Origin of the sequence: Thalassobacillus devorans (assembly GCF_011761345.1) — a bacterium.
In the GTDB taxonomy this organism is placed as follows: Bacteria; Bacillota; Bacilli; order Bacillales; family Halobacillaceae; genus Thalassobacillus; species Thalassobacillus devorans.
On the sequence record NZ_JAASRY010000002.1, the window covers coordinates 346,030 to 576,715 of the forward strand.

At 42.4% G+C, this 230,686-nt stretch carries 207 protein-coding genes, 1 pseudogene and 1 riboswitch (1 of these 209 cut by a window edge); of the genes and pseudogenes, 177 read left to right on the plus strand and 31 right to left on the minus strand.

Features of this window, described 5'->3' with window-relative positions; translation table 11 throughout:
- From FHS45_RS08905 to FHS45_RS09030, 26 genes are all read left to right on the plus strand, one after another.
- Positions 1 to 204 carry the end of an ROK family transcriptional regulator gene (locus tag FHS45_RS08905; protein ID WP_062441851.1) on the plus strand. It extends 996 nt beyond the left edge of the window, so the window shows 204 of its 1,200 coding nt (coding positions 997-1,200); the start codon falls outside the window, past its left edge; the stop codon is at positions 202 to 204.
- A gap of 52 nt (positions 205 to 256) precedes the next feature.
- Positions 257 to 1,504, plus strand: coding sequence for an ABC transporter substrate-binding protein (locus FHS45_RS08910; RefSeq protein WP_062441848.1), 1,248 nt, complete (start codon positions 257 to 259; stop codon positions 1,502 to 1,504).
- Between the two features lie 53 nt (positions 1,505 to 1,557).
- Positions 1,558 to 2,508, plus strand: coding sequence for a carbohydrate ABC transporter permease (locus tag FHS45_RS08915; RefSeq protein WP_166761394.1), 951 nt, complete (start codon positions 1,558 to 1,560; stop codon positions 2,506 to 2,508).
- A 23-nt stretch (positions 2,509 to 2,531) separates the two neighbouring features.
- Positions 2,532 to 3,362 carry a carbohydrate ABC transporter permease gene (locus FHS45_RS08920; RefSeq protein ID WP_062441841.1) on the plus strand — a complete coding sequence of 277 codons (831 nt, stop codon included), beginning with the start codon at positions 2,532 to 2,534 and terminating at the stop codon, positions 3,360 to 3,362.
- 16 nt (positions 3,363 to 3,378) lie between these two features.
- Positions 3,379 to 4,398 carry a Gfo/Idh/MocA family protein gene (locus FHS45_RS08925; protein WP_062441837.1) on the plus strand — a complete coding sequence of 340 codons (1,020 nt, stop codon included), beginning with the start codon at positions 3,379 to 3,381 and terminating at the stop codon, positions 4,396 to 4,398.
- The gene (locus tag FHS45_RS08930) at positions 4,395 to 5,369 is read left to right on the plus strand and encodes a Gfo/Idh/MocA family protein (protein ID WP_062441834.1); all 975 of its coding nucleotides are present in this window, start codon (positions 4,395 to 4,397) and stop codon (positions 5,367 to 5,369) included. The genes FHS45_RS08925 and FHS45_RS08930 overlap by 4 nt, the downstream gene beginning before the upstream one ends.
- 12 nt (positions 5,370 to 5,381) lie before the next feature.
- Entirely contained in the window at positions 5,382 to 6,353 is a 972-nt protein-coding gene (locus FHS45_RS08935; RefSeq protein ID WP_062441832.1) for a Gfo/Idh/MocA family protein, read from the plus strand.
- Positions 6,350 to 7,177, plus strand: a complete 828-nt coding sequence (locus FHS45_RS08940) for a sugar phosphate isomerase/epimerase family protein (protein WP_062441827.1) — start codon at positions 6,350 to 6,352, stop codon at positions 7,175 to 7,177. The genes FHS45_RS08935 and FHS45_RS08940 overlap by 4 nt, the downstream gene beginning before the upstream one ends.
- A 16-nt stretch (positions 7,178 to 7,193) precedes the next feature.
- On the plus strand, positions 7,194 to 8,177 hold the full coding sequence (locus FHS45_RS08945) for an ROK family protein (protein WP_062441826.1): 984 nt from the start codon (positions 7,194 to 7,196) through the stop codon (positions 8,175 to 8,177).
- A 494-nt stretch (positions 8,178 to 8,671) separates the two neighbouring features.
- A complete protein-coding gene (locus FHS45_RS08950; protein ID WP_062441824.1) occupies positions 8,672 to 10,207 on the plus strand; it encodes a tagaturonate reductase in 1,536 nt (511 codons plus the stop codon).
- Between the two features lie 31 nt (positions 10,208 to 10,238).
- Positions 10,239 to 11,651, plus strand: a complete 1,413-nt coding sequence (gene uxaC / locus FHS45_RS08955; RefSeq protein ID WP_062447521.1) for a glucuronate isomerase — start codon at positions 10,239 to 10,241, stop codon at positions 11,649 to 11,651.
- Between the two features lie 21 nt (positions 11,652 to 11,672).
- Entirely contained in the window at positions 11,673 to 13,163 is a 1,491-nt protein-coding gene (locus tag FHS45_RS08960; RefSeq protein ID WP_062441821.1) for a UxaA family hydrolase, read from the plus strand.
- Between the two features lie 19 nt (positions 13,164 to 13,182).
- Complete coding sequence (locus FHS45_RS08965; RefSeq protein ID WP_062441817.1) at positions 13,183 to 13,827, plus strand: bifunctional 4-hydroxy-2-oxoglutarate aldolase/2-dehydro-3-deoxy-phosphogluconate aldolase; 645 nt, start codon at positions 13,183 to 13,185, stop codon at positions 13,825 to 13,827.
- Positions 13,824 to 14,807, plus strand: a complete 984-nt coding sequence (locus tag FHS45_RS08970) for a sugar kinase (RefSeq protein WP_062441814.1) — start codon at positions 13,824 to 13,826, stop codon at positions 14,805 to 14,807. Before FHS45_RS08965 ends, FHS45_RS08970 begins: the two co-directional genes overlap by 4 nt.
- 71 nt (positions 14,808 to 14,878) lie before the next feature.
- Positions 14,879 to 15,715, plus strand: a complete 837-nt coding sequence (locus FHS45_RS08975; RefSeq protein WP_062441810.1) for a sugar phosphate isomerase/epimerase family protein — start codon at positions 14,879 to 14,881, stop codon at positions 15,713 to 15,715.
- Positions 15,716 to 15,862: 147 nt separating this feature from the next.
- Complete coding sequence (locus FHS45_RS08980; RefSeq protein ID WP_062441807.1) at positions 15,863 to 19,987, plus strand: bacterial Ig-like domain-containing protein; 4,125 nt, start codon at positions 15,863 to 15,865, stop codon at positions 19,985 to 19,987.
- A 797-nt stretch (positions 19,988 to 20,784) separates the two neighbouring features.
- Positions 20,785 to 22,134 carry a hypothetical protein gene (locus FHS45_RS08985; protein ID WP_062441803.1) on the plus strand — a complete coding sequence of 450 codons (1,350 nt, stop codon included), beginning with the start codon at positions 20,785 to 20,787 and terminating at the stop codon, positions 22,132 to 22,134.
- Positions 22,135 to 22,289: 155 nt separating this feature from the next.
- Entirely contained in the window at positions 22,290 to 23,915 is a 1,626-nt protein-coding gene (locus FHS45_RS08990; RefSeq protein ID WP_166761395.1) for a cache domain-containing sensor histidine kinase, read from the plus strand.
- Between the two features lie 7 nt (positions 23,916 to 23,922).
- Positions 23,923 to 25,485 carry a response regulator gene (locus tag FHS45_RS08995; RefSeq protein ID WP_062441797.1) on the plus strand — a complete coding sequence of 521 codons (1,563 nt, stop codon included), beginning with the start codon at positions 23,923 to 23,925 and terminating at the stop codon, positions 25,483 to 25,485.
- A gap of 204 nt (positions 25,486 to 25,689) precedes the next feature.
- A complete protein-coding gene (locus FHS45_RS09000) occupies positions 25,690 to 27,003 on the plus strand; it encodes an ABC transporter substrate-binding protein (protein ID WP_062441794.1) in 1,314 nt (437 codons plus the stop codon).
- A gap of 200 nt (positions 27,004 to 27,203) precedes the next feature.
- The gene (locus FHS45_RS09005; RefSeq protein WP_062447519.1) at positions 27,204 to 28,118 is read left to right on the plus strand and encodes a carbohydrate ABC transporter permease; all 915 of its coding nucleotides are present in this window, start codon (positions 27,204 to 27,206) and stop codon (positions 28,116 to 28,118) included.
- Between the two features lie 15 nt (positions 28,119 to 28,133).
- The gene (locus tag FHS45_RS09010; RefSeq protein ID WP_062441791.1) at positions 28,134 to 28,973 is read left to right on the plus strand and encodes a carbohydrate ABC transporter permease; all 840 of its coding nucleotides are present in this window, start codon (positions 28,134 to 28,136) and stop codon (positions 28,971 to 28,973) included.
- A gap of 26 nt (positions 28,974 to 28,999) precedes the next feature.
- Positions 29,000 to 30,121, plus strand: a complete 1,122-nt coding sequence (locus FHS45_RS09015; protein ID WP_062441789.1) for a glycoside hydrolase family 88/105 protein — start codon at positions 29,000 to 29,002, stop codon at positions 30,119 to 30,121.
- A gap of 56 nt (positions 30,122 to 30,177) precedes the next feature.
- Positions 30,178 to 31,470: a Gfo/Idh/MocA family protein gene (locus FHS45_RS09020; protein ID WP_062441786.1), complete on the plus strand. Its 1,293-nt coding sequence runs from the start codon at positions 30,178 to 30,180 to the stop codon at positions 31,468 to 31,470.
- Positions 31,471 to 31,549: 79 nt separating this feature from the next.
- Positions 31,550 to 32,185 (plus strand): YesL family protein, encoded by a 636-nt coding sequence (locus FHS45_RS09025; protein WP_062441783.1) that lies wholly within the window; start codon positions 31,550 to 31,552, stop codon positions 32,183 to 32,185.
- Between the two features lie 115 nt (positions 32,186 to 32,300).
- Positions 32,301 to 33,221, plus strand: coding sequence for an AEC family transporter (locus FHS45_RS09030; RefSeq protein WP_062441779.1), 921 nt, complete (start codon positions 32,301 to 32,303; stop codon positions 33,219 to 33,221).
- A 63-nt stretch (positions 33,222 to 33,284) separates the two neighbouring features.
- Here FHS45_RS09030 and FHS45_RS09035 read toward each other — a convergent pair whose 3' ends face one another.
- Entirely contained in the window at positions 33,285 to 33,965 is a 681-nt protein-coding gene (locus tag FHS45_RS09035) for a rhamnogalacturonan acetylesterase (protein ID WP_062441776.1), read from the minus strand.
- A 19-nt stretch (positions 33,966 to 33,984) separates the two neighbouring features.
- Positions 33,985 to 34,962, minus strand: coding sequence for a LacI family DNA-binding transcriptional regulator (locus tag FHS45_RS09040; RefSeq protein ID WP_062441772.1), 978 nt, complete (start codon positions 34,960 to 34,962; stop codon positions 33,985 to 33,987).
- Positions 34,963 to 35,191: 229 nt separating this feature from the next.
- Between FHS45_RS09040 and kduD the strand changes: the two genes are divergently transcribed.
- The 5 genes from kduD to cuyB all read left to right on the plus strand — a co-directional run bounded on the left by kduD (position 35,192) and on the right by cuyB (position 40,283).
- On the plus strand, positions 35,192 to 35,947 hold the full coding sequence (gene kduD, locus FHS45_RS09045; protein WP_062441769.1) for a 2-dehydro-3-deoxy-D-gluconate 5-dehydrogenase KduD: 756 nt from the start codon (positions 35,192 to 35,194) through the stop codon (positions 35,945 to 35,947).
- Positions 35,948 to 35,960: 13 nt separating this feature from the next.
- Positions 35,961 to 36,794: a 5-dehydro-4-deoxy-D-glucuronate isomerase gene (kduI, locus tag FHS45_RS09050; protein WP_181949520.1), complete on the plus strand. Its 834-nt coding sequence runs from the start codon at positions 35,961 to 35,963 to the stop codon at positions 36,792 to 36,794.
- Positions 36,795 to 36,903: 109 nt separating this feature from the next.
- The gene (locus tag FHS45_RS09055) at positions 36,904 to 37,929 is read left to right on the plus strand and encodes an alpha/beta hydrolase family protein (RefSeq protein WP_062447516.1); all 1,026 of its coding nucleotides are present in this window, start codon (positions 36,904 to 36,906) and stop codon (positions 37,927 to 37,929) included.
- 353 nt (positions 37,930 to 38,282) lie between these two features.
- The gene (locus FHS45_RS09060; RefSeq protein WP_062441763.1) at positions 38,283 to 39,494 is read left to right on the plus strand and encodes a threonine synthase; all 1,212 of its coding nucleotides are present in this window, start codon (positions 38,283 to 38,285) and stop codon (positions 39,492 to 39,494) included.
- A gap of 78 nt (positions 39,495 to 39,572) precedes the next feature.
- Positions 39,573 to 40,283, plus strand: a complete 711-nt coding sequence (cuyB, locus tag FHS45_RS09065; RefSeq protein WP_062441760.1) for a cysteate racemase — start codon at positions 39,573 to 39,575, stop codon at positions 40,281 to 40,283.
- A gap of 201 nt (positions 40,284 to 40,484) precedes the next feature.
- On the opposite strand, the gene FHS45_RS20550 is transcribed toward cuyB, so the two are convergent.
- A complete protein-coding gene (locus FHS45_RS20550) occupies positions 40,485 to 40,841 on the minus strand; it encodes a type 1 periplasmic-binding domain-containing protein (RefSeq protein ID WP_148350020.1) in 357 nt (118 codons plus the stop codon).
- Between the two features lie 481 nt (positions 40,842 to 41,322).
- Between FHS45_RS20550 and FHS45_RS09075 the strand changes: the two genes are divergently transcribed.
- The 18 genes from FHS45_RS09075 (at position 41,323) to FHS45_RS09160 (ending at position 61,227) form a co-directional block, all read left to right on the plus strand.
- A complete protein-coding gene (locus FHS45_RS09075) occupies positions 41,323 to 42,366 on the plus strand; it encodes a TRAP transporter substrate-binding protein (protein WP_062441753.1) in 1,044 nt (347 codons plus the stop codon).
- Between the two features lie 92 nt (positions 42,367 to 42,458).
- Positions 42,459 to 42,956 (plus strand): TRAP transporter small permease, encoded by a 498-nt coding sequence (locus FHS45_RS09080; RefSeq protein WP_208416382.1) that lies wholly within the window; start codon positions 42,459 to 42,461, stop codon positions 42,954 to 42,956.
- 38 nt (positions 42,957 to 42,994) lie between these two features.
- Entirely contained in the window at positions 42,995 to 44,260 is a 1,266-nt protein-coding gene (locus tag FHS45_RS09085; RefSeq protein WP_062441747.1) for a TRAP transporter large permease, read from the plus strand.
- 258 nt (positions 44,261 to 44,518) lie between these two features.
- Positions 44,519 to 45,544 (plus strand): TRAP transporter substrate-binding protein, encoded by a 1,026-nt coding sequence (locus tag FHS45_RS09090; RefSeq protein WP_062441744.1) that lies wholly within the window; start codon positions 44,519 to 44,521, stop codon positions 45,542 to 45,544.
- Between the two features lie 114 nt (positions 45,545 to 45,658).
- Complete coding sequence (locus FHS45_RS09095; RefSeq protein ID WP_062441740.1) at positions 45,659 to 46,240, plus strand: TRAP transporter small permease; 582 nt, start codon at positions 45,659 to 45,661, stop codon at positions 46,238 to 46,240.
- A gap of 7 nt (positions 46,241 to 46,247) precedes the next feature.
- Positions 46,248 to 47,522 carry a TRAP transporter large permease gene (locus FHS45_RS09100; RefSeq protein WP_062441737.1) on the plus strand — a complete coding sequence of 425 codons (1,275 nt, stop codon included), beginning with the start codon at positions 46,248 to 46,250 and terminating at the stop codon, positions 47,520 to 47,522.
- A gap of 51 nt (positions 47,523 to 47,573) precedes the next feature.
- Positions 47,574 to 48,830, plus strand: a complete 1,257-nt coding sequence (locus FHS45_RS09105) for a nickel pincer cofactor-dependent isomerase, group 22 (protein WP_062441734.1) — start codon at positions 47,574 to 47,576, stop codon at positions 48,828 to 48,830.
- Positions 48,831 to 48,867: 37 nt separating this feature from the next.
- On the plus strand, positions 48,868 to 50,211 hold the full coding sequence (locus FHS45_RS09110) for a hypothetical protein (protein WP_062441730.1): 1,344 nt from the start codon (positions 48,868 to 48,870) through the stop codon (positions 50,209 to 50,211).
- A 15-nt stretch (positions 50,212 to 50,226) separates the two neighbouring features.
- Positions 50,227 to 52,431 (plus strand): dihydroxy-acid dehydratase domain-containing protein, encoded by a 2,205-nt coding sequence (locus FHS45_RS09115; protein ID WP_062441727.1) that lies wholly within the window; start codon positions 50,227 to 50,229, stop codon positions 52,429 to 52,431.
- Between the two features lie 71 nt (positions 52,432 to 52,502).
- Positions 52,503 to 53,270 (plus strand): IclR family transcriptional regulator, encoded by a 768-nt coding sequence (locus FHS45_RS09120; RefSeq protein ID WP_062441724.1) that lies wholly within the window; start codon positions 52,503 to 52,505, stop codon positions 53,268 to 53,270.
- Between the two features lie 26 nt (positions 53,271 to 53,296).
- On the plus strand, positions 53,297 to 54,196 hold the full coding sequence (locus tag FHS45_RS09125) for a fumarylacetoacetate hydrolase family protein (protein WP_062441722.1): 900 nt from the start codon (positions 53,297 to 53,299) through the stop codon (positions 54,194 to 54,196).
- A 12-nt stretch (positions 54,197 to 54,208) separates the two neighbouring features.
- The gene (locus FHS45_RS09130; protein ID WP_062441718.1) at positions 54,209 to 54,508 is read left to right on the plus strand and encodes a UxaA family hydrolase; all 300 of its coding nucleotides are present in this window, start codon (positions 54,209 to 54,211) and stop codon (positions 54,506 to 54,508) included.
- Between the two features lie 4 nt (positions 54,509 to 54,512).
- Positions 54,513 to 55,670: a UxaA family hydrolase gene (locus FHS45_RS09135; protein ID WP_062447513.1), complete on the plus strand. Its 1,158-nt coding sequence runs from the start codon at positions 54,513 to 54,515 to the stop codon at positions 55,668 to 55,670.
- A gap of 21 nt (positions 55,671 to 55,691) precedes the next feature.
- Entirely contained in the window at positions 55,692 to 57,161 is a 1,470-nt protein-coding gene (gene gucD, locus FHS45_RS09140; RefSeq protein ID WP_062441715.1) for an alpha-ketoglutaric semialdehyde dehydrogenase GucD, read from the plus strand.
- Between the two features lie 199 nt (positions 57,162 to 57,360).
- Positions 57,361 to 58,275 (plus strand): dihydrodipicolinate synthase family protein, encoded by a 915-nt coding sequence (locus tag FHS45_RS09145; protein WP_062441712.1) that lies wholly within the window; start codon positions 57,361 to 57,363, stop codon positions 58,273 to 58,275.
- Positions 58,272 to 59,222, plus strand: a complete 951-nt coding sequence (locus FHS45_RS09150; RefSeq protein WP_062441708.1) for a U32 family peptidase — start codon at positions 58,272 to 58,274, stop codon at positions 59,220 to 59,222. The genes FHS45_RS09145 and FHS45_RS09150 overlap by 4 nt, the downstream gene beginning before the upstream one ends.
- Before the next feature lie 86 nt (positions 59,223 to 59,308).
- Complete coding sequence (locus FHS45_RS09155) at positions 59,309 to 60,268, plus strand: C-terminal binding protein (protein WP_062441705.1); 960 nt, start codon at positions 59,309 to 59,311, stop codon at positions 60,266 to 60,268.
- Positions 60,269 to 60,435: 167 nt separating this feature from the next.
- Positions 60,436 to 61,227 carry a fumarylacetoacetate hydrolase family protein gene (locus tag FHS45_RS09160; RefSeq protein ID WP_243847123.1) on the plus strand — a complete coding sequence of 264 codons (792 nt, stop codon included), beginning with the start codon at positions 60,436 to 60,438 and terminating at the stop codon, positions 61,225 to 61,227.
- Positions 61,228 to 61,444: 217 nt separating this feature from the next.
- Here the strand turns inward: FHS45_RS09160 and larC2 are convergent, their stop codons facing one another.
- The gene (larC2, locus tag FHS45_RS09165) at positions 61,445 to 61,903 is read right to left on the minus strand and encodes a nickel pincer cofactor biosynthesis protein LarC2 (RefSeq protein WP_062441699.1); all 459 of its coding nucleotides are present in this window, start codon (positions 61,901 to 61,903) and stop codon (positions 61,445 to 61,447) included.
- Positions 61,904 to 61,971: 68 nt separating this feature from the next.
- Here larC2 and larB point away from each other — a divergent pair, with 68 nt between their 5' ends.
- The 5 genes from larB (at position 61,972) to FHS45_RS09190 (ending at position 66,614) form a co-directional block, all read left to right on the plus strand.
- On the plus strand, positions 61,972 to 62,715 hold the full coding sequence (gene larB, locus FHS45_RS09170; protein WP_062441695.1) for a nickel pincer cofactor biosynthesis protein LarB: 744 nt from the start codon (positions 61,972 to 61,974) through the stop codon (positions 62,713 to 62,715).
- A 32-nt stretch (positions 62,716 to 62,747) separates the two neighbouring features.
- A complete protein-coding gene (gene larC / locus FHS45_RS09175) occupies positions 62,748 to 63,470 on the plus strand; it encodes a nickel pincer cofactor biosynthesis protein LarC (protein ID WP_062441691.1) in 723 nt (240 codons plus the stop codon).
- Positions 63,471 to 63,490: 20 nt separating this feature from the next.
- The gene (gene larE, locus FHS45_RS09180; RefSeq protein ID WP_062441688.1) at positions 63,491 to 64,324 is read left to right on the plus strand and encodes an ATP-dependent sacrificial sulfur transferase LarE; all 834 of its coding nucleotides are present in this window, start codon (positions 63,491 to 63,493) and stop codon (positions 64,322 to 64,324) included.
- A 506-nt stretch (positions 64,325 to 64,830) separates the two neighbouring features.
- Complete coding sequence (locus FHS45_RS09185) at positions 64,831 to 65,550, plus strand: FadR/GntR family transcriptional regulator (protein ID WP_062441685.1); 720 nt, start codon at positions 64,831 to 64,833, stop codon at positions 65,548 to 65,550.
- Positions 65,547 to 66,614, plus strand: a complete 1,068-nt coding sequence (locus FHS45_RS09190; protein ID WP_062441681.1) for an Ldh family oxidoreductase — start codon at positions 65,547 to 65,549, stop codon at positions 66,612 to 66,614. The genes FHS45_RS09185 and FHS45_RS09190 overlap by 4 nt, the downstream gene beginning before the upstream one ends.
- Positions 66,615 to 66,817: 203 nt before the next feature.
- On the opposite strand, the gene FHS45_RS09195 is transcribed toward FHS45_RS09190, so the two are convergent.
- Positions 66,818 to 67,975: a UxaA family hydrolase gene (locus FHS45_RS09195; RefSeq protein WP_062441679.1), complete on the minus strand. Its 1,158-nt coding sequence runs from the start codon at positions 67,973 to 67,975 to the stop codon at positions 66,818 to 66,820.
- A 2-nt stretch (positions 67,976 to 67,977) separates the two neighbouring features.
- Positions 67,978 to 68,319, minus strand: a complete 342-nt coding sequence (locus tag FHS45_RS09200; protein ID WP_062441676.1) for a UxaA family hydrolase — start codon at positions 68,317 to 68,319, stop codon at positions 67,978 to 67,980.
- A gap of 360 nt (positions 68,320 to 68,679) precedes the next feature.
- On the opposite strand from FHS45_RS09200, the gene FHS45_RS09205 reads away from it, so the two are divergent.
- Genes FHS45_RS09205 through FHS45_RS09225 form a run of 5 tightly spaced genes read left to right on the plus strand, consistent with a single transcriptional unit; the run spans position 68,680 to position 73,158 of the window.
- Positions 68,680 to 69,402: a succinate dehydrogenase/fumarate reductase iron-sulfur subunit gene (locus tag FHS45_RS09205; RefSeq protein WP_062441673.1), complete on the plus strand. Its 723-nt coding sequence runs from the start codon at positions 68,680 to 68,682 to the stop codon at positions 69,400 to 69,402.
- A 26-nt stretch (positions 69,403 to 69,428) separates the two neighbouring features.
- Positions 69,429 to 69,803, plus strand: coding sequence for a succinate dehydrogenase/fumarate reductase transmembrane subunit (locus FHS45_RS09210; protein ID WP_062441670.1), 375 nt, complete (start codon positions 69,429 to 69,431; stop codon positions 69,801 to 69,803).
- 46 nt (positions 69,804 to 69,849) lie between these two features.
- Positions 69,850 to 71,595 (plus strand): FAD-binding protein, encoded by a 1,746-nt coding sequence (locus tag FHS45_RS09215; RefSeq protein WP_341829890.1) that lies wholly within the window; start codon positions 69,850 to 69,852, stop codon positions 71,593 to 71,595.
- Between the two features lie 20 nt (positions 71,596 to 71,615).
- Positions 71,616 to 72,539 (plus strand): fumarate hydratase, encoded by a 924-nt coding sequence (locus FHS45_RS09220; RefSeq protein WP_062441664.1) that lies wholly within the window; start codon positions 71,616 to 71,618, stop codon positions 72,537 to 72,539.
- Positions 72,540 to 72,561: 22 nt separating this feature from the next.
- Entirely contained in the window at positions 72,562 to 73,158 is a 597-nt protein-coding gene (locus tag FHS45_RS09225; RefSeq protein ID WP_062441659.1) for a fumarate hydratase C-terminal domain-containing protein, read from the plus strand.
- A 399-nt stretch (positions 73,159 to 73,557) separates the two neighbouring features.
- Here FHS45_RS09225 and FHS45_RS09230 read toward each other — a convergent pair whose 3' ends face one another.
- From FHS45_RS09230 to FHS45_RS09245, 4 genes are all read right to left on the minus strand, one after another.
- Positions 73,558 to 74,325, minus strand: a complete 768-nt coding sequence (locus FHS45_RS09230) for a sulfite exporter TauE/SafE family protein (RefSeq protein WP_062441655.1) — start codon at positions 74,323 to 74,325, stop codon at positions 73,558 to 73,560.
- A gap of 36 nt (positions 74,326 to 74,361) precedes the next feature.
- On the minus strand, positions 74,362 to 74,832 hold the full coding sequence (locus tag FHS45_RS09235) for a tripartite tricarboxylate transporter TctB family protein (RefSeq protein ID WP_062441652.1): 471 nt from the start codon (positions 74,830 to 74,832) through the stop codon (positions 74,362 to 74,364).
- 2 nt (positions 74,833 to 74,834) lie between these two features.
- Positions 74,835 to 76,361 (minus strand): tripartite tricarboxylate transporter permease, encoded by a 1,527-nt coding sequence (locus tag FHS45_RS09240; protein ID WP_243847124.1) that lies wholly within the window; start codon positions 76,359 to 76,361, stop codon positions 74,835 to 74,837.
- A 65-nt stretch (positions 76,362 to 76,426) separates the two neighbouring features.
- On the minus strand, positions 76,427 to 77,407 hold the full coding sequence (locus FHS45_RS09245; RefSeq protein WP_062441648.1) for a tripartite tricarboxylate transporter substrate binding protein: 981 nt from the start codon (positions 77,405 to 77,407) through the stop codon (positions 76,427 to 76,429).
- 528 nt (positions 77,408 to 77,935) lie between these two features.
- Here FHS45_RS09245 and FHS45_RS09250 point away from each other — a divergent pair.
- The 4 genes from FHS45_RS09250 (at position 77,936) to FHS45_RS09265 (ending at position 81,848) form a co-directional block, all read left to right on the plus strand.
- On the plus strand, positions 77,936 to 78,832 hold the full coding sequence (locus FHS45_RS09250; protein ID WP_229717838.1) for an endonuclease/exonuclease/phosphatase family protein: 897 nt from the start codon (positions 77,936 to 77,938) through the stop codon (positions 78,830 to 78,832).
- 2 nt (positions 78,833 to 78,834) lie between these two features.
- Complete coding sequence (locus tag FHS45_RS09255; RefSeq protein WP_308789079.1) at positions 78,835 to 80,604, plus strand: glycoside hydrolase family 3 protein; 1,770 nt, start codon at positions 78,835 to 78,837, stop codon at positions 80,602 to 80,604.
- A 158-nt stretch (positions 80,605 to 80,762) separates the two neighbouring features.
- The gene (locus FHS45_RS09260) at positions 80,763 to 80,933 is read left to right on the plus strand and encodes a carbon storage regulator (RefSeq protein ID WP_082411934.1); all 171 of its coding nucleotides are present in this window, start codon (positions 80,763 to 80,765) and stop codon (positions 80,931 to 80,933) included.
- 78 nt (positions 80,934 to 81,011) lie between these two features.
- Positions 81,012 to 81,848 carry a flagellin N-terminal helical domain-containing protein gene (locus tag FHS45_RS09265; protein WP_062441645.1) on the plus strand — a complete coding sequence of 279 codons (837 nt, stop codon included), beginning with the start codon at positions 81,012 to 81,014 and terminating at the stop codon, positions 81,846 to 81,848.
- Between the two features lie 76 nt (positions 81,849 to 81,924).
- On the opposite strand, the gene madM is transcribed toward FHS45_RS09265, so the two are convergent.
- Positions 81,925 to 82,689: a malonate transporter subunit MadM gene (gene madM, locus FHS45_RS09270; protein WP_062441643.1), complete on the minus strand. Its 765-nt coding sequence runs from the start codon at positions 82,687 to 82,689 to the stop codon at positions 81,925 to 81,927.
- A complete protein-coding gene (gene madL / locus FHS45_RS09275) occupies positions 82,670 to 83,086 on the minus strand; it encodes a malonate transporter subunit MadL (protein WP_062441639.1) in 417 nt (138 codons plus the stop codon). Before madL ends, madM begins: the two co-directional genes overlap by 20 nt.
- 339 nt (positions 83,087 to 83,425) lie before the next feature.
- Between madL and FHS45_RS09280 the strand changes: the two genes are divergently transcribed.
- From FHS45_RS09280 to FHS45_RS09330, 11 genes are all read left to right on the plus strand, one after another.
- Positions 83,426 to 84,094 (plus strand): GntR family transcriptional regulator, encoded by a 669-nt coding sequence (locus tag FHS45_RS09280; RefSeq protein ID WP_062441636.1) that lies wholly within the window; start codon positions 83,426 to 83,428, stop codon positions 84,092 to 84,094.
- A 107-nt stretch (positions 84,095 to 84,201) separates the two neighbouring features.
- The gene (gene mdcH, locus FHS45_RS09285; protein ID WP_062441630.1) at positions 84,202 to 85,134 is read left to right on the plus strand and encodes a malonate decarboxylase subunit epsilon; all 933 of its coding nucleotides are present in this window, start codon (positions 84,202 to 84,204) and stop codon (positions 85,132 to 85,134) included.
- Positions 85,135 to 85,171: 37 nt separating this feature from the next.
- Complete coding sequence (mdcA, locus tag FHS45_RS09290) at positions 85,172 to 86,833, plus strand: malonate decarboxylase subunit alpha (RefSeq protein WP_062441627.1); 1,662 nt, start codon at positions 85,172 to 85,174, stop codon at positions 86,831 to 86,833.
- Positions 86,834 to 86,845: 12 nt separating this feature from the next.
- Positions 86,846 to 87,721, plus strand: a complete 876-nt coding sequence (locus tag FHS45_RS09295) for a triphosphoribosyl-dephospho-CoA synthase (RefSeq protein ID WP_062441623.1) — start codon at positions 86,846 to 86,848, stop codon at positions 87,719 to 87,721.
- Positions 87,722 to 87,750: 29 nt separating this feature from the next.
- Positions 87,751 to 88,065 (plus strand): malonate decarboxylase subunit delta, encoded by a 315-nt coding sequence (locus tag FHS45_RS09300; RefSeq protein ID WP_062441620.1) that lies wholly within the window; start codon positions 87,751 to 87,753, stop codon positions 88,063 to 88,065.
- Positions 88,040 to 89,734, plus strand: coding sequence for a biotin-independent malonate decarboxylase subunit beta (gene mdcD, locus FHS45_RS09305; RefSeq protein ID WP_062441617.1), 1,695 nt, complete (start codon positions 88,040 to 88,042; stop codon positions 89,732 to 89,734). Before FHS45_RS09300 ends, mdcD begins: the two co-directional genes overlap by 26 nt.
- Positions 89,728 to 90,351: a malonate decarboxylase holo-ACP synthase gene (locus FHS45_RS09310; RefSeq protein ID WP_062441614.1), complete on the plus strand. Its 624-nt coding sequence runs from the start codon at positions 89,728 to 89,730 to the stop codon at positions 90,349 to 90,351. The genes mdcD and FHS45_RS09310 overlap by 7 nt, the downstream gene beginning before the upstream one ends.
- Positions 90,352 to 90,528: 177 nt before the next feature.
- Positions 90,529 to 91,188, plus strand: a complete 660-nt coding sequence (locus tag FHS45_RS09315; protein ID WP_062441611.1) for a hypothetical protein — start codon at positions 90,529 to 90,531, stop codon at positions 91,186 to 91,188.
- The gene (locus tag FHS45_RS09320) at positions 91,188 to 92,087 is read left to right on the plus strand and encodes an ATP-grasp domain-containing protein (RefSeq protein WP_062441606.1); all 900 of its coding nucleotides are present in this window, start codon (positions 91,188 to 91,190) and stop codon (positions 92,085 to 92,087) included. Before FHS45_RS09315 ends, FHS45_RS09320 begins: the two co-directional genes overlap by 1 nt.
- Positions 92,088 to 92,091: 4 nt before the next feature.
- Entirely contained in the window at positions 92,092 to 92,955 is an 864-nt protein-coding gene (locus tag FHS45_RS09325) for an ATP-grasp domain-containing protein (RefSeq protein WP_062441603.1), read from the plus strand.
- Between the two features lie 129 nt (positions 92,956 to 93,084).
- Positions 93,085 to 93,882: a carbon-nitrogen family hydrolase gene (locus tag FHS45_RS09330; RefSeq protein WP_062441598.1), complete on the plus strand. Its 798-nt coding sequence runs from the start codon at positions 93,085 to 93,087 to the stop codon at positions 93,880 to 93,882.
- Between the two features lie 54 nt (positions 93,883 to 93,936).
- On the opposite strand, the gene FHS45_RS09335 is transcribed toward FHS45_RS09330, so the two are convergent.
- From FHS45_RS09335 to FHS45_RS09345, 3 genes are read right to left on the minus strand one after another with little or no spacing between them, the layout of a single operon-like run.
- Positions 93,937 to 95,301 carry a PTS ascorbate transporter subunit IIC gene (locus FHS45_RS09335; RefSeq protein WP_062441593.1) on the minus strand — a complete coding sequence of 455 codons (1,365 nt, stop codon included), beginning with the start codon at positions 95,299 to 95,301 and terminating at the stop codon, positions 93,937 to 93,939.
- A gap of 38 nt (positions 95,302 to 95,339) precedes the next feature.
- Positions 95,340 to 95,606 (minus strand): PTS sugar transporter subunit IIB, encoded by a 267-nt coding sequence (locus tag FHS45_RS09340; protein ID WP_062441590.1) that lies wholly within the window; start codon positions 95,604 to 95,606, stop codon positions 95,340 to 95,342.
- Between the two features lie 13 nt (positions 95,607 to 95,619).
- The gene (locus FHS45_RS09345; protein WP_062441586.1) at positions 95,620 to 97,731 is read right to left on the minus strand and encodes a BglG family transcription antiterminator; all 2,112 of its coding nucleotides are present in this window, start codon (positions 97,729 to 97,731) and stop codon (positions 95,620 to 95,622) included.
- Between the two features lie 564 nt (positions 97,732 to 98,295).
- Between FHS45_RS09345 and FHS45_RS09350 the strand changes: the two genes are divergently transcribed.
- Entirely contained in the window at positions 98,296 to 102,981 is a 4,686-nt protein-coding gene (locus FHS45_RS09350) for a 5'-nucleotidase C-terminal domain-containing protein (RefSeq protein ID WP_062441583.1), read from the plus strand.
- Positions 102,982 to 103,081: 100 nt separating this feature from the next.
- Here FHS45_RS09350 and FHS45_RS09360 read toward each other — a convergent pair whose 3' ends face one another.
- Complete coding sequence (locus FHS45_RS09360; protein ID WP_062441580.1) at positions 103,082 to 104,017, minus strand: nucleoside hydrolase; 936 nt, start codon at positions 104,015 to 104,017, stop codon at positions 103,082 to 103,084.
- A 209-nt stretch (positions 104,018 to 104,226) separates the two neighbouring features.
- Between FHS45_RS09360 and FHS45_RS09365 the strand changes: the two genes are divergently transcribed.
- Positions 104,227 to 104,418: a hypothetical protein gene (locus tag FHS45_RS09365; protein WP_062441577.1), complete on the plus strand. Its 192-nt coding sequence runs from the start codon at positions 104,227 to 104,229 to the stop codon at positions 104,416 to 104,418.
- A 151-nt stretch (positions 104,419 to 104,569) separates the two neighbouring features.
- On the plus strand, positions 104,570 to 104,704 hold the full coding sequence (locus FHS45_RS20340) for a hypothetical protein (protein WP_258953961.1): 135 nt from the start codon (positions 104,570 to 104,572) through the stop codon (positions 104,702 to 104,704).
- Positions 104,705 to 104,790: 86 nt separating this feature from the next.
- Here the strand turns inward: FHS45_RS20340 and FHS45_RS09370 are convergent, their stop codons facing one another.
- Together FHS45_RS09370 and FHS45_RS09375 are read right to left on the minus strand one after the other, a co-directional pair.
- Positions 104,791 to 106,122: a short-chain fatty acid transporter gene (locus FHS45_RS09370; protein ID WP_062441574.1), complete on the minus strand. Its 1,332-nt coding sequence runs from the start codon at positions 106,120 to 106,122 to the stop codon at positions 104,791 to 104,793.
- Between the two features lie 343 nt (positions 106,123 to 106,465).
- On the minus strand, positions 106,466 to 107,707 hold the full coding sequence (locus FHS45_RS09375) for a dicarboxylate/amino acid:cation symporter (protein ID WP_062441572.1): 1,242 nt from the start codon (positions 107,705 to 107,707) through the stop codon (positions 106,466 to 106,468).
- 509 nt (positions 107,708 to 108,216) lie between these two features.
- Between FHS45_RS09375 and FHS45_RS09380 the strand changes: the two genes are divergently transcribed.
- The 27 genes and pseudogenes from FHS45_RS09380 to cobA all read left to right on the plus strand — a co-directional run bounded on the left by FHS45_RS09380 (position 108,217) and on the right by cobA (position 142,390).
- Entirely contained in the window at positions 108,217 to 108,651 is a 435-nt protein-coding gene (locus FHS45_RS09380; RefSeq protein WP_062441570.1) for a ferritin-like domain-containing protein, read from the plus strand.
- Positions 108,652 to 109,143: 492 nt separating this feature from the next.
- Positions 109,144 to 110,451 carry an ABC transporter substrate-binding protein gene (locus tag FHS45_RS09385; RefSeq protein WP_062441568.1) on the plus strand — a complete coding sequence of 436 codons (1,308 nt, stop codon included), beginning with the start codon at positions 109,144 to 109,146 and terminating at the stop codon, positions 110,449 to 110,451.
- A gap of 198 nt (positions 110,452 to 110,649) precedes the next feature.
- On the plus strand, positions 110,650 to 111,510 hold the full coding sequence (locus tag FHS45_RS09390) for a carbohydrate ABC transporter permease (protein WP_062441566.1): 861 nt from the start codon (positions 110,650 to 110,652) through the stop codon (positions 111,508 to 111,510).
- A complete protein-coding gene (locus tag FHS45_RS09395) occupies positions 111,510 to 112,331 on the plus strand; it encodes a carbohydrate ABC transporter permease (protein ID WP_062441563.1) in 822 nt (273 codons plus the stop codon). The genes FHS45_RS09390 and FHS45_RS09395 overlap by 1 nt, the downstream gene beginning before the upstream one ends.
- 20 nt (positions 112,332 to 112,351) lie before the next feature.
- Complete coding sequence (locus FHS45_RS09400; RefSeq protein WP_062441559.1) at positions 112,352 to 113,374, plus strand: LacI family DNA-binding transcriptional regulator; 1,023 nt, start codon at positions 112,352 to 112,354, stop codon at positions 113,372 to 113,374.
- A 40-nt stretch (positions 113,375 to 113,414) separates the two neighbouring features.
- Complete coding sequence (locus FHS45_RS09405; RefSeq protein ID WP_062441556.1) at positions 113,415 to 114,134, plus strand: ThuA domain-containing protein; 720 nt, start codon at positions 113,415 to 113,417, stop codon at positions 114,132 to 114,134.
- Positions 114,135 to 114,155: 21 nt separating this feature from the next.
- Positions 114,156 to 115,187, plus strand: coding sequence for a Gfo/Idh/MocA family protein (locus tag FHS45_RS09410; RefSeq protein ID WP_062441552.1), 1,032 nt, complete (start codon positions 114,156 to 114,158; stop codon positions 115,185 to 115,187).
- Between the two features lie 6 nt (positions 115,188 to 115,193).
- Positions 115,194 to 116,234: a Gfo/Idh/MocA family protein gene (locus tag FHS45_RS09415; RefSeq protein WP_062441548.1), complete on the plus strand. Its 1,041-nt coding sequence runs from the start codon at positions 115,194 to 115,196 to the stop codon at positions 116,232 to 116,234.
- A 19-nt stretch (positions 116,235 to 116,253) separates the two neighbouring features.
- Positions 116,254 to 117,222 carry a sugar phosphate isomerase/epimerase family protein gene (locus FHS45_RS09420; protein ID WP_062441544.1) on the plus strand — a complete coding sequence of 323 codons (969 nt, stop codon included), beginning with the start codon at positions 116,254 to 116,256 and terminating at the stop codon, positions 117,220 to 117,222.
- A gap of 26 nt (positions 117,223 to 117,248) precedes the next feature.
- Positions 117,249 to 117,941 (plus strand): YesL family protein, encoded by a 693-nt coding sequence (locus FHS45_RS09425; protein ID WP_229717836.1) that lies wholly within the window; start codon positions 117,249 to 117,251, stop codon positions 117,939 to 117,941.
- Between the two features lie 278 nt (positions 117,942 to 118,219).
- A pseudogene (locus FHS45_RS09430) lies at positions 118,220 to 119,832 on the plus strand (long-chain-fatty-acid--CoA ligase).
- A gap of 450 nt (positions 119,833 to 120,282) precedes the next feature.
- Positions 120,283 to 121,266 (plus strand): quinone oxidoreductase family protein, encoded by a 984-nt coding sequence (locus FHS45_RS09435; RefSeq protein ID WP_062441542.1) that lies wholly within the window; start codon positions 120,283 to 120,285, stop codon positions 121,264 to 121,266.
- A 318-nt stretch (positions 121,267 to 121,584) separates the two neighbouring features.
- Positions 121,585 to 122,292 (plus strand): FadR/GntR family transcriptional regulator, encoded by a 708-nt coding sequence (locus tag FHS45_RS09440; RefSeq protein WP_062441539.1) that lies wholly within the window; start codon positions 121,585 to 121,587, stop codon positions 122,290 to 122,292.
- A gap of 112 nt (positions 122,293 to 122,404) precedes the next feature.
- Positions 122,405 to 123,118, plus strand: a complete 714-nt coding sequence (locus FHS45_RS09445; RefSeq protein ID WP_062441535.1) for a (Fe-S)-binding protein — start codon at positions 122,405 to 122,407, stop codon at positions 123,116 to 123,118.
- A gap of 21 nt (positions 123,119 to 123,139) precedes the next feature.
- Positions 123,140 to 124,564: a LutB/LldF family L-lactate oxidation iron-sulfur protein gene (locus FHS45_RS09450; RefSeq protein ID WP_062441533.1), complete on the plus strand. Its 1,425-nt coding sequence runs from the start codon at positions 123,140 to 123,142 to the stop codon at positions 124,562 to 124,564.
- Positions 124,564 to 125,274 carry a LutC/YkgG family protein gene (locus FHS45_RS09455; protein WP_062441531.1) on the plus strand — a complete coding sequence of 237 codons (711 nt, stop codon included), beginning with the start codon at positions 124,564 to 124,566 and terminating at the stop codon, positions 125,272 to 125,274. The genes FHS45_RS09450 and FHS45_RS09455 overlap by 1 nt, the downstream gene beginning before the upstream one ends.
- 132 nt (positions 125,275 to 125,406) lie before the next feature.
- Positions 125,407 to 126,870 (plus strand): helix-turn-helix domain-containing protein, encoded by a 1,464-nt coding sequence (locus tag FHS45_RS09460; RefSeq protein WP_062441528.1) that lies wholly within the window; start codon positions 125,407 to 125,409, stop codon positions 126,868 to 126,870.
- 208 nt (positions 126,871 to 127,078) lie between these two features.
- Positions 127,079 to 128,743 (plus strand): urocanate hydratase, encoded by a 1,665-nt coding sequence (gene hutU / locus FHS45_RS09465; RefSeq protein WP_062441524.1) that lies wholly within the window; start codon positions 127,079 to 127,081, stop codon positions 128,741 to 128,743.
- A gap of 16 nt (positions 128,744 to 128,759) precedes the next feature.
- Positions 128,760 to 130,034 carry an imidazolonepropionase gene (gene hutI / locus FHS45_RS09470; protein ID WP_062441521.1) on the plus strand — a complete coding sequence of 425 codons (1,275 nt, stop codon included), beginning with the start codon at positions 128,760 to 128,762 and terminating at the stop codon, positions 130,032 to 130,034.
- Positions 130,031 to 131,017: an agmatinase family protein gene (locus FHS45_RS09475; protein WP_062441518.1), complete on the plus strand. Its 987-nt coding sequence runs from the start codon at positions 130,031 to 130,033 to the stop codon at positions 131,015 to 131,017. Before hutI ends, FHS45_RS09475 begins: the two co-directional genes overlap by 4 nt.
- A gap of 99 nt (positions 131,018 to 131,116) precedes the next feature.
- The gene (locus tag FHS45_RS09480) at positions 131,117 to 132,430 is read left to right on the plus strand and encodes a YjiH family protein (protein WP_062447500.1); all 1,314 of its coding nucleotides are present in this window, start codon (positions 131,117 to 131,119) and stop codon (positions 132,428 to 132,430) included.
- A 226-nt stretch (positions 132,431 to 132,656) separates the two neighbouring features.
- Entirely contained in the window at positions 132,657 to 135,008 is a 2,352-nt protein-coding gene (nirB, locus tag FHS45_RS09485) for a nitrite reductase large subunit NirB (RefSeq protein WP_062441516.1), read from the plus strand.
- A 27-nt stretch (positions 135,009 to 135,035) separates the two neighbouring features.
- Entirely contained in the window at positions 135,036 to 137,171 is a 2,136-nt protein-coding gene (gene nasC, locus FHS45_RS09490; RefSeq protein WP_062441512.1) for an assimilatory nitrate reductase catalytic subunit NasC, read from the plus strand.
- Between the two features lie 54 nt (positions 137,172 to 137,225).
- Positions 137,226 to 138,683, plus strand: a complete 1,458-nt coding sequence (locus FHS45_RS09495; protein ID WP_062441509.1) for a NarK family nitrate/nitrite MFS transporter — start codon at positions 137,226 to 137,228, stop codon at positions 138,681 to 138,683.
- Positions 138,684 to 138,795: 112 nt separating this feature from the next.
- Complete coding sequence (nirB, locus tag FHS45_RS09500; RefSeq protein ID WP_062441506.1) at positions 138,796 to 141,207, plus strand: nitrite reductase large subunit NirB; 2,412 nt, start codon at positions 138,796 to 138,798, stop codon at positions 141,205 to 141,207.
- A 16-nt stretch (positions 141,208 to 141,223) separates the two neighbouring features.
- Positions 141,224 to 141,553: a nitrite reductase small subunit NirD gene (gene nirD, locus FHS45_RS09505; protein ID WP_062441503.1), complete on the plus strand. Its 330-nt coding sequence runs from the start codon at positions 141,224 to 141,226 to the stop codon at positions 141,551 to 141,553.
- Positions 141,554 to 141,610: 57 nt separating this feature from the next.
- Entirely contained in the window at positions 141,611 to 142,390 is a 780-nt protein-coding gene (gene cobA, locus FHS45_RS09510) for a uroporphyrinogen-III C-methyltransferase (RefSeq protein WP_062441499.1), read from the plus strand.
- A gap of 305 nt (positions 142,391 to 142,695) precedes the next feature.
- Here the strand turns inward: cobA and FHS45_RS09515 are convergent, their stop codons facing one another.
- On the minus strand, positions 142,696 to 143,274 hold the full coding sequence (locus tag FHS45_RS09515) for a hypothetical protein (RefSeq protein ID WP_062441496.1): 579 nt from the start codon (positions 143,272 to 143,274) through the stop codon (positions 142,696 to 142,698).
- A gap of 168 nt (positions 143,275 to 143,442) precedes the next feature.
- Between FHS45_RS09515 and FHS45_RS09520 the strand changes: the two genes are divergently transcribed.
- The 5 genes from FHS45_RS09520 to FHS45_RS09540 all read left to right on the plus strand — a co-directional run bounded on the left by FHS45_RS09520 (position 143,443) and on the right by FHS45_RS09540 (position 148,315).
- Positions 143,443 to 144,378: an LCP family glycopolymer transferase gene (locus FHS45_RS09520; RefSeq protein ID WP_062441493.1), complete on the plus strand. Its 936-nt coding sequence runs from the start codon at positions 143,443 to 143,445 to the stop codon at positions 144,376 to 144,378.
- Positions 144,379 to 144,801: 423 nt separating this feature from the next.
- A complete protein-coding gene (locus FHS45_RS09525; protein ID WP_062441489.1) occupies positions 144,802 to 145,164 on the plus strand; it encodes a hypothetical protein in 363 nt (120 codons plus the stop codon).
- Positions 145,165 to 145,441: 277 nt separating this feature from the next.
- Positions 145,442 to 147,283: a M6 family metalloprotease domain-containing protein gene (locus tag FHS45_RS09530; RefSeq protein WP_062441486.1), complete on the plus strand. Its 1,842-nt coding sequence runs from the start codon at positions 145,442 to 145,444 to the stop codon at positions 147,281 to 147,283.
- A 151-nt stretch (positions 147,284 to 147,434) separates the two neighbouring features.
- Positions 147,435 to 148,139, plus strand: a complete 705-nt coding sequence (locus FHS45_RS09535; RefSeq protein ID WP_062441482.1) for a hypothetical protein — start codon at positions 147,435 to 147,437, stop codon at positions 148,137 to 148,139.
- 17 nt (positions 148,140 to 148,156) lie between these two features.
- Positions 148,157 to 148,315: an aspartyl-phosphate phosphatase Spo0E family protein gene (locus FHS45_RS09540; RefSeq protein WP_148350018.1), complete on the plus strand. Its 159-nt coding sequence runs from the start codon at positions 148,157 to 148,159 to the stop codon at positions 148,313 to 148,315.
- A 42-nt stretch (positions 148,316 to 148,357) separates the two neighbouring features.
- Here the strand turns inward: FHS45_RS09540 and FHS45_RS09545 are convergent, their stop codons facing one another.
- Positions 148,358 to 148,768, minus strand: coding sequence for a hypothetical protein (locus tag FHS45_RS09545; RefSeq protein ID WP_062441480.1), 411 nt, complete (start codon positions 148,766 to 148,768; stop codon positions 148,358 to 148,360).
- 286 nt (positions 148,769 to 149,054) lie between these two features.
- On the opposite strand from FHS45_RS09545, the gene FHS45_RS09550 reads away from it, so the two are divergent.
- From FHS45_RS09550 to FHS45_RS09605, 12 genes are all read left to right on the plus strand, one after another.
- Positions 149,055 to 149,393 (plus strand): hypothetical protein, encoded by a 339-nt coding sequence (locus tag FHS45_RS09550; protein ID WP_148350016.1) that lies wholly within the window; start codon positions 149,055 to 149,057, stop codon positions 149,391 to 149,393.
- A gap of 119 nt (positions 149,394 to 149,512) precedes the next feature.
- Entirely contained in the window at positions 149,513 to 150,502 is a 990-nt protein-coding gene (locus tag FHS45_RS09555; protein ID WP_062441474.1) for a LacI family DNA-binding transcriptional regulator, read from the plus strand.
- Positions 150,503 to 150,687: 185 nt separating this feature from the next.
- Positions 150,688 to 152,085, plus strand: coding sequence for a sucrose-specific PTS transporter subunit IIBC (locus FHS45_RS09560; RefSeq protein WP_062441471.1), 1,398 nt, complete (start codon positions 150,688 to 150,690; stop codon positions 152,083 to 152,085).
- Between the two features lie 75 nt (positions 152,086 to 152,160).
- Positions 152,161 to 153,618 (plus strand): sucrose-6-phosphate hydrolase, encoded by a 1,458-nt coding sequence (locus FHS45_RS09565; RefSeq protein WP_062441467.1) that lies wholly within the window; start codon positions 152,161 to 152,163, stop codon positions 153,616 to 153,618.
- A gap of 29 nt (positions 153,619 to 153,647) precedes the next feature.
- On the plus strand, positions 153,648 to 154,514 hold the full coding sequence (locus tag FHS45_RS09570; RefSeq protein WP_062441463.1) for an ROK family protein: 867 nt from the start codon (positions 153,648 to 153,650) through the stop codon (positions 154,512 to 154,514).
- Between the two features lie 131 nt (positions 154,515 to 154,645).
- Positions 154,646 to 155,575: a manganese-dependent inorganic pyrophosphatase gene (locus FHS45_RS09575; RefSeq protein WP_062441460.1), complete on the plus strand. Its 930-nt coding sequence runs from the start codon at positions 154,646 to 154,648 to the stop codon at positions 155,573 to 155,575.
- Between the two features lie 175 nt (positions 155,576 to 155,750).
- Entirely contained in the window at positions 155,751 to 156,707 is a 957-nt protein-coding gene (manA, locus tag FHS45_RS09580; protein ID WP_062441458.1) for a mannose-6-phosphate isomerase, class I, read from the plus strand.
- Positions 156,708 to 156,868: 161 nt separating this feature from the next.
- On the plus strand, positions 156,869 to 158,593 hold the full coding sequence (locus FHS45_RS09585; protein WP_062441455.1) for a phospho-sugar mutase: 1,725 nt from the start codon (positions 156,869 to 156,871) through the stop codon (positions 158,591 to 158,593).
- A gap of 113 nt (positions 158,594 to 158,706) precedes the next feature.
- Positions 158,707 to 159,000, plus strand: a complete 294-nt coding sequence (locus FHS45_RS09590) for a hypothetical protein (protein WP_062441452.1) — start codon at positions 158,707 to 158,709, stop codon at positions 158,998 to 159,000.
- 85 nt (positions 159,001 to 159,085) lie between these two features.
- A riboswitch (cyclic di-GMP riboswitch) is annotated at positions 159,086 to 159,194 on the plus strand.
- 26 nt (positions 159,195 to 159,220) lie between these two features.
- Positions 159,221 to 159,382, plus strand: a complete 162-nt coding sequence (gene sinI / locus FHS45_RS09595) for a DNA-binding anti-repressor SinI (RefSeq protein WP_166761397.1) — start codon at positions 159,221 to 159,223, stop codon at positions 159,380 to 159,382.
- Between the two features lie 259 nt (positions 159,383 to 159,641).
- Entirely contained in the window at positions 159,642 to 160,133 is a 492-nt protein-coding gene (locus FHS45_RS09600) for a hypothetical protein (RefSeq protein ID WP_062441448.1), read from the plus strand.
- A gap of 226 nt (positions 160,134 to 160,359) precedes the next feature.
- Entirely contained in the window at positions 160,360 to 160,572 is a 213-nt protein-coding gene (locus tag FHS45_RS09605) for a helix-turn-helix domain-containing protein (protein ID WP_062441445.1), read from the plus strand.
- Between the two features lie 207 nt (positions 160,573 to 160,779).
- Here the strand turns inward: FHS45_RS09605 and FHS45_RS09610 are convergent, their stop codons facing one another.
- On the minus strand, positions 160,780 to 161,421 hold the full coding sequence (locus FHS45_RS09610; RefSeq protein WP_062441442.1) for a YigZ family protein: 642 nt from the start codon (positions 161,419 to 161,421) through the stop codon (positions 160,780 to 160,782).
- Positions 161,422 to 161,582: 161 nt separating this feature from the next.
- On the opposite strand from FHS45_RS09610, the gene FHS45_RS09615 reads away from it, so the two are divergent.
- The 30 genes from FHS45_RS09615 to FHS45_RS20470 all read left to right on the plus strand — a co-directional run bounded on the left by FHS45_RS09615 (position 161,583) and on the right by FHS45_RS20470 (position 191,292).
- Complete coding sequence (locus tag FHS45_RS09615; RefSeq protein WP_062441438.1) at positions 161,583 to 162,725, plus strand: sensor histidine kinase; 1,143 nt, start codon at positions 161,583 to 161,585, stop codon at positions 162,723 to 162,725.
- Positions 162,726 to 162,896: 171 nt separating this feature from the next.
- Positions 162,897 to 163,577, plus strand: coding sequence for a response regulator (locus FHS45_RS09620; RefSeq protein WP_062441436.1), 681 nt, complete (start codon positions 162,897 to 162,899; stop codon positions 163,575 to 163,577).
- A 207-nt stretch (positions 163,578 to 163,784) separates the two neighbouring features.
- Positions 163,785 to 164,627 carry a DegV family protein gene (locus FHS45_RS09625; protein ID WP_062441432.1) on the plus strand — a complete coding sequence of 281 codons (843 nt, stop codon included), beginning with the start codon at positions 163,785 to 163,787 and terminating at the stop codon, positions 164,625 to 164,627.
- A 40-nt stretch (positions 164,628 to 164,667) separates the two neighbouring features.
- Positions 164,668 to 166,107 (plus strand): ATP-dependent helicase ComFA, encoded by a 1,440-nt coding sequence (locus FHS45_RS09630; RefSeq protein ID WP_229717834.1) that lies wholly within the window; start codon positions 164,668 to 164,670, stop codon positions 166,105 to 166,107.
- 1 nt (position 166,108) lies between these two features.
- On the plus strand, positions 166,109 to 166,792 hold the full coding sequence (locus FHS45_RS09635; protein ID WP_062441430.1) for a ComF family protein: 684 nt from the start codon (positions 166,109 to 166,111) through the stop codon (positions 166,790 to 166,792).
- A gap of 64 nt (positions 166,793 to 166,856) precedes the next feature.
- Complete coding sequence (locus FHS45_RS09640; RefSeq protein ID WP_062441427.1) at positions 166,857 to 167,150, plus strand: hypothetical protein; 294 nt, start codon at positions 166,857 to 166,859, stop codon at positions 167,148 to 167,150.
- A gap of 71 nt (positions 167,151 to 167,221) precedes the next feature.
- The gene (gene flgM, locus FHS45_RS09645; RefSeq protein ID WP_062441425.1) at positions 167,222 to 167,488 is read left to right on the plus strand and encodes a flagellar biosynthesis anti-sigma factor FlgM; all 267 of its coding nucleotides are present in this window, start codon (positions 167,222 to 167,224) and stop codon (positions 167,486 to 167,488) included.
- 13 nt (positions 167,489 to 167,501) lie between these two features.
- Positions 167,502 to 167,993, plus strand: coding sequence for a flagellar protein FlgN (locus FHS45_RS09650; protein WP_062441421.1), 492 nt, complete (start codon positions 167,502 to 167,504; stop codon positions 167,991 to 167,993).
- 18 nt (positions 167,994 to 168,011) lie between these two features.
- Positions 168,012 to 169,598, plus strand: a complete 1,587-nt coding sequence (gene flgK, locus FHS45_RS09655; RefSeq protein WP_062441418.1) for a flagellar hook-associated protein FlgK — start codon at positions 168,012 to 168,014, stop codon at positions 169,596 to 169,598.
- A 9-nt stretch (positions 169,599 to 169,607) separates the two neighbouring features.
- On the plus strand, positions 169,608 to 170,489 hold the full coding sequence (gene flgL, locus FHS45_RS09660; RefSeq protein WP_062441415.1) for a flagellar hook-associated protein FlgL: 882 nt from the start codon (positions 169,608 to 169,610) through the stop codon (positions 170,487 to 170,489).
- Positions 170,490 to 171,165: 676 nt separating this feature from the next.
- Positions 171,166 to 171,753, plus strand: a complete 588-nt coding sequence (locus FHS45_RS09665; protein ID WP_062441412.1) for a DUF6470 family protein — start codon at positions 171,166 to 171,168, stop codon at positions 171,751 to 171,753.
- Positions 171,754 to 171,764: 11 nt separating this feature from the next.
- Positions 171,765 to 172,235 (plus strand): flagellar assembly protein FliW, encoded by a 471-nt coding sequence (fliW, locus tag FHS45_RS09670; protein WP_062441409.1) that lies wholly within the window; start codon positions 171,765 to 171,767, stop codon positions 172,233 to 172,235.
- The gene (csrA, locus tag FHS45_RS09675; RefSeq protein ID WP_062441405.1) at positions 172,207 to 172,437 is read left to right on the plus strand and encodes a carbon storage regulator CsrA; all 231 of its coding nucleotides are present in this window, start codon (positions 172,207 to 172,209) and stop codon (positions 172,435 to 172,437) included. Before fliW ends, csrA begins: the two co-directional genes overlap by 29 nt.
- A 20-nt stretch (positions 172,438 to 172,457) precedes the next feature.
- Positions 172,458 to 173,384, plus strand: a complete 927-nt coding sequence (locus tag FHS45_RS09680; protein ID WP_229717832.1) for a DMT family transporter — start codon at positions 172,458 to 172,460, stop codon at positions 173,382 to 173,384.
- Between the two features lie 125 nt (positions 173,385 to 173,509).
- Positions 173,510 to 175,072 carry a flagellar hook-associated protein 2 gene (locus FHS45_RS09685; protein ID WP_062441401.1) on the plus strand — a complete coding sequence of 521 codons (1,563 nt, stop codon included), beginning with the start codon at positions 173,510 to 173,512 and terminating at the stop codon, positions 175,070 to 175,072.
- A 15-nt stretch (positions 175,073 to 175,087) separates the two neighbouring features.
- Positions 175,088 to 175,477 (plus strand): flagellar export chaperone FliS, encoded by a 390-nt coding sequence (gene fliS, locus FHS45_RS09690; RefSeq protein ID WP_062441398.1) that lies wholly within the window; start codon positions 175,088 to 175,090, stop codon positions 175,475 to 175,477.
- Positions 175,477 to 175,830 carry a flagellar protein FliT gene (gene fliT, locus FHS45_RS09695; RefSeq protein WP_062441394.1) on the plus strand — a complete coding sequence of 118 codons (354 nt, stop codon included), beginning with the start codon at positions 175,477 to 175,479 and terminating at the stop codon, positions 175,828 to 175,830. The genes fliS and fliT overlap by 1 nt, the downstream gene beginning before the upstream one ends.
- 296 nt (positions 175,831 to 176,126) lie before the next feature.
- Entirely contained in the window at positions 176,127 to 176,681 is a 555-nt protein-coding gene (gene hpf / locus FHS45_RS09700; protein ID WP_062441391.1) for a ribosome hibernation-promoting factor, HPF/YfiA family, read from the plus strand.
- 269 nt (positions 176,682 to 176,950) lie between these two features.
- Complete coding sequence (locus FHS45_RS09705; protein WP_062441389.1) at positions 176,951 to 177,169, plus strand: hypothetical protein; 219 nt, start codon at positions 176,951 to 176,953, stop codon at positions 177,167 to 177,169.
- Positions 177,170 to 177,349: 180 nt separating this feature from the next.
- Entirely contained in the window at positions 177,350 to 179,863 is a 2,514-nt protein-coding gene (gene secA / locus FHS45_RS09710) for a preprotein translocase subunit SecA (protein ID WP_062441386.1), read from the plus strand.
- A gap of 77 nt (positions 179,864 to 179,940) precedes the next feature.
- Positions 179,941 to 181,042 (plus strand): peptide chain release factor 2 gene (gene prfB, locus FHS45_RS09715; RefSeq protein ID WP_148350011.1). Its coding sequence is split into 2 segments (ribosomal slippage): positions 179,941 to 180,012 and positions 180,014 to 181,042, totalling 1,101 coding nucleotides; the frame shifts between segments, so codons are not numbered across the junction.
- 146 nt (positions 181,043 to 181,188) lie between these two features.
- A complete protein-coding gene (locus FHS45_RS09720; RefSeq protein WP_062441380.1) occupies positions 181,189 to 181,461 on the plus strand; it encodes a YhdT family protein in 273 nt (90 codons plus the stop codon).
- Positions 181,458 to 182,897, plus strand: a complete 1,440-nt coding sequence (gene panF, locus FHS45_RS09725) for a sodium/pantothenate symporter (RefSeq protein ID WP_062441377.1) — start codon at positions 181,458 to 181,460, stop codon at positions 182,895 to 182,897. Before FHS45_RS09720 ends, panF begins: the two co-directional genes overlap by 4 nt.
- A 760-nt stretch (positions 182,898 to 183,657) precedes the next feature.
- Positions 183,658 to 184,533 (plus strand): YitT family protein, encoded by an 876-nt coding sequence (locus tag FHS45_RS09730; RefSeq protein WP_371872034.1) that lies wholly within the window; start codon positions 183,658 to 183,660, stop codon positions 184,531 to 184,533.
- A gap of 66 nt (positions 184,534 to 184,599) precedes the next feature.
- Positions 184,600 to 184,956, plus strand: coding sequence for a cytochrome c551 (gene cccB, locus FHS45_RS09735; RefSeq protein ID WP_062441373.1), 357 nt, complete (start codon positions 184,600 to 184,602; stop codon positions 184,954 to 184,956).
- A 352-nt stretch (positions 184,957 to 185,308) separates the two neighbouring features.
- Positions 185,309 to 185,995, plus strand: coding sequence for a cell division ATP-binding protein FtsE (gene ftsE, locus FHS45_RS09740; RefSeq protein WP_062441370.1), 687 nt, complete (start codon positions 185,309 to 185,311; stop codon positions 185,993 to 185,995).
- Positions 185,985 to 186,881: a permease-like cell division protein FtsX gene (gene ftsX, locus FHS45_RS09745; RefSeq protein ID WP_062441367.1), complete on the plus strand. Its 897-nt coding sequence runs from the start codon at positions 185,985 to 185,987 to the stop codon at positions 186,879 to 186,881. The genes ftsE and ftsX overlap by 11 nt, the downstream gene beginning before the upstream one ends.
- A gap of 64 nt (positions 186,882 to 186,945) precedes the next feature.
- Positions 186,946 to 188,322: a murein hydrolase activator EnvC family protein gene (locus FHS45_RS09750; protein ID WP_062441362.1), complete on the plus strand. Its 1,377-nt coding sequence runs from the start codon at positions 186,946 to 186,948 to the stop codon at positions 188,320 to 188,322.
- Positions 188,323 to 188,453: 131 nt separating this feature from the next.
- Positions 188,454 to 189,965 (plus strand): S41 family peptidase, encoded by a 1,512-nt coding sequence (locus tag FHS45_RS09755; RefSeq protein ID WP_062441359.1) that lies wholly within the window; start codon positions 188,454 to 188,456, stop codon positions 189,963 to 189,965.
- Between the two features lie 142 nt (positions 189,966 to 190,107).
- Entirely contained in the window at positions 190,108 to 191,292 is a 1,185-nt protein-coding gene (locus FHS45_RS20470) for a PDZ domain-containing protein (protein WP_062441355.1), read from the plus strand.
- Positions 191,293 to 191,500: 208 nt separating this feature from the next.
- Here FHS45_RS20470 and FHS45_RS09765 read toward each other — a convergent pair whose 3' ends face one another.
- Entirely contained in the window at positions 191,501 to 192,712 is a 1,212-nt protein-coding gene (locus FHS45_RS09765; RefSeq protein ID WP_062441352.1) for a cell wall-binding repeat-containing protein, read from the minus strand.
- Positions 192,713 to 192,851: 139 nt separating this feature from the next.
- Between FHS45_RS09765 and FHS45_RS09770 the strand changes: the two genes are divergently transcribed.
- From FHS45_RS09770 to FHS45_RS09795, 6 genes are all read left to right on the plus strand, one after another.
- A complete protein-coding gene (locus FHS45_RS09770; protein ID WP_062441350.1) occupies positions 192,852 to 193,583 on the plus strand; it encodes an urease accessory protein UreH domain-containing protein in 732 nt (243 codons plus the stop codon).
- Between the two features lie 19 nt (positions 193,584 to 193,602).
- Positions 193,603 to 194,994 carry a sensor histidine kinase gene (locus tag FHS45_RS09775; protein WP_062441347.1) on the plus strand — a complete coding sequence of 464 codons (1,392 nt, stop codon included), beginning with the start codon at positions 193,603 to 193,605 and terminating at the stop codon, positions 194,992 to 194,994.
- Positions 194,987 to 195,667: a response regulator transcription factor gene (locus FHS45_RS09780; protein WP_062441344.1), complete on the plus strand. Its 681-nt coding sequence runs from the start codon at positions 194,987 to 194,989 to the stop codon at positions 195,665 to 195,667. Before FHS45_RS09775 ends, FHS45_RS09780 begins: the two co-directional genes overlap by 8 nt.
- A 75-nt stretch (positions 195,668 to 195,742) precedes the next feature.
- Positions 195,743 to 195,994: a hypothetical protein gene (locus tag FHS45_RS09785; protein ID WP_062441342.1), complete on the plus strand. Its 252-nt coding sequence runs from the start codon at positions 195,743 to 195,745 to the stop codon at positions 195,992 to 195,994.
- A 151-nt stretch (positions 195,995 to 196,145) separates the two neighbouring features.
- Positions 196,146 to 196,388 (plus strand): SHOCT domain-containing protein, encoded by a 243-nt coding sequence (locus FHS45_RS09790; RefSeq protein ID WP_062441338.1) that lies wholly within the window; start codon positions 196,146 to 196,148, stop codon positions 196,386 to 196,388.
- Between the two features lie 16 nt (positions 196,389 to 196,404).
- Positions 196,405 to 198,507 carry a heavy metal translocating P-type ATPase gene (locus tag FHS45_RS09795; protein WP_062441333.1) on the plus strand — a complete coding sequence of 701 codons (2,103 nt, stop codon included), beginning with the start codon at positions 196,405 to 196,407 and terminating at the stop codon, positions 198,505 to 198,507.
- A gap of 45 nt (positions 198,508 to 198,552) precedes the next feature.
- On the opposite strand, the gene FHS45_RS09800 is transcribed toward FHS45_RS09795, so the two are convergent.
- The 3 genes from FHS45_RS09800 to FHS45_RS09810 form a co-directional block, all read right to left on the minus strand.
- Entirely contained in the window at positions 198,553 to 199,176 is a 624-nt protein-coding gene (locus FHS45_RS09800) for a class I SAM-dependent methyltransferase (protein WP_062441330.1), read from the minus strand.
- A 99-nt stretch (positions 199,177 to 199,275) separates the two neighbouring features.
- Positions 199,276 to 199,575, minus strand: coding sequence for a rhodanese-like domain-containing protein (locus tag FHS45_RS09805; RefSeq protein WP_062441327.1), 300 nt, complete (start codon positions 199,573 to 199,575; stop codon positions 199,276 to 199,278).
- A gap of 96 nt (positions 199,576 to 199,671) precedes the next feature.
- A complete protein-coding gene (locus tag FHS45_RS09810; RefSeq protein WP_062441323.1) occupies positions 199,672 to 200,673 on the minus strand; it encodes a F510_1955 family glycosylhydrolase in 1,002 nt (333 codons plus the stop codon).
- A 461-nt stretch (positions 200,674 to 201,134) separates the two neighbouring features.
- Between FHS45_RS09810 and FHS45_RS09815 the strand changes: the two genes are divergently transcribed.
- Positions 201,135 to 202,247 carry a D-alanyl-D-alanine carboxypeptidase family protein gene (locus tag FHS45_RS09815; protein WP_062441320.1) on the plus strand — a complete coding sequence of 371 codons (1,113 nt, stop codon included), beginning with the start codon at positions 201,135 to 201,137 and terminating at the stop codon, positions 202,245 to 202,247.
- 160 nt (positions 202,248 to 202,407) lie between these two features.
- Here FHS45_RS09815 and FHS45_RS09820 read toward each other — a convergent pair whose 3' ends face one another.
- Positions 202,408 to 202,737, minus strand: coding sequence for a four-helix bundle copper-binding protein (locus tag FHS45_RS09820; protein WP_062441317.1), 330 nt, complete (start codon positions 202,735 to 202,737; stop codon positions 202,408 to 202,410).
- A 120-nt stretch (positions 202,738 to 202,857) separates the two neighbouring features.
- On the opposite strand from FHS45_RS09820, the gene FHS45_RS09825 reads away from it, so the two are divergent.
- On the plus strand, positions 202,858 to 203,799 hold the full coding sequence (locus FHS45_RS09825; RefSeq protein ID WP_062441314.1) for an RluA family pseudouridine synthase: 942 nt from the start codon (positions 202,858 to 202,860) through the stop codon (positions 203,797 to 203,799).
- Positions 203,800 to 205,131 carry a CoA-disulfide reductase gene (locus FHS45_RS09830; RefSeq protein ID WP_062441310.1) on the plus strand — a complete coding sequence of 444 codons (1,332 nt, stop codon included), beginning with the start codon at positions 203,800 to 203,802 and terminating at the stop codon, positions 205,129 to 205,131.
- Between the two features lie 36 nt (positions 205,132 to 205,167).
- Here FHS45_RS09830 and FHS45_RS09835 read toward each other — a convergent pair whose 3' ends face one another.
- Positions 205,168 to 205,815, minus strand: a complete 648-nt coding sequence (locus tag FHS45_RS09835) for a haloacid dehalogenase type II (RefSeq protein WP_062441306.1) — start codon at positions 205,813 to 205,815, stop codon at positions 205,168 to 205,170.
- Positions 205,816 to 205,996: 181 nt separating this feature from the next.
- Between FHS45_RS09835 and FHS45_RS09840 the strand changes: the two genes are divergently transcribed.
- Complete coding sequence (locus tag FHS45_RS09840) at positions 205,997 to 206,887, plus strand: COX15/CtaA family protein (protein ID WP_062441303.1); 891 nt, start codon at positions 205,997 to 205,999, stop codon at positions 206,885 to 206,887.
- A 110-nt stretch (positions 206,888 to 206,997) separates the two neighbouring features.
- On the opposite strand, the gene FHS45_RS09845 is transcribed toward FHS45_RS09840, so the two are convergent.
- Positions 206,998 to 210,210 (minus strand): DEAD/DEAH box helicase, encoded by a 3,213-nt coding sequence (locus FHS45_RS09845; protein WP_062441300.1) that lies wholly within the window; start codon positions 210,208 to 210,210, stop codon positions 206,998 to 207,000.
- A gap of 375 nt (positions 210,211 to 210,585) precedes the next feature.
- Between FHS45_RS09845 and FHS45_RS09850 the strand changes: the two genes are divergently transcribed.
- The 9 genes from FHS45_RS09850 (at position 210,586) to FHS45_RS09890 (ending at position 222,057) form a co-directional block, all read left to right on the plus strand.
- Positions 210,586 to 211,653 carry a multicopper oxidase domain-containing protein gene (locus FHS45_RS09850; RefSeq protein WP_062441297.1) on the plus strand — a complete coding sequence of 356 codons (1,068 nt, stop codon included), beginning with the start codon at positions 210,586 to 210,588 and terminating at the stop codon, positions 211,651 to 211,653.
- A gap of 418 nt (positions 211,654 to 212,071) precedes the next feature.
- Complete coding sequence (locus FHS45_RS09855; protein ID WP_062441294.1) at positions 212,072 to 213,658, plus strand: peptide chain release factor 3; 1,587 nt, start codon at positions 212,072 to 212,074, stop codon at positions 213,656 to 213,658.
- 198 nt (positions 213,659 to 213,856) lie between these two features.
- Positions 213,857 to 215,842 (plus strand): excinuclease ABC subunit UvrB, encoded by a 1,986-nt coding sequence (gene uvrB / locus FHS45_RS09860; RefSeq protein WP_062441291.1) that lies wholly within the window; start codon positions 213,857 to 213,859, stop codon positions 215,840 to 215,842.
- Between the two features lie 6 nt (positions 215,843 to 215,848).
- Positions 215,849 to 218,722 (plus strand): excinuclease ABC subunit UvrA, encoded by a 2,874-nt coding sequence (uvrA, locus tag FHS45_RS09865; protein WP_062441287.1) that lies wholly within the window; start codon positions 215,849 to 215,851, stop codon positions 218,720 to 218,722.
- Between the two features lie 75 nt (positions 218,723 to 218,797).
- Complete coding sequence (locus tag FHS45_RS09870) at positions 218,798 to 219,169, plus strand: YojF family protein (RefSeq protein WP_062441284.1); 372 nt, start codon at positions 218,798 to 218,800, stop codon at positions 219,167 to 219,169.
- Positions 219,166 to 219,834, plus strand: a complete 669-nt coding sequence (bshB2, locus tag FHS45_RS09875; RefSeq protein WP_062441281.1) for a bacillithiol biosynthesis deacetylase BshB2 — start codon at positions 219,166 to 219,168, stop codon at positions 219,832 to 219,834. The genes FHS45_RS09870 and bshB2 overlap by 4 nt, the downstream gene beginning before the upstream one ends.
- A gap of 602 nt (positions 219,835 to 220,436) precedes the next feature.
- Positions 220,437 to 221,498, plus strand: coding sequence for a DUF4097 family beta strand repeat-containing protein (locus tag FHS45_RS09880; RefSeq protein WP_062441277.1), 1,062 nt, complete (start codon positions 220,437 to 220,439; stop codon positions 221,496 to 221,498).
- A gap of 35 nt (positions 221,499 to 221,533) precedes the next feature.
- Positions 221,534 to 221,716: a PspC domain-containing protein gene (locus tag FHS45_RS09885; RefSeq protein WP_371872028.1), complete on the plus strand. Its 183-nt coding sequence runs from the start codon at positions 221,534 to 221,536 to the stop codon at positions 221,714 to 221,716.
- Positions 221,713 to 222,057: a phage holin family protein gene (locus FHS45_RS09890; protein ID WP_062441272.1), complete on the plus strand. Its 345-nt coding sequence runs from the start codon at positions 221,713 to 221,715 to the stop codon at positions 222,055 to 222,057. The genes FHS45_RS09885 and FHS45_RS09890 overlap by 4 nt, the downstream gene beginning before the upstream one ends.
- A gap of 55 nt (positions 222,058 to 222,112) precedes the next feature.
- Here the strand turns inward: FHS45_RS09890 and splB are convergent, their stop codons facing one another.
- Both splB and FHS45_RS09900 read right to left on the minus strand, forming a co-directional pair.
- Positions 222,113 to 223,141, minus strand: a complete 1,029-nt coding sequence (gene splB / locus FHS45_RS09895; RefSeq protein ID WP_062441269.1) for a spore photoproduct lyase — start codon at positions 223,139 to 223,141, stop codon at positions 222,113 to 222,115.
- The gene (locus FHS45_RS09900) at positions 223,135 to 223,392 is read right to left on the minus strand and encodes a transcriptional regulator SplA domain-containing protein (protein WP_062441266.1); all 258 of its coding nucleotides are present in this window, start codon (positions 223,390 to 223,392) and stop codon (positions 223,135 to 223,137) included. The genes splB and FHS45_RS09900 overlap by 7 nt, the downstream gene beginning before the upstream one ends.
- A 179-nt stretch (positions 223,393 to 223,571) precedes the next feature.
- On the opposite strand from FHS45_RS09900, the gene hprK reads away from it, so the two are divergent.
- The 6 genes from hprK to FHS45_RS09930 are packed head-to-tail and all read left to right on the plus strand — an operon-like array spanning position 223,572 to position 228,025.
- Complete coding sequence (gene hprK / locus FHS45_RS09905) at positions 223,572 to 224,507, plus strand: HPr(Ser) kinase/phosphatase (RefSeq protein ID WP_062441263.1); 936 nt, start codon at positions 223,572 to 223,574, stop codon at positions 224,505 to 224,507.
- Positions 224,508 to 224,519: 12 nt separating this feature from the next.
- Complete coding sequence (gene lgt / locus FHS45_RS09910; RefSeq protein WP_062441260.1) at positions 224,520 to 225,347, plus strand: prolipoprotein diacylglyceryl transferase; 828 nt, start codon at positions 224,520 to 224,522, stop codon at positions 225,345 to 225,347.
- Between the two features lie 17 nt (positions 225,348 to 225,364).
- On the plus strand, positions 225,365 to 226,321 hold the full coding sequence (locus tag FHS45_RS09915; protein ID WP_062441256.1) for a nucleoside recognition domain-containing protein: 957 nt from the start codon (positions 225,365 to 225,367) through the stop codon (positions 226,319 to 226,321).
- Positions 226,296 to 226,934 carry a pyrophosphatase PpaX gene (ppaX, locus tag FHS45_RS09920; RefSeq protein ID WP_062441253.1) on the plus strand — a complete coding sequence of 213 codons (639 nt, stop codon included), beginning with the start codon at positions 226,296 to 226,298 and terminating at the stop codon, positions 226,932 to 226,934. Before FHS45_RS09915 ends, ppaX begins: the two co-directional genes overlap by 26 nt.
- A gap of 6 nt (positions 226,935 to 226,940) precedes the next feature.
- Complete coding sequence (locus tag FHS45_RS09925) at positions 226,941 to 227,486, plus strand: acyltransferase (protein WP_062441250.1); 546 nt, start codon at positions 226,941 to 226,943, stop codon at positions 227,484 to 227,486.
- On the plus strand, positions 227,483 to 228,025 hold the full coding sequence (locus FHS45_RS09930; protein ID WP_062441248.1) for a glycerol-3-phosphate responsive antiterminator: 543 nt from the start codon (positions 227,483 to 227,485) through the stop codon (positions 228,023 to 228,025). The genes FHS45_RS09925 and FHS45_RS09930 overlap by 4 nt, the downstream gene beginning before the upstream one ends.
- Here the strand turns inward: FHS45_RS09930 and FHS45_RS09935 are convergent.
- Positions 228,011 to 228,190, minus strand: a complete 180-nt coding sequence (locus FHS45_RS09935) for a hypothetical protein (protein WP_062441245.1) — start codon at positions 228,188 to 228,190, stop codon at positions 228,011 to 228,013. The genes FHS45_RS09930 and FHS45_RS09935 overlap by 15 nt on opposite strands.
- A gap of 590 nt (positions 228,191 to 228,780) precedes the next feature.
- Here FHS45_RS09935 and FHS45_RS09940 point away from each other — a divergent pair.
- On the plus strand, positions 228,781 to 230,454 hold the full coding sequence (locus tag FHS45_RS09940; RefSeq protein ID WP_062441241.1) for a glycerol-3-phosphate dehydrogenase/oxidase: 1,674 nt from the start codon (positions 228,781 to 228,783) through the stop codon (positions 230,452 to 230,454).
- Positions 230,455 to 230,686 lie beyond the last annotated feature (232 nt).

Below are 230,686 nucleotides of genomic sequence, written 5' to 3' on the forward strand. Positions count from 1 at the left end.
AACCCAGAAGTAATTTTAATCGGCTGGGGTCCAATCACTAGTGATTCTTATTTTATCAATAGACTTCGTGAAAAAGTGAAGGAGCTTGCATTTGATATCTTCATCGATGGTCTGGAAATACAAGCGACCACTCTGGGAGGTGATTTCCAATTAAAAGGTGCAGCATCTGTAGCTTTGGAGGAGATTTTTGAAGTTCCGTTGTAAGCGCATACATTTCAAGGGGTTAATGATTAAATTATAAAGGAGATGGCAAAAGGTGAAAAAATTACTGACGATGTTATTGCTTAGTATCGCGCTGATATTGGCAGCATGTTCCGGTCAAACAGGAGGGGAGTCTGGGGGAGATGGTCCTGTTGAAATCACCTATTTAAAGCCAGGTGCCGATGATCCTGACACTAGGGAAAGAGTGCAAGATATCATTGACAGGTTCGAAGAAGAGAACCCGGATATCAAAGTGAAACTCGAAGCTGTAGGCTGGGATAATGCCTACCAGAAACTTGTTACAGGATTTAATGGTGGATCTTCACCAGATGTTTTTGCTGGGGGAAGCCGTTGGATGACTGCATTTGCAGATATGGGAGCCTTACTGCCTCTCACAGATATGGCCTCTGAAAAAATTAAAGAATATCCGGAAGCACTGCAACAATCTTCTCAGTATAAAGATGAAATTTATGCTATCCCTCGTGCCTTTTCTGCACGTTCCTTGATTTATCGTACCGATTTAATTGAAGAGCCGCCGACTACATGGGAGGAGCTCGTTGAGACTGCAAAAACGGTGCAGGAAGAAAATGAAGGCATGTATGGTTTTGCAATTTCAGGAGCAGCCCATGTGTCCACGACTACTCAATATTTCAATTATCTCTTACAAAATGGGGGAGAAGTCTTCGATGAAGAAGGAAATGTAACGATTAATTCACCGGAAGCCGTAGAAGCTTTGAAATACTATACTGATTTTTATACAGAACATAAAGTAGTTCCTAATCCGGTGGAGTATAACCGTGAACTTTTACCTGTGCTTTTCAAAGAAGGAAAGATTGCTATGTATGTAATTGGACCATGGGGAAAATCGTTAATGGGTGTTGATCCTGACAATGAAGATACCCCTTATGCATCAGCTCCATTACCAAAAGGCAAAAAGATGGCCAATATCCTGGTGTCCGATTCCATTTATGTATCGGCTAAGACGGAACATCCGGAAGAATCATGGAAATTTATTGAGTTTCTTACTTCTCTTGAAGAACAGAAAGAGTTTGATAAAAGTAATGGTTCCCTACCGCTGTTAACAGAGGAAGCGAAAGATCCCTTCTTTAAAGAAGATCCTTACTTCTCGACTTTTGTTGACATGATTGAACATGGAGAGCCTCAGCCGATGCCTGCCGTGTGGGAGCCGTTCCAGGATGTAATTACCACTGCTGTCCAACGGGCATTAGATGGGGAAGACCCTCAAACCGTACTGGATGATGCAGCAAAAGAAATCAAAGAACAAGAGCTTGAACCCAAATAATAGGTGAATGAGGAGGTGGAGAACCTGCCTCCTCGATTTACGCCAGGAAAGGAGTGTTCAAGATTACTTCTTACACCAAGGCAAGTGATACCAATATGGGTGTAAAGAAAAGAAGCATGCGATTCAATATATCGCCGGAAAAATCACCTTTCTTCTATTTACTTCCATTAATCTTATTCATGCTAATCATGGTTGCTTATCCAATCGGAAGAATATTGTATATTTCATTGACCAGCAATATAATGACCCGACCTGATCTGGGTGTTCAATTTATTGGGTTAGAGAATTACGCCAACTTGTTCACTTCCATGGCATTTTGGGAAACCGTGGGCAGGACGGGGGCGTGGACTGCTTTATCAGTCGGAGGTAAGACAGCTATCGCTTTAGGAATAGCGTTATTGCTTGCCAGAGATATTGCTTTTAAACGCTTTTATTTGATTCTGCTGATGATCCCCTGGGTTACGCCAATGGTAGTAGCTGCTGTAACCTGGCGCTGGATATTCGACGGCCAGTTCGGGATGCTGAACTATATTCTGATGCAGGTTAACATCCTTCAGGAGCCTTATGTTTTCCTAGGTCATAAAATGTCCGCGTTTATCGCTACGGCCATTACGGATATGTGGCTGGGTATCCCGTTTTTAGCGATGATGTTCCTTGCTGGACTCCAATCGATTCCAGTGGAACTTCATGAATCGGCCAGTATGGATGGTGCCAGTAAACTGCAAAAGTTCATACACGTAACGCTGCCAATGATGAAGCCGATTATTCTGGTCGCTACTACGATGTCAGGGATTTGGACATTCAACTCATTCGGTGTCATCTGGCCAATGACCCATGGGGGTCCTGTTGATGCAACCCAGACACTAATCGTACAGGCTTATAAATTATCATTCGGTTCTTTTGATTTAGGAATGGGTGCTGCAATTGCTGTAGTCATCTTCATTATTCTGACTATCTGTACAGTTTTATACAAGCGACTATTAATGAGACAGGAAGAACTTTAAATAGAAAGGAGAGGTGAAGCCAATTGAGTAAAAAATGGAGAAACCTCCCTACCCACATCGGGTTATGGGGGATATTCATTATCATGTTATTTCCGATTTGGATCATGTTGACCACCTCTTTACAGACTTATGAGGGTATTTTTAACTGGCCGCCGGAATGGTTTCCGGAAATCCCTCAGTGGAGCAACTACGTTAATGTGTGGGGCGGGGACTATCAGTTCAGTGCTCCCTTTTTCAATAGTTTAATCATTGCTTCTTCCACTGCCATCATCACAATTTTGCTGGCTTTTCCAGCTGCATATGGCATTTCCCGTTTTTCCTTTTTCGGCAGGAACAGCATGCTTTTCATTGTGCTCGTTACACAAATGTTTTCCCCGATTGTTTTAATCGTTGGATTGTATCAATTAGCACAGAATTATAACTTATTAAACTCCTTATTTGGGGTAATTATCACGAACTGTGCTTTAACGCTGCCAATGGCAGTTTGGCTGCTTCATGGGTACTTGAAAAGTGTTCCAGAAACATTGGAGCAGGCAGCAGCAATGGATGGCTGTTCGCGAATGAAAGGGATCATCAAAATCGTCATGCCCCTGTCCGCCTCAGGAATTGCAATGGCTGGAATTTACGCCTTCATTATGGCCTGGAATGACTTGTTGATTCCGTTGATTTTCATATCTGATTCCCACTTAAGACCGATCAGCCTGGCATTGACTGATTTTGCGGGACAAAACATTGTCTACTGGCATCAGATGATGGCTGCCAGTGTTATCTCGACATTTCCGATTGCTGTAATGTTCAGTTTTGTCCAGAAGTATTTCATTAAAGGCTTCATGTCGGGAGCCATTAAAGAATAGAAAGGAGAGGTAAAGTATGATAAGGGTATTATTACTTGGTGCAGGAACGATGGGAACTGTACATGCTGAGGCATACAGCAGCCTGGATAACGTTGAAATCGCAGGGATTGTGGATATCAGGAAGGAACATGCTGATCAACTGGCTGCTAAAGTAGGTACAAGCCCATTCTATTCCTACGAGGAGGCGCTGGCACAGCTTGAAGATGTTGATGTTATTGATATTTGTCTGCCAACCTATTTGCATAAAGAGTATGCCATGAAAGCTGCTGACCAAGTGAAGAATGTCATCTGCGAAAAGCCGCTGGCCAGAAGTTCCGAGGAAGCTCGTGAAATGATCGATTACTGTCACAAACAAGAAGTAAGGTTGTTTGTCGGTCATGTTGTCCGTTTTTTCCAGGAGTACAACCGAATTAAGGATACTATAGAAGCAGGAAAGATAGGAAAACCTGCAGTAGTGCGGACAACCAGAGGCGGCACTTTTCCAAAAGCTTGGAAAAACTGGTATGGAGATTTTGCAAAAAGCGGCGGTCTGATTTTGGACTTGCTCTTGCACGACTTTGACTATCTGCGTTCTTGTTTTGGAGAAGTAGAGCGGGTGTTTGCTAAAAAAATTGCAAGAAAAGATGCTGATGAGCTGAGCATCGACTATGCACTTGTCACGTTACGTTTTAAAAGCGGGGTTCTGGCACACCTGGAAGGAACTTGGGCACATCAAGGCTTTTCTTCCGGAATTGAAGTGGCCGGAACAGAAGGCATTATCGATTATAACAGTGCCAAAAACAGCCCTTTGAAGCATGTTTCCAGAGAAAAAGAAGCAGGAAGTGCAGGTGTGGAAGTCCCTGAAAGCCCTCTCGCTTCGAACCCTTATCGTGAAGAATTGAAGCATTTCATCGCTTGTATCAGTAATGGGAACGAACCGCTTGTCACTGCAGACGATGGATATCAGGCGATCAAAATTGCAAAAGCCGCCCAGCAGTCCTGTGATACAGGAAAGCCTGTCGCTATAAATGAACTGATGGAGGTGGATGTACGATGAAAATAGGAATCATAAGCTTTGCCCATGGGCATGCCTACAGCTACGCTGATGCAATAAAGAAACATAGTGATTTAGAACTTGCTGGTGTCTTTGATGAAGATGCGGTCCGCGGAAGGAAGGCAGCAGAGGCCTATCAAACTACTTTTTATGAAAGTTATGACGATCTTCTGGCAACGGATATCAGTTCAGTCATCGTGACATCTGAGAATGTAAAGCATAAGGAGCATGTCGTTGCAGCAGCAGATGCCAAAAAGAATATACTATGCGAAAAGCCGATTGCCACTACGGTAGAGGATGCTAAGGTGATGATCGAAAGCTGCCGGAAGAACGATGTTTTCTTCCAAATCGCTTTTCCTGTTCGGTACAATACGCCTGTCAAACGAGCGAAAGAGCTGATTGAAACTGGTAAACTAGGCAGGGTATTGGCTGTGAAAGGAACGAATCGTGGGACGAACCCCGGTGGATGGTTTATCGATAAGGAATTGTCTGGCGGGGGAGCGGTCATGGATCATACCGTCCATGTTGTCGACTTGCTTCGCTGGTTCATGGACACGGAAGTGACAGATGTGTACGCCGAATATGACAATCTCGTTTCAGGTGGCAAGATTGACGATAGCGGCATCCTGACGATGACGTTGGAAAACGGGGTGTTTGCAACGCTTGATTGCAGCTGGTCCAGAAACGATGCTTACCCCACATGGGGCGATGTGACGCTTGAAGTCATTGGTACAGAAGGTACGTTGACCGTCGATGCCTTCGATCAAAAAGTCAATGTCTATAGTGATAAGGAAGGCGTCAATTGGGATTTTTGGGGCGATGATATGGACGAAAGCTTGATTCGCGATTTTAAAGAATCCATTAAAGAAGGCAGGAAACCCTCAATCACTGGAACAGATGGCCTGAAAGCATTAGAAGTGGCACTCTCTGCCTATCAATCCGGAGAGCAAAAGCAGACGGTAACTAATGGGTAAGGTTGTGTTGATATGTTTAACATAGCAATCATTGGAGCTGGCAATATAGCGACGATGCACACAACAGCTTATCAAAAGATGAAAGACGTCAGGATTAAGACCATAGTGGATGTCGATGTGGAGCGAGCAAAAATAATGGCGGAAAATGTTGATTGTAAAGCAACGGCTAATATCGACGAAGTTTTACATGATCCGGAAATTGAAGCGGTTGATATCTGTCTTCCCAACTTTCTACATTTAGAAACGGTTATGAAAGCAGCGGAAGCAGGGAAGCACATCATTTGCGAAAAACCGGCTGCTTTAACTGTGGAAGATGCTGAGAAAATGTTTGATATTTGCCGAAAAAATAATGTCGTACTTTATATCGCACAGGTTTGCCGTTTCATGACTGCTTACCAGGAAATTCATCATGTCCTGGAGGAAAAAGACGTGGGTGACCCTAAGTTAGTGCGACTATCCAGGTCGGTTCACTATCCGATGCTAGTCGGCCAGGAATGGTATAAGGATGAAAGCAAAAGCGGGGGACTGTTTCTCGATTTTGTGATTCATGATTTAGATTTTATTGTCTGGAATTTCGGAAAGCCTGAAATCATTTCCAGTCAGCTTATTTCTGAAGAGAAGTTAAAAGGCATCATAATTAATCTAAAAGTGGACGGTGGTCCAATGATAACCGTGAATGGGGTCTGGACAAGTATCGATCAAGGCGGGTTGCATCAGCGGGTGGAAATAGACGGAACTAATGGCTTTGTACATTATGATAATAGAAATGAACTTCCTTTTGTCTTTAAGAATACTTCAGGGAAATCAAGAATGCTGTCCAAAGAAACTTTGTGTAATGATCCTTTCTATCGTGAGCTCAGGCATTTCATTAATTGTTTTCGTGGAACAGAGCAGCCACTCATCACTGATAAGGAAGTGATCCAAACACTGGAGACAGCTATCGAAGCAAGGGAGATTGCACGGGAAAAGGGGCTGAATGAATGAAAAAAGGAATAAATGCCTGGTGTTTTCCAGAAGATTGGGACGCTGAAAAGCTATTCAGAACCGCAAAAGAACTGGGTTTTCGTGGCATGGAGTTGAATGTCGAAGAAAAAGAAGGCTCCATATTTACGCTTGATACCACTGAAGAAGAAATAAGGCGTGTAACAGAAACAGCAAGCAAATACGGGATTGAAATATTTAGTATCTCTACAGCAATGCTCTGGAAATGCCCGTTGACATCTGAAAACAGAGACACGAGGCAAAAAGGGATAGATATCGTTGAAAAGATGGTGGAGATTGCCAGTCAGTGTCGAGCAGAAACAGTCCTTGTGGTACCGGGGTTAGTGACAGAAGATGTATCTTATGACGCAGCCTATAAGCGGGCAATAGAAGCGATAAAGAGATTATCTGAATCAGCAGAGGAAAAGAAGGTTACCATTGGTATAGAAAATGTATGGAATAAGTTTTTGTTAAGTCCAATGGAAATGAGGGGATTTATAGAAGCTATCGACTCACCTTTGGTCGGAGTTTATCTCGATATCGGGAACCTGGTTCATTCCGGGTATCCAGAACAGTGGATTCACCTGCTTTCTGATCAATTAGCGAGTGTTCATATTAAGGATTTTAAAGGAACCGTCGGAAATATCGATGGTTTTGTTCCATTATTAGCTGGGGATATTGATTGGATGAACGTGGCTGAGGCCCTTAAGACAAATGGTTATAGCGGATATATTGCTCCGGAAATACCACCTCATCCCCATCATCCCGAAGTACTATTGAAAGCAACTTCAGAGATTATGGATCATTTTTTCCATTCTATTAGTTAAATAAGGAGAGAAAATGATGGCAGTTAGCAGAGATGTAGCAATTGGAATCGATTTAGGCGGCACGAAAATCCTTACAGCTCTTATTGATGAAAAAGGAAGTATTTTAACTGAGGTTGAACTGGAAACATTAGCACCTGAGGGGCCAGAGGCAATTTATGACCAAGTGGTGTCCTCTATCTATCGTCTTATAGATGAAAGAAACTTGGATGAAAGCAGAATCCTGGGAATCGGCATCGCGACCGCCGGGGTAATAGATACGCTTAACAAAGAAGTGATCTTTGCCAACAATCTAGGGTGGGAAAACATTCCGGTAGGAAGCCTGCTGGAAAAGGAATTCTCCCTGCCTGTCCATATTGTCAATGATGCTAATGCAGCTGCTATCGCCGAGAGTATATGGGGAGCCGGAAAAGGTTCAGAGAATCTCGTTTATATCACAGTAAGTACAGGGATAGGAGCGGGCATTATAAGTGACGGGCGCCTGATTACCGGTGAAGGAGGAAGTGCAGGGGAGTTTGGGCACATTTCGATCGATGCAAATGGGGAAGCGTGCGGGTGCGGCAATATCGGATGTCTGGAAAATCTGGCATCAGGAAGTGCTATAGCGAAAACCGCTCAACATAGACTTAAAATGGGGGCAAAAAGTGATTTTTTTACTTCACCGGCTAAAGTTTCTGCTGAAAAGTTGGGAAAAGCTGCTCAGGGAGGGGACTCATTTTCCCTTGATATATTAAAAGAAGCGGCCGTGTCCATCGGTGTCGGTGTAACCAGCCTGGTCCATCTGCTAAATACGGAAGTCATCGTATTTGGAGGTGGGGTCATGAATCTATCAGAAATTTTGCTGCCAGAAATCAAAAAGACAGTGGCCCAGCGGGGACTACCGAGCATGACTAAAAATATAAACATAGTAAAATCGACACTTGGAGTCAATGCCGGGGTGTTAGGAGCAGTTGGATACTACTTTGAACCAAGTGGCAAGGCGTTAGCTGCTTTTGAAAAGTAAAGAGAAGATAGAATAATAGATGTAGCACCTAAAGCAGCCCTCCCATTTGGGAAGGTTGCTTTACGTATGATTAGCTTTTATCCATAAAAATAAAAACTTTCTTTTCTCTATCCAGCTTCTCGTTCTTTTCCAGCATTAAAAAGTGATCGCTGTTAAGGAAGAGGAAAACAAAAAAATCCGGCCTATCGGAACTTTTGTTTAAGCGGCTGGATATCATAGTCGTTATAGAGTTCTGCCTTATTGCGATACTTCATTAGGATAGCCTTTTTATTTTTCCAAGTAACCTGAGAAACTACAATTAAAACCCTCCTTTTTTATAACGACCACTACGCTAACCTATCTATTATATTTAATTTTCTGAAAAAATCAGTTGAAACCATTGACAAACACAAACAGTATACATACAATTATAATAACAACGTTGTTATTACGAGGTTTTATTTTTACTTTTAAATAACAACGTTGTTATATTGCTCGTCTAAGGAGTGGAATTAATGCAAGGATTAAATAAGTCTACTATACAAGATATTGAGCAAATTGAGGATGTGCAAAGAGACTTGATTAAAAAAGAACTCCCGGAGCGCATCGTGCAATTTGGTGAAGGAAATTTCCTTCGGCTTTTTATAGATTGGATGATCCAGCAGTTAAATAAACAAGGGTTGTTCAATGGAAGAGTAGTTGCTATCCAGCCGACTCCTCATGGAAAAGTTGTCCCTAAACTCGATGTTCAGGACGGGCTGTACACAACAATCTTACAAGGTATCCAGGATGGCGAGGAAAAACAGGAGATCGAAATCAATTCAGCGATTTCCAGGGGGTTGAATCCATATGAGGATTGGAAGGGTTTTCTCGACCTGGCAGAGTCCGATGATATCGAATTCGTTTTTTCTAATACAACAGAAGCCGGGCTTACCTATAGAGAAGAAGAATTTCCTGATCATACCTCTCCGTTATCTTTCCCCGCTAAATTGACTGCTTTATTGTATCGCCGTTTTACGAGTAAATCAGGAAATCCGAATGCAGGACTGGTAATTATCCCATGTGAGCTGGTAGAGGAAAATGGAAAGCTTTTGAGGTCATTGGTGCTGAGGGCTGCTGAAGATTGGGAGCTTCCCGAAGCTTTCGTATCATGGGTAAATGACCATAATAACTTTTGCGATACACTAGTCGACCGAATTGTTCCAGGTTATCCCAGGGATACGGCCGCTGAGTGGGAGCAGCAACTTGGCTACCAGGATATGTTGATGTCGGTGGGCGAACCGTTCCATCTATTTGTTATCGAAACAGAAGAAGAATTAGAGGATAGGCTCCCTTTTCAAAAAGGAGGTCTTCATGTCAAGTGGTCAGATGTGAAGCCTTACCGTGATTTGAAAGTCAGTGTGCTGAATGCACCGCATACGATGATCTTTTCTGTAGGTTACTTAAGCGGACTTTCCACTGTTTATGAAGTGATGGAGGATTCTGTAGCGGCAGAGTTTGTAGACCGTGCAATCTATCAGGAGATTTTACCCAACCTGTCTGCTGACAAAAAGGAAAAAGAATCGTTTGCTGTATCTGTCATAGAAAGATTCCAGAATCCATTCGTTAAACATCAATTGACTGATTTGGGATTGAACGCTGTTTATAAGTACAGAACAAGAGTCTTACCATTATTGAACAGCTATACAGTTTCAAACGGTGAAGTGCCACCGGCCATGTGCTTCTCTCTTGCCGCTTTATTCCATTATTATAAACCTGATTCTGTCCATGAAGGTCATTTCTTAGGAAAAATTGATGGGAAGGAATATAAAGTGAGAGACGATCAGGAAGCTATGGATGTATTCATTGATTTTTGGAATAAAGATGATCAAATAACTTTAAAAGAAAGAGTCAATCGAGTATTAGAAAATGAAAAATTATGGGGGCAGGACCTGACGCGACTCCCGGATATGACTGCAACTATTGTCAAGTTCTTTGAAGAGATTAGGGAAAAAGGTGCGAAAAAGGCTGTAGAAACTATATTGAACCTGCAAGTCGAAAACCAAAAATAAAAGGACGGAGGAATTTTCTTTGAAAAATTTTATGGATGACACATTTTTATTAAACAGTGAAACAGCTGAGCGCTTGTATCATAATTATGCGAAAGATATGCCGATCATTGATTATCACTGCCATTTGAGTCCGAAAGAAATCTATGAAAATAAAACCTATGAAAATATTACAGAGGTCTGGTTGTATGGAGACCATTATAAGTGGAGGCTGATGCGTGCAAATGGAGTCGAAGAGGCATATATCACCGGGGATGCGAGTGATTATGAGAAATTCCTGGCATGGGCGAAAACCGTACCGATGACGATAGGCAACCCAGTATACAACTGGACTCATTTAGAACTGCAGCGATACTTCGGGGTATATGAAGCATTGAACGAGGACAGCGCACCAGCAATCTGGGAAAAAGTGAATGAGCAGTTGAACGGTCCAGGCTTTGGAGTAAGAGATTTCATTACTAAATCCAACGTAAAGCTGGTATGTACGACCGATGATCCTATTGATAGTTTGGAGTACCATCAAAAATTAAAAGAAAGTGATTTTGAGACTGCCGTTCTTCCGAGCTTCCGTCCTGATAAAGGGCTGGAACTGAACCGCGCAGGTTTTCGTGACTGGGTAGGTCAGCTGGAGGAAGCAGCAGGGATTTCTATTAAGAATTTTGAAGATTTTCTGGCAGCACTTGATGCAAGAGTACGCTTCTTCCATTCAATCGGAGGAAGAGTCTCTGACCACGCATTGGATCAAATCGTCTATGAAGAAGCAACTATGGAAGAGGCATCAAAGATATTCGCAAAAGCGAAAGCTGGACAGAAGGTGGACGAATTAGAGGAAGCAAAGTATAAGTCGTTTACATTAAAATTCCTTGGACAGTTATATGGCGAATTGGACTGGGTGATGCAATTCCATATCAGTGCCTTAAGAAACAACAATTCGAGAATGTTTGAGCGACTTGGCCCTGACACAGGATATGACAGTATCAATGACGGGCAAATCTCTGAATCCCTCGTTCATTTACTGGATTCTTTAGAAAAAGAAGATGCCTTACCTAAAACAGTTTTATACTCATTAAATCCAAAAGACAATCCTACCCTTGCAGCAATTGCCGGCAGCTTTCAGGGAGGCGGGACTCCAGGGAAAATCCAGTTAGGTACTGCCTGGTGGTTCAACGACTCGAAAGAAGGCATGCTCAATCAAATGAAAACGCTTGCTACTTTTGGGGTGTTCAGTCAATTCATCGGAATGCTTACCGATTCGAGAAGCTTTTTATCCTATATAAGGCATGAATATTTCAGGCGCTTGATGTGTGATTTGATCGCCGAGTGGATCGAGAGCGGAGAAGTACCAAATGATGATGAGCTGCTGGCACCGATTGTCAAAGGTATTTCTTATAATAATGCAAAGCGCTATCTGGGGTTTCAGGAACAAACCGAAAGCCTCACAATATAAGGCTTACTAGGAGGAACCAACTTGGAAGACTTTTTTAAGATAAACGAAAAGGACAACGTAGTGGTAGCCTTGCATGATTTAAAAAAAGGCACCAGGCTGGTGATGGATCAAGTCGAGCTGGAATTACTGAGTGATGTTCCGAAAGGTCATAAAGTTGCTCTCTCACGTTTAGATAAAGGTGACCATGTCATCAAATACGGCTTCCCGATCGGTCATGTGACAGCACCTATCCAGCAAGGGGAATGGGTGCATACGGAAAACACAAAGACGAATCTGGAAGGTGTCCAGGAATACCAATATCAACCGAAGTTTGAAGATAACCCTTACCCATTCGAAGGACGTACATTCCAGGGTTTCAAAAGGAAAAATGGCGAGGTGGGGGTAAGAAACGAGCTTTGGATTGTTCCTACCGTCGGTTGTGTAAACGGCATTGCCGAACGGATTATAAAGATATTCCAATCCGAGGTGGGAGATATTGCTCCCTTTGATAATATCCAGGTTTTGAAACATAATTACGGCTGTTCACAGCTTGGAGACGATCATGTCAATACAAGAACAATACTCACAAATGCAGTAAAGCACCCTAATGCTGGTGGAATACTGGTCATGGGTCTTGGATGTGAGAATAATAATATCAAAGAATTCGAAGCTTCCCTAGGAGACTATGACGAAGAACGCGTGAAGTTTCTGCTCTCTCAGGAGGTTTCCAATGAAATAGAAGAAGGCGTCAAACTTTTGCATCAGATCTATGAAGCTGCCAGGGAAGACAAACGGGAAGAAGTACCGCTGGCGGAACTGAAGGTCGGCTTAAAGTGTGGAGGGTCCGACGGATTTTCCGGTATTACAGCTAACCCCTTGCTAGGCAGGTTTTCCGACTATCTCGTCGCTCAAAAAGGCACGACTGTCTTAACCGAAGTTCCGGAGATGTTCGGTGCTGAAACGATATTGATGGAAAGGGCGAGAGATGAAGAAGTTTTTGAAAAAACGGTCTCTTTGATCAACGACTTTAAGCAATATTTCATCCAGCATGATCAGCCTATCTATGAAAATCCTTCACCAGGCAATAAAGACGGAGGCATCACAACGCTGGAGGATAAATCACTCGGCTGCACACAAAAGGCAGGTACATCAGTCGTTACTGATGTTCTGAAATATGGGGAAACATTATCGACCAAAGGATTGAACTTGTTAAGTTCTCCCGGGAATGATCTGGTCGCTTCAACGGCACTCGGTGCAGCCGGCTGCCAAATCGTTCTATTCACTACCGGACGGGGGACACCTTTCGGATCTTTTGTTCCGACCATGAAGATCTCTACAAATTCCGAGCTGTATCAGAATAAGCCGCACTGGATTGATTTCAATGCGGGAAGTCTGATTGAAGGGGAGTCACCTGACAAGGTATTGAGAGATTTCATTAATTATATTATCGCTGTAGCAAGTGGTGAACCGGTTAATAATGAGAAGAATGACTTCAGGGAAATTGCTATTTTTAAATCTGGTGTAACACTTTAATAGAAAGAGTGGGTTCCTAATGGACAATGAACTAATGCAGCAATTAGAAGAGAAAAAACTTATCGCCATCATCAGAGGAATTCCTAGTGGTACAGGAGAACGGACAGCTGAAGCACTGGTAGAAGGTGGGATTCAGTTCTTAGAAATCACCTTGAATACAGAAGGCGCGCTTGAAATGATTACCGAACTGAGACAAAAGTTTGAAGGGAAACTTCGGATTGGTGCAGGGACGGTATTGGATGTTGACATGGCAAAACAAGCTGGCGATGCTGGGGCAGAATATATCATTTCTCCGAACCTTGATGAGGAAGTAATTGAGTATTGCAGGGAGCAGGAAGTGACTGTCTGGCCTGGTACCATGACACCGTCAGAAATGGTCCGGGCCAACAAGCTTGGTGCGTCTGCCGTAAAGGTGTTTCCTGTCGGCTCATTAGGGGTTCGTTATATCAAAGACGTGCGTGGTCCTCTTGGCCATATCAACATGATTGCGACTGGCGGAGTTAATCTGGATAACATTCAGGAAGTCCTCAAATATGGAGCGTCTGCCGTTGGGTTAGGAGGGAATTTAGTCAATAATGACTGGATCGCCCAAGGCCAATATCATAAGTTGACTGATACTGCAAGACAGTATGTCGAAAAGGTGGAAGGGGTGACTGTACAATGAAAGCTGATGTCGTGACCATCGGAGAGAGTATGGTGTTATTCCAGCCTTATACGGAAGGAACCATTAATTATACTCCGCTTTTGTCTAAATCCGTTGGTGGAGCTGAATCCAATCTGGCTTTCGGGCTGTCACGGTTAGGGAAAAAGGTTAGGTGGATCAGCCGCTTGGGTTCCGATCCATTTGGTGATCTGATCCTCGCTACTTTATCAGGGGAAGGCGTGGATATTTCTTATGCCAAACGTGACGACAATGCGCCTACTGCCCTATATTTCAAAGAGTCAAAAGGATATGGGGACCCGAATGTCTTTTATTATCGTAAACATTCAGCAGCAAGCAAACTTTCGAGTGAGGACATTGAAGCAAGCTGGCTGGATGACGCACGACATCTTCATATGACGGGAATTACCCCGGCTCTCGGAGAGAATACTGCTGATTTCACCAGGGAAGTGATGAAACGGGCGAGGGAAAAGGGAATGACCATCTCATTTGATCCTAATTTACGCCGTAAGCTTTGGAGCGATGAACAAGCGAGAGAGGTTCTGCTCTCCCTGATTCCACTGTGTGATATCTTCCTGCCTGGCATCGAAGAGGCGGAATTCCTGTTAGGTGAAAAAACGAAGGAACAATACGGAAAGTCATTTTTGGATATGGGGGCTTCTGTGGTTGCGATGAAGCTGGGTGCAGAAGGTTCATTGGGTTTCTTCCAGGATGAGGTGGTGAACGTAGCACCGTATAAAGTCGATAAGGTAATTGATACTGTCGGTGCGGGCGATGCTTTTGCTGCTGGTTTCTTATCAAGGGTACTGGATGAAGAAAACCCACTTGCCTTTTATGAGATGAAACACTTTCTTCCAGAAGCGTTAAAACGAGCGAACGTTATGGGGGCTCTGGCCACTCAGTTCAAAGGAGATTGGGAGGGGGCACCGACTCTTGAGGAAGTCAGCGGTTTAATGGGAGGTAAACAGATGGTAACCAGATAGTGTACAAAGGCCTTATGACAGCAATGCCAAATAAGGCCTTTTACATATGGAAATAAAAAGGAGGGAGATCGATGAGTGTAGGTGTACTTGCTCATTTATTCGGAAAGATGCCATATAAACAATTAGCCAGTAAGGTCGGGGCTAAAGGGTTTACACATGTTCAACTTGCTTTATGGAAGGCTTTTGACGACTACGATTTTACGAAGCCAGGAAAATTGAGTCCCGGCCTCGCCCTTGATATAGCTTCGGAATTTCGGAAACAGGGAGTTTCCATTTCGGTTTTAGCTTGTTATTTGCATTTCTATCATCGTGACGAGGACATTCGTAGGGAGAACATCGAACGTTTTAAGGAACTCATCCGTCATGCGAGGTTTTTCAGAGCGCCGATCGTAGCTGCCGAGGTAGGAAAAGTGACAGGAGATGAAACGGAAGAGGATTGGAAGATCTTGAAGGAATCACTGGAAGAACTTGTAGAGGAAGCGGAAAAGTGGGGGGTAATCCTCGGAATTGAGCCTGCTAATGAACACTTGATAGGAACAGCGGAATCCTTGCAGCGAATGATGGAGGAAATTCCTTCGTCTAACATTGGTGTGGTTTTGGACCCAGGGAACTTGATGACAGCGAGTAATTTTTCCGACCAGGATGAAGTGATCAAGGAGGCTTTTAATCTTTTAGGAAATCGGATTGTCGCCTGCCATGCAAAAGACAGGATGATAGATTCAGAGGGAAATATCCAGACTGTAGTTCCAGGACAGGGTGATTTAAACTATTCATTGTATATGGAGCTGCTGGAGCAATATAAGCCCCAAGTACAAATTGTCATGGAGGCGGCTGAGGAACATCAGATGCTTGAAGCAAAGGACTATATTGAGAGTAACCGGCGAGAGATTTTTTCTGCATATAAATAACAACGTTGGCATTTTTGCAACCGTTTTCTAATCCTGACTTAGGTCTTAACACGGCAGTCGCCGTGAGACAATATATTTTTGTGAAGGGAGGGCTAAACGACACTTGTTCATTTTGATACTTAAAAAAGAAAATAAGGAGTTGAATCGATGAAAAACCGCTTCAAGAAAATACTTACAGTCATGTCCGTTTTTCTAATGGTATTTACCAGTATGAATTTGGCGGTATTTGCAGAAACAGGCGACACGGATTTATCCGGATGGGAGTTCGCTGCCTTTGGATCTAATACAGGCTCGGATAAGAACCCTCCTCCGACTATCCATGACGATGGATCTGTAACAATAGATGCTGCAGGAGGGAAGATAGCCAGCAGTGAAGAAGGACTATCCTATTACTTTACAAAGCTTCCAGCTGATGCGAATTTTGAAATTCATACCACAGCAAGCGCAGATGCCTACAGTCCGGACGGCCAGCGTTCATTTGGACTGATGCTGAAAGATGCCGTAGGGGAAGATGGAGACAGTGGCAAACATGCTGCCAATTACGTGGCGGTAGGCGCTTTGGATGATGCCATGAGAGGGTTTTACAGCCAGGGAGGGATTGAAAAGCTTGATGCTTTTTCTGAAAATGTCCCTCCGGCGACAGGGGAGACCTATGAGCTATCCATCAGGAAGTCCGGCGATACTTTTGTCGTGACGTCCAATGGAGAAAGCGAGGTATTTTCATTGGATGGGGCGTTTAGTGAAGATATTTATGTCGGCTTCTATGTAGCGCGTAACGGTACGGTTACTTTCAGTGATACGTCCCTTGATGTCGCTAATAAAGTCGTAAAGGAATTAAACGTGAATGCTCAGGACATGAAGACAGAATACCTTGTCGATGAGTCGCTTGACTTGTCCGGTTTGGAAGTTACTGCAATTTATGGGGATGGCAGTGAAGAAGTATTGGCAGAAGATGATTATATTGTCAACGGGTTCGATAGCAGTCAGGCCGGAACCAATACTGTTATGGTCAGTTATAACGGGGCGGAAACTCCTCTGGATCTTACTATCCGTGAACTGCAGCTGACAGGCATGGAGATTAAATACTACCCCGCTAAAACTGCTTATTACCCTAAAGACGAATTTGATCCGGAAGGCCTTGTGGTATTGGGTGACTATGATAACGGCTACCAGGTGATAGAACTGGATGAAGAGCAGTATTCGTTTGTAATTGATGGTGAAGAAGTGGAAGAGGATGGCTACCAATTTGATAATGCCGGGACATTTGAAGTCACTATTCAATCGATTGCCAACCCTGATATATCCACGTCCTTCGAGGTAAAAGTGGAAAATGCAGCGATGGAGAAGCTGGAAATTACTCAGCTACCAGCTAAGACCCAGTACTTCCTCGGGGATGAGCTGGACTTGGACGGCATCGTGGTGCAAGCTGAATACAGCGACGGATATTCCGAGCGATTGATGAAAGACCAATTCGAAGTAAGTGAACTGGATACCAATACTACTGGTGATAAAGAAGTGGCCGTATCGTATAAAGGCCAGGAAGCTACTTTTACGGTAAATGTCAAAGAAAAAGAGCTGCAAGGCATTCAGCTTGCTGAATATCCGAAAACTACCTATCAGGTAGGAGAAGACTTTGATTCCGCTGGAGTCGCCATTGCAAAAGTATATGATAATGGCGAGGAAGAATTATTGGATGAATCAGCATATGAACTAGATACCTCCAGTTTTGATGGTTCACAGGCGGGTGTCTATCCGGTCGAAGTCAACCCTAATGACGACTCGATTTCATCGATTACTTTTGATGTGACTGTACGAGAACATAGCGAGCCGGAATGGAAAACGATCCAATTCGGACAATCCTCTGGCAGTGATACGAACTACGTAGATTTTCTGGGTGACGGCAGCATCAACATTGTAGCTAAGCCAGCAGGAGCAGGAAAAATAACCGGTGACCATGATGGCATCACTTTCTATTACACCGAAATAGATGCAGAGCAAGATAACTTTGAATTGACTGCAGATATCAAAGTTAATGAATATGCCAAAACCCCGAATCATGATGGTCAGGAATCGTTTGGCATTATGGCGCGTGACGCTATCGGTACGAATGACGATGACAGTGTATTCGCTTCTAACATCGCTGCTGTCGGTGGTTTCAGCGGTGGCACACAAGAAAAGAACGGTACACAGCTATTTGTTCGTACAGGGGTGGAATCCTCTGATGGAGCGGGAAGTGAAGGCATACAAAAACAAATGCTGAAAGATGAAAAGCCTGAGACATCGAACACATACCCTGTCCAGGACTACCGACTTACGCTGTCAAAAACGAACAGCGGTTTTACTGCTCAATTGAATGATGGCCAAGAAGCGATTTTCTTCGAACCGGAAATTTTGAATGTCCAGGATTCAAAGATTTATGTCGGCTTCTATACGGCGCGTTTAGCTGATATTGAAGTAAGCAACATTGATTTCAATGTCTCTGCCCAAGCGACAGACGCACCAAGGGTGGAGCCCCCTGAAGAGCCTGTTGAACCTGGATTTGAAATTGTTTCCCGTGATAAATCGTCCGAAACTGATTATGAATTGCTATTGAAGTCGAATGTAGATGGTGTAGCAACGATCAAGCAGGGACAGGAAGTAATTGCCCAGGACCAACAAGTTTCAAAGGGAGAATTATCTGCTATAGCTGCTGATCTTCCGAAAAACGAAGATACGAACTTCAGCATCACTTTCTTACCGGATGATACTCAGTTTTTGACTTCCTACGACAAACAAGTCAAGAACTTCACAGTTTCCATGAAGACATTCAACGAAACAGGCGACATTCATGTAACGCCTGAAGGGACAAGTGGCGGGGATGGGTCAACTGAAAATCCGCTTGACCTTGATACCGCTGTAGAATATGTCTTACCTGGTCAAAAAATCATTCTTGCAGATGGCGATTATGTTCGTCATTCCAAATTGGAAATCGCCAAATACAATGATGGTACCGCAGATGCGATGAAGTACCTGGTTGCAGAAGAAGGAGCGACACCTGTCGTTGATTTCGATAAGCGATCGGAAGGGGTCGTCCTAAGTGGTGACTACTGGCATGTGAAGGGTATCGACTTTGCCCGCTCGGCAGGGAATACGAAAGGTTTCACTATCGGTGGCAGTCATAACATTGTAGAAGCAAGCAGGTTCTATGAAAATGGTGACACCGGGCTGCAGATCAGCCGGACGGATGGGGAAGCACCGAGGGAAGAATGGCCTTCCGATAACTTGATTTTGAATAGTGAATCGTTCGACAACCGTGACCCATCTGACAACAACGCGGATGGTTTTGCCGCCAAACTGACCTCAGGCGATAACAATGTCTTCCGCGGCTGTATCGCCCACCATAACATTGATGATGGCTGGGATTTGTATACGAAAGTCGGTACCGGTGCAATTGGCCCCGTTTTAATAGAAGACAGTATCGCCTATTCCAATGGTTACTTGACTGATGGCACAGAAGGTGATGGTGATAAGAACGGCTTTAAGCTTGGCGGGGAAGGCGTCCATGTCCCTCATACCATCAAGGACAGTCTAGCATTTGAAAATGGTGCAGTAGGCTTCAGCAGTAACAGTAACCCAGGTGTTATTGCTGAAAATAATACTTCCTTCAACAATGCAGGAGGTAACATCGATTTTTCCACTTACGCCAATATTGAAGAAGACTTCACCATCGACGGTTTCATCTCTTACCAAAAGGATTATGATGTCACAGACAGCTATCCAGAGGATGCTGTTTCAGCCGATAATTTCTTTTTTGATGGCACAGTAAGTAAGAATTCATCCGGAGTTGTTTTGACAGATGAAAACTTTGCCAGTCTGCAGCCGGAGCTGCCTTTTGATAGAGATGAAGAAGGCAATATCATTTTAGGTGATTTCCTGCAATTTCAGGTGAATGCGCAAGCTGACATTACTCCGCCAGTCATTAACAAGCATAAAGGACAGAACGAAACAGGAGGACCGAAAGCTGCCGTTTATATTAAATTGCAAGAAGGCTTTAACTTAAGAGATATCAAAATAGACTCTGTTCGTCTTAATGGCGAATTGGAACCACTTAAGAACCAGAAAAAGAATCCTGTTGTGGATTACGATGAAGATGGAGAATTGGAATTAAAAGTTCAATTCTCAAGAAATAAGCTCGCTTCCACATTAGAAACAGGCGAACAGGAAGTGTCAGTTACAGGTCAGTTGAATTCCGGACTGCCTTTTGAAACAACTGTAACAGTGACGGTGAAATAAATGAAAAAAGGAGAGGATCCCCCTCTCCTTCTTTTTAAATTAAGGCTCAGTTTAAAGTAGCTGTTGATTTTTCATAAACTTATTCAATTATATGGCCGAAAAGTCGAAGACTTGATATCGAGATATCTATGGTTCTTTACCATAAAAGTGTCAGGGGCGGCTGGGAAACTACTCGCTTTCCAGCTTCATCGCCTAGACACTCGCGCCATAAGCAGTCCATCAACGGGAAGAAAAATCACTTCCCTTTAGATGTTCTGCTTATGCGTGTCGTGTCTCCCAAGGCGATTACGCATTCATTTCTTTCCGCGGGGAAGACGGCAAGCTTCCTCGAGCTAAAAGCTCTGCGGGTTCTTGCCAGTCTATCCTTTCCCGCAGGAGTCTCAACCTTCCCCATCGCCCGTTACCATAAAAGTTCTCGAAATCACCTTTTGGGACAGGTCCATCATTAATGAAAAAAGACGATTTGCCCTTTATAGTTGCCCTAAGATAAAGGTTTTAGTTATACACCTTTTGAAGGGTACGTTTATTACAATTTTGGCTGGATGGGCAGGGAAACGGGGAGACTCCCGCGGGAGAAGGGGCTAGGCAAGATCCCGCAAGGCTTTAGCCCGAGGAAGCTTGCCAGGTCCCCCGCAGGAAAGCGAGTCGTTTCCCAGACCATCCCATTACTATTATGGTAACGGGCCCTACTATCTTGAAACTGAGTCTTCTAGTAAAGGGAGCGTATCTTTAAATTCGATATTAAGATTGAACCTAAGTAATAAACATAAAAAAGTTAAGGGAAAGAAGTGGTCTTTTTGAATAATCGCGATGGAGAATTGAAATATCGTCAGCTGATAGGATTTTTTATTCCTTTAGGTTTTTCTGCCAGCCTGACGGCTATTACCCATGTCATTATTAATGGCACGCTGAGCAGAGGAGAGAATGCGGCTTTCATCATTGCAAGCTATGCGGTGGCATTCGCTCTGTTCGGGATTATCGAAAGGCCGATTATAGTGTTCAGACAGACAAGTTCTGCCCTTGTTAAAGATAAGCAATCATTTAGGAAACTGAGTATCTTCATGTTTTTCGTTATAGGTATTATTTTTGTTTTCAGTATGCTGATGGTATTCAGCCCGATTGGAAGCTGGGTTTATGTGAATTTATTCAATGCTGATGAAAATATGGTAAACACGATATCAAGCACTTTCTTCGTCATTGCTTTCGTCATTATTTTTTCTGGTATTCGCGGTATTTATCAGGGTGTCATCATTAATCAGTTAGAAACAAAGTGGCTTACCATCATGGTGATTATTCGTTTGCTTGTCATGTTCCTTGTGGCTTTTTTGTTTGTTGCCTTTGATTATGTGACAGCTATTACGGGTTCCGTTTTATTTTTGACCGGAATGCTGATTGAATGCCTGATCAGTGTCTGGAAAGGTCAACGTATCATCAACCATACATTTGTTAATCAGGTTTCTATATTGAGAAAGAAAGAGATTATCAACTTTTATTTCCCCCTGGTCTTTTATTTTGTGCTTCAAACGATTCTTGTTCCGATCATTTATGTGTTTCTATCCAAAACAAATAATATTGAAATAGGAATCGCTTCCTTCGCTCTCGCATTTAGTATTACCCAAATGTTACTGAGTTTCTTTATGTATACTCATCAATTAGTCTTGCAGCTTTATAACAAGGACAAACAGAAAGTAATTAATTTCATCGTCATTGTAAGTATCATTCCTACTTTATTGCTTGTATTGCTAAGTTTCACACCGGCAGGTATATGGTTTATGACTGTAGTAATGGGGGCTGAGGAAGAATTGGCAGTACCGACACTTAGTGTCTTGAAATTTTTTATCATCAAGACACTTGTTTTTCCGTGGGTAGACTTCTTAAATGGGTTTCTAATGCTTAACCGTAAAACAAAAAAGATGCTGGTGGCACAAATGGTAAATCTGATAACAGCTATTGGTGGTGTCTTTCTGCTTGTAAAGTACTTCCCTGGCTGGAATGGTATCAACGGTTCGATCGCTGTTTCACTTGGGGAACTGGCTGGATTGGTTTTAATAGTTACTCTCATTATCAATATGAATAAAAAACAGCAGTCTGCACAAACGGAAGTCTATCATACTAAAAAGAAGGAGGCAGGTGGAGCTTCCCAATAACAGGAATTCTAGCTTCACCTGTCATGTGTTATAATACAAAACAAAAAAGTAGTTGATATTTCATGAATATAAAGCCTTTTTATAGCAATTTTAAAATAAAAGATAAAATATTTTCCATTTCTTTGTTAATTTTGTTTATTTTTGGGTTGGTGGGTATGATTACCTATCATTTTTTCACGTCTCTTTATGAAGACAGAATATATGAAGAATCAGCAGAAATGCTTCAATTGTCATCATCTGTACTGGATCAGGAAATGAATAAAATAGAAAATATGTCGTTCCAGATTGCCACAGACTCTATCATCCAGAATTATTTATATACGATCAATCGCAATGAATCCAGTTTTGAAGTCTATCAGGCAAAAACAAAGCTGCTTCAGCGATTGCTTGGTTATGTTTCTTCTTACAGGTATATCGCTTCCATGCAAGTGATTGATCGGTATGGGGGGAAATATACGACAGGTTATAACACAGAAATTGAGAATGATACCGAAAAGATAAAAAAATTACTGGCGGATACGAAAGGAACCAATATTTGGACAAGTTTAGAGGGGGAGAATGTAATATCCGCTGCGAGGTTGATTCGAAGAAAAGCAAATCTGGATTTAGGTGAATTAGGAACCCTTGTCATAACGATTGATATGGAAGAATTCATCAATCGGACGTTGAACTTTTCTTCTAATAAAAATTTTATTATTACCAGTGAAGATGAAATCTATTATCAGACCAACGAAGGGGAAGTAGATTTGCCAGATCTTTCAGAAGGCGTAAATGAAAACGGTTACATGAACTTTTCATTGAATGGAGAAGATTACCTTCTGACTTTCAACCATTCGAATTTTTCGCAGCTGACCTACTATCATTTGCTGCCATTCACAGATATCACCAAACAGTCGCAGGCAATCAAATTATTTATGATCCTGGCATTTCTTTTCTTGATTATTTTGACGGTGCTTCTAAGCCGAAGGGCTTCCAATAATATTTCTAAGCCGTTGGAACAGCTTTCCAAACGGATGAAAAGTGTAGAACAGGGAAACTTTGAAGATTCTGTTCCTACCGTTTATTACAATGACGAAATCGGGCAGCTTCATGAGAATTTCCGTTTGATGCTCAACAAAATTAATGAGTTGATCAAGGAAAATTATACGAAGCAGCTGGTCATCAAGGAAACAGAATATAAAGCACTGCAAGCACAGATCAACCCCCATTTCCTATATAACACGCTGGAGTCAGTCAACTGGTTAGCCAAAATAAATAAGCAGGAAAAAATATCAGTGATGGTGGAAGCACTAGGAAGTATGATGCGTAACATACTCAGTAAAAAAGCACCGATGATCACGATTGAGGAAGAACTTGAGATTGTGAACAGTTATATCACGATTCAACAGTATCGTTATGATAAGCGGCTGAAGTTCTCCCTGACTGTTGAAGACGATTTAAAGAAGAGTAAAATTCCGAAGCTATCCATCCAGCCAATAGTAGAAAATGCGATCCAGCATGGACTGGAAGAAATGGTAGGCGAATGCAGCATACATGTATCGATAATGGCACATGAAGACGATATTCAGATAACGGTCCAGGATAACGGCCCAGGGATTGAAGAAAGTAAACTGGAAGGAATTTACAAAGGACAGATAAGATCCAAAAGCTCGGGAATCGGGTTGAGCAACATCAATGAGAGAATTAAACTGATGTTTGGCCAGCAATATGGGTTAACGATTAAGAGTCGCGTAGGTGAAGGGACGACAATTTACATTCTATTACCAATAATGACGGAGTGAGAGAAGTATGTATAAAGTTTTGCTGGTAGATGATGAGATAAATATATTAGAAGGTATTGCATCGATAGTAGATTGGAGTGGGTGTGGGACACAATTGGTTCATAAGGCCTCCAATGGGCAGATGGCATTCGAAATGATAGAGGCAGATCCGCCTGATATTGTCGTGACTGATATAAAAATGCCAGGCTTGAACGGTGTCCAGCTGATTCAAAAAGTTCATCAGCTTTATCCTGACATCAAGTTCATTGTACTGTCAGGATATGATGAATTCGAGTTTGCCAAAACAGTCATGGTATGCAATGTCAGGCATTATCTTTTAAAGCCCAGTAATGAGAAGAAAATTGAAAGCGCATTAAAGGATGTGGTCTTTGACCTGGATGATAAGAAAGATAAAGAGACCTTCCTGGAAAATATGCGCAGCCACCTGCAATCCATCATGCCAAAGGCTAAAGAGCAATTCCTGAAAGATTATATAACTAATAAAAAATACGATGTTCAAGATTGGGAATATTATAGCCGCCTGTTCGAAATTGATACGACTTGTCAGGAATTTCGTTTGCTTGTACTCGCTATTGATGAACGAAGTGATTATGAGCATCAGCTGACATTAAAAGAAATGGTTACAGAAAAACTGGCGGAAAACCACTTTATACCTTTAGAAACTACAATCGGTGATAAAATTATTATTTTAGCTGAGGTCAGTTCTTTTGCTGACTTAAATGCTGAGTTGAAAGAAGTACAGCAAACATTTGAGGATTTCTTTAAAATTACATTCACCGCTGCCATCAGCAATCCTGGAAGCATTAGTAAACTGCGTGAATTGTATAATGAGACGCTCAACTGTCTTACACAGCGGTTTTATATTTCCGGAGGGAGCATTATAACAGTCCAGGATTTCATCCAAAATAAAAGCAATTTTGAGGAAATGCAATATGACCACGAGAATCTTATTTTTGCAATCCGAAGTGGAAATGACGATGAGGTCCAGCAATATCTTGACGATTTTTTTCGTGAAGTCAGAGAAAAGAAATATGACGCCAATCTCGTGAAATCCCATTGTCTGGAATTATTTCTGGCGATCATCCGGCAGGCGAAAGATGAAGAAATGGATGATTATTTTCAGGAAATCATCTTCTTCCAGCAGCAGGAATCATTAAGGGAATTAAGAAAGTTCATTGAAAGGGCAGCCAAAGAGATTGCCTCTCAGTACTTTGAACGAACGAAGCAGACACACCATAATATCGTGGAGCGTGTCATCGAATATGTGGAACAAAACCTTGAAGATGAGGAATTATCCCTTTCCAGTATCGCTGCTGATATTTTATATATGAATCCTGATTACCTCGGGAAGTTGTTCAAAAAACAGAAAGGCGAGCGTTTCTCTAATTTTTTGACAAGCTTAAGAATCAAAAAAGCGATCCAGTTAATCGAAGAATCTGACCATGTTAAGGTCTTTGAAGTGGCAGAAAAAGTTGGTTTTGGGAATAACCCCCGCTATTTTGGTCAGGTTTTCAAAAAACAAACAGGTATGACACCGTCAGACTATAAGGACAAGCAAACTGACAAATAGCTTGTAGAAATTATTTCTGCAGGCTATTTATTTTGTATCTATATGAGAGCTTTCCTATAGATGCTTTGTCGAATTTCTGAGGTATGTCTGTTTTTTATACATTAATGTCTGAAAATTTTATTTATTAAAAAATTTCAAAGGTTTATGCTTATAACAAGAAATCGAAAGCGCTTTCAAATTTCAAGGGGAGGGAGATTAAAACAAATGAAAAAGAAGAGTTTATGGTTAGCATTTTTACTGTCTATCGGTTTGATACTTATTCTGGGAGCATGCTCCGGAGATAGCGAAGAAGCATCCGGGGAAAGTGACAACAAGAAAGAAGAAGATGGGGTGACCACGCTCCGTATGACATGGTGGGGGTCACAAAGCCGACACGATCAGACGCAGGAAATTATCAAGAAATTCGAAGAGGAAAATCCTGATATCAAAATCGAACCGGAATTCACAGGTTTCGATGGTTATTTTGAAAAGATGGCAGCATCTGCAGCAGGGAATAACCTGCCGGATATCATGCAGCAGAACTTCGGTGAATATCTGAACCAATATGCTGACAAAGAATTGCTTGCTGATCTTACACCGTTTGTGGAAGATGGAACGATTGATGTTGAAGGCGTAAGCGACACGGTAATGGAATCGGGTGTCAAAGATGGTAAGATCCTTGGTATTCCGACTGGAACCAATGCACTAACTGCTTTCTATAACAAGGACATGCTTAGTGAAGCAGGGATTGAAGACCTTGACGGAGAGTGGACATGGGAAGATTATGAAGAAATTTCTACAAAGATTCACGAAGCGACAGGTACTTTCGGTGCCCGCCTGATGGAGCCGAAGAACTTGTTTGAGTACTATTTAAGAGAGCAAGGCTACAAATTGTTCAACGAAGATGGTACAGATTTAGGTTATGAAGATGATCAATTGCTAGTAGATTATTTTACCCGAAATAAAGAGCTGGTTGAAGCCGAGGTTGCTCCTGGATACGACACCATTCAAACAATCAAAGGTGTAGAAGATGAGCTAATCGTCCGAGGAGAAGCGGCTTTCGACTTCAGATGGTCCAACCAGGCTACAGCGCTTGACAGTGCTGCTGGTGATAAGCAAATTGAAATGACTCTTCTGCCGGGTGAGAATAACGACACTGGCATGTACCTGAAACCTGCAATGCTATGGTCTGTCAGTGAAAATTCCGAACATAAAGAAGAAGCAGCTCGATTCATCGATTTCTTTACAAACAACATTGAAGTGTACAAGATTGCCGGGTCTGACCGTGGTGTACCAATCAAAGAGGAAATCCGGAATGAACTATCATCCGAGTTGAATGATACCGACAAAAAAGTCTATGAATATATCGAATTGGTGACAGAAAATAGCTCCCCAATCGATTCCAACTTCCCTCCTCAAGCAACAGAAGTACTTGCTGCGCTTGAAGAAGTAGACGAAATGGTCATTTACGGACAACTCACTCCTGAAGAAGGAGCAGAAATGTTCAGGGAAAAAGCCACCAGCATCCTAGGTCGATAAAACAAAACTCCATCGAAAATGGTTCTGAACCTAGTTGCTCAGAACCATTTTCTTTTAAAAAGTGAGTTGGACTTCCAAAGACTTAAGGCAAAATAATTTTACAGAAAGAGATGAGAGCTATGCTACCTGAAAAAGAAGTGAAACAAACTGTCCCACTGGAATCCTCACAATCAAAGGATAAAGGTAAAAAGCCGGTCAGGATGTTTCAGCCTCAGAAAAAAAAGCCGAAAGTGAAGTCAGATAACCAGAATTTCACTGGCTACATGTTCATTTCTCCTTTTTTGATCGGCCTTTTCGCATTGACGTTATTCCCGATTTTGTATTCTCTCTATTTATCCTTCACCGATTATGATTTGATGGGAACTCCAAACTGGATAGGGATGGACAACTATGTACGAATGTTTACGAATGATCCTACTTTCTGGACCTCCATGAAAGTCACCTTTTTCTATGCAGGTGTCGCAGTGCCGTTCCGCTTAGTCTTTGCATTGCTGGTAGCCCTGGCACTGAATAAAATTGTGGAAATGGCTGGGTTGTACAGGACATTATTATACCTGCCGTCTGTAGTAGGCGGAAGTATTGCAATCGCCATCATGTGGAGACAGTTATTCGGTAACGAAGGTGCAATCAACTCAATTCTTGCTGGGTTAGGACTGCCCACACATCCATGGCTTGGGGACCCGGATACAGCAATATGGACATTGATCATTCTTTACGGCTGGCAGTTCGGTTCGTCGATGCTGATTTTCCTGGCAGGATTGCGTAATATTCCTAAAACGTATTACGAAGCATCAAGTGTGGATGGGGCAAGCCCTCTACGCCAGTTTTTCATTATCACTCTTCCACTGCTGACTCCTGTCATTTTGTTCAATACCATCATGCAGGTCATTCAAGGTTTTATGGCGTTCACACCAAGTTTCGTCGTAACGAATGGCGGACCAGTCAACAGCACTTTGTTGTACGTTCTATATATGTACGAGCGTGCATTTGAATACTTTGATATGGGTTATGCTTCTGCGATGGCCTGGGTAATGCTGATCATTATCGCTATTTTCACCGCGCTCATATTTAAAAGTTCAGAACACTGGGTCCACTACGAGGGAGACAGCAAATAGAAAGGAGAGTTTCTCATGAAGAACAAAGCACTGAAAAAAACGATCCAGCATGTTTTGATGATTACATTTGCCCTTATTATGATCTATCCACTCGTATGGATGGTCAGCAGTTCACTGAAGGAAAGTTCAAGTGTCTTCGTTGATGCTCACTCACTTATCCCGAAAGAGTTCCATTTTGATAACTATGTGGCCGGATGGAAAGGATTCGGTGGCATTACGTTTGGTACGTTTTTCTGGAATTCAACCATCATCTCGGTACTGGCTACTGTCGGCAGTATTATTTCTTCCACGGTTATCGCCTACGGGTTCGCCAGAATTAAGTTTGCTGGTAAAAAAATCTGGTTCGTCAGCATGATGCTGACAATGATGCTACCATTCGAAATGGTCATGATTCCGCAATATATTATGTTCAACACCTTTGGCTGGCTTGATACGTATCTACCGTTGATATTGCCGACATTTTTCGGGATTCCATTCTTCATATTCCTAATCATGCAGTTCATTAAAACCATCCCGAAGGAACTGGATGAAGCGGCCAAAATTGATGGATGTAATAACTTCCAAATTTTTTACCGAATCATTGTACCGTTAGTAGTACCGGCTATGATGACTTCCGCGATCTTTTCGTTCTATTGGAGATGGGATGATTTTATGGGACCGCTCATTTATCTATCGACCCCGGAAAAGTATCCTGTTTCGCTTGCACTAAAATTATTCTCTGATCCTAACTCTGTAACGAACTGGGGAGCGATGTTTGCGATGTCGACACTCAGTATTCTGCCGATATTCATCATCTTCTTCTTTTTCCAGCGTTACATTGTAGACGGGATCAGCTCGAGTGGTTTGAAAGGCTAAATTTTTTATAGAGAAGGGGAATTGGTATGGTTTCTACTAATAAAGAATTAACAGAACAATTGACTACTCCTTTGGAATGGGGAAAAGCTGCCTGTGATTCGCTGATGGCTGCTTATGATGCTTCGGAGCTTCCACCGGATGGCAGATGGCATTATCACCAGGGGGTATTCCTCGAAAGTATGCGCCAGCTGAAAGAGGTGATCGGCGGCAATGAAGAGTACGAGCAGTATATCAAAGCTTATGTAGATCATAACATCGATGAAAATGGCAATTTCTTATGGAACCGAAAGGAACTGGATGCTATCCAGGCAGGCCTCCTATTATTCGAGCTTGATCGTACAACGGATGACAAACGTTATAAAATTGCTGCCACGAAACTGAAGAACATGTTTCCTACCTTGAACAGAACTTCTGATGGAGGGTTCTGGCATAAGGATCGCTATCCCTATCAAATGTGGCTTGACGGCTTATACATGGGTGGAGTATTCGCCATGAATTATGCGAAAGCCTACGATGAAAGTGAATTGCTAGATATGGTTCTGGAGCAGGAACGTCTAATGAGGAAACATACACTTGATAAAAATACCGGCCTATATCACCATGCCTGGGATGAGAGTAAAAAGCAGCCATGGGCAGATCCGGAAACAGGCAAGTCTCCAGAATTCTGGGGTAGAGCGATCGGCTGGTATGGCATTACTTATAATGAAATTCTGGATTTCCTTCCTGACGGTCATAGTTTGGAAGAAGAACTTGCAGGAGCACTCCGTGACCTGGCTGCCAGCCTTGTGAAGTACCAGGATTCTGAAACAGGTTTATGGTATCAGGTTGTTGACCGACTCGATGAAAAGGATAACTGGATTGAAACTTCCTGTTCCGCTTTGTTCATTTACACGATCGCCCGGGGAATTCGCGGTGGATATGTAGATGAAAGCTATAAGGAACATGCCATTAAAGGGTACCGCGGATTGCTTGAGCGGATGGAATTTGATGAAAATGGCTTGTTCACCATGCCGGAAATATGTATTGGGACAGGTGTAGGCGATTATGAACACTATATTAATCGTCCGAAAACTGCAAACGACCTTCATGGTGTCGGGTCTTTTGTATTGGCAAGCATCGAAATGCAGCATTTATTACCTGAGCTTTAAGAGGAAGGCGAGTCGACTGGTTGACTTAGATAAAAAAATATATTGGAGATGTCATGATGAGAAAATTTGCGGTATGTGGTGTCAGTAAGCGTGCGATTGATATGTTTATTCAGCCGATGATAACGACTTTCTCATCGACGAGCAAACTCGTCGGCTTATTAGACACAGACCCTAAACGATTCGTTGTATGCAAATCAAAGTTTCCCGAAACGGAAAACGTTCCTGAGTATGGGGAACGGGATTTTGAAAAAATGATTGTGGAAAACAAACCGGATGTCATCATTGTTGCCAGCCGGGATGATACTCATATCGAATATATATTGAAAGCATTGGAATACGATTTAGATGTCATTTCAGAAAAACCAATGACTACAACTGCTGCAGACAGCAGGCGGGTAATGGAAGCGGAAGTCAAAAGCAAGGGTAAGGTCACTGTTACTTTCAACTATCGATACAGTCCGCATCATATGCGTATTAAAGAGCTGATCAACGAAGGGAAAGTAGGAAGAGTTACTTCTGTAGACCTGAATTGGTATATCGATACGTACCATGGTTCGAGTTATTTTCAGCGATGGAATCGAAAAAGGGAATTTTCCGGAGGACTTTCCATTCATAAAAGCTCCCACCATTTTGATCTGGTTAATTGGTGGCTGGATCAAAAACCAGAGGAAGTATTTGCTTTTGGAGCACTAAATTATTATGGTCCGGAGAGTGAGCACAACCCTTTACGTGAGGATGGACGACATTGCAAGACATGCGATGTCAAACATGACTGTTCCTACTATACACGCTGGAATTCCCGGAGCAATAGTGCCATTGTCAGAGATGACCATATTGATTCCGATGAAGCCAGAAAAGATGGATACACCAACTATCGTCCAGACCAATGTGTCTTTGATTCCGACATTGAAATCGAAGATACCTATACGGCGACCGTGAAATATGATAAAGGGGCATTGCTCAGCTATTCCATTAATTTTTCCTTACCGTATGAAGGATATCGTCTGGCGATCAATGGCACGAAAGGACGAATTGAAACAACGGAATTTCATGCACCATCCCGGGTTCCTTTCACTGTTCCTGAACAAACGATTGAATATTTTCCGCTGTTCGGATCCAAAGAAACGATTCATGTAGTTCAGCAGGAAGGTGGACACGGTGGTGGTGATCCTGTCATCCAGGAGGATCTGTTCATGGGGGAAGACCCACGGCGGAAATATAAGGTGCTGTCTGGAAGTGAGGATGGGGCTTATGCTGTCACAACTGGTGAAGCGGTTTGGAAATCAGCCAAAGAAAATCGTTCCGTAAGAATCGAAGATTTAATTAACCAGCACACGGCCAGCAACTGAACAAGCAGGTAAAGAACATGAGGAAACGGGCCGTTTTCGAAAACAGATGGAATGGGGCCTGGCATAGGAGGTTTTCAACATGGATATGGGACGTTTATTGAATGGTGTATTGGTATTCTGCAAATGGATCACACATTTCGCCGTCCTTAATTTATTATGGATCGGGTGTACGTTTCTTGGAGGTATCATCTTCGGTATAGCACCAAGCACAGCAGCGATGTATGCCGTCAGCAGAAAAGCTTCACTGAGAGGAGAAGACATACCAGTCGTAAAAACTTTTTGGAGAACCTATCGCAAAGAGTTCCTTCGCTCAAACGCTCTGGCATTCACTTTGATTGTCATCGGCTTGGTATGGTACTTTGACTTACATTTTTTCCGGCAGTTCGAAGGCGGTATATATACGGTGCTGACCTATCTGATGATGCTGTTCGGCCTGACATACATCATCCTGTTGATGTATATCCTCCCTGTGTTCGTTCATTATGATTTGAAGCTGTTCCAATATATCAAGCAGGCATTATTGATTGCATTCTTACATCCTGCTAATCTTATAGTAATGCTGATCGGGAGTCTATCAACCTATTATTTCTTCATTTCGTTTCCTGGTTTTATTCCCATTTTCGGCTTTACAATTTTTGCACACTTGAATATGTGGCTGGCATTCAAATGCTTTGAAAATGTTGAAAATGTAAAACTCGAAACCAGTACGGCTTAAAAAATTCAGGAACGATATGGTCCGTGGGAGGGAAACTTCTTCATGGACCATAATTTGTTTAGATAAAACATGAAGAACCAGTTTTACGGGGCGCTGCTACGAGGTGGTTATTAATATGGAAATTCTATTTATTTTTGTGAATATAATCATTCCAGTTTTCATTTTAATAGGGATCGGGGCGTGGATGCATAAAGCCTTTTCTCTGGATTTATACACGCTTGCTAAGCTTAATATTTATTTTCTGAGTCCTGGGTTCGTACTGGTTAATTTATATGAATCTGCGTTTTCATTTGATGTACTCTGGAATGTCTTTTTATTCTTCATTCTTTTTATCAGTGTCTTATATGCAGTAGTTCAGTTAGTAGCCAAAGTAGGGAGATACAGTAAAAGTGTCAGAGGGGTATTTACCAATAGTGTTTTATTATACAACTCTGGAAATTATGGCATCCCGGTAAATGATCTGGCCTTCAAACAGGATTCGTTCGCAGCTACCGTCCAGGTAATTGTCATGACATTTCAGAATGTGCTTTCCTATACATTCGGAATTTTTTCATTACGGGCAGTTGACGAAGGGAAGTTGCGAGCCTTGGTCGGGCTGCTGCGGATGCCCGCCATTTATGCGATGGCGATAGGAATCACCCTTAATGTCTTCCAAATAACTTTGCCTGATTTCTTATTGAAACCCGGGGAGTACATAGCCAATGCGATGGTAGGGGTCGCTTTGCTCACCCTCGGTGCCCAGGTGGCCCAGTTGACCTTTAATGCAAAACTGTTCATTGTTTACCTCAGCTTATTCATCCGACTTGCCCTGGGACCGGTGATTGCCTATTTCCTTATCGTTATGCTTCAGTATGACGGGATTCTGGCCCAAGCATTGCTGATCTCTTCTGCGATGCCAAGCTCGGTCAGCAGTGCCATCATCTCGCAGGAATATAATAATGAGCCGGAACTGGCGGCACAAATTGTACTGACTTCCACTATTTTCAGTATGGCTACCGTCACCTTGACCATCTATTTTTCACAATTACTATTTTAATAAAAAAACAGCCTGACGGAGAGCGTTTACGTCCGGCTGGCTGTTATGGATAAATGGTAAACGTTACTTTTTTAAGTAGGCAGCTAGAGGAAGGTGGCTATTTCTAATAGAATAAGCTATCAATTCAGCTACTAATTGTGCACCTTGTCCATTAAAGTGAGTATCGTCCTGTACACCGTCAGGAAAATTAGTTGTTACTCCAGGTGCAAGCCACATGAATAGTTTTTTAGAGTCTTCCTGGCCAAGCCTCTCCATCATCTTGCTGCTTAGTAGTGTCAAATCTATCAATGGGACGTTCTGACTATTGGCAAGTTGCTTCATTGCCAAAGGAAAATCTCCATGAGTTTCGCAGAGTGTGCCATCATCGTTGAACTTCCTACGCTGAACAGGAGTGATCAGCACAGGAGTTCCGCGACTGTTTCTTGCCACTTCTATATACTTGAGTAAATACTCCTGATAGCTGGTAAAAGGGCAGGTTCGTCTTGCTTCATCAGGTTTCTGGTCGTTATGACCGAACTGGATGAACAAGTAATCCCCTGCTCCCATCCTATCCTGGATGATAGCAAGCCTTCCTTCATCGAGGAAACTTTTCGAGCTCCTCCCATTCACAGCATGGTTTTCTATGACAACAGTGTCATTAAAGAAATGAGACAGCATCTGCCCCCATCCGGCTTGTGGGGCGCGCGACGCTTCATAGTCAGCCATCGTGGAGTCGCCGGCTAAAAATACATTTATTTTTTTCATAACCAAACCCCTTTTCCAATTATAACGGTCTGCTTGATTCCGATATGCGCAGCTCTGGTTCTAAGAAAATCGCATGTTCAACTTCTTTCTCATCAATGACGTCCATCAATATTTCGCTCAGTTTTTCCGTGATTTTTTCCAGTGGCACACCGACGGTAGTAAGCGCTACTTCGAAATTTTCTGATTGAGGTATGTTGTCATAGCTGATGACTGAGAAATCATCTGGAACGGACAAGCCTGCTTCATGGATAGACCGGATGATACCTCTGGTGAGGTCATGGGTACCGCTGATGATTGCTGTCGGCCTTGTTTCTTGAGCTAACAGTTTCTTAGCTGCTTCGAAACCATCATATTGTTCTAAATCTGAAACTTCGATGACTTGCATGGGGATATTCTCTAACCCAAGTTCTTCAATCGCCTGTTTAAATCCGGCCACCTTTTCTTCCTGGAGCCGATCTTTTTGAGTCAAATCGCCAATGTAGCATATTTTCTGGTGACCGATGGATGCCAAATATTCCACGGCAGACTTGATCGCCTGTCTTCTATTCGCGTCCACCGTGGGGGTGGTGATTGCACCATTTGCGAGCCCGTAGGTGACAACCGGTACCGATGACTGCACTGTATTCTGGTCATGGCCATCATCAAAAGCAAGAATGGCATCGACCTGATAGCGGTTGAATATGTTAATAGCAAATTCCATCTCGTTGATGGATATCAACGTAGTATAAGATAATTTTTCCAGTTGTTTGTTCAGGCTGGTGATCATTGCCGAATGAGCCGCCCGTTCGATGGTCGGCCACACAACCCCAATGGTATAAGATCTCTTTGAAACGAGACTACGTGCTGCTGCGTTTGGCTGATATCCCAATTGATGAGCAATAGCAAGAATCCGCTCCTTGGTCGGTTGTTTGACAAGCGGGCTGTCACGCAGGGCCTTGGAAACGGTGGAGTAGCTAACGCCAGCGGCTTTAGCGACATCTTTTATAGTAACTCCCATAATTTTACCTCCAAATCATGAAGTATCGTAGGTGAAGTCTATAATAAATCGTTAAAAATAACAACGTTTTCATTATTTCATTGACAAGCTATACCCTACACTTTATAATAATAACAACGTTGTTATTAACAAGCAATTACTTTTTTGAAAAACCAATCACAGCCGGGAAAAGTCTTGATGAAATCTATTAATCTTGAAAACTTTTGAATATTAAAGGAGGTTTTAACATATGGATTCCTTATTTTCTTTAACAGGGAAGACAGCACTGGTGACAGGCGCAAGCCGGGGACTAGGACAGGGAATGGCAGTAGGACTTGCCAAAGCCGGAGCAGAAGTGATCGGGGTTGGAACGAGAAGCCTTGATGATACAAAAAGTAAAGTGGAAGCTGCAGATGGAACCTTCCATGAAATCATTTCTGACCTTTCGCAAAGTGATGCAGCCGTAAAGCTTGCCAAGGATGCTATTAACATTAATGGAAAAGTGGATATCCTGGTCAATAATGCGGGAATTATCCGTCGTGCTGAAGCAGAACAGTTCTCTGATCAGGACTGGTTTGATGTTATTAATGTCAATCAGCATGCTGTGTTCCAATTAAGCAGAGAAATCGGCAAGCATATGCTTGAAAATGAAAGCGGTAAAATAATCAATATCGCGTCTATGCTTTCTTATCAGGGTGGATTAAAAGTGCCTGCCTATACAGCGAGCAAACATGCGGTAGCAGGGTTGACTAAATCTTTCGCAAATGAATGGTCAGGCAGGGGCGTAAATGTAAACGCTATCGCACCTGGCTATATGGCGACAGACAACACTGCGCCGATCCGGGAAGATGCTGCCCGCAATGAATATATCACCTCAAGAATCCCGCAAGGAAGGTGGGGGACCCCGGAGGACCTTCAGGGAGCTGTCGTATTTCTTGCTTCTGATGCTTCAAATTATGTCAATGGCCATGTATTGAATGTAGATGGCGGATGGATGAGTTCTTAAAGGAGGAATTGATATGGAAATCAGGTATGCAACAAACCCAACGGATGTAAAGCAGTATGACACCGAAAGGTTAAGAAGTGAATTTTTAGTCGAGTCCCTGTTTGTTGAAGGGGAAATCAATATGGTTTATTCCCATTACGATCGCTTAATCACCGGTGGCGCTGTTCCGACTGGACAGGCACTGAAATTAGAAGATAAGGAAACGCTGAAGACGGAGTACTTTTTGGAAAGAAGAGAAATTGGTATTATCAATATTTCTGAAGGAACAGGGAAAGTGACCGTTGATGGCGAAAGCTACCAATTGAATAAACGCGATTGCCTGTATGTCGGCTTAGGCAATAAGGAAGTTACATTTGAAAGTGAAGATAATGCGAACCCGGCGAAGTTCTACCTGGCTTCTGCTACAGCACATAAGAGCTACCCGACGAAAAAGCTTCCGATCGACGACGCAACACCGACTAATCTTGGCTCTGATGCGGAATCAAACAATCGTACCATCTACAAGTACATCCATGCAGATGGTCTGCAAAGCTGCCAGTTGATGATGGGAATGACGTTATTGGCACCGAACAACATGTGGAACACGATGCCGCCTCACGTACACGACCGCAGGATGGAAGCTTACTTATACTTTGATATGGATGAAGATTCACGGGTGTTCCATTTCATGGGACAGCCGAATGAAACCCGTCACATGCTGGTCAAAAATGAACAAGTTGTCCTTTCCCCACCATGGTCCATTCATTCAGGAGTAGGGACAAACAATTATACTTTCATTTGGGCTATGGCAGGCGAAAATTATACGTTCACTGACATGGATCATGTAAAAATGGAAGAAATAAAATAATCCGATGAGAAGCCGGTTCAGCATGAAACAATGTGCTGAACCGGCTTTTTTAAAAATTTTTCTGGAGATAATTTCAAACGTTCATAGTTTTAAGAAAGAAGGTCTGGTTATGTGGGAACCTGATGACTATTTAGATGCTTTATATAAAAAGACGATGGAAAGTCATGCTTATGATTTTGGGAAAGAGAAAGACAGGATTCGGTTGAAAGAAAAATTGGCTTACTCTTTAGGGAGATTCCCCGTCAACAACAAAGAATTTAATGAAGAAACTATCAGTGAATCTGAAACAGCCGAATATTACAGAGAGCAAATCGTAATTAAATCGGTTGATGGGTTGGTAATGCCAATGTATATACTGACGCCAAAGCAGAAAAAGAAGGAATATCCAGCCGTGCTCGCTTTGCATGGACATGGTTATGGCAGCGGAGAGGTTGTTGGTCTTAGTCTGGACGGTTCAGAAGCTGAAGGCTCTGTTGGCATTCATCATCATTTTGGGATAGAGCTTGTACGAAGGGGAATGAAAGTAATCGCTCCTGAGCTGGTGGGGTTTGGCGACAGAAGGTTGATAGAGGATAAGAAGAAAGAAAAAGCGAATTCCTGTTACAGGCTTGCTGTCAACTTATTGATGCATGGAAAAACATTGGCTGGGTTAAGAGTGCATGAAGCTATAAGAGCTCTGGATTATATAGGGGAATTGAAGGACGTCGAGCAGGACAGGTTAGGAATCATGGGTTTTTCCGGTGGAGGGCTTATAGCAGCACTTACTGCCATTTTAGATAATCGCATTCATGCAACTGTGTTAAGCGGGTTTACCAATACATTTAGAGAGAGCATACTTGCCAGTGACCATTGTCTTGACAATTATATACCCGGGCTGCTCACTATAGCTGAACTTCCGGAGTTAATTGGGCTTATTCATCCAAGGGCTTTGTTTATTGAGACTGGGACGAACGATGGCTGTTTTCCAATTACAGGCGCGAGGTCTGCTATTGACAGGATCAGCCATATATATAATTCAACAAGCACGGGAGGTTCATTTGGATATGATATATTTGAAGGAGGCCATGAAGTTAATGGCAGGATGGCCTTGGACTGGTTAAAAAACCAGCTAATAATAGGTGGAGAAAAATCGTGAAAAGCAGCACCGGAATATAAATAGGAAGAGATAGAATATTAATAATGTTTATTCCACACTTGATTAAGGAATTTATTTAAAAGTAATTATTTAGCAGTTTGTGTATAGAGCTTTATGTTATTGATATATTTTTGCTTCTTTATAGAACTTAATGTAATATTACAATAGCAAAACAAGGAATCTTTAACCGGCATAAAAATCCCTCGCTATCATTAAATATTTAATGTATGTATTTTTAAAAAAAGTATGTTCTAGGACTGTAAGGTTTGGTTAACTAAACCTTTTCGTCTAGCTGCCAAACAGCTGGATTTTTTTATTCAAAACCTACATACCGTACCCGGAGGAGGATTTTGATGGATTTTTGGTTCGTTTGTAATAGCTGTGGCAAAAAGACTGAATTTCATATAAAAGGAAATAAATGTACATGCGGTGGCACTTTGATGGTAGAGTATGACCTGGAAAGAGCAAGTCGCACTTTTACAAAGGAAAATTTGAAAAATCGCGACACTACGATGTGGCGCTATAAAGAACTTCTTCCGATTGAAAAAATGGAAAATGTCGTTTCATTGGGAGAAGGATGGACGCCGCTTGTTCGGTTAAAGCAGGCAGAGGAGAAATATCCAGTGAAAAAGCTTTGGGTGAAAAGAGAAGAACAAAACCCGACGGGAAGCTTCAAGTCACGTGGATTTTCTGCTGCTGTATCGATTGCAAACGAATATGGTATCAATAAAGTGGCTGTCAACTCCAATGGTAATGCTGCATCTGCTCTCGCTGCTTATGCCAGCTATGCCGGCATGGACTCCCACGTTTTTGTACCGAAAGACTGCCCCGGGTTGATTGTAGAAGAGTGCATCCAATACGGTGCGGAAACATATTTAGTGGATGGATTGATCCATAATGCCGGAAAAATAATAGAAGACGGAAAAGAAGACCAGGGCTGGTACAATGTTGGTACATTAAAGGAACCTGGACGAGCGGAAGGCAAAAAGACAATGGGGCTGGAGTTAGCGGAACAATTCAACTGGAAACTTCCGGATGTAATTGTCTATCCCACAGGCGGAGGATCAGGGGTCATTGGAATATGGAATGCATTGAACCAGTTGAAGGAACTTGGATTCCTTGAAAGTGAGTTGCCACGAATTGTAAGCGTACAGGAAGCTGGCTGCACACCGGTTGTTGATGCAATAGAAAGTGAAAGTGATTTCCGTTCCCAGCTTGATAATGTAATCTCTAAACCAACCGGCATGCGCGTTCCTAATCCTCCTGATGGTGAACTGATTGTATCCATTCTTCGCGCATCTAATGGTACGGCTGTTTCAGTCTCCAAAGATGAAATTGCTGAAGCGCAGGCTGCAATGGGCAAACAAGGAATTTCTTCATCTCCAGAAGGTGCGGCAACCTGGGCTGGCTTCGTCCGTTTGATTGATAAAGGCTGGATTGGTGAGAAGGATGAAGTCGTTTTATTCAATACTTCTCATGCAATGAAATATCTCCCGTTTAATGAAACGAACGCTCCGGTAATTAAGACATATGAGGATTATGTGAACCACAAAGTGAACGTGTAAAGTTGGGATTATTGCCGCTGAGCTTAAATAGGCTTGGCGGTTTTTGCTTTGATCATCGTGTAAGAGAGGGAAATGAATATGGAAAAAACAGTTGGCATCATCGGTGGAATGGGACCATTAGCAACAGTAGATATCTTCAATAAGATTGTCAGGATGACGGATGCTAAAATCGATCAGGATCACCCAAGAGTGGTCATTGATAATAATCCAGGCATCCCGAGCAGGCAAGACTTCTTCAACGGGATAGGTTATAGCCCGCTTCCTGATTTAATTAAAACTGCGAAAAACTTAGAAAATATTGGGGCAGAGCTACTAATCATGCCTTGTAACACGGCCCATTATTTTCATCGTGATATAGCTAAAAATGTTAAAGTGCCATTTATCAATATGCTCGAGGAAACAGCTGGTTATTTCAGCGAGAACCATACGGATGAAAAGAAAGTGGGACTGCTGGCCACAACGCAAACCTGTGAGCTGGGAATCTATGAGCACTTTTTAAGTGAAAATGGTGTAGAAATAGTAAAACCTTCGGCAGAAAATCAGGCTTATTTAATGGAAATTATTAATGTGTATATCAAACAAAGTAATATGAACTTTAACCTTGATAAATGGAAAGAAATCATTGATGAGCTGCAAGAACAAGAAGTGAAAACTGTAATTTTGGGTTGTACAGAGCTATCGATAGCTTTTGACGTACATCCTTTGGAAATCAATACGATTGATCCAACAGTAGTACTTGCGGAAGCGGCTATTAAGGCTTCAGGGAAGAAAGTACTGGCGAGGAGATAGTAAGCTAAATCGACATTAAAGAGCGAGCAGATAGGATGTCTGGCTCGCTTTTTATTTTTAAAAAATTACTTTTGATTGACCTTTTGTAAGCGTTTAATACCATGAATGAAAAGAAAGGGGAGAAGATATGGACAAAGGTTACTTGTATGTCTTTATGTTGTTCTTTGCTGTCTTGATATCCTTGCCAAATCTAGTAAATGCTCATAGTGACGCAGATTTTTTACTAGAACAGGGCACGGCTCCACTCGGAGCGAATGATCCCACATGCGAGCCTTCAGAAGACAAAACGAAACCGATTATCCTTGTGCCAGGTACTTTCGAACGGAGTGCACAGAATTGGGCGGAGCTGTCTCCCGTGCTTGCAAGCAAAGGCGGTCTGCTTGATTCCGATATGCGCAGCTCTGGTTCTAAGAAAATAGCATGTTCTACTTCTTTCTCATCAATGACGTCCATTAATATTTCGCTTAGTTTTTCCCTGATTTTCTCCAACGGTACGCCGACAGTAGTAAGCGCCACTTCAAAGTTTTCTGATTGAGGAATGTTATCATAGCTGACCACTGAGAAGTCTTCCGTTTGTTTGGGCTAGAAATATTGCGAAGATTTATTACATGTGAAGACAAGAGAAGAAGCGTATCAGTTGCTGGAGACAATAAGGTAAATGAGGAAAAGCGAGCAGACATAAAACTGCTCGCTTTTCCTATAACTAGATTAAAAGTAACCTTACGGGAAATCGTTTGTATAGTAAAAATGTAATATCTTATCTTTTTTTGCAAAAGTTTATTGACAATTCTAAAAAATTAAATCTATAATACAGTATAATCTTACCAAACAGAATAGAGTTTTATATTATAAAACAAACACTCGTTTTCGTTGTATTGAAAGCGCTTTATTAATTTTGTTCATTAAGAACTTAGTTTTATAATATAAAACTACTAATGGAGGGTGGTGAAATTCAGAGCTTATAAGGGGATTTTATGTAAGCGTTGTCATGGTTGATTGGTAGTTATTATCTTAATTACATAAAATTGGAGGGGTCTAAATGAGAAAAGGTTTTTTATTGTTACTTAGTCTGGCTTTGATTAGTGTGTTACTTTTGGCAGGTTGTGGTTCCGACACAGAAAAAGAGGCTGAAGGAGCAACAGATGGTGGAGATGGAGAGGCTAGAACACTACGTGTAAGTATTGGGGTTAATGATAAACACCCTGAATATGAAGCTTCTTTGAAGTTTAAAGAGCTGGTTGAAAGTAAAACAGACGATTTGAAAGTAGAAGTTTATCACTCTGGCCAAATAGCTGATGACCGTTCCGCTATTGAAATGCTTCAGTTTGGAACATTAGATATAACCATTCCCTCCACCTCACCGCTAGTAAACTTTGTGCCAGAGTTCGGTATTTTCGATCTCCCTTTTACAATTCCTAACGGAGAAGTAGCAGATCAAGTGCTGGATGGCGAGTTTGGCGATAAGATGCTGCAAATGGTAGAAGATCAAGGAATGGTAGGATTAGCCTGGTGGGAGAATGGCTTCCGTAATCTTACAAATGATGTTCGTCCTGTTGCTAGCTTAGAAGATGTAAAATCACTAAAAATTCGTACCATGGAAAACGACATTCATTTAGATGCATGGAAAGCTCTAGGAGCAAATCCAACTCCAATGGCTTTCACAGAATTATTCACGGCACTTCAGCAGGGGACAATAGATGGACAGGAAAATCCATATCCGACGATCTTGCTGAGCAATTATCCTGAAGTTCAAGAGCATGTATCTAATACCAACCATGTTTACACACCGTTTATCTTCTTGTTTAGTCAACAAATCTGGGAGCAGCTTTCTACTGAACAGCAAGAGATTGTACAAAGTGCAGCAGTTGAAGCAGGGAAGTTCAACCGGGAGCGAAACCGTGAAGTTGCGGAAGAATCTTTGGATAAGCTCAAAGAAGAAATGACATATACAGAAGTCTCAGAGGAAGAATATAAAAAATTCCAAGAAGCAGTTCAGCCGGTTATAGAAAAATATAAAGATGAAATCGGTGCAGAAATAGTAGATCAATTCTTTAGTGAAATAGAAAACGCTCAATCTAATTAAAATTAACAATTACGGGCTGGAAGACCAAACTGCTTCCAGCCCCCTTTACCCAGGCTGGAAAGGAGGGCACTATCATTAAGGCACTTAAATGGATGGATGACAACTTTGAAAAATATATTATGTTCGCCCTGTTAATGGTTATGGTAGTTGTCGTATTCTTGCAAGTATTTATGAGGTATGTAATGGACAACTCATTATCATGGTCTGAGGAATTAGCTCGTTATTGCTTCATCTGGTTAATATATGTAGGGATCAGCTATGGAGTGAAGAGGCGGAGACACATCAGTGTAGATGCTATGATGCTGTTATTTAAGGGGAAGACAAAGATATACTTCTCCATACTAGCTAATGTTTTGTTTTTAGTATTTTGCGGTTATGTAGTTTTCTATGCCTCAGGTATTGCATCTCAGTTGCTTGCTTACGGCCAAACGACCCCAGCTCTTAAAATTCCCACTGGGATTGTCTATGCAGCTCCTCCGGTAGGGATGGGCTTAGCAGGGATAAGGCTGATTCAAAATATCTTTATTGATATAAAAAGGATCCGAGACTTCAAAAGTAATAAAGAGTCCTCTATAAATACAGTTGCATAGGTAAGCAGTTTAGAAAAAAATATGAGGGATGGTTTTCTATGAGTGCTGTTTTATTTGGTTCGTTTGCAATATTTCTTCTGCTCAGTGTCCCGATCGGTATAGCTATTGGTTTGGCCACGCTATTTGCCATTATGACCACTGGGGCGTTACCAATTGAATTCTTAATGAAGGAATTGACAACTTCGGTAGACTCTTTTCCTTTACTGGCGGTACCTTATTTTATTTTAGCTGGTGAAATAATGGGGAAGGGTGGTATTTCAAAGCGTTTATTCAACGTCGCTGACTCAATGGTAGGTAATAGAACTGGCGGAATTGCTATTGCCACTATTATTACTTGTATGTTTTTTGCAGCTATATCAGGATCCGGTCCAGCAACTGTTGCTGCTATTGGTGGGATTATGATTCCAGCGATGGTAGAAAAAGGTTATGATAAACGATTTGCTACAGCAGTTGTGGCAGCGGCTGGTTCAATTGGGGTTATTATACCGCCAAGTATACCTATGGTCATTTATGGCGTTTCTGGAAGCGTTTCTATAGGTGATATGTTTATCGGCGGTATTCTGCCAGGAATTTTAGTGGGGCTTGCACTAATGGCGTATGCTTATATTCATTCTAAAAAGAAAGGTTACGCAGGGACAGGGGGAAATACAAGCCTGAAAGGGACTGCATTAGCAGCCTGGGATGCTAAATGGGCACTTCTCATTCCTGTCATTATTTTAGGTGGAATCTACGGAGGGATTTTCACTCCAACTGAAGCCGCTGTTGTAGCAGTAGTTTTTGGGTTGTTTACAGGCCTCGTAGTGTATAAAGAGTTGAAGATAAAAGATTTACAAAAGGTTTTTGTGGATGCAGCACTCACCACGGCTACTGTTTTAATTATTGTTGGAGCTGCTACAGCTTTTGGACGTTTACTTACTATAGAGCAAATCCCTAATCAAATTGCTTCATTCATGATGTCAATCTCGAGTGAACCGATTGTAATCATGATGCTTATTACTATCTTATTGTTGATTGTTGGCTGTTTTATGGATACTGTTGCGGCAATAATTATTCTTACACCCATCCTATTGCCGGTTGCGCTCCAAATAGGTTATGATCCTATTCACTTTGGCATTGTGATGGTCGCCAATTTAGCCATTGGATTTATAACTCCTCCATTAGGAGTTAATCTATTTGTTGGGTCTGGCATATCTGGTGTATCTATAGAGGCATTATCAAAGGCTGTTCTACCATTTTTCTTCGCTATGATTTTTTCATTGCTTTTGATAATTTTGCTTCCGCAGCTTTCACTTCTATTCTTGTAAAGTTATAAAATAGGAAGTAAGAAAGAATTTTTCTAAATTTCTCTTAAAATTTATTGACAATTCACAAAATTAAGGGATATACTCAATTCGAATTATTTATTATAGAACATAGTTTTATAATATAAAACCCCCTCAAAAAGGGGGCTCTCTTTTAACGATATATAAAAACTCTATTTTATAATATAAAACAAAAGTGCGATTTCTAGATAAGAATGTTAAAGGCAGCGGTCGTTACATTAATAGAAAGGGGTTAATAAAATGAAAAAGAGCATTATTAGTTTAGCTTCATTCTTGATGTTAGCTAGTATTCTTCTTCTAGCAGCATGTGGAGGCAATAGTTCTGCAAGTGGCGATGGAGGTAAGGCTAAAAAAATTAAGGTAGCTAACTATTTTGCGGAAGATCATCCACAAAACGTAGCATTGAAGGAAAAGTTTAAAACGATGGTAGAAGAAGAAAGTAATGGTGAATTGGAAGTTCAAATATACGCTAATAGCACACTAGGAGCTGAAAAAGAATTTTATGATGGTGTTCGAAACGGTACGATTGAAATGGGAATTCCAGGGTTGATCATGCAGGCTGATATACCAAAAATGGCAGTACCAGAATGGCCGTTCCTATTTGAGGATTATGAACACGTCGAAACTGTACTAAATGGCCCGATTGGACAAGAGATTACAGAAGATTTAGAGTCCCAACATGGTGTGAAACCTTTAGCTTGGAGCGCAAACGGGTTCCGGATGTTTTCTTCCAACCAAACAATCGAGCAGTTAGAAGATTTTGACGGTCTGCGGCTGAGAATGCCGAATATTCCTAATTACATTCAATTGGGTGAACTACTTGGAGCTAATATAACTCCTATGCCGATTTCTGAGGTATTTACCGCCCTAGAGCAAAAGGTTGTAGATGGTCAAGATAACCCTATTGCAACATTAAAAGCTTCTGGCTGGCACGAAGTCCAAAGTGATGTACTAGAATCAAAGCACATGTTCAGCCCTAACTTATACATCATTAACAGTGACTTTTATAACGGATTAACAAAAGAACAACAGGAACTTATTGAAAAAGCCTCACAGGAAGCAGCTGCTTATGAATTTGAGCTAATGAAAAAGAGTTACGAAGAAGATAAAAAATTCTTAGAAGATGAAGGATTAAAATTTACTAATCCGAGTGACGAGTTCAAGGAAAACATGGAAAAAGCATCAGATCCATTATATGAGGACATCTTTAAAGAGTATGATTGGGCGGAAGATCTAGTAAACCGTATTAAAGAAGAAGCAAAATAAGAATCAAGGCTTGAATGGAGGGAGACCTCCTGTCTCCCTCCATTCTGTACATAGTCTATTAGACTAAGTTTCGGAAAACTAATCTTTGGTCATTAAGGGCGGAGGAGGTAAAACATGCTTAAAAAATTAGTAAGCGCTGTCAATAACCTTCTGAATATAGCGATTGCTTTTTCCTTAGCAGCCATGTCCTTGCTTGTCTTTGGCAACGTTGTTCTACGGTACTTATTCAATTCGGGTATCACTTGGTCGGAAGAAATGTCCAGATACTTTTTTGTCTGGCTTGTATTTCTGGGTGCAATAGCGGCTTTGAAGGACAGAATGCACCTAGGCGTGGATATCGTAGTAAATCTATTACCAGAAAAAGTGAAAAAAGTAGTTTTTGTATTAAGTAATGGACTCGTTTTGTATTTATTATGGCTATTACTTGAAGGAAGCTGGAGAATGACAATTTTAAATGCGAATAGTACGGGGCCAGCAACTGGGATGCCATTATCCTATTTATACGGCATCGGTGTTGTGACAAGTATCGCCATGATGATTTTAATTTTAATTAATATTATCAAGGCATTCTCAGGGGCGAAAGATTCTTATAAGATTGTGCAAACAACAGAAGAAGCTGTGGAAACAGAGGAAGAAACATTAGTTGCCAATGCTGGGATTAATGAACAGACAAAAGTTCCTGTGAGGGGAGGGTGACGGAAGAATGATAGGGGTTTTCTTAGGTTCTTTATTCGGATCTTTAGCTATAGGAGTTCCTATTGCTTTCGCCCTCATATTGAGTGGTGTTGTTCTAATGATAGTTATGGGTACATTCGATAGCCAAATTGTTGCACAAAATCTTATTAGTGGGGCAAATAATTTCTCCTTAATGGCTATTCCCTTCTTTATATTGGCTGGTGAGTTGATGAATGCGGGGGGGATTTCTAAGAGGATTGTTGAGTTTGCTATGTCAATGGTAGGGCATATAAGAGGTGGACTTGGGTTTGTTGCAATTATAGCGAGTGTTTTGTTTGCGGGACTGTCTGGATCAGCAGTTGCAGACACAGCAGCTCTTGGGGCGATTTTAATACCGATGATGGTTGCTAAAGGATATAACATCAATCGTTCAACTGGAATCATTTGCTCTGCAGGTATTATTGCTCCAGTAATCCCGCCAAGTATACCTATGATTCTGTACGGAGTAACAGCGGGTGTTTCAATTACAGATTTATTTATGGGCGGGATTATCCCGGGAATCATTATGGCAACGGGACTAATCATTGTATGGGCATTTTTGTCTCGGAAAGATACAAGCGAACTACCGCCTAGGCAATCAAGCACGGAAATATTAAAAGCTGCGAGGCACGCAGGGTTTGCATTAATGTTGCCGGTAATTATAATCGGTGGGCTTCGTGGAGGGATATTTACTCCAACAGAAGCGGCAGTGGTGGCTGCCTTCTACGCCTTCTTTGTCGGATTTATCATCTACCGCGAATTAAAAATTGCAGATCTGTATGAAGTGTTAATTTCTTCTGCAAAAACGACAAGTGTAGTTATGTTCGTTGCAGCTGCTGCAATGGTATCTGCCTGGCTGATCACAGTAGCTAATGTCCCAGGCGAAATTGCTGGCATGCTTGGTGGGTTAATAGAAAAGCCAATCTTTTTATTACTACTGATTAATGTCTTACTTTTGTTCGTGGGATTAGTGATGGATTTAACCCCCGCTATCCTTATTTTCACACCAGTTTTATTGCCGTTAGTAGAGTTAGCGGGCATTGACCCGGTATATTTCGGGATTTTAATGGTTATCAACCTTTGTATCGGTTTAATTACCCCGCCTGTTGGAACTGTACTCTATGTCGGCTGTGGAGTCAGTAAGATCAGTCTTGGCCAGTTGACTAAAGGGATATGGCCGTTTTTAGTGGTCCACGCTATTGTGTTGTTCTCGTTAGTATTTTTCCCTGAGATTATTACTGTGCCACTCAGCTGGTTAGAATAAAACTTTCCATTGTTTCAGGAATGATTTACTTAGTGAGGAGGTTTGTGGCTTATGGATATTATTAAAGAAATTTTACATGACATCCCAGTGCCCAAAATGGTAAAAGTCAAACAACATTTCCAAACTTCCGAATTGGTGGATGTAGCAGGTGAGGTGCGTAAAACCATTAAGGAAAGTTATGTAATGGAAAGGGTCTCAGAAGGGGACAGTGTTGCAATTGCTGTCGGAAGTCGTGGAGTAGCGGACATTCCTACTCTAACAAGAGAAACTGTAAAAGCCATCAAGGAAGTTGGGGGAAATCCTTTTATTGTCCCCGCCATGGGAAGCCATGGCGGCGCAACAGATGAAGGGCAAGTTGATGTTTTATCTCAGCTTGGCGTAACAGAGGAATCTGTAGGCGCCCCCATTCAGTCTACCATGGAAGTTGTCAAACTAGGAGAACTTCCTAACGGGCTTCCTGTATACATCGATAAATTTGCTTATGAAGCGGATAAAATTGTTGTGATCAACAGGGTTAAGCCACACACCGCTTTTAGGGGTCCGGTGGAAAGCGGGTTAATGAAAATGATTACTATCGGTTTAGGGAAACAAAAAGGGGCAGAGGCTGCTCATTCCTTTAGTTTTAAGTTCATGGCAGAGCATGTATTGGAAATGGCAAAAATAACTTTAAACAAAGCCCCGGTTATTTTTGGGCTTGCAACACTGGAGAATGCATATGATCGTCCAGCCAAGGTTATTGCTATTCCAGCAGAGGAAATTGAAAGAAGAGAGCCGCTCCTGTTGAAGGAAGCAAAATATTTAATGCCAAAAATCTATTTCAATTCTATTGATGTACTTATTGTAGACGAGCTGGGAAAGGATATATCTGGTGATGGCATGGATCCTAATATCACCGGAAGATATGCCACGCCATATGCCAGTGGAGGACCGGAAATTAAAAGAATAGCTGTACTAGGGTTGACAGATAAAACCCATGGAAATGCCAATGGCATCGGTATGGCTGATATGACTACGAAAGATGTCATGGATGAAATAGCTTGGGAGAAAGGATATGCCAATGCACTTACCAGTACGGTGACAGATACCGTAAAGCTTCCTATGGTGTTGGATACTAAAGAATTAGCTGTAAAAGCGGCAATCAAAACATGTAATGCCTTTCAATTAGACAAGGCAAAAGTAGTTAGAATCCATAATACGCTTGAAGTTGGTGAAATATGGATCTCTGAAAGTCTTTTAGATGAAGCAAAGCGAATGGGGGAAGATGTTGAAATATTATCAGAGCCTGAAGAATTACTTCTAGGTGGATAAAGGTAAAATAAGTGAACTTAATGAAGGCTGCTAATTAATGCACTTCTTATTCACTTCCTTTGTAGTCATCTATTTAATTTCAATCTTCTTTCCATACGATTGGATCATCTACCTTTCAGGGCTGCTGGGTATGGTTTCCGTTGTCCTTTCATTTTCTAAAGCTACTAAGTTATTTAAAAGAACAAGTGCAGTCTTTATGGCTGTCGGCTTAGGATTAATGCTTTCGTATGATTTGTCCCTTGTTCAAATTCCAGTTTATTTTAATCGAATGGCGATTTTGATTTCATTGTTTGTCATGCTGCCTTTTATGAACAGTATCATTACAGTCGGCAGATATGACAAAAATGTAAATAAACTGATGAAGTTAAACACCAAACATCTGGGTCAACTATATTATAGGGGTTCCTTAGCAAGTTACACTGTTGGGATGTTTCTCAATGTGGGAGTAATTCCTTTTGTATACCAAGTGATTGAAAGAAATCTGAAAGGATATACTGCCAACTTTAAAAAGAAGTATATATCCAGTTTGATATTAAGGGGCTATGCACTGTGTCTGGTATGGAGCCCTATGGAGATTCTCGTCGGATTGACCATCGATATTACCGGAGCGTCTTATTTACATCTTCTCCCATATTTGCTGGTCTTCTCGGTACTTCTACTTTTAGTTGATTGGACACTGGGCAGGAAGTATAAAGCACAATCGGTGGACAGGTTCAGTCCAGGGATTGATTATAACGCCAGCATTATGAAAAATATCTTTTATTTATTCATCTATCTAATCTTTTTTATCGTTGTAGTGTCCCTATTCAGGTTTTATTTCCAGTTAAATTTCCTGACCACGGTAACACTCATGATTCTGCCATATGCTCTGATTTGGGCAATAACAATTAAGAAGCTTAAATTTTACTTAAAGTATAGTTTTATGGTTTGGAAGAATAAAACGTCTTCTTTGCAAAATTACGTTGTTCTTTTTCTAGGAGTTGGATTCTTTATAAGTATTTTAGAAGAAACACAATTGATCAAATATCTTCAAGCCCCAGTCATGGAAATGGGAGCGCTTCCGCCATTGCTTTTTGTTTTTATTCAGGTATTGTTTTTACTTTTGGCTATGATTGGATTCCATCCATTGGTCACAATGAGCATTATTGGAGAGGCAATTCAGCCAACCATAGGTATTATTAACCCAGCTGCAGTTGGGATTGTATTGATAACATCTGGTTTGTCTACAGTAATGGCAGGTCCATACAATATAACTGTTTCTTTGACCAGTATGTTATTAAATGAGAACCCATATAAGATTTCCCTTTACAATATAAGATTTGCACTACTATTCAGCAGCACAGGTACTATTATTGCTCTTGGAATCTTATGGATATTTTAAAAAAGGAGTGAAGGTATGAGTAAGTTATATCCTCTAATAGAAAACAGTGTCAATCCTTATAGGGATAATGTACAAGGAAAGGCCAATGAACCAATTACGGTAGCAGGCCTGCTTGATAGATCTAAACAAATATTAGGTCCAACTTATGAAGGCGGGAAGCCTGACTGGACGCTGGAAGAGATCTATATGCGTCTGGAAAATAATGCTCCACGTATTGCAATCATAGGCGGTTCATCTGATCATCCTGCCCATATTATGGATTTCCAAACATCCGCCCGTGCTGCTATTCGCATCTGGCAAAACGGTGGAGTCCCTTTTTACTTTTCTACACCGGTAATGTGTGATGGAACAGCCCAAAGTAATCAGGGAATGAGTTATTCCCTTCAGAGTAGAAATGCAGTCGCTCAAATGATTGTCAACCAGCTTGAGGCTCATAGCTATCATGGAGCATTTGTTATACAAGGTTGTGATAAGCAGCCCCTTGGGGTAGTGAGCGCACTTGGACATCTTGATCGTTTGCGACGTAGTCGTGGTGAAGCACCGTTTTTTGCCACATTTGCTCCGGCTCATGTACTGGAAGGTGGATCTATACCAGATGATGTAGCTGACGAACTGGAGTCCTTAGCTAAAAAAGCTGAAGAACAGGGGGCAGAGGATATTGCAGTCGATCTTCGTGATACTATGGCCTATATCCTCCAGTGTTCATCGAATACTGCATTCCAGGGAGTTCTTGAGAGAGCTTATGAGAGAGAGTTAATAACTAAAGGGGAACACAAATATTATGAAATGCGTCTGGCTGTGGCAACATGTGATGGACAAGGTGGTGTGTGTGCCTTCAATGGTACAGGAAATAGCTCAAGGCATTTAGTGGCAGGAATGGGGCTGGTACATCCGGCTTTGGAACTGTTAACGGATCCTCCGACACAGCGTCAGGTGAATGCGGCACTTGATAGTTTCGCTACTATGATTAATGAAGAGAAATATGGAGTATCCAATATCATTGCTACAAATATACGCAATGCTATCCGTATACATAGCGCTTCCGGAGGATCAACCAACTTGATGATGCATATTGTTGCAGGTATGTTGTATGCCGGTTATAAGTTCAGTTTATGGGATCTGGATGAAATCCATCACTCCTACCCGATTCCTGATCTATTTGACTACAGCTTAACGGAAGGAAGAGATATCTATTCGCTGGCGATGCAATGCTGCAGTGGTACAAGCCGCGGGATGGAAAGCCTTACCCACGAACTTCTAGAAAATGGAGTCCCGATGGATATTGATGCTCCCACTGTTGCAGCAGCAACATGGAGAGAGAGGCTGGAAGTGAAGAAAAGCCTGAAGGCGACAAATGTAAAAGAAAACCCTGTGATTCTATCTGAACCCAGACGTTCTTTTAGCGGTGTAGATGTATTGCAAGGAAACTTTTTTGAAAGTGCTGTAGTAAAAATTAGCGGAATGCCGACACCTCAGGTTGATCAATTTGACAAAAAGCTTGCACTAGTCCTTTATTTTGAAAATGAAGTGGACGCTAACCGTAGTTTGCTTGATTCTAGTCTGCTTATCAGGCTGAGGGAGGAAAAAGTTTTCGCCCATGACCGTCTGCTCGAAACGTTGAAATACAATGACAAATCAGCATGGGAGCGTTTAAAAGATGAAGGTTATGACACGCTTTTTGATGCGATGGCTGAGGAAGGGATCATGAAGATTGCGGTAATAATCGCCGGACAAGGACCAGTTGCTTTCGGTATGCCAGAGATGTTTACGCCGATGCAACATATCAATGCAAACCGAACCATGAAAAAGTTAGCTACAATTATCAGCGATGGAAGATATTCTGGCGTTACCTATGGAGCGGCGATAGGCCATATGACACCTGAAGCGTTCCATGGTGGAGGGATTGGCTACTTGCAAACAGGCGACGTATTATATATTGGTCTTCGTGAACGGCGAATCGAGTTCGTGGATGCTAATAAGCTTGTATCTGGTGAGGTGGTTTATGATTTCTCAGACGAATTACTGCAAGAAAGAAATGGACTTGCAGAAGAACGGAAGAGAAGAATGAAAGATCGTCAGAAATTAGTGGCTGCAAGCAATCGGATGTATGGTCACACGGATGCAGCAAACGGCGTGGTGCCTCTGGCCGTTTCTGATGATGCACAACTAGATTATAAATCAGATATTTTGTTAGATGAAAAAAATCCAGCGGCCAGATAATAATCGTCAAAGAAACGAAATGGGTGAAAAACATTTATAATAGAAGAAAACGAACAAGGGAGACATAAAATATGCCCATTATTCAATCACTCGATCGTGCATTAAAGATTTTGGACCTATTTGATGAACGAACAAGAGAGTTATCAATCACTGAGATCAGTAAAAAAATGAACTTGCATAAAAGTACGGTTCATTCCTTATTAAAAACTCTTCAAGCCCATAGGTATATAAGTCAAAACGAAGAAACCGGGAAGTATATGCTGGGGTTAAAACTTTTTGAAAGAGGAAATTTGGTTGTAAGTAACCTTGATCTCCGTTCAGTAGCCAGAAAGCACTTAGAATGGTTATCTGAAACCACAAGCCTTACTACTCATCTCGTTATTCTTGATGGACAGGAAGGTGTGTACATCGACAAGGTGGAAGGGAGTGGAGTTACGGTCTTTTACTCCAGAATAGGCCGACGTGTCCCTATCCACACCAGTGCTGTCGGAAAGGCGCTTGTTTCTAGTAAAGACAATCAAGAACTTAAGAAGCTTCTTAAAGGATATCATTTTACAAAGCGGACAGAGAATTCCATCGGTTCAGAGGGAGACTTTATTAAAGAAATAAATCAGGTACGCGCCAGCGGTTTTGCGGTTGATAACGAGGAGAATGAGGTTGGAATTGTTTGTGTATCCGTACCAATCAAGGATTACTCCGGTAAAACAATCGCAGCCGTAAGTATGTCCACACCAGCTGCATCTGCAACAGATGAAACATTGGCCTATTTTGTAAAATTACTAAAAGAATGCACAAATCGGATATCGCGAGAACTTGGATTCGAGTATGAAAAAATATGATTCTATTACCCAAGGGGGCCTATTAAATGAGGATTATTAGATATGTCAATCACAAAAATGAAAAGCAATTAGCTGCTGTTACACCTAGCAATGAAGTGTATGATTTACCTTTTGCAGACTTTGTCCCATTCATCGATTATACAGAGGAGCAAAGTCAATCACCAGTTGACTATATAAATGAAATAATTAAACAAAGCAAAGAAAAGAGACAGCTGGAAGACGTTCAATTAACCACACCGTTGGATGCTCCGGAAGTATGGGCCTCAGGTGTAACCTATGAAAAGAGTAAGGAAGCCCGAAATTATGAAGCAACACACGGTAAACTGGACAGTCAGACTTTCTATGACAAAGTTTATGATGCTAAACGTCCTGAAATCTTCTTTAAATCAACTGCTGCAAGGACTGTGGGACCTAATGAGACAGTTTATCTACGTTCTGATTCAAATTGGCAAATCCCTGAGCCTGAGTTAGGGCTTGTAATAAATAAAAAAGGTGAAATCATTGGTTACACTGTTGGCAATGACATGAGTTGTCGTGATATTGAAGGAGAGAATCCTTTATACTTGCCACAGGCAAAAGTATGGAAGAATTCTTGCTCTATAGGTCCTGCCATTTTGTTGGAAGAAGTAGTAGCTGATCCGTATGATTTTCAAATCATCTGCCGTATCTATCGTAATGAGGAAAGGGTTTTTGAGGGAGATGCAAAGGTAGGGCAGTTAAAGCGCACATTAACGGAATTAGTAGATTATCTCGTACTGGACAATGACATTTTCGATGGCACCGTTCTATTGACAGGTACTTGTATCGTCCCTCCTAACGAATTTACTTTAAATGACGGTGATAGGATTGAAATTGAAATTCCAGGAATCGGTGTATTAAACAATTCGGTGAAGCAATCAAGCCCATTATTAACCAATGTCAACTAAGGGGTGGAAAAGTTGGGAGATTATAAGACTCTTTATTTAAATGAGAAAGATAATGTGGCTGTTGCGTTGTCAGAGATACCCGCTAAAACATCTGTCACAGTCAGAATCAAGGATAAAGAAATTTTTGTTCAAATTCTGGATACTATCCATTTCGGCCATAAATTTGCGGTTCGTCCTATTCCAAAAAATGACGACATCGTCAAATATGGTGAAGTGATTGGAGCCGCAGTGAAAGATATCGAAGCCGGAGCACATGTTCATGTGCATAACTTAGAAGGAAAAAGAGGAAGGGGTGACAAGATTGTTCAATGATAACATGCAATTTTACGGCTATCGTCGTCCAGATGGCCGAGTGGGCGTCCGGAATCATGTGTTGATATTACCGACTATTACTTGTGCTACACAAACTGCCCAGCGAGTCACGGAGTTAGTTAGCGGCACAGTTACATTTATTCATCAGCACGGATGCGCACAAGTAGGTGATGACTACGATCAAACTTTTAGAACTTATGCTGGAATGGGAAAAAACCCTAATGTATATGGTGTGATCGTTTTAGGACTTGGCTGTGAAACTCACCAGGCTAATAGTGTAGCTGCAGACATTGCGATGACTAATAAGCCTGTTGAGGTTGTGTCTATTCAAGAGAACGGAGGTACCTTGCAGACAATCGCGGAAGTCGCCAAAATCGCTACAAAGATGGTCCAGGATGCATCGATGGTACCAAAAGAATTATGTGATTTTAATGAGTTAATTGTAGGAACAGAGTGTGGTGGTTCAGATGCCTGCTCAGGATTGTCCGCTAATCCTGCAGTAGGGAAAACAAGCGACTTGCTTGTCGAACAGGGCGGGACTGCTATATTAGCTGAAACAACAGAACTGATCGGCGCAGAACATTTGCTTGCCCAACGAGCAGCTGATGATAAGGTGGCTAAAAAAGCTTATGAGATTATAGATGCTATGGAAAATCGTTCGATCCAGATGGGTGTAGATATTCGTACGGGAAATCCTAGTCCTGGTAATATTGAAGGCGGCCTCAGCTCTTTGGAGGAAAAATCACTTGGCGCTTCTACAAAATCCGGCACAAGTCGTTTGGAAGAGATAGTTGATTATGCCAAGATTCCAAAGAAGAAGGGACTTGTGTGGATGGATACTCCCGGCCACGACATCGAGCAGTTGACCGGGATGGTAGCAGGGGGCGCGCAAATTGTCCTTTTTACAAGTGGCAGAGGGACACCGACAGGTTCCCCAATTGCACCGGTTATAAAAATTTCTACGAATACACCGATGTTTGAGCGTATGAGCGAGAACATGGATCTTGATGCTGGACAAATTGTTACTGGTGAAGAAACAGTTGACGAGGTGGGAGAGAGAATTATCAAAGAAATCCAGCATGTAGCTAATGGTAAACTTACAAAATCAGAAATTTTAAAGCAGCATGACTTTGGTATATGGAGAATTGGCCCAACATTCTAACTATTCAAAAGGAGAGGTAATATGGAAACGACACTTACAGGAAACACGTTTAAAAACTTTATCAACAATGAATGGGTAGAGTCTCATTCACAAAAAACAATTAAGAGTATCAATCCTGCGAACAAAGAAGAAGTAGTTGGATATGTTCAAAGTTCAACGGAAGAAGACTTAAACCATGCAGTAGAAGCTGCTCACCATGCAAAAAAAGCATGGAGAAAAGCAGGACAAGTAGCAAGAGGGCAATATCTGTATAAAGTGGCTGACATCCTTGAAGAGAACCTGGATGATATTGCTGAAACCATGACAAGAGAAATGGGAAAAACCTTGCCTGAAGCAAAGGGTGAAACAGCTCGTGGTGTTGCTATCCTCCGCTACTATGCTGGGGAGGGCATGAGAAAAGATGGGGATGTCATTCCATCATCTGATAAAGATGCGTTAATGTTTACAAAAAGAACACCTCTTGGAGTAGTAGGCGTCATTACTCCTTGGAATTTCCCGGTAGCGATTCCTATATGGAAAATCGCTCCTGCCCTTGTTTACGGGAATACAATTGTTTTCAAGCCGGCTACGGAGGGAGCTGTAACAGCTGCTAAAGTAATAGAGTGCTTTACAAAAGCCGGGCTTCCGGAAGGTGTACTAAATTTTGTCACAGGGTCTGGCTCTGTTATCGGTCAATCATTGATCGATCATGAAAAGTTGGATGCCATTACGTTTACTGGTTCGGAAACTGTAGGTAAGAATGTGGCTAAATCAGCGGCTGCACGTGGGATTAAGTTCCAACTCGAAATGGGTGGTAAAAACCCTGTTATCGTAGCAGATGATGCTGATATTGATTCAGCTGTAGCAGCTGTCATTAGTGGGGGACTGCGATCAACCGGACAAAAATGTACAGCATCAAGCAGAGTCATTGTGCAAGATGGAGTCTATGATTATTTTAAGGCTAAACTAGTTGATGCCGTACAAAATATCACAGTTGGTGACGGACTTCAGGAAGGAATCTGGATGGGGCCTTGCGCCAGTGAAAGTCAGTTTAATACAGTAAAGGGATATATAGAAAAAGGTAAAGCAGAAGGAGCTTCCTTGTTATATGGCGGTGAGCAGTTGACTGATGAGGAACATGCGAATGGTTTCTACATGACACCAGCTGTTTTTGAAGAGGTGACAAGCGACATGGCTATAGCCCGTGAAGAAATTTTCGGGCCAGTTATTGCCCTGATCAAAGCATCTTCACTAGAAGAGGCAATTGAAGTGGCCAATGATACTAAATATGGCTTAAGCGCTTCTATTTTCACCACTAATATCAATGCCTTGTTGGAATTTGTTGATGATATAGAAGCAGGTCTTGTCAGAGTGAATGCGGAGAGTGCTGGTGTTGAATTGCATGCTCCCTTCGGAGGAATGAAAGCCTCCAGCTCTGGTTCTCGAGAACAAGGGGAAGCAGCAAAAGAATTTTTCACAGAAATTAAAACAGTATTTATTAAAGGCTCATAAGGTTAGTGCAATGCAGGAGATTCCATAGTCAATGGGATCTCCTGTATCAATAACATTGGATAAACCAATACATGATAGCGGGTGAAAGCAAGCAGCAGAGGTCGGACATAATTGGCGTAATCCTATCTGGAGGCATGAGGATGGCAGCATTGCTGAATGGTAGACAGTTTTATAGATAATGCATAAAGGGGAGAAAAACATGAAGTTCAAAGGTATCATTCCGCCAGTTGTCACTTTGTTCGATGAAACTGGAAATCTGGACTTAGAGTTGAATCGAAAATATATGGATGTGCTAATTGAGCAGAATGTGCACGGTATTTTGTTGATGGGCAGTTCGGGGGAATTTTCTTCCCTTACGCTTGAGGAGCGAAAATTATATATGAGAGAAATGATCAAGCATATTGACAACCGTGTCCCTGTGCTTGTAGGTGTGGGCCACACCGTTCTTAAAGAAGTACTGGACTTGTGTAATTATGCTGAGCTTCAGGGAGCAGATGGATTACTGGTAGTTAACCCTTATTACTGGAATTTGTCAGAGGATCAGTTGTATCGTTTTTACTCTATTATTGCCGAAAACTCTAAGCTTCCTATTCTATTATATAATATCCCGTCTTTCACTGGACAACCTCTTACAGTTGAGCTGATAAAAAAGCTTGCAGGAAATTATCCGAATATTTGTGGTATTAAGGAAACTGTAAGCGAATTCAGTCATATAAACGAAATGATTACTGAACTGAAAAAAGTAAGGCAGGGGTTTATGGTATTCTCTGCCTTTGATGAACATGCATTGCCAGCGCTAGTAAATGGTTCGGCGGGCAGTATCAATGGCAGTTCCGTTTTTGCTCCCGAAATTTCCGTGAGCTTATATGAAGCGTTCAAAGAGAATCAGATGGAAAAAGCGGAAGCTAACCACCAGCAGCTTGTTAAGCTTATGGATTTGTACACCTATTGTCCCTCCTTTTTCACTACAATGAAAGAAGCTGTGCACCAAAGATGGTTCCCGGGGTATCAAGCAGGACATAGAGCGCCATTTGATGTATACCCGAACGACTTATCAGAAAAGGTGTCGATCCTTTTGAAAACTATCAAATTGAAAGAAGGAATGAAATCATGAAAGAATCTCGTGAACTATTACAAAAACTTGGCTACCCTTCAACCGATTTACAAGAACTTCCTACTTCGACTAAAACTTTCCCGGACGGTGCTCAGTATCGTATTGAACTTCCAAGTGTCGAAGGTCCGATTGCTTTAAAAGAAACATTAAGAGAAATAGACCGATACGGATTGACTGTTCACCGAGTATCACAGGGAAGCGGCATCATGCTTCAAACTGATGAAGAGATTATAGAGATGTGCGAACTTACTGCAGAACGAGGGATGGAACTGAGTCTATTTGCCGGTCCCCGAGGAACTTGGGATCTTAGTGCCGGGCCGCTGACAGATGCAGGAAAGGCCCAAGCTTTACGTCATGAAGGTGCTGATCAGCTTGCTTATGCAATGGAGGATTTGAAAAGAGGTGCAGCACTTGGACTACGTGGGGCATTGGTAGCTGATGAAGGGCTATTGTTAATGACAAGTGAAATGAAGAAAAATGGTCAGCTGCCAGAGGATTTTGTTGTGAAGGTATCTGTTCAAATGGGGGCTGCTAACCCGGTTTCCGTTAAAATCATGGAAGATTTAGGCGCCGACACCTATAATGTTCCCCCTGCATTGACATTGGCCAAGCTGGCTTCTATTCGTCAGGCCATAGATATCCCTATTGATTTATATGTAGAAGTCCCTGACAACTTTGGAGGCTTTTTGCGTTACTATGAGATCCCGGAGATTATTCGAGTTTTAGCACCGGTCTATATCAAGTTCGGTTTGCGAAATCACCCAGACGTATACCCATCAGGAAAACAGTGGGAAAGCACAAACATATCTTTAGCACAAGAACGGGTACGGCGAGCATCGCTTGGTGTTCAAATGATTGAACGCTATTATCCGGAATCCAAAACGTCTAAGCTGGGTGCAGAAGGACTGGGTATTCCGAAAATTGAAGCGTCATCCACTATAAAATAATGTGACGGGATAAGGTTCTGAAGCAGTTAACCAGCCCTAACTGTTTCAGGAACCTCCCATAATTAAAGGAAAGGGAGAAGTACACCATGCAATTTAAAGTATTACTTACAGACCATGAATTTAAACACCTCGCTTATGAGGAAGAAGTATTTGAAGAAGCAGGCGTAACTATTAATTTTGTAAAAGCCCAATGTAAAACCGAAGAAGAAGTAATCGAGCATGCCAAAGATGCGGACGCCATTTTGAATCAATATGCACCTGTCAGCAGGAGGGTGATTGAATCACTTGAGAAGTGTAAGATTATCTCTCGTTATGGTGTAGGAGTGAATACTATTGATATAGAAGCCGCTAAAAAGAAAGATATCGTCGTTGCCAATGTGCCTGATTATGGGATGGAAGAGGTTTCTAATCATGCATTGGCACTCATCTTATCTTGGGCAAGGAAAGTGACTTTATTGAATAATGAAGTTAAGAAAGGGAACTGGGACTTCAAATTAGGGGTTCCGATACACCGGTTTGATAACCAGACGGTTGGTGTGTTGGGATTCGGGCGCATCCCTCGCTGTCTGATGGACAAGGTTAAGCCACTCGGATTCAAATTAGCTGCTTACGACCCGTTTGTGCCGGCTGAAGAAATGGAAAAAGCAGGCGTTCGAAAAATGGAGCTGGAAGAGATCATTGAGAAGGCAGACTATATTTCTATTCACGTTCCACTTATTAAAGATACATTCCACTTAATCAATAAAGAGAGATTAAATAAGATGAAACCGAACGCGGTTATTATTAATACAGCGCGTGGTCCGATTGTCGATGAAGCAGCCCTGGCTGAGGCGTTAGCAGAAGGAACGATTGCTGGTGCTGCTTTGGATGTCACAGAAGAAGAGCCTATTAGTCTTTCTAGCCCCCTGCTGGGAATGGATAATGTCCTCATTACCCCTCATAGTGCATGGTATTCCGAGGAGGCCATGGTGGAATTGAGAAGAAAGGCAGCACTTAATATTGTTCAAGTACTTACTGGTGAAAAAACCCCTTATGCATTAACTTGATAGTTAACAAAGAAAGGTTTGAAAACAAAATGAAACTTGTAACTGTACGTGAAGGTGAAAGACACTCGATAGGGATAATTAAAGATAATCAAGTACTCCATTTAGCAGCAATCCATCACTTATATGTTTCATCTGACCATAACGAGGTTCCTGCATTCTTATCAGATATGAAAATTTTTATTGAGCAAAGTGACAAATCTTTACCATATACTACGGAGTTGGTGAACTTTTATGAAAATATAGAACAAAAAGGAGAAAGTGGATATCAAGATGCTGCAATACCCCTTGCGGAAGCTGAAATCCTTGCCCCTTTATCCCAACCTGAAAAAATTATTTGTGTCGGATTAAACTATTTTGATCATTGCAGGGAAACAGGCATGGAACCACCTGCCTCCCCTGTTATTTTTTCAAAGTATACCAATGCAATCATTGGTGATAAGCAAGCCATTGAGCTTCCTGTCAACTCTAAGGAGGTTGATTTTGAGGCAGAGCTTGCCATCGTGATTGGGAAAGAAGCAAAACACATATCAGAAGAAGATGCAGAGGACTACATTTTTGGATATACAATATTAAATGATATTAGTGCTCGTGATTTGCAGTTTACAGACGGACAATGGATAAGAGGGAAAACGGCGGATACTTTTGCCCCGATCGGTCCAGGTATTGTCACCCGAGATGAGATCAGAGGTCCGCATAGGCTTGATATCTCATTGACCTTGAATGGAGAGGTAATGCAAGATTCCAATACCAGTAATTTGATATTCTCCATTCCTTATATTGTTTCATTTCTTTCCCAGTCTATGACTCTAAAGCCGGGGGATGTCATTGCAACTGGTACGCCGCCCGGTGTCGGAATGGGGAGAGACCCCAAGGTGTGGCTGAAAAAAGGGGATCAACTTGCCGTTACTATCGAAAAGATTGGAACACTTTCCAATCCTGTAATGGACGCAGAAAAGTAATGAGATATCATCATGAAAGGTATTAGTACATTAATAGAGGCACTTTAATCCTTTTGGTGGCCGTTAAGCGAGGAGCTTCACCAAATCAGATTGTTCCTATCGCTCAGGCGCTAAAAGATAGAGGGGTTCGATCATTGGAAATCACGGTGGAAACACCGAAAGTATGTCAGTTGATACAGAAAGTGGAATTTTTAGAAGTTGTACAAAAATTCCAGAATTAATGGTTTATTCCTTTCCATACTTCCTGATATACTCTTTTAAGAGGGATTCGGTTTTTTTTAGCAATTTCCTTACAGTAGCTATATTCAGGAGCCTGTTGCACCACTTCATTATTCAACAGGCCTTCCTTTACAGGGACAACTCCCCAAGGTGTCTCCACCTTTTTGTATTGCCTGCCAAGACGCTTGACTGAAAGAGGATAGTATCTTACACCAAGGGTAGTTGTTTCCTGAAAAATAATATCCATCATAGCATCAGCCCGGCTTCCCGGACATAACACCTGCAGCATTGTACCTGGACGATTTTTTTTCATGTAAATCGGGATATAATATACATCGTTCGCACCTGCTTCAAATAATTGATCCATTACATGGCCAAGCCACTCCCCCGGTATATCATCCAAATTCACTTCCATTTTAATCATCTCATGATCTGTATGTTCATGTTGATGCTTCATTTTATGCTCCTCCCAGCTGCCCAGCTTTTATCCAAAGTGTTATTTTTAAATAAGAAAGGTAGAGATAAATGGACTCATTTACTAAACATATTCTAACACAATTCCAAGAAGGGGTTCTATCCATTGATCAAGCGGAGGAAAAGCTTAAAGGCTTTACGGATTATGGATTCGCTAAAGTAGATGATGCCAGGGAATTCAGGCAAGGTTTTCCCGAAGTCATTTTTGGAGCCAACAAGACACCCGAGCAGATAGCAGGGATATTCAACCATCTTGTTACTCAGAACCAGACTGTTTTAGCGACAAGGGTGACACCTGAAGCAGCCACAGAGGTTTGTGGCCTTGTCCCAGAAGCGAAGCATGATCCAGCTGGAAAAACGCTGCTTTACAAACCTGATACCTATCATCTGAAAAATCAAACTAAAAAAATAGGCGTCATCTGTGCCGGAACTTCTGATATTCCGGTAGCAAGAGAAGCTGAAGTGACTATTGAAGCTATGGGGCATGTTTGCGAAAGCTTTTATGATATCGGGGTTGCTGGAATTCACCGTCTTTTTGCCCAATTGGAAGAAATTCAATCATGTGATGTACTGATTGTCGTGGCCGGGATGGAGGGCGCTCTTCCAAGTGTCGTTGGCGGACTAGTATCCGTGCCCTTAATAGCTGTACCCACAAGTGTGGGCTACGGTACTCACCTAAATGGGATTACTTCCCTTTTAAGTATGTTAAATACTTGTGCATCCGGTGTAACTGTTGTCAACATTGATAACGGATTCGGGGCAGGTTATGCTGCATCACTCATGTTACGGGTCTAAGAAAAAATAAACAGCAAGGGAGATACATAAGCATGAAAACTTTATTTATCGATAGTGGCATATCCGGAATAGCCGGGGATATGGCTCTCGCGGCATTTACTGAGATAGGAGCAGATTTAACCGAAATATCAGATAAGCTTCAGACAGTAATCAACGAAGATTTTTCCCTTTCTATAAAAAATGTGGTCAAAAAGGGTCTCTCAAGTTCTCACCTGATTATAAATACAGAAGAAGAAAAGCATTCTCATCGTCATTATACGAATATCAAAAAAGCCATCGAGGATTCCAAGCTGGACGATGCAGAAAAACTAACGTCTCTATCTATGTTTGAGGTTATTGCCAAAGCTGAAGCAAAAATACACAACAGCACATTAGAGAAAGTACATTTCCACGAAGTAGGTGGAGTGGATTCCATGATTGATATTATTGGTACAGCAATTGCATTTCACCAGTTGAAAATAGATAGGGTGATCAGCAGTCCTGTTGCTGCAGGGAATGGCTATATTCATATGGCTCATGGCTTGTATCCTGTACCAGCCCCTGCTACACTTGAAATTTTGAAAGACATTCCTTTGCATCAGACAGAGGTGCAAGGAGAATTGACTACTCCTACTGGAGCAGCAATAATTCGTTCCTTATCTGATAAATTCGGTACGATGCCTGCCATGAAAGTGAAAGAAATCGGATATGGGGCAGGGACTAAGGATTTCGAGAATCACCCGAACGTTGTACGTTTTGTATTAGGGGAATCATAAAGCAAAGGAGAAGCTCATATATGGATACACAACAAACCCTTCAAAAGGAAGAAAAGCTTAGAGAAATTCTTATACAAATGGAACGTGTGATCATTGCTTTTTCGGGAGGGGTAGACAGTACCTATTTGCTTAAAGTGGCGTTAGAAACACTTGGAAAAGAAAATGTATTAGCTGTTACGGCTGATTCTGAATCATTCCCTCCTTCAGAATTACAGGAAACGAAAAGACTCGCCGAAACGCTTCAGGCGCCACACCAAATTATTGAGATGTCTGAGCTGGCTATCCCTGGTTATGCAGAAAATGATGAAAACAGGTGTTATTTCTGCAAAAAAGGATTGTTTGAGCAGTTATATCCGTTGCTTTTGGAAAAAGGATTTAATAATCTGACGTTTGGACTAATCAAAGATGATTTAGGTGACCATCGCCCGGGGGTAAAAGCAGCAATCGAACAGAATGTTAGAGGCCCTTTAGCTGAAGCGGATATGTCAAAAGATGATATACGAATACGTGCTAAAGAACTTGGCCTCGATAACTGGGATAAACCTTCCCTTGCCTGTCTATCATCGAGAATTGCCTATGGCGAAAAAATAACGATTGATAAGCTTAAGAAAGTAGATGAGGCAGAACAATTCATAAAAAGGTTTGGAATTCGACAAGTAAGGGTTCGGATACATAATGAAATTGCCAGAGTTGAAGTCGAACCTATGGACATGGTGGAGCTTTTAAATTATCACGAAGAAATTGATAGTTATCTAAAAAAGCTTGACTTTAAATTTGTAACTATGGATATGAAAGGCTATAAAAGTGGAAGTATGAACAGCATGCTTAAAAAAACTGGAGAAGTATTGTCATGACCATGAAGCTATTGAGCATTTGTTAAATTGGTTTCTGGCACTATATCCTATTCATAGATCAATAGATGGAAAGGTTATCCTTAATGGGATAGCCTTTTTATTTTTTTTAAGTGAATTTTTTTCTGCCTTTCATAAAAGACAAAAAAGGTTCCCTTTTGTTAAGGCACCTTTTTACATGGCCTCTTCAACCAAGCACTGAACCTGTTACAGAAAATTCACAAGCCTTTATTTCTTGGACGCTTATAATTTATCTATGGCTAATGATCAGAAATATTTGAAAAAAACTAAAATTAATGGTATATTGGTTGGGTCACCATACCTTATTAGATTTTAGTGTTATTCAAACATTTATTTACCCCTGGCCGTATTGTGTTTACGTGTTTATAATTGGATAGATAAGTCCATTAAATGCAAGGGAGGGATTACCGGTCGTATATTTTTAACGCGAAGTCAGAAACAAACAACAAGATTCTATATTAGAACAAAATATAAAGGAGGCAGATGAAATGTTTAACGATTTTGAGATCGAGAGAAAAGGAATATCCGAAAGAGCTGCCGATCATATCAAACAGATGATTGTGGATGGAAGATATGAGGTCAATCAAAAGCTTCCAGGAGAGCGGGAAATGGCCCTCAATTTAAAAGTTAGCAGGAACACAGTACGAGAAGCTTATAAGATATTAGAAGCCTATGGGTATGTAAGAATAAAACATGGGACAGGGATATTCGTGGCTTCCGAAGAACACCAAATATTAAAAATGACATCATTCTTCTTTGTGAGTACGGATCGAATCAAAGATTTATTTGCGATTAGAAAAATACTTGAAAAGAATGCCATTCAATGGGCGATTGAGAATGCATCCGACGAGCAGATAAATAAATTATCACAAATTGTAGAAGAAGCGAAAACAGTCGCTGATAAAGGAGAAGATTATGCCAGCCTCGCACGTTTGGATCATCAATTCCATCTTGCTCTTGCAGATATTTCACAGAATTCAGTATTAATCCGAATCATGCATAATCTGATTGACCTGTTGGAAGAATCACGGATGCAGGTGATTCAAATACCAGGAAGGCCGGTTAAATCTGTTGATGAACATGCGGATATTATAGAAGCATTGAAAGTGAAAGATGTTACTCTAGCACAGAAATATATGGAGGAACATTTGGAAAGCGTAGAGAAGTCTATAATGGAAAATTTAAAAGCAAAGGATATAGTAGAATGAGTAATTTCCAAGTAGATGTCCTAAAGTCGTTTGCCATTCAGGTCCTCACGTCATTAGGGGTAACTCATGAAGATGCAGCCGTTGTCGCTGATGCATTATTGAGAGCTAATCTGGAAGGGGTAGACAGCCATGGTCTAAGTCGTTTGGTTGTCTATTCCAAACGGTTGAAAGATAGTCGGATAAATCCAACTCCTGATATTCGCTTTGATAAGCAGGGAGAATCAGTACTTACCGTTGATGGAGATAACGGGCTTGGTCATGTCGTCAGCTCTAAAGCAGTAGAAAAGGGAATCGAAATGGCAAAAGAAAGTGGTATGGCCGGAATAAGTATTAAGAATAGTAATCATTTCGGTACAGCTTCCTATTATTGCCAAAAATCCTGTGACCATAGAATAGCAGCTATCGCTTATACTAATTCCCCGCCTGGGATTGCTCCTTGGGGGGGCAGAAAAGCATTTTTTGGCACAAACCCTATTGCTTTTGGTTTTCCTAATGAAAATAACCCACCAGTGATTATAGACCTTTCTACCAGTGTAGTAGCAAGAGGAAAAATAATATTAGCGGATAAACAAGGGGAACAAATCCCTGATGGATGGGCCCTGGATGAGAACGGAGAAATGACGAATAACCCAGGGGATGCATTAAACGGGTCTGTTATGCCACTGGGTGGAGCTAAAGGCTATGCGTTGGCTTTGGCTGTAGAAATATTAGCTGGAGTTCTCTCTGGTGCAGCTTTTGGACCTAATGTAAATAGCATCTACCAGGAATCCTCGAAGGAACCAGCAAACGTAGGTCACTTTTTTATACTTATGGACATCGAAAAATTCATGCCTTATGAAACCTTCCAATTCTCCTTAGATCAACTGATACAACAACTGAAAGAAACACCAAAAGCCTCAGGATATGAAGAAATACGCTATCCTGGAGAAAGAAGGACAAAGGAATACCATAATAATTTAGAGAAAGGGATTCATTTGTCCGAAAGCGTCCAGGGAGAGCTGATCAGCCTTGGTAACATGGTAAATATACCATTCCCTCAACCTATGTCTTCCTACATCAAGTAAGCGATTCCTCAAAAAGTACAGGCCGCTTATATGGCCTGTACTTTCTTTATGACTATTAATTCCACTTTTATTAAGACGGTAATAAATATAGCGCTTAAGGATCTTTTCAGCAAAAAAAAGGCTGCCGATATATATCGACAGCAGGAATTGGTATTGTTTCTTCCTATTTATATAGAGGGGATGATTTCCATTGGTTCACTTGATTAAGCACTTCGATATAGTTTTGTCATAACGAACTCACGATGGCCGAGCGCTTCTGCACAAGTCAGGCGACCGTTAACTACGCGATATAGGTAGTCCATCAAAGAATCTCCTGCTTCGTTCAAGGATATTTGTCTGGAAAGCAATCCTTGGACATCGACATCGATATGCTCACTCATTGTACCGGCTGTAATTGGATTAGCTGTAACCTTTACTACTGGTTCAATCGGGTTCCCGATAATGTTACCTTGTCCGGTAGGGAAGAAGTGAACTACTGCACCGGCAGCTGCCATCAAGGTGATACATTCTGCTGCTGCAGATGATGTATCCATAAAGTAGAGTCCGTTCCCGGAAGTTGGAGCTTCAGCGGGTTCTAACACACCAATGACATCTTTGGTACCTGTTTTTGCAATATTGCCTAATGCCTTTTCTTCGATAGTAGAAAGGCCGCCAGTAATGTTACCCTGGGTAGGCTGGGAACCAAGCAAGTCAACACCTTTGGATTCGATCTCACCGACATAATCATCATAAATGGACATGAATTTGTCTTTAAGTTCTGGTGTGGCCATACGATCCGCAATTAGATGTTCTCCACCTGTTAATTCGGAAGTTTCACCGAAAAATACCGTAGCTCCAGCGTCTACCAGACGGTCGACCGCCTGGGATACAGTTGGACAGGATCCCATACCAGTCGTTGTATCCGATTCCCCACATTTGATGCTGATAGTCAGGTCGCCCAGTTCAACCGGTTCACGCTGAATTTCAGAGGCCCACTGGACATACTCTTTTGCAACCCGTGATGCCTTTTGAACTGTTTCCAAATCACCACTGCGTTCAATGTGGAAGCTGGAGACAGGCTTTCCGGTTTCCGCAATGCCATCAGCGATTTTCTTTGTCCAGTTCTCTTCAATGCCGATTACGATTACAGCTGCGACATTAGGGTTTGAACCAGTACCAATTAGTGTCCGGAACAAAAGGTCTAAATCCTCGCCATATTGTAGTCGTCCGTATGCGTGAGGTAAAGCTAATGTGCCTTTAACATTATTGGCAACAGCTTCACAAGCTGCATTTGAAATATCATCTACGGGTAAAATGACCACGTGATTTCTTACACCGACTTTTCCATTTTCTCTACGATAACCTAATAATTGTTGATCCAACTTTACCACCTCGCCGTTTTAATATTGTGAGTGTGAACATAATCTCCAACTTGCCATTCAGTTGTTGTCAAACCAATTCGAACTCCATATTTAAGTACAGGTTCATTTTCTTCCAGATTCACCAGTGCGATTTTGTGTCCTAAAGGAATATCTCCTTTGGAAACCACTTCGACCGTTGAATTATCATCCATGAATACCCCAATCACTTTTTCGCCCTCTTTGATGTCACTGGTTGCTACTCCGACATGATCACCTTGATGGTGAATCAAGAACTTATGGACGGCAACTTGCTTTTCTTGTCCCTTTTCCCCAGTAGCTACTGCGGAACGTTCATTTTGCGCCATTTGTTTCACTCCTTCTTTTTTAATATGTAACTTGCCATGGTTAGGTGACCCAACCAATTTGAATCTATTGTAAACTACAAGCAATTAAAAAATCAACCCATTTTCAGAAAATTTTTAATAATGAAGACGATTACACAACTTGCTTCTTATACAGTGGTTAAGTAAAAAAAGGTATTTTCCAGCAGAAAATTATTTTAATATTAAAAAAATATTGAATTATTATACATATAGTGTTTTAATGGAAGTAATATTGGTTGGGTCACTGTACCATATGGAATAATAATATGAGGAGGGATTAATTTACATAAATAGTAATTAAATTTTTCTGGAAAAAATACCTTACGCCAAGGAGTGGTGGGAATGAATGATGTAGAAGTAACTGTTATGCGTTTTGACCCGGATGAAGACGAAACTCCTCGCTTTGATACGTTTCCAATTGGAGCTAAGAAAAATATGACCGTGTTGGATAGTTTGTTCCTTATCGTCGAAGACCAGGATCCTACACTATCATTTCGCTGTGCTTGCAGGCTGGGGATGTGCGGCTCATGCGGAATGGTGATTAATGGACGTGGACGCTTAGCCTGTCGGACGAAGATTGAAAGTTTAGGAGACAAAATAGAAGTGCAGCCCATGCGGAATATGGATGTGATTAAGGATTTGTCAGTCAATATGGATAAGTTCTTCAAGAACTGGGAGAAAGTCAAACCTTATTTTGTTCCTAAAGAGGAAACAGATGAGTTCAGCGTGATTCCTCCTGCATCGGGACGGCGAGAGATCATTGATGAAAATCAGGATTGTATTACCTGCGGTTTATGTTATTTATCGTGTGATGCTGTAGCACTCAGGGGAGAGGATGGATATATCGGTCCGGCAGCACTTAACAGAGCGTATAACCTGATTGCTGATGAACGGGATGGAGCTAAGGATGAGCGTTTAGATATGGTTACGGATAGGGATGGAGCTTTTGGCTGTCGCTCTTTTGGTGCTTGTGTAGAAGTATGTCCGAAAGGAATCAAGCCAATGAAGACTATTCAAAAAATAAAAACGAAAAAATTAAGAAGATCTGTCGGATTGAAATACTAATTTTCTAAATTAAAGGAGATGAACGAATGGCTACTACTAGTGTTCCAACGAGTAAAAGCCTGCAGGAAGTCAAAATTAAACAACGTCCATTTGTCGGTTATATTGCCTGGTTAGTACAAAGGATTACAGCTCTGATCCTATTATTCCTATTGCCTCTGAAAATTTATAGCGGCTATGCAATGATAGGGAAATTGCCGGGAGCAGGCACTATATCTTTCTTACACTTAAACGCTGTGGTGGATGCGTTTTTGATTTTTGCATTAATCTTTCATGCATTGTATGGGGTTCGCGTGATTTTGATTGATATTGGGGTGGTTCAAGATAACCGCCAGGTTTTTCAGGCCTTTACGATCATCGGTGCAACCATGTGTGCAGTGACATTCTTTTTCCTAGTTTCTTAATGACTGTGGACCACCATAAACTAACAGCCAAATAACGTAAAAGAAGGTGAATATATTGGAACATGTTGAAGCAGATATTCTGATCTTAGGTAGTGGCGGTGCAGGTTTATTTGCAGCCCATCATGCAGCTGATCAAAATTCGAACTTGAAAATCATTGTTTCTGCTAAAGGGTTGATAGGAAAGAGTGGTTGTACCCGCATGGTACAAGGCGGATATAATGTGGTACTCCATCCAGATGATTCCGTGGAAAAACACTTCAAGGACACAATCAAAGGCGGAGGGGGTATCAATAACCAGGAGATGGCCTGGACACTTGTCAATGATGCTCCTAGAAGAATAAGAGAATTAGAAACAAAAATGGGAGTGTTTTTTGATCGTAATGAAGATGGAACGGTACATCAAAAGCCTTTCGCAGGACAATCATTTGACAGGACGGTCCATAAAGGAGATTTGACGGGAATTGAAATCATTTCCCGGATGCGGGATCAGCTCTATGCCAAGCCAAGTGTCGAAGATTGGGATGAGGTAAGGGCGATTGACCTATTAATTGATGAAGAAAGTCGTCGAGTTGCCGGATGTTTAATGCTGAATATGAGAACAGGAGAGTTTATAGTCGTCCATTGCAAGGCGGTAATTGTGGGTACCGGTGGTGCGGCCACTATGTATAAAATTGCTACTCCAAGCCTTGAAAAGGCAGGTGATGGCCTGGCTATGTGTTATCGGGCCGGAACCGAATTTCTGGATATGGAAATGATGCAGTTCCATCCAACGGGGCTTTTAGCCGAGAACTCTCGCTTGAATGGAGGTGTTTTAGAAGAGGGGCTCCGGGGTGCCGGCGGTTATTTAATCAATTCCTTAGGTGAAAGGTTTATGAAAAATTACGATCCAGAGCGGATGGAACGTTCTACACGAGATCGCGTCTCCAGGGCTGCTTATATGGAAATTATGGAAGGCCGAGGTACCGAGCTTGGTGGTGTATATGTAGACGTATCTCACCTTGGTAAAGAAAATGTAAGGAAAATGTTCCCTGGAATGGTGGAACGCTGCCGGGATGTAGGAAAAGACTTGAGTGTCGAACCTGTTGAAATCTCCCCTGCAGCTCATTTTCAAATGGGCGGTGTAAAAGTTTCCAATGACTGTGAATCAGACATTGCCGGTCTGTTTGTTGCGGGGGAAGATGCTGGTGGCGTCCATGGAGCGAATCGTCTCGGCGGAAATGGGGTCTGTGATTCTACAGTTTTCGGCGCAAGGGCTGGAGATGCAGCTGCGGCATACGTGGCTTCGTTGAAATCGCAAGTGAAAGTTTCTGATACGCAGGTACATGAAATTATTGAAGATATTGTTGAACCGTATAGACGTACTGATGGAGAAAATCCTTTTTACATTCGGAACGATTTAAAGAATTTGATGTGGGAGAAAGTAGGTTTGGTACGCAATGGTAAAGACCTCAATCAGGCAGTTGCGGAACTTGAACGATTAAAGGATCGAGTAAACCGTGTAGCCGTTAAAGGATCCCAAAAGTATAACCTTACCTGGCAGGAACTGTTGAATGTGCGAAATCTTGTAACCGTTGCCAAGATGGTGACCTCCAGCGCATTGATACGTACGGAGAGCAGGGGGTCACATTATAGAGAGGACTTTCCTGAGAGTAATGATGAGCGATGGTTAAGCAACATCTATGCGGCTAAAGGGGAAAACGGTGAGCCCGAGTACAGGGTCGACAAGACAAAGCAAACCCACATAAATGTCAAAGAAATTCAGGGCTATCAAGTTGTGGCAACTTCGAAATAACTTTTAAAGGAGTGTTAACTATGGCAATTGCCGATTATGTTGCTGGCTACAAACATGCATGGGAAGTGGATGAAAACTTTTATCAGGACGTAGAAGAAGCATGCAAAACGCTTTATATAGAATCACTCAAGGATTTGCCGCCAGATGTGAGAAGAGCATTGGAAAGAGCCCATGAGAAGGAACAATTAGAGAGTGGAAAGGAAATATTAGCTACATTGATCAAGACAGTCTCCACTGCCGATGATGAAAAGTTATTGATATGCCAAGATACAGGCATACCTGTTTATTTTGTAAAGGTAGGAAATCAAGTGAGGTTTGATGGATTAAGGTTAGAGAAAGCGATAAAGAAAGGGACGGAGCGTGCTACGTTAGAACACCCGCTACGTAGCAGTATCGTCAATACATTGACAAGGGAAAATCATGGTACTTCTACCGGAGAGCAAGTGCCAGTTATCCATTATGAATTTGTAGAAGGAAATGATATCGAAATATTGATTGTTCCTAAAGGATCCGGATCCGAAAATATGAGTTACCTTAAGATGTTGACCCCGGCCGAGGGGATAGAAGGCATTAAAAAGTATGTGTTGGAATGTGTGTTTGAATCAGGTGCCAACCCTTGTCCACCTACCATCGTGGGGATCGGGCTCGGGGGCTCAGCGGATAAATGTGCAGCACTGGCCAAAAAGGCAGCAGCCCGTGAAGTCGGCTCCCCTAATCCTGATCCCGATGTCCGGCAATTGGAAGAAGAATTATATACAGCTATCAACAAGATGGGGATTGGCGCTCATGGCCTTGGGGGGAATACAACAGCTTTAGCCGTTCAAATAGAAGCTGCTGATACCCATATGACATGTAATCCAGTTGCTGTCAATATGATGTGCTGGCCTGCAAGAAGGATGAGAGCCACTTTTAAGAGCCAGTCTAAACCGGAAATCACCTATTAAACGGTAAAGGAGGAGAAAGCGCATGGCTCACTATCGATTGAAAGCTCCATTAACCGATGAAGATATCGCCCAGTTATATGTAGGAGATACCGTCACCCTGGATGGGATCATCTTTGGAGTGAGAGATGCCAATCTAATTCGTTTGTTTGATAAAAAAGTAGATTTACCAGAAGATTTGAAGCCTCAGCTCGCAGGAGCGATCGCTCTTCATACAGCACCAGGGGTGCGGAAACTGGAAGATGGAACGTATGAAAAAGTCAGCATCGGCACCACTACCAGTTACCGGATGGATCGTTTTACAAGAGGGCTGATGGAGGATTACGGTGTACGGGTCATTGTCGGAAAAGGAGGGCTGCTCGAAGAAGGAAGTCAGGCTTTGGTTGATTTGAAGGGATGCTACTTCACAATCCTTGGAGGTTCAGCCGCGTTAGAAACTACGCAAGTCGAGGCCATTGAGGATATATGGTGGGAAGACCTAATGCCGGAAGCGATATGGAAATTTAGGGTGAAAGATTTCGGTCCACTAATAGTATCTATTGATTCTCATGGGAATAACAAATATAAGGATGTTAAAAAGGTAGCAAGAAAAAACCTGGATGAAATATTAAGCGAGATATAAATAATGAAGCATATATAATGAAGAAACTCGACCAAAGAAATGGTTGGCCAACCCAAGTAGTTCAGTTTTGGAGTGCAAAAGCCAAGTTGCATTCCTTGATTGAACTACTTTTTATATCAAATTACAAGGATCAAATGTTTCGTTGGAAATCGAATGGTTCTATCATTGGGAAATGAAGAAGGGTTTTAAGGGAAATAACTCGGCCTTCCCTAGTCATAAGGTGAACCTCCTCAGTCTATGTCCTGCAGGGATTCATCCTTTACAGCTATTCCCATAAGAGTCTCGCCATTTACGGATCAATAAAAAAGGGCATCAAATTCATCTCAATTCGATGCTCCAATGTAATTTTTATTCTCTATACTTCTAAACAGAAAGCAAGCTATATATAGGAGAGAAGATTTAAAACAGGTCATAAAATAACTTCATACTGATGATTAATATAGAGTAGGCAGCAATTCTTTTAAGCGTGATAGATTTTAAACTCATCGTAATCCGTCCGCCTATTTGGGCACCAATGACGCCCCCGACGATTAGCATGATACCATATCCGATAGGGACAGCTTCCACGCTTAACTTTGTTATGAAACTGCCGACTGCCAATAGGAAACAGGTGATCAAACTGGATCCGATCGCCTTTTTTATTGGCAGCTTGTAAATAAAAATCATTAAAGGAACGAAAATAAAGCCAGCAGCTACACCGACCAACCCTCCTAGTATGCCAATCGTGATGCCTCCGATGACTGTCAATGTTTTGGATAAAGGTGAAAATTGGAAGGGTATTGGGTTTTCATTCGCCTTTTGGGGGATTTGCATAATAATGGCAGCAGCTATGGCTAATGCAGCAAAAATGGCTCTTAAAATAAAATCAGATGAGTAATTTGCGATGATTACCCCGATCATCCCTCCAACAAATGCAGGCACCCCCAACCATAACACAACTATTTTATCTACCAGCTGGGTCCTAATGTAATAATACCCGCCAGAGGCAGTAGAAAATACCGATTGCATTATAGATAGACCAGCAATTGTCTGCATCGTGAAGTGGTTGCCGGAAACTAAAGGCAAAAGCAAAATAAGGGAGAATACAAGAATGATTCCCCCACCGACAGACAACAATCCGGTAATTGTTCCACAAAATAACCCGATTGCCAGCATAATTAAGTACATGGCACACCTCACACTCTGTTTGGCTTATGATAACTTCTAAATAAACATGCCACTCGGTATCGGTACTTTTAAGAATACACTGAAGGTTCCATAAAGCACCACCATGATGACTACTGAAATTGCAAGCGGCTTAACCAATGATTTGATACTGAATTTTTCATCGTTTAAGTAAATGCTTATACCTGTTAAAAAAATAGCACTAGTAACAAAGAAACCCAGGAGTGGCACAAGAAATATATAAGCAATGATACTGGTGATGCTGATCCATCTTCTTTTAGCATTGATTTTTTCGGGATCTTCTTCTCCACTCTCCTCTTCTTGGCCATGTTTTTTATAAAAAATAGCTTTTAAAAGCAAAAGGGTACCTAAACCTGAAAAAATGATGATAACTACTTTAGGAAATATATCGGCTGGTGGAGTAATTGTTTTCGTATTTATATAAAACAAAAAACTCACGCCTAATATTATTAAAGCAACTAAAATATCTTTCACTCTTTCATTATTCATCCTCATTCACCTCCTGCTTTTTGATGTGGAGTCGAATCTATATCGATTGGGTTATCTTTCTTCTTTCGGCGAAGGTTCAATAATAGTGGTCCAAGGATAGAAAGGACAGTTAAAATGATCAATACGAGTGAAATTGGACGAGTAAAGAATAAAGTAAACATACTAGGCCCTGTTTCAGATATAACCGCTGATAAGACAAATCCATTTTCTGCAATCACACCTAACACTAATCCTAATACAATTGGACCTGGAGTGATATCCGCCTTTAATGCAAAGTAACCTAGCAAACCGCATCCTAACATTACAAAAACGTCCAGCATACTGTTTCTGATAGAATATGACCCGATGACTGCCAATACAGCTATAACAGGTGCAAGGTAATGAATTGGAATGGCAATAGCTTTAGCAAAAAAGCGGGTTCCGATCAACCCTACCAGCAACAGTAATATATTTGCCACGAGCAGCCCCACGACGAATGTATATGCAATACCGCTTGATTCAGTAAATAACTTAGCCCCAGGCTGCAGCCCATGTATCAATAATCCACCTAATAGAACTGCTGCAACAGGGCTGCCGGGAATTCCTAACGTAAGTAGAGGAATTAGCGATGAACTTACTGTAGCATTATTAGCGGATTCACTAGTAATGACTCCATCGATATTTCCTTTCCCGAACTCTTTCGGGTTTTTAGAGAAACGTTTCGTTTCGTTATAAGCAACAAATCCGGCAACATTTCCCCCAGCGCCTGGCAACATTCCTACAAACGTCCCGATTATGGAGCTTCTTAACAACACCATGCGTCGCTTAAGGGTTTCGGAAATCGTCTTTTTATAAATACCTTTACGTTCCTCATATTTAGCAATGTACTTGTCTTTTCGCTCCATCATGCTTATAACCTGAGGGATAGAGAAAAAGCCAATCATTGCGGGCAGCAGGTTTATCCCTTCGATTAAGTTATAGAATCCAAATGTAAATCGGGGGTACCCAGATACTGGGTCCATCCCGATTAGTGCAAGCATCAGACCGAATGTTCCACCGATAAGTCCTTTTATGATCGACTTTCCGGCAAGACTTCCTATGATGGTTAATCCAAAAATAGCAAGCCAGAAATTTTCCGGAGGGCCAAATCCTAAGGCGAAGTTTGCAAGGGGGGTGGATAAAAAGATAAGAAATATCGTTCCAACAATACCCCCGACCACCGAGGCCAGTAATGCAGTGATCAACGCTCTGTCAGCCTGTCCTTTTTTGGTAAGTGGATAACCATCAAAAGTAGTGGCCACAGCAGCCGGTGTCCCTGGGGTATTGATGAGTATTGCAGAATTAGCCCCGCCAAACATAGCTCCTGTATATAAGGCCCCCAATGCTAAAAGGCCTGTTGCAGCTTCCATTCCAAAGGTGAGTGGGACCAGGAGAGCCACTCCCATGGTTGCAGATAAACCAGGGAGTGTTCCTACGACAATTCCTGCCATGGTACAAAGGGACATGATCAATAAAGTGGATATGTCTAGTGTATTAAGTAATCCATTCAAAAGATCGCCAAGCATTTATTACCTCACCCCATTCTTAACAATTTGATTAATTTTATTAATCGTTGCTATTCAATTTCATCAAATTTTTCAAGAACCTCTTTTGCTTCCTTTTGCTGTTCTTCTATAAGTTCAGCCCATTCATCACCTGGCAGGAAGTCAGCAACTAGTCCGGCATCCTCCATTTTCTCTTCATATTCCGGCAAGCTGGTAATCTGCTCTAAAGCTTCAAACAATTTATCATGAATCTCTTGTGGTGTATCTTTCGGCAAAGCCAAGCCACGGTCTATAGCGGCTACTAAATCAATTCCCTGTTCTTTGAATGTTGGGACATCTGGCAACCATTCATGGCGTTCTTCTGTTGCGATAGCAAGTACGTTGAATTGATCTAAGTCTTTTGTTACATCTCCAACATTTCCCATAATGGCATCAATGTGCCCTCCGAGTAATTCCTTGACCTGATCAGCTGAACCTGCAAGAGGAACTGGGGTAACCTGGACATCAGCTGTGTCCATGAATTTAAGAGTTGTCAAGTGGTCTCCTGTATAAGTACCGGTTAAACCCACAGACAAACTTTTCGGTTTTTCTTTTACTTTTTCAATAAATTCATCCAAATCATCTATATCACTATCCGCTTTAACAGCCAATACTTGAGGGTCATGAACAAGGCGGGCTAAAATATCGAAACTATCATATTCAAATTGCGTTTCCCGAGCGAGGGGCTGCAAGATAATATGAGGAGTATTGATGGATCCCATGGTATATCCATCTGCTTTTGCTTTTGATAATTCAGTGAAACCTACTTCTCCACCAGCTCCTTCATAATATTCAATGACCATATTTTCCGGAAAATAGTCTTTCCAATAAGATTCAATGATCCGTTGGTTAACATCCGTTGTTCCCCCAGCGCTGAAAGGAACGATGTTTCTAACATCTTTATCTGGATAGGATTCAATATCTTCCGAACTGACCTCAGTGCCAAGCTGGGCACATGCAGAAGCAAACAAGAGTATTAACATGGAAAAACCAATCAGGTAGAACTTTTTCATATTATTTCCTCCTCAAAAATAGTTTAAAAAATACTGCTTGTTCCAAAGACAGATAGTTCGTAGGGCACAGTAGCTCTTATTATTTGGCACAAATTTTAGTGGGCGAATGTTATGTATGTTTTTTTGTCTATTACTGTTGTTTTTGGTTTAGATAAATACGATTATGCTTTCAATACTAACCCCTCCTTATGTAAGCGTTATCAAAATAGCGATAAATGAATTGGGGTGTCATTTCTTGACACATCTGTCTCAGTGACCCAACCAATTTTCTTTGTTTAATTAAAACATTATTTTTTACAATTTTCAATATATTTAAAAAATTAATTGCAGAAAAAATCATGGTAAAAATTAACTTTACGCTCTTCGCTAACTTGTAAACTACACCCCAGGTCCTCCAGATATTGGAGGACCTGGGGTGTAGTAGTTTTGAAGGATGCATAAAGGTATATAGTTGTATAGACCACTATAACACTTATTGTTACACTCAAATTGTATGATTACTATTATTTTAGGAAGGGAGAGGAGAAATTGAAGTATAATAGGTTAAAGCGTCAGGTATTTTTGTTCATTATTTTGGTGCTTGGATTGATTGGTGTACCTGAAACAAATTTTGCTGAAACGGAAGCAACTGGCGACCAGGTAGATGTGAGAGTAATGAGCTATAACATCCATGCAGGCGCCGGCTCGGATGGAGTCTATGACACGGAGAGGATTGCTCAGGTCATCGAAGAATCTGGTGCAGAGATTATTGCGCTTCAGGAAGTAGACGTCCATTGGGGAGCGAGGAGTCACTATGATGATATTCTCGCTGACTTAGCCGAGCGATTGGACATGCAGTCTTTTTTCGCACCGATTTATGACATGGATCCTTATGTTGAAGGTGATCCACGAAGGCAATTTGGCGTAGCCATTCTGAGCAAGTATCCGATTGTAAAAGCTACAAACCACGACATCACCAGACTTTCCACACAAAATTCCACCCCAGAACCTGCCCTTGCCCCAGGATTTGCAGAAGCAATCATCAATGTGAAAGGTGCACTCGTACCTTTTTACTCCACCCACTTAGACTACCGGGGAGATCCGACCGTACGAATTATGCAAGTAGCTGATATGCTGAATATTTTTGATAATCAGGCTGGTGAAAAAGTATTGCTTGGCGATATGAACGCTACGCCGGAAGCACCGGAACTCGAGCCGTTGTTTGACCGCTTCACCGATGCTTGGAGCTCAGTAAGTGTTGAACCGGGCTACACGTATTCAGCGTTGTCACCAAATAAGCGTATCGATTATATTTTTGTTTCTGAATCGATAGAAGTACAGGATGCAGAAGTTATCGACACGTTAGCCTCTGATCACTTGCCAGTAGTAGCAGATTTGTCCCTGAATCGCGGAGAGAACGGTCATATTATCGAAGGGAATGATTGATTTTGAGACAACTTTATAAATCTATTATCGTCCTGATGGCATTTGTTATGCTGTTTCCGAGTTTCACCAATGCATCGTGGGATGATCCAACAAAGCCGGGCTGGGATGATGAGGAAGCGAGAAAAGGCTGGATTCAAAGCAAAATTCAGCATATGACCCTGGAAGAAAAAGTCGGCCAGCTGTTCATGGTACATGTCTATGGAGAGACCCCTACAGACCCTAACTACGAAGATACGAACTTAAGCCGTAACCGGGGTGCGAAAAATTTTAAAGAAATGATTGAGAAGTACCATATTGGTGGAGTGATCTATTTTAACTGGACAGCTAATATCGGCACACCGATCGATTTTGAGCAAGTCAATGCCTTATCGAATGGATTGCAGGAAATCGCAATGGACCAGCGTATGCCGATTCCGTTGATGATTGCGACGGACCAGGAGGGTGGAGTAGTAGCACGGGTGACCGAACCGGCAACTGTTTTCCCGGGCAACATGGCTCTCGGTGCGACCAGGTCAACAGATTATGCCCGACAATCATCAGAAATCATGGGAATGGAACTGATGAGCCTCGGTATCAATATGGACCTTGCTCCCGTACTCGATGTCAATGTGAATCCTGAGAATCCTGTCATCGGTGTGCGTTCTTACTCGGAAAATCCTGACCTGGTTGCTGACATGGGAGCAGCACAAGTCGAAGGTTACCAAAACGAGAATGTGATGGCGACAGCCAAGCACTTCCCGGGTCACGGAGATACCAATGTTGATTCCCATTATGGGTTGCCGATCATTAATCACGATTTAGAGACTTTACATGAAGTAGACTTAAAGCCGTTCAAGGCTGCGATTGATGCTGGGATTGACGCAATTATGCCAGCACATATCGTTGTTCCAGCTTTAGATGATTCTGGATTACCAGCTACCTTATCGAAACCGATATTGACTGATTTACTTAGGGGAGAAATGGGATTTGATGGCGTCATTATTACGGATAGTCTTGGAATGTCAGGGGCGAATGTTGTACCAGCTGACCGTGTTCCGGTTGAAGCGTTCAAAGCTGGTGCCGATATTTTACTGAACCCACCGAATGTCCCACTTGCTTATGACGCGATGATGGATGCGGTCGAGAGTGGTGAGATTTCTGAAAAACGCGTCGATGAATCTGTATTTCGAATCTTGGAGACGAAGTTCAAGCGCGGACTTTTCCATGACGCGGGAGTATCTCCGGAGGCAATTGAAAATATCGGATTAGAAGAGAACTTAGAGCTTGCTGATCAAATGACAGAGGAAAGTATCACACTTGTCAAAAATGAAGATGTGCTGCCACTTGATTCAGAAAGTGAAGTGTTCGTGACAGGGCCATCAATTGGAAATCCTGGTTTGCTTGGTGATTTGTTGGGTGAGCGGGGCATAATTGCTGGTTCCTATGCCACTGGAACAAGTCCTACAGCCAGCCAAATAGCTAACGCAGTCGAACAGGCAGCCGATGCGGACACCGTTATTGTTACGGCTTATACTGCTAATACCAACGCAGCACAGCAGCAGTTGGTGAGTGAGTTGAAGGATGCAGGAAAAGAAGTAATTGTCGCTTCCATGCGTAATCCGTACGACATCATGGCTTTCCCGGAGGTCGATGCCAATGTGCTGACTTACGGATTCCGCGATATTTCGGTTGAGGCGCTCGCAAAAGTGTTGATTGGTGAAGTCAATCCGACTGGTAAACTGCCAGTCACTATACCAGAACTCTACGAATATGGACACGGACTATCCTATTAATAAAAGGTCTTCACCCCAGGGGTTACCAATATCTAGTAATAGCAAAGCGCCATTTTCTTGGTGCTTTGCTTTTTTTATGCAGAAAATTAATCCCATTGTTAACAATCTAGTAGGTAAGACCGATATAAGGTATGAATCATCAGGGAGGATGATTAGCCATGGCTCTGACGTTAGGAAGAAAACCAGGTGAAAAGCTTTATATCGTTGACAAAAACGGTAAAGAAATCGAAATTGAAGTAGTCAAGACAGACGCAAAACTCGATAATTATCTGCGCCTTCGGGTCAATGCACCCAAGGAATACAAAATTAGCCGAGGAGAACTTAGGTAGTAACTCTATTGAGAGTTATTATAGAGCGAGGCAAACGGACGTGTCTCGTAAAATTACATCACATGGAGGTAATAAGAAATGAGAATTAATCACAACATTGCAGCATTGAATACGCACCGTCAATTAAACAGTGCAACAAACGCTCAACAAGGATCTATGGAGAAGTTGTCTTCTGGTCTTCGTATTAACAAAGCTGCAGATGATGCAGCTGGTTTGTCAATTTCAGAAAAAATGAGAGGGCAAATTCGTGGTTTAGAGCAAGCAAGTAGAAATGCTCAGGATGGGATTTCTATGTTACAAACTGCAGAAGGTGCTCTTAGTGAGGTACATGATATCGCACAGCGCATGCGAGAGTTAGCAGTACAATCATCAAACGATACAAATGTAGATGCTGACCGAACTGCTTTGAAAAATGAATATGATGAATTAGCTGGTGAAATTGAAAGAATCGGCGATAATACACAATTTAATAAACAAAATTTATTAGATGGCACAACAGGTGACTCTGGTACTGTATTAATTCAGGTGGGCGCTAATACAGATGAAAATATGACTTTAGATTTTACTACTACAGGAATTGACATAAAGACAGATATTCATGGTACTTTGGCTGGGCTTGATATCTCAACACAAGCGGGAGCCAATACAGCAATTGATTCGATTGATGGTGAAATTGAAAAATTATCAGCAGGACGTTCTAAAATAGGTGCATGGCAAAATCGACTGGATCATACTATTAATAACCTAGATAATTCAGCAGAAAACCTAACTGCCTCTGAATCTCGTATAAGGGATGTCGACATGGCGAAAGAAATGATGAACCAAACGAAGAATTCTATTCTTGGACAAGCTGCCCAGGCCATGCTGGCTCAGGCAAACCAACAACCGCAAGGAGTTCTACAACTTTTACGTTAATAATTACCAATCAAAAAGGACCTCACTTTCGAGGTCCTTTTTCTATATAGGTTTGTTAACTGCTGGAAATATACTTTTATCCAAATATGGCTCTGGTAATCAAAAACAAAACAGAAGGAGCAAGCAGACACCCGATCCCCGTATAAAATGTAGCTGTCATAGCTCCATAAGGTACCAGCTTAGGATCTGTGGCAGCTAAACCACCGGCAACCCCGCTGGTTGTTCCCATAAGACCTCCATATACAATAGCGGAGCGAGGGTTGTTCAGTCCGATATACTTTGCTATGAAAGGTGTGCCAATCATTGTCAAAATTGATTTTACCAGCCCTGCTGCAATACTTAGTGTAATTACGGCTGAGCTTGCTCCAAGAGCAGAACCTGTAACAGGGCCAACTATGTAGGTTCCGGCTCCAGCACCTATAGTGGTTAAGCTGACTGCATCTGTGTATCCAAATGCTAAAGCAACCGATACTCCGACTACAAATGAAACTACTACTCCAAAAAGGAGAGAAATAATGCCAGGTAATCCGGCTTTTTTCATTTCATCAATGTTAGCACCGAAAGCTGTGGCAACAATCGCAAAATCCCGAAGCATGCCGCCGCCCATAATTCCAATACCAGCGAAAATCCCGACATCTGACAATCCGTTTTCTCCCCCGGTAGTTATACCACCGAAATACGCTAGTACTAGTCCAACGATAATAGCAACAGCTGAGCCGTGGAACTTCCCATTAGTAAGCTTGTCAGAAATGAGGTAAGAAATATACATGGTAACCCCAATTACCGCAAAAGACACTACCAGACTATTATCTTTAAAAACCTCACTTAGCATCTCGAACATGATTGTCGCCTCCAATCATCTCAGGCTTTAAATGGCTGTCTTTTTCTCTACCTATTTTGCTAAGCAGTGGGACCATTGCCCAGCTGACACCTACAACAGCAACTCCGGCTAAAATTGCTACAGGACCTCCATCTAAAGCTGCCACAACATTTTGTTTAGCGGCCATCGCGATAACAATTGGGATATACATGGCACTCCAGAAGGAAACACCTTCCTGAGATTTTACTGTCAGTTTCTTATTCCGCTTCAAATAATCGACTAACAAAACAAGCATCAACATGGCAATACCTACTCCGCCAACGTTTGCATCAACCCCAACTATTACACCCAATAATTCTCCGAGAAAAGTTCCTGCCAGTAAACATATCGCTAATAATGCAACTCCATAAATAACCAACTAACTCCCACCTCTCTATTTTTAAAAATTACCCATGGCGATTACGACTGATCCATAAATTCCAAAATAGATATACCGAAGTATGCAAGTTCTTAGTTGGCTATTTTTCAAAATGGTGTGTACGACGACTTAGTATAGAAAAATGTCACCCCTCCTTACTTAGGTAAGCGTTTTCATTTAAACAGACGGCAATCAACTGTCGACTATATTTTTCACTATAAAGGTGATGTAAACATAAATCAATAACTTTTTTAAATTTTCTAAATATATTGAATGTTGGTTAAACGTCGTGTTATAATTTAAATCGACAGTCGACCAAATAAATTAGGGGGGTCACTTATGGGTTCACTAGATCTAAGTAACAATGCGTTATCCAATCATATTGCTGAACATATTACAAATCAAATTATTACTGGAAAACTTCAGCCTGGTGAAAAATTAGTAGAAAATACTTATGCGGAAGAGTATGGCACTAGTCGTGCTCCAGTAAGAGAGGCTATCTTCACTTTAACAGTGGAGGGTTTAGTAGAAAGAGTGCCACGAAAAGGGGCAATTGTAAAAGGTTATACAGAAACAGAAATATATGATTTACTTGAGATTCGCACGATGCTGGAATCGTTAGCAATGAAGCGTATTCTTGAAAATGGTGTTGAAATAGATATCCTTTACGAAATGAAAGAAATACTTGAAAAAATGCAAGAAAAAAAGGATGTTGGCCAATATACAGAGATGAATCACGCTTTTCATATGTGCCTGATCGAAATGAGTAAAAGTGATGTAATAAAAAAAATGTACGCACGTTTAAAGTTACCGCTACTGAGAATACAAAGTCTTTCCTTTGCGAAAGAAGGCAATATTCCTAAGTCTATTAAAGAGCATGCAATTATAGTAAAGCTTCTTGAAGAAAACCAAGTCCTTGAAGCAATGGAAGTTTTAAATCAACATAATCAGGATGTTATTTCTAACATCCAGAAACGATTATTCCAAAATAATGATGGGGCTCAATAAGCTTACTCCATATTACTTATAAGAAGAGATTTTATCTCTTCTTCTTTTCTTATAAAACAGTCGACAGCCGACCAATCTATAAACTACTTTGGAAAGGGGGAGATACGATGAGTGTTGCATTTTTGTTCCCAGGCCAGGGTTCTCAACAGGTGAATATGCTGAAAGGTTTGCCTGACCACCGGTTAGTTGATAAGACTATCGATGAAGCAAGTGAGGCCTTAAATGAAAGCGCTATCTTGTTGGATTCAGAAACTAACCTGCAGTCAACTGTGGCAGTCCAAATTTGTTTGCTGATAGCCGGGGTTTCATCAGCCAGGGTTCTTGCAGCTAATGGGGCTAAACCAGATTTAGTTGCCGGTCACTCTGTGGGAGCTTTTGGGGCAGCAGTAATTGCAGGTGTTTTAGACTTTCAGGATGCAGTGTCTATTGTAAAGCAAAGGGGGGAATGGATGGAACAAGCTTACCCGGAAGGTTACGGGATGGGTGTTGTTTTAGGTCTGCCTGAACAAAAATTAGGCAAAATATTGGAAGAGCATTTATCACAGGGAGAGGAGGTTTATTATGCCAACCTAAACTCAAAGGATCAAATAACCATCTCAGGGACAATCCGTGGAATAAAAAAGGTGCTCGAGAAAGCAAAAGGAGCAGGAGCGCGTAAGGCGGAATTGTTGAATGTAAGTGTTCCTTCCCATTGCCCTTTATTAGATACTGTATCAGAGAAATTGGCTTTTGCTTTGAAAAATATCCAGTTCCGTAGTCCGGAAGTTCCTTTTGCAGGAAACCGTACTGCCAGAGCATTACGTGACCCGGAAGCGATAAAAGAAGATCTTGCTCACAGTGTTTCTCATTCTGTCAAATGGCACCAGGCTACTTCATTATTTTACGAACTTGGTGCCCGATTATTTGTTGAACTCCCCCCTGGACGGGTTTTAACAGATCTCAGTTGTCATGCTTTTCCGTCAGCTCGCTCCGTATCAGTTGATGACAGTGGATTCCATACAGCTCAGGTTTTGATAAATCGTGTTAAACAACCCAATTAATCTACTGTTTACTATAAATAGAAAGGAAGGATAAAACATGGTTGGTGTAAAACAAGTTTCCTCCAAAAATCATTCGTGGACAAAAAGACGTGATGCAAAGGCTGAAAGGTTAAAAAACGTAGAAGGCATTTCTTCAGGGAAAGTGATACCGACAGACCGGATAATCGAGGCATTGGAATCCTTAATTGTGCCAGGAGATCGTGTTTCCCTGGAAGGCAATAATCAAAAACAAGCATCGTTTTTGTCTGCAGCTTTAAACAAAGTAAGTCCCAGTCGCATCCATGACCTACATATGATAATGTCCAGTATTTCCCGTCCGGAGCACCTTGATATTTTTGAAAAAGGAATTGCAAAGAAAGTAGATTTTGCTTATGCAGGACCACAAAGCTTGCGGATAGCTCAGATGCTTGAAGATGGCAAAGTCACAATGGGTGAAATTCACACGTATCTAGAGTTGTACAGCCGTTTATTTGTAGATTTAATCCCCTCTGTCGCCTTAGTTGCTGCGGATAAAGCTGACAAAGAAGGTAACTTATATACTGGTCCTAATACAGAGGAAACCCCTACACTTGTAGAAGCAACTGCCTTCAGAGATGGAATTGTTATTGCACAAGTTAACGAACTTGTTGATGAATTGCCAAGGGTAGATATTCCTGGCTCCTGGATCGATTTTGTTACAGTTGCAGATAAACCTTATGAATTAGAACCATTATTTACCCGGGATCCTCGCCATATTACAGATTTACAAGTGTTGATGGCCATGATGATTATTCGCGGTATTTATGAAAAACACGAAGTACAATCACTCAACCATGGCATTGGCTATAACACTGCTGCCATTGAATTGTTACTGCCTACTTACGGGGAGCAGTTAGGACTTCGGGGTAAGATATGTAAACACTGGGCCTCTAATCCTCATCCAACGTTAATTCCAGCAATTGAAAGTGGATGGGTGGAGAGCATCCATTGTTTTGGTGGGGAAGTCGGCATGGAGGAATATGTAAGAGCAAGACCCGATGTTTTTTTCACTGGAAAAGATGGAAGCATGCGTTCGAACAGGACTTTATCACAGTTGGCAGGTCAATATGCTGTTGACCTTTTTGTAGGGTCCACACTCCAAATGGATCAAGATGGAAATTCTTCTACCGTTACTTCAGGAAGACTTGCTGGTTTTGGGGGAGCTCCTAATATGGGCCATGATCCAAGAGGAAGAAGGCATTCCACTCCTGCATGGCTGAATATGATGACATCTGATGATCCGCTTGCAAGGGGTAAAAAACTAGTAGTACAAGTGGTTGAGACATTCCAAACAGGCAATACCCCTGTAATTGTGGAGTCCCTTGATGCTATTGATGTTGGAAAAAATGCTGAACTGGCAACTACTCCGGTTATGATCTATGGGGATGATGTAACCCATTTAGTTACGGAAGAAGGCATCGCTTATTTATACAAAGCATCAAGTATGGAAGAACGCAGAGAAGCTGTGGCAGCTGTGGCTGGAGTGACCCAAGTTGGACTTAAACATGATCCGAAAAGAACGGATGAATTAAGGCGAAGCGGCATTATAGCTTTACCGGAAGACTTGGGGATTCGTCGGACAGATGCTAACCGATCTCTTTTAGCAGCAAAAAGTGTGGAAGAACTTGTTGAGTGGTCGGAAGGTTTATACAATCCTCCTGCAAAATTTCGCAGCTGGTAAAGGAGAATGAACATGCATTGGAAAGATGCTGAATCATGTGGAAAGGCACTTTCAGAATTAGCGGTAAAAGCTTTAATTGAAGAAGCTGAATTGACCCCTAAGCCAGGTTTGGTTGATAGGAAAGATTCAGGAGCTCATAACGACTTAAATTTTGAAAAAATGATTGTATCTGCCAACTCGTTGAAATCAACATTCAGGGATATTGGCATTGCTGCTTTTTTAAAAAAGCCAAGCCAGGAACTGCGGGAATCTATCGCTGAAATTGGTCGACATGGAGAAAAGAAGATGTTTGAAGCTACAGGAGGAACTAACACACACAAAGGAGCTATCTGGGCGTTGGGATTACTTGTGGCTAGTATTGCAGGACAATCACAGCGTACTAGTCTAGAGCGGATTGCTAATTTTGCAGGAGAGATTGCGTGTTTTATAGATCGGAAAGCTACCCAAACCTCCACCAATGGGTACAATGTCCAAAAACGCTTTGGAGTTCAGGGGGCTAGGGGGGAAGCCCAGCAAGGATTTCCTCATGTTATGGAGGTAGCTTTACCGGTATTAAGGGAGGCACGAGAAAGAGGGTTAACTGAAACCTTAGCGAGGCTAGAAACATTAATTCATTTAATTGCCAGAGTTGATGATACTTGTATATTGCATAGAGGCGGCATGGATGCTTTAACTTCTGCCCAAAAAAGTGCAGAAACTATCATTCGATTGGGAGGAGTATCTACTTTGGAAGGATGGAGAGGGTTGGACCAGCTTGAGAAGACACTTCTCTCTTACAATGCTTCTCCTGGAGGAAGCGCAGATTTATTAGCAGTAGTTTTATTCCTCGACAGTGTGGATGCTAAAAATAGCAGTGCTTTAATACCAGAAAGTTTAATTACTGTTTAATTTATTCTTTAAAGCGGAGGGTGTATACAATGGAAATATTAACCTATGAATTTCCTGCTAGTAAGACATTAAGTCGCCAGGCGCATGTTGGTGTGGTTGGATCAGGGGACTTGGAAATTCTGCTGGAACCTTCAAGTGAAGCTCGTGCGAAATTAATCGTTAGAACAGGTAGCCAGGGGTTTGAGAAGACATGGGAAGCATTGCTTAGTCGGTTTTTCACCCAAAATGATTTTGCTGCCAATATCAAAATAAATGATTTCGGAGCTACCCCGGGTGTTGTTTCTTTACGTTTAGCTCAAGCATTGGAGGTGAGCCAACATCACAGTAAACATATTAAAGCGTAGTTTAGTAGAATTAGATGCGAGAAACAGGGCGAAGTCTATTTTAGACGAAGGAACTTTTCGTGAATTACTGGATCCATTTGCTGAAATAGAATCTCCTCATTTACAAAACCAGGGGATTGTGCCCCAAAGTGATGATGGAGTTGTTATAGCAAAAGGAAAAATTAGCGATCAAGAGTCATTAGTCATATCGATTGAAGCCAGTTTTCAAGGTGGAGGGATTGGTGAAGTTTCCGGTGCGAAAATCGCAGGGGCATTGGAGCTAGCGCTACAAGACAATATTAATGGTAATCAAGTCTATCCGGTCCTTTTATTTGATACTGGGGGAGTCCGGCTTCAGGAAGCCAACTATGGCCTGCTCTCTATTGCAGAAATAGGATCGGCTATTGTGGCATTAAGAAACTATGTTCCTGTAGTAGGGTTAATTCCAGGGAAAATAGGTGCATTTGGAGGAATGTCTATTACAGCTGGATTATGCAGTACCTTAATTATGACAAAAGAGGGACGGATCGGACTAAATGGGCCAGAAGTAATCGAACAGGAGGCGGGAATTGAAGAATTAGATTCCCAGGACAGACAGCGTATCTGGAAGACGATCGGAGGGGGGCAAAGAGTTGCGACGGGAATGGCGGAACGTTTAGTTGAAGATGATATTTCTTCAATTAAGGTTGCAATTCAAAATGCTCTTGCAACAGGCAATAATGTGCTGCCAAGAAGTAGGCAGGTAGAACAATTCTGTCATCTATTAAATACTGTTGATCCGACAGAAGATATTACCCCATATGATGTTAGACATCGATGGAACCGTATTGTTGAAGGGGAAAAATTCGACAGAAATAACAGACCTGACCTTCTTGTTGAAGATGAGGACGGCAGAGGATTTACCTGGTTTAAAGCTCTAACGGGTATAAAAGAAGCTGCACAGCGTGAGATTCCATCTGTCCTATGTGCAGATCAGAAGACAGGAGATGTGAATACCCGTTTTATTGCAGTGTTGCCTGATTCCAATAGTAAATACCCCCGAGCGCGTAATGGAGAGGTTGGGTTAGAACAAGGGTGGATGATTGCAAAATATATCCATGAGGCTATCGAAGAAGACAAAAACGGAGAAAAACGGGCAATTGTGGCAATCGTCGATGTGCCAAGCCAGGCTTATGGATACAAAGAAGAACTGCTTGGGCTGCATCAGGCATGCGCTGCTGCAGTGGATGCCTATGCAACAGCGAGAATGGCAGGACACCCGGTTGTTAGTTTGATTGTTGGAAATGCTATATCAGGGGCATTTTTATCGCATGGAATGCAGGCAAATAGACTTTTAGCTTTTAATGACGAAAGTGTCAATGTGCATGTAATGTCTAAGCAATCTGCCGCGAGAATTACACGGCGTACCATTGCTGAATTAGAAGAAGCTACAAAAAAAGTTCCTGCCATGGCCTATGATGTCCAATCCTTTTCAAGACTTGGTGCATTACATGAACTAATTGAGGGAGTGAATTTCGATCAACCAGATCAAAAAGATATAGACCTTGTAATGAATAAGGTAAATGAGGCTATCTACGATGTGAAAAACAGTAATCGTGATATAGATAACCGTCTGAAATCACCAGAAGCAGTCAATGGAGGGCGTGCAGCGTCTATTAAAGTAAGGGATAAATTAAAAGAATTATGGTAATACAGCCTCACGATTTATTAGAATTGAAAGAACCGTTAAAGCAGCTGATAACCGATGCTTCCATACCAGACTGGGTCCATGACACTTTAGAAGATGCTCCATTCGTCGTTGTACGTCGTGCTCCTATTAAGAATGGAAAAGTGCCTGTGGGAGTCCGTGGGTATACAAGAAGTGAGCGATTTGCTGCCTTTATTTCCATCGATTCGATTGCCAGACAAATAACCCCCGAGCAATTGGCGAGAGAAAAAAGGTGGTTAGAAATACAAAGGGATATTTATTTAAAGGCTATAGATTCTTTGGACTTAGTAGAAGAAGTTTTACATGTCTGTCAATTAGATTGGGGTCCTGTAGGAAGTGTGGGCTTTGAATTGGCAAGCGGGCGTCCGACTATTCATGAATCAAGTGATTTAGACATCGTAATCAGGGGGATAGAGGGACTTTCATTAAAAACTGCTCAAAAAATTATCGAGGAGTTTGATATTGCGCCTGCAAGAATTGATCCCTTAGTAGAAACGCCTGAGGGGGCTTTTTCATTAATTGAATATTCATGTGAAGTCCCTTCTATGATGCTAAGGACAAAAGAAGGACCAATTTTGGTCAGTTCCTCTTCTTTATAATTAATATAAGAACTTTTAAAGCGCGCCTCTCGATTTCCAGGGGGCGTGCTGTTTTATATGAAATGCTAAAATAAGATATATCAGTATTAGTGTAGCTTAACCTATAGATTACTACATGGGAATTTGATACCATAACCGATATATAGTTTAAAACATTAAGATATTAGAGGTTGCTGTATGACTTTAATTACTACTGAACAAATTAAATTAATTGAAAAAAGATTTATTAATGAGAATCTAACGGAGACAACCCATTTTGAGGAGAAAGCCGGGACTGCACCTATCATAATTTCTGCTCCCCATAGTGTTCCACAGTTAAGAGAAAGAAGCATTAAGCAAGGGGAATTCAGGACTGGTGTATTATCTATCTTGTTAAAGGAACACCTTGGTTGTTTCAGCATCTATAAAACAAGAAATAATGGCGATGATGCTAACTTTGATGAAAAGTGTGAGTATAAAGAAGCGCTCATCGAAACGATAAGACAGAACCACATTGAACTATTGATCGACCTCCATATTATGTCTCCAAAGAGGGAAGCGGATATCGAGCTTGGTACTGGACGTGGAGAGAACATCTCCCATAATACATACTTGATTGAAAGATGTATCAATAGCTTTAAGGAAAACGATATAGAAAATATCATCGTAGACGAAAACTTCCCTGCCAGTTATCCTCACACAGTCTCTGCCACTATTGCACGGGAATGCAGCATACCATGTATTCAAATTGAAATGAACTGGAGAGTATTAGATACTGAAAATGGCATGGAAAGTTTCCTTAATGTCTACAATAGCTTGGCTGCAATAGTACGGTCGATAGAAGGGGAACAAGCATAATGGGAAAGCCGAATGGTTGGATTATCTATAATGGAAACTCTACGCATGAAAAATTTTATAACTTAGTTAAATGGATTGATACGGTTGCACATGAAAAAGGTCTGGAGACAGAATTAATCAAGAATAATGAACTGGTTGTTTCAATGGAAAACGGCAAGAGCATTATTAAAGGCAAGCATGAGGGAAAAGCTCTGCCTGATTTCGTTATTTTTTGGGATAAAGATATTTATTTAGCTAAACATTTAGAGAAAATGGGACTAAAACTTTATAACAGTGCCTCGGCTATCGAGGTGTGTGATGATAAAGCGTTGACGCATCAGGCACTGGCTGATAACAGTGTCCCTATGCCAAAAACAGTTATTGGTCCGAAGGTTTTCTATAAAGTTTCATCATTAGAAAATTATGAGAATATAGCAGATGAAATCGGCTTCCCGATGATCATTAAAGAAGCATTCGGCTCGTTTGGCCAGCAGGTCTACCTTATCCAGAATTATGACGAAATGATTGAGAAAGTTAAAGAAATCGGAAACAAACCCCACCTTTTTCAGGAAATGATTGAGTCCAGCTACGGAAAAGATGTCCGGCTGCATGTAGTTGGTGGAAAAGTTGTGGCTTCTATGCTGCGAACCTCAGAAGTCGATTTCAGAGCCAATGTTAGTAACGGCGGGAAGATGCATCGCTATACTCCTTCGGAAGCAGAAAAACAATTGGCAATCCATGCTTCTCTGGCTGTGGGAGCCAGTTTTGCTGGCGTAGACCTTCTGTTTGGACCAAATGATGAACCGATTGTCTGTGAAGTGAATTCGAATGCCCATATGAAGAATATTTTTGACTGTACGGGGATAGATGTAACTGAGTATATCATCGACTTTATCTTAGAGGACTTACAGAATAGGTGAGCTTATGTACAATGGTTGGATTATTTATGATGATAAGGATTTGAAGCGCAATCACTTTTTTAAAAATGCCCTGATTCAAAATGCGGAAAAATTTGGCATGACCTTAACCGCAATGGTAAAAGAAAATTTACTCCACGGTGTGAAAAATGGGCAGCATCTAGTTGCCTATAATGGAAAAGACATAGAATTGCCTGACTTCGTTATTATGAGAAGCCGGGATTCTTTTTTGAGTAAACAATTAGAGTATCTTGGCATCAGGGTATTCAATAAAACGTTTGTATCTGAAATAGGGAATAACAAAGCTAATACCCATCAATTTTTTGCAAGCTTTGGAATTCCAATGATGGAATCCTATTTTATGAGTGTAAAAGATTGCGAAAAGAACGCCACATTCATTCCATATCCGGTGGTAGTAAAATGCGTGAAAGGACATGGTGGGAGCCAAGTTCACCTGGCTGCTGATGAGGCAGATTTAATAAACAAACTACCTAAATTCCACTCTGCCCAGCAATTAGTTGTACAGAAATTGGCTCCAGTTATTGGAAAAGATTTGCGGGTATATGTGTTAGGTGAGGAGATCATTGCCGCAGTTATTCGCACTAACAAACAAGACTTCAAAGCTAACCTCTCTTTAGGTGGAACCGCTGAACTCTATTATTTGAACCAGGAAGAGAAAAAGTTAGTTCATAAAATTGCTGAAAAATTAGACGCTGATTTCATTGGTATTGACTTTTTATTTGATTCTGATGGGTCGCTTATCCTTAATGAAGTGGAAGATGTTGTTGGGACGAGAGCCCTCTATCAACTTACTGACATTGATATCACTTACCTTTTCATGGAATATATTTACAAGGTTTTAACTAATTGAAGTAATTCCACCCCGGAGCCCTCCAAAATTTGGAGGGCTCCGGGGTGTTAGTTAATAGATTAAAAAATTTCATGATACAATTAGAAATAACAAGTTAACCTACATATATTAGGAAGGGAGCAAGGCCACATGAAGTTTTCCATCATTCAAATGGACATCGTACCAGGTGATCCAGAAGCAAACCGGATAAAAGTAAAAGAGTTGATACAGAAAGAAGTCGAAGAGAATAACCCGGATACTATCATTCTACCGGAAATGTGGACGACCGCTTACACCTTGCCAGAACTCGACGAATATGCAGACGTCGACGGTGAACCGACCATCCCATTCATCAAATGGCTGGCTAGACAGCATCAGGTGAACATCGTCGCAGGCTCGATCGCCAATAAAAAAGAGGGAGGAATCTATAATTCTGCTTATGTGATTGATAGAAATGGGGAAGAGGTTTATAACTATGATAAAGTCCACCTCGTCCCGATGCTGAAAGAAGAGAAGTTCCTGGCTGGCGGGCAAAAGCCTGCGGAGGTTTTTGAACTGGATGGTCTGAAAATGGGCTTGATCATTTGTTATGATTTGCGCTTCCCGGAATTGATTCGCTCTCTCGCATTGGAAGGAGCTCAGGTACTAATTATTGTAGCTGAGTGGCCGCTTGCCAGAAGAGATCATTGGCGTACTTTGCAAATGGCACGGGCGATTGAGAACCAGATGTACATCTGCTCCAGTAACCGGATCGGATCTTACGATGATGTGGATTTTGCCGGCACCTCCATGATCATCAATCCATGGGGTGAGGTGTTAGCGGAGGGGTCTGTAGAAAAAGAAGAATCGCTTTCTTTAGAATTAGATTTAGAAAGGGTAAAGTCAGTAAGAAAAGAAGTACCTATCTTTACAAGCAGAGTTCCCCATTTATATAAAAAAGAAAAATAAAAATTACCCCGGAGCCCTCCAGATTTTGGAGGGCTCCGGGGTGTTACGTTTTAGTTATGCTGCTTTGTCTGAGCCATCGATCGTGTGTTTGTTTTTCCAGCCAAGAAGAAAGAGGATGGCTAGAATGACAAATGTGGCCAGGATAAAGAATACATTAGATTGGATGAAATTAATCAGGTTTCCAAGTACAATTCCAACTACACCGAAGTCAGAGTCTCCAAATGTGGTTCCTTCGAATCCGAGTGTTCCGAGTACTGGTAACAGCAGAGCTGGCAGGAAGCTGATCAGGACACCGTTTGCCGCTGAACCAAATATCGCTCCGCGACGGCCGCCGGTAGCATTCCCGAAGACACCAGCTGCTGCCCCGGTGAAGAAGTGTGGGACAAGACCTGGAACGATTACTTTCAAGCCGAAGACCGGCAATAAGAACATCGAGGCAAGTCCTGCGATAAAGCTGGTTAAGAATCCGATAATCACTGCGTTACTTGCAAATGGGAAGACGGCTGGACAATCGAGCGCCGGTTTCGCGTTTGGTACAACTTTATCTGCAATCCCTTTAAATGCCGGGACAATTTCAGCCAGTAACATACGGACACCAGCAAGGATGATGTAGACACCGGCTGCAAAAGTGATACCTTGAATAAGGGCGAATACTAGAAAGTTCTGTCCGCCGCTTAGTTCTGCTTCAATGAATGCTGGACCGGCAGCTCCTGCTACGACAAAGAAGAGAATAACCATTGTCAATGAAACGGATACCGAAGTATCGCGTAAGAATCCAAGTGATTTAGGAACTTTGATTTCTTCTGTAGAACGTGATCCTTTACCGACGGCTTTACCAACAGCTGCTGAAACGAAGTAACCGAATGAACCGAAGTGTCCGACAGCAAAATCATCAGATCCTGTGATCTTCCGGGTGAAAGGCTGGAGCATAGCCGGTGACAATACCATCAATGCACCAAGAATGATAGATCCGACAATGATCATCGTTGGTCCGGTAATACCGCCAGTGACTAAGATGACCGCAATCATACAAGCCATGAACATCGTATGGTGTCCAGTCAGGAAGATATATTTAAATGGGGTCAAACGGGCTAATACGATATTTACTACCATACCAAATAGCATGATCATCGCTGTTTCTGTTCCAAAGCTTTCCTGGGCCAGTGCTACAATAGCTTCGTTATTAGGAATTACTCCTCCGACACTGAAGGCTTCGTCGAACATGCTGCTGAATTGTTCCAGGGAGCCGACGAGTACGTTAGCGCCGGCACCGAGGATGACAAAACCCATCACGGTCTTTAATGTTCCTGATACGATGTCTGCAATGTTTTTTCTCTGTATAAGCAGTCCGATCAGGGCGAATAGACCGACCAGAATGGAAGGGGTACCTAATATATCAACCATAATTAAATCGACCATTTGTTAATTCCCTCCTCAAAATGTTAATTCATGTTGTTTTACAGGTTGTTGGTTAGTGCTTCACGTAGTTCATTTTTATCCATTAAATTTTGCAATTTGACGACATTCTTTTGTCCATCCTCGAGGCTTCCGACGATATCTTCTGAACCCAGGTAAAGGTCCGCTGGCTCAGATTTTGCACTTGAAAGGTCCGTATGTGATACTTCTGCTTCTTTTCCTAGCTCCTGCAAAATGCTTTTTACGTTCATTTCAACGATCATACTGCTTCCTAATCCGTTTCCACATACCACTAATACTTTTTTCATTTTTAGTTCCTCCTTAGTGTGAGTAAGTTTCTATTAAATTTGTTATTTCATTTTTATCTTGGGAATTTAAAATTTTGTCGATGTTTCCATCCTCTGACAGCATGGTTGTCAGCTGGGATAAAGCCTTCAAATGTGTTTCATTATCAATAGCTGCTAATACAATGACAAGGTTCGCCTGATGTTTTTCTTGTTCAGAAAAACCTACCGGCTCTTCCAGCTTGAGTAAGCTCATTCCTAATCGTCCGACTCCCGCTTCAGGACGTGCGTGAGGGATAGCGATTTTGGGGGCTATGACAATATATGGGCCAAATTCATTTACATTTTCAATCATGGCATCCACGTAGCTGGCATGAATGAAATTTTTATCTACCAGCGGTTGGGCAGCTATTTTTATGGCTTGCATCCAATCGGCGGCTTTTTCTTTAAACTGTATCGTATCTGAGGTCAATAGTTCCTGTAACACGGGAGAATGACGCTCCTTTCCAGCACTTGAATTCTTTGGTGCATACCCTTCTAAATCTTGCAGAAGCCGGTCGCGATCGTGGATGGTGGCATGACGCTCGATGATAGCGATCAGTTTTTCGGCTTCATTTTTTTGTTTCCCTTGATAAGAAAGGTGCTTGTTCAACTCTTGCATGACATATTCTTTGTCTGTATTGGAGAGAATGGCAGGGACGTGGATGACTGGAACATCTTTTTCCTTTATGAAATTCGTTGAAAAAATGATATCGACATCCAATTCATCTTTTTGTGCCTCGAATTCTCTCATGGAGAATGTTTGCGTGATTTTTATCCCTGAGAGCAAGTTTTCTAATTGTGATTTCAGCATATTAGAAGTGCCGATACCGTTTTCACAAACGATGATCGCTTGATAGTCAGCAGGAACCTGCTTTTTCTCTCGTTTCAACCATCCGCCAAAATGAAGCGCGATATAGGCGATCTCTTCATCAGGGATTTCAACTCCCACAAAATATTCCAGGTGTATCATCACTTTTCTTGTCAGATGGATTAGTTCACTGTAATTTTCCTGGATAGACTCTGCCAGCTCATTTGCTATTTTCACTCCATATTTCAAACGGTAATAGGTGGGTTTGATATGGGCGATGAGGTTATCCTCCAGCCCTTCCCGGTCGTCGAAAATAATACAGGCATGCGCCTGGAAATCGTTGATCATGCGTTTCACTACATTTCGAAGACCCTCGAGCTCCTTCTCACTATCACTTGAAAAATCATCTCGGTGTACTTTGGCGCCTAGAATGTTCATGGCGATGAAACAAATTTCATCTTCAGGAATGCTGCTATTATCTTTCGCGTGCAGTTTCTCGATAATTTCCTTCGCAACTTGAAAAGCCTTGGTGGTTCGCAATACTTCTTTTTCTTCTTGATCCACCTTCAGCGAAGGAGCGGTATCGAGCCGCTTTAATGTGATCAGAATTTGAATCGACAGTAATTCGACGGTTTCTTCCGTGAAAGTCAGGTGCAGCAACTCTTCCATTTCATAGAGATGATTTTTGATGCGTTCCTGCAATTCAGTATCCTGATCAGCAGATTCACCATGGGAAAGAAGTAAGTGATGTACCTGCTCTTTCAGCACCTCAGCTTCCTGTTTCACATATACTTCTGCTACTAAATCAGATAGGATCTGGCGTTTCGCGGTCTCTTGTCCAGTTATCATATAACCTTTGTTAGGCTGATAGTCTAATTGGATAGAATGTTTTTCAAAATGCTGCTTGATTTGTTTTAGGTCCTTAACGATCGTTCCTCTGCTTGCATTCACCAGTTCAATGAACATTTTCATCGAGGAAGGGCGTTTTGCTGTTAGCAGATAAATCATTAGGAGTATTCTCCGCTCTTCCTGAGAATACTGATAGCCCCATTCATTAGACCATTGTGCCTGATGAGGAAGCTTCGTACGAGCTTCTTCTGTAAGAAAGAAACCAGCACCGTGCTTCCTCTTAATGCTTTCGATCCCCTGTTGCTCCAGCCAATTATTAATTTGCTGGATATCGTAATAAATCGTACGTTGTGATACACCCAGCTTCTTTTCCAAGCTGCTGGTAGTAATCGGGGATTCTGTTTCATAGAACAGTTTCAATATCGATGCTCTTCGTTCATCCAATACCATCGGTTAATCCTCCCGGGTTAGGATTATTCCTTTTAAATTTGCAAATTGTAACAGATGTTCAAGATGATCATCTTATGGTTCTTATTATAACCGCTTGAAATTCGCTTTGAAAGGGGTTTCACAGTGAAAGGGTTGTTAATGTATTAATTTGCAAAAATGAACACCTGGAGCATTTATCGGAAAACTTTTCCTGCGATGGAGAAACTTGTTTAATGATAATGCTTTTTACTTCAAAGAGAGTAAAAGGATGAAAATAATACTTAAAGATTGGTTATAGGTAAAATATCGTTATCAGTAAGTCAAAGGCTCACTACATATAATTAAACCAACCCCGGTTCTTCATGCAGTGGAGAATCGGGGTTTTTAGTTGGGTTACTCTGTAAAAAATAGTAAGCAGTTAATGGGCTAAATGCTTCATTAAGGTATAGTTGTTTGATTTCATCGTCCTAGTATCAAGGAACCGTTTTCACAGGATATTGTCATATATATACTCATTTTGTAAGATTTTCTTTATACTGGAATCGTTAGGCGTATGACCATAAATCACTAATGGAGGGTATGCAGATGAAAAAGGTCGTAAGTAATCGGATTCAGGCATTGAGTTTGATTGCTGTATTGCTGCTCGGGTTCGTAGCACCGGTCGAACCGGTACATGCGGATGAGCACATGGATGATTTGATAATTTCTGAATACGTAGAGGGGAGCAGTAATAATAAAGCTCTTGAACTCTACAACGGTACAGGCAGTGAAATAGATTTATCAGAGTATACGTTGGAATTGTACTCCAATGGTAATGATTACACCCAATCCACGTTTACTCCTGAAGGAACATTAGCCAGTGGCGAAGTGTTAGTTATCGTGAACAGCCAGGCTGGCGAAGAACTAAAAGCTAAAGCAGATGTGATCAATAGTGTCACTGGGTTTAATGGCAATGACGCTCTTGTCCTGAAAAAACAGGAAGACGTTGTGGACTCATTTGGGCAGGTTGGCAACGATGCCGAATATGCAAAAGACGTAACACTTGTCCGCAGTGACGATGTGACAAGCGGAGACACTGATCCGAGTAATGCTTTTGACGCAAGCGCAGAATGGGATGCATATCCACGTGATACTTTTGACTACCTTGGTTTCTATGATGTGCCAGAAACGGAGCCAGTAGAACTTCAAACCATTGAAGAAGCACGTCAGGCTGAAGAAGGAACCGATGTAAAAGTACAGGGTGTGGCGACTGCAGCCTTTGAAGCAGGCGGACAGACGAACCTTTACATACAAGATGAAACAGCAGGAATCATTGTCCGTGCACCAGGTCTGAATGTACAGCCGGGTGATGAAGTAGAAGCTCAAGGTGAATTTTCTTCTTACTACGGCATGCAGCAAATTCTTGCATCTTCATCAACCGTAGAAATTGTAAATGAAGGTCTTGGAGTACCTGAGGCGCAATCTGTAACATCCGATGACTTCTCAGCGGAAAATGGGGAGACGATTGAAGGTGAATTAGTTTCTACAAAAAACGTGGAGATCACTGATGTAGGCAGTAATGGTAACTACACAGCTGTCGATGAAAATGGTAGCTTTACAATCGCTCCTAACGATGAAAGTTTAGTAGAAGTTGGGGAAAGTTACGAAGTTATTGAGGGTGTTGTAGACTACAACTTTGGAGAATACAAACTAGTTCCCCGTTCTGAAGACGACGTCATCGATGTTGTTTTCTCTGTAAAAGCGAGCCCTGCTTCTGGCCAGGTTTTTGAAGGTACAAAAGTAGAATTGAAGACTTACGAAGAAGGCGCAGAAATCTATTATACTATCGATGGTTCTGAGCCAACTACTGATAGTGAGCTGTATGGCGGAGCAATTGAAATCACAGAAGATACGACAATTAAAGCGGTTGCTGCTCGTGACAACGGCGAAACAAGTGAAGTCGCTACTTTTGACTACACGATTTTGAAGCCTGCGGATGAAGTGGAAATCCACGATATCCAGGGTGCCGGCCACACCTCCCCTTATGAAGGCAGTGCGGTTTCCGGTGTGGAAGGCGTAGTGACAAAAGTGAATGGCAACAACGGTTTTTACATGCAAAGCGTGAACCCGGATGATGATATTGCTACATCCGAAGGTATTTATGTTTATAAGCGCAGCCATGGTGTAGAAGTTGGTAACCTGGTTGCAGTAGATGGTCAGGTAAAAGAATGGCGTGAAGATGGTTATTCCGATGCGAAAGATTTACTGACAACGCAAATCACGGGCTCCGAGGTGTCCGTAGTAGAATCTGGTGTGGAAGTTCCTGATCCGGTCGTAATCGGTGAAGATCGCATTCAGCCAACCGAAGTGATTGAAGACGATGCGATGACTTCTTTCGACCCGGAAACAGATAGCCTTGATTTTTATGAAAGCATGGAAGGCATGCTGATCCAGTTGAACGATGCCACAGCAACTGGCCCAATCAAATACGATGAGCTTCCAGTAGTAGTGGAAACAAGTGAAGATCAACTTCGCACAGAAGCAGGCGGACTGTTGATTTCTCCGGAAGATTATAATCCAGAACGCATGCTGGTAGATGTTGATGGCATCGATATCAGTGCGAAAACGGGTGATTATTTTGAAGAATCAATCACAGGCGTGGTCAGCTATGACTTCAGCAACTTCAAAATTCGTCCGACTGGTGATTTCCCTGAAATCCAGGACGGCGGCACAGAGCCGGATAGCACAGAACTTAAAGGCTTGAAACCAAAATTGACGGTAGCAAGCTACAATGTGGAGAATTTCCATGCAGGTACGGATCCGGAAAAAGTGGCGCGGATTGCAGAACAAATGGTAGAAAACATGAACGCACCTGACATCATCGGACTTGTTGAAATGCAGGATAACAATGGTCCCACTGACGATGGTACTGTAGATGCTTCTGAAAGTTATCAAGCTTTGATAGAGGCAATTGAAGCGGCTGGCGGTCCAAGCTACGAGTATTCTGATATTGCACCAGAAGACAAAGAAGATGGCGGTCAGCCAGGCGGGAATATCCGTGTTGGTTTCCTTTATAACCCTGACCGTGTGTCTATGACAGACAAGCCAGCCGGCGATGCTACATCAGCAGTAGCGGTTGACGATAATGGTTTGACGCTAAACCCTGGACGCATCGATCCGACAAACGACGCGTTCGAAAGTTCTCGTAAATCGCTTGTAGGTGAGTTTGAATTTAACGGTGAAAAAGTTACGATAATTGCCAACCATTTGAACTCCAAAGGTGGCGATGGGGCACTATTTGGTTCGGAGCATCCAGTTGTACTCGGAAGTGAAGAGCAGCGCTTGCAGCAGGCAGAGGTTATTAATGGTTTTGTAGAAAATCTTATCGACGAAGATCCAGATGCTAACGTTGTAGTGCTGGGTGACTTGAATGACTTTGAATTTTCAGCTCCAGTACAAACATTAAAAGGTGACGTCCTGACCAACATGGTCGAAGAGCTTCCTGAAGAGGAACGCTATAGTTATATCTACCAGGGTAATTCCCAAGTATTGGACCATATTCTGGTAAGCAACAACCTGGCGCACCGCACAAAAGCGGATATCGTTAATATCAATGCAGACTTTTCTGAAGAACATGGACGTGCCAGCGACCATGACCCACTTGTCGCTCAAATCCATCCGAAGAAGACAGTTGGTGAAAAGACTGGTAAAGGTCATAACGATCATCCTGGAAAAGGGAAACGCAAAAAGCCAGGTAAAGACAAAGAATATGAATTAAACTTAATGCATACGAACGATACACACGGAAACCTTGACGATATCGCTAAGACTGCCACAGCTATTGAGGGCTACCGCAGTGAAAATCCTGAATCTTTATTGCTGAGTGCAGGTGATGTATTCTCTGGAACTTTGTATTTTAATGAATTTCTGGGACAGGCAGACCTGGAGTTCATGAACTACTTTGGTTATGATGCGATGGCTTTCGGTAACCATGAGTTCGATTTAGGTTCTAATGAAGAAGGCCACCAGACGTTAGCTGATTTTGTAGAGAATGCCGAATTCCCGTTTGTCGCAGCAAATGTTGACTTCTCTAACGATGCTTTGTTCGAAGGTATGTTCTATGAAGACGTCATTACCCATAAGGCCGAAGATGGAAATATCTATGGTGGTATTATCAAGCGGGTGGAAGGTGAAAAAGTTGGTATCTTCGGATTGACCACAGAAGAGACAGTGGATATTTCCAGTCCAGAAGATGTTACCTTTGAAGATTACATCGAAGAATCAGAAAAAATAATCGATGCTTTTGAAGAAAAAGGTGTTAACAAAATTATTGCACTGACACATCTTGGTCTCGATGATAATGCTGACTATGATAACGATCTTACTCTGGCTGAAACAGTAGACGGCATCGATATCATTGTCGGCGGTCATACGCACAGTGAATTGACTGAGCCGCGTTTTGTAGAAGCAGGCGAAGAACCAACTGTTATTGTTCAGACTGGTGAATATAATAACAACCTCGGTACTCTTGATGTTACCTTTGACAAACAAGGAAAAGTGGTAAGCTATGAAGGAGAATTAGTCGACATCGGTGATTTGGAAGAAAATCTAGAAGTAAAAGAAATGCTTGCCCCATATGCAGAACAGGTAGAAGCTGTGAAAAATGAATCGATCGGCGCTGAAGCTGAGGTTTACTTGAACGGGGAACGTGATTTTGTCCGTACACAAGAGACAAACCTTGGTAACTTAATTGCAAATGGCATGCTTGCAAAAGCAAAATCCGTTAATCCGGAAACAGCAATTGCAGTAACTAACGGCGGTGGTATACGAGCCTCCATTGACGAAGGGGATATCACGGTCGGTGAAGTATTGACGACGATGCCGTTTGGAAACTCACTGGCCATCATGAACCTGACTGGTGCAGAGATTCTGGAAGCACTGGAACACAGCGTCAGTCAGGCTCCGAATGCTAACGGTGCGTTCCTTCATGTTGCCGGTATGCAATTTGAATATGACAGCAGCCAGCCGGAAGGCGAGCGAGTGGTCAATGTAGAAGTTGAACAGGAAGACGGTTCTTATGTACCGTTGAGCGAAGACGAAAACTACTATGTTGCAACCAACGCATTCACGGCAAAAGGCGGCGACGGCTATGATGTATTCGCTCAAGCTTTTGAAGAAAACCGCGTCAGTGAACCAGGGTTCATCGATTATGAAATGTTCATTGATCATGTTACATCTCTGGAAAAAGTTGCTCCTGAAGTAGAAGGACGCATTGTCGACGTAAATCAATAATATAAAAAGTTAAAAACACCCCGGGTCCTCCAGAATTTGGAGGGACCCGGGGTGTTGTGCGTTCAACAAAATATCACAGAAGCATAGCTCCTGCGATATATTAATAGGAAGATAAACTTCGTTTTAATAAGTTCCAGAATTTATTCTGATCTATCACGTGTGCGAAATGGACATTAGGATCTTGGCCGGTAACACAAAGCAAATCCACGCATGTCATTCCGTATGCATATTCCCCTTTTGTCTCTATCGCCACATTTACATGTTTGAATTCGAAAATCGATGGCTCAATTAGATAAGCGATAGTGCATGCATCATGAATAGGAGCACCTTCAAATCCGAAGTACTCCTGGTATGTATGTTTGAAATAGTTAAGCAGCTCAACGACAGTTTCTGCGACAGGGTTTTTAATGGTGGCTAAATCTTCAATGATGCTGTCGGTTGCCTGTGCCTGGTGGGTGATATCGAGACCGAACATGGTGATCGGAACGCCACTCTCGAATACGACCTTGGCTGCTTCCGCATCGACATAGATATTAAACTCTGCTGCAGGTGTCCAGTTGCCGAATGTACCCCCGCCCATAAGGACAATTTCTTTTATGTTCGTAACAATCTTTGGTTCCTTAATCATAGCAAGAGCTATATTGGTAAGTGGTCCTGTCGGCACTAGTGTGATAGGTTTATCGGAATGTAATACTTTTTCTATAATTAAATCAGCTGCATGGATATTTTCTACTTTCTTAACAGGTTCGTCAGGAAACTGGGGGCCGTCCAGTCCACTGTCTCCGTGGATTTCTTTCGCAATTTCACTTTGTTTTACTAATGGCCGTTCTGCCCCCATGGCAATTGGTATGTTCTTTAACTGTAAAAGATCACATATGCGCTGGGCGTTCAGAGTCGTTTTTTCAACTTCTACATTACCTGCAACAGTGGTAATCGCTTCGATATAGATCTTATCACTGGAATTAGCCAGGATGATAGAGATAGCATCATCATGTCCTGGATCGCAATCTAATATGACATTCGTTCGTGTCGTCATCTTTATCCCTCCTGTAGTTAATCATTATATAGAAAAATGTCGAAGATTTATATTTTTCTATATAAGGAATGATAATTTTAATCTTTTCGTCTCTCTAAAAATCAATTATCTGATGAAATAGTCTGAGAGAAACATTATTATCATGTTTCGCCAACCAGATATCCAGAGAGTAAGATGAAACCATAAAATGATGTAAAGGAGAGATAGGGATGGATGAAGATTTGAAAGATGAAATACGTGAGGAAGAACTCCGGGAACTGATGGATGACTATCATACGAATTGCTGGAGATGCCGTGAATCCGTGGATATGGCAGAGGTTGTTACAGTTACAGACGGCAGGACATATTGGAAAGAACTATGCCCTGATTGTTATGACTTCTATAAAGAAGCTACAAAATGATACCCCAGATTTCTAGATTTGGGAGGACTACGGGGTGTATTTTCCAAAGAAGAAACAAATATTTACAAAAAACTACAGCAATCTTTCCTAATCTATGGTATATTCTTATTATTGACAAAACGGAAGTTTGATAGATTAGGAGGGATAGTAGTTGGAAGAACAGCGGAAACTGACGGAAATGCTGCAAAACTTGATTCAAAAGACGGAAACAAAGGAAATTCAATCGTCAGAGGAAATGATTAAACAAATTGTTGCTAATCTTGAAGGGTATCGTTTGCAGAACTAAACCATTCGAAGTCAACAGCATTTATACTATATACTACGAAAGACCGTCACTTTGGAGCCCTTCCAAAGAGTGACGGTCTTTTTTGTTTAAATGAATAGCAATGCTAAGGAAATGGGTATGGCGCTCCAAAACAGGATGATGACACAAAAACCCATGATGTCTTTTACTTTTAGCCCTGCAATCGCAAGCAACGGCAATGCCCAGAATGGCTGGATCATGTTCGTCCAGGCGTCTCCCCAGGCGACAGCCATTGCTGTTTTTGCTGTATCGATGCCAAGGTCCAGGGAAGCAGGTATCATGATTGGAGCCTGAACGGCCCACTGTCCGCCTCCTGAAGGAACAAAGAAGTTGACGATTCCTGCACTTAGGAATGCGAATAACGGGAACGTGAGTTCACTGGAAATACTTACGAACCACATCGACATTTGTTCGGATAAGCCGGAAGCGACCATCATCCCCATGATTCCTGCATAGAAAGGAAACTGGATGATGATTCCGCCTGCATTTTTAACGCCATCGGTAACACTGTTCAAAAACCTTCTCGGTGTCTTATGAAAAATAATGCCGAGAAACAAGAAGGTGAAGTTAACAATATTAATGTTCAAGTCCAGTCCGTTTTGAATAAAATGATATACGATGAAAGCTAACCCTAAAATTCCAATCAATAAAGAAATGATCATGCTGTTTTCCAGACGTTCTGCCGGTGTCATTTCATTGGCTGTAGTTGCGGCCAGCTCTTCTTCTGCTGACTCGGTTTCTAAAAAGTCCAGGTTGTTTTTACTTAAATCCCCGTTAGTTTTCAGTAACCACAAGTTCAATAGTGGCAATGACACCAGCAATATAAGTACTATCGTGATATTCAATCCGCTGAACAGTGTTTCTGTAACTGGGATGCTTCCGATACTGTCGACTAAAAAATGGTCATCTGTGGCAATGGTAAGGGGAATCGACCCTGACAAGCCGCCATGCCATAAAAGAAAACCTCCATAGGCGCTGGCCATCAAAAGTCGGTAGTCGACATTAGGTACCCGCTTAGCAACATGAACAGCAAGCAAGGCACCGACCACAAGTCCGAAGCCGTAATTAATCAGGCAGGCAATTGCGGTCACGAAGGTGACCAGCACGACCGCTTTGCCGGGCGAGTCGGCCAGCCTGCTTATTTTAGCTAAAATTGATTTTACAACGGGCGTATTGGCTAATATGTAACCTGTAACGACAATGAGTGACATTTGCATCGCAAAAGCCAGAAGGTCCCAAAAACCATCGCCCCAGTATTGCACCATTTCTCCAGGTGAACTTCCTGTTATCCCGATTCCCAGTAAAAATACAACCAGTGTAAGTATGATGGCAAATAAGAATGCGTCTGGCAGATAGCGCTGTACCAGGCGGTCGAAAAAAGAAGTAACTCCTGTTAACATAAAACTCCTCCTCTAATATGTAATCGTTTACAAAAAAATTTGTACCCTTTTAATCCGAATAATGAAGAATCAGGTTCATTATTCGGATTAGAAGAAAAATTCAGACTAATAATAGTGTCTTAAACTTTTGTCGAAAAAGCAAGAGGGTTTTCTATATGTGTGGATGTAAACATATATAAGTTTGGGCTGGATTATGCTGTCTTAATTGCAAGCTATATACCTTATACCGTTCTTGTCTCAATAACATACTGACTTAACGCCCGTCTAAAATTATTTTAAGTAATTATGGGAGTTATTAAAGCATAAAAAAGGAACAGGCGAATTGCCTGTTCCTTTAAATGTACTATGAAATTTCTTCAGCCGCAGGCTGTTCAGGTATTCCATGTTTTTTCTCGGACTCTGCAACGACTACTGCGCATGCAGCATCTCCATAGACGTTGACTGCGGTACGCAACATGTCAAGGAGACGGTCGATACCGAGGATTAACGCGATACCTTCAACAGGCAGTGCTACCTGATTAAGCACCATTGCCAGCATGATCAATCCAACCCCTGGAACACCGGCAGTACCAATGCTTGCAAGTACGGCAACAACTACGACCATAACCAGCTGACTGAATGCCAGGTCGGTTGCATAGACTTGAGCAATAAAAATGGTTGCAACCCCTTGCATAATTGCTGTTCCATCCATGTTGATTGTAGCTCCAAGTGGCTGTACGAAACTACTGACAGGCTTAGGGACTTTCAATTCTTCCTGTGCTGTTTTCATGGAAATCGGCAAGGTGGCACTGGAACTCGATGTACTGAATGCCACTGTTGCTGCCGGGAAGAACTTTTTGAAAAAGAATATCGGATTCATTTTGCCTAAGAAAGAAACGGCTGAACCATAAACAGCGAATAGATGGATAAATAATACCACAATGACGACGAGCATATAGGCAGCCATTGCCTTTGCACCGTCCAATCCCATCGTTCCAATTGCAGATGCAAGTAGACCGAATGCACCATAAGGCGCGAACTTCATGATGACGTTTACTAAAAACATCATAATTTCATTACCTTGTTCAATGACTCTCATGACACTTTCAGTCTTTTTACCAAGCATAGCCAACGCAAATCCGATAAAGATCGAAAATGCAATAATTTGAAGCATGTTGGCTTCGGTCATCGCCTGAATCGGGTTAGTAGGAATAATATTGGTAAATGTTTCAATTACAGTTGGTGCTTCCTGGCTTTCGTACTCGGCCCCAGCCGTATTAAAATTGCCGCTGCCAGGCTGGAAAATGTACGCCAGGGCGATAGCAATTGTAATGGCAACTGTCGTCGTAGCAAGGAAAAAGGCGATCGTTTTACCACCGATACGACCAAGCTTTTTCGGATCACCTAGTGAGGCTACACCAAGTGTAATGGAAAAGAATACAATCGGTACGACGAGCATCTTGATGAGGTTAAGGAAGATGGTACCGAGCGGACTGAAGATATAGGTATCTAATGTAGTGAACAAATCTGGTGCGGAAAAATGCAGAAATAGACCTACAGCAGCACCGAGAAGAAGACCTATGAGAATCTTTGTTGTCAGTTTCATAGTTTTGTTCCCTCCTGTGTTAAGTGATGATATTCAATTGTTTGTGGTTGCGGGTTGGGAATGGATAGTGGGTAAGACCAGTCTCCCGAGGGTATTTTTTTATAAAAGGACCATGCATGAAGCTGGGTCGCTTTTTCCCCTTTTATAAACTACCATAAAAATTATTGCACGTAAAAAGGTTTCGATTAATGTGGGAATAATTTAATAATTATGTAATTAATACGTAATAGAATTAGCAATTAGAATCAAAAAATGTAAACAACCCCGAGTTATCCAATATCTGGATCTGGAGGACTTGGGGTGACCAATTAGATTTTCATGTATTTGATCTGTATTTTAGTTAAGAATAAAGTTGGAGAGTTGCTAACTAACTGTGATGTTTCTCACTTCTTGATGTTTTATATTTCTCTACAATGGTACATAGATAGAGAAAGGTTTAAGAACAGGGAGATACGGGGATAGGTATAATGGAATGAACGAACCAACTACTTAAGAAAGGATGTTGTTTAATGGATGCAAAAATGAAAGAACTAATCGATGGTTTGAATGAAGACCTGGCTCATGAATATGCAGCCTCAATCATGTACACGTACAATGCAGCTACGGTAGATGGTTTGTACTATTCAGTACTGAAGCCGTTTTTCGAAGGAGAAATTGGTGACGAGCAGGGACATGCGCTGTACTTGTCCGAAAAAATCAAAACATTAGGTGGAACACCGACCACGAAGCCTGCAGAAGTGAAGCAGCTGGAAAACGTGAAAGAAATGCTGGAAGAAGCCCGTAAAGCGGAAGAAGATACAATCAAACGTTATGAAATCCGCAAAGAACAAGCAGAAGATCTGGGTCTTACGGAACTGGTCGTAAAGCTTGACGACATGATTGCCGATGAAACACACCATATGGAAGAAATGGATCGCCTGCTGGCAGACCCACGTCTCCAGTAAAACTATAGAAAAAACTCCAGTAATCCTGAAAAGGACTCGCTGGAGTTTCTCTATTGCTTTGATTGTACCCCGGAGCCATCCAGATTTTGGAGGGCTCCGGGGTGTTTTGATTCTTTATCTGCTTACCTATTCAAGGGCATTCGACAATTTATCTGAAAATTACTATTGTTTTTCTATTTTATGCGTGATATTATTTGTTTAATGATTTTATGCAAACGTATTCACAAAAATTGCGCAATGCATATTTTATGGATTTATTGAGCGTCTTTTTAATGATTTGCATTTTTTACATACCAAAATGCAAACGTATGCACTATTTTTTCTAGTACTTATGAAAGTTTAACTTTGTTAAAAGATTAATGTATAAGAAACACTTAGGCTTTCGCTATAAGTACTTGGAGAAAGTGTTTCTATTAATCTGCTGATTCGTTGATTTTTTTGTGGATACGTGGAAGCGCATACAATCAAACCATCCTAAAAGGAGTGTCTAGTATGAAGAAGAAAAAGTTTTACGGAGTAGCTTCTGCTTTATTGGCATCCAGTATTGCGTTGGCGGGCTGTTCTTTTGGTGAAGATTCCAGTTCAAGTTCGAATTCAGAGGAAAATTCGGGTGATCAGGTAACCATCGACATCTTCCAATTTAAAGTAGAATTCAAAAACCAATTTGAAGAGCTGACAGATAAATACGAAGAAGAAAACCCTGGGGTAAACATTAATGTCAAAACAGTCGGGGGAGGTAATGATTATGGCTCCTCGTTGAAAACGTCGTTTTCTTCCGGTGAAGAACCGGACATTTTTAACATTGGCGGACCTTCCGACTTGGAGCAATATGAAGACTACCTGGCAGATCTCTCTGATACCGATGCTGCTAATGCAGCGCTTGACGGCACGCTGACAAGTGTCGATAAAGATGGAGAAACACTTGGTTTGCCATTCAACCAGGAAGGCTACGGTATTCTTTATAATAAACAAATCTTTGAAGAAGCAGGCATCGACCCAGCTGAGATTAAGACACATGAGGATTTAGTGAAAGCAACAGAATTATTGGAAAGTAAAAAAGATGAGTTGGGTATTCAGGCTCCATTCGCTTTACCTGCTAAAGAAACATGGGTTATCGGAAACCATTTAGCAAATGCATTCTTAGCAGATGAATTCAACCACGATGTTATGGAAGCTTATAATGCCGACAGCGTTGAATTTGCGATGGGAGATCAAATGAAACGTTTCTTAGACCTTCAGAACGAATATTCTGTACAACCTACATTGAGCCTGGACTATTCTCAACAGGTTGAAGAATTGTTCTCTCTTGGAGAAGTCGCTATGATTCAGCAAGGTAACTGGGTGTATAACACTATTCAGGAGATGGATCCAGAAATGGCAGAGAATAATGTAGGCATCATGCCAATTCCTGTTGAAGGATATGAAGGCAGCCTTCCTGTAGGTGTTCCAATGTACTGGTCTGTTAATAAAGAGTCAGAAGAAGAAGTAGTCCAGGCAAGTAAGGACTTCCTGGACTGGATGTATACTTCCGAGGAAGGTAAAAAGTTTGTAACAGAAGAGTTCAAGTTCATTCCGGCATACGAAGGGTATGAAGATCAGGAAATCGCTGATCCAATTTCCAAAGATATCTATGAATATGCAGCGGAAGGCAATACATTAGGATGGGTCTTCCTTGGCGCGCCAACCAACTGGACAGAAGGAAGCCTGGCGGTCAATATGCAGCAGTATTTAAGCGGGGATATCACTTGGGAAGAAGTAGAAGAGAATGCCCGTAATGATTGGGAAAAATCGCGTCAGTAATTAAATAATCATGCTGTCATAAAGGTTGTTCGTTTTTGGGCAAATTTGGAAAATGTCTCTTCTGTCAGGTATCGGTCAGATACCGATTTCCCTGATAGTTGAGATGTTTTCATTTATTCATCCGTTCTGCACCAGAAGCAACAAACCACGAGCGATAGCAATAGTGGTTATCGTGCTCAGTTATTGGAGGAGATACACATGCAAAATCGCAGTCCGGCTTTTTGGCTATTCCTTACCCCTGTAATCCTGGCATTAGGAATTGTTGTCGTCATTCCATTCATTTATGGTCTGTTTTATTCATTTACCGATTGGAATGGTTTAAGAGCGACACAGTTTATCGGGTTGGAACATTACATAAATCTGTTCCAGGAAAAAGAGTTTATGAATTCGATCTGGTTTACGATAAAGTTTGCGGTAGCTTCCGTGTTATTGTTGAACTTTTTTGGCCTGGCTTTGGCATTGATTGTTACCCGTAATATTAAAACGAATAACTTGCTTCGAACTGTCTTCTTCATGCCAAATCTTATAGGCGGTCTGATTTTAGGGTTTATTTGGCAGTTTATTTTTATCAGTGTGTTTGGCGATGTTGGCGATCTGCTTGGCGTTGAAGGGATGAAAGGCTGGCTGTCAACTACCGAAACAGGTTTTTGGGGATTGGTCATCCTGACGTCATGGCAAATGGCAGGCTACATTATGATCATTTATATCGCCTACTTGGAGAATATTCCGAAAGAGTTGATTGAAGCAGCTAAAATCGATGGTGCCAGTAGCTTTCAACGCTTTAAAAATATCACTTTCCCGCTTGTGGCACCTGCTTTCACAATCAGTATGTTCCTGACGTTATCGACATCTTTCAAAATTTATGATCAGAACTTATCACTGACTAATGGTGGGCCTTTTAATTCTACGCAGATGGTTGCGATGGAGATTGTCCGGACTGCCTTTTCCGATAACCAAATGTCATATGCCCAGGCAAAAGCGGTCATTTTCTTCTTGATTGTTGCCGTCGTCGCGCTGACACAGGTTTACTACAATAAGAAACGAGAGGTTGAGATGTAATGAAAAACAAGGAAAAGAAAAGCTTATTCTCAATCGAAATTCTCGGTCTCCTTCTGGGACTTTTGTGGATCGCACCGTTTTACCTTATGATCGTCAATGCCTTTAAAACGAAACGGGATATTTTCAGCGGAGTACTTGGCCTTCCTGAAACCTGGGAATTCGATAACTTCATCCAGGCGTTCATTGATCTCAGTTTCTTAAAATCTTTGTTCAATTCCGTGATGATCACTGGACTCAGTGTAGGAATCATTATCATTTTTTCATCAATGGCTGGCTATGCGCTGGCAAGAAATAAAAGTAAGTTCAGCGGCTTCTTATTCTTTGTGTTTGTGGCAGCTATGCTGATCCCATTCCAATCAGTAATGATTCCGTTGATTTCAATTTTTGGGCAGGCAGATATGCTTAATGCCGCTGGGTTGATTTTTATGTATTTAGGATTCGGGTGCAGCTTGTCTATTTTCTTATACCATGGTGCCATGACCGGTGTATCGAGATCATTGGATGAAGCAGCAATCATTGATGGAGCAAATCGCTTCCAGTTATTCTGGAAAATCATCTTCCCATTGTTGAAACCTATCTCGGTGACAGTCGGGATACTGAATGTCATTTGGATTTGGAATGACTACTTGCTTCCGTCTCTTGTATTAAGCGAAGCAAATGCAACGATACCTTTGAAAATGTTCTATTTCTTTGGTCAGTATACAAAACAGTGGCATTTGGCTCTGGCTGGTCTGACGATTGCCATCATTCCAGTCATCATTGGATACTTTTTCGCTCAAAAGCAGATTATCAATGGGGTGTCTGAGGGCGCGGTAAAATAATAGACAGGAGTGGATCGAAGGTGTCAGTTACAATCAAAGATGTAGCGAAACAGGCGAATGTGGCGCCATCCACGGTATCACGCGTCCTTACCGACAGCCCGAGGATCAGTGAGAAGACGAAACGGAAAGTACGGAAGGTCATGGAGGAAATGGGCTATCATTTGAATTTCAGTGGACGGATGCTTGTACAGCAATCGACTCAGACGATTGGAGTCGTGATGAAGGGTTCATCCAGCCATTCATTCGACAATCCATTCTTTTCCGATGTGCTGCGAGGAATTAGCGCTTCCTGTCATAAACATGATTATAGTATCAATATTACAACAGGTGATTCGGAAGATGCGATTTATCGCGATGTCATCAAGATGGTTCAAGGAAAACGTGTGGACGGAGTGATCGTTCTTTATTCCAAGGAAGACGATCAAGTAGTCCCATATTTGCGCGAACGTAATTTTCCATTTGTCATGATCGGGAAACCTACTGCAGATGCCAAAGATATTATATACGTGGACAATGATAATGTGCAGGCAAGTAAAGAAGTAGCAGAATTTTTGATTAATCTCGGTCATGAAAAGATTGGCTATATTGGGGGGGATACTCATTTTGAGGTTACGACCGCCCGATTAACTGGATTCCAACAAGCTGTGGCTGCCTACGGTATCGATATTCCCGATAGGTTTTATAAAAATATCCAGCTTAACAGTGGTGATGCTAAAAAAGCTGTAGGAGAATTACTTAGCGTTGATGAACCGCCTACAGCATTGATAGTTACCGATGATTTTAACGCGCTAACTGTTATGCTGGCGCTTCAGGAACAAGGAATTCGAATTCCGGAAGAGATGAGTGTGATCAGTTTCAATAATACGATTATCTCCCGATTGGCCAATCCGCCACTGACAACAGTGGATACTCAACCCTATCAGCTTGGATATGAATCTGCGGATTGCCTTGTGGCTCAGCTTGGAAGCGACAAGATGTTCAAAAAGAGTGTCATCGTACCAACGGTGATTGTGGAGCGGGATTCCTGCATGACCAGGAAGTAAGAAATAAAATTTCATCTTAGTAAGTAAAGGAGAGAGGTCAATGAATATTTTAGTTTGGAATGAGTTTCGTCATGAAAAGGAGAACGAGGTAGTTTCTGATATCTATCCAAACGGCATCCATGGGGCGATTGCCGGATTCCTGGAGGGAGAAGGCCATCAGGTGAAAACAGCGACTTTGGACGAAGAAGAGCATGGACTGACCGAAGACGTGTTAGCCGAGACCGACGTTTTGTTATGGTGGGGCCACAAAGCTCATGATGAAGTGAATGACGAAATCGCAGAAAAAGTGAAGCAGCGTGTTCTGGATGGAATGGGACTTGTCGTCCTTCATTCTGCTCACTTTTCTAAAGTTTTCAAAAAGCTGATGGGGACAACATGTGATTTGAAATGGCGTGAAGCTGATGAAAAAGAAAGGTTATGGGTCGTCGATCCGAGTCACCCGATCACAGAAGGGTTAGGCCAGTATATTGAGTTGGAAAAAGAAGAGATGTATGGAGAACATTTTGATATCCCGGCACCGGACGAGCTTCTGTTTGTCAGCTGGTTCGAAGGCGGAGAAGTTTTCCGAAGTGGGGCAACATTCCGTCGTGGACGCGGAAAGATTTTCTATTTCCGTCCAGGTCATGAAACCTATCCGACTTACCATAATGAAGAAGTTCAAAAAGTCATTCAAAACGGTGTGAAGTGGGCTTATAACCAGGGAACTCCAAAGCATGTCTATGGTAATGCACAGCCGTTAGAAAATATTTCTGAAAAATAAGGAATCAGGGGAGGCGGAAAAATGGATACATTGAAAGTTGCAATTATCGGTTGCGGAAGCATCGCACAAAATCGTCACCTGCTTGAATTCGAAGCGAATGAACATGTAGAGATTACCGCGGTATGTGACATTGTTGAAGAACGGGCAATGGTGACAGCAGAGGCGTTTGGCGCCCAATCCTACACGAACTATGAAGACCTTTTGGAAAAGGAAGAAATCGATGCAGTCAGTGTCTGTCTGCCGAACTACCTGCATGCACCGGTGTCGATCGCAGCATTGGAAGCAGGCTGCCATGTCCTTTGCGAAAAGCCGATGGCGACATCCAGTGAAGAAGCAGAGAAAATGATCGAAGCGGCGGAACGAAATAGCAAGAAATTAATGATCGCTCACAACCAACGGTTTGTTTCTTCTCATGAGCGTGCCCGAAAACTGATTGAATCAGGGGAAGCAGGAAAGATCTACAGCTTCCGTACGACTTTTGGCCACGGGGGCCCTGAAGGCTGGAGTGTCGATGGTGCGGACAGCTGGTTCTTTAAAAAAGGTGAAGCGTTCATCGGTGCTATGGGGGATTTAGGAGTACATAAAGCTGATCTCCTTCGTTATCTGCTTGGAGAAGAGTTCGTTGAAGTAGCCGGATTTGTAGAAAATAATGCCAAAGAAAATGTGACCGTCGATGACAATGCGGTCTGTATTTTGCGAAGCGAGTCCGGGGTTGTAGGTACATTAACAGCGAGCTGGGCCTATAACGCAAACGAAGATAATTCGACCGTCATCTATGGCGAAAAGGCGACATTGCGTCTGGAAGATGATCCTGACTATTCATTGGTGGTCCAATATACGAACGGAGAAGTGGTGAAGTATGAACTTGGTCAGATTCAGTCTAATGAAGAAGGCGGTCAAACCAATACCGGTGTGATTGATCACTTTGTTGAGAGTATCGTTGAAGACAAGCAGCCGCTTATTGATGGCGAGGAAGGTAAACGATCTTTGGAAATCATCCTTGCAGCCGTGGAATCAGGAGAAACGAAACAAATCACCAGGTTAGCGAAGTGATCACCGATGCAAAAACTGAGAATGGGGATTATTGGAGTAGGCGGGATTGCCACACAGCGGCACATCCCTGCCTATCAATCACTACGAGACGAGGTTGAATTAACTGCAGTACAAGATGTAAATATGGCACGCGCCAGGCAAGTTGCTGAAGCATTTAGCATTCCAAATGTAGTAGATGACTATCACGACCTGTTTGACTATGTCGATGCCGTCACAATTTGTACGCCAAACAAGTTCCATGCCGAAATTTCTATTGCGGCTTTGGAAGCAGGGGTCCATGTGATGTGTGAAAAGCCGATGGCGATGACAACCGAGGAAGGAACAGCCATGCTTGAAGCGGCAAAGAAAAACGACCGGCTGCTATCGATTGCTTATCATTATCGGTACACACCGGAAGCTCGGCTGGCAAAAGAGGTCGTGACCAATGGGGAGATCGGTGATCCATTGGTAACCCGTGTCCAGGCACTTCGCCGACGCAAAGTGCCAGGGTGGGGCGTATTTACGAATAAGGAATTGCAAGGTGGCGGAAGTCTGATTGATTTCGGCTGTCATTTACTCGATTTGTCACTTTGGCTGCTTGATAATCCAAAGCCAGTCGAAGTAATCGGAAAAACTTATGACCGACTCAGCAAAGTTCCGGGCCAAGTCAACGACTGGGGTCCATTTGATCATGAAAAGTTTGATGTCGATGACCATGTGACCGCCTATATCACATTTGAAAATGGTATGTCGATGCAGTTCGAGACCTCATGGGCAGCCAATATAAAGGAAGATAAAACGTCATTAAGCATTTCAGGCGTTGATGGCGGTCTTGATGTTTATCCATTCGAGCTTTATCAGGCCAAGTATGGAGCCGTATGGGACAGCAAGGTCAAGGTTCCGGAAGAAGAGACAGATCCAGGTGTGCTGCAGGCGAAAAATTTCATCGAAAGCTGTAACGGCGATGCCCAATTGGTCGTCGAGCCGGAACAGTCATTGAAAGTGACGGAACTGATGGAAGCGATCTATTTAAGCAGTGAAACTGGTTCAAGTATCAAGCTAACTTAATAGGATGGAGGAGAGTACCATGAAATTAGGCGTATTTACCGTGCTATTTTCTGATATGAGTTTTGAAGATATGCTGGATCATGTGAAAAAGTCCGGATTGAAAGCGGTCGAAATCGGTACCGGCGGCTATCCAGGCAATGCTCATTGTAATGTCGATGAGCTTTTGGAAAGCGAAGATAAGCGTAAAGAGTATCTGGAAAAGGTTCACTCCCGCGGTTTGACGATCAGCGCATTCAGCTGTCATGGCAATCCGTTATCTCCGGATGAGGCTTTCGCAAAAGAGTCCCACGATATTTTTGTGAAAACGGTCAAGCTGGCGAAGCTGCTTGACGTGCCGGTAGTCAATACATTTTCCGGTACACCGGCAGGGGCAGAGGGAGATAAGACTCCAAACTGGCCTGTCACTCCATGGCCAGGCGAATACTTTGATGTTCTGGAATGGCAATGGAGGGAAAAGCTGATTCCTTATTGGAAGGAACAAGGAAAGTTTGCTGAAGAGCATGGTGTTAAGGTCGGATTGGAACTGCATGCCGGATTTCTTGTGCACACACCATATACGATGCTGAAGCTCCGTGAAGAGACGAGTGATGCCGTCGGTGCAAACCTTGATCCGAGTCACCTGTGGTGGCAGGGAATCGATCCGGTCGCCGCTGTGAAAATTCTTGGAAAAGCTGGCGCTATCCATCATTTCCATGCCAAAGATACGTATATCGATCAGGAAAATGTCAATATGTATGGCCTTACGGATATGCAGCCGTACGGTGATGTTCAGACGAGGGCGTGGAGCTTCCGGTCTGTCGGTTATGGACATGGCATCCAGGAATGGTCTAATATTGTAAGTGCACTTCGAACCTACGGGTATGACCATGTCATCTCGATTGAGCATGAAGACCCAATCATGTCGATCAACGAAGGGTTCAACCAAGCCGTGAAAAATTTGAAAGCAGTCAATATCGAGGAACCGCCGGCAGATATGTGGTGGGCGTAAGTTGATGTGTTGAAGGAGGAGATCAGGTGAAACCATCAGGATTTATGGGAGGACTCTATGTTGTAAGTGAGTGGATTATGCGATTTTCCCTCGTCAACTTACAATGGGTCGTCTTCAACTTACCGATCGCCCTCCTTCTCATCAGCATGTTATATGTAGAAAAAACAGAAGATCTCTTTTATTTAGCAGTGCCGCTCATCTTACTTGTACCCGTGTTGTTTTTCCCGGCAACTACCGCGATGTTCGCCAAAACACGGGAATGGGTACGCGAGGCAGAAGAGGAAAGGGAATCTCGGAAATATGTCAGTTATTATAAAGAAAATTACATGACGAGCTTGCTCGCAGGCTTCGTTTTTGTTGCGCTGTGGGGTGTTTGGCTCGCTGATATCTATTACTTTTCCGACAGAAACCAGGTAATAATGAATCTGTTCGTCGTGATGGGAATCTTACTGTTTATTTTTACCGTGAATTTCTTCTCGGTCAGTGCCCACTATAATATGAAACTCCGTGGGCTGTTGCGGCAGGCATTTTTCATTACCGTTGGCAGTCCCCTGTTGTTTCTGGCAGTTTCGGTCACAAGCGGAATTGTTTTATATATCAGTCTTTATGTATTTCCGATTATCATACCGCTATTCTCAGGTAGTCTGCTCGCTTTCCTGGCATTTTCCGCTTTCTACCGGCTGTATTTGAAAATAATAGCGAAAAAATTAAACCCATAGTCGTGCTGCAGGTTACCTTAAGTGCCTGCAGCTTCTTTATAATCTCCTTTAAAACTGTAAGTGTGCGTCCTGGCCGGCTAATTGTGCGAGGAAAATCCCTAATCGTGCAAATTACGGTCTAAATTGTGGAAGTTGTTTCAGTAAACGAGCGATTAGCGTATATTGTGCCAATTATTTTAATTGAATATTCTGAACTATTGTTATATAGTTGGAAGTAACTGCAAGAAGGCATATACAAATTTATTTGTAAGCGTTTACAATGAATTGGAGGGGGTTACATATTGGAGAAGGTATGGAAAAAGCATTATCCAGATCGTATCAAGAGCGAAGTTGATATTCCTGACATAGCACTTACAGAGTTTTTAACAAAGTCAGTCGAACAGTTCCCCGACAACACGGCAATCACCTTTTTTAACAAAACGATCAGCTATAAAGAATTAAGTATGCAAGTGGCGGCTTTTGCCTCGTCATTGCAGGATCGCGGAGTACAAAAAAGTGACCGGGTTGCTATTATGCTGCCGAACTGTCCTCATTTAGTTATTATGGAGCCTTAAAGGCGGGAGCTGTTGTCACACAGGTCAACCCGATGCTGGTCGGACGGGAATTAGTGCATATTTTAACGGATTCAGGAGCGGAAACACTTGTGATTTATGGTCCGCTGGTACCTGTTTTAGAAAAAATCAAAGAAAACACCCAAGTAAAACAGGTCATCGTAGTAGACTTTGCTCAAAAGTATGAACCGGTAAGCGATGAAATTGAATTCACCACTTTCCTGCAAACCGCGCCAGGTCCTCCAAAACAAGTAGCAATCAATCCTGCGGAAGACGTCGCTGCGCTTCAGTATACGGGAGGAACAACAGGCAGATCCAAAGGAGCGATGCTGACTCACCGAAATTTGGTCGCTAACGTGATTCAGACCCATGAATATTTTAAAGATGATATTGAACCTGGAAAGGAACGTTACCTAACAGTTATCCCTCTATTTCATGTGTTCGGGATGACGGTGTGTATGAATCAGGCGATTCATTCTGGTTCGAGTATGATTCTGCTGCCAAGGTTTGAGCTGGAAGAAGTATTGGAAACAATCAAGCGTGAACAGCCAACATACTTCCCAGGTGTACCGACCATGTATGTTGCCATTACCAGTCATCCCAAGGCAGAGCAATATGGCATCGACAGTATCCGCGTATGTAACAGCGGGAGCGCGCCGATGCCTCAGGAATTGATGAGAAGTTTTGAAGCAAAAACAGGCGGTCGTATTTATGAGGGATATGGCCTATCAGAAACAGCTCCTGTCACTCACTGCAATCCTATGTTTACCGAACGAAAACCGGGAAGTGTTGGAATTGGTGTACCTTCGACTGATTATAAAATTGTCGATGTCGGCAACGGCATGGACGAGGTTCCGGTAGGGGAAACCGGGGAAGTAATTGTCCGGGGGCCTCAGGTGATGAAAGGGTATTGGAACATGCCAGAAGAAACAACGCTCGCCCTTCGTGACGGCTGGCTTTACACTGGGGACATCGCCCGTGTCGATGATGAAGGATACTTATATATCCTCGATCGGAAAAAGGATTTAATCATAGCAGGCGGCTTTAATATCTACCCGCGTGACATTGAAGAGATCCTTTACGAACACGAATCGGTACAGGAGGCGGTCGCGGTTGGAGTGCCGGATGAATATCGCGGGGAGACCGTGAAAGTTGTTGTGGTGTTGAAAGATGGAAAATCAGCAACAGAGGAGGAGCTAATCGCATATTGCCGTGACAATATGGCGGCCTACAAAGTGCCTTCATCGGTAGAATTTAGAAGCGAACTTCCAAAAACGAATGTCGGTAAAATCCTGAGACGGAAAATCCGGGAAGAAGCCGTCAGCAAAGCGAAACAATAGCCCCTATAAAAAATATAAGATGCCTATTCAATTATAGGCCGAAAAGTCGAAGACTTGATTTCGAGATATTGTGTGAGGGGAAGGGTCGTTGGGGAACAACTCGCTTTCCGTGGGCGAGTGATGAGCCTCCTCGAGCTGACGCTCTGTGGGGTCTCATCTAACCCGCATATCCCACAGGAGTCTCGTCGTTCCCCCACTCCCCTTGCTATAGGAAGTCCTCGAAATCACACTTGCAGACACCGCCCAATGAGGCCACGTGTTGATAGAAAAAATTTACATTCTTTATATGCTCCCAGTTGAAGGGATTAGTTATTCATTTTTAAGGGGCCGTTTTACAAAACTGGTTTCCCTGCCCATCCCTTACCTTTCATGGTAACGGACCAAACTATCTTGAAACTGGGTTTACAATTAAAGGGAGCTATAACTGTAATAGAGGATATGGAGGTAATTATGAAAGCAATACAATTCAAAGAATTCGGCGGGCCTGAAGTACTGGAACTGATTGATATGGAAACTCCAGAGCCTGGCGAACAAGAAGTATTAATAAAAACAATAGCCATCGGCGTCAATTACGCTGATACTGCAAGGCGGGAAGGCCAGTATGTAGTTGAAACCAATCTTCCCTATATACCTGGTTCAGAAGTAGCGGGCGTTATCGAAAAAGTAGGACCCGGTGTCCAGCGTTATAAAGAAGGCGATCGTGTCGTTACTCTAGTAGGGAATGAACGGGCAACCGGGTATGCAGAATACACTGTTGCTGATGAGCGCGGGCTTATTCCGATACCGGATGGAGTGGATGAAAACCATGCTGCAGCCATCCCGCTCCAAGGGTTGAGCGCCTATCATATTATCAAAACGATGGGCCGGCTGGAGAAAGGAGAAACGATTCTGATTCATGCTGCCGCTGGAGGCGTCGGATTATTTGCCATTCAGCTGGCGAAGCTTTTCGGTGCTGGAAAAGTGATCGGCACAGCAAGCAGTGCAGAAAAACGAGCGCTTGCGAAAGAATACGGAGCAGACGAGGTTGTCGATTATACCAAAGAAGGATGGGAAAAAGAGGTACGCAAACTGAATGATGGCAGAGGTGTGGATGTCGCATTGGAAATGGCAGGAGGAGACATTTTTCATAAGACACTTGATTGTCTTGCCTCCTTTGGAAGACTTGTCATCTATGGTGTTGCAAGCGGAGAGGAGCCTCACTTTTATCCATCCCGCTTGATGGCGAAAAATCAGACAGTTACTGGCTTTTTCCTGCCACAAATCATGAAAAAACCGGACCTGTTCCTTGATAGTTTAAAAGAAATACTAGCTTATATTGAAGCGGGTCAAATAAAATTAGAAATCGGCGGGGTATTTTCTCTCGAAGATGCTGCGGAAGTACACCGAAAGCTGCAAGGTAGACAGACGAAGGGGAAATTAATTTTAAAACCGTAGAGTAAAAAGGCCAGAGGCTCTCCATAATTAGAGTCTCAGGCCTTTTAATTTGGTTCTATTAAACGTGTATATGCTAAAGGAATAGCATTCAATTTAATTGAGAATTCTTCTTTTATTAGTAACTCCTCCGGTGATTTACCGATTTCATCGAACAAGGACTTCAACTATAGAAAAAGGAAAGCGTTTTCAAAGGTTGCTTGTTTTTTGTCGTTCATAAGTCTAGAATGAAAATTAGTTAACAGATCATCAGATGACCATAATTATGGATTTTTGAGTACGATATAAAATGAAGGTATTAAGCAGTTGGAGGAAGAACTAGTGGAATATAAACGGATACGCGCACGAAAATTATATGAAGAAGTAGCAGATTCATTGGTTGCCATGTTGAAAAATGGCGACCTGAAGCCTGGTGATAAATTAGATTCGGTCGAACAGCTGGCGAAAAACTTCGATGTCGGCCGATCTGCGATCAGAGAAGCTCTCAGTGCTATGCGGGCGATGGGGCTTGTAGAAATGCGGCAGGGAGAAGGAACGTATATTAAAAAGTTTGACGCCTCACGGTTTTCACTGCCGGTTGCTGCAGCTCTTATCATGAAACGCGAGGATGTCAAAGAACTGCTGGAAGTACGAAAGATTCTCGAGGCGGGGGCGGTTAGATCTGCTGCCGAAAGACATAAGGATGCAGACCTATCGGCAATGGCTGAAGCACTCCATGCAATGGAACAAGCGAAAGGGAATGGGGAGCTTGGGGAGAAAGCTGATTTTGCTTTCCATATGGCAATAGCCCGTGCGACCGATAATCAAATGCTGATCACCCTGATGAACAGTGTTTCCGAAATCATGATAGAAACGATGAGGGAAACGCGCAGGCATTGGCTGCATTCTGAAAAAAGTACAGCCCGGCTGTTAGAAGAGCATTGGCAAATTTTCAAAGCAATCAAGAAAAGAGATTCTGATCTGGCGCAAAGGCATATGCTGGACCATCTCGTAGGCGTAGAGCAGGCATTGGCGGATTATATCGAATAAAGTGATACCGCGTTTTCTACTATATAAGTCATCAGATGACCTGTTTTGTCAGGGGAATAAGGAAGTTTACGAAATTGATTCGTTTTTTACTTAACATAGGGGAGTGACTGGCATGAAAGTATCCTTATTCATTACATGTTTGTGTGATATCATGTCGAGCGATGTCGGAAAAGATACGGTGGAAATATTAGAAAAAGTGGGCTGTGAAGTGGACTTTCCTGAATTGCAGACATGCTGTGGACAGCCCGCTTACAACAGTGGTTATTTAAAAGAATCAAAAGAATCGATGAAACAAATGATGCGGGCGTTCAAAGATTCAGAGTATGTGGTGGGCCCATCGGGGTCATGTGTTGCGATGCTTCATGAATATCCGCACATTTTCAAAGGAGACCCGGAATGGGAAGAAGCGGCGAATGACCTGGCAGGGAAATCCTATGAACTGACCCAGTTTTTAGTCGATGTCATGGGTGTGACCGACATCGGTTCTAAATTTAAAGGAACAGTCACTTACCATCCTTCCTGTCATATGACCAGGTTATTGGGTGTTAAAGATGCTCCGATGACATTACTGGAAAATGTGAAGGGGCTTGAGTTTGTCGAGCTTCCCGTCAAAGAAGACTGCTGTGGATTCGGTGGAACGTTTGCCGTAAAGAACCCAGTGATTTCGGAACAGATGGTACAAGAAAAAACAGAGCATGTGACGGAAACTGGAGCCGAATACTTAGTCGGCGGAGATATGGGTTGTCTGATGAATATCGGTGGTCGCCTGACACGTAACGGGCAGCCTGTAAAAGTACTGCATATCACTAATATACTTAACCATTAATAATAGAATGGAGGGGATTCTATGAGTATTCGGATTGGCACGAATTCGTTTGAACACCGGATCCAGGAAGGCATCAAAAATGACTTCATGCGAGGAGCGGTCTCGTCAGCGCAAGGCCGGTTCCGCAGCGGGCGTCTCAAGGCGGCAGAAGAGCTTGGCAACTGGGAAGACTGGAGAACACTTGGGGAAGAGATTCGTAATCATACGATGGAAAACCTTGATTACTATCTTCAGCAATTGAGCGATCAGGTTTCGAAACGTGGCGGAAATGTCTTCTTTGCGGAAACAGCGGAAGAAGCGAACGAATATATCCAGAATGTCATTAAGAAAAAGAACGGGAAGAAAGTAGTCAAATCAAAGTCCATGGTTACGGAAGAAATCGGGTTGAACAAAGCTTTGGAAGAAGCGGGATCTGAGGTAGTCGAAACAGACCTAGGCGAGTGGATTCTGCAGCTGGATGAAGATCCTCCTTCCCATATCGTGACACCCGCCTTGCATAAAAACAAAGAACAGATTCGCGAGACATTTGCTGCGAAAAAAGGCTATGATAAAACAGATAAACCGGAAGAGCTTGCATTATTCGCACGGGAACAATTGCGGAAAGACTTTTTGTCGGCGGATATAGGGATCACGGGCTGTAATTTTGCTGTAGCGGAGTCAGGCGCAGTAACACTGGTAACCAATGAAGGGAACGCCCGCCTGGTCACATCGCTACCCGATACGCAGATTACTGTTATGGGGATGGAGCGATTGGTACCGACGTGGGAAGACCTGGAAGTATTAGTCAGTTTATTGACCAGGTCGGCTGTCGGTCAAAAATTGACCAGTTATGTCACTTCGTTGACTGGCACTCGTTTGGAAGACGAAGTGGACGGGCCGGAAGAATTTCACCTTGTCATTGTTGACAACGGACGATCGAAAATTTTGGGAACAGAATTTCAATCTGCACTTTATTGTATCCGATGCGCCGCATGTATCAATGCCTGTCCAGTGTATCGCCATGTCGGTGGCCATTCCTATGGATCGATTTATCCTGGGCCGATCGGAGCGGTATTGACACCACTGCTTGATGGTTATGACGACCATAAAGAGCTGCCTTATGCTTCGACTTTATGTGCAGCCTGTACGGAAGCGTGTCCAGTGAAAATACCCCTGCATGAACATTTGATCAGGCATCGCCAAATCATCGTGGAAAAGGAAAACAAAGCCACCAAAGGGGAGAAGCTAGCCATGAAGGGCTTTGCAAAATGGGGGTCCAGTCCGGCCGCTTATAAGATGAGTACAAAAATGGCTCGTACTGCATTAAAGCCATGGACAAAAGAAGAAAAAATCGAAAACGGTCCGGGACCGATGAAAGGCTGGACAAATGTCCGTGACTTCCCGGCGCCAAGCAAGCAGTCATTCCGTTCGTGGTACAAATCCCGTAAGAAGGGAGATGAATCCTGATGACCATTCAAAATAGAGAATCTTTCCTGGATAACTTAGCTGAGAACCTTGGAAGAAGCCGTCGTACTGAGGGGGTAGAGCGTCCGGAATGGAGTGTCCGTCCTCAATGGGAAGTATTTAAAGGGGCCACACAGGAAGAATTGGTGAGTATACTTGAAAAACAATGTGAAGTCATTCATACCGATTTTCGAAAAACGGACGCAGCTGGGTTAAATGGCGTTTTGTGTGAGACGATAAGAGGTTATGAAGGGAAAGCGATTATTGCAGCTGATAATGAACGTAATCCCGAATATCAGCTGGACAGTCTTTATCAACAACTGGATGCTGAAGGGTTGGAAGTTCACATTTGGGATGCTGCGAAAGGAAAAGAGAATCAAGTATTCGCAGAACGGGCAGATGTTGGGATTACATTCAGTGATGTGACTTTAGCCGAGTCCGGGACTGTGACATTGTTCAATAATAAAGGCAATGGAAGATCAATCAGCCTTCTGCCTAAGACATATATTGCCATCATTCCAAAAAGCACCATTGTTCCTCGGATAACTCAGGCAGCGAAACATATCCATGAAGCGAATCAGCAAGGGCACGAAGTTTCATCCTGTGTAAGCTTCATCACAGGGCCAAGCAATAGTGCCGACATTGAGATGAACCTGATTGTCGGTGTTCATGGACCAATCAAAGTGACTTATATCGTCGTCGAAGATAAATAATTATGTGACACAACCAAACAAAAGATACATTATTTCCTGGGAAATCGACCATTAATTTTCACACCCCTGGGTCTCCAATATGTGGAGGCCCAGGGGTGTTTACGTTACAATTAAAGACAAGGAGGGTGGCTTATGTACCAGTTGTTAATTGCTGATCGTGATCGCCAGGAACTTTCCGGCATCGAATGGCTGCTATCGAAATATTCTTTTCCTATATCCGATATCAAGCAATCCAATGACTTAGCGGAGACATTGAATATACTTGAAAATGAACAGCCGGATTTATTATGTATGGAACTTGATATGATTCCTGAAGGAAAATGGGAAATGGTAAAAGCTTTTATCAATCGTCATTCTGGTTTAACTATTGCCATAACCATAGAGCCGACGTTTGAACGTGCCATGCAGGCAATTGAAATCAGTGCCGTCGACCTTTTAGTAAAGCCACTATCACCTTCCCGCCTGAAAAGTACTATCCAGCAAGGATGCCGTCAACTGGCAGCTAAAGGGTATGATAATCACCCGAAAATACACCAGCATTCTATCAATTATGAAGATATCTTTATTGAAAGCGACCTATTTTATCCACACCCGGTATATTTGGTAAGACCAGAATATGGGAATCAGCTCAATGACTTGCGAACTTTTATCACGCAATTCGATTTTTATAATACTCCTTCGCTTTTTTCTACGACGGATCAAATTATACTCGTTTTTCACGAGCAAATACCAGAACCTTTCCAGCAAGCCCGGCGTTTTTTAAGCGAATGGGAACGGAACAATGGCGGGCCAGTGGCTATCGCTGTTCATGATAAGAATAATGGGCAATCGATACATAGTATTTACCAACAGCTGCGCAAGGTAATGGAAGCTACTTTTTTTACTGGATATAAACAAGTGTTGAGATATGAAGAAAAATATCTGTGGCGTGACATGGACCCGTTTTTAACAATGGATGAACAACGTTTCTGGGTCCATCATCTGGATGAAGGGCAGGCAGAGGAAATTAAATCCTGGTTATATCAGGAGTTTTTGGACCTCAGACCACCTTACCCCAATCCTGGCTTACTCCGGACCAGGCTGACAAGTATTCTCGCGCAGGTGCGCAGATTCATGATCCGCAAAGGGCTGGACTCGCCTGACAGGGATATTCGTTATAAACAGGTGTTCGACAAAATTTTATATGGTCCGGTCTTATACAGGATCGTCCAGGAGATTGTACTTTTTATCAATGAACTGATTCATACATTAGAGGATCAATCGGAAAGGGCGATTGTAAATGCAGGCGAAGCGGCGCTTTCCTATATAGAAGAAAATTATATGGATCCGGCACTGTCGCTAGGTGATGTAGCTGGTTATATCAACCGTAGTCCGGCTTATTTCAGTCATTTATTGTCCAAAAAATATAGGCAGACCTTCAGGGAAATTTTATTACAGGTACGCATACAGAAAGCGAAGGAGTTACTTGAATCTACAGATGAAAACATCCAGCAAATTGCTGGTGCCGTCGGTTTCAATCAGCCTAATTATTTCAGCCGTGTTTTTAAAAAAGTGACTGGTAAAACCCCTAGAGAATATCGGAACATAAAAGTATAAACCACCCCGGATCCCTCCAATATCTGGAGGACCTTGGGTGGTTATTTTTATCTTTATCTAAAATTAATGCTATTTTGTGAAAGCGTTTAATATTGTTTGTTTATCATTTTGATAAGAAAGTATCATCATTCTAAAGTTAGTCATCTATTATCCTGTTACTCTCCTTGCTAAGCTTTAATTAAAGAAAAATCAGGAGGGGATGAATGAGATGAGTGATACGAAGTCGGGACGAGTGAAGCAGTACCGGGGGACAGAACTGCATACCAAAGGGTGGATACAGGAAGCGGCATTACGTATGCTGAGCAACAACCTGCATCCAGATGTTGCAGAAAATCCTGATGAGCTGGTTGTTTACGGTGGTATTGGTAAAGCTGCACGGAACTGGGAGAGCTTCGATGCGATTGTAGAGTCATTAAAGACGATGGAAGAAGATGAAACATTACTGATCCAGTCCGGAAAGCCTGTTGCGGTATTCCGGTCCCATAAGGACGCCCCGAAAGTGTTGATTGCCAACTCTAATTTAGTACCTGCCTGGGCGAATTGGAATCACTTCCATGAACTCGATCAAAAAGGGTTAATGATGTTCGGTCAGATGACGGCGGGAAGCTGGATTTATATTGGAAGCCAGGGAATTGTCCAGGGAACATATGAAACATTTGCAGAGTGTGCCCGCCAGCATTTTGATGGAAAGCTGGCCGGTACAATTACTTTGACGGCCGGACTCGGGGGCATGGGTGGTGCCCAGCCACTGGCAGTCACCTTGAATGGTGGTGTTTGTATTGCTGTCGAAGTGGATCCGCATCGTATTCAGCGACGCCTCGATACGAAGTACCTGGATACTTCCACTGACAAACTTGATGAAGCGATCCGGATGGCAGAGAAAGCTCGTGCCGAGGGAAAATCCTTGTCTATTGGACTTCTCGGTAATGCTTCTGAGATTTTACCGGAGATGATAGCCAAAGGCTTCATTCCAGATGTACTCACAGATCAGACTTCCGCTCATGACCCGTTGAATGGATACATTCCAATGGGCATGGAGCTGGATGAGGCTGCCCGTTTAAGAAAAGAAAACGCAAAAGGGTACATGAAGCTTTCAAAACAGAGTATTGCCGCTCATGTCAAAGCTATGCTTGCTATGCAGGAGAAAGGCGCGGTCACATTTGATTATGGTAACAATATCCGCCAGGTAGCAAAGGACGAAGGAGTTACTAATGCCTTTGATTTTCCGGGGTTTGTACCTGCTTACATCCGCCCGCAATTCTGTGAAGGAAAGGGGCCTTTTCGCTGGGTAGCATTATCAGGTGACCCAGAGGACATTTACAAAACCGATGAAGTGATTTTAAAAGAATTCAGTGATAACGAACACTTGTGCAACTGGATCCGGATGGCACAGGAGAAAATAAGCTTTCAGGGTCTCCCTTCTCGGATTTGCTGGCTCGGTTATGGAGAGCGGGCGAAATTCGGAAAAATCATCAATGATATGGTGGCGAGTGGGGAGTTGAAGGCGCCAATCGTCATCGGAAGGGATCATCTTGATTCCGGTTCTGTCGCTTCACCAAACCGGGAAACAGAAGCGATGAAAGATGGCAGTGATGCTGTAGCTGATTGGCCCATTCTGAATGCACTTATCAACAGTGTCGGCGGTGCCAGCTGGGTCAGTGTCCACCATGGCGGCGGTGTCGGAATGGGTTATTCCCTGCACGCGGGAATGGTGATCGTTGCTGATGGCACACAAGATGCAGAAAAGCGACTGGAACGTGTACTGACCACAGATCCAGGAATGGGGATAGCAAGACATGTAGACGCAGGTTATGAGCTCGCGGAAAAGACAGCGAAAGAAAAAGGCGTTCATATACCAATGATGAAAAAGTAACTGGAGGGAGAGCTTTATGACACAAAAATTATTGATTACCAATGCAGCTCAATTGATTACGATGGCCGGCCATAATGATCAGCCAGCGAAACAAGAGGCGATGTCACAGTTAGAAATCATTGAAAATGGCTCCGTCTATGTTGAAGATGGAAAAGTTGTGGCAATTGCTCCTGATAAAGAGCTCAGACAAAATTATCAAGACTTGCTCGGTACAGAGGCGCATATAGATGCTACAGGGAAAGTCGTCACACCTGGGTTGATTGACCCACACACGCACCTTGTCCATGCTGGTACAAGGGAAAATGAATATGCCATGCGGTTGAAGGGCAAATCGTATATGGAAATCATGCAGACCGGAGGTGGTATTCACGCAACAACGCGCGCCACACAGGCAGCCGGCCATAAACAATTATTTGAAGAATCAAGGAAGCGGCTCGATCAGTTTTTGCTGCATGGGGTGACTACTGTTGAAGCGAAAAGTGGCTACGGTCTGGCGCTGGAACATGAGCTGAAGCAATTAGAAGTAGCAAAGCAGTTGGATGAAGACCATCCGATTGATGTGGTTTCCACCTTTATGGGCGCCCATGCGGTGCCGATGGATGAAAAAGATAATCCAGAGCCATTCGTCGACAGGGTCATCAACGAAATGATTCCGGAAGTGGCACGGCGGAAACTGGCCGTTTTTAATGATGTATTTTGTGAACGCGGCGTTTTTACACCGGAACAATCGAAACGGATTCTGGAAGCAGGAAATAAACATGGGCTGATTCCGAAAATTCATGCTGATGAAATTGAGCCGTACGGTGGGGCTGAACTTGCCGCACAGGTAGGGGCGATTTCAGCCGATCATTTGTTGAAAGCATCTGATCAGGGCATAAAGGACATGGCGGAAAAAGATGTCGTAGGTGTCTTGTTGCCAGGTACTGCTTTTTTCCTGATGGCAGAGTTTGCTGATGCCAGAAAGATGATTGATGGCGGGGTAGCTGTCGCTTTATCGACCGATGCAAATCCAGGGTCTTCTCCGACGATTTCGCTTCCATTCATTATGAACCTGGGTTGCCTGAAAATGGGAATGACACCGGAAGAAGTATTAACAGCAACCACTATCAATGCTGCTCATGCGATAGGAGCAGCAGGGGAAGTCGGCAGCCTTGAGCCTGGTAAAAAAGGTGATGTAACTATTTTTGATGTGCCGAATTACCTTGTGCTGTCTTATCAATATGGTATGAATCATGTTGACACGGTTGTAAAAGCAGGCAAGCCGCTGGTTGTAGGAGGGCAGCTGCAATGACGGCTTATCCTTATCCGATGCTTGACAGGCCAGGGATGATTTGGACGAAACAAACTGATAAGCGGGCTGACCTTAAAGTGCACGAATGGATTGAGACGCTTGGCGATGAAACTCCTGATTGGAGTTCTATTGATATCGCAATTTTAGGGGTGCCACTTTCCAAGTCATCGATCAGTACATCCGCTGCCAGCGAGAACCCGGATGCGATGCGAAAGGTTTGGAAGTCCTTCAGTACCTATAACTTAGATGAAGGTATCGACCTTGCCCAACTGAAAGCGGTCGACTTAGGGGACGTCAGGCAGCATGTTATCGATATTGCTTACACCCATCAGCAGATCAGCGAAGTGATGACTGCCATGAGGAAACATCATCCGAATACGCTGCCTGTTGCTATGGGGGGAGATCATTCAATTACGGCTATGCTAGTTAAAGGTTGGAGAAAAGCTCATCCGGAAGAAACGGTGGGGATTCTGCAATTAGATACCCATTTCGATTTACGGGATTTGAGTGAGTTAGGACCTGCCAATGGTACGCCAATCCGTAATTTAATCGAAAGCAGAACTATTGAAGGAAAGCATGTCCATAATATCGGGCTGCATGGATTTTTCAATGCAAAGGAACTGAAGGATTATGCTGATGAAGTCGGGCTGCATTATACGACGATGAAGCAGGCGAGAAAAAAAGGAATGGCTGCTGTCGTGACAAGCGCACTTGCTCATTTATCGGGTCAGGTGGATACGATTTACCTGACCGTTGATATGGATGTTCTAGACATTACTCAAAATCCGGCGGCCCCGGCAGCAACACCGGGAGGGATGTATACCGAAGAATTATTCGAAGCAGTACAGCTTGCCGGTGAGCATCCAAAAGTGAAAGCGATGGATATCGTCTGTCTCGACCCTAGGAAGGATGTTGGGGACATGGCAGTGAAAAGCGCTGTCCATGTGATGCTTTCTTTTTTAACTGGATACTGCAAACGTTAAGGATGGAGCGAGGTCCTCACTCGCTCTTTATTTCAACTCTTTATTTTCTGATAATTCAAATAACAGGAGGTTGAATACATGGAAAACGTTCAAAAGGATATGAATATCCAGGAGACCCCAAACTCTCCGAGTGGAACTACTATACTTAAATTCTTTCTTTTCAGTTTGATTGGTATATTTACATTTTTTATCCCGATCACCATCAACGGCACCTCATCCATACCACTCGATCATATCGTTACCTTCATCCAAACATCATTCGGCAGTTTAGTACCTTATTACGCCCTTTTAGTCATCGTGTTAGGAGCGGCTTACCCATTTTATAATCAATCCTGGAATAAAGATGCCGTCAATATGGTATTATCCTTCTTTAAACTCCTTGGTGTGCTCGTGGCCGTAATGCTTATTTTCAATTTTGGGCCTGGGTGGCTGTTCGACCCAAGCATGGGGCCATTCTTGTTTGAAAAGTTGGTAATCCCGGTTGGACTTCTTGTTCCTATTGGTGCAGTTTTCCTTGCTTTGCTAGTTGGCTACGGTCTGCTGGAGTTCATCGGTGTTATGCTGCAGCCGATTATGCGTCCGATTTGGAAAACACCTGGACGTTCAGCAATTGATGCAGTTGCTTCTTTTGTCGGTAGCTATTCGATCGGACTATTGATTACCAACCGTGTTTTTAAGGAAGGGAAGTATACGGTCAAAGAGGCGACCATCATTGCGACTGGGTTCTCTACCGTATCTGCTACGTTCATGATTGTTGTTGCTAAAACGCTAGGCTTAATGGAAATATGGAATACGTACTTCTGGGTAACATTGTTTGTCACTTTTTTAGTGACTGCTATTACCGTTCGTATCTGGCCATTGAACACAATCAGTGATACTTATATAGACGGGAAAGGCAATCCAGAGGAAGTGATAAAAAAGAATCGAATAAAAGCAGCCTGGTCTCAGGCGATGGAGGCAGCGGCACAATCGCCATCCATCGGTAAAAATATTTGGATGAATCTTAAAGACGGTTTTATCATGACCATGGCTATATTACCTTCGATTCTGTCCGTAGGGCTGCTGGGGTTAGTGTTGGCAGAATATACCCCTGTATTTGATATATTAGGTTACATTTTTTACCCGTTTACCTTGTTGATGCAAGTTCCGGAACCATTACTAGCCGCTAAGGCTTCAGCGATTGAAATAGCGGAAATGTTTCTGCCAGCGCTTCTTGTAGCAGAAGCACCGATAATCACGAAGTTTGTCATTGGAACATTATCGGTCTCGGCTATTTTGTTTTTCTCAGCGCTTATCCCATGCATCCTGTCCACGGAAATTCCTGTCAGCATCCCGAAACTGATTGTCATCTGGATTGAACGAACCATTCTCACCATTATCATTGTCACACCAATTGCCTACCTGCTACTGTAAAATGAACGCACCCCGGAGTCTCCAAATTTTGGAGGCTCCGGGTTTTTTTACTTTAACGAAGTTTAACTTTGTTAAAGGATTAAAGTATAAGCCGAGTTTTTCTGAATTTTCTCTGATAGATTTTCTCACACATAATGGGACTTCTGGAAAATTCTTATGATAGGGTGAGTTACTATATTCAGTAAAAACATTTTAACTTTACTTTTTCTACAGTCGGAGGTTATTTATGGAGAAACAAAAATTGATTCTGATCGGTAATGGAATGGCGGGAGTGCATTGCATTCAACAAATACTTACTGAAAACTCGGAAAAGTATGAAATTACTATTTTTGGAAGTGAACCGCATGTGAATTACAGCCGTATTATGCTCTCGTCTGTTCTTCAGGGTGGAACGTCTTTCGAAGATATTGAGCTTCATTCCCGCAGCTGGTATGAAAAAAACGGAATCCGATTGTTTACTGGTGAAACAGTGACGGCGATTGATAAAGAAAAAAAACAGGTAGCTACTGACCAAAACAGGAAGGTGGATTACGACAAGCTCATTATAGCGACCGGTTCAAAGCCGTTTATACTGCCATTGCCGGGGGCTGATCAACAGGGTGTCCTGGCTTTTCGTACCATGGAAGATTGCCGACAAATGATAGAAGCTTCCCAATCCTATCATAAAGCAGTAGTAATTGGAGGAGGGTTATTGGGGCTGGAGGCTGCAAGGGGGTTATTGAACCTTGGGATGGAAGTGGACGTGGTTCATCTCTCTGATTATTTGATGGATCGGCAGTTGGATTCGGAAGCTTCCGTTATGCTTCAAAAGGATTTGGAAAAGCAGGGGATGAATTTCCTCTTAAAAAAATCTTCCCAGGAGATACTTGGTAATGGACATGTCACAGGCATTCGTTTTGACGATGGGTCATCTGTTGAAGCAGACCTTGTCGTGATGGCTGTCGGTGTCCGGCCTAATATTGATTTGGCGAAAGAAACCGGAATTGAAACGAATCGAGGCATCCTGGTCGATGACAGGATGACAACAACGGAACAGGACATATACGCAGTTGGAGAGTGTGCAGAACATGATGGAAGCGTATATGGGCTGGTAGAGCCTTTATATGAACAGGGAAAAGTGCTGGCTAAGCACCTTTGCAATCATCCAACACCTGGTTATCATGGTTCTGTTTTATCTACTCAATTAAAAATATCCGGCGTCGATGTTTTTTCTGCAGGAGATTTTAAAGAAGATGATACGACGAAAACTGTTCATTATCGAAATGATATGGAAGGTATTTATAAAAAAATAGTGTTTCGCAAGAATAAAGCAATCGGGGCGGTTCTTTATGGAGATGTAAAAGACGGGCCAAAGTTGAGAGATGCCATCATTAAACAAAAAGTGTTGTCCGACCGTGATAAGACACGGTTACTCGATACTGCGGGTTCAGATGATACATTCCTAGCTGAATTATCACCAGATGCTGAAATTTGCACCTGCAATCATGTTTCCAAAGGTGATATTATCCACGCTGTTCAAAAAGAGTCGCTTACTACTTGCGAGGAAGTAAAAACATGCACAAAAGCTTCCAGTTCCTGTGGAGGGTGTAAACCTTTGGTGTCCGACCTGCTCACCTATATCCATAGTGCTCAGTTCGAGGAAGAAGCGATATCCATGTCTTTATGTACATGTACTACCTTGGCAGAAGATGAGGTAGTGAATGCGATCCAAAGGGATCATCTTAAAGGAGTACAGGAAGTTATAAAAACTCTAAATTGGAAAACAAAGACGGGATGTTCCATTTGCCGTTCTGCTATTGCCTATCATCTGGATGTGACTTCTACCGATGGTAGCTGCCAAAAACAAGCAAGCGATACGGACAATAGCGAACGAGAGCTGGTTCAGGCTGATGGAGAATATGCAATCATTCCACAGACATATGGCGGGGTTCTTAATCCTCGCCAGCTAAGAAAACTGGCTGACCTGGCAGACACATACCCCCACGCTCGTTTTGCTCTTTCTTCAGACCAGCGAATTCATATCCATGGTATGAAAAGAGAAGAGTGGAATAAAGCAAGAGTTTTACTCGACATGCCTGTTCTGCAATTAGGTACGCATCGTGTCGGTACCGTTCAAACCAGCGTCAATAGCTACGGGTGTTCGTGTGACAAAAGCCGGGCAATTCAACTCGCTGCTGTGTTAGATGAACAGACAGAGCGTTTAAAGATTCCAGCTCCTACAAAAATTGCTGTCTTTCACTGTGTCCACGCAAAAGCCGCCGATGATGCAAGGGATATCAATATTGTCAGAGCAGAAAGGGGCTGGGAATTATATGTTGGGGAGAAGAATGGGGCCAGCATACGTTCCATCAATTTACTTTGTGTGGTCACAACAGTTGAAGAAGCTGGAGAGATGGTAATGGCATTAATGCAATATTACCTTCAGTCAGCCAACTATCTGGAAAAAGTCTCATTCTGGCTTTCTCGTGTGGGACTGTACCATATAAGAGAAGTTTTATTCGATGAAGAATTACGAGGATATTTGCTGGGAAATAACAACCTTGGCGGTTTAAACAAAAAACAATTGATCTATAGTTGAACGAAAATAGAGTAAAGGATGATCGGTTTGACTGAGCTAATGCTGAAGTACTTTCGAAATAAACATCAGAAAGTGCAATCCGAAAAGGTTTACGACACGCAATGTCCTTTTTGCAGTATGCAATGCAAAATGCAGCTTGTCGAGCAGCGTGTCGTTTCTAGGAAAATTTATAAAACTATAGGAAAAGATAATCCAACCACGAAAGGGAGGCTGTGTATCAAGGGGAAAAATGCCCACCAGCATGCCCTGCATCAGAAGCGAATCACCCAGCCCTTGTTGAAGGTGAAGGGGGAATACCAGCCGATTTCATGGAAGGAAGCTTTGGAGCATATCCGCAAAAATTTTACGGACATACAGCAATTGGCCGGTAATGATGCACTATTCGTTTATGGCAGTGCTTCGCTTACCAATGAGGAGGCTTATTTATTAGGTAAGTTTGCGCGTGTAGGTTTAAACACCAGGCATATCGATTATAATGGCCGTTTATGTATGGCTGCAGCAGCTACAGCCGCTAATCAGACGTTCGGTATCGATCGTGGATTCACGAATACCTTAGAGGAGATTCCGCATACCCGGTGCATCATCCTTGCGGGCACCAACATAGCGGAATGCCAGCCAACGATTATGCCTTACTTTGACCAGGCGAAGGAGAATGGTGCCTATATCATTGCCATTGATCCCAGAGAAACAGCAACGACTTCTATAGCTGATATGCACTTAAAAAACAAACCAGGTACAGACGCCACTTTGGCTAATGGCCTATTAAAAATAATCATCGAAAAAGGGTTGATCGATCAAACATTTATAGAAGGCCGGGTTGATGGCTTTGAACAGGTGGCAGACCGACTTTCTTCTATTAAACTATCTGAAGTATCGGAAGTGACGGGGGTTTCGGAGGAGGACTTATATTTGACTGCAGAAATCTTTGGTGAGGAAGAATCCGGGATGATATTCACCGCCAGGGGGGTTGAACAGCAGACAGATGGGACAGCTGCTGTTCGGGCCTTTTTAAATATTCTGCTTGCGACAGGGAAAGTCGGTAAACCCTACTCCGGCTATGGCGCAATTACCGGGCAAGGAAACGGCCAGGGCGCAAGGGAACATGGACAGAAATCAGATCAGCTCCCTGGATATCGTTCCATTGAAAATAAAAAAGACCGTGCTCATATTTCACAAATTTGGAGGATTAAAGAATCTGAGTTGCCGGGAAAAGGAGTCTCCGCTTATGAAATGTTCAAGAAGGCCGATCAGGAATCGATCAAGGGAATGTTCATCATGTGTTCCAATCCGGTAATCTCTCATCCAAATTCTAATTTAATCGAACGTTCATTAAAGAAGCTTAAGTTTTTGGTCGTTGCCGATTTATTCCTTTCAGAGACTGCGAGATTAGCAGATTTGGTCCTGCCGGCATCTTCGTATCTGGAAGATCAAGGAACTATGACGAATGTCGAAGGGCGGGTGACCTTGAGAGAAGCGAACCGCCCTCTTCCGGGGAAAGCGAAGCATGACTGGCAGATTATCTGTGAAATAGCAAAGGCAATGGGGAAGGGAGACTACTTTTCTTTTACCACAGCTGAAGAAATTTTTGATGAACTGAGAAAAGCCAGTCGAGGAGGCAAGGCAGATTATTATGGGATGACCTATGAAAAATTGAGGAAGGAAAACGGTGTGCTTTGGCCCTGTCCTGATTACGAGCATCAAGGTACGAAGCGATTATTTGAAACAACTTTTGAGCACAAGGATGGGAAAGCGAAGATGGCTATTCCTATGGCTGCTGATGTAGAAAAGGAAGTCCAGAATGATGATTTCCCGCTGATTTTAACGACAGGTCGTGTAATGGCCCACTATTTAACTGGCGAACAAACAAGGAAAAGTACTGCTTTGGCAGCCAGAGAGTTTGAATCATTTATGGAAATTCACCCGGAAACAGCAGCTAAATACTCTATTGAAGATCATTCACTTGTGAAAATCGAGTCACAGCGAGGAAGCATTGTCGTAAGGAACAGGTGCTCCGAAAAAATAAGGAAAGATACAGTCTTCGTACCTTTCCATTGGACAGGGGGGCAAAATGTGAATCGCCTTGTTTCTGATAAGCTTGATCCTGATTCACACATGCCTGCCTTTAAAGTAACCGCTGTAAAGTTAAAACCTGTGCTGAGTTAAATTACTTGAATGGCATAAGGAAAAATAAATACGTTCAATCGGAAGGTGGATGACGTGCAAGAAATCTATGAAGGAAATCTAAAGGTGCTTATCATGTCCACACTGGCCTTTTTTATCAGTGTCATGGTCTGGTTCAATTTGGCTCCGTTTAGTTCCATTATTATGGAACAACTGGGAATTACCAAGGAAGAAATTGGCGTCTTAATGCTGGTCAACCTCTCCTTAGCAATCCCTGCGAGAATCATTATGGGACGGTTAGTGGACAGGTTCGGTCCAAAACGGGTATTTGCTGTACTACTTGTTGTTATGAGTGTACCCTGTTTTATCTTTGCTTTAAGCAGTTCTTACTGGCAGCTGCTCATCTCCCGGTTATTTTTAGGGATTATCGGCGCCAGTTTCGTAGTGGGAATTCGAATGCTGGCAGAATGGTTTCCTGAGCATCAAGCTGGTTTCATTCAGGGGATTTATGCCGGCTGGGGAAATTTCGGCTCAGCAATCGCCTCGTTTACCCTCCCTCTACTAGCTTTATTATTCGGAGGAGACAACGGTTGGAGATATGCGGTTGCAGCTACCGGGTTACTCGCCTTAATCTATGGATTGGTTTTTTACCATCAAGTGGAAGATACCCCTCCTCATAAAGCTTTCAAGCGATCCAAATCTTCAGGTGTAATGGAAGTCACCAGCTTCTCGGATCTCATCATTCTTCTATTCATTTCATTGCCTATTTATGGGGGGATGGGCATCCTTGTATGGTCACTGCAGCAGGCCGGATTACTGGCTAAAGGAGCAGCAATTGGGTTTTATGCTTTATTAGCAATTCTCTACCTGGTTCATGTCTGGAAAATATGGGTGAAAAACATAGCCTATTTAAAGTCTGAAATACCTGAGTCAGAACAATACTCGATGCTGCAGGTAAGTATATTGAGCCTCGGCTATTTTGCAACATTTGGGGGAGAACTAGCTGTCATTTCGATGCTGCCGATGTTTTTTCTGGATACCTATTCTTTAAATACTGTTGCAGCAGGAATGATAGCCAGCAGTTTTGCTTTCACAAATTTGGTTGCACGACCGGCTGGAGGGTGGCTGAGTGATCGTTTTGGACGGAAACGGATACTTATGACCTTATTATTTTTGCTAGGGATCCTTTATTTTGGAATGTCAGCTTTAAAGGGGGAGTGGCCACTATTCGCTGCCGTGGTGCTGACCATGTGCTGTTCGATGATCGGACAAGCAGCCTCTGGTTCTGTCTTTTCACTAGTCCCTTCCATTAAGAAAAGTAAAACAGGCCAAATTGCCGGAATGGTAGGGGCTTATGGAAATATCGGCTCGGTCTGTTTTCTGGCGATACTTAATTTAACGTACCCTGCTTTATTTTTCGGAGTCATCGGCACTGCAGCTCTCCTTTGTTTTGCTCTATCATTTTTTATCAAAGAGTCGCCCCAGGTCTATTCCACGGACAGTCAATATATTGCGGAACGAAACTATCACTTGAAAGTTGAACAAAATATATGAGTCTTTTGCGAAAGCATGTGAGGTTTTCTCACATGAGAATTGTGCATTAGGATTATACCCCTTAAAATGACAATTATTCTAAAAATTATTATAATTTGGAGGTTTTTACTACATGTCCAAACAAAAGCTGGTACTTATCGGAAATGGAATGGCAGGTGTCCGGGCGGTCGAGGAAGTGCTTCAGTTAGCACCTGATCAGTTTGACATTACGATTTTTGGAAGTGAACCATATCCCAATTATAACCGGATTGAACTATCCAAAGTGCTGCAGGGAGATACGGAAATCCATGACATCACATTGAATAGCTGGCAGTGGTATGAGGACAACAATATTAAACTGTATCCAGGCGAAACTGTACTGAAAATCGATAAGGACAAACAAATAGTAAGGACGGATAAAGGCCGGGAGGCAGCGTATGACAAACTGATCATTGCAACCGGGTCGCTGCCCTTCATGCTGCCGCTGCCTGGAGCAGATAAAGAAGGCGTAACGGCGTTTCGGGATATCAAAGACTGCGAGAAGATGATTGAATGTTCTAATCACTACAAAAAGGCGGTCGTGATTGGTGGAGGTCTGCTTGGCTTAGAGGCGGCACGAGGTTTATTGAATCTCGGAATGGAAGTTGATGTTGTCCACCTGGCAGACTATCTAATGGAACGGCAACTAGATCAGACAGCGGGTAAAATGCTGCAAAAAGAATTGGAAAAGCAAGGGATGAATTTTCTTCTGGAAAAGCAATCAGAGGAAATTATCGGAACGGATCGCGTTGAGGGACTCAAATTCAACGATGGTCATCAGATAGAGGCTGATTTGATCGTTATGGCAGTGGGGATCCGGCCGAATGTCTCATTAGCGAAAGAGAGTGGAATCCCTGTCAACCGCGGGATCATAGTCAATGATTATTTAGAAACAGAAGTGCCAAACATATATGCAGTCGGGGAATGCGCGGAACATAGAGAAATGGTTTATGGGCTGGTAGCACCATTATATCAACAGGGTAAGGAAATGGCCAAGCAGATATGCAGCATAGAGGGAGATGGCTATCAGGGCTCTGTTTTATCTACCCAGTTGAAGGTGTCGGGCGTCGATGTTTTTTCAACAGGTAAAATCAATGAAGATGAACATACAAAGTCGCTGAAACTTTTTGATGATTGGAATGGTACCTATAAAAAAGTCCTGGTGGATAAAGGGAAAATTACTGGGGCAGTACTTTTCGGAGATACGAGCGATGGTAACCGGCTATTGAGCCTGATCAATAATGGGGCAGCAATAGAAGAATATACAGAGTCCGAACGTTCCGAGAACTCGGGAGCCGATCTAATTTCAAGTATGCCGGATGAGGAAATCATCTGCGGCTGTAATGGTGTGACGAAAGGTACGATCGTTGAAGCAATCAACAGTCAGGGATTGGCCACAGTCGAACAGGTCAAAGGCTGTACTAATGCCTCTCGCTCTTGTGGTGGGTGTAAATCCTTAGTTTCCGATTTGCTGGAGCATACCCTGGGAGATGACTACACCCAAAACGAGAAAGAATCAATCTGTACTTGTACCACTTTATCAAGGGATGAAGTGATCGAGGAAATAAAATTGAAAGGATTGACGCATACAAGAGAAGTCATGAATGTATTGGGCTGGAAATCAGAAGAAGGCTGCTCCAAATGTAAGCCGGCATTGAACTATTATCTTGGCATGCTTAAGCCGACGGAATATGAAGATGAAAAAGAATCCCGCTTTGTCAATGAGCGTCTCCACGCCAATATCCAAAATGACGGGACGTATTCAGTCGTACCCCGGATGTATGGCGGGGTAACAAATGCTGAGGATCTACGGAAAATTGCCGATGTGGCAGATAAATATGAAGTGAAAATGATCAAAGTTACTGGAGGGCAGCGTCTGGATTTGCTTGGAGTTAAAAAACAAGATCTTCCAGATATCTGGTCAGAGCTTGATATGCCTTCAGGTTCTGCTTATGCAAAGGGACTAAGGACAGTGAAAACTTGTGTCGGTGCAGACTTTTGCCGTTTCGGTACGCAAGATTCAATCGGTCTGGGAATCAAAATGGAGAAAAAGTTTGAAGGGCTGAATACACCCCATAAAGTAAAAATGAGTGTATCCGCCTGTCCAAGAAACTGTGCGGAAGGATCGGTAAAAGATGTCGGGGTCGTCGGTCTGGATGGAGAATTTGAAATATACGTAGGTGGCAATGGTGGTACCCATATGAGAAAAGCAGAACTCTTGTATAAGGTAAAAACAGAGGAAGAAGTGCTTGCTGTTACAGCTGCCTTTTTACAATATTATCGTGAAAGTGCCAATTACCTGGAACGGACTTCTGCCTGGGTAGAGCGAGTCGGGTTAGACCAAATTAGATCTGTATTAGATGAAAAGCAGACGTTCCTTGAATTGAATGCCCGCATGGATGAAGCATTATCCGTTGTACAGGACCCATGGAAAGAAGCGATCGAGGATAATCGTCTCCTTCGTGAGCTTTATCAAAATGTAAAAGTACCAGCAGGAACAAATTAAACCGGGGAGGAACCCATTGATGGAAAAATTATTAAGCAAAGTATTCGTATCGAGGCTGGAGGACCTTCCAGAAAAATTAGGGAAAACTGTTATAATTGGAGAATTAGAGCTGGCCGTATTCAAACTCGAAGAAGGAAAGGTGCGGGCAATCGAAAATCGCTGTCCTCATAAAGGTGGTGTCCTTGCGGAAGGAATGGTGAGTGGGGAGCATGTTTTTTGCCCGATGCATGATTGGAAAATCAGTACTCGAAGCGGGAAGGTCCAGGAACCTGACACTGGCTGCGTACAGACCTATGAAACAGAAGTAAAGAACAATGAAGTATACGTCATTGTTCCCGGAAAGTAACTGCTAGAATAGTGGCCCCTATTATAGTAAGAACAAGGATTACGAAGGAGGAACCGAATGGTACAGGTATATTTAGTAGGAGCAGGTCCTGGCGACCCGGATTTAATCACTTTAAAAGCATTAAAATGTATTCAGCAGGCAGATGTCATCTTATATGATCGGTTAGTGAATGAGCAGTTATTGGAACATGCAAAAACCGGTGCAGAGCTGGTCTTCTGTGGAAAGCATCCTAAATTTCATATGTTAAAACAGAAAACCATTAATTATTTATTAGTGAAATATGCGAAACAAGGGAAAACAGTGACACGCTTAAAAGGGGGAGACCCGTTTGTGTTCGGCAGAGGGGCCGAAGAAGCAGAGGCACTGGCAAAACAAGGTATATCGTTTGAAGTCGTCCCTGGAATTACATCTGGCATAGCAGCCCCCGCTTATGCTGGCATACCTGTAACCCATAGAGATATTAGCAGCTCCTTTGCCGTTATAGCTGGTCATCGCTGCAAAGGGAAGCATGAGGAAATTGATTGGAATAACCTGTCAAAAAGCGTTGACACGCTGGCTATCTATATGGGCGTTAGTAATTTACCATATATATGTGATCAATTGCTCCAACATGAGAAAATGCCGGACACCCCTGTTGCTGTCATTCAGCAAGGCACAACAGAAAAGCAAAAAGTTGTTACAGGTACTCTTTCTAACATTATAGATGAAGTAGAAAGAGTACCTATACGTAATCCTGCTATGATCATAATAGGAGAAGTTGTCCATTTCCGGGAGCGCATCCGCTCGTTTAGTCTCATGCATCAGAATGATAATGAACTGGAGGCAGCTGAAGCCTAACAGTCAGAGGAGCTGTTTAATGATGCAAGCTGTCTTATTTGTCAGCCACGAAGCAGGAGGAAAGAAGCGGCAGAACAGAGTGTCCCGATCGGTAGAGAAACTTTCCCTCACGGAGAAGCAAAATTTCATTATATGTGATTATATAGACAGTCACCCTAACCTATGTGAACTATTGAAAGAAAGAGGAATGAAGGCATTGCAAAAAAAAAGAGAATGCCGGCCGGCAAATAGTAAATTAAACAGGGACCCCGGAGCCCTCCAAAAATTGGAGGGCTCCGGGGTTCCTTGGGTCGGCATAAGTTCTTTTAGTTTCTGCTGGCGACTTCGCGCAGCAGGTTGGATCTGATTGTTTCTTTTGTTTCTTCGTACTGTACTTTCATGCCATCGGCTTCCGATGAATTGAAACCGTTGGCTTTCAATTCATCTTGATATTCGTTATAGATTTGGAGAAATGCTTCATCCGTCTTATCTTCCAACTCCTGTGCTGCTTTCGTATATTTTTGGTAAAGCTGGATAAGCGATCCTTCTTTACCGCTTTGGATTTGTTCCTGGTAATCAGTTACCGCGTCCTGAATGAGTTGGTCAACCTGCAAGCTGACTTGCTTTTCCAACTCTTCAAATTTTGGCTCAAAATTATCTTTAATGGTTTCTTTCGTAATTTCTTCCCCTAGTGCTTTGTCTTCGTAATGTAGGCTTCTGAATGGCTTTTCTGTAATTGGTTCATCCCATTGGATTATCTGTCTTACTTCTTCATTCGGGAGATTGTTCTGACCCTCATTGTCTGCTTCTTCCGGCATCTTTACCATTAATAATAGTAGCGTGCCAATAGAAGCAAGGACAACCATAAAAGATACCAGTGCCAACATCCCTCTTAATTTATTCATTATTCACCCCACCTGCCATCGCTCAAATAGTATTATTACAAGTATGGGTAAATCCGATAGAAAATAAACACCCCGGGTCCTCCAGAAAATGGATTATTACTTTTACAAGATTCGACTAATTAAGTATAATGTAATGGTGGTTTTATATTTAGTTAATGAGGTGGACGAATGAGAAGTCGTAAAGATCAAAAGAAAAAGCAGCGGAAAAAAGGAAAGTGGTGGAAGATCACTTTACTGGTCATGCTCCTGATTTTAATAGGAGTAGGAGCCTATGCTTTTTCGATTTATAGTAATGTGAAAAACACAGTCGATAAAGATTTACATGAACCTGTTTCTTCTATTGATAATGATCTCACAAAGAAAAAGATAGAGAGCAAAGAATCTCTTAATATATTATTACTTGGTGTCGATGAACGAAACTATGATAAAGGCCGTTCGGATACGATGATTGTCCTGACGCTTGACCCGGACAATGACCGGATGCAAATGGTCAGCATCCCCCGGGATACTCGTACCGAGATTGTAGGGAGAGGGACCGAAGATAAAATCAACCATGCCTATGCTTTCGGCGGAAGTGATATGTCAGTCGACACGGTCGAAAACTTTCTTGATATCGAACTCGATTATTACGTAAGGATGAATATGGAAGGCCTTGAACAGCTTGTTGATGCTGTAGGAGGAATAACTGTCACTAATAATATGGCTTTTAAACAGGACGGCATAACATTTCCGGAAGGGCAGCTTGATTTGAATGGGAAAGAAGCTCTTTCTTTTGTAAGGATGAGAAAAAATGACCCTCAGGGGGACGCCGGACGTAATGAACGACAGCGTCAAGTCATCGAAGGGGTCATTGAAAAAGGTGCCAGCATCGGCGGCGTCAATAAAATTGGCGATATCATGGACGTACTTGGTTCGAATGTAAGTACCAACATGGACTTTTCTGATATGAGGAAACTGGGAACAGATTATCGAAGTGCCCGCAAAAATACAGAAACCTATCAAATGCAGGGCAGTGGTACGAACATCGGGGGAATCTACTATTTGATTGTTCCGAATGAAGAAGTACAAAAAGTTAATGGAATGATACAGGATTATCAATCTTAAAAAGAAGTCATCTAATCGAGCAGGCAACTCATTGAGTTGCCTGCTCGATTTTTTAGTATACGAAAGTTTAATGGAATTCTCATCATTTTTTATGAGTTCTACTCTCCTTTAACAAAGAAATCCAGATCAGTTCACCCTCTTCTATTAGTTTTTGTAGTATAAAAGCCTCTGCTGCTATGAAAGGTTGGATAATATTGTGAAAATCGGGTTTATAAACTAACTTTCTTCCAGAAAATAAAAAAATATAAATAAAAATCCAGAAATCGATTAAGAGAATATTAAATATATTACATAGGTTAGTAAGAAATATTTATATTCTGTAATAGGGGTATTCATTTTACAGGATTATATTGAAGCCGATGTTTTTCACCCATATAATTAACGTGGATTCAGACAGGCACCTTTAAGTTAGGAGAGATCCCGTTGAAGAAAGTAATATTTTTATCTTTACCTTTTTTACTGATAGGATTGACGTTCGCAGCTATGTTTGAAGTGAAAAGAGCGGACACGCCATACAGTCAAGAAACAAAACAGGTGGAAGAATACATAGAAGAAGCGGCAGAAAGTGTAAAGCCTGCGGATGGAGCGGCAGCAACTATTGAAGAGGTCGACATGGGTTCTATCCAACAAACAAGTGCAAATGACGAACCGTCTTATTCCGTAGAAAAACAAAAGGATTCTGTTTCTGTATTTGATGATCAGGACAATAAAATATTTGAAACGACATTGGAAGACTGGAACAAGAACAAAGATTATTATCACGAAAAGTACCGAATTGAAGAATAGAAGGGATAAATGTTGCCTGCCTTAAGGACATGGTTTCTTTGAGGTGGGTATTTTATATTAGGTGACTGATCTGAAAGAACCGTTTAAAATACAGGACTTTGTAAATGATCTAGGGATAGCCTATGGATAAAAGGTTCCGTTGCTGGATGTCGAAATATGTAAAAAATATAGGGTATGGTAGTCTAACATGCTTATTTTGTCATTTTTTGCCCCGAAAATGTTCTGAATATTCTATAATTAACTGGAAGCAAATAGAAATTTGGGGGAGGAAAACAGAATGTTGAACAAAAAATTTCTATCATCCGCTGCAGCTTCATTGTTGTTAGTGTCCGGACTGACAACAGGGCTTGCGGGCGGAGGAGCTAGTGACGTACAGGCATCCAATAATTATAACCTGGAACCGGCGCATTATGTTCCGGCCACACCAGAACTGGCTGAACAAGCGAAAGAAGCTGGCCTTGATATTTCAAAACATGATCCAGCTGAAAAGTTTGCCAATAAAGGCTCAAAATTTGAACAGGCTGCCGGAGATCATGTCGCTTATGAAAAAGCAGAAGGAGAAGTACCGATGCTTGTTCTGTTAGCTAAATATAAGAATGGCGACCAGCCGAAAGGGACGCTGGATAAGCCGGTGCCAGCTAAGTACTTAAACGATCTTATTTTCGGGGATGAATATAATCCGTATAAGATGGATGTTTTTAAGGAATATGCCGAGTTTGAAGGTGAAAAAGTACCAACTAACAGTACCATGCAAAACATTTATAAAGAATCCAGTTATGGTAAAGTCGAACTTACTACATATGACGATATGACAGATATCGGCTGGGTGGAGCTGCCTCATGGAGCTTCTTACTACCTTGATCAGACTGGTGAGCATGCAAATGATGGCGAATATAAATTTGGAAATGACAATGGTTATGCCCATATGGGAGAGCTGGTCCGTGACTTATTGAAAGCAGCTGATCCTCATGTTGACTTTTCCAAATATGCGGAAAACGGAAAAGTGCCGAATATATTTGTAGTTCATGAAGGTACAGGAGCAGAATTCAGCCGTGATCCTGCACAGGTTTGGTCACACAAGTGGGGAGTTCTAAGTGCCTTGTACTATGGTCCATATTACGACGATGGTGTATTCGCACCTGAGGCTGAGGGAATGTCTGAGTCCGAATGGATCAAGAAAACAACAGAAGAAGAGCTTACTTATGATGGAGTAGTTGTCAATAACTACACTGTGGAGCCGGCAATCGGCGGAAACGTAGCTGGTTATGATGCCGCTACCAACACGTATAAAGAAGAATTGGAAGCAGGACCTTACCCGGCGCAGCCTGGGGTATTCGCCCATGAGTTTGGCCATGCGTTAGGATTGCCTGATTTCTATGACACTGAATATACTTCTGAAGGCGTCGGAAACTTCTCAATGATGGCGGGCGGTCCCTGGATGCGTTATCCAAATGATGCCGCATATTCCGGAAATTCACCGACCGGTTTTGATCCATTTTCTAAAATGTTCTTGGGCTGGCTGGAGCCGAAAGAAGTTACACCAGAAGATGGCGTCCAGGAATTGACGTTGGGACCAGTTAACGAACACGAAGATGTCGTGAAAATGGAGGTCCCTGGTTCTAACGGGACAGAATACTTCCTTTTTGAAAATGTTCAGCAGGAAGGCTTCAATAAAGGACTGGCACGTGTTGGTGAAAACGCGGAAGGTCTGGTTGCATGGCATGTCGATGAAAATGTCATCAACAAATATCAGACAGCTGGCCTGCGTCCTAACAACGTTGAAAACTGGATGAACAAACGTTTCCAGTACAATCATTCGGCTACAGCTTCTGATGGAACTTTGATTACGCATTATGGATTGTCTGTATTGCAGGCAGATGGAGAGTATGACCTGGAGCGTAATAACAACCGTGGTGACGAAGCTGACTTCTTTACTACTGGTGATGAAATCACTCCGAATTCAGGTAATGTTCATACAGGTTCCTATTATTTCTGGAGAGAGGATAATCCTGTACCAGCTGATTCCGGCATCCATGTCACTGACATCCAGCAAAATGAAGATGGCTCTATCACAGCTAAATTCTTCTATGAATTCCCTGGGGATGAAGGAAAAAAGTAAATAATTCAGCATCAAGACCAGGCGGAAATTGACGCCTGGTCTTTCATTTTGCCCTGGGCGGCTTAACATTTTAAACATTCTCTCGATATATAAAATAAAGCATTTATTTTAGTGGACGGTTATAATGGAGTAACAAGGGGGTGGGAATTTTATGGAAATGAATAAAGAGTCCGTTGCTATCATTGCTACTATATTCTTGGCCATTGGACTTGCAGTTAGTGGTTTCTTCATCGTCAAAAGCATCCAGGATGGACGGACAGTTTTAACCGCTCAATCCGATTACCAACTACCTCGTGACTCTTATTTACATATGAAAAGAGGATCAATTAATGAGATACATGCTGGAACAATAGCTGAAGATTTTTTCACGGAAAAAGAAGGAGACTCCTTATTAGAGGATTCCGAAACCGCCGAGATAGCTTGGGAACCAGAAGAAACAGAAGTTTTAATTGAAGAAGAAACAAACGAATCTTCTTCATGGGAACCAAATACAAATCAAAGCAACTCAGAAATGAACAGTTCTGCTTCTGGTTCCAGTAGTTCTGCTAATACTAATACTTCTTCCGATAGTGGAAAAAATACAAGCGACGATAATAAGGGAAATTCCACCAGTACAAATAAAGAAGAAAAAGAAAAAGAAGAAGAAAATACTGATATAGAAGAAAAAACTACGTCAGAAGATGATGATACGCAAGAAGAAAACGGAAGGGATGAAAATGCTTCTTCTGGAGAATCAGAAGAAAAGGAAAAGACAGAAGAACAGGATGAAGAAGAGGCGGAAGAGGAAGAAGAGAATGGTCAAAACGGGGATTCCGATAACGAGAATAAAGATCTTGAACAAACCGATGATGAATAGTAAAAGGGGGATTCAGAGTGCTAGGGCTGGCAGAGCTGGAATTTGAAATTGAAAAGTTAAGACAAAAGATGTACCTGTTATATAAAGACAATCCCTCCGATCCTCAGCTGGTCTCGGTTTCCCAGGCTTTAGATGAATTGTTGAACAGGTGGCAATACATCAATCACGAAATGTAAAAAATTAGAAAACGGCCGACGGTATTAACCGTCGGCCGTTTTCTAATTTTCATCATGGCTGCTTATCTGCAACGTTACTTTATTGACACCGAGCACGCGTGCTGCTTCGATCATGTTTTTCGCTTTTGCTTCTGCTTGTTCAAGGGATAGATTAGCTGTTGTAATTTCAAAAGAAGGCGTAGCAATGTTATTTTGTTTTTCCTCAGAGACCTTTGAGGTATTTATTTGCATGTCACTTGATGCTTTTGCTTTATCTTCAGAAGTTACGAAAGACACCATTTCCTGTACATTGTTTTTGTATCGCTTTCCGCGGATTTTTCGGCCATGGTAGACTACATTAGAGTAGGGACAGCCTGTTTCTGCAGCAATCTGGCGGTAGTTTTTGTCTGATTCTTCGAGGAGTTGTTTGACTTGGTTGAGGTCATAATCGTATTTTTTGTTACCCTTTGCCATTTGAATGCTCCTTTATAATTTTTTAAAAATGGAATAGTATTATTTTATCATAAACGAATTTTTTATATTTGTCATATTAATTTTTCGACAGATTGCAACTGGTAAATAATTAATATTGTAGAAAAATTTTTGAGGATATACTTGCTATGATCGATCAGCATAACAATGGGCATCAATAGGTGGGATAAATGTATTAGTTTTTTCAGAAGTTAGATCATACGAAAATATGAAAATGGAAGGAGAGGATTTAGGCGGAATCTGTCGAAATGGTTAGGGAGAAGGAGTGATGGTGCGGATGTCATTGTCGTTTTCACTACAAACAATCCTGATGCCGAATGGAGAACCGTTAATATTTGACCATGGCTTGTTGATTGTTCATGAAGAAAATAATAAGAATTGGTTTGTTATGTTGAACCATGCTGCTGTAACGGAAGAAATAAAGCAGTTATTTGCTGATAATGAGGAATTTGAAATTACGATGGTAACATGGAAGTCTGCTGTATTTATTGGAAAAGTTAAGATTAAGAATTTGTATGAGGAAGACGTCTACATGGACGGCCGCGCTGCCCTCCAGGAACCAGTCCAGCGTGTTATTGAGCTGGATGGAGAGAAAATCGCTTTTTAATACGGGACACCCCGGGTCCTCCAGAATCTGGAGGACCCGGGGTGTGTTATTGGGATGGACATTCGGGTGTATTTGCAATAATATGTACTTAGATTCCATTGGTATGGAGGAAAAGTTTTATGACAACGATCAATGATATTGCAAAAATGGCAAATGTATCACGCACAACGGTCAGTCGTGTGTTAAATAATAATGGGTACGTGAGTGAATCGGCACGAAAACGGGTCATGCAAGTTGTAGAAGAAACCGGCTATATTCCCAGTGTCTCCGCTAAATCATTACGTACCAAACGTTCTGGTGTTATCGGAGTCATCCTTCCTAAAATCAGTACGGAAACAGCCAGCAGGGTGGTGGGAGGCATCAATGAAGTAGTCTCCAAAGAAGGCTTCCAGATTCTTTTGACAGATACCGAATTGCATCACGAGAAAGAAATTGAATATATCCGGCTTCTTCAAAGCCGCCATGTCGATGGCATCATTTTATTAGCAACCAACGTCAACGATCCTCTGCTGCATGCGATTGAGGAGGCGAAACTGCCATTCATTTCCCTTGGTCAGGAGCTGCCGGGAGTCACTTCCATCGTTTATGATGATTACCACGCAGCTGTAGATATGACGACTATGATTCTTCAAAAAGGCCATAAAAAAATAGCCTACATTGGTGTCGGTGAAGAAGATCCTGCTGTTGGTGTGCTTCGAAAAAAAGGATTTATGGATACGATGAAAAAAGCCGGGATAACAGTCGAAGAAAACTGGTGCAGTTACGGTGATTTCAGTATAGAATCCGGTTACGAAAGTATGAAACAAATTATTAATAGCAACCGTGAAAATTCTCCAACTGCCGTATTTGTGGTTACCGATCGTATGGCAATCGGTGCCATGGAATATTTGAAAGAACAAGGTTTTCGCATTCCCGAAGATATGGCCATTACTGGTATTGGAGCAGCAGTCATGTCGAAGTATATTACCCCTTCTTTAACGACCATCGATTATTTCAACAAAGATGCCGGGAGTAAAGCCGCAGAATTGCTGCTTGAACAGTTACAGGGTAAAAATACCAGGAAAAAAATCACGCAAAATTATAGACTGATTAAGAGAGATAGTGTATAGTACAAATCAACAAGTGATATGGAATCGATTACACACGCTGCTCTCTTTTTTTAAATAAAGTGTAAACCGCTTACATGGTTTTATTTTTTCACTTATATGGAATCGATTCCCTAAGGGGTGCTATTATTTTTTTAATGGGTGTGTAATCGATTACACAAATGGATTACCAAAGGAGGATTTATACGATGGCTAGTAATGCTCAAATTGCCAAAGAGGTGCTTGAGGCAGTCGGAGGCGAAGAAAACATTCAGTCTATTGCTCACTGTGCTACCCGGCTGCGGGTAATGGTCCATGACAAGGAAAAAGTGGATGTCGATGCTGTGGAACAAATTGAAAAAGTAAAAGGTGCATTCTATAACTCTGGTCAATATCAAATTATCTTTGGAACTGGTACGGTCAATCGAATTTATGAAGAAATAACGAAATACAATGTGGATGGCACATCCAAATCAGAAATGAAGGAAGAAACAGCTAAGCAGGGGAATACTTTCCAGCGGGCGATTCGAACATTTGGTGATGTATTTGTCCCTATCATCCCTGTATTGGTAGCGACCGGTCTTTTCATGGGGTTACGTGGACTTGTCATGCAGGAAGCAATTCTTTCGTTGTTCGGCTTAACGCCTGAGAGCGTTCCGGAGAACTTCATACTATTTACAGAAGTTTTGACAGATACGGCCTTTATCTTCTTGCCAGCGCTTGTCGCCTGGTCGACGTTCCGAGTATTCGGGGGAACACCGGTCATTGGTCTTGTACTTGGTCTGATGCTCGTATCACCGGCTTTACCGAATGCCTGGGAAGTCGCAGCAGGAGACGCATCACCAATTCCATTTCTAGGTTTTATTCCGGTGGTCGGCTATCAAGGATCCGTCTTACCTGCTTTCATCGCAGGTATCTTGGGTGCGAAACTTGAAAAAGCGCTGCGTAAACGAATTCCAGAAGCACTTGATTTGATTCTCACTCCATTTTTAGTATTACTCGTTATGATCGCAGCGGCATTGCTTGCAATTGGTCCGGTTTTCCACTCGGTGGAAAATTGGATTTTCGCAGGAACGATGTTCTTATTGGAACTGCCGTTGGGACTGAGTGGCCTGCTGATTGGCTTCTTCAACCAAATTATTGTTATCACTGGTGTTCATCACATCTTCAACTTTATGGAAATTCAGTTGCTGGAACGACTCGGTTTCAACCCGTTTAACCCGATCATTACAGGAGCGATTGCAGCACAGGGTGGTGCCGCGCTTGCTGTCGGTGTTAAAACGAAATCCAAGAAGCTGAAAGCATTGTCTTACCCTTCAGCACTGTCTGCATTCTTAGGTATCACCGAACCGGCTATCTTTGGTATCAACCTCCGCTATATGAAGCCATTTGTTATGGGGTTGATCGGAGGTGGTGTATCTGGGTTCCTGGCTGCAATTATGGGATTGAAAGCAACTGGTATGGCGATTACGGTAATTCCAGGAACGTTGTTGTACTTGAATGGCCAGATTTTCGGATACATTTTAGTCAATCTTATTGCAATCGGGACAGCGTTTGTATTGACTTATCTGTTTGGATTCAACGATGAAATGGTAGACAACAAATAACAGAACACGAAGGCCTGGGCACTGTATCCTGGGTCTTCTTCCATTTATAGATTGGAAGGTTAGGAGAGTTTAGCTATGATGAATGACAAAGATTTGCGACAACAAGCCTATCAGGCGGTAGAAAAATCATTGGAAACAGCCCAGGAAGACACATATCGCCAGGGGTTCCATATGACTCCCCCGGTCGGTCTCCTGAACGACCCGAATGGCTGGATCCAATGGCGAGGGAAGTACCACATGTATTTTCAGTGGATGCCGTTTCATACTGGCCATGGCGCCAAATTATGGGGGCATTACAGTTCAGATAACCTGGTCGAATGGAAGCTGGAGCCAATTGCACTGACCCCCAGTGACTGGTTTGATAAAAACGGCTGCTATTCTGGTAGTGCCATTGATCATAATGAAAAATTAAAAGTTTTTTATACCGGAAATGTACGTAATGGCAAAGGGGATAGGGAAACGTACCAGTGCCTGGCAGAATCAGATAATGGCATTGATTTTGTGAAAAAAGGTGTTCGAGTTGAATTGCCTGAGGGGTACACTGCTCATTTCCGTGATCCTAAAGTATGGAACTATGATGACAAATGGTATATGGTAGTCGGCGCTCAGACTTTAGACAAAGAGGGTACAGTAGCTTTCTTCGAGTCGGAAGATTTACAAGAATGGACACATAAAGGTAATCTGGCAGGTCCTGTCAACGGGCTCGGTTATATGTGGGAATGTCCGGATACGTTTCAACTGGATCAACAGGACGTATTAATTTTTTCCCCACAGGGTGTCAAGGCGCAAGGAATTGATTTTAACAATCAGTACCAGACAGGTTATGTGATTGGGAAGATTGATTATGAAAATGGAAAAATGGAACATGGGAGTTTCACAGAATTAGACCGTGGCTTCGAATTTTATGCGCCTCAGTCGATGGTAGATGAGAAAGGGAGACGTCTCCTTGTCGGCTGGATGGGTGTCCCGGATCAAGGGGAAGAGCATCATCCGACTATTAAGCATCATTGGATTCATAATTTGACGTTGCCTCGGGAACTTAGGCTGGAACAGGGGAAACTTTATCAGCTTCCGGTAGAGGAGATGAAGCAGTTGAGATTGAAGCAGCTGTTTGAGCATGAGGTTGAGGCCGAATTCTCTCAGTCTATTGCACGTACTTCTGAACTGGTCATCGAAACAGGGGATTCTTTGGACCATCTAGAGCTTAAACTGTTTGATTTTCTTACACTATCCTATAGTAAAGCAGATGGATATGTGACGCTTGAACGCCCGAACTTAGCATCAGGGGAACCGGAAAGTCGGAGCTGCCGCTTGATTGAAGGGATAAAATATGTGCAAGTGTTCATTGATCGTTCATCTGTAGAAATTTTTATCAATAAGGGTAAAGAAGTCTTCACTACCCGGATGTTTGCTGATCCAGAAGAGCGCCTCCTGAAAGTGAAACAAAAAGGAAATGAACAACTCAAGCTTACAGCCTGGGAGTTAAAGGATAATTGTATCAAACAGGATATAAGCAACTGGTATAATAAATAATAGAAACTTTTATGGGAGGAAGAAAGTCTATGAAACTTGGTGCAATTGAAGCTGGCGGAACAAAGTTTGTGTGCGCAATCGGCGATGAAAAAGGCGAGGTCTTTGAGAAAACTGTCATACCGACAGAAACTCCGGAGATAACGATGCCGAAAGTCTATGAGTTTTTTGATAACACAGGAATTGAAAAGGTGGGTATCGGCAGCTTTGGGCCGATTGATTTGAATGAAGGAACAGGAACCTATGGAACGATTCAGAAGACCCCAAAGACGGATTGGATTGCTTTCCCGTTGGCAGATGAAGTCAGTAAGCATACAGGGGTTCCTGTAGTAGTTGACACCGACGTTAACGTGGCAGCTTTATCTGAATCCCGATGGGGGAATGCCACTGATGTGAATTCCTGCCTTTATATCACAGTTGGTACTGGAATAGGTGCGGGAGCAATTGTAAATGGGGAGACACTAAAAGGATTGTCCCACCCGGAAATGGGTCATATTGCGGTAAGACGTCATGAAAAAGATACCTTCGCAGGAACCTGCCCTTATCATGGTGATTGCCTGGAAGGGATGGCCGCAGGTCCTGCCATCGAACAGCGCTGGGGGAAACCTGGTAAAGATTTAGCAGACGATGAACTGGTATGGGAGATTGAGTCCTACTATTTAGCGCAGGCAATCGTCAATTACATTTATATTTTGTCACCGGACCGGGTGATCATGGGTGGCGGCGTCATGCAGCAATACCATTTGTTTGATTTAATCAGAAGTCATGTAGTAGACATGCTGAATGGTTATGTCAGTTCCCCGTTATTGACTCCGGATCGCATAGATAACTATATTGTGCCACCTGGCTTAACCAATGAGGCTGGCATAAAAGGATCCTTAATTTTAGCAGCTAAATAAACAATAAGCGTGGAGGAACCCTCCACGTTTTTTGGTGAGGGTCCGGGGTGATTCGTTTTCAGCTTTTCTCTCCCTTCTGGAGAGAATGTTTGTTATAATAGCGACATATATCATCAAAAAGGGGTTTTATCATGGCAAAGAAGTTTATTTTCGGACACAAAAATCCAGATACCGACACCATTACATCAGCAATTGTCTATGCTGATTTAAAGTCCAAAATCGGGGAGGAAGTCGAACCGGTTCGCCTGGGAGAAGTTAATGGTGAAACGCAATTCGCACTTGAGCAGTTCGGTGTAGAAGCTCCTCGTCTTATTAAAAAGGCCTCAGATGAGGTAGAACAGGTGATTCTCGTCGACCATAACGAACGTCAGCAAAGTATAGATGACATCGATCAGGTACAGGTCACGGAAGTCATCGATCATCACCGGATTGCTAACTTCGAAACGCAAGGCCCGCTTTACTACCGCGCAGAGCCGGTAGGCTGTACCGCTACTATTTTAAATAAATTATATAAGGAACATAATGTTGAAGTCAGCAAGCAAATGGCCGGACTGATGGTTTCTGCTATCATCTCTGATTCTCTATTATTCAAATCACCGACTTGCACGGAAGAAGATGTGGCAGCGGCAAAAGAATTGGAAAAAATCGCTGGAATTGATGCGGAAAAATACGGACTTGACATGTTAAAAGCAGGAGCGGATATCAGCGATAAAACAATGGCTGAGTTGATCAGCCTGGATGCGAAAAACTTTGACATGGGTGGATCCAATGTAGAAGTCGCACAGGTTAATACGGTCGACACGAGTGAAGTGCTTGAAAACCAGGCGGACATCGAAGCGGAAATGCAAAAAGCAATCGATGAAAAAGGTCTGGACTTGTTCGTGTTCGTCGTAACAGACATCCTATCAAACGATTCTACTGCGGTAGTATTGGGAGGTAAGTCTGCTGCTGTCGAAAAAGCCTTTGATGTGACCTTATCTGAAAACAAAGCAGTCCTCGAAGGCGTTGTTTCCCGAAAGAAACAAATCGTCCCGCCACTGACAGAAGCTTTGTCTTCATAAAAAGTTAGCTTCTCTTTCATTATGAAGGAGGAGCTTTTTTGCATTTCGAAGCATTTTAATACAAGTCGATTTCATCTGGATTATTTTGTTTTCTATCTATGACTTGTATCATTCCTGTGGTGTAGTAAAATTCTTATTAGCATACTATGACTTATCGACAAAAGGAGCAGAATTGATGTATAACGAACCTATTTTTTTAAAACCTGTCTTCAAAGAAAGAATATGGGGAGGGACACAGCTGCGCGAATTGTTCAACTATGACATTCCTTCCGATCAAACTGGAGAATGCTGGGGAATTTCATCCCATGCGAATGGTCCGAATGAAATCGTGAACGGTCCGCTCGCAGGTAAGACATTAACGGAAGCTTGGAAGGAGAACAGGGAGCTGTTCGGCGATCAAGCAGGTGAAGATTTTCCTTTACTGGTCAAAATTCTTGATGCGAAAAAAGACTTGTCTGTGCAGGTACATCCAGATGATACTTATGCAAAGGAAAAAGAAAACGAAGCATATGGAAAGACAGAATGCTGGTATGTAATCGATTGTGAGGAAGGGGCTGAAATTGTCTTCGGCCACCATGCGAAAACCCGTGAAGAATTACAGATGCTGGTAGAAAATGGTGAATGGGGCAAACTCCTGAGAAGGGTAAAAGTTCATCCTGGTGATTTCTTTTATGTTCCGAGCGGTACGATCCACGCAATTGGAGCAGGTGTGCAGATTCTTGAAACCCAACAAAGTTCGGATATTACTTACCGTGTCTACGACTATGATCGTGTCGGTGCTGATGGCAATAAAAGAGAGCTCCATCTAAACGAGTCATTAGAAGTAACTACTGTCCCTCATGAAGATCCTCAGTTGGATCGTGAGTCGAGCAAAGACAAAGGCCTGAAGGAAGAGAGTCTGGTAAAGGCGGATTACTTTGGTGTCGTGCTGTGGGAACTGGACGGTCGTTCTCCTGAATTTCGATTTGAGAAGTATATTTTAGTTAGTGTCATTGAAGGGAAAGGAATGGTCAAAGTTGGCAATCAGCGTCATGCTATCAAAAAAGGGAGCCATTTCATTCTTCCAACAACGATGGAGCCGTTCGAGCTGGAAGGAAAGGCGAAAATGGTCGTTTCCTGGTCCAATAAATAAGAAAAACCTCGAGGTGTAACCATCACCTCGGGGGATTCGCGGTCCTTCGTCACAATAACAATTGTTTTTTAATGCTTTTCGACACGATATGTCATAAAAAAACGAATGGACTCTGATATAATGAGCAGGAGTATATTATTCTAACAAAAAAGGATGATCCTATGACCTGGCAGAATTCATATCAACGTTGGAACGATTTTGATAAGTTAGAAGCAGAAATGCGAACTCAATTGAACCAGATTCAAACAGATGAAGAATCACTGGAAGATGCTTTTTATAAAAATTTGGAGTTCGGTACAGGAGGCATGCGTGGCAAATTAGGGCCTGGTACCAACCGTATGAATATTTATACCATCCGCCGTGCAGCGGAAGGTCTTGCTAGATACATAGAGGCTCGCGGTGAAGAATGGAAGGAGAACGGTATTGTCATTGCCTATGATTGCCGTCATATGTCTAAGGAGTTTGCGATAGAGACTGCGAAAGTCTTAGGCAATCATGGTATTAAAGCGTATGTATTTTCTTCCCTCCGTCCAACACCTGTGTTGTCTTATGCGGTACGTTATTTATATGCGGCTGGCGGTATCGTCATTACAGCAAGTCATAATCCCCCGGAATATAATGGGTTCAAGGTATACAATGAAGATGGTGGACAACTGCCACCCGCTGAAGCCGGCGCAATGATTGAAATAGTGAATCAAATTGAAAATGAATTACAGGTAGAAGCAGCCGATCAAGATGATTTGGAAGCCAACGGCCTTTTGGAATGGGTGGATAAAAAAGTGGATGAGGCATACCTGAAGGAGCTTCGAGGGGTTAATATGAACCCACATATTACCCATGATGCTGGAGAAGATTTTCAGGTAGTTTTCACTCCTTTGCACGGTACGGCAAATGTATTAGTACGCAAAGGACTGGAGCAAGCCGGTTTCAAAAATGTGCATGTAGTTGCAGAGCAGGCAGACCCAGATCCTGAATTTTCCACAGTAGCGTCACCAAATCCTGAAGAGCATCAGGCGTTCGAAATGGCAATCAACCAAGGGAAAAAAGTAGGTGCCGATATATTAATCGGAACAGATCCGGATGCGGATAGACTTGGAGTTGCAGTGCCTGATGAACATGGAGAATACCAGGTTCTGACAGGTAACCAGTTAGGGGCATTGATGCTTGACTACCTGCTTTCCCAGCACCTCGATCTTCCTGACAACGGAATCATGATCAAAACTATTGTCACTTCTGAATTCGGTCGCGCAATTGCATCCTATTATAATATCGAAACGCTCGACACGTTAACAGGATTCAAGTTTATTGGAGAGAAAATACGAGAATTCGAACGGACTGGGGAATATGAATTTTTATTTGGTTATGAAGAAAGTTACGGTTTTCTGGCTAAAGATTTTGCTCGTGATAAAGATGCCGTTCAGGCAGCTGTTCTGGCAACAGAATTGGCATTGTTTTGGAAAGTAAAAGGAAAAACGCTGCTTCAAGCACTGGATGCATTATACAAACGCCACGGCTATTATTTGGAAGATTTGCAATCTATCAAATTAGATGGAAAGCAAGGCGAAGAGAAAATCAAAGCAATCATGGATACCTTTCGCCAAGAGGAGCTGACCGAAGTGGCCGGCTTGAAAGTTCTAGCTGTCGAAGACTATGCATCTTCCCGCAGGTGGGTAGTGAAGACTGGTGAAGAAGAGACCATTACTCTTCCTGCATCGAATGTCTTGAAATTTGTACTTGAGGATGATTGCTGGTTCTGTCTCCGTCCATCTGGCACAGAACCGAAAATAAAATTTTATTACGGCGTGAAATCATCTTCAAAAGCTGACAGCCTGGAAAGACTGGAAAAATTAAAGCAAGCATTAGCCGCCTATTTACCAGCACTATGATGAGTGGGACACGTCCTCCATATATTGGAAGGGCGTTGTCCTTTTTCATTAGTTTCTGATTTGCTTGAAAAGGGAAAATAAATATATCAAGAAATGAGAAAGAAGGGTGAGAAATGCTCCAAAACAAAAGGAATATTCTTAAACTTAAAGAAATCCGGCTTGATGATCAACGTATTTCCTTTCAACGAGCATGCATCGAAAGGTTTGATTACGAGTGGGTAATCGAAGTCATAAACCCAGCTCCTTCCCCTTCAAGCGAGGAGGATAGTTTCGTAACCTCCATCAGTTTTATTCAGGAAGATGGTACGCAGTTTGATGATGTTGATATCGAATCCTTCCAGCTTTCTTCAGAAGATCATGAAAATGTCTACTTATTCCATATGTTCCCGGATGAAAAACAGGACTAATGAACTAGCAAAATGATGATATTTTACTAGATAATTGGTGTGAACCATAGTAAAATAAAAGATATCAGAATATTTTAATAAGTCGCTTTTGAAAAGGCAAACTTATCTAAAGATAAGGACGCAAAGCTACGGGTCTAAGGCCTGCATACGAAGAAAACTACATATTTAATGGCTACGATCGCCGGGCTGCTTAGGGTGATGAGTGATGGAGGGATCATTCATGAGAAGAAATCAGCTGGACAGTCGGTTGGATTTGGAGTGGATAGTGCTGATGGAAGAAGCCCGAGCCTTAGGGATTACGAAAGCGGAAATGGAGCAGTTTTTTAAGTTGAGGGAGAAAAGTGCCCAGGAGAAGCAAATAAATATGATTTTCACCAAATGATAGAACGCCAGATAAATATCGACTGGAAATTGACCCAGAGGATATAAAGTAACAAGACAAGCTGTGTTGGTTTCAGGGCACATGGCTTGTTTTTTTATCTTAAGAAATATATAAGTAAATCTAAAATTTAACCGTATGGATTGGGCGATAAACCAAGTTTTTCTAATTACCAGTATTTTTTACTTTTCATATCTCTCAAAATACGTCATAATATATATAAAATACTGAATATTCAGATTTTAAGGAAGGGTGGTCAGATATGTTATCAATTAAGATGTTGAAGCCCTATTATGTTAAAGACGACGAGCGCTATATCCGAGTCGTTCTGGCCTACCAGTATTTTTCGTTATATGTAGATGGAGAGCTCTATCACTTTGTCCCGCTTGAAGCAAAAGAGATTATTATCGATCGCGATAAAAAGAAAGTACACAATGTCTTGGATATCTTTGTATTTCAACGAGGTAAAAAGATGATTTATGTATCGATCACTGATCTTCTCCAGCTGCCTGACTTTCTGACTCACTTAAATTCGATAGTACGTCCTTATTTGAATGAAAAACCGGAAGCCAAAAGCAATGAACGAAAGGTAGATCCAGTAATGAAAACAAAAAACCAGAAGGAAGAAATGGAATTAGATGTTCTCTTCAAGGAATTAGAGCAACTTAATTTTAGTCGTATGATTGATATGGCTTTGGATAATCGAGACCGGGACACATTTTTTGATTTATTGGATAAAAAGAATTTTGCATAAAAAAAGGCATTCCACATTTTAGTGGAGTGCCTTTTTCAGGAATTACTATTTATGAGAAAAAATAAGTATAGATACATAAAATTGAGATATTGGAAGGAAAATGTTTTCAGAATAACTATTTGACTATTTTCTTTTCCAGGGTAATTCTATATACTTAGAGTAATATTCGTTATAATGAACAAGTGGAATTTAAGTTCTTTCAGGGAAAATGATGAGGGGGGTATTCATGGTTGGGGATCGTATAAAAGAGTTACGAGAGAAGCGTGGCCTGTCCTTAAGTGCGTTAGCTAAGTATTCGGGTGTCTCTAAGTCATACATTAGTAATATTGAACGAGGAATCCAGAAAAACCCTTCTTTAATTGTAATGAAAAAATTAGCGGACACTCTGGATGTTCCCTTAGATGATCTAGCAGCATGGAAAATGGGGAAAGGCGATTGAGCTATCAATGTAATAACCTGTAAGATTCTAAATATATAAATCTGAACAAGCCAGGCACGGTATAATTACTGAACCGGGCTTGTTTTTTTGTCGGATAAATTAACTCTTTTCCTGAAAATATCAGAATAAACTTCATTATTTGACGTTCATATCACAATAGTTTTATTTCCTGGGCAATATTTTGTCAAAAATTAAAGGTGATTAGTTTTACTTACCTGATACATTTTGTTCTATATAACTAACTTCCCCTGGTTGGATGGTGGCCTGATCACTGGTCAGGTTAATGACCCATTTTGAAAATGAATCTTCTAGTCCACTTTTAACAAATACAATGAATTCCACGTTATCCAAATAATTAATATCTTTTAATAAGTAATCTGAATTTCTAAGGCTGTTCTCCAACTTCCCTAGCAGTTTATAATCTGCGGTAACTTTCATTTCCTTCATTAGTTGTCGTTCAACTATTCCGGCAGCCCCAATAGCGGCGGAAACCGTGCTGGAATAAGCTCTGATCAGACCCCCTGCCCCTAGCTTAATGCCGCCGAAATACCTCGTTACAACTACTGCGGTATCTTTCAGTCCCTTTTTCTTCAGCACTTCCAGCATAGGGACCCCTGCCGTTCCACTTGGTTCCCCATCGTCATTAGCCTTTTGAATCAAGTCGTGTTCCCCAATCAAGTACGCGGAGCAATTATGAGTAGCATCGTTATGTTTTTTCTTAATTTCCTGGATAAACTGTTGGGCTGCTTCTTCTGTCTCGCAACGCTTTATGTATCCAATAAACCGTGACTTTTGGATGGTTATTTCTTCAGAACCTTCAGCTTTTACTGTATAATAGCTTTCTAACATAGTTAAAAAAACCTCCTAAGAACTTTATTATATAAGGGTTTCTATTTACCGGCAAATAAATTAACCATAAGATCTCCCAATAAATAAATTCCAGCAATACCCCCATAAAAATACTTAGGAAATTCGAATGAGTATGTGAATATTGATGGAGGAGTCGAGTGATGAAAGAGACGAGAATTGAGGAAAAAGCACTTGATCAAGTCATTGAAGAAATGATTGATAATGTCACAAACAGCAAGGATGAGATCTTCCATATAGGAGAAGAGTCCCGCGGTGAATTTGAAAAAATTCAAAAAGATCTGCAAGAGACAAAAAGGCAGGTCATTTCTCTCATTGATGAAGGGGACAAGCTCGAACAGCGGGTCCGATTATCCCGAATGCGTCTATCTGAAGTCAGTAAATATTTCGATCAATATTCAGAAAGCCAGATCCGTGAGGTTTACGAACAGACACACCAGTTGCAAATGGATCTGTCTGTTAAGAGAGAAAAAGAAAAGCAGTTGAGGGAACGGCGGAATGATCTTGAGCGACGGCTGAAAAGTCTGGAGTCTACAGTGCAGCGTGCAGAAGGTCTGGTAAGTAAGATATCGGTTGTTCTTAATTACCTGAATGAAGATTTTCGCAATGTCTCGGAGGCTTTGGAAGACGCAAAGGAAAAGCAGGAGTTTGGCTTGCGTATTATCGAGGCCCAGGAAGAAGAGCGCAGGAAACTTTCGAGGGAGATCCACGATGGACCAGCTCAAATGCTCGCCAACGTAATGATTCGATCTGACCTTGTGGACCGGACATTCCGTGAACGTGGAGTTGACGAAGCATTGGCTGAAATAAAAAGTGTTAAGCAAATGGTTCGATCTGCTTTATACGAAGTACGCCGGATCATATATGATTTACGGCCGATGGCATTAGATGACCTTGGTTTAATCCCCACGCTGAAAAAATATTTACACACGGTAGAGGAATACAATGACAACTTAACAGTTCCTTTTACCAATATAGGGAAAGAAAGGCGTATCGACAGCAAGTATGAAATTGCGTTGTTTCGCCTGGTGCAAGAAGCTGTCCAGAATGCAGTGAAGCATGCGGAGGCTACGGAAATCCTGGTAAAAGTAGAGTTGAAGGGGAAGGCTGCAATTTTAATCATTAAGGATAATGGCAAGGGATTTGACACTGCCGTAAAAAAAGATGAATCATTCGGGCTTTTAGGAATGAAAGAGCGTGTCGATATGCTGGAAGGCGAGCTTACCATTGATTCTAAAATTGATGAGGGAACGGTCGTTATTATCCAGGTCCCTTTAGAGAGGTAATTTTAGGTAAGACTACCTAAAATTAAAAAAATGATTTATAATGAATAATAAAATAGGAACATGGACTTATATTTTGTTCAATACTTCAATTTGAAGTTTTTTGAGCGGGAGAATAGGGAATTTAGTCACGTAGTTTACCCAGAAATTATGAGATGGGGAGGAAAAGGACAAATGACAACACAAATCGTATTGATCGATGACCATAAACTTTTTCGAGAAGGCGTTAAGCGAATTTTAGACTTTGAAGCCAGCTTTGAAGTTGTAGCAGAAGGTGACGATGGGGATACAGCGGTGGATTTGGTTGAACAGCATGATCCTGATGTCGTATTGATGGATATAAATATGCCGAATATGAACGGGGTTGAGGCAACTGCCGAACTGATCAGCCGTTATCCTGAATTGAAAGTAATTGTACTTTCTATCCATGATGATGAAAACTATGTAACCCATGCGCTGAAAACCGGGGCACAGGGCTATTTGTTGAAAGAGATGGATTCCGATGCTCTGATTGAAGCTATCAAAGTGGTAAGCGAAGGCGGTTCTTACCTTCATCCGAAGGTCACCCACAATCTTGTTGCTGAATACCGTCGTCTCTCCGAAACGGCAGAGAATGGTCAGTCTTTCCAAACAATTGAATACCGCAAGCCATTACATTTGCTGACACGCCGCGAATGCGAGGTTCTACAGCTTTTGGCTGATGGAAAAAGTAACCGGGGCGTCGCTGAATCATTGTACATCAGTGAAAAAACGGTTAAAAACCATGTAAGCAATATCCTGCAAAAAATGAATGTCAACGACCGTACTCAGGCGGTAGTAACTGCTATCAAGAACGGCTGGGTTGAAGTGCTTTAAGCGTGGATAAAGCCTCTGGACGACTCGTCCAGAGGCTTTTTAAATGAAAGTTATATTAATCTATGTGTTGATATAGCATTGAAACTTACGTTGTAGTACATGGAGGAAATATTTTTATTTCCATAACACAGTTTGATGAAAAATGGCTGTGGTTCATGTAAAATAAAAGCAAGCAATAGAAATAAGCAGAAAGGAGCACGATGCCCTATGAAAACAGCGGTGTTGACTGATAGTACGGCATATATACCTGAGGACCTGCGCAACGCCCATCATATACATATGGTTCCATTGAATGTAATTATAAACGATGAATCCTACCGGGAAGAAATTGATATCCAAGCCGGTGAATTTTACGAAATGATGCGTCAAAGCGAAGAATTACCTAAAACTTCGCAGCCATCCATCGGTTATGTGACAGAAAAGCTGGAGGAGCTTTCCCGAGATTATGATGCGGTTGTGGCTATCCATCTTTCCAGTGGTATCAGTGGAACCTACCAGGGGACTGTTACAGCCGGTGAAATGGTAGAGGAAATCGATGTCTATCCATTTGATTCTGAATTGAGTGCCATGATGCAAGGTTTTTATGTACTGGAGGCAGCTGAAATGGCAGATAACGGTGCAACACCGGAGCAAATTTTGTCCCGTCTGGAAGAAATGAAACAGACAATGCGTGCTTATTTTATGGTCGATGATTTGACTAATCTCTATCGTGGAGGACGGCTATCAGGCGCTCAAAAGATTTTCGGAAGTCTGTTACAGGTGAAACCGGTGCTTCACTTTGTCGATACGAAAATTGTCCCGTTTGAAAAGATCCGTACGAGAAAAAAAGCAGTCAAACGGATTCTTTCGTTATTTGAAGAGGACGCTGAAAAGGGAGATACAATCAAAGCCTCGGTTATCCATGGTAATTGTGAAGCTGATGCAGAAGAGATCAAGCAGGATTTAGAATCACGTTTCCCTAATATTGAAATAACAATCAGCTATTTTGGGCCAGTCATCGGTACGCACCTTGGTGAAGGCGCCCTTGGACTTGGCTGGTATAAAAAATAAGGAGGGCTTCTCCCTCCTTTTATAACTGGAGTGATCACAATTGAATAAAAAATTCTCCTGCTTCCAGGAATTGTTTTCCTACGATTACTCCTGGATTCCTTCCACACTGGAAAAAGCAACACCCCCTCCCGATCCTCTCCATGATCACTTATCTGCCTTTATGACTGGTAAATTATTGCTCCGCAATGAAATTCCCTTAGATGATGAATCATTTCAGCAAATGGAATCATCTGATCTGCTCGCAACGATACCTGCAATCGAAAAACATCCCTGGGGATATAAGTGCCGCCGCTGTGGCAATCGAAAAGGTCATCTTTTCGCTTCCCTTCCTGATGGAGCGGTCTATTGCCGGAACTGTATCATGATGGGACGTATTTCCGAAAAGGAACACCTATATGCTTATCGACTTGATGTTCAATGGCCAAAGCATATCGGCGCCTGTCAATGGAATGGGGTACTGACGACCGCTCAACAACATGCTTCAAACCAAATTCTCTCTGCCATTGATAAAGGCAGCCTGCGACTTTTAGTCTGGGCGGTGTGTGGGGCCGGCAAAACAGAAATGCTGTTTCCGGGATTAAACCTTGCTTTTGCTCAAGGGAAGCGGGTTTGCCTCGCAACGCCTCGTGCTGATGTCGTCCAAGAGCTGCTTCCCCGTTTCCGGTCGGCATTCCCGCACGTAGAGATCCAGGCCCTGCATGGCGCCAGTAATGATAAAAGTGGAAGTGCTCAATTCATTATTGCCACCACACACCAACTTCTCCGCTTTGGAAGGGCATTTGATGTTATGGTTATCGATGAAATTGATGCTTTTCCATTTCATAAGGATAAATCGCTACCTTATGCTGCAGACCGGGCAGCAAGAAAAACTGCGGCCCTTATTTATTTGACCGCTACTCCCCGTCCTAAACACGAACGAGAGATTGCTCGTAAACGACTTCCGGTAGTATTTGTACCGCGGCGTTTTCATGGACATCCTCTACCTGTTCCCCAATTTATCACTGCCTTTGATTTCAGAAAGACCTTAAAACATCGTGAGCTTTCACCTAAAATCCTGCATTGGCTCAGGAAGCGAGTTAAGGCTGACCGTCAATTATTAATCTTTGTTCCTACGATTGAAGATGCAGTTATCGTAACCGAGATCTTAGCCGACTCTATCCCATCTATTACTTCCGTACATGCTTCCGACCCTGAGCGAAGCCAAAAAATTCAATTTTTCCGTAACAAATCTTATGAAGCTTTAGTTACGACAACAATTTTAGAAAGAGGTGTTACGTTCCCTTCTGTGGATGTCCTGGTATTTGATAGCGGACATCAGGTATTTGATCAGGCAGCCCTGATTCAAATTGCAGGCCGTGCTGGCCGGAGTCCGGACGACCCGGATGGAGAAGTAATATTTTTTCATCAAGGTAAAACGGAGGCGATGGTGAAGGCTGTGGAGACCATTCGGAAAATGAACAAGCTGGGACGGAGGGTGTAGCATGCGTTGTTTAAATTGTCATGAAATAATATTACATCAAGTTACCTGGTCCAACCTCTTCTCACCTCCATCCGATGCGATAATTTGTGAAAGCTGTTTTACTCAGTTGGAAAGGATCAGCATGCCTCAATGCTCCATTTGTGCCCGGCCTATGGCTAGGGGTAAAATTTGCAAAGATTGTGAGAGATGGGAACGTGATGAATCATGGCGGGGAATACTTGAAAAAAACGTAGCTGTATTTAATTATAATGAAGCGATGAAAAATATCGTAGCTCGTTGGAAGTATAGAGGTGACTATATATTGATAGAAATGTTCAAATATGAAATCCAGGAGGTATTTCAGTTGCATTTCAGTCAACAGGATCTTCTGCTTGTACCTATTCCCCTTAGCCAAGAACGTATGAGTGAGCGAGGTTTTAATCAGGCTTTGGCTATTGCAGCATTAATAAAGGCTCCGGTGCGTGAAGTCCTGACCCGCATCCATGGAGAAAAACAGTCGAAAAAGAGCCGAAAAGAAAGAGTGAATACGGAAAACCCATTTCAACTCCTGGAACAAGTCTCAAAGCCTGTTCTTTTAGTAGATGACCTTTATACTACTGGTACCACATTGAGACATGCGGCCAAACTGTTGAAAGAAGGAGGGGCGCCGGCTGTCTATTCCTTTACTTTGGTTCGGAGTGGATAAAAGGTTGTCGGATACGGCTGGTTTGACGATATATTAAGTAACTGGGAAAGCGAGGAGGGTTTGTATGGAGGAGAAACTATCTAATTGCCGCCGGTGCGGGAGGATATTCGTGCAAAACATGCACCCTTTATGCCAGCAATGTCTTCAAGAAGAAGAATCCGAGTATAGAAAAATATATGATTTCATCAGGAAGAGGAAGAGCCGTGAAGCCTCTGTCGCCGAAGTAATGGCCGAAACAAGTGTAGCGCATGACAGTATTATGAAATTTGTCAAGGAAGAGCGGCTTCGTACAAGAGTATCTGACAGACATAAGTCGCAAACCTGGGACAGTTGTAAAAGGGAAAAAAGTAGCATTTAACTATAGAGGGGATACGACGATAAAAAGAGTAAATATAAGTGACGGCAATCATTAGAGTGAGGTGAACGAGAATGAAAATAAACGGATCAAATCATGTTAATTTGAATCCTTATCACAAACATTTGAATAGGCAAACGGAGATGAAGCAATCTTACCAGCAGGAAGACAAGGTGGAAATCTCCCCTAAGGCAAAGAGTTTACAAGAAAACGCCAGCACGGATCCTGCCCGGGAAAAGAAGGTAGCAGATATCAAACAGGCAATTGAACAGGGAGAATATAAAGTAGATGCAGAGAAAACGGCTCAGAAAATGATTGAATTCTGGAACAGTCGGAAATAAGGGGGCTCCTGCCGTGTCTATCGGGAAGATAAACCAGCAGATAGAGAAGCTGAAGCACTTACATGTGAGCCTATTGCAGCTGACAAAAGAACAAACAGTGGTGTTAAAATCAGGTGACACCGATAAACTCCAACAAATGCTGCCGAAAGAAAGAAAGCTCCTTCAGGCGATAGAAAAAGCAGAGAATGATCGCTTAGAAGCGGTATCGGAATGGTACAGGCAGAAAAATATTGGAGAAGAATCCCCCCAAGCATCCCGGTTGCTTGAAATCTTAGAAGATAGTGAGGAAAAAAACATATTGCAAAAGAACCTGGAAGAAATGACTTCCCTCATTTTTGCAATAAAGGGACAGCAACAGTTGAATGCTGAGCTGACCAAACAATCCTTGCAGTTCATTCACTTATCACTGGACATGCTTCAGCCGGATATCAACCAAATGAACTACGGTAGAAAAACGGAGATATCACGAGGGGAAAATCGGTCCATATTCGATTCGAAAGCGTAAGAGAGGAGCCTTAATACGATGTCGACATTTCATGGATTAGAGGTAGCAAAGCGCGGGTTGTTTGCCCAGCAATCCGCACTGCATACAACAGGACATAACATAGCAAATGCTAATACAGAAGGCTATACAAGACAGCGAGTCAATTTTGAGCAGACAGCTCCTTTTCCTCCTGCTTCACGAAACAGGCCGAATATGCCGGGACAAATAGGGAGCGGCGTCCAGCCGGGGTCGATAGAGCGAGTACGTGAGCAGTTTCTAGATCTCCAATATCGCGGGGAAGCAAATAAAACTGCCTATTGGGAAACACTGGCTGGCTCGATCAGCAATATGGAAGAAGTGATGAACGAACCGAGCGAACAAGGACTGGCAAAGACAATGGATCGTTTTTGGGAATCACTGCAGGATTTAGCGACAAATCCGGAAGATGCCGGAGCAAGATCAGTCGTCCGCCAAAGAGGGATAGCTGTTGCGGAAACCTTCAATCACCTTTCCGGGTCCTTAAAAGGGATTCAAAAAGACTTGGAGAATGAGATGAATGTCACTATTAAAGATATTAATTCCTCCTTGAAACAAATCGGTCAGCTTAATCGCCAGATAGGTGATGTGGAACCGCATGGGTATGTTCCGAATGATTTATATGATGAACGTGACAGACTCATCGATGACTTGTCTCAGATGATTGATATAGAGGTGAAATATGAGTCAGGGCAAGGCAGCCCCAAGGCTGCAGCAATGGGGCAGGCGACTGTCTTTTTGGTGAATGGCGATGAAAGGGAAACTCTTGTAAAAGGGGGCTCTAATGAAGAGTCTTTATCTACTCCTCAGTTCGAGGCAACTTTTGAAGAAGTCGGAGGACGTAAAGTGGTGACGGGGATATCCCTTGTTCCATCCGCTAATGAAAAGGAAGGAGCAGACTTCCTATCGCAAGGGAGGCTGCTGGCCTTGAAGGAAGCACATGGGTATCAGGATAGTGCGGGGGGAACAAAGGGAATGCTGCACGGTATGTCAGAGGATTTGGATAAAATGGCTTTTGCTTTCGCCAACCGTTTCAATGAAGTTCATGAAGACGGAGCAACCTTGAAGGATATCGAAGAAAAAACGAATGGAGCAGATAAAGCATTCCGTTCCCAACCATTCTTCATTTTAAGTACTCAAAACCTGACAGAGGATGAAGATGGATTCAATGGAGCAGCTGGTAGTTTGAATGTTCATCAGGCAATCAAGGATGATACGGATAATATTGCTGCTGCATCCCGGCTGCAGCCTTTTGGGGGCGATGGAACTAATGCGCTCGCTATGGCAGAGGTGAAGGATGAAGTACTTCCCGATCTAGGTAAGGCTGTAAGTCTAAAAAGTTTTTACGAAGGTGTAATTGGAAAGATGGGTGTCGAGGCTCAAGAATACCAGCGTATGACGGATAACTCGACAATTTTGAAAGAATCTGTTGAACAACGCAGGCAGTCTGTCAGTGCCGTCTCCCTTGATGAAGAAATGACGAACATGATCAAGTACCAGCATGCCTACAACGCATCAGCGCGTAATATGACTGCCGTAGATGAAATGCTTGATCGTATCATCAATCAAATGGGATTAGTGGGAAGGTAGGTGAGTAACATGCGTATTACGCAAGGAATGTTAAGTAATAACATGCTCCGGCATCTCGGGAACAGTTATGAGCGGATGGGGAAATATCAGGACCAGCTTTCCACCGGAAAAAAAATCACGCGACCTTCTGATGATCCTGTGGTCGCTATGAAGGGGATGAATTACCGCACCCAACTTAATGAGGTGAAGCAATTCCAGCGGAACCTTGGAGAAATACATAACTGGATGGAAAATTCGGATAGTGCCATGGATAAAGCGACACAAGCTATGCAGCGTGTCCGGGAACTGACGGTCCAGGCAAGCAATGGAACTTATGACAAAGAACAACGAGAAAATATTGCAAAAGAAATCTCCCAATTGCGGGATCATTTAATTGATATCGCTAATACAAAAGTGAACAATAAATATATTTTCAATGGTAATGACACTTTGAACCCCCCTATCCGTCAATTGCCAGAAGGCCAACTTGATATTAGTGAAAATAAAGGGACAGTGAATATAGAGATTTCCAAAGGCAATGCTTTGAAAGCCAATGTTGACGGAGGCAGAGTTTTTTCAGAAGACTTATTCCGTGATCTAAAAGGCTTGGAGGAAACCCTGTCTTCAGGTGAAGGTGGGGAATTAAACAGCTACCTTAACCTGGTTGATGGGCATATCAATAATATTGTGGACGAGCGTGCCGATCTAGGGGCCAGGATGAATCGTGTTGAACTGGTTGAAGACCGGCTGGCTCAGCAAGAAATAACTGCCACGAAAATTTTATCGGATAATGAAGATGCGGATTTGGAAAAAGTGATCACAAACCTGAAAACCCAGGAAAGTGTACATCGGGCAGCTCTCGGCGTGGGCGCACGGATTATCCAGCCAACCTTGATGGATTTCTTACGATAAGCTATCTGATATTAGATAGCTTTTTTTAATAAAGCTCTGTTAAACGTAGTTGAATTACCCTAAGTCAGTTATTCAACTAAAGGGCTAAAAAGTCGAAGACTTGATTTCGAGATATTGTGTGAGGGGAAGGGTCGTTGGGGAACAACTCGCTTTCCGTGGGCGAGTGATGAGCCTCCTCGAGCTGACGCTCTGCGGGCTCTCATCTAACACGCGTATCCCACAGGACTATGAATTATCGTCCTGAATTAACCCACGCACGAAGGAAATGCGGAGCATTTTCGAGGAGTCTCGTCGTTCCCCCACTCCCCCTGCCATATAAGATACTCGAAATCGTGTTTAGAAAGTCCACCCCTATTTTGTGATGAGAATCCTATTACAATGGTAAATTGACCGTATTTTCAGCTCCAAAAGCACTGTATTTCTGATCGAAGTTTCGAGTAACTAACGAACTTATGGTGGCTGGGAAAATGGTGAGACTCCTGTGGGATGAACATGAGCGGTGAGATCCCGCAAGGCAAAGCCTGAGGAAGCTCACCACATGCCCACGGAAAGCGATCTTTTTTCCCCAGCCACCATAATCGCTACCTAACGTCTCGAAACTGATTCTTCAGCTATTGGGAGCTTAACTTGAGTATAAGCGTTGATATTTTACATATTTAGCAAAAGAGGTGAGGGGATGGAGTTTCCACAAATAAGATTGTCCAGTGAGCGTGCTTATCTTGGTATAAGGGTGGAGCGGGGACATCAGTCCATTGAACAGCCGAAAGCTGAACTCCATATCCAGCAGCCTAAGGCTGACATGTCAATAAAGCAGCTACCCGGCAAACTGACGATTGACCAGACAAACGCCTGGCAAAACCTTGGGTTGAAGAGTTCCAGGGTACGGACGGAGGAAACGGCAGATCATGCCAAACGGACGGTATTAGAAGGGACCGCGAGAATGGCAGAAGAAGGGGATGAACTGATGCGTATCGAAAATGGCGGCGAGCCTTTGGCTGATCAAGCTGCAAGAAATGCGATATGGCAGTTCGACTATCCATTGGATGGCATGCCGGTCTATGATTTAGTTTCCATAGATTATCAGGCAAATGAGCCAGAGATTTCTTTTACCAAAAATGAACCTGTCATAGAAGCTGTACCACAAAAAGTTCGGTATGATTATCAACCTCGGAAAGTAGAAGTATTTATGCAAAAATATGGAGCATTGGATATTGATTTTGTGAATTTGAAATATAAAGGCTATCGCTTTGAAACTGAAATATAAGGATGGTTACTATGATAATTGCAACAAAATTTTTTGGTGATATAGAAGTCAAGCAACAGGATATACTGGAATTTCCGGGCGGGCTGCCTGGATTCGAAGATGTTAAAAGGTTTGTGTTATTGAATATGGAGGAAAAAGGAATCTATCAGGTGCTGCAATCCATCGACCAACCCCAGGTTGCTTTGATTGCCACCAATCCTTATTTATTTTTGAAAGATTATTCTTTTGATTTAGATGGGAAGACACTGGAATTACTGGAGATAGAATCACCTAAAGATGTTATCATTCTATCAGTAGTCACTTTAAGGAGCCCATTTTCCGAAACAACGGTTAATCTGCAGGCACCTGTAGTGGTTAACTATAATCGAAACAAAGGGAAACAAGTAATCTTGAATGATACTTCCTTTCATACCAAACATCTACTCGCTTCTTTCAGGAAGGAGGAAGAGCAGCATGTTAGTGCTGAATCGGAAAATAAATGAATCATTGAAAATCGGTGATGATATTGAAGTGAAGGTAATTGCTATTGAAGGAGATCAGGTTAAGCTTGGAATAGCAGCTCCGAGGGATATCGATATCCACCGTCAGGAAGTCTATGAAAAAATTACAGAAGAAAATGAGGCGGCAATGCATGCACCGGCAGATTGGATACACCTCCTTAAGGGAAATGAGAAAACAGATTAGTACAATGGGAGGGGCGAGTATTGCTACGAAAAATAGAGGAGTCTAGTTCTTCCATACATAATAAAAAGTTCTTATTAGCTATATTGATTCTATTGGTTACACTTATATGGGGGTATGCATGGGTACTCATGAAAGCATCACTTGCTTTCATGGGGCCTTTTACCTTTTCAGCCCTGCGATTCAGTACTGGTACTGTTACAATGTTTGTGATTTTATTCGTTTTGAAACTTGGTCTTCCACCAAAAGATCAATGGAAGCACTTGGCTGTCATCGGTCTTTTACAGACCACCGTTGTCTTTCTATTCGTAATGTACGGATTGAAGTTTGTCGATGCAGGGAAGTCTTCCGTTCTTCTTTATTCGATGCCTATTTGGAGCAGCCTGCTCGCTTCTATCTTCCTTAGTGAAAAAATCCCAAAGGTAAAAGGTATCGGCCTTGCCCTTGGGATGACAGGGCTTTTAACTATACTTGGATGGGACGTTATTGTTCAGCAAGATTTGACCGTGCTGGCAGGAGAGCTATTGATAATACTTGCGGCTGTTTCATGGGGAATATCAAATGTCTATTATCGCAAGAAGCTAAAAAATGTTACCAATTTACAGGTTTCTGCTTATCAGATGTTATTCGGTTCTCTTGGACTAATCATTGCTGCCTTAATCACAGAATGGGGCGATGCGGTTCATCTGACAACGGAGAGCTTATACTATGTCTTATTTACTGGAGTGTTAGCTTCTGCGTTATGTTTCACACTCTGGTTTGTCATATTGAATAGTATTGATATGGTGACTGCCACACTTTCGACACTGTTGGTACCCGTCTTTGGAATGATATTTGGAGCTGTACTGTTAAATGAAAAACTGGGGATAAATGTAATTTTAGGTTCGGCAATGATTTTGACGGGAATAGCAGTTTCTCAGCTTTACAAACGCAAAACCTCACCATCGTGACTTCAATAAGGAGGCTGATGGTGAGGTTCTTTTTTTTTGCTTTAATTTCTGCATATTACAGCCGATATAAAAAGTAAATACTGGGCTTCATCGGAGGTCATAAAATATAAGGTGGTGTTATCACAATGCGTGTAGGTGGGTTAGCTTCAGGAATGGATATTGATGGTATTGTTAAAGATCTTATGAAAGCAGAACGGATGCCACTGGATAAAATGGAACAGGATAAAACCTGGCTCACTTGGCAGCGTGATGCGTATAGGGATGTAAACAAACAGCTATTAGAACTGGACAATCTGACACTGGATATGAAGCTGCAGCGTACGTTTAACTCAAAAAGTACAAGTTCATCCCAGGAAGATGCGGTAACAGCCATCGCAAATACTAGCGCTTCTGCTGGAAGTTACAATGTCGAGGTTAAGCAGTTGGCTTCCTCAGCCATCAATGTCAGTCAAAAGGGTATTACTGCCGAAGGAGAGGCCTTCGATCCTAATCAGCGCCTGGGTGATGCTGGTGCTCATTTAAAGAATGGGGGCGGGATCCAGTTTGATACAGATTATGAATTTTTCACATACGATGAAGAAGGAAATGAACAGCGCCATACGTTTCAAGTAAGTCAAGATCAGTCATTGAACGATGTTTTAAAGGGGATTACCACTGCTGATAACGGTGTCCGTGCATTTTATGATCGCCAGGCGGATAAAGTGGTGCTGGAACGTACAGAAACGGGTGACTTTAACAAATCGGATACCTTCCTGGGAGCTGAAATCGGATTTGATTCCACCACGAATTCGGGTTTCTTTGTTGATGTTTTACAAATCAAAAATGGTGTGCAACAATCCGACGGCAGCTGGGCAAAAGCTGAACAAGGTGGAAAAAATGTCCAGTTCACCTATAATGGTGCTCTAGAGTTAGAATCATTTGAAAACACCTATTCTATGAACGGAGTAACTTTTAACTTTAATAATGTTACTTCTGGGCAGGCAAAAATCAACGTGACCAGTGATATCGAGGGATCAATGGAAAAGATCACAGATTTTGTCGATAAATACAATGGCATTATTGAAAATCTTAACGAAAAAGTCAGTGAACGAAGAAACCGGGACTACAAGCCATTAACGGAGAAACAGCGAGAGGGCATGGAAGAGAGAGAAATTGAGCTCTGGGAAGAACAGGCAAAAAAAGGGATGCTCTCAGGCGAGGCGGCTATTCGAGGCGCTCTATCCGAAATGCGGAATAACTGGTATAGCACAGTGGAAGGAACGGGTGCGTATAATCAATTAGCACAAATCGGTATTACTACTTCACCTAACTACCGGGATGGCGGAAAATTGCTGATTGATGAGGATAAATTACGGACTGCGTTAAGAGATGATCCTGACTCCGTTCATCAACTTTTTGCAAAAAGTGGGGAAGGTGCGGAAAAAGGGATTGTCCGACGCCTGGAAGACACCCTGGATCGTACGGTGAAGTCAATTGAGAGGAAAGCGGGCAAATCCACCAGTCTGGATAATAATTTTGCTCTGGGAAATCAATTGAAAGATATTAATAGTCGAATGCTGGCTTTTCAAGATCGTCTGGTCCAGGTGGAAGAGCGATATTGGAAGCAATTTACCGAAATGGAAAAAGCGATACAAAAAATGAATTCACAGTCCACCTACATGATGCAGCAGTTTGGTGGTGGATTTTAATAAAGGAGTGTTGGTATGTCAATACAAGCTTATCAGACGAATACTGTCGAAACAGCTTCCCCAGGGGAGCTGACATTAATGCTGTACAATGGGTGTTTGAAATTTATCAAATTAGCTGGCAAAGCTATGGAAACTAAAAATTACGAAAAAAAGAATGTAAATATTCAAAAAGCACAAAAAATCATTCAGGAGCTTATGATTACACTTGACCCGGACGCTTCTATCTCTAAAGAAATCCTGCCACTCTATGAATTCATCAACCGGCGTCTGCTAGATGCGAACGTGAATAATGACCTGGTTATCCTGACAGAGGCACAAGAGCTGGTTACCGAATTACGGGATACTTGGAAAGAAGTCATCCGCCAGACTCGCCAACAACAATTCGGTGAAGGTAGTATTGTCTAGTGGAGCCGCTGCCTGAGTTTCATAAGCTGACAGTGCAACTGGATGAGCTCCTTCAAGCAGAAATATCATCGAACGGGCGTCATCAGCAAATAAGAGAAATAAATCAGTTGATCGACCAAAGAGGATATATCATTCACCTATTGGACAAGCCTGTAGAAAAAGAAGAAAAAGTGATGATGGAGGAAGTTTTGACGAGGGAAATTCGAATTCAAGAACATTTAGAAAAGAGTTTCGAACAACTGAAACAAGAAATACGAATGAACAAGAAACATCAGACCTCTGCTCGGAAATATTCCAACCCTTATGACAATGTCAGTAGTCACGATGGTATCTTTTTAGACCAGAAAAAATAAACAGAATTAAAACCTGCTTCCTAATGGAGAGCAGGTTTGTTAATTGGAATATTTATTTTGCAAAAGTCAATGAAAGTGCCCTTTAAAATGAGCTTTTTCTGCGAAGATGTTCACAATTTATCTACCTTAATCATAGGTGAAATCGGGTATGATATAAATAGACCCTCAATCATATTTCTGCAATTCCCAACAAATTCCGACACAATTAATTCGGAAAATTTCGAAAGTTTGTGCAGGAATATGCCAGGGTATGATAGAATAATAATCACATAAGGATGAAAGGAGGACACTTCTATATGAACTATAACATTCGTGGTGAAAACCTAGAAGTGACCGAGGCTATTAATGATTACGTGGAGAAGAAAGTAGGAAAGCTAGAGCGCTACTTTGATGAACCGGTAACTTCCGAGGTCCATGTTAATTTAAGTGTCTATAATGATGAGCAGGAAATCGAGGTAACGATTCCAATGAAGAATCTGCTTCTACGTGCAGAGGAAAGACACACCGATCTGTACGCTGCCATCGACCTTGTGGTTGATAAACTGGAACGACAAATCCGAAAGCATAAAACAAAAGTGAACCGCAAGTTCCGCCAGGAAGGTGCTCCGAAATATGTGTTTGCAGAATTGGAGAAGGAAGCCGAGCGGCAAAATGGTGCAAGTGACGATGATGACATCGAAATCGTCCGTCAAAAACGCTTTGATTTGAAGCCGATGGATTCCGAAGAAGCGGTATTGCAAATGGATATGCTGGGTCATAACTTCTATGTCTATACAAATGCGGAAACTAACGAAACGAACGTGGTGTACCGTCGTCGCGACGGTAAGTATGGTTTAATTGAACCAAGCTGAATGTAATCAAGGCGATCCTGTCAAGGGTCGCCTTTTCAATTAAGAGTAAACACTATTTTCCTTATAGTTATAAAGATAAGAAAAACTTGCCTTTTTGCAAAACTACCATGCAAAATAGCCTGAAAGTCGAATAATAGCCTGACAAATGTCCTTTTTCGACAAAAACTGCGGCTGGTTTTGCTAAGAAGCGTCATTGGTAATAAATCAACCGTCGTGGTATAACAAAATAGCCGGCATACATTATTATCCTTCCCTAGGAGGCGTACCTTTTGGATACTTATATGACGAAGGAATACCAGGAATTGTTTCATAAGCTAATGCAGCAAGAAAAAACGATCGCTCAGCTTGTAGAAATCATTGCAGCTGCAAACAAGCGAATCTATGATTTGGATCGCAGGCAATTGGGCTATGAACACCGGCTGCTTGTACGTGAGCATACTTTATCACTGACAAGTTCCGCAAACCGGTCAACACCCATTGCTGAATGATACTCCGCAAAACCTCAAACGTCTCCAGGCCAAAGAGCAGTCCATCCCCGGGCTGCTCTTTGGTCGTTTAGGACATGCTGTGTGCCCTTTGTTGTCAGGCAACTAAAGGAAGTGTTATTATTAAGTGTGGATTAAACTATACAACCGGATTATTACCAATTTAATAGAGGAGCGGTTGCAATGCTTGGAACCCTAAAGAAAATTTTTGGTGACGGCAACCAGCGCCAGATCAACCGGCTGCAAAAGAAAGCCGATGAAATTGAAGCGTTGGAGCCTGAGATGGAAAAATTATCAGACGATGGTCTGCGTAATAAAGCAGAAGATTTTAAACAACGCTATCAAAATGGTGAAAGTCTAAATGACTTGCTTCCTGAAGCTTTTGCGGTAGTCCGCGAAGGGGCAAAGCGTGTACTAGGCATGCGCCCATTCAATGTGCAGCTGTTAGGAGCAATTGCATTACATGAAGGGAATATCGCAGAAATGAAAACAGGGGAAGGTAAAACCCTTGCTTCGACGATGCCTGCCTATTTGAATGCCATTAGCGGCAATGGTGTGCATATTATTACCGTAAACGATTACCTGGCCAGCCGTGATGCTGGTGAAATGGGCAAGCTTTACGATTTTCTTGGATTAACAGTCGGCTTGAACTTAAACGGCATGATTAAAGAAGAAAAACGGGAAGCATATGATGCAGATATTACGTATGGGACAAACAATGAGTTCGGCTTTGATTACTTAAGGGACAATATGGTGCTGTACAAGGAACAAATGGTGCAGCGTACGTTGCCATTTGCCATCATTGACGAAGTGGACTCGATTTTGATTGATGAAGCGCGTACCCCGTTGATTATTTCCGGTACCGCGCAAAAGTCTGCTGATTTATATGTGAAAGCAAATGCTTTTGTCCGGCTTCTTGAGAACGAAGAAGATTATACGTATGAGGAAAAAACAAAAGGCGTACAATTGACAGAGGAAGGAATCAATAAAGCGGAGCGTTATTTTGCGATTGAAAACTTGTTTGACCTTTCCAATGTGTCGCTTATCCATCACATCAACCAGGCCTTGAAAGCTCATGCGGCAATGCACCGTGATACGGATTATGTGGTGGATGACGGAGAGGTGGTCATCGTCGACCAGTTCACCGGCCGTTTAATGAAAGGCCGGAGATACAGCGATGGTCTGCACCAGGCTATTGAAGCGAAAGAGGGGCTGGAAATCCAGAATGAAAGCATGACACTAGCTTCGATTACGTTCCAGAACTTTTTCCGTATGTATGACAAGCTGGCTGGTATGACAGGTACCGCAAAAACAGAAGAAGAAGAATTCCTGAATATCTATAATATGAGGGTTATTGCTATACCGACGAACAAACCAATCATCCGTGATGATAAGGCTGACCTTGTCTATAAGACGATTGAAGGTAAGTTTAAAGCGGTTGTTGAAGAAATCAAACAGCGTTATGAAAAGGGACAGCCAGTACTAGTGGGTACCGTTGCTGTCGAGACGTCTGAATTGATTTCACGCTATTTGAAGAAGGCTGGAGTGGCGCATAATGTGCTGAATGCGAAAAATCATTTCCGGGAAGCGGAAATCATTGAGAATGCCGGTCAAAAAGGTGCTGTCACTATCGCAACAAACATGGCGGGACGTGGAACCGACATTAAGCTTGGAGATGGTGTTCGTGATCTTGGCGGATTAGCCGTCATCGGTACAGAACGGCATGAATCCCGCCGGATTGACAACCAGCTCCGTGGACGTTCCGGTCGTCAGGGAGATCCTGGTATGTCCCTATTCTATTTGTCCATGGAAGATGAACTGATGCGCCGTTTTGGTTCAGATAATATGCGTAACATGATGGATCGTTTAGGCATGGACGACAGCCAGCCAATCGAAAGTAAAATGGTTTCACGCGCGGTGGAATCGGCACAAAAACGAGTCGAGGGCAACAACTTCGATGCCCGTAAAACGGTTCTTTCCTATGACGATGTCTTACGTCAGCAGCGTGAAGTTATTTACAAGCAGCGTTTCGAAGTGCTGGACTCCGAGAATCTCCGTGGAATTATTGAAGAGATGGTTCAATCAACGATTGAACGAACCGTCCAGGCCTATACAACGGACGAACTCGATGAGAATTGGGAGTTAGATTCCATCGTCAAGTATATGCAAGCTAACCTCCTCCATGAGGGCGATATTACGGAAGGCGAACTAAAAGGAAAAGAGCCGGAAGAAATGACCGAACTCCTCATGGAAAAAGTGAAGCAGCGATATGACGAGAAAGAAACAGAGATGGAAGAAGACCAGATGCGTGAATTTGAACGTGTCATATTGCTTCGTACCGTCGACCAGAAATGGATGGATCATATCGATCAAATGGACCAGCTGCGTCAAGGGATTCACCTAAGAGCTTATGGACAGACAGATCCACTTCGTGAGTATCAGATGGAAGGCTTCTCCATGTTTGAACAAATGATCCAGAATATCGAAGAAGAGGTCTCCCGCTATGTCATGAAAGCGGAGGTCCGTAATAATCTGCAGCGTCAGGAAGTCGCTCAGGGAGCGAAGGCGGTCTCCGGCAGCCAGCAGAGCGAAGAAAAGAAGACACGTAAGCCTTATGTAAAAAAAGAAGATGTCGGTCGTAACGATCCATGCCCATGCGGAAGCGGCAAAAAGTATAAGAACTGCCACGGCAAGTAGATTGGAAGGACACTCTCTCGTTAAGGGGGAGTGTCTTCCCCTGTGAAAGATCAGAAATTAATGTAGAGGTGATTGTGATGGATATGGCGGAAATTCGTCATGAGTTAGACAATATGGCTAAGCGATTAGCGGACTTTAGGGGGTCTCTTTGACGTCGATCAAAAGAAGGCCAGAATTGCAGAACTGGAAGAAGAAATGACAGCCCCTGATTTTTGGGATGATCAGAATAACGCCCAGAAAGTCATTAATGAGGTCAATGGTTTAAAAGATATGGTGCATACCCTTGAGAACCACGAAGAAGCCCATGAGAACATGGAGGTTTCTTATGAACTCGTTAAAGAAGAAAATGATGAAGAGCTGGCTGCTGATTTGGAAGAAGAAGTCAAACAACTGCAGACAGACTTGAACCAATTTGAGTTGAATATGCTGTTGAGTGAACCTTACGATAAAAATAATGCTATTCTGGAGTTACATCCTGGGGCAGGCGGGACCGAATCCCAGGACTGGGCAAGCATGCTCTTACGTATGTACACCCGCTGGGCGGAACGAAAAGGTTTCAAAGTAGAAACGATGGATTATCTGCCAGGGGACGAAGCGGGTGTTAAGAGTGTAACCTTGATGATTAAAGGGCATAACGCTTATGGCTATTTGAAAGCAGAAAAAGGAGTACATCGGCTAGTGAGAATTTCTCCATTCGACTCTTCGGGACGGCGACACACTTCGTTCGTTTCTTGTGAGGTTATGCCAGAATTTGATGATCAGGTCGAAATTGATGTGCGTACAGAAGACTTGAAGATCGATACCTACCGTTCGAGTGGCGCGGGGGGGCAGCATGTCAATACGACAGACTCGGCTGTCCGGATTACCCATACACCGACAAATACGGTAGTGACCTGTCAGTCAGAACGTTCTCAGATTAAAAACAGGGAACAGGCGATGAAAATGCTGAAAGCAAAGCTATATCAGCTGGAAATCGAAAAACAACAGCAGGAACTGGATGAGATCCGTGGAGAGCAGAAAGAAATCGGCTGGGGAAGCCAGATTCGTTCTTATGTTTTCCATCCGTATTCTATGGTGAAAGACCATCGCACCAGCCTTGATATTGGGAATACACAGGGAGTGATGGATGGCGATATTGATCCATTCATTAATGCCTACCTCCGTTCCCAAATGAATTAATAAATGCCTGGACCTCGCTCAAATAAGAAGAGCGGGGTCTTTATTTTGGTCTTAGAACCAGGTTTTTTCATAGTTAAATAGTGAAAAATACGAGAATTCCACTTACAATGAAAGAAGTAATTTAAAAAGAAAGGAGGGGCTGTGCGATGTCAGAAGATAAACATTGGTTTCGGATTGCTCACCGGGAAGCCTGGATCGGAGTCGGTCTGGCTGTATTCAACTTCATTTGGTGGTTTGGTTTTGCTTATGGTTTAGGCGGGGCTTCTCCATCATCCTATGATTACATATTTGGCCTGCCAGCCTGGTTTTTCTTTAGCTGCGTGTTAGGCTTTATTATCATGGTTGTTCTCGTCTTACTTGTGGTGAAGTTCTGGTTTATAGAGGTCCCGTTTGAGGAAGAAGGGGGAGACGAATCATGAATTGGTCTGTAGTAATCCCTCTGATTCTGTTCCTTTTATTGATTTTCGTTATTGGTTTTTGGGCAAGCAAACATATAAGAACTACCAATGCCTCCTTTTTATCCGAATATTTTCTTGGAGGAAGACAATTAGGCGGTTTAATTCTGGCCATGACAATGATTGCCACTTATGGAAGTGCCAGCAGTTTTATCGGAGGGCCTGGAGTTGCGTATACTGAAGGGTTGGGATGGGTGCTGCTTGCCATGTCCCAAGTAGTCACCGGATATTTTGTATTAATGGTGCTGGGAAAGAAATTCGCCATCATGAGCCGTCGCTATAAAGCCGTTACACTGATTGATTTCCTGAAAGGACGCTATCAGAGTAAGTGGGTGGTGCTGGTTTCCGCCTTCAGTATTATCATATTTTTATTTTCGGCCATGGCAGCCCAATGGGTAGGAGGCGCCCGGCTGATTGAATCGCTGACCGGTCTCAGTTACATATCTGCCCTATTCATTTTCGCGTTGTCCGTTCTAGTTTATGTTATTCTTGGAGGTTTTCGTGCAGTTGCTTTAACAGATACTGTCCAGGGGATCGTCATGCTATTCGGAACTTTAATACTTTTGATTGCAACCATCGCTGCAGGTGGTGGTATTGATAACATAATGGCTGACCTTCAGGCAGAAAACCCGAACCTGATTACACCCTACGGGGCTGAAGGTACACTGTCAGCCAGCTATGTTTCATCATTCTGGATATTGGTCGGAGTGGGAGTTGTAGGACTTCCCCATGTCACCGTAAGGGCGATGTCCTATAAAAATTCCAAGGCCATGCACAGGGCTTTGATTATCGGTACAGTTGTTGTAGGTTTCATCATGTTAAATATGCATCTGATTGGTGTATTTGCCCGTCCCATCCTGCCTGGCATCGAGGTAGGGGATAAAGTAATGCCATTGATAGCTCTGGAAGTACTGCCAGCCTGGCTGGCCGGAGTTGTCCTTGCTGCTCCCATGGCAGCCATCATGTCTACGGTGGATTCGCTTTTGCTGGTTGTCAGTTCAGCTGTAGTAAAGGATGTCTATTTGAATTATATCGAGCCGAAAGCTACACATGAAAAAGTGAAAAAGCTTAGTTTTTCGATAACAGCTATCCTGGGAATACTGGTGTTTTTGATGGCGCTCGATCCGCCAGAATTATTAATTTGGCTGAACTTATTTGCATTCGGCGGATTGGAGGCTGCTTTTATCTGGCCGGTAGTTTTAGGGTTATATTGGAAAAAAGGGAATAAATATGGGGCACTCGCTTCTATGCTGATCGGTATTCTTTCCTATATAATATTCCATCTTTACTTGCCGAACCTTTTCGATATGCACACCGTTGTGATGCCTGTACTGCTTTCTTTGATTGGTTATGTGGTGGTGAGTATCGCCTCCAGTTCACGTGTTACCGTCCCTGAATAAAACAATGGAGAGTCACTTTTAGTGTTTTTCTAATATTATTTAGCTTTGTTAAATCTTCCATTAAAGCTCCCTTTAATGGAAGACTCAGTTTCGAGAGAAACTGTTTCCGTTATAGTGTTGGGAATTGGGTGGTCCGGGAAATCACTCGCTTTCCATGGGCGTACGGTGAGCTTCCTCGGGCTAAAGCCCTGCGGGACCTCACCATGTACTATCCTCCCATAGGAGTCTCGCAATTTCCCGGACCTCCTTTCGTTTATGGGAGAAACGGAAACAACGTTATGCAGTCCTTCAACAATAGTGAGCTACTTATAAAAGCGTGCTTGTAACCTTCAACCTCGAGTCATATTATTCGGTGATCGTGGAAGATTTTTTCAGCTATGCGGGGTTCTTTTCTCCCATCCTTCGGATGGGTTGGTTGGGAAACTGCGAGACTCCCGTGGGAGAAGGATCTAGGCGAGATCCCACAGGGCGATAGCCCGAGGAAGCTCGCCAGATCCCCCACAGGAAAGCGAGTAGTTTCCCAGCCAGCCCTGACGCTATTATGGTAAAAAGCCCTCACTATCTTGAAACTGAGTCTTCCACAATTCGGCCCTTTAGTTGAATAAGTAACTCATAATATTGCTTCACCGTGTTAATGCGTTATTTTGTTGTCGTTTACACCTTCAGAATCCAGTGTTATACTCCTATCTCATGAGCTAAAGATAAGAGAGAAACGAAGGATGGTTACTTCGCAGAATTCAACGTAGTAGAGGTGGAAAAAATGATGATGATGGCCAAACGGTATCGGAGGGAGCCGATGCCTGAAATACTCCGGCATGTTTTAGAATACAGTTTCGTAATCATAGGTTCATTTTTCGTAGCGCTGGCTTTTAACGTCTTCTTACTGCCCAATAACATTGCATCCGGTGGGGTTGCCGGGATTAGTACCATAACCAAAGGAGTTTTTGGTTGGGAGCCAGGACTTGTCCAGGGGCTGCTTAATGTCCCATTATTCATTACCGGCGTTATTATACTAGGGAAGAACTTTGGAATAAAGTCATTCATTGGGACTTTGATTCTTCCGTTGTTTGTTTATATGACTAGTGGATTATCACCTGCCACCCCAAACCCTTTATTAGGTGCAATATTTGGAGGGATGGGTGTCGGTCTCGGTCTTGGTATTGTATTCAGGGGTCGTGCCTCGACTGGTGGCATCGACTTGGCTGCACAGATCCTCCATAAATATACGCACCTTCCCTTAGGAGTAAGTGTGGCGTTATTAGATGGTATGATCGTCATAACTTCAGCAATTGTCTTTTCTTTGGAAGCAGGATTATATGCGCTGATCGGTTTATTTGCAACAAGTCGTACCATTGATTTTGTCCAGGTTGGATTGAACACCTCGAAAAATGTCATGATCATTTCCGACCAGGTGGAAGAAATCTGTCAGGCTATTTTAAATGAAATAGACCGTGGTGTTACAGTACTGGATGGATCAGGTGGATATACGGAACAAAGCCGTAAAGTGGTGATGTGTGTTGTCCAGCAGAACGAATTCATTAAATTGACACAAACTGTTAAAATGATTGATTCCGAGGCTTTTGTAGTGGCAATGAATGCCACTGAGGTATTGGGGAAGGGTTTTAAAACTTCCTGAATTGGTTATAATATCCTTGATGGTGTATTCGCTATCATAAACTACTTCGATTGGGGGAGTAACGAAATGAAAAAAGCGTTAATGGCTGTACTTTTCGGTTCAGCGCTTGTGCTCGGCGCCTGCGGTGGCGGCGGAGATGAAGGTGCTGAAGAAAATGGCGGCGGAGATGCCGGCACAGAAGAAAACGGCGGTGGCGAAGTCGATGTTGCAGCAGCTGAACAAGCTTTTCAAGAAAGTTGTGCCAGCTGTCATGGTGGCGATTTATCCGGAGGTGCTGGGCCAGCTCTAGACAGTATCGGTTCCCAGTACTCTGAAGATGAGATCCGCGACATCATCAAGAATGGTAAAGGTTCCATGCCTGCCGAGCAAGCTACCGGGGAAGATGCAGATATGATTGCCGCATGGTTGGCTACACAAGAGTAATTGTAAAAAACGTAATACTTAACAAGAAAACTTGGGCATCGCTTGCTCAAGTTTTTTTGTGTCCTTAGAAATCTAACCTTGTGAAAAGTTTATTACTCAGGGCTTTCAAGGTATGTCAATAAGTCTTAGTTTATAAGGAATTATGTGTAAGGATTAATGTCGAACTTTGGCGTTTGTTGCAATTTAATTAAAGAATATAGGTTTTTTGAAATGAAAATGTAATAATTTTGTGTCATAAAAAGGCGAATTGTGATGTTATAATATTTATGGTATTCCAGTAGAGTTCAGTTTTGGTAAATTCTTGGGAGAGCACCAGGAGAATTACAACAAGGAAATTAAAGGTGATTTATTTATGATAGAGATGCAATCTGTTTATAAGACCTATCCCAATGGGGTAACGGCTTTAAATGGTATAGATGTACATATTGAACAAGGCGAATTTGTGTATGTAGTGGGGCCCAGCGGAGCAGGTAAGTCTACATTTACCCGCTTGATGTTCCGGGAAGAAAAACCCACAAAGGGCACCGTATTGGTAAATGGTGTTAACCTTTCCAGCCTAAAGGAGCGCAAAATCCCAAAACTTCGACGCCAAATCGGTGTAGTTTATCAGGATTTCCGTCTGCTTCCAAGACTATCAGTCTATGAAAACATCGCATTCGCGTTGGAAGTAATTGAAGAGTCTCCTAAAAACATCAAGAAACGAGTAATGGAAGTTTTAGATCAGGTCCGTCTGAAAAATAAAGCCCGCTTCATTCCGGACGAGCTGTCTGGGGGCGAACAGCAGCGGGTCTCGATAGCCAGAGCTATTGTCAATCATCCTAAGCTGCTAATAGCAGATGAACCGACAGGGAACCTTGATCCTGATACATCATGGGAAATTATGAGCATCTTAGAAGAAATCAACGCCGCAGGAACAACCGTGGTGATGGCCACTCACAGTAAAGACATTGTCGATAAAATGAGAAAGCGGGTCATCGCCATTGAAGATGGTTTAGTTGCGCGTGATGAGCACCGAGGTGAATACGGTTATGAAGCTTAGGACAATCAGCAGACATTTTCGTGAAGGCAGTAAGAGTGTATGGCGGAACGGCTGGATGACCGTTTCATCGGTCGGAGCAGTGACTACCACCCTGTTACTGGTTGGAGTATTTCTGGCAATCATGCTGAATCTGAATCAGATTACACAGGAAGTAGAGAAAGATGTAGAAATTAAAGTTCTGCTCGATCGGACAGTTGAAGAAGATAGTGAAATCAACCGTGTAGAAGAAGAAATAGATTCAATTGCTGACGTAGGTTCCATAGAGTTTTCTCCTAAAGAGGAAGAACTCGAGCGTCTGATTGAAAGTATGGGCGATGAAGGTAAAGCATTTGAATTGTTTGACCAAAGCAACCCATTAAAAGACGCATTTGTGGTCAAGCCGGCAAATGCAAGCAATACAATGGCAATTGCTGATGACATTCAAGGAATTGAAGGCGTATCAGAGGTCAATTATGGCCGGGAAATCGTACAAAGGCTTCTGCAGTTCAACGACTATGCACGGACAATCGGTTTAGCATTAATTGTTGCACTAGTCTTGACCGCCGTATTTTTGATTTCCAATACCATTAAAATTACGATCATTGCCCGAAAAAAGGAAATTGGCATTATGAAACTTGTGGGTGCAACGAACGGGTTCATCCGCTGGCCATTTTTCATAGAAGGTATGCTGCTTGGAATTTTAGGGTCGATTATTCCTATTGCAGCAGTAGTATCAGGTTATTATTACTTGTACTACAATTTGGGGGATAAAATTCAATTCGAATTTATCCAATTGCTTCCATTCGACCCATTTGCATGGCAGCTTTCCCTGCTGATTCTCGGTATCGGAGTTGTCATCGGGATTTGGGGAAGTGTGATGAGTGTACGGAAATTCTTGAAGGTCTAGCGATAATTTACCCGGTGTGACAGATAGAAAAACATGTTTCAATAAATGGGGGAGGAACTACGAGATGAAGAAGTTTTTCATTGTACTTACTACAGTAATGATTACAGCAACTACTTTTTTCTCAACAGGAGAGGTATTCGCTAACAAAGAACTTAACGAAATCAAAGAGGAACTAAACCAGTTAGAACAGGAAAAAGGTAAAATTGACTCAGATAAAAATTCCGTAACTAGTGAAAAAAATGATACGGAGAGTAAAATTGATAAGAACCTATCAAAACAAGCAGACACAGAAGAGCAAATCGCTGCTTTGGATCGAAAACTATCAAAAACTCAGGAAAAGCTGGATGCTAAACAAGCTGAGATTAAACAGACCGAAGAAGAAATTGCCCAATTGAAAGAAGAAATCGAAGCTTTGAAAGAACGGATTGCAAAGCGTGAAGAAGTGTTGACAGACCGTCTGAAATCACTGCAAAGCAACGGTGGAAATGTCAGCTATTTGGAAGTGCTTTTAGGAGCTCAGGATTTCGGTGACTTCCTGGACAGAGCTAATGCCGTAACGACCATCATGGACCAGGATAAAAACATCATGGACACTCATATTGCAGAAAAGAAAGAACTTGAAGAGAAGAAACAGCAAGTAGAAGAAAAAATGGCCGAACTAAAAGCCCAGAAAAAAGAATTAGAGGATTTGAAAGCACAGTTAGACAGTCAGAAGAAAGAAAAGAAAGAACTTCTGAAGAAACTGGAAGAACAACATGAAGAATTGCACGAGCACAAAATGTCTTTGGAAGAGGAAGAGAAAGTATTGAGGGATCAGGCAGCTGCAGTTGAAAAGGCGATGCAGCAGGCTAATCAACAGAAAACCGAGATTGAGAAAGAAATTGAACGCCAAAAAGAATTAGAACGCCAGGCGCGCTTGAAAAAGGAAAAAGAAAAAGAAGAAGCTGCTCGTAAAGAGCGCGAGCGTTTAGAAGCTTTGAAAGCACAGGAAGAAAAGAGTCAACCGAAACAGACATCAACTAGCAGCAGCTCCAGTAGTAATTTAAGCTCCGGTGGCAGCGGAATTTTCGCTTGGCCGGCAGCTGGTCGGTTGAGTTCTGGTTATGGAAAGCGAAGTTTAGGCGATCATAAAGGAATTGATATTGCTAATGCTACCGGTACACCGATTAAAGCTGCTGCAGCCGGAACAGTAACCCGTTCTGCTTATTCAAGCAGCTATGGAAACGTTGTATATATTTATCATCCGCAGTATAATAAGAGTACCGTATATGCACACATGTCTAGTCGTTCTGTTTCACTTGGGCAGTCTGTAAGTAACGGTCAACACATCGGTGATATGGGTAATACGGGAAGATCTTTCGGCAGCCACTTACATTTCGAAGTACACAATGGTCAGTGGAGTCAAAATGGCGGAATCAACCCAATGCCATATCTTAAGTAATTACTTGGTATTTACGGGACAAGCAGACCATAAACTATAATAGAAAAAGGCATCGCACAATTCGGTGTGATGCCTTTTTCTGCAATTGACAGCCGGCTCCATGGAACTCTAAGGATAGAAGGGTGAAGGTGATGAATTTAAAAAAGAGTCATATTGTGATTTTGCTGGTAGCTGCCTTACTGCTTGGAGCTGCCGGCTCGTATTTTGGCATCCAGCTCGCCCAATCAGAGCCTGATACAAAGTCTGAATCCGAGCAAAAGGTTGAGCGATTTGCGGATTTAAGTGAAAGTGAACAAAAAAAACTATTAGAAAATTTTGCAGCAGGTAGCGACAACAACAATGCCTCCGGTGATATGAAAAAGGTTGAGCAGGCTTACAATGTCATCAAAGAGAATTACGTGGAGGAAGTCGATGATAAACAGCTGATGGAAGGTGCTATCCAGGGTATGCTTGAAACACTGGATGATCCATATAGTGTATATATGGATAAAGAAACAATGGAGCAATTTGATCAATCCATTGAGTCCTCTTTTGAAGGAATTGGCGCTGAAGTCAGTATGGTCGATGGTAAGGTCACCATTGTCGGACCGATTAAGGGGTCTCCTGCTGAGGAAGCGGGACTGAAACCGAATGACCAGATTCTTGCTGTCGACGGTGAAAGTGTGGAAGGGCTGGATCTGTATGAGACGGTTCTACAAATCCGCGGGGAGAAAGGTACAGAAGTCACTCTTACAATCCAGCGCCCAGGCGTATCGGATCCGGTGTCCATCGATATTGTACGTGATGATATACCGTTAGAAACCGTGTATTCGGAAATAAAGGAAAAGGATGGTAAGAAAGCTGGGGTTATCGAAATCACCTCTTTTTCAGAAAAAACATCGGATGAATTTAAAGAGGCACTGAGTGAATTAGAAGGCAAGGGCATGGAAGGATTGATCATTGATGTCCGAGGCAATCCAGGCGGTTTATTTACCGATGTACAGGAAATTTTACAGAACTTTATTCCTGAAGATGTTCCATACGTACAAGTAGAAGATAAAAATGGAGAGAAAGAGCGCTATTTCTCTAAAATGAAAGATAAAAAAGAATACCCGGTTACTGTACTTATGGATGAAGGTAGTGCTTCAGCTTCTGAAATATTGGCTGCTGCCATGCAGGAAGCAGGTGGGTATGAACTGGTCGGTGAAAAAACTTTCGGAAAAGGTACTGTTCAACAAGCTATTCCAATGGGAGATGGCAGTACTATAAAAATCACCCTATACAAGTGGTTGACGCCTGATGGCAATTGGATTCATGAGAAGGGGGTCCAGCCTACTGTGAAAGTAAAGCAACCCGCTTATTTCTATACCAATCCAGTAGAGATAGAGGAGCCTTTGGAGTATGATCAAAACAACGACAAAATTAAAAATATCCAGGTGATGCTTGATGGCCTGGGTTATGATGTGGATCGTTCCGATGGTTATTTTGATAAGAAAACAGAGGAAGCAGTAAAGCAATTTCAGGAAGACGAAAACTTGAAGGTGACCGGAGCCATTGATCAAAAAACCGGCGGGTCAATCGAAGCGAAAATTGTGGATTTGATTCGTGAAGGTAAGAATGATAAACAAATGGAAAAAGCGCTGGACGTTTTATTCCAGCAATAAAGCAGGATTTAGCGAGTGGATAGCGAATTATATCCGTAGTCAGTGACTGCGGGTATTTTTTGCTGCCTAAACAAGTTTGTATTGGTTGAAAGATAAGGACTTGGATATAATCCAAGTTTTCTACCGAAGGAGGTTATAAAAGGTGGGAGGATGGCTTCAGGAAATTACACAAATACCAGGACGACTAATGTTGCAGCCGCTTCTTTATTGGTTTATCCTGTTGGGTCTAATTGTTTCCTTTAAGAGAGTCAGAAATGAAAGAGACATGTTCGGTATTCGTATTTTCGATGTCTTTGCAGAAACGAGAGGGACATGGGTAACAGGGTTCCTTACCGGAATTATCTTGTCACTAGTTATGTTGGGAGCAGGTATTGTCATTTCATTTCCAGTCATTTTATTGTTAAGTACCATCATACTTTTGATGAGCCTGATATTCCGTTTAAACGTGCTGTCTGCCGCTTATACACTCACTATAGGATATGGACTTATTTTTCTTTTGCAAAATATTTCTGTTTCTTTTATACCTGAGGAATGGCACCAAGCGATCTCCGACGTATCGCTTACCGGTATAACGGTAATCATGGCGGGGATATTATTCCTGGAAGCGATATGGGTACTCCGGCTGGACCACAAGGAGACATTTCCAGAGCTGGTGGCAGGATCCCGGGGAAAGTGGATCGGCCAGCACCGGTTGAAAAAGCTGGGGATGATGCCTTTATTTGTTTTGATACCAGGCGGTGCCATTACCCCCTTTATGCCTTGGTGGCCATTACTTGATATAGCAGGTGGCAGTTATGGATTGATGGTGGTACCTTTTCTTAGTGGTTTTGACGTCTTGACAAAAGGTCATCATCCTGTGACGGCTGCAAAAAAGCTGGGAAGCGGTTTGTTTCTACTGGCGTCCCTTGTCATCATACTTGTAATAGCCAGTTATTGGTGGGAAGTCTTATCCACAGCTGCAGTCGGCCTAGCTGTCATAGGTAAATTATTTATTCATATGTTACATCGCGTTCGTGATAAAAAAGCTCCTTATTTTACAGCGAATGATCAGGGGCTGACGGTATTAGGAATTATTAAAAATAGTCCGGCAGCACAGATGGGGATAGCGGTAGGTGATTTAATCGAACGTGTTAACGGGGTAAAAGTAACTAATGAAGAAGAGTACTATTATGCTTTGAATGTTAATCGTACTTTATGCAAAATGCAGGTCAGTGATCAACAAGGGGAACTCCGTTTCACCCAAAGAGCGATGTATCAGCACGATCCTCATGATCTGGGACTCTTATTTGTCAAAACAAATATTAGAAAGAAAGCAGTTATTAATTAAGAGCAGGCATGGACTAAAGCTGTCTTGATTCTTACCAAATCCACGCACTGCTTCTGCAAACAATTAACCGATAGAGTTATGTTTTTGCTATCTAACTAAAAAGGATGCTTCTTTAATCAGAGCATCCTTTTTTATATGATCCAAAATATAAATTTCAGTATCAGTGAAGTCGCCAGTGAGTAAAGCTATTAAGCTTTTATTCTTTTTCTTAATGCCCTGCGTGTCCATCGCCATCAGATTGAATGATTTCAAGCATGGAATCGATCATTCCCTGGGTCTCCACAGGGATATCTTCAGTATTCCCCGTTAAGAACCCATGATTATATGGTCCTTTACTAGGATCTTCCTTAAAAGTAGGTTGAATCAGCTTCAGAAACTCTTCGAGATCCTTATTTGTTTTCCCATCAGGAAGCCAAATAAGGGGAGCATGCTTGCCAAGATGGGAAAATGGAGCTGCTGTCAGAGCATAATCTGATGTCTGATCGGAAATCATGGAAACGCCATGTCCTGGTTCCTCAAGTCCCCATCCAAACCCAGTTTTTTCATCTTTGTACATGGCAAAAGCGATGCTCGTTTCAACAGCAGTCTTGCCTGCAATTCTTTCTGTCGTCCCATATTCTCCTAAGTCACTTTCCACTTTGGTTGAGATGAATTTTTCAGGGCCTACAATATAAATTGTGGGATTATCCCGGTTTTTCAACGCTTCTTTCGTTTCTTCCGGGACAGAATTTCCGGAAACAAATAAAACCGGTTCTGCCATATGAGCAATCCAATTGATAACCGGCAGACTGAATAACTTTGCTTTGTCATCTCCGGAAACGACAATTACATTTTCCGGATAACCTTCCGTCATGTCTGCATAGTAGTCATCGATATTCTTAGCAGTTTCCTTGTATGTTTCTCCGTTGATTTGATGTACTTGATACTTAGCAATTTGATCCTTGATTTTTTTACTGGCATTTCCAATGAGGATAATTTCAGTGCCGTCTTGAATACCTAATGGGTTCAGACGATTAATTTCTTCTAAGACTCTTTCATCTAAACCATCTTCCTGGTAAGGGAGAATAGGACCATTTACAGGATGGTGAATTAAATCTGCTGCGGCAAGTGTAGTCTGCCAGTCTTCTCCAGGTGCTAAGATAATTGCATTAGGATGATTCTCCTCCTGGGTCGCCGGCCATATCGTCTGTGATGTATAAAGAGAAGATTCAACCAGGTCTTCTGCTGGCAGCCTTGTGATATTTTTCGTTTGGAGCTGAAATAAACCTTTTATACTCTTCGTATTCCCTGTAGTTTTATCCTGAGCTGCTTCTGGCTGCTCGTTATTTGTTCCTTCATTTGATTTTTCTGCATCGGCACATGCACTTAATGTAAAAATGCTGATTAAAAGCAATAAGGTAATTGTATAAACTCTCTTCAATTTCCTGAACCTCCTTTTTTTAGTAACACAGTAAATATAAACTAAAAATATGAAGAAATTATGGAGGTTCTCACTCTACTGCACGTTTTCTGCAAAAATAACTACTAATCTATAAATACGGTAAAAAGGAGGTACAGTTATGTATGAGTTATTGAACTGGATCAGCAGAGTAGTGATGGAGCCGGTCATACAGTTGTCGTACAGTGTACAAGAATGGCCATTATTATATGCGTTGATGCTGGGACTTGTCGGTGCGGCTGCACCTTGCCAATTGACAAGTAATATAGGTGCAATGACCGTTTACGGCACCCAATCGCTTCGCACAAAAATACCGTGGAGACATATTGGGATGTTCCTGTTGGGAAAAATCATCGTTTTCTCTGGGTTGGGGTTCCTGTTTTGGTGGCTCGGCAGGGATATCTTCCAGGAACTCCAGGCTATGTTCCCTTGGATTAGGAAAGCGATTGGACCTTTGTTGGTTTTGATCGGCGTATTTTTGATGGGATGGATAAAATTTCGCAAAACGATTACTTTATTTAAAGTTCCGGACCGTTTGAAGTCGAATCCATCACATTGGGGAAGTTTTTTTCTTGGTGCAGGCTTTACGTTAGCTTTTTGTCCTACGATGTTCGTATTGTTTTTCCTTACGTTGATGCCAATTGTAGTGGCGACCTCTTATGGGGCAATCATGCCAACAATTTTCGGATTAGGGACTTCGATCCCCTTGCTGCTATTTATTGGGTTAATTGCTTATTTTGGTTTAAGTGGTAACCTGTTAAGAAAAGGACGGCATGCGGGGGTCATTGTCCAAAGGGTAGCTGGTATTCTTCTAATCCTTGTCGGTATTTTAGATACATTGACTTACTGGTAAATGAATTGAGGCTGGTATTATGCTGAATAAATTATCCTGGAAAGTCGCATCGATATTTTTTATATTTATTGTGATTGTTGAAGTATTGCTCTTTTCTGTCCTCTATACTAATCTTGTCTCTGATCAAGTGGATGAGGTATTGGATGGGCTGCTCGCACGTGGGAATAGCCACAGGGATGTACTGGAGAAAAGCTTCGATGATATTACTTTGAATCATGTAGCATTGATGGAAACAGAGGCCGCTACAGATGTCATCATCACTAATAATGAAGGGGAAATCCTCTCTAAATCTACAGCTGCCACAGATGAAATCACTCATTTGATTAAAGACAATGATTATCAGAATACAAGGCATATTGGAAGAGTCATTGAAGAAAAGTGGAGATCTGCACCGTATATTGCTACATTATCTCCGATTGTCGTTGAAGGAGAAATGATGGGGCATGTTTATATGTTTTCACCTTCTGATTCTGTCCAGCAAGTAGTGCATGAGCTGACCAGACAATTTATCATTATTGGTTTGTTTACTGTTTTATTGACAATCATCACTCTATTTATCTTAACCCGATTCCTTACTTTACCGTTGCTTCATTTGAAACAGACAACCGAGCGAATGAGCATGGGAGAAACTAATATATCACTGGAAATGACAAAAAGAAAAGATGAATTAGGCGAACTTGCTGTCGCGATTCAGACATTAGCCAGGGATTTAGAGCACTTGAAAAATGAACGCAATGATTTTCTTGCTAATATCGCTCATGAATTACGTACACCGCTCACCTATATAAAAGGGTATGCGGATATCGCTTCGAGAAGCAGTTTGACGTCAAAAGACCGAGAACATTACTTGAAGATCATAAAAGAAGAATCTGAACAACTGACAATGCTGGTGAAAAACTTGTTTGCCTTGGCTAAAATGGATCAAAATCAATTTTCTATCTTACCAGAACAGGTGAAGTTATGTGATTCTTTGGACAAAGTCATTAATCGTCTTCATCCTGTATTTGAAGAAAAAGAGGTGAGACTTGAGCTGGAATGCCCGGAAGAAGTAGAAGGCTGGGTAGACCCGGAACGCTTTCAACAGGTCATTCTCAACTTACTGGATAATGCCTTGAAGCATTCAACAGCGGGTGGAACGATTCAAGTTAGTTCCAACAAGAAAGAGGGGCGTGCAGTTGTGAAAGTAAGGGATGAAGGGAGCGGGATTCCTTCTGAGGAGCTGCCGTTCATTTTTGACCGATTATACCGGGTTGATAAATCTCGTTCACGGGCGAGTGGTGGCTCGGGATTAGGATTAGCCATCGTGAAAGAAATCATCCGTCTCCATAGTGGACAAATTAGCGTTGAGAGCAGCCTGGGTAATGGAACAACTTTTATTATAGATCTTCCAGGAGGTGAAAATAATGGTTAAAGCTTTATTAGTAGATGATGAACAGCGGATGATCGACTTGATCCGACTATACCTGGAGCCCGAGGGTTTTCGATGTGAAAAGGCAGTATCTGGCGAAGAAGCAGTGGAAAAGGTGAAAATAGGATCATTTGATATCGTGCTGCTAGATATCATGATGCCAGGAATGAGCGGATGGGAAGTATGTCAATCTATACGGGAAATCTCAAAAGTTCCTATCATTATGGTTACAGCAAGGGAGCAAAAAGAGGATATCGTTAAGGGTTTGAAGCTAGGAGCCGATGATTACATTACCAAGCCATTCGATGCTGATGAATTGATTGCCAGAATGGAAGCTTTGTTGAGAAGAACAGTAAAAGAAAATACTGTCGAAACAGATGGTTTGATCTGGGATGGAGATAACCATCAGCTTACTTATAGGGGTAAACCTATCAAGTTGACACCGAAAGAGTTCGCGGTTATTGGATACATGATGAATCATCCGAATCGCGTTTATGACCGTCATCAGTTAATCGAACTGATTTGGGGGTTTGATTCCGATACAGAAGGAAGAACAATTGACTCCCACGTCCGTAATATGCGGGAGAAAATAAGAAACTCTGATTTCCCAATCGACGACTACTTCCAGACGGTGTGGGGAGTAGGTTATAAATGGGTCCAGTCTACAAAAAGTTAAAGGATTTGTAACATCCTCTCAACCATTTCTCCATAATTAATGGGTAAAGTAAAAAGTAAGAAAGGAGGGATGGTTGTGAAGCGAAAGTTGTTGGCAGGGATAGCTACAGCTGCTTTAGTGTTAGGGTTTGGAAATATCGTACTGGCTGACGGGGATGAGCCGTTACAAGGTGAGGGATTTTGGCAGGGAAGCTTTGAAGAAATGCTCCCTTTTATGAAACAAATGCACCCAAACTTTGACGATTCTCAATTGGAGGGAATGTATCAGGGTTGCCACGGGCAAAATGGCCCGGGCAATTACAACAGAGGAATGATGAATAACTTTTAATCGGGGAGGGGTATGGTACCTTCCTCGTAACTTTTTAGATAAAGAAGACAGTTGATGACTCGACTGTCTTTTTTTAATAGTATTTTATGGTTAGAATAATACCTTCCGTGGAATGGGTATACTGGGAAATATATTAAAAGGAGTGTTAGTTATGATGGGTGGCGGTGGAATAAGCGGAGGAATGGGTGGTTTTCTTGGCTTTGGATTTATCTGGATTATTATCATTATCGCCATCATTGCCATTTTTGTATGGATAATGAAACCAGGGTCTCGTAACACTACTACTCGTTCATCATCTGGTAATAAATCATTTGAAACATTGAAAGATAGATTAGCAATAGGAGAAATTTCAGAAGAAGAATATGATCGCTTAAAACGTAAATTAGAAGAATAAAAGAGAAAGGAGAATCATGATGGCTGATAAGCGCGAACATCATAATCATAAAAGTAATAACCATAAAGAACATACTCAGGCACATGAGAGAGATGAACATACGGCAACCGGTCATCACGATGCCCATGAAGAACATGAGCAGCATAATCATGGTGGTGGTCATGATCATCATGACCACGATCATGGGGATATGGTTGCTGATTTTAAGAAACGATTTTACATTTCACTGATTCTGACGATTCCAATCTTGCTTCTCTCGCCGATGATTCAGGACTTCATGGAGGTGGATTGGAGATTTCCATTTGATCAATGGATCTTGTTTGGGCTTTCTACTATTGTATTTTTCTATGGAGGCTGGCCTTTCCTGATAGGAGCCATCAGTGAATTGAAGCAAAAAAATCCAGGCATGATGACATTGATAGGGTTAGCGATTTTCGTCGCTTATGGCTACAGTTCATTAGTAGTCTTCGGATGGAGCGGAAAGAACTTTTTCTGGGAGCTCGCTACATTAATTGATATCATGCTTCTTGGTCATTGGATTGAGATGCGGTCAATTATGGGAGCGTCCAATGCGCTGGAGGAACTGGTCAAGCTGATGCCGAATGAAGCACACAGAGTGAAGGAGAATGGTGAAACAGAAGATATAGCTGTTTCAGAACTGCAAACAGGCGATCGCGTATTAGTGAAACCTGGTGAAAAAATACCGGTCGATGGTGTTATTCTTGAAGGGAAATCAGCAATTGATGAGTCCATGCTGACGGGAGAATCGATGCCCGTAGAAAAGAATCCAGATGAAGAGGTGATCGGGGGTGCAGTCAACCAGGAAGGCTCGCTGACGATTGAAGTCAAGAAGACGGGTGATGATACCTATTTATCCCAGGTCATCACATTGGTAAAAGAAGCACAGGATTCTAAATCAAGAACCCAGGATTTAGCGAACCGTGCAGCGAAATGGCTGTTCTATATTGCGTTGGCAGCAGGGTTCGGAACATTGTTCATTTGGCTTGCGCTGGGATACGCCTTTGACGTGGCATTAGAGCGAATGGTAACGGTTATGGTCATCACTTGTCCACATGCACTTGGACTTGCTGCACCATTGGTTGTTGCCGTCTCGACATCTATTTCTGCCCAAAAAGGCCTGCTGATCAGAAACAGAACCAACTTTGAAGGTGCTCGGGAACTGAATGCTGTTGTATTTGATAAAACTGGAACATTGACAAAAGGTGAGTTCGGAGTAACCGATATTATCCCTGCCGGATCCAATAATGAAAATGATGTTCTGCTTTGGGCAGCCAGCGCTGAACAAAACTCCGAGCACCCGCTGGCAGAAGGGGTACTCCATAAAGCAGAGGAACGGGAACTGAATCTGAAAGAAGTATCAGATTTTGAATCCATGACAGGTAAAGGATTGAAAGGAAGAGTAGAAGGAAAAGAAGTACTGGTCGTCAGCCCTGGCTATGTCAATGAGCGTTCGTTTGAATACGATAAAGACCAATTTAATTCTTTATCTGAAAAAGGTAAGACAGTAGTTTTTGTCCTTGTAGATGATGAGCTTATCGGGATGATCGCATTAGCTGATATGGTTCGTGATTCTGCCAAGGAAGCCGTCGAAAAACTCAAGGAAATGGATATCCATCCTATCATGTTAACAGGAGACAACCAAAAAGTAGCTGACTGGGTAGCGGATCAACTAGGTATTGAGGAGGTTTATGCTGAAGTACTTCCTCACAATAAATCGGATCAGATCAAAAAGATCCAGCAGAAAGGCTGGAAAGTAGCAATGACAGGAGATGGGGTCAATGATGCCCCGTCACTTGCTACAGCCGATTTAGGGATTGCAATCGGCAGCGGAACCGATGTTGCGATGGAAACAGCTGATGTCGTCCTTGTAAAAAGTAATCCAAAGGATGTTGTCAGTATCATGGATCTATCGAAGAAGACGTACCGGAAAATGCTGCAAAACTTATGGTGGGCAGCGGGATATAATATTGTGGCCATCCCGCTTGCTGCTGGGGCACTGGCATTTATGGGCTTGTTGTTGAGCCCAGCTGTCGGGGCAGTTCTGATGAGCCTAAGCACTGTCATCGTTGCTATAAATGCCAAACTGTTAAAAGCTTAATTGTTATTTTAGGCTGTGTGAGGATGAGTCCTCCACAGCCTTCATTTATTCATTCTCGTCTTTATTAGGTGAGAGGATCAGGCGTCGCATGATTGAAGCCATTAAGTAATCTTCTTTCACCACTTTTAAACCTGCCTGCTTAATATTGTCCATTGTTTTCCGATTGATATTAGCTCCGACGATATGGAGGCCAATTGGGTTCAGCACATCCATTGCTTTGCCTATTATTTCATTATCACTGCGCATATGTTCCAGCATGATGATTTTCCCCTTAGGCTTCGTAACCCGGCGTATTTCCTTTAAACCCTGAATTGGATCAGGGACAGAACAAAAGACACAGGTGGAGACCACCGTATCAAATGTATTATCAGCTAAATTCATCTGCTGGGCGTCCATTTCCATAAGCTCAAATGATAGAGGCAGATTATCTGCTTTTTCACGAGCTTTTTTTAACATCATAGGGCTGAAGTCAATCCCTGTCACTTCCACGTGACCGGGATAGTATTTAAGATTAACTCCAGTTCCAACTCCTACTTCTAACACTTTTCCACTCGCATGTTCTAGAAGTTCCTTCCGCCATTTCTCCCGAATCATCCGGTCCATCAAATCAAATACCCCTGAAATACGATTATACCTTCGTTTAATCGTATTTGTTTGCTTATTATCCATAATGAATCCCCCCCTATATAAGTATACCCTCCAGGTAAAGGGTATGGGAATTATATGTAGTTTTGCTGATGTATCTATTGTTCGTTTGTCTTCCCATGGTTATTGAGTAACTTCACCGTTCCATTCGTGCATGCCTCCGTCGAGTGTCTTTGCCTGATAGCCTTGTTCATTCAATAGGTCAGCGGCCTGGTCACTTCTTTTCCCGGAAGCACAGACGGTGATATACTCTTTATCCTGATTTAACTTGTCCATTTTGTTCTCTACTTCATCTAACGGGATGTGAATGGCACCTGGAATCATACCTGCTTCCACTTCTTCTTCAGTCCGTACATCAAGTACCTCCACATCGTCCTGTTTACGTTTCTCTTCAGCAACTGTCGGCTGTACTTTTGCTGCCATTTACAATACCTCCTTATATAAGATGAAACATCTTCTTATATAATAAATGTACCTCGTAGGGTAAAAGAAGAAACGTGTTTTTATATGACAGTTATATCACTTCGAAATCGTTTTTCCTTGATCAAGAATCTGCTTCCAGTTCTCTCCCTCGTCTGTAGAGATAAAGGCATTTTCTTTCTCCCCGTCACTGGAAAGAAGCGTGATTTCGTCTTCATTATCTGGATTTTTTGCCACGTATAAGATGGCTTGGTTTCCGATTTCAGGCAAGGACAACGTATCGGCTGTCGTATCTTTCAGATTAATAGACTCCAGTTTGGGCTCAGACGAATATGTTGCAAAGTATAAACGTTCTTCTTCAAAATATAATGCAGTACCCTGGGTATTTTCTTTGACAGGTTCAAAAGTCTGCCCGCCGTCTTTACTTAGGTATATTCCATTTTGAGTAGAGGCAGCAACGACATTTTTATCTGTTGGGTGAACAGCCAAAGCGAACGGACTTGTGCTTATACCCGCAGCCTCAATGGCTTCCCACGTTTCTCCATCATCAAGGCTCCGATAGAAACCAGCATCCAATTCAGAATTGGGCTGGATATTCACCAGGTAAATGGCGTGGTTATTATAACCGACTCCCATCGTATGAAAATCACTTTCCCCTTCAAAGCCTAAATCCTCCAAGGTTTGACCGCCATCAGTGCTCTTCTTTAATCCAAGGGGATTAGGGAGATCGGAGTCTTTACCGGGATGGCCCGATGTATAAAAACCATTATCCACCGCTGTGAAACCCATATAATCATTAAATTGTTCTTTTGTTTCCACCCAATCCCCATCTTGATAAAATTTCAGTCCGCTATGGGTGGCGAATGCCATCCCGGCATCAGGGTGTATGTAGCCGATCCCATGAACATGATTGACAGTTCCTTCAAAAGACTGTAGGAAGTCAGATAAATCTCCAGTTTTCTCCTGGTTTTCCTGTTTGTCAGTTTGTTCTGTGTTCTCCTTTTGTGTTTCTCCATCTGGCTGGCTTTCATCATTTTGGCTGCATCCGGTCAGGATAATTGCTGTGCTGATACTAGTTATAAGAAATAATTTTTTAATCATGACTAAATCCTCCATTAAATTCTTTTACAAAGTTGTTTTCCGTTACGTTAGTAACGGTGGGGAGGGGCGGAAAAAGGGAAGTGGTCTTTCTTCCCGTTGATGGACTGCTTATGTCGCGAGTGTCTAGGCGATGAAGCTAGAAAGCGAACCGGTTCCCAGCCGCCCTTACCCCGAATTCGACAACGGATCCCAAAGTATCTCGAAATAAAGTCTTCGACTTTTCGGCACGTTTATGGGACAAATATCCTAAAAAATTAACAACAACATTTCACAGAACCAAAGAGTAAAAAAATTCATACAGGGTAAATATAACTGATTTGTATCGAGATTTTATGCAGAAAAGTAAAAGGATTCTTGTTATAAATAAACTTCCTGCATCTTCCTTTTTCAATTAAGGAATCTTCGTTTATAATCGAGAAAGAAAAAGTCAGACAACTATTAGATATGCTGGAGGAAATAAGATGATAAAACGAATTAAGATTATATTAATTATCGTTCTATTACTGGCTGCCTATACTCCACAGACAGGCTTTGCAGAAAAAAGCGAAAACTTATCCATCCAAAGTGAGGCTGCTATTTTGATAGATGGGGAAAGCGGCCAAGTATTATACGAAAAAAACAGGGAAAAGAAGATGTACCCGGCAAGTATTACGAAAATCCTTACAGGTATTATTGCTATTGAACAAGGAAACCTGGAGGATAAAGTAATTATTAGTGAAGAGGCGAGGAATGCAGACGGTACCAGGGTATATTTAGAAGAAGGAGAAGAAGTACCGCTTAAGAAATTAGTTCAGGGACTGTTGATGAACTCAGGGAATGATGCAGGCGTGGCTATTGCTGAACACCTGGCCGGCAGTGTGGAAAACTTTACACAAGTGATGAATGCTTTTGCTGAAGAAAAAGCTGGGGTTAAGAATTCTAACTTCACGAATCCGCATGGGCTTTATGATGATGACCACTACGTTACGGCAGAGGATATGGCGAAGATCACAAAATACGCGATGAAAAATGAGACGTTTAAGGAAATAGTGGGCACGAAGGAGTTAGACTGGAAAGGCGAAGAATGGGAGACAACCATCATCAATCATAATCGTCTGCTTTGGAGATATGATGATGCAACCGGAGTAAAAACCGGCTGGGTTTCAAAATCAGGCCATACACTGGTAGGGTCCGCAGAACGTGATGGGATGGAATTAATTGCTGTCATTCTGAAAGCGAACAATGCAGAACATGCTTATACGGAAGCCGGAAAATTATTTGACTATGGCTTTGAAAATTACGAAACTTCTTCTATTCCTGCTGGAAAGACATATAAGACAAATGGAGAAGAGTATGAATTGCCAGAACCGCTGGCTTATACCAAAGAAAACAATTCGGAGATTACGGAACAAGTAACAAGAAAGGGCTATTTACTGATTGAGTCTGACGATGAAATACTGACGACAGGCAAATTGGATGTAGTACAAGCATCGAATGGAGAGCCTGTAAAAACGGAAGAAAACGATTCAGAAGAAAATTCTTCCTGGAAGGATGCTATATTCCAGTGGTTTGCCAGTCTCTTCTCTTCAAAATAATTACAAAAAAGCTGTCATTAGAAAAGCGATAAACTTTTCAATGACAGCTTTTTTCATACTTTAAGAATGTTTAACTTTGTAAAAGGATTAAAGTATAATAAACATTTAGGCTTTCGCCATAAGAACTTGGCGATAAGCCAAGTGTTTCTAAGCTATTGTATTATGCAATCAGCTTTTCACATTCATCTGCACACTTGCGGCAAGCCTCTGCACATTTTTGGCAATGGTCGTGATCATGCTTCGCACATTCTTCACCACAGTCACGGCATGCTTTTGCACATAATTGGGCAAGCTCTTGGACATAAGGGGTGTCACGGGTCAAGGATTGTTCAAATAGAGAGCAAATATCAGCACATTCGCGGTCAAGGCGAATACATTCGGCCATTTCTTTTACATGTTCCTCACCGAGACAGGAAATAAAGCAATGGTTACATGCCTCCATACATTCGTGCAATGTTTCAATTACTGTTGAATACTTCTCATGACTCATCATAATACCTCCTTTAGTATGATACATAGATAAGATAACCTGTCTACAGTGAAATAAACAGGATTTCTGATAATTAAGAAAAAAGTTTTATAGATTAATTAAGTAGAAAGTTGGTAGCTTATGCAAATGACGAAGGCGGGAGAATGGTGTGAAATCATTGTTCCTGAAGAATGGAAAAACAAAAAGATCGAACAAATTTTAAAAGAAAATTTAAAGATTCCTAAAAAAATGCTTCATCACTTCCGGATGAATAAAGATGTAATTGTAAACGGTCAAACCGTGTCCTGGTCAAGGGTCCTTCAAGGCGGAGAAATCCTTCAAATACGATTATTTCAAGCAGAGGATTACGGGATTGTACCTGACAATAAAAAGCTGGATGTCCTATTGGAAGATGATCATCTGCTTGTCGTGAATAAACCCGCGGGTATAGATACGCATCCGAATGTACCTGGACAGACAGGAACCTTGGCGAATCGTGTAGCTTTTTATTTTCAGGAAAATAGGGTACTGACTAAGGTAAGGCATATCCATCGTCTGGATCGAGAAACTTCCGGTGCTGTGCTGTTCGCCAAGCATGCACTGGCTGGTGCCACACTGGATCGCTATCTGGAACAAAGAAGCATCAGCCGCACGTACCTTGCCATCGTACATGGGCAGCTTAAACGCAGTGAAGGAGTAATTGACAAGCCAATAGGTAAAGACCGCCACCATCCGACAAGAAAGCGAGTATCACCAGGCGGGCAAAAGGCTGTTACTGAGTATAAGGTTCTCAACTATGATACCCAGCAAAATGTCAGCCTTGTGAAACTGAAGCTTCAAACCGGAAGGACGCATCAGATCCGTGTACATATGAGTCATATTGGTCACCCTGTTGCGGGTGATCGCCTGTATGGAAATAAGAAGGATGGCTATGATCGGCAGGCATTGCATGCGGCAACACTATCTTTTCCCCACCCGATTACAGGGGAACAACTGACCAGTGTGGCACCCAGTTATAATTTGCCATTAATTTTACAAAAGGAAATAGATAGAATGACCGCTTATTATAGGAGGGATAGATAGATGAAATATGTCATTATAGGAGGGGACGCCGCCGGGATGAGTGCGGCCATGCAAATTGTAAGAAACAGTGACAATCACGAAATTGTGACCTTTGAGAAAGGAAGCATTTATTCTTATGGCCAATGCGGTCTGCCTTATGCTATTGGCGGTGAAGTGGGTTCTACAGATGATTTGATTGCCAGAACACCTGAGACATTTCGGGAAAAGTATGGAATCGATGCAAGAACAAGGCACGAGGTTACCCGTGTTGATTGTGAACAAAAAGTAGTTCATGGTACTAATCTGGATACAGATGAACCTTTTCAGGAAAGCTATGATCGATTATTGGTAGCAACCGGAGCCAGTCCTGTGTGTCCTCCATGGGAAGGAGTGGAACTGCCGGGAGTTTATCAGTTGAAAACCATTCCGGATGCCGAGAGGATTATGGAGTATATGGGGAAGGACATTAATAACGTGACCATAATCGGTGGAGGGTATATCGGACTTGAAATGGCAGAAAGCTTTGTCCACCTGAATAAAAATGTAAGAATTATCGAACGTGGCAGCCAGCTGGCTAAAATTTTCGATGAAGATATGGCTGCTCATATCCACGAAGAAGCAGAAAAGCAGCATATACAATTAAATTTAGGAGAAAACGTCGAAGGATTCGAGGGGACAGACAAAGTGGAAAAAGTTGTGACAGATAAGGGATCCTATGACACGGATCTTGTGCTGGTGGCTGTAGGTGTAGCACCGAACACTTCTTTCTTAAGAGGCACCGGCCTCTACTTGACTATTAAGGACGCCATACAAGTCAACGCTTATATGGAAACGAACATCAAGGATATATATGCGGCAGGTGACTGTGCTACCCAGTTCCACCGGATCAAGAAAAAAGATGACTATATTCCGCTAGGCACTCATGCTAATAAACAAGGTGGGATTGCAGGGTTGAATATGGCCGGTCGAACGAAAGCGTTTAAAGGAGTCGTAGGGTCGTCGATTATCAAATTTTGTGATTTGAACCTGGGCAGGACTGGTATTTCTGAGTCAGAAGCTCAACAAATGGACATTCCCTGTCACAGTGTAACCATTAAAGCGACCGATAGGGCAGGCTATTATCCGGGTTCGGAAAAAATGACACTGAAACTGACTTATCATAAGGAAAATATGCAGGTGCTGGGGGTACAGATTGTTGGAGGCGAAGGTGTTGATAAACGGATCGATGTGTTAGCGACAGCCTTATTCCACGAAATGACAACAGAAGATCTGCTTGATCTTGACCTTTCTTATGCACCTCCTTTTAACGGAGTATGGGATCCATTACAGCGAGCGGCAAGAAAAGCGAAATAAGGAAAGCCTCAGTCATAGTGACTGGGGCTTCTGGTTTTATGGTAATTCATTCAGGTCCTGGTAGATAAAATCGGGCTGTATACCTAAAGAAGGCCACTTTTGCTGGCTTCTGTTTACCCAGGCAGTTGAGAATCCGTAGTTTTTAGCGCCTGCAATGTCCCAAGGATTGCTTGAGAGGAATAAAATCTCTTTTGGATCTGCTATTTCCAATTGTCGGTGGGCAAATGCGTAAGCTTTTGGATCGGGCTTATATATCTTTGGTTCATCTGCACTTAAAATAGAAAAAGTTTGATCAAGCTGATTATTTTTTAGTAATGGAAGGAGCATATCGTTGGTACCATTCGAAAATATCGTCAAACGATGGTCAGGTAAATTTGTGGTAAGACGCTTCACCTCTTCAAACGGCTTTAGATGCCGATAAGCTTCCATCAATTCTTCCAATCTCCCCGTATCATATTCTGCCTGATTAAATTCTAAAGCGTCGATAAGGGAGTGTCGGGTGATTTGATCGAAAGGCTGATAACTATCGATCAGTTGGCGGATCATAAAATAATGCACTTGTCTTTTTCGCCATTCCTGACTGACATCATGGCCTTTTTCGGGGTAAACTTCTTCCAGTTTTTCCGTGACAGAATGAACATCAAACAAGGTACCATAAGCATCGAATAGATAAGCTTTAAACATGTAAACTCCTCCTTTTGGTTAAAATTTACCCTTGAGTGATACGATAAAACAGTAGGTTCACAAAATGTTCATGGGCGAAATATGTCTAATTGCTTCTTATATGGTAGAATATCATGATATGATTCGTATAGTTATGTAATTGGTCATCGAGTTCATTCGACTGAAATAGAGGGATAAGCTGATGCGAAAATTTTCAATTTTTACCGTTGTTTTTACTTTTCTCGCTTTAATATTAGGCAACCTGGTCGTTGCCACAGAATCCGGAGATGCTTGTGGAGCGGACTGGCCGTTCTGTAATGGCTCCCTGATACCAGTTTTTACTGATTATCACGTCGTGATTGAATATTCTCATCGAATTTTCACTACTCTTCTGGGTGTTGTCATCTTGATTAACGCGGTTGGTGCCTTTATTACAAACCGTCAATCAAAAGCAGTACGATGGTTATCTATGCTTAGTTTTGGATTATTGATCTTCCAATCTGTTATAGGCGGTCTTAATGTATTATTAGGGACCCCTCCCGGCTTTTCTACATTCGATGTCATGTTCAGTCAGCTGCTCCTTGTGACGATGGTGTTGTTGAGCTACAGTCTGCATGAACGTGAATCTCCAGTAGAGCCTCATCATAGAGAAGCAGTTGCGATGAGTTATAAAGCTTTTACCGTAGGATTCCTGTTTTATATTTTTCAAACTGTGCTGGGTGCTTTTTTTAAGCACAGTCGTGCATCCAATGTAATCTTGGATATCCCGGCCCATGAATATTTAATTACAAGCGAAAGTATCGCTAACGTGATCTATTCCTTACATTGGGTGGCTACCGTCATCGTGTTTGTAGCTGCTTTATGGTTTTTGATTTATTCATCGAAATTCCGTTATCATCTGACATTAGCCTGGGCTTATATGATTTTTATTCTATTGAATGCCGTAGTCGGCATTATGATTGTTGTAACAAAGAATACGGTCTTACTCTCATCCATCCATATGATTGTTTCGACGCTTACCATGATGGTTGGAGCCAGTGTACTTGGCGGTTATTGGTTCAAACTGAAAAAACGTCATATTAAGAAAGCCTGAACACTGCTTGTAAGCCGTTCAGTCATTAAAAAGCCTGGAGTAGTTAAATTACTCCAGGCTTTTCTTAGTTTTTTTGGTTTTAGTAAGGTTGCATTTCAAATAAAAGTGTTTTACATATCCAGTAGCTGGCGTATTTCGTCTTCTTTGAGGCTGGTCAGCATGGTTTCACCTGGTTGTATAATTTGATCAACGAGGTCCCGTTTTTTCTGCTGCAGCTGGTGGATACGTTCTTCAATCGTGCCTTCTGCCAACATACGAATGACTTGGACGACCTTTTTTTGCCCGATACGATGGGCGCGGCCGGCCGCTTGTTCCTCGATTGCTGGATTCCACCATAAGTCGTAAAGGATGACTGTGTCGGCTCCGGTAAGGTTCAGGCCGGTGCCACCAGCTTTCAGGGAAATAAAGAAGACATCTTTTTCTCCATCATTAAATCGGTCGACCTGTTCAAGGCGATCTTCCGATTTAGTACTTCCATCTAAATAGAATGCCTCCACCCCCATCTGTTCCAGCTCGTTGTACATCAACTTCAACATACTGGAAAATTGAGAGAAAATGAGCAGGCGATGTCCTCCCTCTTTCAATTCGGTAACAAGCTCTTTCAATTGTGTCAGCTTGCCAGATTCACCCTGGTAGTTTTCAAGAAACAGGCCTGGGTGACAACAAATCTGCCGCAGTCGTGTTAATCCTGCCAGGATTTCCAGCTTACCGCGTTGGAACCCTTTCGTTGCAATCGTCTCTTTGACTTCCGACTGGATTTTTTCCAGATATGCCAGATAAATCTGTTTTTGTTCTTTCGTTAATTCGGAATACTGAGTCGTTTCGATTTTATCGGGAAGTTCCTCAAGTACATCTTTTTTCAGTCGCCTTAAGATGAAAGGACGAGTAATCTGGGCGATTTTTTCCGGTTTCATGGCAAGGAATTTTTTCTTATTTGTATAGAACCCAGGCATAATTGTTCGGAATATCGACCATAATTCGTTAAGCGAGTTTTCAATCGGTGTTCCGCTTAGAGCGAAGCGATGGGTGGCTTTGATTGAACGTGTTGCCTGTGCGGTTTTGGTTTGTTCATTTTTAATTGCTTGGGCCTCATCCAAAATCATCGTATGGAACTTCTTATCCGAATAAGCGGAAATGTCCTGTCGCAATAACGGATAGGAGGTAATGATGATATCATTCTTTTCAGAAGCATCAAGCAGGCTTTGTCTGGTCTCTGGATCACCGGATATCGCCTGTGCCGTAAATGCGGGGGCAAATCGCTCGATTTCTTTTTTCCAGTTAAAAACAAGGGAGGCGGGTGCAACGATCAATGCTGGCTCTTTCATATGCCCTTCTTGTTTTTCAGAAAGGAGAAAAGTTATGCTCTGCAATGTTTTTCCCAACCCCATATCATCGGCAAGAATGCCCCCCATCCGATAGGTAGCCAGCGTTTTCATCCATCGGAACCCAGTCAATTGATAGTCGCGTAAGTCAGCATTTAAATTGACTGGTACCGCGACTTCATAGGTAGAAGGATCCCGCAGACGGCTGAGCAAAGCATCAAAATCAGCGTTGCGTTCTTCTTTGGTGGTATGCAAAACTTCATCCACTTGCATACTTCTGGCTTGTGCTACCTGGACGTGGTTGGCATCGATATCTTCGGTTTCAAGCTCAAATTCATCCGCGAGCCTTCGAAACCTGTCAAAGGCCGGTGTGTCCAGTGCAAGTAATGCCCCTTCTGATAATTTATAATATCGTTTCTTTTCAATGACAGCTTTCATCACTTCGGAAATATCATCGGTTGTGATTCCATCCATAGAGAAGGCGATATCAAGCCAATTCCCTTCTTGAGACATTTCAATGGCAGGGACAAGTTCGGTTTCCGAAAACTTGAGCATGTTTTTGACCGCCCCTGACAGGTAAACATCTGCCAATTGTTTTAGTCTTGGAAGCTGTTCCATAAGGAAGTAGAAAATTTCGTCTTCATCCGTCAGGTGGATATGTTCGCCATCAAACTTGAATTCGCTCATTTCAATGACATGCATAATAGCATTTTCCTCAGTGGTGTTCCTTTGTATAATCCTATCCCCTTCCGGTTCGGCAGCGAGAAAGGGGCGCAGCTGATAATCACCGTAATTAAAGTATAAATCAGCAGTGAGGGCACCTTCATGAATATCGAGGTAGACTTCCGCTTTTAATGGTTCACGTACTACCGTTTCCTTAACCGGTCCGGCATAATAAACAGTTGCAATTTTTTCTAACGCAGGCATTACTTCTGAGAGAACCGGTTCCATATATTTACGTGAAATCGTATGATTTCCGTTTGAGCGATAAGGCAATACACTCATGATATTTTCGTAAATAGACTTCTGCTGATCGGTAATTTTATAGAACTCCGCGTCACGGTAAAGCAAGCTGTAGGTAGATAAATATACATACTGCTTCAAATCGGAAAGGTGAAGCTGAAAGTTTTCATTATCCTTTGTCACTTCAATGGTGAACGGAGGAAGTTCATCATGCAGCGTCCATTGGTCATGATTGGCTTTTATCTCATGAAGACTGCTGTCACGTTCAGCCAGCCTGTCCAGCAAAGATTCGGCAAAAGCAGGCGGGATGGTTAAACGCCGCTTTTCTGCGGAGTGATTCCAGTACGAATCTTTATAGAACTGTTCCTGATGAACTATTTTTTGAAGCGTTTGAAAAATCTCCAGGTCATTCTCCTCTAACCGATGTTCTTCCGGCCGGTAGCTGAATTTATTGGTAATAGCATAAGGCTTTTTCTCAAGAATATGCTCCAGCAACTCTCCTAAGTCTTTAATGACATATAGATAATTGTTGCCAAGCTTCATTTCCAGGCCAAGAATGTTTTTTCCCATTGCTGTTTGCAGATGAAGCTGATAATGGACGTGCAGAGGCACGCGCTCATTGAAAGCCTGCTGCTCTTGAGACTGGTGCACGAATACTTCTGTCAACCGCTTAGAAAAATGATCGCGATCGATCGGTAAGAATTGAGATTCATATGTTTCTGTTTTAATATCCTTTAAGCCTGATTCCTTCAATGCATGATCCCTGATGGCCAGCAAGACAGCAGCTATATGTTTGCAGCTGTAAAAACTGCTGTAAGCAGGGCATTCGCATTTTGCTTCCAGGTCGTCATCATCAAAGAAAAACACGCGAACTTCGTAGTCCTCGGTACCTGTAACGACTGCACGCCATGAATTAATCGCAGCGTTATGAGTTAATCCATGTACCTTTCCTCCGTTGTAATAACGAAGACCTCTAGTATAAAAGGTATTGCCGGTAAGTTTTTTGATATCCTTCGGTTCCAGTAAATATGACTGCATAATGAGCATCCTAACTGATTGCATTATTTACGTTCTATTATATCAGGGATGGCAAATCATTTCTCAGCTTGTTAGTGATAATTTGTTTCATTCTAAACAGGTGATAACTCTCAATAAATAATTAGAATCACTATCTACAATTCATTCACAAGTACGCCATGAAGTATACACATTTTGACCTATTGTGCGTGATTCCTATCACACTGCCCAGCAAGTTATGTAGATAAAATTAAGATGAAAAGATGAGGAAACCAAAGAGCCGACTAATTTCGAAACTTTTGATTAAAAAAGTTTGTTATCGGCCCGCATCAATCCTTATTCATCTCCTCTTCTTTTCATGAAGAGGGCTTAAATAAAACTAAAGAGGTGAATGCAATGAAAAAGTTGGCAGTTTGGATCGGATTCCTTTTCTTGCTCGGATTGTTTGCGGGTTGTGCCCAGTCAGGAAATGACTCAGCAGAAAAAGGTGATACAGATGCAGGTGGAAAAGTGGAAGCGGCATCGGGTGAGGGAGTAGAGGCAATTAAACCGCATCAGGATTTGAACCAGGAACCTGTGCCATTGAAAGTAGAACGAGTCGGGGAAAATGAAGTCAATGTCGAAATGACCGCTCAAATAACAGATATTGAAATTGAAAAGGATTATTTTTATAAAGCTTGGACGTTCAATGGCGAAGCTCCTGGACCGGTTGTCGTCGTAGAAGAAGGAGATATGATCAACTTCACTTTGAAAAATATGGACCCTGCTATCCCACACAGTATGGACTTTCATGCTGTTCATACCGCTCCATCGAAGAACTTCGCAAATGTTGAACCTGACGAAACAGGTACCTTCCGTTTTCCTGCTACGAAACCTGGGGTATTCATGTACCACTGTGGCACCAGCCCGGTTTTGAGCCACATCGCAAATGGCATGCATGGAACGATTATCGTAAAACCGAAAGATGGCTATCCAAATGATGATGTGATCGATCGTGAATTCATCATGATTCAAAACGAATGGTATAAATATAACAATCTTGACGACTTTTCCAATGGGGAACCAAGCCAGGTTGTATTTTCAGTCAAATCATTTGACGAAGATGGCCGCAACACTAACGGAGACACTTTTTCCCTAAAAGATGAACCACTTCTCGCGAAAGTTGGAGATCGCATCCGAATGTATATTAACAACGTGGGACCTAATGAAGTCAGCTCTTTCCATGTAGTGGGGACCATTTTCGATGACGTCTATATGGATGGCAATCCATATAACCACTTCCAAGGACTGCAAACTGTGATGCTTCCGGCCAGTGGAGGTGCTGTAGTGGAATTCACGGTAACAGAGGAAGGAAGCTATCCGATTGTCACGCATCAGTTCAACCACGCTCAAAAGGGAGCGGTGGCTATTTTGAAGGTGACAGAAACAGGAGAAGATGACGGCAAAGCAACTATGAGTCATTGATAGGAAGAGCAGTGCGTTATATTGATGTGGTAGATATCGCGATGGCAGAATTAAAGCGGATGATACACTTACTGGTTTATATCAGACTTATCAAGCCCATAACCTGGAAGAAGTTTTTTTGAAGATGATGGACATCGAACTTGTACCCCATAACAGAGAGATACCTGAAAGGAATGGGCAGAAGGCCGATTGATTTTCCACCGGTTTTGTGCTATTTTTCAAGATATGGAGTTGTCATATACAAAGCCGCTCCAGGCCATGTATGCTGGGAGCGGCTTTTTTGCTTTCAGTAATATTATTGAAAGATTTATTTATGCGAGGAATAATAATATGGAGTTGAAAAGACCGATGTGATTTTATATCCTGCCTGACATAAACGAATGAAAATTTTAGAGAAGATAAATTGGAGGATATAAATATGAGTATAAATGAAGAAATGAATAAACGGCGAACTTTCGCTATCATCTCTCACCCGGATGCGGGTAAAACCACGTTGACTGAAAAATTATTAGTCTTCGGTAATCTGATTCGCTCAGCTGGTACAGTAAAAGGAAAAAAATCCGGTAAGTTCGCTACTTCTGATTGGATGGAAATTGAAAAGCAACGGGGAATTTCTGTAACTTCAAGTGTAATGAACTTCCCATATCGGGATTATCAGGTGAATATTCTCGATACCCCGGGCCACGAAGATTTCAGTGAAGATACGTACCGGACATTGACAGCCGTGGACAGTGTGGTCATGATTATCGATGCCACTAAAGGAATTGAAGCTCAAACTTTGAAATTGTTCAAGGTCTGTAAAATGCGGGGGATTCCAATCTTCACTTTTATTAATAAGCTGGACCGGGAAGGTAGAGAGCCTTTTGAATTAATGGAGGAAATCGAGGAAGTTCTCGATATTGAAACCTACCCGATGACATGGCCGGCAGGAATGGGCAAGCGGTTCCTTGGAGTATTCGACCGCCATCATGAACAATTCATCTCTTATAGTGGCAACGAGGAAGAAACATATATTCCTTATTCTGACTTGGAAAAACCTGAACACCAGGAATTAGTCGAACATCCTACCTATCAGGAAACTCTTGAAGAATTAATGCTGCTTGATGAAGCGGGCGACGAATTCAGCATGGAAAAAGTGATGCGTGGAGACCAGACACCTGTTTTCTTCGGCAGCGCGTTAGCACCTTTTGGGGTGGAAGGCTTTTTCGATACGTTCATCGATATGGCACCTGCCCCGGCGCCACGTCGTTCTACGGAAGGCATCGTGTCACCAGACGATCCGGAGTTTTCCGGGTTCATTTTCAAAATCCAGGCCAACATGAATCCCCAACATCGAGACCGTGTCGCTTTTGTACGGATATGCTCTGGAAAGTTTGAGCGGGGGATGAACGTAACCTTGGGACGTACGGGAAAAACTTTTAAACTGGCACAATCTCAGCAGTTTGTCGCTTCCTCAAGAGGAACAATAGAGGAAGCTTATGCCGGCGACATTATCGGCATCTACGACCCGAACGTTTATCGGATCGGCGATACAATTTTAACGGGAAAAACCAACTTTGAGTATGACGAACTGCCGCAGTTCCCACCGGAAGAATTCAAAAAAGTTACTGCAAAGAACGTCATGAAATCAAAACAGTTCAAAAAAGGAATTGAGCAGCTCGTCCAGGAAGGCGCCATTCAGTTGTTCAAGCGTTATCGATTCGAGGACTATATCCTTGGAGCCGTCGGTCAATTGCAATACGACGTATTCGAATATCGGATGAAAAACGAATATAACGTTGAAGTCGAGCTTCAGCCACTGGGAGAACGCATTCCCCGCTGGCTTAAAGAAGGTCAGGTCGATGAGTCACTGTTCGACGAACGAAATATGCTAGTGCAGGATCGGGAAGGGAACCCGCTCGTTTTATTCAAAAACGATTTCTCCCTGCGCTGGTTCCAGGACAAAAATCCTGATGTTGATCTGATTGATTTGTTTGAAGTGAATCAGTACGATCAATCATATTAAATAGAAAAGAAGCGATACCCGAAACTAGGGTTTTCGCTTCTTTTTGTGTAAGGAATGAAATTTTAGTCGAAAACTCTAATAGGAAGGTAGAAATATGTTCCAAAGACTTTTCAATCGAATATTTGTTCGTATCCATGTTAGAATTGTATAATATTGTGGTAAACTAGTGTTGTATATTCAAGGAACGGAGGTTGCTTTGTGGAGAACGAGAATAAATTCGAGCTTGTTTCACAGTATCAACCAGAAGGGGATCAACCCCAGGCAATAAAAGAACTGGTAGAACGGATCAACGAGGGCGAGAAGCACCTGACTTTGCTTGGTGCGACTGGTACCGGGAAGACGTTCACCATGTCGAATGTGATTAAGCAAGTGAATAAGCCGACGCTGATCATTGCTCATAACAAGACGTTGGCTGGTCAATTATATAGTGAATTCAAGGAGTTTTTTCCGAATAATGCAGTCGAGTATTTTGTCAGTTATTATGATTATTATCAACCGGAGGCGTATGTGCCGTCTTCGGATACTTTTATTGAAAAGGATGCCAGCATCAATGATGAAATCGATAAGCTGCGCCACTCCGCGACATCTGCCTTGTTTGAGCGGAATGATGTCATCATCGTGGCAAGTGTTTCGTGTATCTATGGTCTAGGTAATCCGGATGAATATCGCAGCCAGGTGCTTTCCATCCGTACAGATATGGAAAAAGAACGTGATGAATTGCTTCGTGATTTGGTCGATATCCAGTATGCACGGAACGATATTGATTTCCAGCGCGGTACTTTTCGTGTCCGGGGTGACTCGGTGGAAATCATACCTGCATCCCGGGAAGAGCATGCGATCCGGGTTGAGTTCTTTGGTGATGAAATCGACCGGATTCGTGAAATAGATGTACTGACCGGAGAAATTATTGGTGACCGGGAACACGTAGCTATTTTCCCGGCATCCCACTTCGTAACCCGCGAGGAAAAGATGAAAATTGCAATTAAGAATATTGAAAAAGAATTAGAACAGCACTTGAAGAAGTTCCGGGAGGAGAACAAGTTACTGGAAGCCCAGCGCCTGGAACAGCGGACAAACTATGATTTGGAAATGATGCAGGAGATGGGATTCTGTTCCGGTATCGAAAACTATTCCCGCCATCTGACGTTGAGAGAAGAAGGGGCGACCCCCTATACGTTGATTGACTATTTCCCGGAAGATTTTCTTGTGATGGTTGATGAGTCGCATGTGACGCTTCCACAGGTTCGCGGAATGTATAATGGGGACAGGGCAAGGAAGCAGGTCCTTGTCGACCACGGCTTCCGTCTTCCATCAGCACTTGATAACCGTCCTCTCAGGTTTGAGGAATTTGAAAGCAAAGTAAACCAGAGCATGTATGTATCAGCGACACCTGGTCCTTATGAGCTTGAACATACACCGAAAATGGTCGAGCAGATCATCCGTCCGACAGGCCTGCTTGATCCGGAGATTGAAGTGCGTCCAATCAAAGGACAGATTGATGACTTGATTGGTGAAATCAATAAGCGTATCGATAAGGACGAACGGGTATTGGTTACTACCCTTACGAAAAAGATGTCGGAAGACCTGACGGATTATTTGAAGGAACTCGGAATCAAAGTAGCTTACCTGCATTCGGAAATCAAGACATTGGAACGAATTGAAATCATTCGTGACCTGCGGCTTGGTAAATACGACGTCCTAGTAGGGATTAACCTGCTTCGTGAAGGGCTTGACATTCCAGAAGTTTCCCTTGTTGCTATCCTTGATGCAGATAAAGAAGGCTTCCTGCGTTCCCATCGTTCATTAGTTCAGACGTCAGGACGAGCGGCGCGTAATGAAAACGGCCGTGTGATCATGTATGCCGATAAAATTACCGACTCGATGGGCATGGCAATGGAAGAAACACAGCGACGAAGAGAAAAGCAGATAGCTTTCAACGAAGAACATGGAATCACCCCAACTACGATTAAAAAAGAAGTGCGTGATGTCATCCGCGCGACCATGGCTGCTGAAGATGAAGAAAACTATGAAACCACACCGAAGCCAAAAGAGATGACAAAGAAAGAGCGGGAAAAGATGATCGAGAACATGGAAAAAGAAATGAAGAAAGCAGCTCGCGATCTCGATTTCGAACGGGCCGCCGAGCTTCGTGACGTACTTCTGGAACTTAAAGCGGAAGGATGATGGCATATGGCCAGCAAATCTATAAGTATCAAAGGGGCAAGAGCCCATAACCTTAAAAATATCGATGTGGAAATTCCTAAAAATAAACTTGTCGTTTTGACTGGTTTGTCAGGGTCAGGGAAGTCTTCCCTGGCCTTTGATACCGTCTATGCCGAGGGACAGCGCCGTTACGTCGAGTCTCTATCTGCCTATGCGCGTCAGTTCCTTGGTCAGATGGACAAACCTGATGTTGATGCCATCGAAGGTTTGTCGCCTGCAATTTCGATTGACCAGAAAACGACAAGCAGAAACCCAAGATCGACCGTTGGAACGGTGACAGAGATTTATGACTATTTACGTTTGTTATTTGCTCGTATCGGACGCCCTACCTGTCCGAAACATAATATCGAAATTAGTTCCCAGACGGTCCAGCAGATGGTTGACCGGATCATGGAGTATGAACACCGCACAAAGCTGCAAATTATGGCTCCAGTCGTTTCCGGAAAAAAGGGGGAACATGTAAAAGTATTCGAAAACCTCCAGCAGGAAGGTTATGTTCGACTTCGAGTTGATGGAGAAATGCGCGAGATTTCCGAGGAATTCAATTTAGATAAAAATAAAAAGCATTCCATTGAAGTAGTCGTCGACCGGATTGTCGTAAAAGAGGGCATCGCGTCCCGCCTGTCTGATTCACTTGAAACAGCACTTCGTCTCGGCGATGGACAAGTGATTGTCGATGTGATTGGGGAGGAAGAATTGTTATTCAGCGAACATCATGCCTGCCCGATTTGCGGATTTTCCATTGGTGAATTGGAACCACGCATGTTTTCCTTCAACAGCCCTTTCGGTGCCTGCCAGCGATGTGACGGGCTTGGAACACAGCTGGAAGTAGACATGGATCTGGTTATTCCGGATTGGACGAAGACACTTCGGGAACACGCAATCACCGCCTGGGAACCGACAAGTTCTCAATATTATCCCCAACTACTTGAAAGTGTCTGCACTCATTATGGAATCGATATGGATGTTCCTGTTAAAGATATTCCGAAACACCAAATGGACAAAATCCTTCATGGCAGTGGAAAAGAGAAAGTCTATTTCCGTTATGAAAATGATTTCGGCAGGGTGCGGGAAAATAAAATATATTTTGAAGGTGTATTAACCAACATTGCCCGCCGTTATAAGGAAACCACCTCGGATTGGGTCCGTGAGCAAATGGAAAAGTACATGGCACAGAAGCCATGTCCGAAGTGTAAAGGGCACCGCTTGAAAGAAGAAGCGTTGTCGGTGCTGATCAACGGCAAGCATATCGGCCATACTGTCGATTTTGCAGTAACAGAAGCGAAGAATTTCTTCGAGGGGCTCGAGCTTACCGAGAAAGAAGAAAAAATCGCCCGGATGATTTTGAAAGAAATCTGTGAGCGATTAACGTTCCTCATCAATGTCGGGCTTGATTATTTGACGCTGTCCCGTTCTGCCGGTACGCTTTCCGGCGGTGAAGCACAACGGATTCGACTGGCCACACAAATCGGATCTGCATTGACAGGGGTATTATATGTTCTTGATGAGCCTTCAATCGGTCTCCATCAACGTGATAATGACCGGCTGATCTCTACCTTACAGCGGATGCGTGACCTTGATAACACCCTGATTGTAGTGGAGCATGATGAAGATACCATGCTTGCTGCCGATCATTTGATCGATATTGGTCCAGGTGCCGGGGTCCATGGGGGAGAGATTGTTTCTCAGGGGACACCCAAACAGGTAATGCGGGATCGCAAGTCATTGACCGGGCAATATTTATCCGGGAAAAAATTCATCCCGTTACCATATGAACGAAGAAAGCCGGACGGCCGTTATCTGGAAATCAAAAAAGCAGAAGAGAACAATTTGAAAAAAGTCGATGCAAAAATACCTCTCGGACTCTTTACAGCGGTTACAGGCGTATCCGGTTCAGGAAAAAGTACGTTGATCAATGAAATTTTATATAAATCACTGGCGATGAAACTGAACCGGGCAAAGCATAAACCTGGTAAGCATAAAGAGCTAAAAGGCATGGAACACCTGGAAAAGGTGATCGACATCGACCAGTCACCGATTGGGCGTACGCCACGGTCCAACCCGGCTACTTATACTGGGGTTTTTGATGACATTCGCGATGTTTTTGCCCAGACCAATGAGGCGAAAATTCGCGGCTATAAAAAAGGACGTTTCAGTTTCAACGTTAAAGGCGGCCGTTGTGAAGCATGCCGGGGCGATGGTATTATCAAAATCGAAATGCACTTCCTCCCTGATGTCTATGTACCATGTGAAGTATGTCATGGGAAACGCTATAACCGGGAAACTCTTGAAGTTAAATATAAAGGCAAAAATATTGCCGACGTTCTGGATATGACGATTGAAGTAGCGCTCGACTTTTTCTCAAACATCCCGAAAATCCGCCGCAAGCTTCAAACTATTTTCGATGTCGGACTAGGCTATGTCAAGCTTGGTCAGCCGGCGACAACCTTGTCAGGCGGGGAAGCGCAGCGTGTCAAGCTGGCAAGTGAGCTCCACCGCCGCTCCACTGGGAAATCGTTTTATATCCTGGACGAGCCGACGACCGGTCTGCATGTTGATGATATCGCACGACTCTTGGATGTATTACAGCGGCTGGTCGACAATGGTGATTCTGTTTTGATCATCGAACATAATCTCGATGTTATTAAAGCAGCCGATCACATTCTTGACCTTGGTCCAGAAGGCGGGGATAAGGGTGGCCAAGTTATCGCTACAGGAACCCCTGAACAAGTAGCTGACAACAAAAAATCCCATACAGGTCATTACTTGAAGCCAATCCTTGAGCGTGATAGAGAACGTATGGAAAATAAGATCAAGGAAAAAGAGAAAGTGGCGAAATAAGTACATCTTTTGACGCAGGGGAGGATATTGAGTATCGTTGAACGAGAGATAGTTTGACGGGAGGAGTCTTGTCTGATGGAAGGAATTGTTAAAGGAAAAGTGCAGCAAGCGATTGATCAATTTGCGGAAAAAGAAGTCTTTGTTCATCTAGAAACTACAAATGGCGCATACGCCAGTCATTTTGATGAAAATGCATATAATGTCGGTGCTTTTATCCGTAATGCCAAGGTTAAATATGAGCACGGAAAAATAGTTGGAACTGGTGGCGCATTTCGTGTTGGACTGAAGCTTGATTTAGGATGGGTTTATGCGGAAGGGGTAACAGACTATGAAATCGATGATCAAGGGCGGCTCTTGATGGCAGGCCATGATCGGGAAGGGCGCTTGATGGTAGCCTTGCAAATCAGCGAAAAGCCTTTCTCCCATGAAAGTGTGGTCCAATCATGAGCAGTCAGGAACATGTAGTAGTCATTTACCCCCATCCGGATGATGAATCCTTTGGGGCAGCAGGCACCATTGCAAGCTACCGTGAAAAAGGGAGTCCAGTCACTTATCTTTGCGGGACATTAGGAGAAATGGGACGTAATATGGGGAACCCTGTATTTGCAAACCGGGAGACATTGTCCAGTTTCCGTAAAGAAGAGTTATTGAAAGCCTGCAAAGCATTGGATGTTGATGTCCGCATGCTTGGATACCGGGATAAGACATTGGAATTCGAACAAATGGATCAGGTAGCCGGGCATATCCAGTCGATTCTTGAAGAAATCGAGCCGACACTGGTAATTACCCACTATCCGGGTTATGCCGTTCACCCTGACCATAACGCGCTTGGGACAGCGGTAATAGAAGCTGTCAGCAATATCGAGGACTCTCACCGCCCGGAACTATGGGTACAGGCTATTGCAACTAACTATGAAAAAGAACTGGGTGAACCAGACATCAGGCATGATGTCAAACCGTACTGGGATAAAAAGATGGCCGCTATTGAAACGCATCTTTCCCAGGCTTCAGGTATGATGAGTCTGATTAAGGAAAAACCCGACTTCAATGAGAACGAAGAATTAGAACACCTTCGCTACGAACGTTTTTATCGTTGGAATTTTACAAATTGAATACTTCCAGAAAAGCACCTCATGCCAGCAACCTTGAGGTGCTTTTTTAGTTCTCTTCTTTGCAGGAGTTTTTTTAATAGAATGTGTGAAATCTCCTTGTAGACTTTACAATTAAAGCTCCCTTTACTTGAAGACTCAGTTTCGAGATAGTTGGGTCCGTTACCGAAAGGCTGTGAAGCGACTCGCTTTCCTGCGGGAAAGGATAGACTGGCAAGACCCCACAGAGCTTTAGCTCGAGGAGGCTTGCCGTCTTCCCCGCGGAAAGAAATTAATGCGTAATCACCTTGGGAGACACGACACGCATAAGCAGAACATCAAAAGGGAAGTGATTTTTCTTCCCGTTGATGGACTGCTTATGTCGCGAGTGTCTAGGTGATGGAGCTGGAAAGCGAATCCTTCCCCACCGCCCCTAAACTCCCAAATAACATCTCGAAATCAAGTCTTCGACTTTTCGGCCCTTTAATTGAATAAGACTTTATGATAAATAAACAACAAGGTTTAACAAATCTATATCATAAAGTCACAAATTAAGCATAAAATTATAGGATGGATGACGTATAATGAAAGGTAGATAATCGCGCAGTTGAAAGGGGAGGAAAGCGATGAAAGAGGAACGGTTGCGGATTTTGAGAATGATTGAAGAAGGCACCATTTCTGCCGAAGAAGGATCCAAACTGCTGGATGCATTAAACACAGATGAACAAACACATACTGTTTCGAAACAGGTAGACTGGGAAAACGGCGCAAAAAAAGAGAAGAAACAGCCAGATAAAAAGAAAAAGAATATCATGGATTATTTCGAACAGGCTTTTCAAAAAATCAAGAATGCGGATTTTGACTTGAATTTTGGTGACTATGTGGAAGTTTCCCATATCTATCAAAACGTGGATGATTCCTATGATCGCCTGACAATTTCCATTGCGAATGGTTCATTAACTTTGAAGTCCTGGAAGGAGTCTGCGACTCGTGTGGAATGCGAAGCGAAAGTTTACCAGGCGGAGGACTATGAGGCTGCTAAAAAAAGCCTGCTCAAACAAGTTGATTTCAAAGTAACGGATAACACCCTCACCTTAAGTTTAGAAGAAAAGAAAATTAAAGCAGATGTTACTGTCTATGTCCCTGAATCACTTTATGAAAAAGTTCATGCCAAGCTGTTCAACGGGACGATTGCTTTACAAAGACTAGAGCTGCATGACATGGAATTGAAGACTGCCAACGGTTCGATACATTTGGATCGAATTAACGGTATAGATGGTGATATGGAAACGTCCAATGGGACCATTCATGTTAAAGGAAGTTCCTTTGATGAGCTTGAAGCGGATACCATTAATGGTTCTGTGAAATTAAGCGGAGATTTTGGAAAGCTGGATGCTTCTACTGTCACCGGAGGGGTGACATGCGAATACTTCGGAGACAAAGCGCATACAGGGTTTTTCCAAACGACAACAGGCAGCATTAACATCCACCTTCCTAATCATGTCAAAGTTGATGGCAAGCTACAAACCAATATGGGGAGTCTTAAGTGCAATTTGGATCATGCGAAAATCTATAAAGAGAAAAATGAAGTGGTACGTAAAGAATTACTGTTTGTGATTAATGAGCAGAAAGAAAAGGAATATTATTTAGAGGCAGAGACTAAGACAGGTTCGGTCACTGTTGAATAATTAAAAGGAGGTAGAATAGAATGGAAGGAAAATTAATGAGGTCAAAATCAGATCGTATGCTTGCCGGAGTGCTGGGCGGCTTAGCTGAGTATTTTAATATAGATGCGATATTGCTTCGTATTATCTTTGTCGTGTTGACGATTCCTATTTCTCCTTTAATTCTTGTTTACCTTGCGGCGATATTCATTATGCCGAATGAGAGGAGAATGGATTCATGAAAAATTGGCTGCTCCATATTATTTTAAACGCTTTAGCGCTATTCATTGTCGCTGCATTGTTTCAGGCGGTGCATATCGATGGAGTAGCTGGAGCACTGCTGGCAGCATTCATTTTATCTATTCTGAATGCAATTGTGCGCCCGATTTTGGTTGTCCTTACATTACCAATTACGATCTTGACGCTCGGTTTATTCTTATTTGTTGTCAATGCAATAACGTTATTGCTGACTGATGCAATATTAGGAAACATGTTCGAAATTGACGGATTTTTCACGGCAATTCTCGCTGCCATAGTCATTTCCCTCCTCAACTTGATTTTGAATTCTTTTGTTAAAAAATAATCCTATACGTACAATAATCGAGTATAAAACCTTGTTTATACTCGATTATTTATTTTTAAGTGAAATATTCAAATTTGCCTTCAGGAAGGTATCTCTCAATGTATCCTTTTAAGGTATCTTTCATATCCTCTTGCTGTTCTTTTTTATAAACGTATTTGCCGATTCCGTATTTCCCCCATTTGTATTGTCGCTTTGTTTCATCCATCTCCAGCTTGGTCATCGGGTAGTTTTTTTGAATCGTCTTTTTAGCCGGCTGTGTGAAGCGGTGCTGAATCAATTCAAACGTAAGATCTTTTTTGGCGAAGTCGGGCAATTTGGCTTCCAGCTTTTCAAATAATTCACGGTATCCTTCTTTCCAATCGTCATACAAATAAATCGGTGCGATGATAAACCCCAAAGGATAGCCGGCGTTGGCTACTTTTACGGCGGCTTCGATCCGGTCGTCCAGCTTGGAGGTGCCTGGTTCCAGATACTTGATGACATAATCAGCATTCATACTGAAGCGAAAGCGTGTCTTGCCGTTATGCCTGGCATCCAATAAATGATCGACGTGGGCAAATTTCGTTACAAAACGGAGCTTTCCATATTCAGAACCGCCGAAAAATTCGATTGCTCTTTTTAAAGAATGAGTCAAATGGTCGATGCCTACAATATCTGAGGTGCAGGCGGCTTCAAACCTTGTTTGTTCTGGAGCTCGCTCTTTCATATACTTTTCTGCAGATTCGAAAACTTCTTCTATGTTGACGTATGTCCGAATATACGGTTTGCTCCCCATCGTGGTTTGAAGATAACAGTAGTGGCAATGGCCCATGCATCCGGTAGCTAATGGGATGGCATATTCAGCAGAAGGTTTGGATGTGTCGAATTTTAAGGTTTTTCTTACTCCTACGACAAGAGTGGATTTGGCTACGCGGTATTGCTGAAAATGATTGTCTCCTGGCAGATTCCTGACGTGATTATGGGAGGTGGTTTCTCTTATTTCGATCCCTTTATTTTCGAACTTTTCCTTAAGTTCTCTTCCAAGGGGGTACTCCAATGCCCTTGGCTCAATATACACGAGTTCTGGAATGAAGGGTTTTACCACGGGAGCTCACTCCCGCCGAAATGATCAGCGTATGCCTGTTCCGCTTCAGCTTCGGTTCGATAGATAGCTATTTCTTCTGTCAGCGGATAATAGGTTTCGTATAAAAAGAGAGCGAGCTGCTCTGTCTTTTCCGGGTTACGGACCACAGCTGCTTCCTGTATATTTGCTACATTTTGCGTATGTGGATTGCGGTAAATGACATAAACGATATCCCCTGCATCCAGCGATTCCTGGGGAATTTGAATTTCCATAAAATCACACCATCCTTTTGCGTCTTTTCTTCATTATTCCTCTCCAACTTTCGATTATGAACGGTTGTGGGTGGTAAAATATGACGCCATTCTTAAATAACCGGTTTTTGTCCAAGTTATTTGGAAAAAATGCTACAATAGGATACAGTAATTGAGATGATAGTAGAGGAGGAGACGATATGTCGAAAGTTCGCACCCAGGACTTATTGGACAGATTCGAACTAGAATTGGTGACGGGCGAGGACGGCGTCCATCGTGAAATACATACGAGTGATATTTCCAGGCCAGGGGTGGAGATGACCGGTTACTTTAAGTTCTACCCGAAAGAACGGCTGCAGTTATTAGGAAAAACGGAATTATCTTATTTCAATGAATTGAATACGGAAGAGCGTAAAGATCGGACGGAAAAACTATGTACAGATGTCACTCCAGGAATCGTCATTACCCGAGGTATGGATATTCCACCAGAATTGATTGATTCCGCCAGGGAAGCTGGAGTGCCTTTAATGCGTTCTCCTTATAAAACGACTCGGGTTATCAGCCGGTTGACCAACTTTTTGGAGACAAAGTTTGCACCGTTTACTGCGATTCACGGGGTATTGGTAGATATTTATGGTATCGGAGTTTTAATCACCGGCCAAAGCGGTGTAGGTAAAAGTGAAACAGCACTGGAACTGGTGAAACGCGGCCATCGTCTTGTAGCCGATGATAGTGTGGAAATTCGCCAGGAAGACTTTGATACATTGATTGGAAATAGTCCGCCTTTGATTGAACACTTGTTAGAAATTCGGGGGCTAGGCATTATCAATGTAATGACCTTGTTTGGAGCAGGCGCAGTCCGGAATTATAAGCGGATTTCCATGGTAATGAACCTGGAATTATGGGACCCGAAAAAGCAATATGATCGGCTGGGCCTGGATGAAGATACGATGAAGATCATGGATGTGGAAATACCAAAAGCAACGATCCCTGTCCGTCCTGGAAGAAATCTGGCTGTCATCATTGAAGTGGCGGCGATGAACTTCCGCTTAAAGCGTATGGGAGTCAACGCGGCAGAAGAATTTTCACAGCGATTGACGAATGTCATCGATCGCGAAAAGCATATGGAAGAGTAAGGAGGAGTTTGTGTGTCGTGTAGTGCTGAAGCCCTGGATCGGGTGTTTTTACAGTTAGGCCCATTATCCATTTACTGGTATGGTGTCATCATTGCTGCTGGTGCTTATTTGGGCCTCTGGCTGGCTGTCAGGGAAACGGAGCGGCTGGGATTAAAAAAAGACCTGATGATTGATGCAGTCGTCATTGCTATCCCGGTTGCTATTATATCTGCCAGGATTTATTACGTCATATTTGAATGGGAACGCTATGCCGGCGGTTCTCTATTGGATATATTCGCTATATGGGAAGGTGGTATAGCAATTCATGGGGCGTTGATTGGTTCGGTAATTACTGCCATCGTCTATGCCCGGGTGAAAAAAGTATCTGTCTGGATGCTGCTTGATATTGCTGCACCAAGTATCCTTCTAGGTCAGGCGATTGGACGCTGGGGCAATTTCATGAACCAGGAAGCCCATGGCGGCCCAGTTTCGGAAAGTTTTTATAACAACTTTATGCAGTACTTACCTGAATTTATCACCAATCAGATGTGTATCGGAGGGACAATGTATCACCCGACCTTTTTGTATGAATCAGTCTGGAATATTCTCGGATTCGTATTGCTTTTAGTACTGCGACGCTATAATCCATTGCGTGGCGAGGTGTTCCTAAGTTATGTCATCTGGTATTCAATCGGACGCTTTTTCGTTGAAGGGCTGCGGACTGATAGCTTGTACTTAGTGGGGGATATCCGCACAGCACAGGCGATTTCAATTGTATTAGTAGTTGCGAGTATCGCAGCTATCATCTACCGCCGTAAATCGAAAATGGCGGACAAGCATTATAATGGAAAGAAAGCTTGAGATAAGGGGGAGGACTAGTGAGAGGCATCATCATGAGAGGTTTAAAACAGGGCTTATCCGTGACATGGACATTAGGAAAAGTAATTTTTCCGGTTACATTGATTGTCACCATCCTCCGATTCACACCGGTTTTGCCATGGGCCATGGAGAAAATTGCTCCGTTCATGGCATGGCTCGGGTTGTCCGGAGAAGCAGCGGTTCCCCTTGTATTAGGTAACTTTTTAAATTTATATGCCGGCATCGCAGCCATCCTTTCTTTTGATTTTACCGTGAAAGAAGTATTTATTCTGGCTGTTATGCTATCGTTTTCTCACAATTTGCTGATTGAATCCACCGTCGCTTCAAGAGTAGGGGTCAGCTGGTGGTTCGTCATCGGTTTTCGGCTTACTTTGGCCTTCATTTCTGCAGCAGTCATCAACCTGGTGTGGAAGGGCGGTAAAGAGATGGCAGTTTATGGACTTGCGCCTAAACAGGAAGCCACACCTGATGGCTGGGGGGAAATTGTGCTGCAAGGACTGCAGACAGCGACAATGGGCATTCTGCAATTGGCGTTGATTGTCATCCCGTTGATGGTGTTTATGCAATACTTGCGGGAAAAAGGCTGGCTGGATATATTCTCAGGCTGGGTTGCCCCAGCGACGAAATTTTTAGGGATGGAACGCAATACATCTATGACGTTGGTTGCTGGTTTGACGATTGGACTGGCTTATGGCGCAGGCATGATGATTCAGGCAGTAAAGGAAGATGGAGTTTCAAGGAAAGATATGTACCTGGCAATGATATTTCTGGTTTCCTGCCACGCCGTTGTAGAGGATACACTAATATTTATTCCACTCGGTATCCCGGTATGGCCGCTCCTGGCATTTCGACTGATTACTGCCATTTTATTAACCGCTGCTATCGGTTTCGTATGGAATAGGCTAGAAAAGAATAGAGAGGAACACATCCATGAGCATAAATACAATACTCTTTGATTTAGATGGTACATTAATTGATACAAATGAATTGATTATCTCGTCTTTTACGCACACTACGGAACAATACGGGAACAGATTGTACTCCCGCGAGGAAATTATGAGCTTCATCGGGCCACCGCTTAGAGAAAGTCTCGCGAAGATAGATAAAGACAGGGTGGAAGAACTGGTTAATGTTTACCGTGAGCATAATATTAAGCATCATGATGAGTTAGTGGAAGCATATCCTACTGTAGTGGAAACCATCGAAATTTTAAAAGAAAAAGGTTATAAACTGGGAATTGTTACGACAAAGATGCGTCAAACCGTTGAGATGGGGCTGAAACTAACAGGATTAAAAGAATCTTTTCCAGTTGTTGTCACCTTGGATGATGTGACCAATGCGAAACCAGATCCTGAACCGATAAATAAGGCGCTTGAGCAACTGGGCTCCACTGCTTCCGAGACGCTGATGGTTGGAGATAATACTCATGATATATTAGCAGGCAAGAATGCCGGGACAAAGACAGCGGGCGTTGCCTGGACAATCAAGGGGAAGGAAGTATTGGAAGCGCTGGAACCTGATTTTATGTTGACCGAGATGAGGGAGATATTAGATATCATAGGGGGATGAACACCCATGCGTAAGACAGAGAGGTATCGTGTTGATCATGGCAATTCATTATGGCATATCTATAAAACAGTTCCCTTTTGGAAAGTAGTCAGGAATTTCCTTGTCATCCAGGCTGCCAGATACACTCCATTTCTTGGGATGAAAAATTGGCTATACCGTAAATTTCTCCGTATGGAGGTAGGGAATCAGACAGCTTTTGCTCTGATGGTGATGCTCGATGTCATGTTCCCGGAAAAGATTTTTGTCGGTGAAAATAGCGTAATTGGATATAATACTACGATTCTCGCGCATGAATATTTAATTAAAGAATACCGGCTTGGGGACGTCAGAATCGGGAGTGAAGTCATGATCGGCGCAAACTCAACCATTCTTCCGGGAGTAGAAATTGGTGATGGCGCAATTGTTTCTGCAGGTACCCTGGTTCATAAAGATGTGCCCGCGGGTTGCTTCGTCGGAGGTAATCCAATGCGGATCATCTATAACGAAGAGGAGCTGCAGGAACGAATGGACCGGGATGAATTCTTTGCGACGGAAGGCAGACCGGAACTATGATTGAGCAGAAAATTCTCCCTGCCGTGAAAAAGATAAAGGATTTTGAAAAGCTGCTGGAGAGCGACAGTGATTATATCGTTTTATTGGATACGAGAGTTTCCCAGTTGAAGCATTTGGTTCGATATGGCCAAAAGGCAGGGAAAAGTGTGTTCGTCCACACGGATTTAATTCAAGGTTTAAAGACGGACGATTATGGCATGGAATTTCTCGGTCAGGATATCAAGCCGGATGGTGTCATTTCTACAAGAGCCAGTGTGATTCAACAGAGTAAAAGGTATCGTATGACAGCTATACAGCGAATGTTTTTGATTGATAGTCATGCGATAGATCATAACCTGAAACTGATCCAGAAAACAAAGCCGGATTATGTCGAACTGCTTCCGGGTATCTTACCGGAGCAAATAGCATTTATCAAAGAAACCTTGGGAATCCCTATCATAGCAGGCGGTCTTATCCGCAATCATCAGGAAGTCAATCAGGCAATTGAAGCCGGTGCTACTGCTATTTCAACATCACGCAGCGATTTATGGAATTTCTAAATCACTGCTTTTTTCAGGTAAGCCCCCTTTAATTGAATACTCAGTTTCAAGATATATTGTTTCCGTTACGATAGTAACGGTGTGGAAGTCCGGGAAATCACTCGCTTTCCATGGGCGTACGGTGAGCTTCCTCAGGCTAAAGCCCTGCGGGATCTCACCGCTCATGTTCATCCCATAGGACTTTGAGAAATACTTCCTCGAAAAGACACCGTACGAAGGAAATGCATAGCACTTTCGAGGAGTCTCGCAATTTCCCGGCCGTCATGCGTTTATTAGTGTCTCGAAGCTTCTATCAAAAATAGTATGCTTTTGGCAGAAGCACGATCAATTTAGCATTATAACAGGATTCTCTTCACAAATTAGGTTTAAATTTTCCAAGCACGATTTCGAGTACCTTATATGGCAAAGGGCTTGCCGTCTTCCCCGCGGAAAGCGAATCCTTCCCCAACGCCCCTTAACTTCAACTATTATCTCGAAATCAAGTCTTCGACTTGATAGTTGAGAGTTCTTTGTTTTGTAAATCTTGATTGTATAATGAAAAAGCTACTGCTATAATAAAAGTAAGTTAATAAGATTCGGTTGGAGAAACGGAGAGACCACGCTGCTTTATAGACTTGGCTATAAAGCATGTTCGTGGTCTCTTTTTTTTCGTTAGCCTGCTCTTTTGCCATACATGAAATAAGAGATTACGGGTAAAGGAAATATAGGGTGAATTCAACCGCATCATAAGTATAGACACAAGGAGAGGTTTAATAATGAGTCAATTTTCAAGTTATGAACGTCAGGAAACATTGAAAAGCATGACCGAAGAGCAATTGGATGTTTTGATCATAGGGGGAGGTATTACAGGAGCGGGTATAGCCATGGATGCCGCATCGCGTGGGATGAAAACAGCAGTTGTAGAAATGCAGGATTTTGCAGCAGGAACCTCCAGCAGATCGACGAAGCTGGTTCACGGTGGTCTGCGATATTTAAAACAATTTGAAGTGAAAATGGTGGCAGAAGTAGGGAAAGAAAGAGAAATTGTCTTTCAAAATGGCCCGCATGTGACTACGCCCGAATGGATGATGCTGCCCTTCCACAAAGGGGGGACATTCGGCCCTCTTTCCACCAACCTTGGCCTGCGTGTCTATGATTACCTTGCCGGTGTCAAAAAATCAGAACGGAGAACCATGTTTTCAGCAGAAGAAGCGATAGAACGGGAGCCGTTGATTAAACGTGATAATTTGAGGGGCGCAGGTTTTTATGTGGAATATAAAACGGATGATGCACGCTTGACATTGGAAGTATTGAAAAAGGCGGTAGAGCATGGTGCCCTGGCAGCCAACTATGCTAAAGTGGTCGACTTCAGCTACGACAATGAAGCTAAAATTACCGGTGCTATTATAGAAGATCAAACCGACGGAAGGCGTTACACAATTCGTGCGAAAAAAATAATAAATGCAGGTGGTCCATGGGTGGATCACCTGCGTGAAATTGACGGTTCCAAAAAAGGGAAAACCCTTCATTTGACGAAAGGTGTTCACTTGGTTTTCGATGGAAAACGTTTCCCACTAAGGCAAGCAATCTACTTTGACACTCCAGACGGACGAATGGTTTTCGCGATTCCCCGCGATGGAAAAACATATGTCGGGACGACCGATACAACTTATGAAGGGGATATTGCACATCCAACCATGACGGAAGAAGATCGCGCATATTTAATCGATTCGATCAATTACATGTTCCCGACGGTGGATATCACCGTGGAAGATGTTGAATCGAGCTGGGCAGGTTTACGACCGTTGATTCATGAAGAAGGGAAAGACCCATCTGAAATTTCCCGGAAAGATGAGATATTCATTTCTGATTCCGGACTTATTTCCATGGCTGGTGGGAAACTGACCGGCTATCGCAAAATGGCGGAAACAGCAATCGATCTTGTCCGTGACATGTTTATGGAAGATGAAGGAATCCGCTATTCTGATTCAGAGACAAAGCATATGCCAATTTCGGGTGGAAATGTTGGCGGAGCAAAAAGATTTGAGAAATATCTGGAGGAAAGAACAAGCCAGGGAAAATCGATCGGGCTTCCTGAGGAAAAGGCACGAGAACTGGCAGATTTATATGGATCAAATGTCGGTCTTGTCTTCGATTTTTATGAACAAGGAAAAGATAGGGCAGAGACAGCAGGTATCGATCGTGTCGCATTTGCGATGTTGCAATATGGTCTGGAATACGAACTGGTCTATCGTCCAGTTGACTTCTTCGTTCGGCGAACCGGGGCTTTATTCTTTAACATTGACTGGGTCCACCAGCACAAAGATGCGGTAATTGCTTATATGGCAAAAGAACTGAACTGGAACGAGACGCAGAAAAGAGCTTATAGGAAAGAATTAGACCAGCTTTTGAAAGAAGCTGTAGAACCTGCAGAGCCAATGATGGCTTAGTTTTTTATAGTTACCCCCGTCCGGAAAACGATTGTTTTCCGGACGGGGGTTCTGCATTTAGCCAATAAAAATTAAAAATAAGCTACTAACATGCTAAAATCGGCTAATATAAGGAGAGGTACATATACTAATTTGATTAATTAGGTGACAAAGGGGTTCTACTCGGTCGCGAAAAGGGAACAAATAAAAGAGCCAGTTTTGTTTGACGGACTATCTTTATTACGTTATCATA

Bases quoted from the DNA above. Each gene is read 5' to 3' on its own strand.
- FHS45_RS09035 (WP_062441776.1), bottom strand. From the start codon at position 33,965: ATGAAAAAAATAAATGTATTTTTAGCCGGCGACTCCACGATGGCTGAC.
- FHS45_RS09390 (WP_062441566.1), top strand. From the start codon at position 110,650: ATGCAAAATCGCAGTCCGGCTTTTTGGCTATTCCTTACCCCTGTAATC.
- mdcH (WP_062441630.1), top strand. From the start codon at position 84,202: ATGAGTGTTGCATTTTTGTTCCCAGGCCAGGGTTCTCAACAGGTGAAT.
- nirB (WP_062441506.1), top strand. From the start codon at position 138,796: ATGTCCAAACAAAAGCTGGTACTTATCGGAAATGGAATGGCAGGTGTC.
- FHS45_RS09385 (WP_062441568.1), top strand. From the start codon at position 109,144: ATGAAGAAGAAAAAGTTTTACGGAGTAGCTTCTGCTTTATTGGCATCC.
- FHS45_RS09080 (WP_208416382.1), top strand. From the start codon at position 42,459: ATGGATGACAACTTTGAAAAATATATTATGTTCGCCCTGTTAATGGTT.
- FHS45_RS08975 (WP_062441810.1), top strand. From the start codon at position 14,879: ATGAGTGTAGGTGTACTTGCTCATTTATTCGGAAAGATGCCATATAAA.
- FHS45_RS09840 (WP_062441303.1), top strand. From the start codon at position 205,997: ATGCGAAAATTTTCAATTTTTACCGTTGTTTTTACTTTTCTCGCTTTA.
- FHS45_RS09530 (WP_062441486.1), top strand. From the start codon at position 145,442: ATGTTGAACAAAAAATTTCTATCATCCGCTGCAGCTTCATTGTTGTTA.
- FHS45_RS09935 (WP_062441245.1), bottom strand. From the start codon at position 228,190: ATGAGCGGTGAGATCCCGCAGGGCTTTAGCCTGAGGAAGCTCACCGTA.
- FHS45_RS09830 (WP_062441310.1), top strand. From the start codon at position 203,800: ATGAAATATGTCATTATAGGAGGGGACGCCGCCGGGATGAGTGCGGCC.
- ftsE (WP_062441370.1), top strand. From the start codon at position 185,309: ATGATAGAGATGCAATCTGTTTATAAGACCTATCCCAATGGGGTAACG.
- FHS45_RS09330 (WP_062441598.1), top strand. From the start codon at position 93,085: ATGAAGTTTTCCATCATTCAAATGGACATCGTACCAGGTGATCCAGAA.
- flgL (WP_062441415.1), top strand. From the start codon at position 169,608: ATGCGTATTACGCAAGGAATGTTAAGTAATAACATGCTCCGGCATCTC.
- FHS45_RS09790 (WP_062441338.1), top strand. From the start codon at position 196,146: ATGATGGGTGGCGGTGGAATAAGCGGAGGAATGGGTGGTTTTCTTGGC.
- sinI (WP_166761397.1), top strand. From the start codon at position 159,221: ATGAGAAGAAATCAGCTGGACAGTCGGTTGGATTTGGAGTGGATAGTG.
- FHS45_RS09445 (WP_062441535.1), top strand. From the start codon at position 122,405: ATGAAAGTATCCTTATTCATTACATGTTTGTGTGATATCATGTCGAGC.
- FHS45_RS09835 (WP_062441306.1), bottom strand. From the start codon at position 205,815: ATGTTTAAAGCTTATCTATTCGATGCTTATGGTACCTTGTTTGATGTT.
- manA (WP_062441458.1), top strand. From the start codon at position 155,751: ATGTATAACGAACCTATTTTTTTAAAACCTGTCTTCAAAGAAAGAATA.
- FHS45_RS09545 (WP_062441480.1), bottom strand. From the start codon at position 148,768: ATGGCAAAGGGTAACAAAAAATACGATTATGACCTCAACCAAGTCAAA.
- uxaC (WP_062447521.1), top strand. From the start codon at position 10,239: ATGGATGACACATTTTTATTAAACAGTGAAACAGCTGAGCGCTTGTAT.
- cuyB (WP_062441760.1), top strand. From the start codon at position 39,573: ATGGAAAAAACAGTTGGCATCATCGGTGGAATGGGACCATTAGCAACA.
- FHS45_RS08935 (WP_062441832.1), top strand. From the start codon at position 5,382: ATGTTTAACATAGCAATCATTGGAGCTGGCAATATAGCGACGATGCAC.
- gucD (WP_062441715.1), top strand. From the start codon at position 55,692: ATGGAAACGACACTTACAGGAAACACGTTTAAAAACTTTATCAACAAT.
- FHS45_RS09150 (WP_062441708.1), top strand. From the start codon at position 58,272: ATGAAAGAATCTCGTGAACTATTACAAAAACTTGGCTACCCTTCAACC.
- FHS45_RS09415 (WP_062441548.1), top strand. From the start codon at position 115,194: ATGCAAAAACTGAGAATGGGGATTATTGGAGTAGGCGGGATTGCCACA.
- FHS45_RS09550 (WP_148350016.1), top strand. From the start codon at position 149,055: ATGGTGCGGATGTCATTGTCGTTTTCACTACAAACAATCCTGATGCCG.
- cobA (WP_062441499.1), top strand. From the start codon at position 141,611: ATGGTACAGGTATATTTAGTAGGAGCAGGTCCTGGCGACCCGGATTTA.
- secA (WP_062441386.1), top strand. From the start codon at position 177,350: ATGCTTGGAACCCTAAAGAAAATTTTTGGTGACGGCAACCAGCGCCAG.
- FHS45_RS09885 (WP_371872028.1), top strand. From the start codon at position 221,534: ATGAGGTCAAAATCAGATCGTATGCTTGCCGGAGTGCTGGGCGGCTTA.
- FHS45_RS09825 (WP_062441314.1), top strand. From the start codon at position 202,858: ATGCAAATGACGAAGGCGGGAGAATGGTGTGAAATCATTGTTCCTGAA.
- FHS45_RS09480 (WP_062447500.1), top strand. From the start codon at position 131,117: ATGAATATCCAGGAGACCCCAAACTCTCCGAGTGGAACTACTATACTT.
- FHS45_RS09515 (WP_062441496.1), bottom strand. From the start codon at position 143,274: ATGAATAAATTAAGAGGGATGTTGGCACTGGTATCTTTTATGGTTGTC.
- kduD (WP_062441769.1), top strand. From the start codon at position 35,192: ATGGATTCCTTATTTTCTTTAACAGGGAAGACAGCACTGGTGACAGGC.
- kduI (WP_181949520.1), top strand. From the start codon at position 35,961: ATGGAAATCAGGTATGCAACAAACCCAACGGATGTAAAGCAGTATGAC.
- FHS45_RS09325 (WP_062441603.1), top strand. From the start codon at position 92,092: ATGTACAATGGTTGGATTATTTATGATGATAAGGATTTGAAGCGCAAT.
- FHS45_RS09405 (WP_062441556.1), top strand. From the start codon at position 113,415: ATGAATATTTTAGTTTGGAATGAGTTTCGTCATGAAAAGGAGAACGAG.
- FHS45_RS08990 (WP_166761395.1), top strand. From the start codon at position 22,290: ATGATTACCTATCATTTTTTCACGTCTCTTTATGAAGACAGAATATAT.
- FHS45_RS09800 (WP_062441330.1), bottom strand. From the start codon at position 199,176: ATGGATAATAAGCAAACAAATACGATTAAACGAAGGTATAATCGTATT.
- FHS45_RS09590 (WP_062441452.1), top strand. From the start codon at position 158,707: ATGCTCCAAAACAAAAGGAATATTCTTAAACTTAAAGAAATCCGGCTT.
- FHS45_RS09585 (WP_062441455.1), top strand. From the start codon at position 156,869: ATGACCTGGCAGAATTCATATCAACGTTGGAACGATTTTGATAAGTTA.
- FHS45_RS09160 (WP_243847123.1), top strand. From the start codon at position 60,436: ATGAAAATTTTTATTGAGCAAAGTGACAAATCTTTACCATATACTACG.
- FHS45_RS09845 (WP_062441300.1), bottom strand. From the start codon at position 210,210: ATGCAGTCATATTTACTGGAACCGAAGGATATCAAAAAACTTACCGGC.
- FHS45_RS09375 (WP_062441572.1), bottom strand. From the start codon at position 107,707: ATGAAACTGACAACAAAGATTCTCATAGGTCTTCTTCTCGGTGCTGCT.
- FHS45_RS09890 (WP_062441272.1), top strand. From the start codon at position 221,713: ATGAAAAATTGGCTGCTCCATATTATTTTAAACGCTTTAGCGCTATTC.
- FHS45_RS08965 (WP_062441817.1), top strand. From the start codon at position 13,183: ATGGACAATGAACTAATGCAGCAATTAGAAGAGAAAAAACTTATCGCC.
- FHS45_RS09925 (WP_062441250.1), top strand. From the start codon at position 226,941: ATGCGTAAGACAGAGAGGTATCGTGTTGATCATGGCAATTCATTATGG.
- FHS45_RS09335 (WP_062441593.1), bottom strand. From the start codon at position 95,301: ATGGTCGATTTAATTATGGTTGATATATTAGGTACCCCTTCCATTCTG.
- FHS45_RS09620 (WP_062441436.1), top strand. From the start codon at position 162,897: ATGACAACACAAATCGTATTGATCGATGACCATAAACTTTTTCGAGAA.
- FHS45_RS09135 (WP_062447513.1), top strand. From the start codon at position 54,513: ATGCAATTTTACGGCTATCGTCGTCCAGATGGCCGAGTGGGCGTCCGG.
- FHS45_RS09805 (WP_062441327.1), bottom strand. From the start codon at position 199,575: ATGGCAGCAAAAGTACAGCCGACAGTTGCTGAAGAGAAACGTAAACAG.
- FHS45_RS09025 (WP_062441783.1), top strand. From the start codon at position 31,550: ATGGATATGGGACGTTTATTGAATGGTGTATTGGTATTCTGCAAATGG.
- FHS45_RS09640 (WP_062441427.1), top strand. From the start codon at position 166,857: ATGGAGGAGAAACTATCTAATTGCCGCCGGTGCGGGAGGATATTCGTG.
- FHS45_RS09475 (WP_062441518.1), top strand. From the start codon at position 130,031: ATGACGGCTTATCCTTATCCGATGCTTGACAGGCCAGGGATGATTTGG.
- FHS45_RS09810 (WP_062441323.1), bottom strand. From the start codon at position 200,673: ATGATTAAAAAATTATTTCTTATAACTAGTATCAGCACAGCAATTATC.
- FHS45_RS09600 (WP_062441448.1), top strand. From the start codon at position 159,642: ATGTTATCAATTAAGATGTTGAAGCCCTATTATGTTAAAGACGACGAG.
- FHS45_RS09625 (WP_062441432.1), top strand. From the start codon at position 163,785: ATGAAAACAGCGGTGTTGACTGATAGTACGGCATATATACCTGAGGAC.
- FHS45_RS09395 (WP_062441563.1), top strand. From the start codon at position 111,510: ATGAAAAACAAGGAAAAGAAAAGCTTATTCTCAATCGAAATTCTCGGT.
- hutI (WP_062441521.1), top strand. From the start codon at position 128,760: ATGACACAAAAATTATTGATTACCAATGCAGCTCAATTGATTACGATG.
- FHS45_RS09820 (WP_062441317.1), bottom strand. From the start codon at position 202,737: ATGAGTCATGAGAAGTATTCAACAGTAATTGAAACATTGCACGAATGT.
- FHS45_RS09380 (WP_062441570.1), top strand. From the start codon at position 108,217: ATGGATGCAAAAATGAAAGAACTAATCGATGGTTTGAATGAAGACCTG.
- larC (WP_062441691.1), top strand. From the start codon at position 62,748: ATGAAAACTTTATTTATCGATAGTGGCATATCCGGAATAGCCGGGGAT.
- FHS45_RS09030 (WP_062441779.1), top strand. From the start codon at position 32,301: ATGGAAATTCTATTTATTTTTGTGAATATAATCATTCCAGTTTTCATT.
- FHS45_RS09020 (WP_062441786.1), top strand. From the start codon at position 30,178: ATGAGAAAATTTGCGGTATGTGGTGTCAGTAAGCGTGCGATTGATATG.
- FHS45_RS09190 (WP_062441681.1), top strand. From the start codon at position 65,547: ATGAGTAATTTCCAAGTAGATGTCCTAAAGTCGTTTGCCATTCAGGTC.
- FHS45_RS09220 (WP_062441664.1), top strand. From the start codon at position 71,616: ATGGCAATTGCCGATTATGTTGCTGGCTACAAACATGCATGGGAAGTG.
- ftsX (WP_062441367.1), top strand. From the start codon at position 185,985: ATGAAGCTTAGGACAATCAGCAGACATTTTCGTGAAGGCAGTAAGAGT.
- FHS45_RS09520 (WP_062441493.1), top strand. From the start codon at position 143,443: ATGAGAAGTCGTAAAGATCAAAAGAAAAAGCAGCGGAAAAAAGGAAAG.
- FHS45_RS09125 (WP_062441722.1), top strand. From the start codon at position 53,297: ATGAGGATTATTAGATATGTCAATCACAAAAATGAAAAGCAATTAGCT.
- flgM (WP_062441425.1), top strand. From the start codon at position 167,222: ATGAAAATAAACGGATCAAATCATGTTAATTTGAATCCTTATCACAAA.
- FHS45_RS09420 (WP_062441544.1), top strand. From the start codon at position 116,254: ATGAAATTAGGCGTATTTACCGTGCTATTTTCTGATATGAGTTTTGAA.
- FHS45_RS09110 (WP_062441730.1), top strand. From the start codon at position 48,868: ATGCACTTCTTATTCACTTCCTTTGTAGTCATCTATTTAATTTCAATC.
- FHS45_RS09300 (WP_062441620.1), top strand. From the start codon at position 87,751: ATGGAAATATTAACCTATGAATTTCCTGCTAGTAAGACATTAAGTCGC.
- panF (WP_062441377.1), top strand. From the start codon at position 181,458: ATGAATTGGTCTGTAGTAATCCCTCTGATTCTGTTCCTTTTATTGATT.
- FHS45_RS09410 (WP_062441552.1), top strand. From the start codon at position 114,156: ATGGATACATTGAAAGTTGCAATTATCGGTTGCGGAAGCATCGCACAA.
- FHS45_RS09720 (WP_062441380.1), top strand. From the start codon at position 181,189: ATGTCAGAAGATAAACATTGGTTTCGGATTGCTCACCGGGAAGCCTGG.
- FHS45_RS09310 (WP_062441614.1), top strand. From the start codon at position 89,728: ATGGTAATACAGCCTCACGATTTATTAGAATTGAAAGAACCGTTAAAG.
- larE (WP_062441688.1), top strand. From the start codon at position 63,491: ATGGATACACAACAAACCCTTCAAAAGGAAGAAAAGCTTAGAGAAATT.
- csrA (WP_062441405.1), top strand. From the start codon at position 172,207: ATGTTAGTGCTGAATCGGAAAATAAATGAATCATTGAAAATCGGTGAT.
- FHS45_RS08980 (WP_062441807.1), top strand. From the start codon at position 15,863: ATGAAAAACCGCTTCAAGAAAATACTTACAGTCATGTCCGTTTTTCTA.
- ppaX (WP_062441253.1), top strand. From the start codon at position 226,296: ATGAGCATAAATACAATACTCTTTGATTTAGATGGTACATTAATTGAT.
- FHS45_RS09360 (WP_062441580.1), bottom strand. From the start codon at position 104,017: ATGACGACACGAACGAATGTCATATTAGATTGCGATCCAGGACATGAT.
- FHS45_RS09235 (WP_062441652.1), bottom strand. From the start codon at position 74,832: ATGAATAATGAAAGAGTGAAAGATATTTTAGTTGCTTTAATAATATTA.
- FHS45_RS09225 (WP_062441659.1), top strand. From the start codon at position 72,562: ATGGCTCACTATCGATTGAAAGCTCCATTAACCGATGAAGATATCGCC.
- FHS45_RS09435 (WP_062441542.1), top strand. From the start codon at position 120,283: ATGAAAGCAATACAATTCAAAGAATTCGGCGGGCCTGAAGTACTGGAA.
- FHS45_RS09145 (WP_062441712.1), top strand. From the start codon at position 57,361: ATGAAGTTCAAAGGTATCATTCCGCCAGTTGTCACTTTGTTCGATGAA.
- FHS45_RS09245 (WP_062441648.1), bottom strand. From the start codon at position 77,407: ATGAAAAAGTTCTACCTGATTGGTTTTTCCATGTTAATACTCTTGTTT.
- FHS45_RS08925 (WP_062441837.1), top strand. From the start codon at position 3,379: ATGATAAGGGTATTATTACTTGGTGCAGGAACGATGGGAACTGTACAT.
- FHS45_RS09610 (WP_062441442.1), bottom strand. From the start codon at position 161,421: ATGTTAGAAAGCTATTATACAGTAAAAGCTGAAGGTTCTGAAGAAATA.
- FHS45_RS08930 (WP_062441834.1), top strand. From the start codon at position 4,395: ATGAAAATAGGAATCATAAGCTTTGCCCATGGGCATGCCTACAGCTAC.
- FHS45_RS09365 (WP_062441577.1), top strand. From the start codon at position 104,227: ATGGATGAAGATTTGAAAGATGAAATACGTGAGGAAGAACTCCGGGAA.
- FHS45_RS09775 (WP_062441347.1), top strand. From the start codon at position 193,603: ATGCTGAATAAATTATCCTGGAAAGTCGCATCGATATTTTTTATATTT.
- flgK (WP_062441418.1), top strand. From the start codon at position 168,012: ATGTCGACATTTCATGGATTAGAGGTAGCAAAGCGCGGGTTGTTTGCC.
- FHS45_RS09900 (WP_062441266.1), bottom strand. From the start codon at position 223,392: ATGGAAATTCAAATTCCCCAGGAATCGCTGGATGCAGGGGATATCGTT.
- FHS45_RS09200 (WP_062441676.1), bottom strand. From the start codon at position 68,319: ATGGCGCAAAATGAACGTTCCGCAGTAGCTACTGGGGAAAAGGGACAA.
- FHS45_RS09155 (WP_062441705.1), top strand. From the start codon at position 59,309: ATGCAATTTAAAGTATTACTTACAGACCATGAATTTAAACACCTCGCT.
- FHS45_RS09815 (WP_062441320.1), top strand. From the start codon at position 201,135: ATGATAAAACGAATTAAGATTATATTAATTATCGTTCTATTACTGGCT.
- FHS45_RS09345 (WP_062441586.1), bottom strand. From the start codon at position 97,731: ATGGTATTGGATGAACGAAGAGCATCGATATTGAAACTGTTCTATGAA.
- FHS45_RS09570 (WP_062441463.1), top strand. From the start codon at position 153,648: ATGAAACTTGGTGCAATTGAAGCTGGCGGAACAAAGTTTGTGTGCGCA.
- FHS45_RS08995 (WP_062441797.1), top strand. From the start codon at position 23,923: ATGTATAAAGTTTTGCTGGTAGATGATGAGATAAATATATTAGAAGGT.
- FHS45_RS08950 (WP_062441824.1), top strand. From the start codon at position 8,672: ATGCAAGGATTAAATAAGTCTACTATACAAGATATTGAGCAAATTGAG.
- uvrA (WP_062441287.1), top strand. From the start codon at position 215,849: ATGGCCAGCAAATCTATAAGTATCAAAGGGGCAAGAGCCCATAACCTT.
- FHS45_RS09260 (WP_082411934.1), top strand. From the start codon at position 80,763: ATGGCTCTGACGTTAGGAAGAAAACCAGGTGAAAAGCTTTATATCGTT.
- FHS45_RS09850 (WP_062441297.1), top strand. From the start codon at position 210,586: ATGAAAAAGTTGGCAGTTTGGATCGGATTCCTTTTCTTGCTCGGATTG.
- FHS45_RS09855 (WP_062441294.1), top strand. From the start codon at position 212,072: ATGAGTATAAATGAAGAAATGAATAAACGGCGAACTTTCGCTATCATC.
- larB (WP_062441695.1), top strand. From the start codon at position 61,972: ATGGACTCATTTACTAAACATATTCTAACACAATTCCAAGAAGGGGTT.
- FHS45_RS09870 (WP_062441284.1), top strand. From the start codon at position 218,798: ATGGAAGGAATTGTTAAAGGAAAAGTGCAGCAAGCGATTGATCAATTT.
- nirB (WP_062441516.1), top strand. From the start codon at position 132,657: ATGGAGAAACAAAAATTGATTCTGATCGGTAATGGAATGGCGGGAGTG.
- FHS45_RS09370 (WP_062441574.1), bottom strand. From the start codon at position 106,122: ATGTTAACAGGAGTTACTTCTTTTTTCGACCGCCTGGTACAGCGCTAT.
- FHS45_RS09930 (WP_062441248.1), top strand. From the start codon at position 227,483: ATGATTGAGCAGAAAATTCTCCCTGCCGTGAAAAAGATAAAGGATTTT.
- FHS45_RS09340 (WP_062441590.1), bottom strand. From the start codon at position 95,606: ATGAAAAAAGTATTAGTGGTATGTGGAAACGGATTAGGAAGCAGTATG.
- FHS45_RS09265 (WP_062441645.1), top strand. From the start codon at position 81,012: ATGAGAATTAATCACAACATTGCAGCATTGAATACGCACCGTCAATTA.
- FHS45_RS09055 (WP_062447516.1), top strand. From the start codon at position 36,904: ATGTGGGAACCTGATGACTATTTAGATGCTTTATATAAAAAGACGATG.
- FHS45_RS09795 (WP_062441333.1), top strand. From the start codon at position 196,405: ATGATGGCTGATAAGCGCGAACATCATAATCATAAAAGTAATAACCAT.
- FHS45_RS09095 (WP_062441740.1), top strand. From the start codon at position 45,659: ATGCTTAAAAAATTAGTAAGCGCTGTCAATAACCTTCTGAATATAGCG.
- FHS45_RS09780 (WP_062441344.1), top strand. From the start codon at position 194,987: ATGGTTAAAGCTTTATTAGTAGATGATGAACAGCGGATGATCGACTTG.
- FHS45_RS09320 (WP_062441606.1), top strand. From the start codon at position 91,188: ATGGGAAAGCCGAATGGTTGGATTATCTATAATGGAAACTCTACGCAT.
- FHS45_RS09090 (WP_062441744.1), top strand. From the start codon at position 44,519: ATGAAAAAGAGCATTATTAGTTTAGCTTCATTCTTGATGTTAGCTAGT.
- FHS45_RS09350 (WP_062441583.1), top strand. From the start codon at position 98,296: ATGAAAAAGGTCGTAAGTAATCGGATTCAGGCATTGAGTTTGATTGCT.
- larC2 (WP_062441699.1), bottom strand. From the start codon at position 61,903: ATGAAGCATCAACATGAACATACAGATCATGAGATGATTAAAATGGAA.
- FHS45_RS09565 (WP_062441467.1), top strand. From the start codon at position 152,161: ATGATGAATGACAAAGATTTGCGACAACAAGCCTATCAGGCGGTAGAA.
- FHS45_RS09185 (WP_062441685.1), top strand. From the start codon at position 64,831: ATGTTTAACGATTTTGAGATCGAGAGAAAAGGAATATCCGAAAGAGCT.
- hutU (WP_062441524.1), top strand. From the start codon at position 127,079: ATGAGTGATACGAAGTCGGGACGAGTGAAGCAGTACCGGGGGACAGAA.
- FHS45_RS09295 (WP_062441623.1), top strand. From the start codon at position 86,846: ATGCATTGGAAAGATGCTGAATCATGTGGAAAGGCACTTTCAGAATTA.
- FHS45_RS09060 (WP_062441763.1), top strand. From the start codon at position 38,283: ATGGATTTTTGGTTCGTTTGTAATAGCTGTGGCAAAAAGACTGAATTT.
- madM (WP_062441643.1), bottom strand. From the start codon at position 82,689: ATGTTCGAGATGCTAAGTGAGGTTTTTAAAGATAATAGTCTGGTAGTG.
- FHS45_RS09010 (WP_062441791.1), top strand. From the start codon at position 28,134: ATGAAGAACAAAGCACTGAAAAAAACGATCCAGCATGTTTTGATGATT.
- FHS45_RS09575 (WP_062441460.1), top strand. From the start codon at position 154,646: ATGGCAAAGAAGTTTATTTTCGGACACAAAAATCCAGATACCGACACC.
- FHS45_RS09605 (WP_062441445.1), top strand. From the start codon at position 160,360: ATGGTTGGGGATCGTATAAAAGAGTTACGAGAGAAGCGTGGCCTGTCC.
- FHS45_RS09205 (WP_062441673.1), top strand. From the start codon at position 68,680: ATGAATGATGTAGAAGTAACTGTTATGCGTTTTGACCCGGATGAAGAC.
- FHS45_RS09770 (WP_062441350.1), top strand. From the start codon at position 192,852: ATGTATGAGTTATTGAACTGGATCAGCAGAGTAGTGATGGAGCCGGTC.
- FHS45_RS09730 (WP_371872034.1), top strand. From the start codon at position 183,658: ATGATGATGATGGCCAAACGGTATCGGAGGGAGCCGATGCCTGAAATA.
- FHS45_RS09280 (WP_062441636.1), top strand. From the start codon at position 83,426: ATGGGTTCACTAGATCTAAGTAACAATGCGTTATCCAATCATATTGCT.
- hpf (WP_062441391.1), top strand. From the start codon at position 176,127: ATGAACTATAACATTCGTGGTGAAAACCTAGAAGTGACCGAGGCTATT.
- mdcA (WP_062441627.1), top strand. From the start codon at position 85,172: ATGGTTGGTGTAAAACAAGTTTCCTCCAAAAATCATTCGTGGACAAAA.
- fliS (WP_062441398.1), top strand. From the start codon at position 175,088: ATGTCAATACAAGCTTATCAGACGAATACTGTCGAAACAGCTTCCCCA.
- FHS45_RS08940 (WP_062441827.1), top strand. From the start codon at position 6,350: ATGAAAAAAGGAATAAATGCCTGGTGTTTTCCAGAAGATTGGGACGCT.
- FHS45_RS09635 (WP_062441430.1), top strand. From the start codon at position 166,109: ATGCGTTGTTTAAATTGTCATGAAATAATATTACATCAAGTTACCTGG.
- FHS45_RS09085 (WP_062441747.1), top strand. From the start codon at position 42,995: ATGAGTGCTGTTTTATTTGGTTCGTTTGCAATATTTCTTCTGCTCAGT.
- FHS45_RS09210 (WP_062441670.1), top strand. From the start codon at position 69,429: ATGGCTACTACTAGTGTTCCAACGAGTAAAAGCCTGCAGGAAGTCAAA.
- FHS45_RS09015 (WP_062441789.1), top strand. From the start codon at position 29,000: ATGGTTTCTACTAATAAAGAATTAACAGAACAATTGACTACTCCTTTG.
- FHS45_RS09230 (WP_062441655.1), bottom strand. From the start codon at position 74,325: ATGTACTTAATTATGCTGGCAATCGGGTTATTTTGTGGAACAATTACC.
- FHS45_RS09755 (WP_062441359.1), top strand. From the start codon at position 188,454: ATGAATTTAAAAAAGAGTCATATTGTGATTTTGCTGGTAGCTGCCTTA.
- FHS45_RS09560 (WP_062441471.1), top strand. From the start codon at position 150,688: ATGGCTAGTAATGCTCAAATTGCCAAAGAGGTGCTTGAGGCAGTCGGA.
- FHS45_RS09105 (WP_062441734.1), top strand. From the start codon at position 47,574: ATGGATATTATTAAAGAAATTTTACATGACATCCCAGTGCCCAAAATG.
- FHS45_RS09555 (WP_062441474.1), top strand. From the start codon at position 149,513: ATGACAACGATCAATGATATTGCAAAAATGGCAAATGTATCACGCACA.
- FHS45_RS09100 (WP_062441737.1), top strand. From the start codon at position 46,248: ATGATAGGGGTTTTCTTAGGTTCTTTATTCGGATCTTTAGCTATAGGA.
- FHS45_RS08945 (WP_062441826.1), top strand. From the start codon at position 7,194: ATGGCAGTTAGCAGAGATGTAGCAATTGGAATCGATTTAGGCGGCACG.
- FHS45_RS09685 (WP_062441401.1), top strand. From the start codon at position 173,510: ATGCGTGTAGGTGGGTTAGCTTCAGGAATGGATATTGATGGTATTGTT.
- FHS45_RS09750 (WP_062441362.1), top strand. From the start codon at position 186,946: ATGAAGAAGTTTTTCATTGTACTTACTACAGTAATGATTACAGCAACT.
- FHS45_RS09940 (WP_062441241.1), top strand. From the start codon at position 228,781: ATGAGTCAATTTTCAAGTTATGAACGTCAGGAAACATTGAAAAGCATG.
- FHS45_RS09615 (WP_062441438.1), top strand. From the start codon at position 161,583: ATGAAAGAGACGAGAATTGAGGAAAAAGCACTTGATCAAGTCATTGAA.
- FHS45_RS09460 (WP_062441528.1), top strand. From the start codon at position 125,407: ATGTACCAGTTGTTAATTGCTGATCGTGATCGCCAGGAACTTTCCGGC.
- cccB (WP_062441373.1), top strand. From the start codon at position 184,600: ATGAAAAAAGCGTTAATGGCTGTACTTTTCGGTTCAGCGCTTGTGCTC.
- FHS45_RS09450 (WP_062441533.1), top strand. From the start codon at position 123,140: ATGAGTATTCGGATTGGCACGAATTCGTTTGAACACCGGATCCAGGAA.
- FHS45_RS09005 (WP_062447519.1), top strand. From the start codon at position 27,204: ATGTTTCAGCCTCAGAAAAAAAAGCCGAAAGTGAAGTCAGATAACCAG.
- hprK (WP_062441263.1), top strand. From the start codon at position 223,572: ATGTCGAAAGTTCGCACCCAGGACTTATTGGACAGATTCGAACTAGAA.
- FHS45_RS09115 (WP_062441727.1), top strand. From the start codon at position 50,227: ATGAGTAAGTTATATCCTCTAATAGAAAACAGTGTCAATCCTTATAGG.
- fliW (WP_062441409.1), top strand. From the start codon at position 171,765: ATGATAATTGCAACAAAATTTTTTGGTGATATAGAAGTCAAGCAACAG.
- bshB2 (WP_062441281.1), top strand. From the start codon at position 219,166: ATGAGCAGTCAGGAACATGTAGTAGTCATTTACCCCCATCCGGATGAT.
- FHS45_RS09315 (WP_062441611.1), top strand. From the start codon at position 90,529: ATGACTTTAATTACTACTGAACAAATTAAATTAATTGAAAAAAGATTT.
- FHS45_RS09455 (WP_062441531.1), top strand. From the start codon at position 124,564: ATGACCATTCAAAATAGAGAATCTTTCCTGGATAACTTAGCTGAGAAC.
- FHS45_RS09880 (WP_062441277.1), top strand. From the start codon at position 220,437: ATGAAAGAGGAACGGTTGCGGATTTTGAGAATGATTGAAGAAGGCACC.
- FHS45_RS08970 (WP_062441814.1), top strand. From the start codon at position 13,824: ATGAAAGCTGATGTCGTGACCATCGGAGAGAGTATGGTGTTATTCCAG.
- FHS45_RS09075 (WP_062441753.1), top strand. From the start codon at position 41,323: ATGAGAAAAGGTTTTTTATTGTTACTTAGTCTGGCTTTGATTAGTGTG.
- FHS45_RS09000 (WP_062441794.1), top strand. From the start codon at position 25,690: ATGAAAAAGAAGAGTTTATGGTTAGCATTTTTACTGTCTATCGGTTTG.
- FHS45_RS09040 (WP_062441772.1), bottom strand. From the start codon at position 34,962: ATGGGAGTTACTATAAAAGATGTCGCTAAAGCCGCTGGCGTTAGCTAC.
- FHS45_RS09665 (WP_062441412.1), top strand. From the start codon at position 171,166: ATGGAGTTTCCACAAATAAGATTGTCCAGTGAGCGTGCTTATCTTGGT.
- FHS45_RS09120 (WP_062441724.1), top strand. From the start codon at position 52,503: ATGCCCATTATTCAATCACTCGATCGTGCATTAAAGATTTTGGACCTA.
- FHS45_RS09535 (WP_062441482.1), top strand. From the start codon at position 147,435: ATGGAAATGAATAAAGAGTCCGTTGCTATCATTGCTACTATATTCTTG.